Here is a 226,562-nt window from a genome sequence, read left to right on the forward strand (position 1 = left end):
CTCAAACCGTTTCTGGTTAGCTGCGGCCTGCCGGCCAATCGAATGAAGCTGAGGCATACCAGTAATCAAATCCGAAGGCCAAAAAGTCGCCGAAGCTGAGGTCGAAAGCTTTCGGAGGGATCTTGGGCCGTTTGTCGTTGCGCTGAAACAACACGCATGGCGATGGTTTTCACCGATGCGAAAGAGCCCGGCAATCCGATCATTTTCGCCAATGACGCCTTTCTTGGTCTGACCGGATGTTCCCGCGACGAATTGCTTGGTCAAAGCTTAAACTTCCTGATGGCGCGCGGCACCGATCTCGATTCTTTGGCGCGCATCGAAGCCGCTTTTGCGGGCGCCGTCACTGGCGGATCGGAAATCTGCTACCGGCGCAAGAACCGCAGCGAATTCTGGTCGGCAATTCTCATCAGCCCGGTCAGGGATGAGCACGGCGATGTGGTGCAGCACTTTGCCTCCCTGGCAGGCCTTGCGAAATACCTCCGATCCCGAAGTGATCAGGGAATCCATTGAGTCGCGCCTGGTCTCGCTCTCCCGGTCGCATGACCTACTGACCCGTGAAAACTGGGAAGGTGCGGGGCTGCTCGATCTGATCAAGGCGGCCTTGGAGCCGTTCGGAATTACAAATGGCAGGTCGGAACACTTTGTCATCACCGGCAACAACATCCGCGTCTCGCCCAAAGTTACCCTGGCCCTCGGCATCGCCTTCCATGAACTCGCGACCAATGCAGTGAAATACGGCGCGTTTTCCAACAGTTTCGGGCCCGTGCTGATTTCATGGACGTTCGAGCTGTCGCCTGGGGCGATCGGCTAGCCCTGCGCTGGCAAGAGAAGGACGGTCCGCCGGTCATGCCGCCGTCGCGGAAAGGGTTTGGCTCGCGGGTCCTGGAGCGCGACCTGGCACATGAACTCGATGGCGCGGTCGATCTCGACTACACGGTGGAAGGCCCTGTTTGCACGATAAGCTTTCCTGTCACCTACGGTGTCCGGGATGAATAGGCTGCTTTCCGATCGTCGTATCCTTGTCGTTGAGGATGAAATGCTCGTGCTCATCATGATCGAAGACATGCTGGCCGACATCGGATGCGAGTCGGTGACCGCTGCCGCCACGGTCAAGCAAGCTATCGCCCTCATTGAAGCACATGACTTCGATGCAGCCATGCTGGACATGAACCTGAACGGCGATAAGACCTATTTCGTGGCCGACGCGCTCGCTGCGCGCGGCGTGCCCTTCGTTTTCTCGACGGGCTACAGCGGCCACCACGTGAGGGATGGCTACCGCGACCGCCCCCTGCTGAAGAAGCCGTTCATTGACAAGCAACTGGCCGAAATGCTTGCCAGCCTGCTCCCTGGCTGATTGGCAAAGTCGAGAAATGCCCGGGCCAATGTTGCGTCTCAAGAGGGCGCGCGGTTGTGCGCTGGACGGCCAGCATGTGCGGCCGCTGGCCATCAACCGCGGACTACCGCTGTGGTACTGATTTTGCCCGTCTTGCCGCAGCTTGCGGAGCGCGGTTCGTTGTCCTGTTCGTTGCCGACTTCAACAGTTTGCGGAAGCTCGGGCATTCCAGATGCGAAGGCGCGGGGCAGTCGGCGACGTGGCGGATGACGTCGCGCAGCATCCTGAGCTCGATGATCTGCCGTTCCAGCTCCTTGGCCCTGGCATGCAACTGGGCGCGCGGGATGTCGGGCCGGTCGTCGCGGCCGAACATGCCTGATATCTCCGGCAGGGAGAAGCCGGCCGCCTTGCCCATGCTGATCAGCGACAGTTTCAGCAGCACGTCGTGATCGTATTGCCGCCGCAGGCCATGTCGCGCAAGCGAGCGGATCAGGCCGATCTCCTCGTAGTAGCGCAGCGTCGACGGTGGCACGCCGGTGCGCTCTACGACCTCGCCGATATCCAGAAAAAGCATGCTTGACCTCAAGTTGGCTTGAAGTCGTACGCTCTGCCGAAACGTCGATTTCAGCAAGAGGAAAAGTCATGCACAGCATTCAGAATGCAATGGAAAGGCCGGTCTGGATGGACGGGCGGGCGGTCGCGCTGCTGCTCGCCGCGTCGCTCACCACCATGGCCAACGCGACGATCAGCCCGGCACTCCCCGGACTCGAGCGGCTGTTCGCCGCCGACCCGAACGCGGCGATGTTGACCCGTCTGCTGGTGCCGGCGCCGTCGCTCAGTGTCGCATTGTTCGCGCCCTTTGCCGGGATCGCGGCAGACCGATTCGGACGCCGCCTGCTGCTGCTTGTCGGCGTGATCCTGTTTGCGGTCTCTGGGTGCGCCGGACTATTCCTTCCTGACCTGCCCACCATCTTCGCCAGCCGCCTCGTCCTCGGTGTCGCAGTCGCGCTCATCATGACGGCGCAGACCGCCTTGGTCGGAGACTATTTCACCGGCGAGAAGCGCAGCGCGATGACGGGGCTGCAGATTTCGGCGCGGAATTTCGGCGGGCTGGTCTTCATCTCGCTCGCCGGATGGGCGGCGGCGATGTCGCCGCGCTGGCCATTCGCCATCTACGGGCTCGCCATGGTCTTCCTGCCCTTGATGTGGATGGTCGTCGTCGATCCGCCCCGACGCTTGCAGGCAGTGGGCGCAAGGGCGGTGGACGAGGCCGAAGCGCATCCGTCCTGGGTGCTGCTGCTGTCGTTGCTGGTACTGCTCCAGGCGGTCACCAACATGATCTTCTTCGTCATGCCGACGCAGATGTCGTTCTTCCTCGAAGCCAAGGGCTATGATGGCGCCGTCATGACCGGCGCCATTCTCGGCACCTTGATGCTGGCCGGAGGCAGCTTCGCGCTGCTCTATCCGAAGGTGCAACGCGCCACGGGTTATGCCGGCATCTTCCTGCTCGGCTATGCCGGGATGGCGCTCGGCTTCCTGCTGCTTGTCTTCGCCGGGACGACGCCCATCCTGTTTGCGGCGGCAGCGGCCATCGGCGCGGGTTATGCGCTTGTTTCGCCGAGCTTCGTTGCGCTCACGCTCAACCTTGCGCCGTTGCGGCGCCGGGGCGTAAGCGGCGGCATCCTGACGGCGTCGATCTTCATCGGCCAATTCGTTTCGCCGCTTCTCGTCACGCCGCTGATTGCCGGCCATGGCTATGAAGCGCTGTTCAGCGGCATCGCCCTGCTGCTTGCGGCGATGGCCATTGCAGCCGGCGCCGTGGGCGGCGCAGCAATAGCCCGATCCGGCAGGCGCTGAAGGCTGTCCGCGAACCTGCCCGCAAAAGCGGCGAGCGGCGGTGCCGCCGCCGCCGCGACTCAGCGCGGGGGTCTGGCGACCATGGCGAGGATGGTTTCGAACAGCTCGTGCTTTGCCTGCTCGGGCGTGAGGTCGCCGTTCGCGGCGGCGAAGGACAGCGCTTCTGCCGCCCCGAGCATCGCCCAAAGCCCCGACGACGCGACGGTGCCGGCCGGCGCGAATGGGGCAAGCAGGGACCGGCACTTCTCCATGAAGATGGCTTCGTAGTCGCGCTTGACCTTGGCCAGTTCGGGCGAGCCGGCAAGCGCTGAGATCACGCCCGGGATCTCGCGGCCCTGTTCGAGCACGCAGTCGACATAAGACGATGCGATGACCATGGCCCTGCTCGGCAGGGTCGGTTCGCTCGCCTGGAAGGCAGCGTCCATCAGCGCGGTCTGGTGCGTGTCGAACTCCTGGTAAAGCGCCGCGAGCAAGGCGGGCCGGGTGGCGAAGTGATCGTAGACGACCGGCTTTGCCACTTTCGCCTGCTCGGCAAGCCGGGGCAGCGTCAGCGCTTCGGTGCCTTCCTCGCGGATGATTTGCCAGGCGACATCGACGAGCTGCCGGCGCCGGTCCTCGCGCAACAGGCGGCGGCGCGGCGGCACGGGTTGTTCCAGCATTTCAGTGCTTGACGTCATAATATACCAAAAGTATATACTGTTAGTAGGTTACAAAAAGTATATAAGCTGTGACCGCTGTCCGCAACCACAAAACAGGAATTTCCAATGCACGCGCTTATCGTCGTCGCCCATCCCGATCCGAAGTCGCTCAGCCACGGCGTTGCCACGCGCCTTGCCGAAGGCGTTGCAAAGGCAGGCCATACATTCGAGATTGCCGACATCGCGGCGGAAGGTTTTGATCCGCGCTACACCGCCGCCGATCTTGCCGTGCATCGCAGGGAGGTGGCGCCGGCAGCCGACATTGCCGCCGAGCAGGCGCGGATCGATGGTGCCGACACGCTCGTGTTGGTCTATCCCGTCTACTGGTGGTCGATGCCGGCCCTGCTCAAGGGGTGGATAGACCGCGTCTTCGCCAATGGATGGGCCTATGACGAAGGTGCCGGCATCAAGCCGGTCAAACGGTTGCGCCATCTCAAGGTGCATCTCGTGGCCATTGGCGGCGCCACCACGCGCACCTATGCGCGGCATGGCTATTTTGGGGCGATGAAGACGCAGATCGACCACGGCATCTTCGACTATGTCGGCGCGCCCGTGGCGACCTCGGAGCTTATGCTCGACACGGAAACGCAGGGGCCGGCCCAGCATCTCGAAGCAGCGCAGTCCATCGGCCGCAATCTGTTCGAAGCAGCCAGGCTCAGCCAGATCGAGGCGGCGTGAGCGCAGCTACAGAACCTGGAGGCCAAGATTGCGCAACAGGTCGGTTGCCTGGCTTTTCGAGATCACCGCGCCCTTCAGGATCGAGGCCTCATTGAGCTTCAGCGGGCCCAGGTCGCAGCCGCGCAGGTCGGCACCTTCAAAGCGGCAGGAACGCAAGCTGGCGCCGCGCAGGCTGCAGCCGTCGAAGATCGCCTCACGGAAGTCGCAGCCCCTGAGTTCGGCATCGCTGAAATCGAGATTGCTGAGTGATTTGCGTCGGAACGAGACGGCAGGCAGGAAGGCGCTGACCAGCCGGCATTCCTGGAAGTCGGCGCCGATCAGCGTGCAATCGGCAAAGTTTGCCCCGGTCAGCTTGCTTTGGCTGAATTTCGCGGCGTTGAGCCGCGACCGGGTCCAGTCGGTGTTGGAAAGGTCGCAATTGTGAAACCTGATATCGACGCCATCGATCGACCCAATCTTGGCGCCCGCCATGCGGCAACTGACCCAGCTTGTGTCGGTCAGGGTCGAGGCCGATAGGTCGGCACCCGTCAGGTTGCAGTCGGCGAACGCGCAGGCGCTGAGGTCGAGGCGCGCCAGATCACTGCCGGCCAGTTGCAGGCCTTTGAATGAGCGCTGTCCGTGGGCGAACTGGTCGGCGAGGTAGGTGGTGTGCTGGTCGGCTGGCATGGGTTTCGAAGGCGTTGTCGTGAGATTGGCTGGGTGTCGGAGCCGGTCAGCTTCTTTGCAGGGCGACGTGGACGCCAAGGCCGACGAGAACCGCCCCGCCGGCGCGCTGCATCAGCCGCTGGGCGCGGCGCGAACGCCTGAGCCTGCCGATCATCGCACCCGCCAGCATGACGCCGACAACGTCGGCTGTGGTGAACATCGCGTTGACCACCGTGCCCAGGATGACGAACTGCAGCCAGACCGGAAAGGCAGCCGAAGCATCGATGAACTGGGGCAGGAAGGCCATGAAGAAGATCGCCGTCTTGGGATTGAGCACCTCGACGGCGATGCTTTCGACAAAGGCGCGCCGGGCGGATTTCGGCTCGATGGCGGGCAGGTCGCCGTCGCCTTGCGTCTTGGCGCGGAACAGCGAGATGCCAAGCCAGACGAGATAGCCGGCCCCGGCAAGCTTGACGATCGTGTAGGCCAGCGGCACGGCATGGAACAGCACCGACAGGCCGGCGGCGGCGGCAATGACATGGACATAGCCGCCAAGATGGATGCCGAGTGCCGCCATCAGTCCCGACCAGCGCCCGCGCGCCAGCGTCTGGGCGGCGGCGTAGAGCATGGCCGGGCCCGGCATGAAGGCGAAGATCGCGGTGGTGGCGACAAAGGCGATCAACAGTTCGGCTGATGGCATGGCAGGCTCCCGTCGCGCCCGATATTGCGCGACCAATGCCGGCAAATTCGCACAGGGCGTGGCCGTTCGGTAGGCGAAACCCGTCGGCCAGCCCGGCCTATATTTGGTCCAGCGATCGCGAAGCGCTGTTATGCCGCACATTTGCCGGTTTTTGCTGGCTACGGCTTGCTTCACGAAGTCGTGAGAATCGCGAGGCTGCACTTTCCGCGCTCACACTCGTCCAGACGAGACCGAGTATTCCGCATGTCATATTTTTCGCAGACGATCGTAGATTTTTGGCGGGCGCAGTTTCTCAACGGCGACATTCTCCACAGCGACGACAATTTTACTGTCGCCGCCGACCCTGATCTCGACGAGGACTGCCGTGTCATGGTGCTGGAGACTATAGATGGACGGGCCATGGCGGTGCTGACGCCAGAGCTTGCGGTCAGGGCCGGGCTGCGCAAACGGCAGGGCCTGTCCATCGCTGCATTCCGCCATGCCCTCGATGAGGCGGGCGTGACACTGCATGGTGCCGACCGCGTCTATCATTTTACCGAGGCCGAAAAGAAGCGACTGGCGCTGGATGAGCCGGACGCCGGGCCCAGGCGGCTGAGCAGCGAGGACGAGGCGCTGTTCTCAGGCTTCCGGGCGCAGGCGTCGGAGCAGGACCTCGATGGTGCCTCGGTCGAACTCGACCACTGGCTGGTGTTCGGTTCCTTCGAGCAGGATCGCCTTGTCTGCGCCGGCAGCATGTATCCCTGGATGGACGGTCGCGTCGCCGATCTCGGCGTGCTGACGCTGGAGCCGTTCCGGGGCAAGGGCCACGCCCGCAAGGTGGTGCGTTCGATCAGCCGGCACGCCTGGGATCTGGGATATGAGCCGCAATACCGATGCCAGCTCGACAATGCGGCGTCGATCCTGCTTGCCGGCAAGGCGGGCCTCGAACTGTTCGGCACCTGGGAGGTGGTTTCGCCCGATTCAGCCGTCTGATCCCGGCGCCGATCCTCATACTGGCCGGCTAGCGCAAGCGGACCAGCCCGGCCTCCGTCGGCTCTGGTAAAATGGCTCGCAGCCGGCGGAGGGGTCAGCCATGCCAGCCTTCGGCGGCAAGCAACTGGCGGATGACCGACACCAGCGTGTCGCGCGCTTCGCGCCTGATGGCGAAGCCGGCGACAGCGATGCCTTGGGCAGGCGCGTAATAGGCCGCGGTGCCCCAGAAGCCGAGATGCGAATAGACCTCCGCGCCGCCGACGGTTTCGACTGCCATGCCGAGGCGATAGCCATGGGCGCCTTCATGCCTGCCTTGCGACAGCATTTCGCGCAACGTGTCGGGGCTGTCGAAGACATGGCCTTCGAACAGCGCTGCAAAGAAGGTGGCGAGGTCGCGCACGGACATCACCAGCCCGCCGCCGCCATAGAGGTCCATCGAGGCGCTGATCCCCGTGGCATCGACATCGCCGAAGAACTGGCGCGCCCGCGGCTGGCTGTGCGGCGGCTGCGGCTCCGATATCTCCCACCACGACGAGGTCAGGCCGAGCCGGTCGAACTTCATCTCGCGCCGGACGGCTGCCGCAAGCGTCGTGCCCGAAATGCGCTCGACGATGTCGCCAAGCAGGATGTAGCCGGTGTCGGAATAGCTGAAGCGCGTGCCCGGTTCGCTGAGCGGCGCCGAGAATTTGGCGCCCAGGCGAACCTGCTCTTCGCGCGTCCACAAACGCTGCGGCTCGCGTGAGACGGTGGCAAAGAATTCGGGGTCGTCGGTGTGGTCGACCAGCCCGCCGCTGTGGTTCAGCAGGTGGCGAACGGTGATCCTTTCGGTGCGGTAGCCGGCGGCAGCGAGCAACGCGTTGAACAGCGGGTCGATCTGCTGTGCGATCGGGCCGTCCAGATCGATGAGCCCGCGTTCCCAGAAGCGAAGGATGGTTGCGGCAACGAAGGTCTTGGTGTTGCTGGCGACCCTGAGCGGCGTGTCGACCGACATCGGCCGGCCGGCTTGTTCGTCGGCCATGCCTGATGCAGTGGCCCAGGGCCGCTCCACGCCCATGCCGGTGGCGTAGAGTGCCAGCGGAATTTGCTGCTCTTGGACAAGTTCGACAAGCTCTTTTCGGTTCATTCCATTCCTCACGCGGCAGTGCGCCCGCGGCACGATTCGTTGGCGTCACTCTGGTGCGGCGGTGCTGCCGAGGGATAGCGCCAGTTTGCGCAACAGTCTGGCCAGCGGTGTCCGTGGCGTGGCCTGCCTCTCTACGGGTGCCACCGGCGTGGCACGCCGAGGGCTGACGGAGCCTCCGGAGCCACAAGCCGAGCTGTATTCTCTGATGTGAGTTTGCTAATGTTGTGCAGCCAAGTTGTTCGTGGGGCGCAGGGCGCACTGTGACCGATAATGAAGTGCTCGAAAGTCTCGCACAGATTCGCAGATACTGCGGGTCCCATGGTCTGAACTTCGTTCTGACCTGGGATACATCCATCCTGCTGTCGATAGGCGAAGTCATCGGCTTCGTTGCTCACTTCAGTCGGCCCGGCGACCCGCCTGTGGTCCGCGGCGTCAGCCTCGGCGCGTTCGAACGATCGACACTGCCGGAGCGGGCGAGAAATTTGCAGACCGTGCTGCGCGACGTGACGGGGCGAGAGCCCGGACCTGAAGCGGTTTCCGAACTGCAAAGGCTGCTGGGCAGAGCGGCAATCAAGCTGCTGCCTGTCGATCAGGGGCTTCGGAACTATCAGCCCGGCTCGATCGTCGCCCTCGAGGTCCTTGTCGAGGCCGGCCATGTCGTGGACGTGCCGAAATCGTTTCAGGGCGTGTTGGAGCGATCGCCCGATGTCGCGCCCGATTTCGGCGGCGAGGTGGCAACGGACGGCGCCCCTCAGGCCGAGGCTGCGCCGGTTGCGGAGCCGGACCCCATTCCCGCGGCCGTCTTGATGGCTGAAGGCGACAGGAGACAGTCGCAGCCATGGCCGTTGCTTTCGCTGTCTGCCGCCGTCGTCCTTCTCATTGCCATGATCGCTGCGCCCGGCTTGGGCATCAACCTTCCCCGGTTGTTTGGCCCCGACGCGGCCATACTGCATGGCGCTGTGGTGGTGGGGCTCTGCATCATCGGAGCCGCGGTGCTGGCGGTGCGGCTGCAGGGCATGCTTGCCGACAGGCGTGACATCGAAAGCGCGGGGGTAAGCCTCGTGACCGCCAGGCTGGAGGCTGCACGCATTCATTCATCGCTCGGGCGTCGCGAGGCGGCATCGGCTGGGCAAGAGGAGGAGGCTGGAAACGGTTACGCCTCTCCAGGCGGCTGACCTGATATCATGTCCCGCCTTGCCGGACTTCCCCGGGCAGAGTTGTTGAGAGAACGGGCTGCCAGAAGGGCGGAAGTCGCTGCCATTTCCGCCGAGCTTGATCAGCTCGAAGCCGAGCTGAAGCTCCGCAAGGCTGAGCTGCAGTCGGCTGGCCTGTGGCTGGCCGCCGATGGCACCATCTTCGTGATCGGGATCATCGCCTCGCCCTTGACCGGCGGCCTGTCCCTGGCCATCGCCGCTTATGAGTTGCTGCGCCTGGGCATGGGCGGACTGGACGCCGCGCGCATCAGCGGCCCCGTCAGGGAGGTGCAGAGCCGCATCCTCGGCTGCACGCTGAAACTGGAGCAGGCGGGCAGGGAGATCGGTCAGATCGACCTGGAGCTGGCCCGAAGGCCGAAGTCCTGAGGGCAGGGCGAGCGGAGCCGGATCCTTGTCGGCCCCGTCACTCCATCACCGGCGAACTGCCGAGGGACAGCGCCAGCTTGCGCAGCAGTGCCGCCAGTTGCGCCTGCTCGTCCCAGGTCAGGCTTTCGAGCATCAGCGTCTCGACCGCCATGTCGGCCTCGAAAGCCTCGCGGGCGCGGGCGCGGCCTTCCTCTGTCAGTTCGACCGGAAGGCTGCGGCCGTCGCCGTCGGAGGCGACCTGCCTGACCAAGCCTGCCTTGACCAGCTTGACGATGCGGTTGGTGACGCCGCCCGACGAGATCATCATCGACTTGTAGAGCTCGGTCGGGCGCAGCCGATAAGGCGGGCCCGAGCGCAGCAGCGTGAACAGCACGTCCGCCTCGCCGGTGTCGAGCCCGTAGGAGACGAAGATCGCTTCGATCTTGGGCCGCGCGGCGAGCGTGATCCAGCGGGCACGGCCGAGGATGGCCATGCCACGGGTGTCGAGATGGGGCAGTTCCTTGGCCCACTGCGCCCGGCGCGCGTCGATGCCGTCCTGCAGGCCGTCGCCGGCCGGTTCCCCATTATTTTCGTCGAGATGTCTTGACACTAAGATAATTCCACTATTTATCTTAACAGTAAGATATATCGAGGTCAGCCATGACGCAACAAGAAGTTCTCCGTCTGCCAGTGTCGTATGTGGCGCGCTCGCCGCTGGTGCTGCTTGCCTTGTGCGGGCTCGTCTTCGCCACGCGCATCATGATCTCGAAGGCGGCGCTGAATGAAGGCATGCAGCCATTCCAGCTGGCGCTGGTCGCCAATGTCGGCGCAGGCATGGTGCTGTTGCCGCTGCTCGCCGCCTCCGGGCAGGGCATTCCCCGCGAGCGCAGCCATATCTTGCTCTATCTGGTGCTCGGCATCGTCAGCTTCACCGTGCCGACGGTGCTCGGCTACTACATCGTCGATCGCGTCGGGCCGGCCTACACCTCGACGGTCTATTCGCTGTCGCCACTCTTGACGATGAGCTTTGCTGCCGGGCTCGGCATCGAGCGCATGTATTTGAGGCGCTTCGCCGGCATCCTGATCGGGCTTGCGGGCATGGCGGCACTGGTGCAGCAGCAGATATCCGAGATCGATTTCTCGCAGACCGTCTGGGTGCTGCTCGGCATCATCGTCCCGGCCTGTGCTGCCGCCGGCAACATCATCCGCACGGCCTATTGGCCCAAGGGCTCGTCGGCGCTCGCCTTTTCCTGCGGCATCCTGCTGAGCTCGAGCCTGATGGTGGCGCTGGTGGCGCCGTTCTTCGAAGCGCCATCGAGCTGGGTCTTTTTCGACCGCGACGTGCTGTTCTGGATCGGCTGCATGGTTGCGACCTCAGCCTCGTCCTACCTGCTCAACTTCCGCCTGCAGGAGATCGGCGGGCCGGTGTTCTTCAGCCAGCTCGGCTATTGGGGTACGGGCTTCGGCGTGGTTCTGGCGGCACTGCTGTTCAACGACGTGCTGACCACCCTCTCGGTCGCCGGACTTGCGGCCATCATCGCCGGCGGCGTGCTGGCCAACCGCAAGCGCGCCTGATCAATTCAATCTTCAACGAGGAAAACATCATGTCCTTCCAGGCCTATCTCGACACCATCAAGACCAAGACCGGCAAGGGACCGGAAGAATTGGCAGCACTCGCCGACGGCAAGGGATTTTCCGACGCCGGCAAGCTGAAAGCTGGCGTCAAGGCCGGGCAAATCGTCGAGTGGTTGCGCGACGAATTCGGTCTCGGCCATGGCCACTCGATGGCCGTCTATGCGCTGTTGAGCGGCAAGAGGAAGCCCGGCGACAAGTAGCTGTCGCCGTCTGCTGGACATTCGTCTGGCTGCGAGATCAGGCATCCGGGCGCAGGCGAAACCTGCGCCCGGCCCGCACTATCCCTTTTTGTTCAGTTGCTCGACGCTTTCCTTCGTGTTGGCGATGATATGCTCGAGCTTTTCGTGCATGGCACGCCCGGCCTGTTCGGCCTTCGCCACCACGTCGGAGCCGTCGACCCGGACATGCTGGCCAGATTTCACGACCAGGACGCCGTCAACGATGACGGTGTCGACGTTGCGCGCGCCTCCCGAGAAGACCAGGGAGAAATACGGATCGATGACCGGCGCGATGTTGAGGTCGGTCTTGCGGACCAGAATGATGTCGGCCTTCTTGCCCGGCGTCAGCGAGCCGATCTCCCGATCGAGGCCGAGGGCCTTGGCGCCTCCGAGCGTAGCGATTTCAAGGATCCGTTTCGGCTCAATCGCCCGGTCGACGTCGGCACGCTGCTTGTGGGACCATTGCAGCGCCCGCATGACGGTGAAGAAGTCGGCGGTGGCCATGGCGCTCGACGCGTCGACGGACAGGCTGAGGCTCGCGCCCAACTGCTCGAGCTCGGCGAACTGAATGTAGCCGTTCCTGACCGTCGAGTAGGGGATCTCGATCGCTGGCGACATCGAGAACTGCACGTTCTTGGCGACGAGCGTGTTGCGCTCTTCTTCGGTCAGTCCCTGGGTATGGATGAAGAGGATATGGGGGCCGAGCAAGTCGTGCTTGTCCATGAAGGCGACCAGCCCGTGGGCGGTATTGCCGTAGTGGAGCGAAATTGGCAATCCGAGCTCTTTTGCAAACCGTGCTTCTGCGACGAACTTGTCGTCGTCGCCGCCGCTTTTCAGGATGTCCGGGGCGGGCGTCTGGAGGTTGACGCCGACCGTGATGAGGGGGTGTCCTGTGGCCCACTGCTTGCGCACCGCTTCGACGCCGGTGGTGTCTAGGCGTTCTCCGCGGCCCGGCGTTCCGTAGGAGAACCGTGTGCGGACTCCGAGATCGATCGAGGCGCGTATCTCGGCGTTGGCGTGCTCGACCGAGCGGGTGTTGTGGCAGAAGTTGTTGATGCAGGTGGTGCCGGAGAGAAGCGCTTCCAGAAGCCCGAACCTTGCCGAGGCGGACGCGTCGTCCGGCGTGCACAGTGGGGCTGCCCTATTGGTCGTCGGGAAGTAACCCCGGACCGGATCGTCGCCTCTTATCGAACCGCGCAGGAAGGCGTTCCAGAGATGGGAATGTGAGTCAACGAAGCCAGGCATGACGATCATGTCGGTGGCATCGACCGCCTCGATCCCCGCGACACTTAGATTCTCGCCGACCGCAACGATCCGGCCGTCCTTGACGTGAACCTCGCCGCTGGCGAAATCGCCGACGTCCCCATCCATGGACAGGATGTGACCGGCGCGAATGACGAACTCGTTGCCCAATGCCGGATTTCCGGCTGCAGCGCCCTGGGTCTGCGCACTGCTGCCGACGGGCGCGGCAGCGGCGGCACCCATGACCAGCGTTGCTTTCAGAAAGCCGCGACGGCCGATTTTCGATGCAGGTGCTCCGCTGTCCGTGGAACCGGAATGGCTCATAAAGGTCCTCCCAATCAGCACTCAGTTTATTTTGAGCTTAAATTTTTTAAGTCTAAAATAACCTAGCGTCAATGCTGGCGCCCCTGCGCTATGGAGAGGCTTGTGACGTGGCGGAACAGGCACGCGGCAGGCTGCGGCGGGCTGCCATGCCGGCCCTCTCATGTCGCCGTTGCCGGTTCGGCCAGCAACGCCGCCACGAAACCGCGCAAGCTGGCGGCGACGAAATCTTCGACCCGGCCCTGCGGGTCGAAGCCCCACCACAAAAGCGAGCCTTGCCACTGCGAGGCCATCAACAGGCCGATGCCTTGGGGCGCTGCGGCAACAGCTGTGAAGCGCTCGTCGAGGGCGGCCGACAACGCCGCCTTCCAGGCAGCACCGCGCGCCCTGAGTGCTGGATCGCGCAGATCCTCGCGCAGCACCAGAAGGCCTTCGGCATAGGTTTCGATGCCGCCATAATCCGACAGGCCGACAAGCAAGGCGATTGCACCCTCGGGCGTTTTCGGCGTCGAGGCGGCGAGCGCCGCTGTCTTGGCGTCGAGCCCGTCCCAGGCATGCAGAAGCGTTGCCTGCTTGAGCTTGGCCTTTGTCCTGAAGCGCTGCACCAGTGTCGCCGGTGACAGGCCGCAGGCACGCCCCAGGCTTTCGAAGGTGAGGGCGTCGGGGCCATGCTCATGCAGCAGCCGCGAGGCGGCGACCAGGACCTCTTCGTCGGACAGGGTTTTGCGGCGGGGCATCTTGACCTTTATTTATAAACGAATATTTATTTATATATCGCTTCGAAGCCGATGACCAGCCTGCGAAAGAAACACTCTCGGGAGAGATCGATGACACTGCAAGGAAAAGTAGCGCTCGTCGCCGGCGGCAGCCGCGGCGCGGGCAGGGGCATTGCCCTGGAACTGGGCGCGGCCGGTGCCACCGTCTACGTCACCGGGCGGACGACGCGCGACCAGCAGTCCGAGTACCAGCGGCCGGAAACGATCGAGGAAACAGCGGAAGCCATCGACGCGCTCGGCGGCAAGGGCATTGCCGTGCGCGTCGACCACCTGGTTTCGGATGACGTGCGCGATCTCGTTGCCCGCATCCGCAAGGACGAAGGCCGGCTCGACGTGCTGGTCAACGACATCTGGGGCGGCGAGAAGCTGTTCGAGTGGAACAAGCCGGTGTGGGACCACAATCTCGACAATGGCCTGAGGATGCTGAGGCTTTCCATCGACACGCATCTGATCACCGCCCACCACGCGCTGCCGCTGATGATCGAAAAGCCCGGCGGTCTGCTGGTCGAGGTCACCGACGGCACCGCCGAATACAATGCGGTGAACTACCGCCTGTCGCCGTTCTACGACCTGTGCAAGTCGGCGGTGCTGCGCATGGCCTGGGCGCATGCCAAGGATCTCGCCCCGCATGGCGCGACATCGGTGGCGATCACGCCGGGCTGGCTGCGCTCGGAGATGATGCTGGAGCATTTTGGCGTCACCGAAGCCAACTGGCGCGACGCGACCAAGACCATCCCGCATTTCGCCATTTCCGAGACGCCGCGCTTCATTGGCCGTGCCGTGGCCGCCATTGCGGCGGATCCCGATGTGGCGCGCTGGAACGGCCAGTCGCTATCTAGCGGCGCCCTGGCGCAGGTCTATGGTTTCACCGACCTCGATGGCTCGCGGCCGAATGCCTGGCCCTATGTGGTCGAGGTGCAGGATGCCGGCAAGCCGGCCGATACGACGGGCTATCGCTGAACGCCTGACATGCCCACCGAGGGTGCTCGCACGGGAGCAAGGCTGGCGTCGAAGACCTGTTCGAGGTGGCGACGCGAACTTGACCATATACCCCCCTGGGGGATAGTATATGGAAATGACAGACCACGTTCACGTCCATGCCTCCCATCCCGATACGATCAAGCGGCTGAAGCGCGCCGAGGGCCATCTTCGCGGCATCATCGCCATGATCGAGGCGGGCAGGCCTTGCCTCGATGTCGCCCAACAGCTTCATGCGGTGGAAAAGGCCGTCGGCCAGGCCAAGCGCACGCTGATCCAGGATCATCTCGACCATTGCCTGGAGGATGCTGTCGGTGCCTTGCCGCGCGCGCAGCGGCAGTCGATCGACGAGTTCAAGGAAATCACCAAGTACCTTTGAACATGCCGCTGGCTGACGGCCATGCCGCGCCAGCGACCGCTCCGCCCCACAGTGCCTGACACCCGCCAGAGCCCGACAAGAAATGCTTCACATCCTGTCCAATCGCACCTACCGCCATCTGTTTGCGGCGCAGCTGATCGCGCTGATCGGTACTGGCCTTGCCACGGTGGCACTCGGGCTTTTGGCCTATGAACTGGCCGGGCCGGATGCCGGCGTCGTGCTCGGCACGGCACTGGCGATCAAGATGATCGCCTTTGTCGCCGTTGCGCCCGTCGCGGCTGCCTTCGCCGAGCGGCTGCCGCGACGCACGATGCTGGTCTGCCTCGATCTGGTGCGCGCGGCGGTGGTGCTGCTTCTGCCCTTCGTCACCGAGGTGTGGCAGGTCTATGTGCTGATCTTCCTGTTGCAATCGGCTTCGGCCGGCTTCACCCCGGCATTTCAGGCGACGATCCCCGACGTGCTGCCTGATGAGAAGGACTATACCCGCGCGCTGTCGCTGACCCGGCTCGCCTACGATCTCGAAAGCCTGGTCAGCCCGGTGCTAGCCGCTGCACTTTTGACGGTGATCAGCTTCCACAGCCTGTTTGCCGGCACCGTCATCGGCTTTCTGGCTTCGGCCGCCCTGGTGGTCTCGGTGACGTTGCCGAGCCCGAAGCTGTCGGCGCCGCGCGGCATCTATGAGCGGACGACACGGGGCCTCAGGATCTATCTTGCGACGCCACGGCTGCAAGGCCTGCTGGCGGTCAGCATGGCGGTCGCGGCTTCCGGCGCGATGGTGATCGTCAATACCGTCGTCATCGTGCAGGGCGAGTATGGCCTGACGCAGAAGGCGGCGGCGATGGCGCTGGCGGCCTATGGCGGCGGGTCGATGGTGGCGGCACTGATGCTGCCGAGGATTCTCGACCGGGTGCAGGACCGCTCGATCATGTTGGCGGGCATTTCCCTGCTGGCTGTCGGGCTTGTGTGCGGAGCGCTGGTGCAGGGCTTTAATACGCTGTTGCCGCTGTGGTTCATCCTCGGTCTCGGCTATTCGATCGCCCAGACGCCGGCGGGACGGCTGCTCAGGCGCTCGTCGCATGCCGAAGACAGGCCTGCACTTTTCGCCGCCCAGTTCGCGCTGTCCCACGCCTGCTGGCTGATCACCTATCCACTGGCCGGCTGGCTCGGCGTGACTGTTGGCATTTCCCAGACCTTCGTCATCATGGCGGGGATCGCGGCCGCATCCTTGGCGGCGGCCTGCGCGATGTGGCCGGCGACCGATCCCGATGTGCTGGGCCATCACCATGACGATCTCGACGAGGACGATCCGCACTGGGCGGAGGGCGGGCATCGCCTTGGGCAGCGGCACGCGCATGGCTTCGTCATCGACACGCTGCACCAGCAATGGCCGCGCCACGGCTGACGCGCCAAGCGCTCGTGCCGCAGTGACTTTGCGGCGGCAATGTGGCATGGCGCCAGGATGAAGAGCATGCGGCTCCTTTTGCGGGACAGGCTGTCGGCTGGCGCCATCGCCGGCATGATCGCCTTCATGCTGTTGTTCCAGGCGCTGCTTTCGGGTGCCGCATCCGGCGCCATGGCTGCCTCTGCCGCCGACCCGCTCGGCGTCATCTGCACCATGGACGGCATGGGACCGGCAGGCGGCGACAAGCAGCCCGCGCGCAGTCCCGCCGACTGCCCCTGCGGCACGCTCTGCCAGCTGGCCGTGGCGACCACGCCCGGCCTGCCGGGGCAACAGCTTGCCTTCATTCTTGACCGTCCCGAGGCGCATGGCGTCGTCGTTGCTGAGCAGGCAGTGCCGGTTCGGCAAGGCCTGCGCGGCTTGATCGCCGAAGCACGGGCGCCACCTGCGATCTCCATCTGACGTCGAACCGATCAGGGCCGTTCACGCGGCCTGACATTCCACGCCTTTGGAGACAAAAATGTCTGAAATCACCCTCGGACGGGAGAGCAGCGCCGTAGCTGCGCGCTCCGCGTCCAACCTTTACCGCGCCGTCTGGCGCTGGCACTTCTATGCCGGCCTGATGGTTCTGCCCTTCATGATCACGCTCGCCGTGTCAGGCGCACTCTATCTTTTCAAGGACGAGATCGACACTGCCATCTATTCCGACCTCAAGCGCGTCGCCGTCGAATTGAGCAAGGTGTCGCCGGAAGTCATGGTGGATGCGGCCTTGGCCAACTATCCCGGCACGGCGGTGAAATATCTCGACCCGGCAACACCTGAGAGCTCAGCCGAAATCACTGTCACCACCGCCGATTTCGGCAAGCTGGCCGTCTATGTGAACCCCTATAGCGGGCAGGTGCTGGGCGCCTTGCCCGACCGTGGCACGATCATGTGGACCATCCGCTATCTGCACAGCCTGAAATATTTCGGCGACACGGCGCGGCTTTTGATCGAGCTTGCCGGCGGCTGGTCGATCCTGATGGTCGGCACCGGCATCTATCTGTGGTGGCCGCGCGGCAAGAAGGGTGGTGTCGTCAGCGTACGCGGCAAGCCGAAAAACCGCATGTTCTGGCGCGATCTGCATGCGGTGACCGGCCTGTTCGTCGGGTTCTTCATCGCCTTCCTGGCGATCACCGGCATGCCCTGGTCGGGCGTCTGGGGCGAGCAGGTCAATGAATGGGCCAACGGTAGCAACTTTGGCTACCCCTCGGGCGTGCGCGTCGACGTACCGATGTCGGGCGAACATCTCGACCATGTCTCCAAGACGTCGTGGTCGCTGGAGCAGGCCAAGCTGCCGGAATCCTCAGGCGTTGCCGGCACGCCGATCGGGCTGGACAAGGCAGTCGAGACCTTCGACGAGCTAGGGCTGCATCGCGGCTATGCGGTCGCCATTCCGGGCAAGCCAGAAGGCGTCTACACCGGTTCGGTCTATCCCGACGACGCGGCCGAGCAGCGGGTGATCCATCTCGACCAGTACAGCGGCAAGCCGCTGATCGACATGGGCTTTGCCGACTACGGTTTGGGCGGCAAGTGGATGGAATGGGGTATCTCGGTGCATATGGGCCAGGAATTCGGGCTGGCCAACCAGCTGGTGATGCTCGCGGCCTGCATCGGCATCGTGCTTCTGGCGGTCTCGGCCGGCGTGATGTGGTGGAAGCGCCGTCCCGCCGGTTCGCTCGGCGTGCCGCCATTGCCCGATGATACCAAGGTGTTTCGCGGGTTGATCGCGATCCTCGCCATTGGCGGCATCGCCTTTCCGCTCGTCGGCATCTCGCTCGTGGTCATGCTCGCCCTCGACTGGCTGGCAACGCGCCTGTTCAGGCCACAGCTCGCCTGAGCCGAAAAGGCCGTCGTGGCGACGCGGCGGCCAACTTCATTGCTGTGCGTGGCCATCGTCTTGGCGCTGTCGGCCAAGGCCGCTATCATCGGTGATAGGGCTGGCGCGGAAGTCCGCGTCGCTGCCTGGAACGGCGAGGGGGACAGGCCATGTTCAAGATCGCGCTGACCGCATTTTTCACGCTTGCCATCGTTGCGCCGGTGATGGCGACCTCGGGACCCGGGTGCCTGGTCGTCGTCAATGTCGCTGGGAATGATGCGCTCAACATGCGGGCGCGGCCGTCGGCCAATGCCCGCATCGTCGACGTGCTGCCGCCGCAGACCCACGGCATCATCCATCTCGACGCCGCCTGCCGGCCGGCAAGCCAACCCTGGGCGAGCCGCTGGTGCCCGGTAACGCATTACAATGGCGACCGCACCACCAAGGGCTGGGTCAAGGCGCGTTTCGTCCGCGACAGCGACTGTCCGTAACAGGGCATGGCGAGGGCTGGATAACTGGACCAACCGGCTTTGCTTGACCCGTGGCCGGTCCTGGGGCACTGACGCCGTCCCGAAAAAGCGCTCAATTCAAGACTGGCCCAACCTCGAGACTGGCCCAACCTCAAGACTGGCAAGACAATGACCACCGGCAAGCATGGCGGCCATGCAGGCATCGCTTTCGCACTCATCGTGACCAGCACGGTGCTCGGCATCGCCGGCACCGATCTCGTGCTGCCGGCAGTGCCGAGCCTGCCCGAGGTGTTGGGCGGCACCTATGCGCGGGCGCAGTTCGTGCTGGCGGCGTTCGTGACCGGAGCAGCCCTTGGCCTGCTCGCCTTCGGCTCGCTCGGTGCGCGCTTCGACCAGCGCCGCCTGCTGGTCGGCTCGCTGGTGGCCTATGGCCTTGTCTCGGCGCTGGCTGGCCTCAGCACCTCGCTCGAGATGCTGATCGCGTTGCGTTTTCTGCAGGGCGCGGCGGGCGCTGCGGCGGCGGTGTTTGCGCCGGGCATGATCCGCGCGCTCTATGGCGACGAACGCGCCATTGGCAAGCTCGGGCTGTTGGGCAGCATCGAGTCGCTGACACCGGCGCTGGCACCCGTCGCCGGTGTCTGGCTGCTCTCCGTCGCCGGCTGGAACGCCTCGTTCGAGGTCATCGCCGTACTGGCGCTGATGCTCGCCGCAGCGGTGGCAGCACTTGGGAGGCACCTGCCGCGCGTGGTCAGCGGACGCCGCAGCGGTGGTTATGCGCATCTGCTGCGCAATCCGGTGTTTCTGCGTTACGCGGTGAGCCACGCATTTACGCTCGGCGCGCTGCTGGTGATCGTGTTCGCAGCACCGACAGTGTTCGTCGCGGCACTTGGCGCAGGGCTCAAGGACTTCATCGTCATGCAACTCACCGGCATTGCGACCTTCATCGTTGCCGCCAACCTCACCGGCCGGCTGACGGCGCGTTTCGGCGCCGAGCGCATGATCTGGTTCGGCACGGCACTTTCGGCGCTCGGAGGCCTTTCGATGCTGGGCTACGCGCTGGCCGGTGGGACGAACACATTGGTGGTGACGGCGCTGTTCGTGCCGTTCAACTTCGGCCTCGGCTTTCGTGGCCCGCCCGGCTTCCACCGCGCGGTGGTCGCCTCGCATGGCGATGATGCACGCGGCGCTGCCCTCGTCGTCGTCGCCATCCTCGGCACGACCGCTGTCGGCACGGCCCTGGTTGCGCCCTTCATCACACTCGGCCTGTTGCCGCTGGCCGCGGTGGCGGCGGCTCTGGTGCTCGGCGCGTTGCTGCTGCTGGCGCTGATCCCGGCATTGCCGGACCGCTGAGCCGGCTGGGCAGGGACACCAGCTTGGCGGCAGCCATAGTTCTTGATTTCGCCGCCTAACCGGCTGATGGTCCGGCCATGGAGTGGCGCGACGAAGGAATCATCCTTGGCACCCGAAAGCATGGCGAAACCTCCGCCGTGCTCGAGGTGATGACACGTGCCCATGGCCGCCATCTCGGCCTGGTACGTGGCGGCCGCTCGCGCAAGCAGCAGCCGCTGCTGCAGGCGGGCAACCGCGTCGACCTGATCTGGCGCGCGCGCCTCGACGAACATCTCGGCACCTTCCAGGCCGAGCCGATCGAGCTCAATGCCGCGAGGCTGATCGACAGCGCGATTGCCGTCTACGCGCTGCAGACGCTGGCAGCCCATCTCAGGCTTTTGCCCGAGCGCGACCCACATGCCGCCCTTTACGAGACCTTGGCGATCCTGATCGAGCATTTAAGCCAGGCGGATGCCGTTGGCGAACTGGTGGTGCGGTTCGAGTTGCTGGTGCTGGAAGAACTCGGCTTCGGCCTCGATCTCACCGAATGCGCCGCCACCGGCGCGCATGAGGAGCTGACCTTTGTCTCGCCGAAATCGGGCCGTGCGGTGTCGCGCACAGCCGGCGAACCTTGGCGCGACAAGCTGCTGCCATTGCCCGTCTTTCTGCAGCGCGGGGCGCGGCAGGGTGCTGACCTGAAAGCCATCGAAGATGCCTTTCGCCTGTCGAGCTTCTTCTTCGCCCGCCACGTCTACGAACCGCGCGGCATCGAGGTGCCGGACGCGCGCAGCGGGCTGTTGATGGCGCTGCGGAAATTCTACGCTGCCCAAGCGATTTCCCCCCGTGCGATTTCCCATGGAGACACTGCCGCATGAGCGAAGTCGAACTGTTCCCCGGCCTCGTGTCTCCGCTTGGCCTGGGCACCATTCCGCATGAGGACGTGCATCTCTATTCCGGCGCCCAATTGCTGCAGCGTGTCGTCGACGGGCTCTACCCGGCGCCGCCGATCGCAGCAGTGATGAATTTTGGCCTGACCGAAGTGGAAGCGGGACGCGCGGTGTTTCGTGGCTTGCCCGGCGAACCCCATCTCAATCCACTCGGCACCGTGCATGGCGGCTGGGCTGCGACCTTGCTCGATTCGGCACTGGGTTGCGCCGTGCACAGCACGCTGGACAAGGGCGAGGCCTACACAACCGTCGAGTTCAAGGTCAACCTGACTCGGCCGATCACGCCTAAAACAGGCGAAGTGGTCTGCGAAGGCAGGGTGATCCACAAGGGCCGCACGCTTGCCGTGTCGGAAGCGACGCTGAAGGACAAGGACGGCAAGCTGCTCGCCTTCGGCACCGAAACATGTTCGATCTTTCCCGTCGCCAATCTGGCGGCGCGGTGAGCCGGCCAATCTGAGGGGGAACGGCCATGCTTGAGAGCCTGTTGGGCGTCATCGCCATCGTCGCGCTGATCGTCATCGTTTCGAAGCAGCAGAGCCGGCTCGGCCTGCTCGAGCGCGAGTTGGGCGCGCTGCGCAGCCTGGTGCTGTCAGGCGCCGTGCCGGCGCCAACCGCCAAAGCGGCGGAGGTCAAGGCGGAGACGGTGAGCGAGGCAGCCTTGCCAGCGGCGCTGGCGGCAGAATTGGCCGACCAGACAACCGCAGCGGAATCTGTCGCAGAAACGTCAGCGACGCCTGAGGCCGCGCCAGTCGAAGAATTGCCCGTGGCGGCGAATGCCGAGGCGGATGCAGCCGCGTCGGGGCCGTGGAGCGCTACGCCAGCGGCAGCCGAGCCGGCACAGGCTGCGGCGCGCGCGACGCCCGACATCGAGACAGCGCTCGGCACACGCTGGGCGGTGTGGGTCGGTGGTCTGGCGCTGGCCTTCGGCGCGGTGTTCTTGATCCGCTATTCCATCGAATCCGGCTTCTTCGGCCCTGGCTTGCGGCTCAGCATGGCCGCCCTGCTCGGGCTGGTGCTGGTCGGCGGCGGTGAGTTCATCCGCCGCACCGGCTACCGTGTGCCGATCCAGAACGGCTCCACCGCCTACATCCCGGCGATCCTGACGGCGGCGGGCGCGTTCGCCCTGTTCGGCACCATCTATGCCGCGCACGGCATCTATGGCTTCATCGGCGCCGGCCCGGCCTTCGTGCTTTTGGGCATTGTCGGCGTCGCCACCATTGCCGCCGCATTGGCCCATGGCCAGGCGCTGGCCGGCCTGGGCCTGCTCGGCTCGATGGTGACACCGGTGCTGGTCGCATCGACCGCGCCCAATTATTGGGCGCTGTTCGGCTACCTCGCCATCGTGCTGGTGGCGACGGCGGGGGTTGCCCGCACCCGCAGGTGGTCGCTGCTGATGGGTGCTGCCTTCATCGGCACCGGCCTGTGGACGCTGCTCTACCTCGCTGACGCGCCGCTGGCGAGTTTTGCGGTGGTGCTGTTCATTTCCGCCGTTACGCTTGCGGCCTTGGCGCTGCTGTGGCTCGGCCGCGACGACGAGCCGGCCTCACTCGACTGGCCGTCGATGGTGCCGGCCTTCTTCGTCGCCATGACATCGGTGGTGCTGTTCATCCATCCGACCTATGCCGCATTGGGCGGCCCACTGCGCGGGACCATCCTTTTGGTCGGCATGCTGGCGGTGGCGCTTTACCGTCCGGCGGCCGTGTCGCTGCTGTTTGCAGCGGGCCTTGCCGCTGTGCTGGTCTACCTGCGCAATGCACTGGGCGGCACCTTCGATCTCGATCTGCCGATCGGCGCGCTCACTGTCGAAGGGCTGCCGATCGAGGTTGCCGGCTCGACGCTGACCCGCATCGGCTGGTTGCTCGGACTGGTGTTTGCCGGAGCGGGCTTGTGGAGCGCGCAGCGACAGGTGACGACCGCACCCTGGCGTGCCGCCACCTGGGCCGGTTGGGGCGTGGCGGTGCCGCTGGTGGTGCTGTTTTCACTCTGGATCGCTTATGGCAACCCCGACCGCGATCTGTTGCGCGCGCTCATTGCAGTTGTTCTTGTCGCCGGCTTCGTCGCCGGTGGTGAATGGATCGCCCGCAACGAACAGCCACAGCTGACCGGCGGCCCTGCCGTATCCTTCGCCTTCGGCGGGGCAGGGGTGGCGCTGCTTTTGGCCCTGCATATGGGCTTCGGCTCGGGCTTCACCACCGTGTTGCTTGGCTTGGCTGCGGCAGTTCCGGCTCTGGCGACGAGGCAGCGCAGCTATCCGGTGCTCGGCTGGCTGAGCGTCGCGGCAGCGGTTGCGGTGCTGATCCGGGTAGCGTTCGATCCGACCATCGTTGGCGCCGACGTGCTCGGCAAGACTCCGGTATTCAATTGGCTCCTGCCCGGCTATGGCATTCCGGCACTTGCCTTCGGCCTTGCCGCCTGGCAGCTGGCCCGCACCACAAATGGGCGGCCGCGTCTGGTCATGGAGGCCGTCGCAGCGCTGTTTTCACTGCTGACGCTGGCGATGCTGGTGCGCCACGCGATGAATGGCGGCGTCATCACCTCCGACGTGCCGACGCTGGCCGAACAGGCGATCTACACGCTGATCGCACTCGGCGGCGGCGCCATGCTGGTGGCGCTCGACATGCGTTCGCCGAGCCCGGTGCTGCGCTACGGTTCGCTCGGCATCGGCGTGGTGTCGGTGCTGTCGATCGTCGGCCAGCACTTCCTGGTGCTCAACCCGCTGTTCACCAACGAAAGTACCGGCGGCATCGTGTTCTTCAACCTGCTGTTCCTCGCCTATCTGCTGCCGGCGGCGGCAGCGGCGGCGCTGGCGTATTACGCCCGGGGCAAGCGGCCGCAATGGTATTCGGCGATGCTGGCGCTGGTCGCTGCACTGCTGGCCTTCGCCTATGCGACGCTGTCGGTCCGGCGGCTGTTCCAGGGCGAGCATATCGGCCTGTGGGCCGGGCTCGGGCAGGTCGAGACCTACAGCTATTCGGCACTTTGGCTGGCCATGGGCGTCGGCCTGCTGGTCGCCGGTGTGACGCTGAAATCGCAGGTGCTGCGCATCGCCTCGGCAGCATTGATCTCGGTCGCCGTGGCCAAGGTCTTCCTGTTCGACATGTCCGAACTGGAAGGCGTGTTGCGCGCGCTGTCCTTCATCGGCCTGGGTGGCGTGCTGATCGGCATCGGCCTGTTCTACCAGCGCCTGCTGACGCGGGCGGCGCGCTAGCGCCGCAAGCCGCGGTTGCCAACCCGGCCGAGAAGGCATGGTGACAGCACAACAGGTGCTGCACTGCAGGTTTCAGCCGGCTGGCGCCTTCGGTTTTGCCGCCGGCTTGCCGCGGGGCGAAGGCTGGCGCCGGACCATACGTTTCGGCGCCTTGAGGGGAACCGCAGGCGTGTCCGACAGCGCCCCTGCCGCTGCGGCCGTCATGTCGTATGCGACAAAGTCGGCGTTCAGCTCGGTGGCGAGTTTTCCGGCATCGCGGCCTGGTGACGCGTCGGCCCAGAGAACGATGCCGACGCGCAGGTTCTTTCCGGCTCGCTTGAGCCGGCGCACGACGTAGCGGCCATGGTTCACCGAGTCGGAGTTGAGGAAGCCGACGATCGCGGTCTGGAACGTGCCGAGCGGCAGGTTGCGGATGTTGGCAGGATCGACATCGGTATGGCTCGCTGTCGCCGCCGAGGCTCCCTGAACTGTCAGGACCTGGGCGAGCATGGCGGCGGCGGCGTCGTCGAGATCGCCGCGCCCGCCTATGCAAAGCACCGATTTTCCCGATCCGTCCGGCAGTTCGTCGCCCTCCGGGCTTTCGTCCGGCTCGCTATCTTCCGCAGCGACGTCTTCTTCTTCCTCCGCTTCTTCATTGGCGATCTCGTTCAGGTTGGCGACCAGCGTCGCAGCACTTGCCGCAACACGCCGGCGCTGCTCGTCGGTCAGCGCGCCGCGCGCGCGGTCGCGTTCGCCGAGCAGCAATGCCGGAACGGCCACGCTGCCATAGAAGTCGACGAGGTATTCGGTCTCGAGCATCTCCTCGGCGTGGTCCGTTGCCTCCTCCGGGTCGCCGGCCAGCAGACGCTGGTAAAGGCGCTCCTTGGGATCGAGGACCGGCTCGTTGCCGAACAGGACCTCGAGGAATGCAAACTGCGGAACGTGCTTGCCAAGCACGACGAGGCAGACGGTGAGCGGCGTCGACAGCACCAGCCCGACCGGTCCCCACAGCCAGGTCCAGAAGATCGCGGCGACAATGATGGCCAGCGGCGAAAGGCCCGTCCGGGAGCCGTAGAGCCATGGCTCGATGATGTTGTTGATGATGAGTTCCATGGCGATGAACAGTGCCGCCGCCCACAGGACGAGCGACCAGCCCGGCGCCACCGCCAGGGCAAGGAAAAGCGGCAGGATCATCGCGATCGCCGGGCCGATATAGGGCACGAAGCGCAGCACGATCGCCAGCAGGCCCCACAGCACCGCGTTCGGTATGCCCAGCAACCAGAGCCCGATGCCGATCGGCACGCCATAGGCAACGTTCACGACCAACTGCATCAGCAGATACTGCCCGACCCTGCGGCCGGCATCCTGAAGCGCTTCGGTGGTTCGATGCAGGTCGCCATAGCCGACCAGCCGAATGAAGCGGTCGCGCAGGTCCTCGCGCTCCAGCAGCATGAAGATGACGACCACGATGACCAGGCCGGCGGTGGCAAGCGGGCCGATCAGCGGCGCGATCAGGTTCTTCAGGGTTTCTATCGGACGCTGGGGCGTGAAGATCTCGACCAGCAGCGGGTCCGGCTGCGATGGCTGCCTCGGCCCGACTGTTTCGCCTTCGGGCTTGTCGATCTCTTGTCCGACGCGCTCGATGACCCCGCTCAGCCTGTCGATGATGCCGTTGCCGCCGCCGGTCTCCTTGAGCGAGCGCACCTTCTCAAGGATGTTGGACTGATAGGTCGGCAGGTTCTGGGCAACTTCGCCGATCTGCGACGCTACGACGAAACTGAATACCGCGACCATGCCAAAGGCGGCCATGACGCAGGCGATGACCGAAACTAGCCTGGGCACGCCGAGCCGACGAAGCCAGCTGACGATCGGCGCGAGCGCGAAGGTGAGCAGTATGGCGATTGCCAGCGGCAGCAGTACGTCGCGCGCGAAATAGAGGATGGCGACCATGGCCGCGGTGGCGGCAAAGGGCGGCAATGTGGTCTTCGCAGCCGGCTGCAATGAAATCTGGCCTGCCAAGCCCCGGTCTTTCCTGATCTCGACCACCTGAAGCCTCCTGGCCTGCACTGCTGGCTGACGATGTCAGCCTTGCCACCGTCACATGTTCCGCTTGCGGAGCGCAACAGGCCGGCAGATGCCGTCCAGAACCATGATCGTCGCAGAACGTCGGCCTTGGCAATGGCCTGTGGTCGCTTGGTTCAGGGTGCCATGCGTGGCCGTGGCGGTGGGCAGATCGCAAATAATGCCACCGCAGCCCAGTAAAGTTTGCAGGATCGCACCAAATGCGTGCCGGCGCGATCGCTCACGCCGGCGCCGAGGGCGGTCGGGCATACCGTCCTGAAGACAGGACGGCCGCTACCGTCGATGAAACACCCCTATCGTGTCGTTGCCGTCTTTGCCTGCGGCGCGGGATGGCGGGTTTCGAGCGTGGCGGCGTGGTGGGCGCGGCCCGTTGCCCTGAGGCGTTCGAGATAGGCGGTCAGCTCGCCCTTGCAGTGATAGGGCCCACCCTCGCGCATGACGGTCACCAGCGGATCGACGTCGGTCTCGCTTCTGGCGAGCGTTTCGGAGCGCCAGTCCTCCAAGAGCTTGCTCGCATGAGCGACGATATCGGGCCTGGCGTCGGCAAGGTCGTGCTGCTCGTGCGGATCGTAGGTGAGGTTGTAGAGTTCGACAGGCTCCAGGTCCTTGTAGCCGTCGTGATAGGTGCGCAGCATCAGCCAGTCGGCGTCCTCGCTGCGGAAACGCACGCCGCGCTGCACCGCCCAGGCGCCCTGCGACAGGACGAGGAACTCGCGCCCGCCCTGCTCGCCGGCCGAAAGTGCCGGCGCGAAAGACTTGCCGTCCCAGACATCGGGCACCTTGCCGCCGAGCTTGTCGATCAGCGTCGCTGCCCAGTCGAAATGATAGTGCAGCCCTTCGTTGACGCCGCGCATGTCGGCGGCACCCGGCCAGCGCATGACCAGCGGCACGTTGCAGGTGTATTCGTCTGCGGTCTGGTGATCGGCCCAGACGTTCAACTCGCCCATGTTCTCGCCGTGGTCGGCGCCGATCACGATGATGGTATCTTCGAACAGGCCGAGTTCCTTCAGTGTCTTAACGAGCATGCCGACATGATCGTCGGCATATTTGACGCCGGTGTCGTAGCCGTCGAACCAGGCCTTCGCCTTGTCGAGATCGTCGATCGGCACCGGCATGCGCGCATAGCCGGACGGGTCGGCGTCATAGCCGCGCGGCTCCATCGGGCTGTGCGGCCCAAAACCGTTCGTCTGTTCGGCCAGAACCTCGCGTGTCATCCACGACGGGATCGGGTCGTTGGCGAACGGGTCGCCGAAGCTTTCCGGCACGCGATAGGGCGTGTGGGGATCCCAGACGTTGACATGCAGGAACCACTTCTTCGCCTTGCCGTTGCGGCGCAGCCAGTCGATCGCCACCGGCACGACCTCGTCGGCGTTCTCCATGCCGCCTTTGCCCGGGTTGAACATCTCGTTGAAGCCGGCATACCAGTGCCAGCAGCCGTGACGCTCGCCGAAGGACGAAATGGTCGCGGTGTGGTAGCCGAGGTCGCGCAGCGCCTTCATCCAGCCTTCCTCATAGAAGGTACCGGCCCAAGCGCGCTCGGCACCCTCCCTGAACGGCTCGCACGCCGTGCCGCCGTGACCGACGACGCCGGTGCGCAGCCCATGCCTGCCGCTCCACAGCGCCGTGCGCGAGGGGTGGCAGGGCACGTCGGAGACATAGACGTTCTCGAACCGAATCCCTTCGGCTGCCAGCGCATCGATCACGGGCGAGGTGTTGCGGTGGTAGCCGTAGCAGCCGAGGTGGTCGCGGCGCAGGCTGTCGATGTCGATGTAGAGAACGTTCATGGGATCACGCTTGGATGGGAGTTGTCGGGAAAGGCCTCGCCGCCAAAGCGGCGAGGCAAGTTGGCTCGATCAGCCGGCGTAGAGATCGCCGAGGTAGTAGTCTTTCGGATCGAGCGGGTCCTTCAGCTTGCCGAAAGCGACAAACTGCTGGTTGAGGCCCTTGAGCCAGCCGGCAACGCTGCCGTCCTTGGTGGCGGCGATCAGCTCGGCGCTGGTCAGGTACTTGCCGTTATTGCTCTCGGTGATCAGCGGCTCGGCCGGCACGCCCAGGAACTTGGCGGTGATTTCGACGGAACGTGGCACGTCGGCGGCGCGGAAGTCGTTGGCGTCCTTCAGCACGGCGATCATCTTCTTCACCGTGTCCGGATCCTGCGCGGCAACCTCGTTTCGTGTGACGAAAGCCGAAGGGAAAGAGTTGGCCGGGAAGAAGTCGGCGCTCTGGGCGACTTCGACCAGGTCGGGAACCGTCTTCTTGATGACGCCGACGAGCGGGTACCAGATGCCGGCACCGTCGATCTGCTTGGAGGCGAAGGCCGACACCACTGTGCTGGGGTCCATCTTGACCACCTCGACGTCGGTGAGTTGCATACCGGCCTTGGCGAGGGCCAGGCGCAGCAGCATGTCGCCGGAAGTGCCCTCGGGAACGCCGATCTTCTTGCCCTTGAGGTCGGCCATAGAATTGAAGCCGGCCTGAGCGATGACACGGTCGGAGAGGCCGAGCGCGTTCATGGCGACGATCTTGGCCTTGCCCGAGGCCGGCAGCCACAGCGCACCGGGGCCGACATAGCCGAAATCGAGGCTGCCGGCACCAAGCGCCTGGACCTGGATCGGACCGTTGGTGAACACCTTGAGTTCGGCTTCGAGGCCATGCTTGGCCCACAGGTCCTGGTCGCTGGCAATAGCGGTCAGGCTGGTGCCGAAATAGTCGGCGATGTAGCCGACACGCACCGCCTTGGCCTCGGCGCGCGCGGCCGATCCGAATGAAAGCACCGTCGGTGCTGCCAGCGCGCTTGCCGACGCGGCGAGAAAGCCGCGTCTTGTCAGGTTGATCTTCATGTTGTTCCTCCCTGTGATTTGTCAGGCTTCTATCAGTGGCTTCTGGTGGTAGACCGAGTGCCAGACCTGGTTGCGGATCTCCGCAAATTCCTTGGACAGGCGCACCTCCTCGTTGCGCTCGGCCGGCAGGTCGACTGGGATGATCTTGTGCAGCCGCCCGGGACGGGCAGCCATGACGATGACGCGGTTGGCGAGATAGACTGCCTCGTCTACGTCGTGGGTGATAAAGAAGACGGTGCGGCGCTCGCGGCTCCAGGTGTCGAGCAACTGGTCCTGCATGTGCACCCTGGTTAGGGCGTCGAGCGCGCCGAAGGGTTCGTCCATCAAAAGCATTGTCGGGTCGACGGCATAGGCACGCGCAATGGCGCAGCGCTGCTTCATGCCGCCCGAAAGCGTCTTGGGCAGCGCGTCGGCGAAGTCGCTCAGCCCGACAAGGCCGATGAAGTGATCTGAGATGCGGCGTCGTTCGGCTGCCGGCAGACCCTTGATGCGCAGGCCGAACTCGACGTTCTGGCGCACGCTCAGCCACGGAAACAGTGCGTATTGCTGGAAGATGACGCCGCGCTCCGGCCCCGGACCACTGACCGGCTTGCCGTCGACCAGCACCTCTCCGTCCGACACACCCATCAGGCCCGCGGCGATGTTCATCGCCGTCGACTTGCCGCAGCCGGATGGGCCGACGACGGTGACGAACTCGCCGTCGGCGATCTCGAGGTTGAGCCGGTCGAGCGCCAGGAACGACTTCTCGCCTTCGCCGAAGCGGCGGCTGACATTGCGAAAGGAGAGCTTGGAATGGGTCATTGGGCGCGCTCCTGCCAACTGGTGAGGCGACGTTCGGCGGCCTGGAGCAGACGGTCCATCACCAGCCCGAGAATGCCGATGGTGATCAGGCTGACGAAGATCGTCGGCAGGTCGTAGTAGAGCTGGGCTTGTTGCATGCGGAAACCGAGGCCCGATTGCGCCGCAATCAGTTCGGCCGCCACCACCGTCGCCCAGGCCGAACCGAGGCCGATGCGCACGCCGACGAGAATGAAGGGGATGGAGGCGGGGATGACGACACGCGGGAAGATCACCCTGTCCCTGGCGCCAAGCACGCGGGCGGCATTGATCAGCGTGCGGTCGACGCTGATGACGCCCTGGTAGGTGGCAACGACGCAGGACAGGAACGAGGCGAGGAAGATGACGAAGATCTTGGGCGCCTCGTCGATGCCCATGGTGACGATGGCGAGCGGGATCACCGCCAGCGGCGGGATCATGCGGAAGAACTGGACATAGGGTTCGATCAGCGCACGGGCGATCTTGTACCAGCCCATCAGAAAGCCGACGGGGATGGCGAGTGCCGCACCGAGCACGAAGCCGGTGAGCACGCGCTTGAGGCTGGAGAAGATGTCGAGCGCCAGCTGGCCGTTGACGGCAAGTTCGATGGCGCGCACGAAGACCTCGTGCGGGCCGGGCAGGACGACGAGCTTGGCCGCCGTGATGGCCCACCAGAAGGCAAGGCCGGCGAGAAATGCCACGGCGTTGAGCGCGAGGCCGGGCAGGTGCAATCCGAGGCGCGAAAAACGCGTACCCGGAGCGCCGGCCGTCGAAGGCGCGGCGCTCAATGGAGTGCTCCCGAGTAGAAGAATTGGTCAAGCGCGACGGCCGCGCCACCGATGGCGCCGGACTGCGCGCCGAACGTCGCGCGCTTGAGGTTCAGTATGTCGCGCATGTGCGGCATGATGCGGGGCGGCAGATCACGTTCCAGCCGCTCGAACAGGGATTGCGGCGCCTCGCCGAGATGCCCGCCGAAGACGATCAGGTCCGGGCTCAGTATGTTGACCGCGCTGGCCAGGGCCGTGGTCAGGTGCCGCAGCACCACGTCCCAGGCCTGGGAATTGCGTTCGACGTGGCCGAGCAGGCCGTCCGGCGCCACGCCCTCAAGGCCGGCCGCATCCATCAAGGCGCGTTCGCAGACGAAGGTTTCGAGGCAGCCGACATTGCCGCAGGCGCAGCGCTTGCCTTCTGGTGCTATCTGGATGTGGCCGAGCTCGACGGCGCCATGGCCGCCCGGCCTGAACGGCGCACCGTCGACCATCAGCCCGGCGCCGAGGCCGGTACGCAGATATATGTAGAGCAGGGCCGGCACGTTCTTGCCGATGCCGTAGCGGCTTTCGGCGAGCGCCATGGCGCTGACATTGTGCTCGACGGTTGTCGGAAGCCTCAGCGCATCCTCGAGCTTGTCAGCGAGCGGCACGTTGCGCCAGCCGACATTGAGCGAGGCAAGGGCTGCGCGCCGCGCCGGATCGACGGGGCCGGGCACGCCGATGCCGACACCGAGCAGCTTGCTGGTCTCGATCTGCACCTCGGCAGCCAATTCGGTGACCTTGCGGGCAACCTGGCCGACGATTTCGTCGGGATCGGCCGCCCCCATGTCGAACGCGAATGCCGTGGTGGCCTTGGGCCGGGCGAGGAGGTCGGTGATGGCGATCTGGACATTGCCGGCACCGATATGGACCCCGGCAACACTGCGCGCCTCGGGCGCAAGCTTCACCGCCTGTGCCGGTCGTCCGACCACTCCGTTGGGACCGTTGATGTCGCCTTCGAGGATAGAGCCGTCGCGCAGCAGTGCGGCGGTGACATGGGTAAGTGTTGTCGCCGACAGCTTCGACCGGCGCGACAGGTCTGCCCGTGATTGCGGCCCCTCGTCGCGCAAGATGCGCAGGATATGGCCATGGTGCACGCCCATCCGGTTCCTCCCTTATTATTTTCTAAACTTTAGAAATTAATTAAGACGAGTCAACCGGTTTCTGAGCGGGCGGGATTTCAGCTCTTCCTTGCCGCCGTCTTGAGGGACCGTACCGGGAGCGGTGGGGCAGGGCAGCTGTGGTCGATGCCGACAAGGGCCGGGAGTGGCGCGGGGGGCGAGATTGGCGGAGCCAGACAGCAGGCCAGCGCAAGGAAGGCTTAATGAAGGTTACCGAAAGATTACCGCTAAATATTTGATTTTATTATACTCGATGCAATGTTGCCGCAATGCACAAGGGGCAAGTTACGCTCGCAACCAATGATATGGTGCACGGGACTTGGCCGGCGGGTTTCTCCCCCCGTTCCCGCCACGTCGAGGCCCCGTCAATGGGCTGCGAGGCTTCTGCTTCGCAGCCCCACGCAAATGTCGGAGCAAGAACTAACATGTCCACGCGGAATCTGTTTTTCGTCGTATTCGCTGGCCTCGCGCCTTTCGCTATGCCTGCAATGGCCGCTGACATCGCCCAGAACTATGAGGCGCCGCAGGATTTTTCCAATCAGGCCTATGACTGGTCTGGCACCTATGCCGGTATCCATCTCGGCTCGGCCTCCTCGGGCTTGCCAAACCCGTTTGCCGACAAGAGCGGCTGGCAGCTCGGCGGCCAGGTCGGCACCAACTTCCAGTCCGGCTCGATGGTATACGGCGCCGAGCTCGAAGGCAGCTACTCCAAGGGCTCCAAGTACAATCTCGGCGGCGGTGCGGAGCTGCAGCGCACCTGGAACGGTGCTGCCAAGGTTCGCGCCGGCGTCGCCCTCGACCGCACGCTGATCTACGGCACCGCCGGCTACTCAATGGCCAAGTTCAAGGGCAAGGGCAACGTCATTTCCGATGACAAGTGGGAAGGCGGCTACCTGGTCGGCGGCGGTATCGAGCAGGCCTTCGATGGCGGCCTCAGAGGGCGCGTCGAGTACAACTACGTCAACTATGGCGACGTGAACGCGGTGGTAAAGGGCGGCGGCCGCCGCAGCGAAGACCTTGCCAGCCATAGCGTCAAGCTCGGCCTGAACTACGGCTTCTGACCAGCACTTTCCGGGCGCTCACGTCGCTCGGGAGGAGATTGCCCGTCAAGGCGCTGGCTGCGTCCCTGTCCTCCAGGAGGACGCGAGCCGCGCCGGCGACGGTGTGCCAGCACATCGAAGGCAGGTTCAGCTCCCAATCGACCTGTTTTCGATGATCGGGCAATGGCCCGGAAAGGATGTCTCATGTCTGTGTCACGGATCCTGGCCTGCGCGATTGCCGCCAGCCTGCTCATTAGCCTGCCGGCACAGGCCCGCGGCAGCAGCACCGGCAACGAGCCGGTGCTGCTGGTCGGCGGCGGCTATTGGGACGACGATGACGACATCGACTGCGACTGGCCGCGCGATCGCTACGAGCGCCGCCAGTGCGAGCGCTGGCGCGACAGACAGGATCGCCGCGACCGCCACAAGCGCGACAAGGACACCGAAGCCGCCATCGGCCTCGGCATCCTCGGCCTTGCCGTCGGCGCCATCGTTGCCGGATCGGTGGCCGAGCAGAATTCCCGGGATCGACAGCGCGACCAGTGGAGCGGCCCGTGCCACCGCCGCTACGGCTACGACCGCCGCAGCAACACCTTCATCGGCGAGGGTGGCCGCCGCTTCTACTGTCGCTAGGGGTGAGCGCTTCGGCTCTCTATTCAGCGTTATTGCCGTGGATGCATGGCAGTCTGGGTTTTCGCTCTAGGCTGTTTGTTCTTATGGCTGCGCCCAAGTCGAAGAACTGCTATATCGACTGGGATGGTCGTTCCAACCCGGTGATATGCTAATGAAGCTATTGGTAGCGGTCGGCGCCTTCGCTACGATGACGGTGGCATCTGCTGCCGACGAGTGCCTTACGGCAAGGGGCTACAATATTTGCGAGGCTGCTGTGAGAATCCAGCAGAAGTTCGCCAGTTCACTGCCGATGCAGGTCAGCGATAATGTCACTGTGCACAGCGCTTTAGTCTTCGGGCGCCGCTTAAGTTTTCATGCAGTTTGGGCTCAGTCGAACGCTGAATTGACCACGATGTTGGAGGCAGGTGGGATCACCAAGGCTCAACTGGTCGAGAAAGTCGGGTGGCAAACGAAGTCAATGATATGCGGTCAGTTTGCTACCAACGCATTCGTGCAACTGGGTGGCGAGGTCGAATACAACTATCGGACTTCTGACGCTGTCCCCGTAGCGACGGCATTGGTCGACGACTGCCCCCAGCCATAAGTCGAACCTAGATCAATCACTTGGCAATGCCTTTTACACCTTCCGGGCCCAGCGCATTGTTGTACTGGCCGCAGTCGATTTTCTGCTCGATGCGGAAGTCCAATATCTCGCGATACGTAGAGGAGCGCATTGTGTCGATGAATTTCTCGGTCAGAACAGCCTTCTCACCGGATGATAAGTTCGGGTTTTCATAGAGAAATTCCTTAGCCTTTGGCCGGCAAACACCGATCACCGCTTCGACGATGGCATCCAGCGGAAAGCAATAAGCGCCATAGTACTGGGCATTTTGCCGCATGCACATCACATATGCCGAGCCATCTGCTCTGGCAGAAGTTGTCAGGGCGGTGAGGCTGGTTAGTGCAAGTATAAATCCGCGCATAGTACGCACTGAACTCGAAATCCAAAATCCTTTCAAGCCCTGAATTGGAGAGCCCGATGGCTCGTCCTGACACTGCTGCCATCCGTATTCTCGCGCGCTCGCGAACTGGTCGACGAGTTCATTGTCGAGATTGGCGCAGGACATGGCGATCTCAGGCGATGTCGGTTCGCTCGCCATCGCTACCGGCATGCGCTACGGCTAGGCGGTCGGCCATCCGGCCGACCTCAATTTCGGCGATTGTTTTGCCTATGCCTGCGCCCGGTCGCTGGGCGCGAAGCTGCTCTACAAGGGCAGCGACTTTTCCAGAACCGATCTGGCCTGACCGATCCGGCCTGGCCAACTTGGTCTGGCAGGTTCGCCAGGCCAACAGGCGGATCACTCCGCCGGGGCCAGCACCGCCGGCCGGGCGACCGGGCGTTCCTTGATCGGCCAGTGGACGACCGCGGCGAACAGGCCAAGGATCACGCCGAGCCACCAGACCGGGTTGTAGGACCCGAAATGGTCGTAGAGATAGCCGCCGAGCCAGACGCCGAGGAACGAACCGATCTGGTGCGAGAAGAACACAATGCCGCCAAGCATGCCGAGGTGGCGGGTGCCGAACATGATGGCAACGAGGCCGTTGGTCGGCGGCACGGTCGACAGCCACAGCAGGCCCATGATGATGGCGAAGACGACGACGGTGGTCGGTGTCTGCGGCACCAGCAGGAACACCGTCACCAGCACCGAGCGGGCAATGTAGATCCAGGCAAGGAAGTGCGGCTTCGAATATTTCTGGCCGATGACGCCGGAGGCGAGCGAGCCGATGACGTTGAAAAAGCCGATCAGCGCCAGCGCGATGACGGCGTAGCGCGCATCGATGCCGATGTCCCTGATATAAGCAGGGAAATGGGCGGTGATGAAGGCGACCTGGAAGCCGCAGACGAAGAAGCCAGAAACCAGCAAGAGATAGCTCTTGTGGGCAAAGGCCTCGGACAGCGCCTGACTGAGCGTCTGCTCGATCTCGGCCTGCGAGACCTTGCCGGAGCGCGAATTACCGACAAGCGGGATTGCCAGCACCGGGATCACCAGCATGGCGATCGACATGTATACGAGCGTGTCGGACCAGCCATATGCGTCGATCAGCCCCTGACTGATCGGTGCGAAGACGAACATGCCGGCGGAACCGGCGGCGGTGCCGATGCCGAACACGATCGAGCGGTTCTGCGGGTTGGTGTTGCGGGCAAAGGCCGCGAGCACGATGCTGAACGAGCCGGCGGCAACGCCGAGGCCGACGAGCACGCCGCCACTGAGATGCAGCATGCCGGCACTGTCGGCATGGGCCATCAGATAGAGGCCGACCGAATAGAGCACGGCGCCTAGTGTCAGCACGCGCCAACTGCCGAAGCGGTCGGCGATGGCGCCGAAGATCGGTTGGCCGAGGCCCCAGCACAGGTTCTGGATCGCCATGGCGAGACCGAAGGTGGTGCGGTCCCAGCCCTTTTCGGCGAGCATCGGCAGCTGGAAGAAGCCCATCGCCGAGCGCGGGCCGAAGGTCAGCGCCGCAATCAGGCAGCCACAAATAATGATGAGCCAAGGTATTTTCGACCCCGACCTAGTGTTCACCGCCGCTGCCGTCATCGTCAGATCTCCCGTGAGTGGAATGTTTTTACCCGATCCGCAGCGATGTTCAAAATCAATTGAACTAGGGAAAAGGTTCAAGATTTCTGATGTGTCGGGAATAGAACGATGCCGCCAGTCGTTAGTTGTGCGCTTGGGTGACTGGGGTTCAGTCAGCTGCTTGCGTCGCGCCGATTCGGCGCGTTCAATCGACGTCAAAGAGGACGACTTGCGATCCGCGGTCATGGACGAAAAGAAGGCAGCGATACTTCAGGAAATCCCCCGGCTGCGCCGCTATGCGCGCGCGCTTTTGCGCGACCGCGATTCCGCCGACGATCTCGTCCAGGACAGTCTCGAGCGCGCGCTGGTGCGCATGGACAATTGGCGAACCGGAGAAAGCCCCAGGAGGTGGCTGTTTACGATCATGCACCATCTATTCATCGACCAGATGCGCAAGGTGAGCCGGCGCGGCGAGGCGTCGATCCTGTCGCTCGACGCGACCGAGGCGCTGGCGACCCCTGCGACGCAGACCGAAAGTGTCGCTTCGCGCGAGATCGTCGATGCGTTGCAGCAGATCAGCCCCGACCGCCGCGCCGCTCTGGTGATGGTTGCCATCGAAGGATTTTCATATGCCGAGGCCGCAACGATGCTCGGTGTGCCGGCCGGCACGCTGATGTCACGCATCGCGCGCGGCCGCGAGGAACTGCGCGGGCTGCTTGACGACCAGGCACGCCGGCGGGCGATAAGGATCGTCGAGAAATGACCGCGCGCAGCTTTACCGACCGTGACATCCACCTGGCCCTCGACGGCGAGCTGCCGGAGGACGAGCGCGCCGCCTACCAGATGTGGCTCGAAGCCAATCCCGACATGAAGGCCAAAAGCCTGCGTTTTGCGGCCGATAACGCCGCCTTGCGTAACCTGTTTGCTGGTGTGCTCGAAGAGCCGGTGCCGTCGCGGCTGGTAACAGCGGTCAATGGCGATGGCCCCAGGCGCAAGCAGGCGACGCCGTGGTGGCGAATGGCGGCTGCAGCGGCATTGCTGATCGCAGGCGGGGTCGGCGGATATCTTGCCGGGATGAGCGGCATCGGCATGGGAGCCGATTCCGACGACCGCATGGCCCAACTGGCGATCGCGGCGCACCAGACATTCGCCGCCGACAAGAACCGGCCGGTCGAAGTCGACGGCAGCGACCAGGCCTATCTGACCGGCTGGCTGTCCAAGCGAACCGGCTTGACGCTTGTGGCGCCGGACCTGACCAAGAACGGTTTTACGCTGCTGGGCGGGCGCCTAGTGCCGGCGAATGGCAGCACGGCGGCGCTGATGCTCTATGCGGACGCCGAGGGCAACCGCATCTCGGTCTATGTCGTCGCCGAAGGCACTGAACGCTCCAAGGGTACTTTCACCCTGGCGAGCGGTGGCCCCGAGGCGGTCTACTGGCAGGACGAAGGCTATGGCTGCGCCATCGTCGGCACGTTGCCGCCCGAGCAGATGGGCGTGGTCGCCAAGGACGCCTACAAGCAGCTGATCGCGGGAGCCGGGCTGGCGCGGTCGTAGGCAGTGGCTCTTTCGCGGGGGCGCTGCTTGTACTGCTTGCACCTCTGTACCTTGGGTAGCTGGGCAGCCCGCTGCTTAGCCCTGTTTGGCTCCCAAGTTGCGGAGCTCCGCCGTTTTCCTGATGGCATGTGGCCATTGGGCGGCCACGGCATGGATTCCCGACACTCTCCGCTCGTTTCACTCGCTCACGAGATCGGGAATGACGGATCGTGTGGGTGTCTCGCCAATCTCCGACCACTGTGACTGACGGATACCTTGCCCCGGGAGCTATGTTGAAGGTTGGCCGAGACGGCACCTCCAGCCCGTCATTCCCGACCTCGTGAGCGAGTGAAACGAGCGGAGAGTGTCGGGAATCCATGCCGCGACAGCAGAGTGGCCACAAGCCATAAGGAACCGGGGTACGTAGCCGGGCCGTGTCCAAAAGCTTCCCGGTGCTTGCAGCCAGCCAAGACTCGGCAGCAAGCACCGGCTACCCAGATCCGGAAACACGAGCGCAACAGGACCTGAAGGCTCGACGTTTTTCGGCGCCCTTTCCTATGAGATTCATATGCCCGAGCAGTGCCCGGCCATGTCACAATAAGGCCCGAATCGAGGCGTGACTGCGCAGTGCAAACGCGGGCGCGCCAGCGCTTCGCAGGGACATTCCTTCAGGGCTCCTCTCGCCCAGACGAGGTTCTCAGGACCAGATGGCTGCCGACATTCGTACGGCCCGCGCTGAAGATGTCGATGCGCTTGTCGCCATCGAGAACGCCGTCTTTGAAGGCGACCGGATTTCGCGCCGCTCCTTCCGCCAACTGATCGATCACGAAACCGCGCAGGCGCTTGTCGCTGACAGCAACGGCCGCCTTGCCGGCTATGCGATGGTGCTGTTTCGCAAGGGCAGCGGCGTGGCGCGGCTTTATTCCTTCGCCATTGCACCCGATTTTGGCGGCAAGGGCATCGGCCGCAGCCTGCTCGATGCCGCCGAGCACGTCGCCTACGAGCATGGCCGCATGATGCTGCGGCTCGAGGTACGCCAGGACAATGGACGCGCTATCCGGCTCTACGAGCAAAACGGCTATCGCAGGATCGGCCACGAGGCCGACTATTACGAAGACGGTATGGCAGCGCTGCGCTACGAAAAGACGCTGCGCGGCGACGTGCCGGTGGCAACCAAGGTGCCGTTCTACGCCCAGACCTGCGATTTCACCTGCGGGCCGTGCTGCCTGATGATGGCGATGGCCAATTTCGACCGCAAGTTCGTGCCGGACCCGGTGATGGAGGTCAGGCTTTGGCGCGAGGCGACGACGATCTTCATGATGTCGGGGCCGGGCGGCTGCGAGCCGTTCGGGCTGGCGGTGGCTGGCCATGAGGCGGGGCTTGGCGCGGAGATCTTCGTATCCGCCGAGGGCGCGCTGTTTCTGCAGTCCGTCCGCACCGCCGAAAAACGCCGAGTGATGGAGCTGGCGCAGGCCGATTTCCGCGCCCGCGCCGAAAAATACGCGATCCCCGTGACCTACCGCCCGTTCGCGCTCGACGACATCAGGGGCAAGCTGGCCGAGGGCAAGCTGGTGCTGGTGCTGATCTCGGGCTTTCTGATGTTCGGCAAGAAGGTGCCGCACTGGGTTCTGGCCATCGGCGACGATGGCGGCCACATCTTGATCCATGACCCGTGGATCGAGGACGAGCAGCGCGAGACGGCGTCGGACGCCGCCAACATACCCGTTCCCTACGACATCTTCATGCGCATGGCGCAGTTCGGCCGCGACGGCCTGCGCGCCGCAATCACTCTCGGAAAGCCTTCGAAACGATGACCTGGGTCATTCTCACCGGCCGGCAAAGCGACCTCGACCAGACCGCGACGCCGCACAAGATCATCACCAACCGCGACTATCTCGCCCATCCGGCGCTGTTTCGCGGCCAGCGGCCGAAGATCATCAACCTGTCGAACCGCTATGCCTACCAGAGCCGGGGCTATTATGCTTCGCTCCTGGCCGGTTCGCGCGGCCACAAGGTGATCCCGACCGTCGAGACGATGATCGACCTGTCCGAACGCAAGCTCTACGAAAATGCGCTGCCTGAACTCGAGTTGGCGCTCAACAAGTGCCGCAAGGACTTGGGCGGGGCATTCCCGGCCAAGGTGACGATTTTCTTCGGCGTCGGCCCGACCAAGGCCTGGGACCGTTTCACCCGGCTTTTGTTCGACTGGTTCCGCGCGCCGGCGCTGGAGGTCGCGATCAAGGACGGCGAATGGGCGTCGATCCACAAGATCGGCTTTGCAGCACTTGGGCGTCTGGACGCCACCGACAAGAAGCGTTTCGTTGCGGCACTCGAAGCCTATACCAGCCGCGAATGGCGCGACACCAAGGCGCGTACGCCTTCGCGCTATACCTTCGCCACGCTTATCGACCCCAACGAGCAACTGCCGCCGTCGGAGATCTCGTCGCTGCGCTATTGGGCCCGCATCGCCGAGAAGATGGGCGTCGAGGTCGAGCCGATCACCAAGCGGGACCTGGCCAAGCTTGCCAATTACGACGCGCTGCTGATCCGCGAGACGACGTCGATCTCCAACCACACCTACCGCTTCGCCCGCCGCGCCCAGCAGGAGGGCATGCCGGTTATCGACGACCCGCTGTCGATGATCCGCTGCACCAACAAGGTCTATCTCAACGAACTGATGGCCTACAACAACGTGCCGGTGCCGCCGACCGTCATGATCGCCGGCCTGTCGGACCTGCAGGTGGCGGCCGATACGCTTGGTTTTCCGCTGGTGCTGAAGATCCCCGACAGTTCGTTCTCGCGCGGCGTCAAGAAGGCATCGAACTTCGACGAGCTGAAGGCGCTCGCGGCCGCCTGGCTCGAGGATTCGGATCTGCTGATCGCCCAGAAGTTCATGCCGACGCAGTATGACTGGCGCGTCGGCGTGCTCGGTGGCCAGCCGCTGTTTGCCATCCACTATCTGATGGCCAAGAAGCACTGGCAGATCGTCAATCACGACCGCGCCGGCAAGCCCGACGAGGGCGGCATCAAGACGTTCACGCTGAAGCATGCCCCAGCCCATGTTATCGACACCGCCGTGCGCGCCGCGCGCTGCATCGGCGACGGGCTCTATGGCGTCGACCTCAAGGAAACCAAGGATGGCGTCTTCGTCATCGAGGTCAACGACAACCCGAACCTCGACCATGGCGTCGAGGATTCCGGCGAGAAGGACGAGGTCTGGATGCGGCTGACCCAGTGGTTCCTCGACCGGCTGGAGCGCAACGGCAAATAGCCTCGAAAATCATTATACCTAATGGTTGACTATTCCGATTTGCGGCTATACGTTCAACCTTATGGTTGAAGATTCAGAACATCTCGACGCGGTCTTTCACGCGCTTTCCGATCCGACCCGAAGGGCGATGCTCACCGGTCTGGCCAAGGGGCCGCGCAATGTCGGCGACCTGTCGGCCCCGTTCGACATGTCGCTGGCTGCCGCTTCCAAGCACATCAGGGTGCTGGAGAAAGCCGGGCTCGTACGCCGCAGCGTGCAGGGGCGCACCCATGTCTGCAGCCTCGACGCGATGCCGATGCATGCCGGGGTCGAGTGGATGCGTCACTATGAGAAATTCTGGAGCCAGCAGCTCGACACTCTCGAAGCCCTGCTCGTGGCCGAGGACCAGGCCGCGGCGAACAAGCCTTCCAAAACCGGTACTGAAGCGAAGAAGAAAGGGAGCAAGCCATGACTATCCATACTTCTTACGGCGTCGTCACCGAGCCGGGAACGGTGCGCATCGAGCGGCTGCTGCCTGGCCCGGCCGAACGGATCTGGAGCTATCTCACCGACTCCGACAAGCGCAGCCAGTGGCTCGCCGGCGGAGCGATGGAACTGAGAGCAGGTGGACAGGTCGAGAACGTCTTCCGCAATTCGGAACTGACCCGCAACGACGATCCGCCGCCGGCGCATCTGGCGGCTCTCGCCGAGCATCGCGTGCCTGGTGAGATCATCGCCTGCGAGCCGCCTTATCTGCTCGCCTACAGTTGGGGCGGTGCGGCGGAGACGGGCGAAAGCTCCGAAGTGCGCTTCGAACTTGAGCCGCGCAACGACAAGGTGTTGCTGACGGTCACCCATCGCCAGCTCACCGACCCTGGCGCGATGCTGAATGTCGCCGCGGGCTGGCACACCCATCTCGGCATCCTCGCCGCCAGGCTCGAGGGGCGCGAGCCCGACGGCTTCTGGCGCACCCACACCCGGTTGGTCGGCGAATATGCCGAGCGTATTGGCAGGCCGCAGACCGCTGCAAAGGCTGGAGAGTGACATGCTGCTCCACAACCGCATTGCGGTGGTCCATGGTGGTGGTGGCGCGATAGGTGGCGCTGCGGCAAAGGCATTCGCCCGCGATGGCGCCCGCGTCTTCCTCGCCGGGCGCTCGCGCCCCAGGATGGAAGCTGTCGCGGCCGACATTCGCGCCGATGGCGGATTCGCGGAGATCGCTATTGTCGATGCGCTCGATGAGGAAGCCGTCGAACGCCACGCCGGTTCAGTGGCGACGAAAACAGGTGGCATCGACATCGCGCTGAACGCCGTCGGTGTCGCCCATGTGCAGGGAACGCCGCTGGCGGAACTTTCGCTTGCCGATTTCGAAACGCCTGTCGCCGCCTACACCAGGACCAACTTCCTGACCGCCAAAGCTGCAGCGCGCCACATGCGTGGCAAGGGCGTGATCCTGACCCTGTCGACGCCAGGCGCGCGCATGTCCGGTGTGGGCTTTCTCGGCAATGGCGTTGCAAGTGCGGCGGTGGAGGCGTTGTCGCGCATCCTTGCTGGCGAACTCGGGCGGAGCGGCATCAGGGTGATCTGCCTGCGCCCCGACGCCATCCCCGAATCGCTTGCGGTGTCGCATGCGCGCGCCGCCTTCCAAGGCTTTGCCAGCCGGGCCGGCATGTCGGTCGACGAAATGCTCGCTGCCCGCGCCGCCAACGGACCGCTGCTCGGGCGCTTCCCGACGCTGGCCGAGATCGGCGATTTCGCAGCCTTTGCCGCCTCGGATCGGGCAGGGGCCATGACGGGTGCTATCGCCAACCTGAGCTGCGGCACGCTGGTCGACTGACCCACAGCCTTGCCAATTTCCGCCGCCCCTGATCTTCTCCCATAAGAGCGGGGGACGCGGACAACATGCTTTTCTTTGTCATCGAGGATTTTCGCGGCCGCGACCCGAAGGCGATCTATCGCCGTTTCCGCGACAAGGGACGGTTGGCGCCCGAGGGCTTCATCGTCCATCACAGCTGGATTGCCGGCGACATGAGCCGCTGCTTCATGCTGGTGGAGGCCGATGACGTGACGCTGCTTCAGCGCTGGGTCGTCGAATGGGCCGATCTCGTCGGTTTCGAGATCGTGCCCGTTGCCTCGAGCAAGGACACGGTGGCGGGGCTGACCGCCCATCTCTGAGCGGCGATGTCCTGCTGAATGGGCGCGACCACCGTGCGTGGCAGCAGCGGCACCGTTGCCCGCTTGACGCAAAGCCCTGGCGACGTGAATGCTGACGCCAAACAGCAACGGGGACGGGCATGATCGGAGCGGCGGTTCATAACTACCAGCGCAAGCGGGGAATAGGCGAGGCGGCGCGGGTCGATTTCGTCGAGCTGTTCTTCGACCTGGTTTTCGTCTTTGCGATCACCCAGCTGTCGCATCTGTTGCTGCGCGACCTTACGCTGAAGGGTGCGGCCGAAAGCATGCTTCTGCTCGCTGCCGTCTGGTGGGTGTGGAACTACACCGCCTGGGTAACCAATTGGCTCGACCCGACCAAGGCGCCGGTGCGGGCGATGCTCTTCATGCTGATGCTGGCCGGGCTGATGCTGTCGACATCGATACCTGAAGCATTCGAAGGGCGTGGCCTGCAGTTTGCCGTGGCCTACGTCTTCATGCAGTTGGGCCGCACGCTGTTCATGTTGTGGGCGCTCAAGCGTCACAATCCCGACAATCATGCCAACTTCGTGCGCATCGGATTCTGGCTAGCCCTTTCCGGCGTCTTCTGGATTGCCGGCGGGATGGCAGGTGTCGAAAGCCGGTTCCTTCTCTGGGGTATCGCGCTTGCCATCGAGCTGATTTCGCCGGCACTCGGCTTCTGGACACCGTGGCATGGCGCTTCCACGACCGCCGACTGGGATGTCGATGGCGGCCATATGGCCGAGCGCAGCGCGCTGTTCATCATCATCGCGCTGGGCGAATCGATCCTTGTTTCGGGCGCGACCTTCGCCGAACTCGAATGGAACTGGGTCAACTTCGCGGCTTTCCTCACCACCTTCTTCGCCTCGGTGGCGATGTGGCTGATCTATTTCAACGTCGGCCAGGAGGCGGCGCACCATCGTATCTCGTCGGCCGCCGACAAGGGGCGGATCGCCCGCGTCGCCTATACCTACATTCCCGTGGTGCTGGTCGCCGGCATCATCGTGGTGGCCGTCTCGGACGAGTTGGTCCTTGCCCATCCGCTCGGCCACGCCGAAGCAGCCGTGATCTGGACCTCGATCGGCGGCACCGCGCTCTATCTGGTCGGCAACCTGTTGTTCAAGTTCTATGTCGTCGGCCGCGCGCCGCTCTCGCACATCATCGGCCTTGGGCTGCTTGCCGCCATGTTGCCCTTCGCCAGCCACATGTCACCGCTGCTGATCGGGGCGGCGACGACCGTGGTGATGGTGCTGGTGACGATCCTCGAACTGCGCGGCCAGCCGAGCGGGCATCAGGCGCATTAGCGGCTGGACGAAGAACCGGAGCGGCCAGGCTTCTGGATCGGGACACTGCCTCGTGTAGTATCCCGGAGAAGTTTCGCTCCGGGACGCACATCATGATCCTCATCGGCCAGTATGACAGCCCTTTCGTTCGCCGTGTCGGCATCGCACTTCGGCTCTATGGCCTGCCGTTCAGGCACGAGCCGTGGTCGGCATTCGGCGACGCCGACAAGATCCGCGCCTACAACCCGCTGACCCGGGTGCCGACGCTGGTGCTCGACAATGGCGAGGTGCTGATCGACAGCCACATGATGCTCGATTATCTCGACAGCCTGGCACCTTCAGGCGAAGCGATGTTCCCGAGGGATGAGCCGGCGCGGCATCAGGCGCTGAAGATCACGACGCTGGCCACCGGCGTCGGCGAAAAGGCGGTCAGCCTGTTTTACGAAAAGCGGCTGCATGCGCAGGTGTCGGAGGTCTGGGTCGAGCGCTGCCGCACGCAGATCGCCTCGGTGCTCGCGGTGCTGGAAACCGAGCGGGCAAAAAGGGGTGGGACCTACTGGTTCGACGATCGCATCGGCCATGCCGACATCGCCGTGGTTGCGGTGTTGCGCTTCATCAACGATGCGCACCAGGGCCTGCTTGATATGGCCGAGTTCCCGGCGCTCGCCGCCGATGTCGCACGGCTGGAGGCGATGCCGGTGTTCCAGCAGATCAGCCAGGCGTTCATCCCGCCGGCCTGAGACTTAGTGGAGCATGGTCTTGCCGGAAAACCTGCAGCCACTTCCTGGGATCATGGTCGGCCGTGGCGCTGCTTTTCGATCGCAGCGAAGCGCTTGAGGAAGGCATCCTGCACGCGTTTTGCCGGCTGCGGCGCCAGATCGAGCCCGTCGGCGGCGATGCCGCGCGGGCGGCCGAAGAACTCGGTCGCTTCTGACACAGCAAAGCCGGCGAGCGCAGTCGCCTCGAAATAGGCCGATATCTGGTCGGCGCGCTTGATGTCCTTCTTCAGCCCCACGCCGATTTCGGCCGGCAGGCCAAAGCGCAGATGGACGGCATGCTGCAGCCGCTCCTCGCACGACTTGTAGCCGCCGCCGACAACCGACTTGAACGGCGAGATCATGTCGCCGATGACATATTCGGGTGCATCGTGCAGCAACGCGGCGAGCAACGCATCCGGCGATGCAGCTGGCACGATCCTGCGAAAGATCTCCTCGACCAGGAGCGAATGCTGGGCCACCGAAAAGGCGTGGTCGCCCGAGGTCTGGCCGTTCCAGCGCGCGACACGGGCGAGGCCGTGGGCGATGTCGGAAATCTCGACGTCGAGCGGCGAGGGGTCGAGCAGGTCGAGGCGTCGGCCCGACAGCATGCGCTGCCAGGCGCGCGGCGGGGCGCCGGGACGGTCAGCCATCAGGCGTCTTCCGCGCTGGCCGCTTCGGGGTAGGTGAAGCTGGCCCAGGCAGGAATTTCGAGCGACACGGCGACGTCGCCGGCAGTGATCTCGCTACCGGCGTCGAGCGCCGCCTTGACCCTGTCGATGCGGGCGATGGCGAGACCGTTCTTGCCGTCGACCGAACCGAGCGCACCCACGACCTTGCCGTCGGCCCTGAGCTCGGTGCCGGCGGCGGGAAGGTCTGCGCCCGCGGTGACCAGAAGCACGCGGCGGCGCGCGGTACCACGATGCTGCATGCGCGACACCACCTCCTGGCCGATGAAGCAGCCTTTCTTGAAACCGACACCGCCCATCTGGTCGAGCAGCACGTCATGCGGAAAGGCGTCCGCCAGCGCATAGTCGGGGCCACTTTCGGCGACACCACTGGCGATGCGGAAGGCATGCCAGTCGGCTTCGCCTGTTGTGGCGGCGGGTGCAGCGCCATAGTGGCGGAACACCGGCGCCTGGAAGCGGCTGTCGCGGACAGTCGTTGTTGAATCAGTTTGCGAAGCGGCTGAATCAGATTGCCATGACACGGCGACAAGCGCCTGATCCTGCTTCGAAATATCGGCCTTGGCACGCAGCCGGTAGAGCATCAGGCGGCGTACGAAATCATCTGATATGTCGGCCCGGCATTCGAGCCTGAGCGCGTTGTCGCCGCTGCGCGAGACCAGGAAGTCGAACATGATCTTGCCTTGCGGGGCGAGCAGCGCGCCCGGTTTGGCCTCGTGCTGACCTAGCGCATCCAGGTCGAGCGTCAGGATGTTTTGCAGGAAATGCTCGGCATCGGGGCCGGAAACATCGATAATGGCGCGGTCTGCGAGGATGGCTGTCGGCATGGACCTGATCTTGCATTTCGGAGAGCCATTACGTAAGCCGCAGGCAATTCCCAGACAAGGGCACGCGCGATATGGCTACCACCTTCGACCTCATCCTCAAGGGCGGCACGGTCGTCAATCATGACGGCACCGGCGTCCGCGACGTCGGCGTGACCAATGGCCGGATCGCCGCTATCGGCGATCTGGGCGGCAGCTCCGCCGGCGAGACCATCGATTGCCGAGGCCTGCACATCCTGCCCGGCGTGGTCGACAGCCAGGTGCATTTCCGCGAGCCCGGCCTCGAGCACAAGGAAGACCTGGAGAGCGGTTCGCGTGCGGCGGTGCTCGGCGGCGTAACCGCCGTCTTTGAAATGCCCAACACCAACCCGCTGACGACGAGCGAGGCCGCCCTTGCCGACAAGGTCAGCCGTGCCACCGCGCGCATGCATTGCGACTTCGCCTTCTGGGTCGGCGGCACGCGTGAGAACGCCGGCGACGTCGCCGAACTGGAGCGCCTGCCTGGCGCTGCCGGCATCAAGGTGTTCATGGGCTCGTCGACGGGCGATCTTCTGGTCGAGGACGACGAGGGCGTCGCCTCGATCCTGCGCAACACCCGCCGCCGTGCTGCCTTCCATTCCGAGGACGAGTTCCGCCTGCGCGAGCGCCTTGGCTATCGCGTCGAAAACGACCCGTCGTCGCACCCGATCTGGCGCGACGAGATCGCAGCCCTGCAGTGCACCGAGCGGCTGGTGCGCATTGCCCGTGAGACGCGTGCGCGCATCCATGTGCTGCACATCTCGACGGCGGAAGAAATCGCCTTCCTCGAACATCACAAGGATGTCGCCACCTGCGAGGCGACGCCGCATCACCTGACCATGAGCTCGGACGATTACGCCCGGCTCGGCACGCTGCTGCAGATGAACCCGCCGGTGCGCGCAGCCCGTCACCGCGACGGCGTCTGGCACGGCATCAGCCAGGGCGTCGTCGACGTGCTCGGCTCCGACCATGCACCGCACACGCTCGAGGAGAAGGCCAAGGCCTATCCGGCTTCGCCGTCCGGCATGACCGGCGTGCAGACGCTGGTGCCGATCATGCTCGACCACGTGAACTCAGGTCGGTTGACGCTGGAACGCTTCGTCGATCTCGCCAGCCACGGCCCGAACCGCATCTTTGGCATGGCGCGCAAGGGCCGAATCGCCGCCGGCTATGACGCCGATTTCACCGTCGTCGACATGAAGCGCACCGAGACCATCACCAACGCCCAGGCCGGCTCCAAGGCCGGCTGGACGCCTTATGATGGCAAGCAGGTGACCGGCTGGCCGGTCGGCACCATCATACGCGGCATCCGCGTGATGTGGCAAGGCGAGATCACCACGCCGTCACAGGGCAGGGCGGTGGAGTTTTCGGAAGCGGTGGTGCGGTAGCTTTCTTCTCCCCGTGCACGGGGAGAAGATGCCGGCAGGCAGATGAGGGGCGGAGCCAGCCTCACAGATGAATGAGCTGCCCCTCATCCGGCCCTTCGGGCCACCTTCTCCCCGTAAACGGGGCGAAAGAAGAAGCGGCAGTGCTCAATCCCCCGCCACGAAGAACGCCCAGCGGCCTTCGGGCGTGATGCCCAAGCGGTAGAAGACGTAGGCGCCGTACTGCTTCATGTCTTCGTAGTCGCCGGCGGTGACGATCTTGAACAGTTCGACCTTCTGGCGCGGATCGAGCTTGTCGAGCGGGATGCCGAAGAAATAGGGCCAGACATAGAGGTCCTCGTCGGTGCCTTCGCCGAGATGGACGTAGCCGGCGTTCAGCACCTCTTCCATGATGGCGAGGATTTCCTGGCCTTCGCCGTCGCCGGACAGTCCTTTGATGAAGGCGATCGGGTCGCCCTCGATGTCGCCGAAGGACAATTGCGGCATCGCCTCGCCCTGGCCGACAAGCGGCCGCAGCTTTTCGATGTCGCCGGTCTTGGCGGCCTCGACGAGCAAGGTGCGCATCCGCGCCACCGGCTCGGGCAGGCGGCTGAGATCGTAGACGATTTCGGGAAGTGGGCCTTCCGGATCGAGATTGGGTGCTGCGGGACCCGTGGCGCCGCCCGGTTCGGTGGGCGTGGCATCCTGCGGCTCGGCCGGCTGCTCGTCAGACGGTTCTTCGGTGTCTGCCGGTGGGGTGGTGGTCGGCGTCTGGATCGGGTCGGGCATCGGCACCGACTTTTCAGGCGTAGCGTTCTCTTCGGTGACCGGCTTCGGCGGCAAGACCGGTGCGGGGATTTCCTCACGCTTGATTTCGGAGAGCGCGAACGCCGTCGAGGCGTAAAGCGGCAGGACGAGCGAGGCGGCAAGGCCGATCACGGCAAGTCGCAATGCGCCGCGGGGCGCAGTTTCAGTCTTTGGCCGCATCAGATCCCTGGCTCCGGTATTCCCAAGCGCATGCCCCCTCTCGGGCCGACGCTGCAACGCTTTCAATCCGCCTAACCCCGCCCGGAAACCTGTTCCGGTAGCGCGTGGTTACACCGTTAATGTGCCAGCATGATGCCGAAACCGTGTCGGCTAGTCAAAGAAGTGGGGCAGCGCTCAATGCCGCAGGCGCACCGGCTCGAAGTCGCCGGCTTCCACCCTGGCGCGCATGCGCTCGAGCATGGCGAGCGCCGCGCGTTCGCCATTGGCGGCGACGATCTCGGCAAAAGCGGTGGCAAGGGCTGCTTCGGCGATGATTTCCGGCTCGATGCCGGCGGACAGGCCTTCGGCCCACGCCTCATTGTGGCTCTCGACGGCGGTCAGGCGCTTTTCTTCCCGAACCAGGGCGTCGATGTCGCTTACGCTTTGTTCCATTGCGGTCTTTCACCCTGCCCAGTGAACCGATGATTCGGATCAACTTGAGCTATCCCTTTAATGTCCCGTTAAGACACCTAGCACAATCGCCCGTCCGTGTACGGCAGGCAATGCCGGGAAAGTAAATAGCCTGTTAATTACCGAAGCGAGAGGCGATATCCCGGCTGAGCGCCTCGCCTTCCTTCATGTAGCGGCTGATCGCTTCGGTCGCCGAAGGCGTGCAGGCGGTGTAGGTGCCGTCGAAGGAGCGGTAGCCGCGGTTGAAGCTGGCGATGAATCGGGCGCGGCGCTCGGGCGAGGGGTTTTCGGCCTGGAGCAGCTTTTCCATCTCGCCGCGCCACTGGGTGCCCTTTTCGCCGCACAGGTTGCGCAGGAAATGCAGCGAGCCCAGAACCTCGGCGAGCCGCATCAGACCCGGCTCGAACGGCGCTTCGACTGCGCGCGCCGGCGCTGCAAGCATCGTGCTCGCGGCAAGCGTCATGGCCATGATGTAGGTCGAAGCGCGCATCATAACTGTTTGTGACGAAACAATTTGTCGCCTGCAAGGCCGCAGGCGCGGCTATCCCAAGCCTAGAGCTTCTTGTCTTACGCTATTCCGGAGGGAAAGCCGCTGCACACGTTTCCCGGAATTCCCCTATGCAGGCAGCGCGACCTGTCCACCGAGCAGTTCGAGCACGATTTCGAGCGTCGAATCGGTCAACGGCAGGCGCTCGATCTCGGCGAGGTCGAAATAGGCGGCATCGTCGGCATCGTCGGCGGCAACCGGTTCGCCCTTGATGTGACGGGCGCCGAACACGGTGAGCAGGTAGACCGAGGCACCCTCGGCACGGCTGTCGATGAGCAGTTCGCGCAATGGCACCAGCGCGCCGACAGCGACGCCGGTCTCTTCCATCAGTTCGCGTCGGGCGGCGTCCTCGAGCGTTTCGCCTGGTTCGACGCGCCCGCCGGGGAAGGCGTAGAGGCCCTTCGACGGCGCCCGGCCGCGGCGGACGAGCATGATCGAGCGGTCGCGCAGGACCGCGACCGAGACGGCAGGAACAATGGTTGCATCGATCATCAAATTTTCCGCCTAGGGGACGCGTTCCATTGTGGAACAACCGACCATATCCGCTTTAGCGGTTGCGGCGGGTACGATCCATCGCCACTTTCAGGCGATGAACCGGAACTTGACCTGATGTGCGGACGCATAGCGGTACTGGCATCGCCCGATGAGACCTCCGCCTTCCTGGGTGTTGGCGATCTCGAAAGCTTTCCGCCGCGCTACAATGTGGCGCCAACCCAGCCGATCCTGGTGGTGATGGCAGGGCCGCAGCGCCGGCCGGGCTCGAACCTGCCGGACCGCATGGCGTTGCTGGCGCGCTGGGGCCTGATCCCGGCGTGGACCAAGAATCCCGCCGACATGCCGCTTCTGTTCAACGCACGTTCCGAATCGGCGATCGAAAAGGCCTCGTTCAAGACCGCGATGCGCCATCGCCGGGCGCTGATTCCGGTTTCGGGTTTCTACGAGTGGAAGAAGTTGCCGGGCAACCGGCGCCAGGCCTATTGGCTGAAGCCGCGCAAGGGCGGGCTGGTGGCGCTGGCCGGGCTGATGGAGACGTGGAGCGAGCCGGGCGGATCGGAAATGGATACGGCGGCGATCCTGACCACCAATGCGAGCGCCGACATCCTGCACATCCACGATCGTATGCCGGTGGTGATCCAGCCCGAGGACTTTGCCCGCTGGCTCGACTGCCGCACCCAGGAGCCGCGCGACGTCGCTGAACTGATGCGTCCAGCACAGCCCGATTTCTTCGAGCAGATCCCGGTGTCGGAGCTGGTCAACAAGGTCGCCAATGTCGGGCCGGAGACCCAGCAACGGGTCGAACCGCTGCCCGTAGCTGCGCCTGAGCGGGCAGCGAAGCCGAAGGTGGAAAAGAGCAAGCCGGACGATGGCCAGATGAAGCTGTTCTGACGGGCACTGAGCCTGCCCTGACAGGCACCAGGGCGCCGCACGTCCACTTCGGCGCTCAACGGACGCGCTGGCATCATGAATCCATGCGTCCTGCCTTCCAAAAACCGATTTCGATTTTCCAGGCGGTGCATTAGAAGAGCGGCGTGTCCACGCCCATTTTCTCCGCCGCCATCTCCGGTTTCCTGCTTGGTGCCTCGCTGATCATCGCGATTGGCGCGCAGAACGCATTCATCCTGCGCCAGGGCCTGCTGCGCCAGCACGTGTTCATCCTGAGCCTGATCTGTGCGACCTCGGATGCGCTGTTGATCGGCGCCGGCGTTGCCGGGCTCGGCACGCTGATTGCCCAGTCGCCGCGCCTGATCACGGCGGTGACGGCGGGCGGCGCGCTGTTTTTGTTCACCTATGCTGTCATCGCCTTCCGGCGCGCGATGAAGCCCGAAGTGCTGCAGGCAGCCAAGTCAGGCGAAGCCAGGCTGTGGCCAGCGATCGCCGCCTGTCTCGCCTTCACCTTCCTCAACCCGCATGTCTATCTCGACACGGTGGTGCTGTTGGGCGGCCTTTCGGCCGCCTATGAGGGACAGGCACGCCTGGCCTATGGCCTGGGTGCTGCGTCGGCGTCGTTTGTCTGGTTCTTCGGGCTCGGCTACGGCGCCCGGCTTCTCGAGCCGGTGTTTGCCCGGCCTGCCGCATGGCGCGTGCTCGATGTCCTGATCGGCCTGGTGATGGCCGCGATCGGCCTGAGCCTGCTAAGCCGCCTTGTTTAGCTTGAGCGGCGTCTTTTCTTTCTTCGGCGCGCAGATCAGCGCGGCGAGAATGGCGGCGGGGCCGATGGCCCGGTAGTGCTTGGTCAGTTCGGCGTACTGGCTACGCGCTCGGTCCTGATCGGATTGTTTTCGTTTCATCGGTCTCTTCCCTAAAGTCAGCTCTGTTGAGAGCGGCTGCATTTGCTTACGGATTCGGTCGAATTCGTGGCAGTGCGGCGCCTTTTATCCGGGCGATGTTTCATTACGGTGCCGGGATGTTTAACAAAGTGTTTCAGTACTGCTTCCGTTCCGGTCGGCGCGGTAAAGTTTCATATCGATGCGTCTTGACGGCAACAGCTTCGTGAGGCGATAAAGCCCGTGATGAAAACGTCTTTCGCCATTTCCGGCATTTGCATTATTGGCTAGCGTTCGCGCTGGTCAGGACGTTTTCGCCTCATCTTCACCAAAGACAGGTTGAACGCCCAGGCCAGCAGGCCACGGCGGCGCGCGTCCATTTGGACGCGCAAAGGACGCCGTGAAACTAAAATTGGGTGCATGATCCTTTCCGAAAATCGGAGATTTTCGGGGTCATGCACACGGGGAGTTCTATGTCTGAAGCATCGATGAAGTCCGGGGCATTCAAGGGCCTTCGCCTTACCAACACGCTGACGCGCACGAAGGAAGACTTCGTGCCGATCGATCCGCAAAACGTGCGGATGTATGTCTGCGGGCCGACGGTCTACGACTTCGCCCATATCGGCAATGCGCGCCCGGCTATCGTATTCGACGTGCTGTTCAGGCTGTTGCGCCATGTCTATGGCGAGCGTGCCGTCACCTATGTGCGCAACCTCACCGACCTCGACGACAAGATCAACGCACGCGCCCTGCGTGACTTTCCCGATCTGCCGCTCAACGAGGCAATCAGGCGCGTCACCGAAAAGACGGCGAACCAGTACCAGGCCGACGTCAAGGCGCTCGGCTGCCTCGAGCCGACGGTGGAGCCGCGCGCGACTGAGTTCGTGCTCGCGCGGCCGGATGGCAAGACAGATATGGTTTCGTTGATTCAACGTCTTATCGAACGCGGCCATGCCTATGAAGCGCAAGGCGAAGTGCTGTTCGACACCGGCTCGATGGAGGACTACGGCCAGCTGTCGAAGCGCAATCTCGACGAACAGCAGGCCGGCGCGCGCGTCGAGGTCGAGGCGCACAAGAAGAACCCTGGCGACTTCGTCTTGTGGAAGGCATCCTCGGCGGAAGAGCCGGGCTGGGAAAGCCCCTGGGGCCGCGGCCGTCCGGGCTGGCACATCGAGTGCTCGGCGATGGCGTCGGCCTATCTCGGCGAGGTCTTCGACATCCATGGCGGCGGGCTCGACCTGATCTTCCCGCATCATGAGAACGAGATCGCCCAGTCGCGCTGCGCCCACGGCACCGAGGTGATGGCCAATTACTGGATGCACAACGGCTTCCTGCAGGTCGAAGGCCAGAAGATGTCCAAGAGCCTGGGCAACTTCTTCACCATCCAGGAACTGCTGGCGACCGAGAGTTTCGGCGGCCGCGCCTGGCCGGGTGAGGTTCTGCGCCTGGCCATGCTGATGACGCATTATCGCGAGCCGATCGACTTTTCCGTGCGCAAGCTGGAGGAGGCGGAGAACACGCTGCGCAAATGGAAGCGCGCGGCCGACAGCGCCGGCGATGCCGAAGGTCAGGTGCCCGCGTCGCTGATTGCCGCGCTCAGCGACGATCTTGCCACGTCGAGTGTCTTCCAGGGCCTGTCGCAGCTGGCCAGTGAAGCCGGTGGCAACGTCACCGCCGCAGCCGAACTCAAGGCAGCGCTGCTGTTCCTCGGCTTCGGGCTCGAGGCGGCCGAGGTCGACGAGGTGGCGGTCGCCGCAACCATCGCGCGCCGGCTGGAGCTGATCAACGCCAGGAACTGGGCCGAGGCAGATCGTATCCGCGACGAGCTTCTGGCCCAGGGCGTGCAGCTGAAGGACGGCAAGGACCCGGTGAGTGGCGAACGTGTGACGACCTGGGAAGTGAAGCGCTGATGCTGGCGGGGCCGAGTGTGGATGGCAGTTCGCCCCTTCGGCCCCGTCGGGCAGCGTACACGCTTCGTCTTGAGCAGGACGGCTGGACCATCCTCCGGTTCTGGAATGACGACGTTGTTCGCGATATGGATGAGGTCTGCCAGCACATCGTGATCTCGGCCGGAACGGCCGTCCGCATGAAGGAGGAGTTCGTGCAATGATCGACCACACTGGAATTTCAGTCGCCGACTTCGACAAGGCGCAGTCGTTTTACGACAAGGCTTTCGCGCCGCTCGGCGCGTCGCTGCTGATGATGGTGCCGGGCGAACACACTGGCGGCGTCAAGGTTGGTGGCTATGGCCGCGAGCGGCCGGTGTTCTGGCTGCACGAAGCGCCGGCCGGGCCGGGACGTCACTATGCGTTCACCGCTCGCAGCCGCGCCGAGGTCGATGCGTTTTATCAGGCAGCGATAGCAGCCGGCGGCAAGGACAATGGCGGGCCGGGACCGCGGCCGCATTATCATCCCGACTATTACGCCGCCTTCGTCTTCGATCCCGATGGCAACAACATCGAGGCGGTGTGCCATGTGCCGGCATGAGGAAACGCTGCGATGAGCCTCGATAACAGGCCTGTCTACTCCGGCGGCTGCCAGTGCGGTGCGGTGCGCTTCCATGTCGAGGGCGCGCTCGGCGATGCGTCGGTGTGCCATTGCCGCATGTGCCAGAAGGCATTCGGCAATTTCTATGCCCCGCTGGTCTCGGTGCGGCAGGCGAAACTGACCTGGACGCGCGGCGAGCCGAAGAAGTTCCGCTCGTCGAACTTCGGCGTGCGCGGTTTCTGCGGCGACTGCGGCACGCCGCTGACCTTCGAGGCGCCCGACGGGGTGGCGCTGGCGATCGCTGCCTTCGACGAGCCGGAGGAGATCGCGCCGACCGTGCAGTGGGGGCTCGAGGGCAAGCTGCCCTATGTCGACCATGTCCACGAGCTCAAGGGCTATTCGACTGAGGAGGACCCCGAAGCGGCGGATTTCGTCAACGACATCGTCTCTTTCCAGCATCCCGACCACGACACCGATCAATGGCCACCGAAGGAGCGCAAATGACTGTGATGACCGGCGGGTGTCAATGCGGGGCGGTGCGCTATCGCATCGACCAGGCGCTGGAGAATGCGCATATCTGCCATTGCCGCATGTGCCAGAAGGCCTCCGGCAATTACTTCCAGCCGCTGGCGCGCACGCCCAAGGCCAGTTTTGCCGTGACGCGCGGCGAGGTCGGCTGGTTCCAGTCGTCCGACATCGTGCGGCGCGGCTTCTGCCGCGACTGCGGCACGCCGCTTTTGTTCGACGTCGTTGCGCGCGACACGATCAACGTCGTGCTCGGTGCGCTCGACGATCCGGATGCGGTGAAGCCGACATTCCAGTGCGGGTCGGCTGAGAAGATGCCATGGTTCGGCGAGCTCGACACGGTGGAATTGTCGGCGGACGAAACGGCCTGGTATGCCGCGGTCGCCCCTTCGAACCACCAGCATCCGGACCACGACACTGAACAATGGCCAGCGGAGAAAAGGTCATGACCGAGACTGTGAGGACAGGCGGCTGCCAATGCGGCGCCGTTCGCTTCCGCATCCACGGCGCGCTTGGGCGCAGCTCGATCTGCCATTGCCGCATGTGCCAGAAGCACTTCGGTTCACTTTTCGGCGCCTTTGTCGGCGTTCCGGCCGACGGTGTCGAATGGACTCACGAGGAACCGAGCTACTTCCGTTCGTCGGTGAACATCGAACGTGGCTTTTGCCAGCGCTGTGGCACGCCGATGACCTTTCGCCAGCCGGACGGGCTCGAAATCACCATCGGCGCCTTCGACGACCGCTCCGATCTCGCGCCGACGATCCAGATCAACCATGGCTCCCGGCTGCCATGGGTCGAGACGATCTTCGACCAGCCGGTCCACGACAACGCCGACTATTACAAGCGGCAGGAGCAGATCATCTCCTTCCAGCATCCAGATGAAGAGACGGCCAACTGGCCCGAGCATGGACTGAAACTATGAGCGACGAACTGCGCGGACTCTATCCCGAGATCGAGCCCTTCGACAGCGGCATGCTCGATGTCGGCGACGGCCATCAGGTCTATTGGGAGCGTTCAGGCACCAAGGGTGGCAAGCCGGCGGTGTTCCTGCATGGCGGCCCGGGCGGCGCGACCTCGCCCAAGCATCGGCGCCTGTTCGATCCCAAGCTGTACGACATCATGCTGTTCGACCAGCGCGGCTGCGGCAGATCGGTGCCGAATGCCTCGCTCGACGCCAATACCACCTGGCATCTTGTGGCCGACATCGAGCGGCTGCGCGAGATGGCAGGCCACGACAAGTGGCTGGTGTTCGGCGGCTCGTGGGGCTCGACCCTGGCGCTTGCTTATGCCGAGAGGCACCCTGAGCGGGTTAGCGAACTCGTGGTGCGCGGCATCTACACACTGACCCGTGCCGAGCTCGAATGGTATTATCAGTTCGGCGTCTCCGAGATGTTCCCCGACAAATGGGAGCGTTTTGTCGCTCCGATCCCCGAGGCCGAACGCGGCGACATGATGGGCGCTTACCGCAAACGCCTCGTCGGCGACGACCGCAAGGCGAAGGTCGAGGCGGCGCTGGCATGGAGCCTGTGGGAAGGCGAGACGATCACGCTTCTGCCCGACCCCGACACGTCAGGCAAGTTCGGCGAGGACGACTTCGCCGTGGCTTTCGCCCGTATCGAAAACCACTATTTCGTCCATGCCGGCTGGATGGACGAGGGCCAGCTGATCCGCGACGCCCACAAGCTGCATGACATTCCCGGTGTCATCGTTCATGGGCGTTATGACATGCCGTGCCCGGCCAAATATGCCTGGGCACTGCACAAGGCCTGGCCGCAGGCGGAGTTCCACCTGATCGAGGGTGCCGGCCACGCATACTCGGAACCGGGCATATTGAACCAGCTGGTCAGGGCGACCGACAGGTTCGCAGGGAAATGACTATGGCACGCGAACGCATCTATCTCTTCGACACGACGCTGCGCGACGGCCAGCAGACGCCGGGCATCGACTTTTCCGTCGAGGACAAGATCGCGATCGCTGCCATGCTCGACGAGTTCGGGCTCGATTATGTCGAGGGCGGTTACCCCGGCGCCAACCCGACCGACACTGCCTTCTTTCAGGAAAAGCGGACGAAGCGGGCGAAGTTCGTCGCCTTCGGCATGACCAAGCGGGCAGGGGTGTCGGCGTCCAACGACCCCGGCCTTGCTACGCTGCTCCAGGCCAAGTCGGACGGCATCTGCTACGTCGCCAAGAGTTGGGACTACCATGTCCGCGTCGCGCTTGGCGTCACCAACGAGGAGAATTTGGAGTCGATCCGCGCCTCGGTCGAGGCGGCAGGTGCCGCCGGCAAGGAGCCGATGGTCGATTGCGAGCATTTCTTCGACGGCTTCAAGGCCAATCCCGATTATGCGCTCGCCTGCGCCACGACAGCCTATGACGCCGGCGCGCGCTGGGTGGTTCTGTGCGACACCAATGGCGGCACCCAGCCGTCGGAAGTGCGCGAGATCGTCGCCAAGGTGATCGCTTCGGGCATTCCGGGTGCGCATCTCGGCATCCATGCCCATGACGACACCGGCCAGGCGGTGGCCAATTCGCTGGCCGCCATCGAAGCCGGCGTGCGCCAGGTGCAGGGCACGATCAACGGCATCGGCGAGCGCTGCGGCAACGCCAATCTGGTGACAATCATCCCGACCCTGGCGCTCAAGCCGCATTTCGCCCAACGTTTCGAAACAGGCGTCTCGGGCGAGGCTTTGGCGGGCATTTCACGGCTGTCGCGGGCGTTCGACGAATTGCTCAATCGCGCGCCCGAAGCGCAGTCGCCTTATGTCGGCGCATCCGCCTTTGCCACCAAGGCAGGCATCCATGCGTCGGCTATTGTCAAGGAACCCAAGACCTACGAGCATGTTCCGCCGGAAACGGTGGGCAACCGCCGCAAGGTGATGGTGTCGGACCAGGGCGGCAAGGCCAACTTCATCGCCGAGCTCAGGCGGCGCGGCATCGACGTGCCCAAGGACGACCGTCGGCTCGATTCACTGATCGCGGTTGTCAAGGAGCGCGAGGCCGAGGGCTATGCCTATGAAGGCGCGGACGCCAGCTTCGAACTTCTGGCGCGGAGCATGCTGCACAGCGTGCCGGAGTTCTTCCGCGTGACCTCGTTCCGCTGCCTTGTCGAACGCCGTTTCGACGCCAATGGCAATCTCAAGACCGTTTCGGAAGCGGTAGTGAAGGTCATGGTCGACGGCGAGGAGAAGATGTCGGTGGCCGAGGGCGACGGGCCGATAAACGCACTCGACATCGCGTTGCGCAAGGATCTCGGCAAGTTCCAGGACGAGATCGGCGACCTCGAACTGGTCGACTACAAGGTGCGTATCCTCAATGGCGGCACCGAGGCGATAACCCGCGTGCTGATAGAATCGCACGACAGCACTGGGGCGCGCTGGTGGACGGTCGGCGTGTCGACCAACATCATCGATGCCTCGTTCCAGGCGCTGATGGATTCGATCATCTACAAGCTGATGAAGAACCGCGAGATGGCGGGACTGGTCGCCGCGGAGTAAGCGCCGCCAGCCGGCATGAGCCAGCAGCAACGGCTGGCCCTGTCGATTGATCCATCAATGAAAAGCGGCTGGACCATCAGTATTTTGAAATGGCTTGCGTTGTCGGGCGGGCGCATAGGTTCGCGCCATGAGCATCAACACGCCTGTAATTACCAAGGACGAAGCCACCCGCGGCTTCCTGTTTGCCCTGTCAGCCTATCTGATGTGGGGTTTCTTGCCCTTCTACATGAAGGCCGTGGCGCACATTCCCGCACCTGAGGTCATCGCACACCGCATCACCTGGTCGATTCCAATCGCTGCGTTGCTGCTGTGGTGGCTTGGCCGAACCTCTGACATCGGGACGGCCCTGCGCACCCCGCGCACGCTGGCCATGGGCACACTGACGGCGACGCTGATCACCATCAACTGGGGTGTCTATGTCTGGGCCATCGGCAACGACCGGGCGCTCGAAACCGCGCTTGGCTACTACATTAATCCGCTGTTTTCCGTGTTCCTCGGTGCCATCGTGCTGGGCGAGAAGCTGACGCGGGCCCAGATGGTGGCGATCGCACTGGCGGCCGTTGCAGTTGCGCTTTTGACCTGGGAAACGGGCGGCTTGCCCTGGGTTTCGATCGTGCTGGCGCTGTCGTGGGGCTTTTACGCCCTGTTCAAGAAGACACTGCCGATCGGCCCGGCACAGGGCTTCTTCCTCGAGGTGCTGATCCTCGGCATCCCCGCGCTCGCCTACATCGTCTACCTGCAGGCGACCGGCGTCGGCCATTTTGGCACCACCGGGATGAGCGACGTCTGGCTAATGCTCGGCTGCGGCGTGGTGACAGCCGTGCCGCTGATCCTGTTTGCCAACGGTGCCAAGCTGCTCCGCATGTCGACGATCGGCATCATGCAATACATCGCCCCGACGATGATCTTCGTCATTGCGATCTTCATCTTCAAGGAGCCGTTCTCAAGCGAACGCGCGGTCGCCTTCGCCCTGATCTGGGCAGCACTGGCGATCTATACCTGGTCGATGTTTTCGGAGCGTGCCAGGAACGGCTGAGTTTCAGGTGAGGCCGGCCCGCAAAGGTCGGCTATCTGCACTTCTGGTGCTCGCGTTGCCGAATGTAGGCCTCTTAGGCTCGGCCTGGCCTGAAACGGCCGAGCGTGCTTCCGGTTCGACGCGAAAACCTACATCTTGTCGATAAGCGACTGCACGCCTTCGGTCGGCGTCGAGTCGGAGCCGGCGGCGACCATGATCGCCGAGACTACTGCTTCCGGCTCGTCGACCACCAGCGGCTGGACGAGATGGGCGGTGTGGACGAAGCCCTCGGTCTTCATGTGATCGAGCAGCGATAGCATCGGATCCCAGAAGGCCTTGACGTTGGCGAACACGATCGGCTTGCGATGATGGCCGAGCTGAGCCCAGGTCATGATCTCGACGATCTCCTCGACCGTGCCGATGCCGCCGGGCAATGCCACGAATGCGTCCGATTTCTCGAACATCATGTGCTTGCGCTCGTGCATGTTGTCGGTGATGACGAGTTCATCGAGCCGGGTCAGGGCACTTTCGGTCGCTTCCTTGTTCATCAGAAAGCGCGGGATGATGCCGGTAACCTTGCCGCCGGCGCGCAGCGCGCCATCGGCGACCGCGCCCATGATGCCCTTGGTGCCGCCGCCATAGACAAGCCTGACGCCAGCCTTGGCGATCGAATGGCCAAGCAGATGACCGGCCTTGATGTAGACCTCATCGCGGCCTGGCGAGGAGCCGCAATAGACGCAGATGGATCGAATCTTGTTCATGGCCTGATTGGGTATTGCGTCTGCGGGCAGGGTCAAGCCCACACCGGGCTTTTTCTTGTCGCTGCCGGCAAAACAAGGTAGACCCGTTTCGCGGCTAGGGGCAGGGAAATATGGCAATTAATCCGTTGAAAATCTTCCTACTCGCAGCGGGCGGCTCGGCCGCTGCTGCGACTGTTGCATATGTGTCCGGTGCACTGGATCCGTATCTTGCGCCACCCGCCGCGATAGCATCGTTGCCGACGCCGACAACGGCGGCTCCGACGGGCGACAAGCCGACCGGAGCTGAGGCGACAACCACAGCGGCGCCAGCTCCTGCCGCGCCTGCGGCGGCGACGGCTGCCGTCGTTGCGCCGTCGTTTGACGTCGTGCGCGTCGAAAACAACGGCTCCGTGGTCATCGCCGGCAAGGCCGCCGGCAATTCCAAGGTCGAGATCGTGACCGGCTCGAAGGTCATAGGTGCTGCGGTTGCCGGCGCCGACGGCGATTTCGCCGTCGTGCTCGACGATCCGCTGAAGCCGGGCGACTACCAGATCGTGCTGCGGGCGACGGCTCCCGACAATGTCGTGGCGACGTCGACCGAAACCGCCGTGGTTTCGGTACCGTCGGATCCCGGCGGTCAGGTACTGGCGCTGGTCGAGGAACCGGGCAAACCGGCCCAACTGATCACCGTGCCCAAGCCGGCCGAGGCGCCCTCGGCCCCCGCTGCTCCCGAGCAGCAGGCCAGCACGCCGGCGGTAACGCCGGCGGCGCCTGCCACCGCAGAGCCCGCGCCGGCGAAATCCGACGCGCCGGCTGCGCAGGTCAAGGTCGCCGTCGAAGCCGTCGAGATCGAAGGCAGGAAGATTTTCATCGCCGGTTCGGCCGATGCCGGGCGCAAGGTGCGTGCCTATGCCAACGAGATCCTGATCGGCGAGACCCTGACTTCGCCTGAAGGCCGCTTCCTGATCGAGGCCGAGCGCGAATTGCCTGTCGGCGACTACATCATCCGCGTCGACGCGCTTGAGCCCAATGGCGCCAAGGTCGTGGCGCGCGCCGCCGTGCCGTTCCAGCGCGAGCCGGGCGAAGCCGTGGCAGCGGTTGCGCCGCAGCCGGCTGCATCAGCGGCTCCTGTCGTTGCCGGTACCGCGCCGACGGCGGAAGCCAAGACAACGATGTCGGGCGAAGTGCCGGCAGCACCTTCCTCCACCGCGCCGGCGGCGGAAGCATCGGCCCAGGCAGCCGCGCCGGCTGCAACGGCAGACAAGCCGGCCGAAGTGGCCGCTTCACCTGCGGCGCCTGAAACGACGGCACCCAAGCTCGAGGCGGTCGATGGTGCCGTCATTATCCGTCGCGGTGATTCGCTGTGGCGCATCTCGCGCCGCGTCTATGGCCACGGCGTGCGCTACTCGAACATCTATCTCGCCAACCAGGACCAGATTCAGGATCCCGACCGCATCTGGCCGGGCCAGGTGTTCCGCGTGCCGGAGAAGTCCAAGGAAGGCGAGGCCGCCGACATGGGGGCCATGGGCGAGCAGGCGATGCCCGCACCCAAGCCGTAGTTGCTGGAACGCATTTCCGGGTATTCCGGGTTGCCTGGAAAGAGTTCATCGTCTATCGTCGATAAACGATGAACTCTATCTCCGACACCTCATCCTGCTGCGCGCCCGTCAAGGACGTGACCCAGAAGCTTGCCGCGCTGTCGCATCCAGCACGGCTTGAAATCCTGAGATGCCTGGCTGGCGGCAGGTCTTGCTGCTGCAAGGAAGTGGTCGAGCATCTCGACCTCGCCCAGTCGACAGTCTCGCAACATCTGAAAATCCTCGTCGAAGCCGGTCTGGTGCGCTACGCGCCGGAGCGGCAGCGGTCGCGCTATGAGATCGACCAGGCAGCACTGGCCGCCGTTTCCGCGTCGGTAGCGGCGCTCGTCGAGACCTGCTGCGCCGTCGAAGGCGCGAACATCTAATCAAGGCAAGCACAGTGGCCAGCAAAACCGTATCCGCCGAACGCGGCTCGACCTTCAGCACGATCAGGAACCTCTGGCCCTATATGTGGCCGGAAGACCGGCCCGACCTCAGGGCGCGCGTGATATGGGCGACAGTCTTCCTGTTCGTTGCCAAGCTGACGTTGGTCGCCGGACCCTACTTCTTCAAATGGGCTACCGATGCGCTCGCCGGCGACCAGCGTACGCCGTTGCCGCTGCCGGCCTTCCTGGTGGCGCCGGTGATGCTGGTGATCGCCTACAATGTCGTGCGCATCGTGCAGCTCGGCTTCAACCAGCTGCGCGACGCTCTGTTTGCCCGCGTCGGCCAGTATGCGGTGCGCCAGCTGGCCCACCGCACCTTCGTGCACATGCACCAGCTGTCGCTGCGCTTCCATCTCGAACGCCGTACCGGCGGGCTGTCGCGCATCATCGAGCGCGGCACCAAGGGCATCGAGACGATCGTCCGCTTCACCATCCTGAACACGGCACCGACGGTGCTGGAGTTCGGGCTGACCGCCGGCATCTTCGGCTTCGCCTATGGCTGGAAATATGTGGCTGTCGTCGCGGTGACGGTGTGGCTCTACACCTGGTTCACGGTGTGGGCGAGCGACTGGCGCATCGGCATCCGCCGCGAGATGAACGATTCCGACACCGACGCCAACACCAAGGCGATCGACTCGCTGCTCAACTTCGAGACGGTGAAGTATTTCAACAACGAGGCCATGGAAGCCGAGCGCTTCGACCGCTCGATGGCACGCTACGAGACGGCGGCAACCCGTATCTGGACCTCGCTCGGCTGGCTGAATTTCGGCCAGGGCGTGATCTTCGGCATCGGCATGACCATCGTCATGGCCATGTCGGCGATGGAAGTCATGGCCGGCACCCAGACCGTCGGCGACTTCGTCTTCATCAATGCCATGCTGATGCAGCTTTCGGTGCCGCTCAACTTCATCGGCTTCATCTACCGCGAAATCCGCCAGGGCCTGACCGACATCGAACAGATGTTCGACCTGCTCGATGTGAGCCAGGAAGTGATCGACAAGCCGGATGCCAAAGCACTTGTCGTCGGCACCGGCCGGGTCGAGTTCCGCGATGTGCATTTCGCCTATGATCCGGCCCGCCAGATCCTGAAGGGCGTGAGCTTCGAGGTGCCGGCCGGCAAGACGGTGGCGATCGTCGGGCCGTCAGGTGCCGGCAAGTCGACGATCTCCAGGCTGCTGTTCCGCTTCTACGACATCCAGCAGGGCGCGATCCTGATCGACGGCCAGGACATTCGCGACGTTTCCCAGCAAAGCCTGCGCGGGGCGATCGGCATGGTGCCGCAGGACACCGTGCTGTTCAACGACACCATCGCCTACAACATCCGCTACGGCCGCGTGAACGCCGACGAGGAGGATGTGCGCAAGGCAGCCGAACTGGCGCAGATATCAGGCTTCATCCAGCGCCTGCCGGAAGGCTACAAGGCGATGGTCGGCGAGCGCGGCTTGAAGCTGTCGGGCGGCGAAAAGCAGCGCGTGGCGATTGCCCGCACCATCCTCAAGGCACCGCCGATCCTGATGCTCGACGAGGCGACCTCGGCACTCGACACCCAGACCGAGCAGGAGATCCAGAGCGCGCTCGACCTGGTCAGCAAGGGCCGCACCACGATCGTCATCGCCCATCGCCTGTCGACGGTGATTTCCGCCGACGAGATCATCGTGCTCGCCGATGGCGGCATTGCCGAGCGCGGCACCCATGCCGATCTGCTGGAACATGGCGGGCTTTATGCCTCGATGTGGGATCGCCAGCGCGAAGCGACCGAGGCCGAGGAGCGCCTGCGCCAGGCGCGCGAGGGCGACGAGCTTGGTGTCGTCGTGCGTCGCCGCACACCGGAGGTCACCAACGACGTGGAATAAGCGGCCTGCCAGGCCACCGGCTTACATGATCAATTCTTATGCGAGCGGCGATAACGCCGCTTGCGGCCTGCGATAGCGGTGGGCGCTGGCAATGCCGCGTTGCGGCTGGCGGTCGTTTCCGGTAAGCACTCCGGGACTTCAACAGCAACGGCCTCCACTTCATGAGCATAGCCGACACGATCCGCAACGCCTTCGTTCCGGTCCATCGCGAGGGATATCCCTTCATTGCCGGATTTGCGGCTGTCGCCGTCCTGCTGGGCTTCTTTTCTACTTCGCTGTTCTGGATCGGCGCGATCCTGACCGCCTGGTGCGCCTATTTCTACCGTGACCCCGAACGCGTGACGCCTGTCGACGACAGGCTGGTGGTTAGCCCCGCCGATGGTGTGGTTTCGGCCGTAGGCCCGGCGGTACCGCCGCGCGAGCTCAATCTCGGCACTGCCGAGATGACCCGTATCTCGGTATTCATGAACGTCTTTTCCGTGCATGTGAATCGTGCGCCGGTGCGCGGCAAGATCGTCCGCATCGAGCACCGTCCTGGAAAATTCCTCAACGCCGAGCTCGACAAGGCAAGCCAGGAAAACGAGCGTAACGGCATTGTCATCGACAGCCCCAACGGGCAGGTGGCGGCCGTGCAGATCGCCGGTCTCGTCGCCCGTCGCATCCTGTGCTGGGCCGATGTCGGCGGCAACATCGCCGTTGGCGAGCGTTTCGGCCTGATCCGCTTCGGTTCGCGTGTCGACGTGTTCCTGCCGACCAATGCGGTCGCCCGCGTTTCAGTCGGCCAGACTGCCGTTGCGGGTGAAACCATCCTCGCCGAATTTGGCGGCGCCAGCCATCCGCCGCTGGTGCGGGTCTCCTGATGGTCGCGCCATTCAAGCCCTTCGAACCGCATGGCAGCGGCGGCCCGCGCATTCGCGAAATCCCGCTGCGCATGGTGCTGCCCAACCTGATCACCGTGCTGGCGATCTGCGCCGGCCTGTCGGGCATCCGGCTCGCCTTCGAAGGTCGCTTCGAATCGGCCGTGGTGATGGTGCTTTTGGCGGCGTTCCTCGACGGCATCGACGGCCGCCTGGCCCGCATGCTCAAGGCGACATCGCGCTTCGGCGCGCAGATGGATTCGCTCGCCGACATCGTCAATTTCGGCGTCGTGCCGGCATTGGTGCTCTACGCCTATCTGCTCGACAAGGCAGGCTCGCTCGGCTGGATCGCGACGCTGTTGTTTGCCATCGCCATGGGCCTGAGGCTGGCGCGCTTCAACGTGCTCGACGAGGATCTCGATCGTCCCGCCTGGCAGGCCGAATATTTCGTCGGCGTGCCGGCGCCGATCGGCGCCATCACCTTGATGCTGCCGATGTATCTCGGCTTCCTCGGTCTCGAAGGCACCCGCACCGTGGCCTACATCGGCACCGGTTTCACCATTCTCGTCGCTTTCCTGCTGGTCAGCCGCTTGCCCGTCTATTCCGGCAAGAAGCTTAAGATCAAACGCGAGCACCTGCTGCCGGTGATGCTGCTGGCAGTGTTCTACGTGCTGCTTCTGACCGTCTATCCCTGGCAGACGCTGACCGCCTCGGTCGGCGCATATCTGCTGTTCCTGCCGCTCAGTGCCAGCGCCTACGCGCGCCGCTCCAAGATCGAAGCTACCGCCGCAGCGGCTGCGGCCGAAGCGGCTGAAACACAGGCCGAACCCAAGGCCTAGTCCGGTTCCGCTTTCCTGGAAAAGCGGAACCCTTCCATCTTCCCGCTTTCACGCAATGCAGACGCAAAAGCGCTCGCGCTGTTCCCGCGTCAGGCTGCCAGCCCGAGCTGGTCGAGCGCCAGGCGTCGGGCGGCGACATAGTCTGTCTTGCCCGAGCCGAGCACCGGGATCTCGTGCACCTTGATGATGTCGTGCGGCACCATCAGCTCGGTAGCGCCGGCCTGCTTGCCATAGACGCGCAACGCCTCTGGATCGGCATTTCCGGCTGTCGTGACCAGCACGATGCGCTCGCCCCGGCGCTTGTCGGGAACGGCGACCGCGGCGTGGCGCTGTTCCGGCCACAGCGCCTGCACCAGCATCTCGACCGCGCCCAGCGAAACCATTTCGCCGGCGATCTTGGCGAACCGCTTGGCGCGTCCGCGAATGGTGATGAAGCCCTCGCGGTCGACCGAAACGATGTCGCCGGTATCGAGCCAGCCTTCGAGCGGCTGCAACTCGCCCGGCCGGTCTGATGTCATGTAGCCCATCATCAGATTGGGGCCGGTGAGCCAGAGCTGGCCGCCTTCGGCAACGCCCTCGACCTCTGCAAGCCGCATGCGCATGCCGGGCAAGAGGCGCCCGACAGTGCCGTCGCGGCCATGCGTCGCCGAGTTGACGGCAACGACGGGGGCGGCCTCGGTCAGGCCGAAGCCCTCGATGATCTCGGCGTTGAAGCGGGTGCGCCAGACCTTTCGCGTCTCCGCCCGGACCGGCTCGGCACCGGCGACGACGAAACGCAGGCTGGAGAAATCGCCGTCCTCGGCGGTGCGGGCGTAGGCGGCGAGGAAGGTGTCGGTGCCGAACATGATCGTCGGGCGGATCTTGCGCGCCACATCGGGGATGATCTTGTAGTGCAGCGGCGAGGGGTAGAGGAACAGCCTGATGCCGGTCAAAAGCGGCAGGATGGTGCCGCCGGTGAGGCCGAAGGAATGGAATACCGGCAGTACGTTGAACAGCTTGTCTTCAGGCGAGATGCTGATGCGGGCCTCGGCCTGCATAGCGTTGGCAACGAGGTTGCGGTGCGACAGCACCACGGCCTTCGGCGTGCCTTCCGAGCCCGAGGTGAACAGGATGACGGCGGGCTTCGACGCGTCCTGCTGGTACAGCGGGCGCCGCCATTGCAGGGCTGCAATGAGCTTTTCCGAGGTCGTGACGCTATCGCGCAGCTCTTCCAGCCAGACGATCCTTGCGCCGGCCTGCTCGGCGGCGGCGGTGACGTCGCCGAGATCGGCTTTCTGGATGAAGGCGCGCGAGGAGACGATGGTCTTGATCGCGGCTGTCGTCACGGCCGAGCCGACGTTGGCAGCACCCGCGGTGTAGTTGATCATCGCAGCGACACGGCCGGCTGAGATCAGGCCGAGCATGGCCAGAACCACGCCGTTGGCATTGGGCAGCAGGATGCCGACGGCCTCGCCCGGGCTGGACATGGCTTCGAAACGCTTGCCGAGCACGCGCGCCCCGGTCAGGAGCTTGCGGTAGTTCAAGACGCCACTGACGACGTCCTCGACGATCAGCCGCGAAGGGCCGTAGCGGCTGGCAGCGTCGACCATCGAGCCGAATACGCCCCGGTTGAGATCGGTGCCGGCAAGGCGCGCTTCGGCAAAGCGGTCGAACAGGGCGTTGGCCGTGGTGGTCTGGCTATAGCCGGCGCGCTGCAGCAATTCGGCCACGGTCATGGGGGCAAGGGCGGCGATCCTGAGGCGCTGGAACCAGTGGCGCGGGGCGCGATCGGCCGGTGTCAGCGAAAACGGCAGGTGGCGAGCTCCGCCGACGAAGATCGGCACGATGCGGGCATCGGCCTGCATGGCGATGCGGGCGACGGCGCGGAACAGCCGGAAGGCTTTCACGTCGGGCTCGACGGTGTCGGGCAGGTAGACGGCGAGGCGGCCCTTGCCGCGCAGCACCCGCACCAGGCGGCGGCTGACAAAGACATGCTCGGCATTGAATGCGATGGTACGGCCCAGTTCACGCCATGGCTCGAGCCAGAAGGCCTTGGCAGAGTCGTCGTCGAGGATGTGCAGCGTCTGCTCGGGCAGCAGCGACAGCATCAACGCCGGTTCGAGGCGCGACTGGTGCGAAACGACATAGATGACAGGGGCATCGGCGTCGCGCACCTGGCTGAGAGCGCTGTCCTGGATCCGGTAGATCAGCTTGAGCGGCAGATAGAGCAGCGCCTGGCGGAAGCGGATACCGCGTCCGTGCGCCAAAACGCCGGCGGCAAACATCCATGCCGCGATTAAGCCGAGCACAATTGCACTGGCCAGGACCATGCCGCACCTCCCAATGCACGCGAAGCCCACCGCGCGCACCGAAACTAGACGATGACGGCGCAAGGTCAATGCGCATCGTCATTCCCTCATCCCTTGGCATCAGCATAGGAAAAAGCCGGTCTTGCGACCGGCTTGAAGCTAAGGGACGGGTGGAGGGGATGGGGGATGGGGCAACCCGTCCTGAGCACAAGAACGCGGTCACTAGCATTTGGTTCCGAGCCAATCAGGCTTTTGCGATTCTTTTTCGATCAGGCGGGTGGCAGTGGCCGTGCCGCGGGCGTTGGCCCAGTCGCGCCAGGCGTGCCAGAACACCGCCGCAAGCACGATAGCCCCACCGATAAGGCTCGCAACCGGCGGCAGTTCAGCCAGAAACAGCCAGGCAAAGAAGATGCCGCACGGCACTTCGGCAGTGCCGAGCAGGCCGGCTTCGGCGGCGGGAATGCGGCGCGCGCCCTCGGTCCACAGTATGACGGCAAGGGCAAAGGTGAAGCCGAAGGTGACGAGCGGCGGAATGCTGTCTGGCAACACGGCGAGCGGATCGACCACCAACCAAGCGGGAATGACGCCGAGAAAGGCCGACACGGCCCCGGCCCATACGACCGAAGCGTCGCGGAACCGGCGAACAAGTGCCGCATAGAGCGCAAACAGCAAGGTCATCAGCAGTGCCAGGGTGTCGCCGAAGGCATGGCCTCCACCGAGCCCGGACCAGACCATGACCGCGACGCCGGCGAGGCAGACGGCTGCGGCCAGCGCCGTCTGGCGCCGGAACACCTCGCCGACGATCAGCCAGGCGAACAGCGCGACGACGAACGGCACAGTGGCGTAGATGACCACGACATTGGCGACATAGGTGTTCTTGAAGGCGGCTATGAAGGCGATGCTGGAGATCGTGCCCAGGATGGCGAGGAGCCAGCCCTGCCAGCCGAGATGCAGGCTTTCGCCGGCGCCGTTTCGCCGTCGCCACAAGACATAGGCCGAGATCAGCACGCCGCCGATCAGCCCGCGCCAGGAGGTGATGGTCAGCGGGTCGGCGTCAACAGACTTTGTCAGGATGCCGGCAAGGCCGAAAACGGCGGCCGAGGCTGCGACGAGCAGCATGCCAAGGCGGTGCTGAGCGGTTTCGGTTGCTGTCGACATCTTGGCCTCCCAGGCAGTAGCGTAGCCTATCCCTGTGCCACTGACAGCCTGCTGTCAGGAGACAGGCGTGCTGGGATGGCGCGGAACTGCTTCGATCAGGGAGGAGAATAATGGATGCCGCACAGTTGAAGGCGCTGCAGACGCCGATGAAGGATGCCTATCGCGAGGATGCCGGGCGCGCGCTGATCACGCTACGGGCACGCGGCGCGGTCGACGATCAGTCGATTTCCTGCAAGGTCGATACGGGCCGCGCGATCGTTATCGCAGGACTGCATCCGGCGACAGGCGGCAGTGGTATGGAGCTTTGTTCGGGCGACATGCTGCTCGAGGCGCTGGTGGCCTGCGCCGGCGTGACTTTGAAGGCGGTGGCGACGGCGCTGGAGTTCCGCCTCGGCGAAGCCGTGGTTTCGGCTGAAGGCGATCTCGATTTCCGCGGCACGCTGGGTGTTGCCAAGGACGCGCCGGTCGGCTTCCGTGCCATCCGGCTTGTCTTCAAGCTCGACACCGACGAGCCGAAGGAGCGCATCGATGCACTGATCAAGCTGACCGAACGCTATTGCGTGGTGTTCCAGACGCTTAACGTCCGGCCGGAACTGTCGGTTTCGGCTGAACGTTAGGGCTCAGGACCTAATTGGCGGCGAAGCAGTAGAACAGGCCGTCGCCGCCGGTTCCCTTCAGGGCCTCCTGACCGCAGCCGCCGCGCGAGGCATGCGAGGAGTTCCACGACTTGGCCGCCGCCGAATCGTCGAGGCCCATGCGGTCATGGTGACCCATCATCGCCGTACCTTCGCCGTCGCTGGTCCAGTTGTTGCAGGACTGGTCGGCGGCCTTGGTTCCGTCGGGCATCGATCCGGTCAGGATGTCGTGCTTGTTGGGCTGGTCGCCGCGGCCATTGATGGCGTTGCCCTTCTCGTCGAGGGCGGTTTCCTTGTTGATGTTGTTGGCATCGCTGTGCAGCGAGGCGACATCGTCGGCGATCTTCTGGCCCTTGGCGTTGGCCCATGGGCCCTTGCCGATGCGATCCTTGGCATCGGTGTCGCTGGTCGAGAGATAGGCGTGCCAAGTCTTGCCGGTCGAGCCGGCGGCTTCGGCCAGGCTCTGGCAATGGGCGTCGGCACCCGCGAGGCCGCCGAGATTGGCACCCTTGCCGAGGCCGGTGCTGGTGACGAAGAAGCTCATCGTGCCGTCCTGGGCGCTGGCCGCCGACAGGCCGGCAAACAGCACCGCAGACATCAGAAGAATGCGTTTCATCGAATGTTCCTCCCTCATTTTCTTGGTTGAGGGCCGCAAAGCTAGGACTGGCCGAAATCACCGGCCAATCACGCTTGCGTGTCGCCTACATCGGCCAGACCAGCATCAGCATCGGCACCGCGACGAGGATGACCAGCAGCGATAGCGGCAGGCCAAGGCGGGGATAGTCGGAGAAGCGGTAGCCGCCGGGGCCCATCACCAGCGTGTTGCACTGGTGGCCTATGGGGGTGAGGAAATCGCAGCCGGCGCCGATCGCCACCGCCATCAGGAAGGCTTCCGGGCGATAGCCGAGCGTCGTGGCAAATCCCGCAGCAATGGGGGCGACGACGAGCACGGTTGCGGCATTGTTGAGGAACGGGGTGACGGCCATCGCCACGACCATGATCAGCGTCAGCGCACCGGCAGGCGGCAGCGTCGAGGCGAACTCGGCGAGCCAGGCGGAAATGATGTCGGTGGCGCCGGTCCGGCGCAGCGAGTCGCTGACCGGGATGAGGGCGGCCAGCATCACCAGGATCGGGCCGTCGATCGCGCCATAGACCTCACGCAACGGGATGACGCGGAACAGGACCATGGCGACCGCAGCCGTGAAGAAGGCCAGCGGCACCGGCAACAAGCCTAGGGCGGTGGCGCCCATGGCGGCGACGAGGATGGCGAGCGGGACGATGCCGCGTCGGACGCTGCCGAGCAGGATCGACCTTTCGGCCAGCGGCAAACAGCCGAGCTCGCGCAGGATGTCGGGTAGCGTCTGCCGATTGCCCTGGAGCACCACCACATCGCCCATGCGCAGCGTAACCGCACCGAGCCGCTCCTGGATACGTTCGCCCTTGCGGCTGACAGCCAGCAGATTGACGTTGAAGCGGTCGTACAGCGCCAGGCGCTGCGCCGAACCGCCGATCAGGCTCGAATTCTCGCCGATGACCGCCTCGACGGCGGCCGCGGCATGCTTGCCGCCGGCGGAGTCGCGGCTGCCGGTGACGCTGAGCTTTGCCTGGGTGACGATGCTGTCCAGCGCCTCGGGCACGCCTTCGATCAACAGGATGTCGCCTTCGCGCAGGATAACGTCAGGGAACGGCGTGACATGGAGCGCGCGCGAACGCAGGATCGAAGTGACCACGGCGCGGCTGCCGCCGAGCTTCAGCAGGTCGGCCAAGGTTTTGCCGACGACGGTGGAATCGCCGACGAGCCGGGCTTCGGTGACATAGTTGTTGACGTCGAGAGCCTCGTGGATCGAGGCCGAGGCGCGGGTGCGGATTGGCAAAAGCCAGTAGAACAGCACCAGAAAGACAAGGCCGGAGACCGCAAGCGCGGCACCCACCGGGGTGAAATCGAACATCGAAAAGGCTTCGCCGGTCATCTCCTGGCGCACGCGCGACACCACGATGTTGGGCGAGGTGCCGACCAGCGTCATCAACCCGCCGAGCAGCGAACCGAAGGCCATCGGCATCAAAAACACCGAGGGCGAGGTGTTGGAGCGGCGGGCGAACTGGAAGGCGATCGGGATCATGATCGCCAACGCGCCGATGTTCTTCACGAAAGCCGAGAGGATAGTGACGATGATGACCAGCAGCGCCAGTTGCGCCCTGACGCTCGAGACTTCGGGGGCGAAGCGCTGGATGGCATATTCCATGATGCCGGAGCGCGCGACGCCGGCGCTGACCAGCAGCGCTGAGCCGACGATGATGACGATGTCGTCGCTGAAGCCGCTGAAGGCTTCAGCCTGCGGCACGATGCCGATCGCAACGGCTGCGATCAATGCCCCACAGGCGACCAGATCATAACGGAACCGGCCCCAGACGAACGCCGCCATCATCAACGCAATGACGGCGAAAGACATCATCTGGTCGGTGGTCATGCGGCCGATGTCCCCACATTGCGGCGCGCGCCCGGATGGACGCTTCAACTACTTCCAGTCCCCGCACCGGTGCGATGCGCTCAGGCGGTGGTCAACGCGACAACCGCGATATCGTTGCTTCGTCGGCGGCGGTGCCGCCGGCTACTTCGTCCGGGCGCTGCGCTCAGGCAGGCTTCTGGTGGGAAACCCAGCGCTGTTCGCGGATCTGGTAGATCTGGCCAGTGCGAGTGAGGGCGGGGTCGACCATCTGCAGGATGTGGCTTGCCGTCTCGGACGGATGGGCGACGGTCGCCGGATCCTCGCCGGGCACGGCAAGGGCGCGCATCGCGGTGCGGCTGGTACCCGGGTCGAAGATGTTGACGCGCAGGGCGGTGTTCTTGGTCTCGTCGGCCCATGAACGGGCAAGTGCTTCGACGGCTGCCTTGGAGGCGGCATAGGGCGCCCAGAAGGCGCGCGCCGAGTGGGCGGAACCCGAGCTGACGATGACGGCGCGGCCGGCATCCGACTTGCGCAACAGCGGATCGACCGAGCGGATCAGGCGCCAGGTGCCGGTGACGTTGACGGCCATGACCTTGTCGAAAACCTTGGCCTCGACATGGCCGATAGGCGCGATGACGCCGAGCACGGCGGCATTGGCGACCAGTATGTCGAGCTTGCCCCAGCGATCGTTGATCGAGCTGCCCAAGCGGTCGATGCCGGCCATGTCGGTGAGGTCGAGCGGCACCAGTGTCGCCTGGCCACCCGCCGCCTTGATCTCGTCATCGAGTTCTTCCAGCCCGCCGACCGTACGCGCCACGGCAATCACATGCGCGCCCGCCGCGGCAAGCTGCTTGGCCGTGTTGTAGCCGATGCCGCGCGATGCGCCGGTGACAAGCGCGATGCGGCCGGAGAGGTCGGGAGTGGTTGTCATCATGGCATCCAGTTCGATCTTGTCGGTCCGCAGCCTGATAGGACGATTTTATCAGGAACAAAACCCCGCAAGGGAGATTGAACGTCGACTCGGTGCCGCATCTGGGTTTTTTCGTGCCTGGCTGTCGGACTTGCCGGCTCTCGGGCGTCCTGGATTGAGAGCGTCATAGTCACAAGGGGCAACCCATGAGAACCGTTGCAATCCTCATCGCCCGGCTGATCTTTGCAGGTGCCTTCGCCATGGCAGCCGTGTTCAAGTTTGCCGGCATGGCTGACACCGCCGCCTATATCGAGGCCGCCGGCTTTCCGTTCCCGTTGCTGCTGGCATGGTTCGCAGCCATCTTCGAGACGGGCCTCGTGCTGGCCTTCCTGACCGGCGCGTTCTTTTCGGAAGCCGCGCTGCTCGCCGGGGCCTATGTGATCTTCCTGGCTTTCGCCTTCCACGGCCCGTCGCTCTGGCAGGGCAACCAGGCCGAGTTCGGTTTTTTCGTCGACCACTTCACTTTCCTGGCCGGGTTGCTGTTTGCAGCCGTCCACGGGCCCGGCGAAAAGCTGGCCGTGCGCCTGGGCATACTGTGGAAGGAGACGGCAGCCGCCCGCTGATGCGGGCGCTGCTGCGAGGGGATCAACCGCCGCCGTTGGCCAGCAGCGACAGCGAACGCACGTTGTCGGTGCCTTCGAGGTCGAGCAGGCGGGTCGGATACTGGCCGGAGAAGCAGGCGTCGCAATATTGCGGCTGCTCGGCGTTGCGGCTCGTCTCGCCAACGGCGCGGTAGAGGCCGTCCATCGACAGGAAACCGAGCGAGTCGACGCGGATGAATTCGGCCATCTCCTCGACCGTCATGCGCGAGGCCAGGAGCTTCGACTTTTCCGGCGTGTCGACGCCGTAGAAGCAGGACGCGCGGGTGGGCGGCGAGGCGATGCGCATGTGCACTTCCTTGGCGCCCGCGTCGCGCACCATCTGCACGATCTTCTGGCTGGTGGTGCCGCGCACGATGGAATCGTCGACCAGCACGATGCGCTTGCCCTCGATCATGCGGCGGTTGGCATTGTGCTTGAGCTTGACGCCCATGTGGCGAATGGAATCGCCCGGCGAAATGAAGGTCCGGCCGACATAGTGGTTGCGGATGATGCCGAGCTCGAAAGGAATGCCTGCCTGCTGCGAGAAGCCGATAGCGGCTGGAGTGCCGGAATCCGGCACCGGCACGACGATGTCGGCGTCGACAGGGCTTTCAATGGCAAGTTCTGCACCGATGCTCTTGCGCACGTCATAGACGTTGCGGCCTTCGACCGAGGAATCGGGACGGGCAAAATAGACATACTCGAAGATGCAGAAACGCGACTTCTGCGGCTCGAACGGGAAGATGCTCTCGATACCCTTGGAAGTGACGATGACCATCTCGCCGGGCTTGAGGTCGCGCACGAAACGCGCACCGATGATGTCGAGCGCGCAGGTTTCCGAGGCGAGAATCCAGGCGCCGTCGAGGTCGCCGAGCACCAACGGGCGAATGCCCAATGGATCGCGGCAGCCGATCATCTTCTTCGATGACAGCGCGACCAGCGAGAACGCGCCTTCGACCTGGCGCACCGCATCGATGAAGCGGGCGTTGAGGTCGCGTTCCTTCGAGGTGGCGACCAGGTGCAGGATGGTCTCTGTGTCGGAGGTCGACGAGAAGATCGAGCCCTGCTTCTGCAGGGCGCGCTGTACCGTCATGGCATTGGTCAGGTTGCCGTTATGCGCAACCGCGAAGCCGCCATCGGCGAGCTCGGCGAAGAAAGGCTGGATGTTGCGCACGCCTGCACCGCCTGTCGTGGCATAACGGGTATGGCCGATGGCGCGGTTGCCCTTGAGGCTGTCGATGACGCGCTGCTTGGTGAAGGTGTCGCCGATCAGGCCGACATGGCGCTCGACGTGGAACTGGCTGCCGTCGTAGCTGACGATGCCGGCGGCCTCCTGGCCGCGATGTTGGAGCGCATGCAGCCCCAGCGTGACGATTGCCGCGGCGTCCTGTCGGCCAAAAATGCCGAACACACCGCATTCGTCGTGGAAATGATCATCGGCTTCCGCGGAAAGCACGTCAGCTGCGTCTGCCATCGGGGGCGGCCTCTTGTCGCAAAAACGCTATATAGTGCGATGAGGCGGGAAGGGCAACGCGCCATCCCGCCTCAGGCGAAATCAGTTGTTGGTCGGCGCCGGTTCGGCGGGCGTGTCACCTTCGGCAGGAGCTTCGGCCGGCGGCGTGGCCGTGCCGGCCTCTGGCTCGCCGCCCTGCGGATTGAGCTTCTTGAGGATCGAGTTCTCGGGATCCTCGGGCAGCAGGTTCTCGATCGACGTGCCGATGCTCTCGAGCAGTGGGCGCGACTTGGCTTCGGACACCCAGGCAGGCGCGTTGGGGCCGACCAGCCAGTTGAAGAACAAAAGGCCGACGGCAACGACCAGGATGCCGCGGGCAGCGCCATAGAGGAAGCCGAGCGTGCGATCGAGCGCGCCGATGCGGCTGTCGATGATGAAGTCGGCGATCTTCATGGTAACGATGGTGACGATGATCAGCGCGATGATGAAAACGATGCCGGCAGCAGCTGCCATGGCGATCTTTTCGTTGTCGATGTAGGGCTGAACGTAAGGCACCACCGGCTTGTAGAAGAAGAATGCGGCAGCGGCAGCGGCGGCCCAGGAGGCGACCGAAAGCACCTCGCGCGAAAAGCCGCGCACCATGGCGAGCATCGCCGAGACCAGGGTGAAGCCGACAAGAATTCCGTCAAGCAGCGTAATCGGCATCGTGTCCACTCACTCCATGGCGACGGTTTCAGTCCGTCTCTTCCGCGCGGCTTCGCCTTGAGCCGGCTATCCGCGCCACCAGATCCGCGAGTGCGGTCGGCTGGAACGATCCGGCTCCGATTCCACCTGCGAGCTCCCCACTGCCGGAGGGCAGCACTGCCCTTCCGAAGCCCAACTTTTCGGCCTCTTTAAGGCGCTGCTGCGCATGCGCAACCGGCCTTACGGCGCCTGAAAGGCTGATTTCGCCGAAATAGACGCAATCAGCGGGCAGGGCAAGGCCGGTGAGCGATGAAACCAGTGCGGAAGCCACAGCGAGATCTGCGGCCGGCTCGGAGATGCGGTAACCGCCGGCGACGTTGAGATAGACGTCATGCTGGCCGAAGCGCACGCCGCAATGGGCTTCGAGCACGGCGAGGATCATCGACAGGCGCGAAGAATCCCAGCCGACGACGGCGCGGCGCGGCGTACCCAGCGTCGAGGCAGCAACGAGCGCCTGGATTTCGACCAGCACCGGCCGCGTGCCTTCGATCGCGGCGAAGACCGCAGCCCCCGGCGCCTTGGCGTGGCGCTCGCCCAAAAACAGCTCGGACGGGTTGGCGACCTCACGCAGGCCCTTGTCGGACATTTCGAAGACACCGATCTCGTCGGTCGGGCCGAAGCGGTTCTTGACGGTGCGCAGGATGCGGAAATGATGGCCGCCTTCGCCCTCGAAATAGAGCACGCCGTCGACCATGTGCTCGACGACACGGGGACCGGCGATCTGGCCCTCCTTGGTGACGTGACCGACAAGCACGACGGCAGCACCTGTCGACTTGGCGTAGCGGATCATCGCCTGGGATGCCGCGCGCACCTGGGTCACCGTGCCCGGTGCCGAATCGGCGAGGTCGGTCCACAACGTCTGGATCGAATCGATGATGACAAGGTCGGGCCGCTTGCCCTCGGCGATGGTGGCCAGGATGTCTTCGACATTGGTCTCGGCGGCGAGTTCGACCGGCGAGGAGGCGACGCCGAGGCGCTGTGCGCGCAGCCGGATCTGGGCCACCGCTTCTTCGCCCGAGACGTAGACGACGCGGTGGCCGCGCGATGCGAGTGCTGCCGCTGCCTGGGTCAAAAGCGTCGATTTGCCAATGCCGGGATCGCCGCCGATTAACAGCGCCGAGCCGCGCACGAAGCCGCCGCCGGTGGCCCGGTCGAGTTCGCCGATGCCCGAGACGATGCGCGGTGCATCTTCGATGTCGCCGTCGAGCGAGGTAAGGGTAACGGGGCGGCCCTTGCGCGCGCTCTTGAGCGAGCCGGGGCCGGAGCCGATGCCGCCTGACGTGCCTTCTTCGACGAGCGTGTTCCACTCGCCGCAGGAATCGCACTTGCCGGCCCAGCGCTGATGCGCTGAACCGCAATTCTGGCAGATGAATTGAACGCGGGCTTTAGCCATGCCGGAAGCCCTGCAATGCTGGTGGGGAAAGGTCGCGAAGAAGCGAAGCGTTGGACAAAGCCTACTCTTCTCCGAACCTGTCGGGCAGATGATGCTCGGGTGCGAGGTCGAAGAAGCGGGTGAATTCACCCTGGAAGCCGAGGCTGACGGTGCCGGTGGGGCCGTGACGCTGCTTGGCGACGATGACTTCAGCCTTGCCGCGCACGTCGTTCATGTTGGCTTCCCACTGCAGGTACTCGTCGGTGCCGGGCTTCGGCTCCTTGTTCTTGAGGTAGTATTCCTCGCGATACACAAAGATCACCACGTCGGCGTCCTGCTCGATCGAGCCCGATTCACGAAGATCGGAGAGCTGTGGGCGCTTGTCGTCGCGGCTTTCGACCTGTCGCGACAGCTGCGACAGCGCGATGATCGGCACGTTGAGTTCCTTGGCCAGTGCCTTGAGGCCGGTGGTGATCTCGGTGATTTCCTGGACGCGGTTCTGCGAGGCCTTGGCCGAAGATCCCTGCATCAGCTGGATATAGTCGATGATGATGAGGTCGAGGCCGCGCTGGCGCTTGAGACGGCGGGCGCGTGCTGCAAGCTGGGCGATGGAGATACCACCGGTCGAATCGATGAACAGCGGGATCTTCTGCAGCGTCTGGGTGCAGCTGACCAGCTTTTCGAAATCGGCCTCGGTGAGATCGCCACGGCGGATCTTGGACGAGGGCACCTCGGCCTGCTCGGAAATGATACGGGTGGCGAGCTGCTCAGACGACATTTCGAGCGAGAAGAAGCCGACGACGCCGCCGTTTTCGGCCTTGAACGAGCCATCGGCCTGCTGGGCCGGGACATAGGCGTGGGCGACGTTGAAGGCGATGTTGGTAACGAGCGAGGTCTTGCCCATGCCGGGGCGGCCGGCGAGCACGATCAAGTCGGAGGACTGCAGGCCGCCCATGCGGTTGTCGAGGTCCAGCAGCCCGGAGGCGACGCCGGAGAGATGGCCGTCGCGCATGTAGGCCGCGCTGGCCATGTCGATGGCGGTCTTGACCGCGTCGGAGAAGCTTTCAAAGCCGCCATCGTAGCGGCCGGTCTCGGCGAGCTCGAACAGGCGCCTCTCGGCATCCTCGATCTGCTCGCCCGGTGACATGTCGACCGGGGCGTCATAAGCAATGTTGACCATGTCCTCGCCGACGGTGATCAGCGCGCGGCGAGTTGCAAGATCGTAGACGGCGCGGCCATAGTCGGATGCGTTGATGACGGTAACGGCGTTGGCGGCAAGGGCGACGAGATATTGCATGACCGTCATGTCGCCGACCTTCTCGTCGGCGGGCAGGAAGGTCTTGAGGGTCACAGGGTTCGCCATCTTGCCCATGCGGATGAGCTCGGAGGAAACCTCGAAGATCTTGCGGTGCAGCGGCTCGTAGAAATGGGTCGACTTGAGGAAGTCGGAGACGCGATAGAAGGCGTCATTATTGACCAGCATGGCGCCGAGCAGGGCCTGCTCGGCCTCGATGTTGTTGGGGGCTTCCCGATAGAGCGGGGTCGCTTCCGCCACTTCGAACTTGCGCGCTGCCTCTGCCAATGTCGTCCCCAATCCGTTGCCGAGCACCTGCAGTAACAGCCGGGCAACTGGCCGCCCACCGTCAATTCAATTGTCGCCCACTATTCACACTCGTCCACAGGGACGGAAGGCGCGATGACGAAACCGGTTGACGCGAATCGCAACGATTCTAACTGCATACAGATAGGAACAAAACGGGAAAATTTGGCCAGACCGCGAATTTACCAAGAAGGTGTCCAGCACAATAGAGGGGCAATTTGTATACATTGGCTTGTTGATTTTACTTGAGTATTCGGTGATCCTTGACTTTCCAACGGCCTGTTCATCGCGATGCGGCACATGGCGATGCATATGTTCCGAGGGTCCCCGGGGGCGATTGCGCGCTTTAGCGGCATTGCCTCATCTGCTTGAGGAGGCAACATGCACATTCTTCGCCCTGCACCGGCTCGGATCGGCTGGCTGGCATCGACCGCCATGGTTTTGTTGGGTTCGACGCAGGCCGGCTTTGCCGCCTGCGACCTGACGCCGACCGCCGGTAACAGCATTTATGTCTGCGACAGCGGGGCGAGTGGAGGGCTGACCGACACCGACGGCACCAACACGCTGACCATGCCGGGAGGTGGTACGGGAGCCATCACCGGTGACGTCGTGTTCGGAAATTTTGTCGATCGCGTCGAAATTTACGGCGGCACGATTGACGGCGCGGTCAACCAGGGCGGCGGCGCCGATGTGTTCATTATGACCGGTGGCGTCATCAACTCGCTCAATCAGGGCAGCGCCCTTGATACCGCAACGATCAGCGGCGGCCGCATTATCGGCGAGTTTTTCGCCGGCGATTTCGTCACCATGACCGGCGGGCGCATCGGCAATGTGGATCTGGAGCAGGCCAACAACCAGATGCGGATGTCGGGAGGCACGATCGATACTTCTATTGAGGCGGTCCAGGGCAATGATCTGCTGGAAGTGTCCGGCACTGCGTCGATTGGTACGTTCATCGACCTTGGCAATGGCAACAATACCTTCCGCTGGTTGGGCGGCGGCTCGATCGGCGGCAATGTCATCATGGGCACTGGTCAGGATACGGCGCTTCTGCGCGACCTGACCGAGGCGAGCTTTGCGGCAGGCCAGGTCATCAATGGCGGGACGAGCGCCAGCAGCGTCGACACGCTGACGTTCGAGGGCACCAGCTCGTCGACTGTCGCGCGCTATGTGAACTGGGAAACCGTCAACCTCAACCAAGGCTCCGAATTCAGCCTAGATGGTGACTTAGTGCTTGGCGACGCGCTGTCGAACACCGGCAGCTTGAGCATCGACGCGTCGAGCACGCTGCTTGCCGGCGCAGGCGTCAATGCCTCCGTGCGCGCCGTCACTTCAGGCAACGCGGTGACAGTGACCAATGCCGGCACCGTTGACTTGACCAATGGCGTGGCAAGTGCTGCCGGCACCTTCACCATCGTCGGCAACTATCTCGGCGCCGGCGGTTATCTCCGGCTCGACACGGTTGTTTCAGGCGATGGCGCGCCGTCCGACAAGCTGGTCATTGAAGGTGGCAACGCCAGCGGTTCGACCGGCATTGTCGTGGTCAATTTCGGCGGCACCGGCCAGCAGACCAATGCCGACGGTATCCTGGTCGTCGAAACGACATCAGGCGGCACGACCGATGCTGGCGCCTTCACGCTTGCCAGCCCTGTGGCCTATGGCGCCTACGAGTACTTGCTGTTTCGAGGCGACGCCGCAGGGCTTGGCGAGAACTGGTATCTGCGCTCGGAGCTGGTCAATCCGGTCGATCCAGCGGAGCCGGGCATTCCGCTGATCCGGCCTGAAACGGCTGTCTATTCGGTGATGCCGCTGATGGCCCGCGACGTCGCGATGGCGACGCTTGGCACTTTCCACGAGCGCCGGGGCGAGCAGGGATTCTTTGCCGCCGGCGATGATTTTTCGACGACATGGGGACGGGTTTTCGGCTCCAGCGCCAAGCAGAACTGGTCGGGAACGGTGTCGCCTTCGGCCGACAGCACGACACTGGGCCTCCAGGCCGGCCTGGATTTCTGGCGCGGAGAGACCGAGACGGGAGGGCGCAATGTCGCCGGCCTGTTCCTCGGCTACGCCAGTCTCAATGCCGATGTCCGTGGCGCGGTCCAGGGCGAGGCCGATCTCGCCGCCGGCAAACTCGATCTCGATGCCTACAGCGTCGGCGGCTACTACACCCATGTCGGACCCGACGGCTGGTATCTCGATGCCGTGCTGATGGGAACATGGTTCGGTGGCGATGCCAGCTCGGACCGCTCCATCGGCATCGACGCTGACGGGCGCGTGGTGACTGCCTCGCTGGAAGCGGGCGTCCCGATCGCCTTGAGCCAGAGCTGGACACTCGAGCCGCAGGCTCAGATCATCTGGCAGGATGTCTCCTTCGATGACGCCAACGACACCTTGTCGGGTGTCCATTTCGACGAGGGGCGTGGTGTCACCGGACGCATCGGCGCGCGCCTGCAGGGCACCTTCGATACCGCGTCTGGCCAGCTCAAGCCTTATCTCAAGGCCAATCTCTGGCACGGCTTCGACGGCGAGGACGTCACCTATTTCGACAGCGACGCGATCCGGGTCGAGACAGGCGGAACGAGGCTCGAACTCGGCGCTGGCATAACCCATGCCTTCACCGACAAGGTCAGCGCCTTTGCTGTGGTCGATTACACCTTCAATCTTGGCGGGGAGCGCAGCCGCTTCTTCGAAGGCAATGTCGGCCTGCAGGTCAAATGGTGACCAGGCCAAGGGGGGCAGGGGCAACTCACGCGCTCCTTGGCGCGAGCAGGATGATCGAGGCGCCGAGAATACAGATGGTGGCACCGATCAGGTCCCAGCGGTCGGGGCGGATGCCTTCGGCGAGCCATAGCCAGCACAGCGACGCCGCGATGTAGATCCCGCCATAGGCGGCATAGGCGCGGCCGGCGGCGTTGGCTTCTACCAGCGCCAGAAGCCAGGCGAAGGCGACGAGCGAGACGACACCAGGCAAGAGCCAGAGCGGCGATTTCTCGAGCCGCCACCACGCCCAGAAGGCAAAGCAGCCGGCAATCTCGGCAAGGGCAGCAGTGGCGTAGATGGCATAGGTCATGAAAAAAGCCCGGCTCGTGGAGACGGGCTTTTTCCTACGGCAGGCGCATCAGGCGCAAGGCCCGACGTTTGCCTGTCGCGACGCTATTCGTTGTCGGCAACCTTCCTGCGGCGGCTGGACTTGCCAGCAGGTTCGGCGGCGGCGGCAAGCTCGGTCTGGCGGTGCGCCATCTCGTGCATGGCGAGCGCCTTTTCGCACTTGCCGATATAGTCGCGGGTCAATGGCAGCGTGTCGTTGCGGTGGGTGAGCTGGATCTGGAAGACCATCAGGTCCTGCCAGCGGAAAGCAGCCTCGGATGCCGCGAGATAAAACTCCCACATGCGGCAGAAGCGCTCGTCATAGATCGCCTTGGCCTTGTCGCGATTGGCTTGGAAACGCAGGCTCCAGTGCCTCAGCGTGTCGGCGTAGTGCAGCCGTAAGATCTCGACGTCGGTGACCATCAGTCCCGACTTCTCGACCGCCGGCAGCACTTCGGACAAAGCGGGAATGTAGCCGCCGGGGAAGATGTGCTTGCGGATGAAGGCGCTTGTCGAGGCCGGCGGACCGGCGCGGCCGATCGAATGCAGCACCATCACGCCATCGGGCTTGAGCCGCTTGGCGACATTGTCGAAGAAGGTGCGATAGTGGTTGACGCCGACATGCTCGAACATGCCGACCGAGACGATGCGGTCGAAACGTTCCACGAGGTCGCGATAGTCCCGGATCTCGAAATGAACCTGGTTTTCAAGCCCCTCGGCCTGAGCCCGTTCTGTGGCGACCGCGTGCTGCTCGGTCGATAGCGTCACGCCGAGCACCTGGGCCTCGAAGGTACGGGCGAGATAGAGCCCGAGCCCACCCCAGCCGGATCCGATGTCGAGCACCGACTGGCCCGGCCGCAGCCGCATCTTGGCGGCAATATGCGCTTTCTTGGCGATCTGTGCTTCTTCCAGCGTCATGTCGGGATCGGCGAAATAGGCGCAGGAATACTGCATGTCGGTGTCGAGGAAGAGCCGGTAGAGATCGCCCGACAGGTCGTAGTGGCGCTGCACATTGCGCTTGGCGCGGGCGGCGGTGTTGACCTGCTGGAAGCGGCGGAAGGCAAGCCGCAGATTGTCGAGTGCCTTGGTCCAGGCGGTGTCGATGCTGCCGTTGCCGAGGTTCTGGAACACCACCCGCATCAGACCGAGCACGTCGCCTTCGACGATGTCGAGATCGCCGTCCATATAGGCCTCGGGCAAAGCGAACATCGGATCCAGAGTGATCGCGCTTTCAGCGCGTCGTGTCTTGATCAGGAGATGTACTGGATCGCCTGTGTCATCGCCGAAACGATGCGACCGCCCATTGGGGCCGGTGACTGTCAGGCTGCCGGTGCGCACAAGCTTCCCGACGATGCGTTGCAACAACATATTCATGGCGTGCTCGCGAAAAGGTCAGTCGTGTAGTCCGATCTTGAAGATAGGAGCGACGCTGCCAAGTTCCACGCCTGGCACAAAAAAAGCCCGGATGTTGCCATCCGGGCTTGGTCCAGAAAACTAGTTTGGGACGGGGGCCTAGATCAGCCCTCGTCGCCTTCGCCGTCTTCGTTCGGATCAAAGAAGCTGTCCGGACGGGCGTTTTCGTTGATGTCGTCGCCGTAGATGGCTTCTGCGGTCGTCAGCGTCTCGCCCTTCGACTGACGCTCGGCTTCGTCGGCCGTGCGCGCGATGTTCAGCGTGATGGTGACTTCGACTTCGGCGTGCAGCGCGATCGCCACGTTGGTCAGACCGATGTTCTTGATCGGCTGGTTGAGCTCGACCTGATTGCGGGCAACCGTGAAGCCTTCGGCGATCAGCAGATCGGCGATGTCGCGAGTCGAGACCGAACCGTAGAGCTGGCCGGTTTCACCAGCCGAACGCACGATGACAAACGACTTGCCGTCGAGCTGGTCGGCGACCTGCTGTGCTTCCGACTTGCGCTCGAGGTTGCGGGCTTCGAGCTGAGCGCGCTGGCCTTCGAACTTCTTCTTGTTGGCTTCGTTGGCGCGGAGCGCCTTGCCCTTGGGCAGCAGGAAGTTACGGCCAAAGCCGTCCTTGACCTTGACGATGTCGCCCATCTGGCCGAGGCGGGCAATACGTTCGAGAAGAATGACGTCCATTGTCCTTGTCCTTTCGTTGGCTGCAAAGGCAGCAAATTGGGTTCAACGGGCAAGGAAGCAATCTTGGCGCCGAGCGCCGGTTTCGCTGTCCTGCCTGTCGCGGCAGTTAGGATCTCCGCAGAAATCCAACCCGGGATTTGAGGCTCACCCGACCGCGCCCGTCGCGGGGGGAGATATTCCGGCCCGGGGCGGATGCCGCCGGGCCGGAACGAATATCACTTCACCACGTAAGGCAGCAGGCCAAGGAAGCGGGCGCGCTTGATCGCCTGGGCGAGTTCACGCTGCTTCTTCTGGCTGACGGCGGTGATGCGCGAAGGAACGATCTTGCCGCGCTCGGAAATGTAGCGCTGCAGCAGACGCACGTCCTTGTAGTCGATCTTCGGAGCGTTGGCGCCGGAGAACGGGCAGGTCTTGCGGCGGCGATGGAAGGGACGACGGGTCGGGATCTGATTGATGTCGACCATTATTCTGCACCCCCTTCAACACCTTCGCGCGGACGGCGCGGGCCACGGTCACCACCGCCATCGCGGTCGCCGAAGCTGCGCGGGCCACGATCACCACGGTCGCGGTCGCCGAAGCTGCGCGGACGGTCGCCGAAGCCACCGCGTTCGCCACGCTCGGAGCGCTCTTCGCGCTTCTGCATCATGGCGGAGACGCCTTCTTCATGCGCATCGACCTTGATGGTCAGGAAGCGCAGAACGTCTTCGGACAGGCCCTGCTGGCGCTCGACTTCCTTGACGGCAGCCGACGGAGCGGTGATGTCCATAAGCGTGTAGTACGCCTTGCGGTTCTTGTTAACGCGGTAGGTAAGGGACTTCAGTCCCCAGTTCTCAACCCGGCCAACCGATCCACCAGCTGCAGTGATGATGCCCTTGTAGTGTTCGACAAGTGCATCGACCTGCTGCTGCGAGAGGTCCTGGCGGGCAAGAAACACATGTTCATAAAGAGCCATAGTTTTTGCCTTTCTTCGTTTCCATCTTCCGGTCCCGGCGGCTAGAGCCTCTGCGACTTCCCTGACCCTTCGAGGGCCTTACGGCCTCCTCAGGGGAAGAAAGGAGCACGACGAGACGGTCGAGAGCGGAGACACGGGAGGCGGAAGCGTTTTCGCTTCACACGGCGACTTCCAGGGAAGCCTCCGGCCCTCCGTTCAGCCCCCAGCTGGGACCGGCAGATGGCGGGCGTCTACATGCTAAGCGCCGCCAAGGCAAGGGGTAGGGCCCAGAATCTCAGGAAAACCGGCCTTTTCCGGCCGATTTTTGGCTCAGCCAAAGGCCTCGTCGCGGAGGAACAGCGGCGAGCGCGTGCGGTTGGCGACGACCTTGTCGACGGTCTCGGGGAAGAAGCCCTTGGCGCCGCGGCGCTTGCCGAACATCATGTCGTATTGCAGCCAGCGGAAATCGCGGATCGCCGGGTCGAGTTCCTTCTGGCGCGACCAGTCGAACACCGACTCGCCCTGCCGCGGCATCAGCATGTTGCGGTCGACGACCCTGTAGCGGTCATGCAGGTTGCCGAGGAAGTCGGTGTAGTAGGGGTGGCTGATGCCTGCGGTCTCAAGCACATGCAGTGGCAGGAAGGCCGGGCTGATCGAGCCGATGTCGCGCGCGGCACCAGTGCGGTTCGACCACACGACCAGCGGCGTCTCGTGTTGCGCCAGCATCTCGTCGATTGGCGCCTTGCGCTTGGCCACCGGCTCTTTCATGAAGCCCGTCTCGACATAAACCGGACCGAGCGGCGGCAGGTGGTCGCCGAAAAAGGCGATCACGGTCGGGCGCTCGCGCTTGCTGGCCCAGTCCATCAGGCGTTTCAGGCCACGGTCCGCGTCGGAAGCGCCTTCGGAATAGGTCAGGATCGAATCGCGCACCCAAGGCGAGGTCGCTGCATCAACTTTGTGGGTCGTGTCGGAGTAGCGGTTCGGCTCGTAGGGGCCGTGGCTCTGCAGCGAGACTGCAAAGAAGAAGAACGGATGCTCGGTCGCATCGGCCTGGCGGATGATCTCTTCCGTCAGTGCAGCGTCGGAAACCAAGGGCCCGCGCTTTTCCAGCGGCGGCAGGTTTTCTTCCGACAGGAAGGTGTCGAAGCCAAAGTCCTTGTAGACGAGCGCGCGGTTCCAGAACCAGCCGCCGAAAGGGTGGATGGCCTTGGTCTCGTAACCCTCGCTCTTGAAGAAGGTGGCGAGTGATGGCACCGGCGCGCGGACATACTGCTGGTAGGGGATCGAGCCAGCCGGCAGGAAGGCATTAGAAAAACCGGTCAGCGCCTCGAACTCGACATTGGCGGTCATGCCGCCGAACTCCGGCGAGAATACGTGGCCGGACTGCGACGCCCGCACGTTCTGGATCGGGTCGGGCGTGATCTTGACGCCAGGCAGCCGCGTCGGATCCCAGAAGGACTCGCTCATCACGATAATGACGTCTGGCTTTTCTTCAGGTAGCGCTGCGGCCGCTAGCTCGGGCTTGGCGATGGCGTCGATGGCCTTGTCGGAATAGCCTTGCGGCGCCTTGACCTTGGCCATCGGCACGTTGAGCGCAAAGGCGATGGCAAAGCCGTTCGAGGCGTAGTTTTCCTTCTGGTCCCACATCATCGGGATGATCTGCAGGCGGTCGCGCGTCCACGAAAAGGTCGCGTAGTCCATGATCGAGACGAAGAAGGCGAGTGCTGGAATGGCGATGGCGAGGCGCGACATGCGCGCCCAGAACGACAGCGCCGGCATGCGGCGGCGCCAGTAGCGCCAGGCGAGCACCAGCAGCGAGACGCCGGCAATGAGGCCAACGACGATGCCGATGCCGGCGAGTGGCCGCTCGCGGACGAGCAGCGGCATCAGCTCGACGATCTGGCGGGCATAGAGGAAATCGGTCGGGTAGAGCGGATCGCCGAGATAAAGCGACTTCTGGTGGCCAACGAAGGCGAGCATCAGCGCCACAGGCGCGACGATCAAAAGGCCGTTGTAGGGCCGGCCAAGCAATGCGTCGAAGCCGATGATCAGCAATGCAAACAGGGCAACCGTGGTCCAGCTCGGCTTGAATGGCTGCTGGAAAAAGTTGAGGGTGTCGACGAACGAGCCGCGCGCTACGAATTCGATGGCGAAGACCAGGACCGCCGAGACGGCGAGCGTGATCATCACCGAGCGCAGGACCCCCAGGGCATAGGCACGCCGGCCGAGTACTTCAGCCTCGTTTTCCTCGTCGTGTGCGACGGGCTTGCCTGTCGCGAACAGCTTTGCCAACTCAACTTCCTCGAACGCTGGACAGCCGCGTCACGCAACCGTCACGAAACTGTCATCGAAAACCTAGCGCATATGGCAAAATTGAGAAGGACGGGGCAAACAAAACGTGTTTCGCGTTAATTCTCTGTGATTATTTGCCCCAAACGGGTCCCAAAGGCCTCAAGGCTTGACTTCGCGGTATCCATTGCGCCAGAGGCACAACGATATGGCGCGCTGCTTGTTCCCGAAGGTGCAAGAGGCGCTCCACGTGATAAGTCTGCGCATCGCGCCCCCTGATACCGATTCCGGTTTGGGCCGATGCGGCAAGCAGCCAGGAGACCAACATGGCCATTGCATTCACTTTTCCCGGGCAGGGCAGCCAGGCCGTCGGCATGGGCAAGGAACTGGCCGATGCCTTTCCGGAGGCACGCCGCGTGTTCGAGGAAGTCGACGATGCGCTGGGTGAAAAGCTGTCCAAACTGATCTGGGAAGGGCCTGAAGAGACGCTGACGCTGACGGCCAACGCGCAGCCGGCGCTGATGGCGGTGTCGATGGCTGCCTTCCGCGCGCTGGAATCGCGTGGCCTGTCGCTCAAGGACAAGGTCTCTTACGTCGCTGGCCATTCCCTCGGTGAATATTCCGCTCTTGCTGCCGCTGGCTTTGTCTCGGTCGCCGATGCAGCGCGCCTGCTGCGCATCCGCGGCAATGCCATGCAGGCCGCAGTGCCGGCAGGCCAGGGCGCCATGGCTGCGATCATCGGCCTCGAACAGGCTGATGTCGACGCCGCATGTGCCGAGGCCGCACAAGGTTCGGTCTGCCAGATCGCCAACGACAATGGCGGTGGCCAGCTGGTCATTTCCGGCGAGAAGGCGGCCGTCGAACGCGCCGCGGCACTTTGCACCGCAAAGGGCGCCAAGCGCGCGCTGATGCTGCAGGTCTCCGCTCCCTTCCATTCGGCGCTGATGGCGCCTGCCGCCGAGAAGATGCGTGAGGCGCTGGCGGGCGTAAAGAAGAACGTCCCGATCGTGCCTGTCGTTGCCAACGTCACGGTAAAGCCGATCACCGCCCCTGAAGAGATCGCCGCCCGCCTCGTCGAGCAGGTGACTGGCCGCGTCCGCTGGGCCGAGACCGTCGAGTGGTTCGGCAACAATGGCGTGACCACGCTTTATGAAGTAGGCGCCGGCAAGGTGCTGTCGGGCCTCGCCCGCCGCATCAACAAGGAGATCGCGACGGCTGCGGTCAACAATCCGGCGGACGTCGACGCGGCAATCGCCGCGCTCGCCTGAGCAATTCAAACGACCCCACCCGCGTGAAGGGTGCGCTCTTCAAGGAAGGTAGCAAAATGCTCGATCTGACCGGCCGCAAGGCACTCGTTACCGGTGCATCCGGCGGCATCGGCGAAGAAATCGCCCGCATCCTGCACAAGCAGGGCGCCATCGTCGGTTTGCACGGCACCCGCATCGAAAAGCTCGAGGCCCTCGCCAATGAGCTCGGCGATCGGGTCAAGCTGTTCCCGGGCAATCTTGCGGACCGCGACGAGGTCAAGGCGCTGGGCCAAAAGGCCGAGGCCGATCTCGAAGGCGTCGACATTCTGGTCAACAATGCCGGCATCACCAAGGATGGCCTGTTCGTGCGCATGTCGGATGCCGACTGGGATCAGGTCATCGAGATCAACCTGACGGCGATGTTCCGCCTGACGCGCGAGCTTACTCACCCGATGATGCGCCGCCGCCATGGCCGTATCATCAACATCACCTCGGTCGTCGGCGTCACCGGCAACCCCGGCCAGACCAACTATTGCGCCTCCAAGGCCGGCATGATCGGCTTCTCGAAGTCGCTGGCCCAGGAGATCGCCACCCGCAACATCACCGTCAACTGCGTGGCGCCAGGCTTCATCGAATCGGCGATGACCGAGAAGCTCAACGACAAGCAGAAAGAGGCGATCATGGCCGCGATCCCTGCCAAGCGCATGGGCACCGGCAAGGAAGTTGCCTCGGCTGTCGCCTATCTCGCTTCGGATGAAGCCGCCTACGTCACTGGCCAGACAATTCACGTCAATGGTGGCATGGCGATGATCTGATTGGGCCGATTGGCCGGGATAACCGGGCCTTTTGCCTTGGACGCGGTGAATTTTTCGTGTATTGCCGCGCTCCATCAGGTGGCCGGGCCGACACCGGACCGCCACCCGAGCGCTTGGGAAAGCGCAGATTACAGCTTGATTAGCGGCAATCCGCCCGCTAACGAAGACCTAACAACACCAGACTGAGGATGCCCACATGAGTGACACCGCAGAGCGCGTCAAGAAGATCGTCATTGAACATCTTGGCGTTGACGCCGACAAGGTGACGGAAGCTGCGAGCTTCATCGACGACCTGGGCGCGGACAGCCTCGACACGGTCGAGCTCGTCATGGCTTTCGAAGAAGAATTCGGCGTCGAGATCCCCGATGACGCGGCCGAGACCATCCTCACCGTTGGCGACGCCGTGAAGTACATCGACAAGGCTTCGGCCTGAGCGATCGCGAATTGTCAGGGATGCCCGCGATGAGGCGTGTGGTCGTCACAGGCCTTGGCCTGCTTTCACCGTTCGGCATGGGCTACGAGCACGGCTGGAAAGAACTTCTTTCCGGCCGTAGCGCCGCAAGGCGCATCTCGGAGTTCGAGGTCGAAGATCTCCCCTGCAAGATTGCCAACGTCATCCCCAGGGGTGACGGCAGCGACAATAGCTTCAATCCCGAAGCGTTCCTTGAGCCCAAGGAACTGCGCAAGATCGGCGACTTCATCCTGTATGGGATCGCGGCAGCCGACGAGGCATTGAAGGATTCGGGCTGGCAGCCCAAGACACCGGAAGAGCAGTACGCGACCGGCGTCATGATCGGCTCGGGCATCGGCGGCATAGACGGCATCGCTGAAAACGCCCTGATCCTGAAAGAACGCGGCCCACGCCGCATCAGCCCCTTCTTCATTCCGGGCCAGATCATCAATCTGGTTTCCGGACAGGTTTCGATCCGGCACGGGCTCAAGGGCCCGAACCATGCCGTGGTCACCGCCTGCTCGACCGGCGCGCATGCCATCGGCGACGCTGCCCGCCTGATCATGTTCGGCGATGCCGACGTGATGCTGGCCGGCGGTGCCGAAGCACCTGTGACGCGTCTTTCGCTTGCCGGCTTTGCTGCCTGCAAGGCGCTATCGACCGACCGCAACGACGAGCCGGAAAAGGCTTCGCGCCCTTATGACCGCGACCGCGATGGTTTCGTCATGGGCGAGGGTGCCGGCGTTGTCGTTCTCGAAGAACTCGAGCACGCCAAGGCACGCGGCGCCAAGATCTACGCCGAAGTCGTCGGCTATGGCCTGACCGGTGACGCCCATCACATCACGGCACCCGCCGAGGATGGCGATGGCGCGTTCCGCTGCATGACGGCCGCCCTCAAGCGCGCCAATCTGACGCCTGCCGACATCGACTACATCAACGCCCATGGCACCTCGACCATGGCCGATACGATCGAGCTCGGCGCTGTCGAGCGTCTCGTCGGCAGCGCCGCCTCCAAGGTGTCGATGTCGTCGACCAAGTCGTCGATAGGCCACCTCTTGGGTGCTGCCGGTGCTGCCGAGGCAATCTTCTCGATCCTCGCCATCCGCGACAACATCGTGCCGGCGACGATCAACCTCGACAATCCCGAGCGCGAGACGGCCATCGATCTGGTGCCGAACAAGCCGCGCAACCGGCAGGTCGACGTCGCCCTGTCGAACTCCTTCGGCTTTGGCGGCACCAACGCCTCGCTGGTATTCCAGCGCTTCAACGGCTGATAGGTTGTGGGAAGGGGCCCGTTGAGGGCCCTTTGCCGTGATTTTTGCCACATTCAAGCCTAGTCTCCCGGCGGGGATTCGACGCAAAGGCGAGGCAAGATGAGCATCAATACGCCAGGTCAGGGAGAAGGCGCGCCGCGCGCCGCACCGGCCAATCCAATCGTTCCAAAGACCGCGCAGGAAGCGTTGCGGCCCGAAGCCGGTACGCCGCCGCCCTCCAAGCGTTCGCGCGCGTCGCGCAACCAGATCGTCGTGTTCATGAACTTCATGATGTCGACGGCGGTGCTGGTTATCCTCGCCGGCGGCGCAGCCCTCTATTTCGGCAAGCAGGAGTTTGGCGGCGCAGGCCCTTCGACGGTACCGGCGACCTTCCTCGTCAAGCCGAGCACTGGCGTGCAGGACATTGCCGACCAGCTCGAGCGGCGCGGCCTGATCAGCGACGCGCGCATCTTCCGCATGGGCGTGCGCGCCTACGGCAATGACGGCGCGCTCAAGGCCGGCGAATATGAGATCCAGGCTGGTGCTTCAATGCACGAGATCATGGAACTGCTGAAGAGCGGCAAGTCGGTGCAGTATTCGCTGACGATCCCGGAGGGACTGACTGTCGAGCAGGCGTGGAAACGCATCGCCGAGCAGGAAGCGCTGAGCGGCGACATGCCGGCGGAGATGCCTGCTGAGGGTGCGCTTGCCGCCGACACGCAACGTTTCACCCGCGGCCTGACCAGGCAGCAGATCGTCAACAAGATGCTGGCCGATCAGAAGGATCTGGTCGAGACCATCTGGGCCCGGCGCTCGCCCGACCTGCCGCTGGCCGACGTCAACGAGTTCGTGACGCTGGCCTCGATCGTCGAGAAAGAAACCGCGCGCGGCGACGAGCGCTCGCGCGTCGCGGCCGTTTTCATCAACCGCCTCAACAAGGGTATGCGGCTGCAGTCCGATCCGACGATCATCTACGGCATCTTCGGCGGCAAGGGTAAACCAGCCGACCGGCCTATCTATCGATCCGACATCGACAAGCCGACGCCCTACAATACCTACACGATCAAGGGCCTGCCGCCGACGCCGATCGCCAATCCGGGCAAGGCTTCGCTGGAGGCCGTGGCCAACCCGTCGAAGACTAAGGACCTCTACTTCGTTGCCGACGGTTCGGGCGGGCACGTCTTTGCCGAGACGCTGGACGAGCACAACGAAAACGTTGCCCGCTGGCGCGCCTTCCAGCGCAAGGTCGTTGAGGACGAGAAGGCGGCAGGCGAAGCCGATCCGGCCAAGAAAGACGCAGCCACAACCAACGCCGTCAAGAAGTAAGAACAAGCCTCGCCTTGCCCCCGACGGGTGCAGGGCACGCTGCAAACAGGGACGCGCTGCCAGATGAACCTGCAGAGCATGACAGGCTTCGCCCGCGTAGCCACCGAGCACGACGGGACGGCGATCGCCTGGGAGGTGAAGTCGGTCAACGGCAAGAGCGTCGACGTGCGCCTGCGCCTGCCGCAAGGGTTCGAGCGGCTCGAGCCTGGCGTCAGGCAAGCCATCCAGAAGCGCTTTTCGCGCGGCAACGTGCAAGCGACGCTGACCGTCAGCCGCACCGCCGGCGCTATGGTGCAGCCGGTGATCAATGAAGTGTTCCTGCGCGACGTGGCCGAACTCGCCACGCGCCTGGTCAAGCAATATGGCGCAGCTCCCGCCAGCGCCGACGGCCTGCTTGCGCTGCGCGGCGTGTTCGACGTGCCCGAGGCTGTCGAGACCGAGGAGCAGCGGGCGGCGATCGACGTGGTGATCATGAACGGCCTGGAAGCCGGGCTGGCTGGTCTTGTCGAGGCGCGCAAGGCCGAGGGCGAGGCACTGCGGTCGTTGCTGTCGGATCACATCGCGACCATAGAGACGCTGACCCTGCAAGCCGAAGCCGATCCGTCGCGCGAGCCGGCGCAGATCCGCCAGCGCCTCGCCGAACAGGTGCGCCTGCTGCTTGAGGCATCGCCGGCGCTCGACGAGACGCGGCTCAACATGGAAGCGGCGTTCCTGGCCACCAAAGCCGATATCCGCGAGGAGATCGACCGGCTGAAGACCCATATCGCTTCGGGGCGCGCCTTGCTTGCGGGCGGTGGTGCAATTGGCCGGAAGCTCGATTTTCTGGCGCAGGAATTCAACCGCGAATCGAATACTCTGTGTTCGAAGTCGAATGCCGCCGCAGTGACCGCCGTCGGGCTGGAACTGAAGGCCGTCGTCGATCAGTTCCGCGAGCAAGTTCAGAATCTGGAGTAGCGCATGAGCGCCGAGACCCCATCAATAGCCATCAAGCGTCGCGGCTTGATGCTGGTATTGTCGTCGCCTTCGGGCGCAGGCAAGTCGACGATTTCGCGCAACCTGATCGAAACCGATCCGGAGCTGAAGCTGTCGGTGAGCGTCACTACCCGTCCGCGCCGTGGCAGCGAGATCGACGGCGCCCACTATCACTTCACCAGCAAGCGCGAGTTCGAACTTCTTCGCGACAACGACGCGTTGCTCGAATGGGCCGAGGTTCACGGCAATTTCTACGCGACGCCACGCGAGCCGGTCGAGTTGGCAATGTCTCAGGGCCGCGACATGCTGTTTGACATCGACTGGCAGGGCGCCAAGCAGCTCAAGGAAAAGATGCGTGGCGACATCGTCTCGATCTTCATCCTGCCGCCCTCGATGGGCGAACTGAAGGCCCGTCTCAAGCGTCGCGCCGAGGACCAGGACGCGGTGATCGAGACGCGGCTCAAGAATGCCCGCGACGAGATCGAGCACTGGGGTGAATACGACTATGTCGTGATCAACGAAGACCTCAACCGCGCTTTTGCCGAAGTCCGCGCGATCGTCGCCGCCGAACGCCTGCGCCGCGACCGCCGGCCGGGCCTGTTCGACTTCGTATCGAAACTGCTCGACGAGAAGATCTGAGGTTCCACCTTCTCCCCCTTGGAGGAGAAGGAAGTTCAGACGGCTTTTGCCAGCGCGACGAATTCCTCGACGCTGAGCGTTTCGGCGCGGCGCGTCGGGTCGATGCCGACTGCCTCCAGCAGCTTTTCGCCGCCCATGCTTTTCAGGCTCTGGCGCAGCATCTTGCGGCGCTGGCCGAAGGCGGCTTCGGTGACACGGCCAAGCACCTTCACATCGGCCGCCAGCGGCTCCCTGCGCGGCTCCAAGTGGATGACCGACGACGTGACCTTGGGCGGCGGCGTGAAGGCCTGCGGCGGCACGTCGAAGGCGATGCGCGCATCGGTGCGCCATCCAGCGAGTACGCCGAGCCGGCCAAAGGCGGAACTCGCCGGCTTCGCCACGATGCGTTCGGCAACCTCGCGCTGGAACATCAGCGTCAGCGACTGGTAGAACGGCGGCCAGGCCTCCACGGTCAGCCAGCGGACCAGCAATTCGGTGCCGATGTTGTAAGGCAGGTTGGCGACGATCTTGGTTGGTTCGCCGCCGGCGAGGGTTGCGAAATCGGTCTTCAGCGCATCGCCCGACACGACCTCGAGCCGGCCCGGATAGTGGTCGGAAACCTCTGCGAGGGCGGCGAGGCAGCGCTCGTCGCGCTCGATGGCAATGACCTTTTTCGCGCCATGCATCAGCAATGCTCGGGTCAAGCCGCCGGGGCCCGGTCCGACCTCGATGACGGTGACGCCGGTGAGGTCGCCGGCAGCACGCGCCACCTTGCCGGTGAGGTTGAGGTCGAGAAGGAAATTCTGGCCAAGCGCCTTCTTGGCCTGGAGGCCATGGCGTTCGATGACGTCGCGAAGCGGCGGCAGGCCATCGATGCTGGTTGTGTTACTCATGCCGGCTTCGCCTCGATGTCTGAAAGTTGCCGCGCCAGCTTCAGTGCGGCGATCAGGCTGTCGGGCCGGGCGATGCCCTTGCCGGCGATGTCGAATGCGGTGCCGTGGTCGGGCGAGGTTCGCACGAAGGGTAGGCCGAGCGTGACGTTGACCGTCTCGTCAAAGGCGAGTGCCTTGGCCGGGATCAGTGCCTGGTCGTGATACATGCAGATGGCTGCGTCGTAGCCGGCACGCGCCCGGGCGTGGAACATGGTGTCGGCGGGCAGGGGGCCGAAAGCCTCGATGCCTTCCGCCTTGAGCGCCTCGACGGCAGGGCGGATGACGCGTTCATCCTCTTGGCCCATGGCTCCGCCTTCGCCGGCATGCGGATTGAGGCCAGAGACGGCTATGCGCGGCTTCACAATGCCGAAGCGGGTGCGCAGGTCATGCGCCGTAATGCGTACGGTCTCAACGATGGCTGCTGTCGTCAGCGCCTTCGGCACCTCTGATAGCGCAATGTGAATAGTAACCGGCACGGCGCGCAACTCAGGCCCGGCCAGCATCATCACTGGTACAGTGTCGACGCCGGTCCTGGCGGTCGCCAGATGGGCGAGATATTCGGTGTGGCCGGGAAAGCGGAAGCCGGCGTCGTAGAGCGGCTTCTTGGCAATCGGGCAGGTGACGACGGCTGCCGCACGACCTTCGAATGTGTCGGCCACGGCGCGATCGATGGCCTCGATGATGCCGGCGGCGTTGCGCTTGTCAGGCTGGCCCGGCGTGTTGACAAGCACTGCTGCCAACGGAACCACCGGGAGGGCATTTGCGAATGCGGCCGCTACACCAGTGGGATCGGTCTCGACGATGGCTATGTCGACACCCAGGGCGCGCACGCGCGCGGCAATCAGCTTCGGGTCGGCGAGCAAATAGAAGGGCGGCACGCCGGCCGCGTCGCGCTGCCGCCAGGCGGCGACAGCGATTTCGGGGCCAATGCCTGATGGATCGCCTGACGTCAGCGCCAGAGGCAGCCTATGGGCAGCCACGGCCTAGCGGGTGACGATGCGAGCCTTGGCCCGCAGCTCTTCGATGTACTTCTTGTTGAGCTCTTCGGCCTTTGCGTCGCCCTGCTTGCCTGCACCCTCGGCCTGGAAGACCATCTGGGCGACCTTGTCGTCGGAGACTTCGCGCGAGCTGCAGACGCCGATGAACTCGACGCCACGATCGGTTTCGCGCACTGGTGTCGCGCCTCCGACCTTGAGCTTCTTGATCTCGTCTGCCCATTCGGGCGGCAACTGCGGGGCGATGACCCGGCCAAGGTCGCGGACGGTGACGTCGAGCAGTCCCTTGGCAAATTCACGCGTCTGTTCGCAGCCATTGAAGCGGCCGCGCATGGCATCTGCCTCGCGCTTGCGCTTGCCGATCGTCCCACGCTCGGAGGCGGGGACAACGAAGATCACCTGCTGCAGCATGTATTCGGTGGCGCTCGGCTTGGCGCCGCCCTGCTGGAGCATGCGGCGTACGGCGTCCTGCTCGGACGACATGCCACCACCGCCGTCAGCCGAGCGGAAGCGGGCACCGAGCGCCTGGTTCCAGCCCATCTGGGCGCGGATGTAGTCCTTGAAGTGGCTTGAGGTCACGCCGGCCTGGCCCAGGATCTGGTCCATCTGCGCGGGCTTGAGCTTGTTGGAACCGGCGAAGCGCGCATAGGCGTCATCGACCTGCTTGTCCGAGATGCGGATGTTGAGCCGCTTCATCTCGGCGACGCGCAGTGTCTGCTCAATCATTTCCTGGCCGGCATCGCCTTTGCGCTTCTGCAGCTTGAGGAAAGCCGCACGGCGCTGGATGTCGAAGCTGGTAATCGGCACATCGTTGACGATGTACTTGATTTCACTGGCCTGGGCCGGAGGCGCGTAGGCGGTGATCGAAAGCGACGTCGCCGCCACGAGCAGGGCCAGACCTGCTGAAAAGAGGTGCTTGCGCATTGCTATAAGTCCCGTTCAAACCCCAGATCCGGACATTGCCCGGATACGTGCCCCGTCATTGGCCGCGCTATGCGGCAAAACGATGTCAGGCCGCCCCCGCCGCCATTCTGTCGCTGCCTTAGAAGGCGCTCGTCGCGTTGCCGAAGTCGCCGATCGTGCGGAACGAGATGTTGAAGCCGACGGTGCGCGAGACATCGTCCGGCTTATTGTGATCGCGGCTTTCGGAATAGGACATCATGTAGGTGAAGCACTCGTCGTCATAGGCGAAGCCGAGGCCATTCTTGACGAGCAGATCACCCTTGATGTCGTAGGTGCCCGAGCCGAACACGCGCCATTCGTCGTTGAAACGGGCGGTGGCGCCGAGGGTCACTTCGTGGCGGTCGTCGGCAAAGCCGTAGAGCGGCTGCGCCTGGATGTAGGCGTAGCGCGCCGACACGGCGAGCGGACGCGCATCGAGGCCAACCTTCATCTCGGCGCGGCGAACATCGAAGGTGCGCTCGTCGAAACGGCCGCTGACCGAGGCCGAGAAGCCGTTCGGGCTGGCGACGCCGGCCAGAGCGACGTAGTCGGACTTGTCGGTCTCGAGGCCGGAATAGGCGCCGGCATTGACGAGATCGGGTGCGGCGAACGAGTTGTCGCCGGCAATGTGATACGACTGGCCGACAAGCGCGTTGGTAGTCCAGCCATTGTTGAAGCTGCCGGAATAGCGCAGACCGAGATTGGCCCGGGTGCCGCCTTCCATGCGATCGTAGCCGGAGAACTTGTCGCGCTCGAACAGCGAGGCGGCGTCGAAGACGAAGCTCTGGGCGTCTTCGTTGGGAATGCCAAGGGCATTGATGTGGCTCTCGCTCGGGCGGGCAAAGATCTGGGCCATCGGCTCAAGCACATGGGTCGAGCTGGTCGACGAGAACAGCACTGGCCAGCGCAGCTCCAGGCCAAGGGTGGCCATGTAGCGGAACAGCGACGAGCGCACGTCGTCGGCAACGTTGATCCGCGGATCGGCGGCCATGGTGTTGATGGCAGCAAGCGATGCTGCCGACGCATCGACGTAGCTGCCGTCGGCGCGGAAGGCGAGCATCGGCGTGACGAGCAGGCCGCCATCGGTGATGATGGTCCGCTTCCACTCGGCTTCGGCGGTGATGCGGCTCGAAGTGCCTTCGATGCCGTGGATCGTTGGTCCGTTCGGCGCTGTCAGTCCCGCGTCGAGGTCCGAACGCTGAATGACACGTGCGTTGAGGTCGAACGACAGCTCGCCTCCGGCCACCGGCGTATCAGGGATATAGGCATAGTCCAGCGACGGCAGCACCCAGGGCTGCTTGTCTGCGCGCGCATTCGGATCGCTGTCGAGCGCCTCTTCCTGGACCTGGAAGCGCATGGCGCGCAGGTCGAAGTAGTTGCGATCGTTCAGGCCGGTCAGATAGACTTCCGAGCGGTGCGTGCTGCCTGAGAAGCCGTCGATGCCATAGGTGCGCGAAAAGTTCTTGTCGGTCTGGGCAAGGATGTTCCAGCCGAAGGCCCAGCGCGGATTGAGGTCGAAATGACCCTTCGTGCCGACCATGCCGCGCAGCTTGTTCTCGTCGCCGGCCGGACCGCGATCGACCGTATTGAGGTCGAACTTGTCCGGGTTCATCTGGTAGATGCCGGCCATTTTCAGGCTATATTGGCCATTGTTGAAGCGCTGGCGCCATTCGGCCTCGCCGAGGAAACCCTGGCGGGTGTAGCCGGTGCCCTTGATTGTAAGGTCGTAGGTCGGCGAAAGCGCGAAATAGTAGGGGATCGAAACGCCGACGCCGAGCTCGCTCTTGTAGCTGACGCCAGGCATCAGGAAGCCGCTCTTGCGCTTGACCGTGGGGTCGGCAATCTCGAAGGCTGGCAGGAAGGCGATCGGGAAGCCGAAGAACTCGAAATTCGAGTTTTCGAAGCGCACTGTCTTCTTCTGGCCGTTCCAGATGATCTTCTGTGCCTTGACGCGCCAGATCGGCGCCTTGTCGGGCTTTTGCTCGCAAGGTTCGCAGGCCGTGTAGACGCCGTTGTTGAACGTCGTCAGGAAGCCGCCTTCGCGCTTGGCGCTTTCGGCGGCGAAATAGGTCTTGTCGACGGTCTCGATGCGCAGCGTGTTGACGAAGCCATCAGCGAAGTCGTCGGTGATGTCGATCTCCTGCGAGAAGATCTTGGTACCGTCCGAATTGACGACCTCGACATTGCCGCTGGCCACCAGACGCGAAGTCTTGCGATCATAGGTGACGCGCTGGGCAACGAGGCGGTTGCCAGCATAGTCGATCTGAACGCCGCCGACCGCAGTCACGGTGCTGGCGTCGTTGTCATAAACGAGCGTGTCCGCCTCGAGCAGCATCTGCGAGCCTTCGGGCACGCTGGGTGCGAGGTCGGCGACAGTCTGTGCGATAGCAGGTGCGGACGGCAACGCGACCGAAAACAGGCACGCGAGCGCAGTCGCACCCAAAAGGCCTGCCATATGGGCCCTGCGGTTGGCCATTGCGCCCCTCACCTAACCGTCCTCTTTGTAGAGCAGGAAAGTCACCCCGAAAAACATTGCGACCACTACTGGAAACCATGCCGCAATATAAGTCGGCACGAATCCCGCATTGCCAAATGCTTTGACCAGAACCGAAACGACATAAAGCAGAAAGCCGGCGACGACGCCACCCAAAATCATCGTTGCAGACTGCCCCATACGTGCAAATTGCATCGACACTGTTGCAGCAATGAGAGTCATTGCAACCAAAAGGAAGGGCAGGGCGACAAGTGAATGAAATTGCATGGCGAATGCGTTGGCCCTGAGGCCGAAAGAACGCGCCACTTCGATCTTCGAAGGCAGCTCGAAGAAGGGAATCGTTTCGGGCCGCGCCAGCCGTTCCTGAACGAATTCAGGCTTCAGGTTTGTCGGCACCTGATCGATCGGCTGCGAGGTGAAATTCTTGCCGCCCTTCATGCTGCGGACGTTGACGAGTTCCCAGTGGCCGTCGCGCAGATAGGCGCGTTCGGCATCTTTGCGCTCGACCATGTCGCCATTGGCGTCGAAGATGAAAAACACCGCGTCCGAGAGCTCGAGCCCCTGATTGAGCACGGCCCGGGCGCCGATGATGACTTCGGTGTCGTCGGCCTTCTGGCGCAGCCAGGGTGCTGAAAACGCCGAAACCGAATTGGACTGGCGCGAGCGCAGTTCGGATTCGATGGTTTCCGAATGTGAGAAGCCGTAGGCGGCGATCGGGTTGAGGATGCCGACAGTGACCACGCCGAAAAGCAGCGCGCCGATGCAGCACGGCAGCAGGAACTGCCAGGCCGAGATGCCGGCGGCGCGCGCGATGACCAGTTCATAGCGCCGGTTGAGCGAAACCAGCGTCGCCATGGCGCTGAACAGGGCCACGAAAGGCACCGTCTGCTGCATGATCATCGGCACGCGAAGCGCTGAAACCGTCATTGCGATCGAAAACTTGAAGCCCGGCAAACCGCCGACATTGCTCGAGAATTCGGTGACATCGATGATGAAGATCAGCGCGTAGATGCCGATGAAGAACCACGTCGTGATGACGGCGTAGCGAACGAGGAAGTAGCGGCCAAGCGTCCAGCCCATCATGCCGCTCCCTGGCCGGAAGCGCGGCCGGTAAGGCGCTGGCGGAATGCGGCAAAGCCGTCGCGCAGCCGCGCCGCGAAGGCCGTCAAGCGATCGGCGACCGAAACCGGCAACTCCATGGTGCGGTGACCGCGGATGAACCAGAGGGCAAACAGTGAGGCGCCGACTGGAATGGCGTAGACGACGTAGCCGATCCATGCCGCTGCTTCGGCCTTGCTGTTGGCGAAGAAGCCGAGCCAGCGGAAGAACAGCGCGATCGTCACCGTCGTCACCAGCGGATGGATGCGTGCCTCGCGGTGCGAGCGCGCATCGCCGGCGACAGCCAGCGCGATGAAGGCGAAGGCGATCGAATAGAGCCAGTCGGAGAAGCGGCGGTTGAGCTCGGCGTCGAACAGGCGCGGGTTGCGCTGGTAGAATTTGTCGTCGTGCTGCGGCTGCATCAAATAGGACGTCGAGCGGTCTTTCGGCTGCATGGTGACTTCGTTGGCCGCAGCAGAAAACTCACTGAGATCAAAGGCATAGGAATCGAAGCTGATGACCGAGACTTCGCCGCCCGGTGCCTTGCGGTGGATGACGCCTTCGTTCATCACCAGCATCTGCTTTTTGTTGCGTTCGATGAACGAGCCGTCCTTGGCGTAATAGACGAGATCGATATTGGGCTCACGCGAATCGGCAACGAAGATGCCGCCAAGTCCGCCATTGGGAAGACGCTCGCCGACCTGCACGAACAGGCCATCATCGACCTTGCGGAACGTGCCTTCCTGGATGATCAGCGACAAAAGATCGGCGCGCGACGTGGCAATCAGCTCGCGGTTACGCTGGCGCGCCATCGGGTTGGCGACGTTGTCGACGATGAAGGAGAACATCGCGGCGCACACCGCGAGGATGAGAATCGGCCGGATGACGGTGAGTCGCGAGGCGCCCGCGGCGTTGAGGATCACCAATTCGGAATCGCTGTTCATCGTGCTCAGCGTCAACGCCGCGGCGATGATGACGGCGAAGGGAACGACGATGGGAATGACGGTCGGCAGGATCAGGGCCGCGACCTCGAAGAAGGTCAGCGCCGATTGGCCGCTGTCGGTGACAAGGTCGATGCGTCCGAGCACCTGGGTGGTCCAGACGATCGCCAATGTCCACGTCAATGCCGCGATGAAAACCGCGAACGCACGACGCAGAATGTAGCGCTCAACAACCTTCATCGATGACCAGGATTCCGTGTTTCCGACTTGGCCGGCCGACAGGATGTCGCGTGGCCGGTGGGTGTCTAAGGTATAGTCCAAGGCAAGCCGGCACAACTGCCCGTCACGCCGCCAACACTGTCTCCCGCGCTCCGGAGTCTGGTCGCTAATGGCTAAGAAACGTCGAACAGAGGTGGTTAACGCAAGGTTTCCCGTAGCTTTTCAGCTTTAGCCATAATGCGCCAAGATGACGGGAGGCTTGCCAAACTTGTGAAAACGACGAAATGTCGCGCACCATCTGAACGGGATCCGAAAGCAGGATATCATGACTTCTAAGCCGTCGATCAGTTTCGCCAAGCCGGGCACGCCGAAAAAGGGCAGCGTCGTTGTCTTCTCCGCCGACGATGGCGGGCTGAGCGATGTTGCACGTGCCAACGATCCGGCCAAGGCGCTCGATCGGGCTTTCCCCGTTGCCGACTTCAACAGCAAGTTTGGCGGCGTCGTCGAGGTGCTGGCGCCGGAAGGCACAGCGGTCGACCGGCTTGTCGCCATCGGAGTCGGCAAGACCTCGGGGCTCGACGAATATGCCTGGCTGAAGCTCGGCGGGGTGGTTGCGGCACAGTTGCGCAAGGCAGCCGAAGTGGCGGTGATCCTCGACATTACCGGCCTGAAAGTTGATGGCGCGGCGGCCGCCGGCGTTGCCGCCGGCATCCTGCTCAGGAGCTACAACTTCGACAAGTACAAGACCAAGAAGGACAATGGCGACGGCAAGGTCGACGACAAGAAGTCGGTCAAGGTCACCATCCATTGTGCCGATCCGGCGGCGGCAAAGAAGGCCTTTGCCGACGCCGAAGCCATCGTTGGCGGCGTCGTACTTGCCCGCGATCTCGTCAACGAGCCGGCCAATGTGCTCGGCCCTGTCGAATTCGCGGCACAGGCCAAGGAACTGGAGAAGCTCGGCGTCAAGGTCGAGATCCTGACCGAAAAGGAAATGAAAAAGCTCGGCATGGGCGCGCTGCTCGGCGTTGCCCAGGGTTCGGTGCGCCCGCCGCGCCTGGCGGTGATGCAATGGAACGGCGGCAAGGCCAAGGACAAGCCGGTGGCCTTCGTCGGCAAGGGTGTGGTCTTCGATTCGGGCGGCGTGTCGATCAAGCCGGCCGCCGGCATGGAGGACATGAAGGGTGACATGGGCGGTGCTGCCGCCGTCACCGGGTTGATGCACACACTAGCCGCGCGCAAAGCCAAGGCGAACGTGGTCGGCATCATCGGCCTGGTCGAAAACATGGTCGACGGCAACGCCCAGCGTCCGGGCGACATCGTCACCTCGATGTCGGGCCAGACCATCGAAGTGCTGAACACTGACGCCGAAGGCCGTCTCGTGCTGGCCGACGCGCTCTGGTACTGCAACCAGCGCTTCGAGCCGAAGTTCATGGTCAATCTGGCGACACTGACTGGCGCGATCATGGTGGCGCTCGGCCAGAGTCATGCCGGCCTGTTTTCCAACAATGACGAACTCGCCGAGCGCCTGACGTCGTCGGGTACGGCAACCCAGGAGAAGCTGTGGCGCATGCCGCTTGGCTCGGACTACGACAAGCTGATCGATTCCAAGAACGCCGACATGAAAAACATCGGCGGCCGCTATGGCGGCTCGATCACCGCGGCACAATTCCTGCAGCGCTTCGTCAAGGAGACTCCTTGGGCGCATCTCGACATCGCCGGCACGGCGATGGGCTCGCCGAGCAACGAGATCAACCAGTCATGGGGCTCGGGCTATGGCGTGCGCCTGCTTGATAGGCTGGTGCGCGACCACTACGAGGGGTAAGGCTAGATAAATCCGCCCCGGCGGCCATCTGAAGCAGTTTTCTCCGCTCCTGATCTCACGGACCACGTGTCCGCTGCGCTGCGGTTCTCGAAAACCACTCCATATGGCGCGCCGGGCCGAATTTCTCCAAGCCTCCGGGACAGCAACTGAGTTATGGCCGAAGTCCTTTTTTACCATCTGACCGAATCGACGCTTGAGGATGCCTTGCCGGGCCTGCTCGAGCGCAGCCTGCAGAAAGGCTGGAAGGCTGTGGTGCAGACCGGCAGCGAAGAGCGACGCGACGCACTCGACCAGCATTTGTGGACATTCCGCGACGATTCGTTCCTGGCGCACGGCAGCGACCGCGAAGCCCATGCCGTCGATCAGCCGGTGGTGCTGACGGTGACAGAGGGCAACCCCAACGCCGCCGAGATCCGCTTCCTTGTCGACGGCGCATCGCCGCCCGACATCGCGCCTTATCAGCGCGCCGTCTTCCTGTTCGACGGCCATGATGCGGCACAGCTGGAGGGCGCGCGCGAACACTGGAAGACGATGAAGGCCGCCGGGCACGCGGTGACCTACTGGCAGCAGACGCCCGACCGGCGCTGGGAGCGCAAGGCCTGACCCGTTGCGCAACGGAACGACGCTGCGCACCGAAACGGCCGCCGCGCCCTGCCAAGCCTGTTGGGTCGACCGCAGGCTATGCCAGGGGCGCGTCGGCGGTGACGTCGATGACGCGCAATTGCGGCGCGACTTTCCCCATGTGGCTGCGGTCGGCGCAGTCTTCGAGTTTGGCAGGACCTTCGGCCTCGACATGCCGCTGGAACGGGAAGTTGCCGGCAATGGCCGGCCCGGCCTTTCCGGCATGGCGCAAAAGCCGTAGTAGGGGAGCGTCGTCCGTCAAGGGCGGTTGCTGTTTCCGGCCCGACTTCCAGGCGACATAGACTTCCAAGCGGCACAGACTTCCAAGCGACATAGAGTTTCGAGCGTCATGCGGTTCCTGTTTCTGATCATCCTGCTTGCCGGCACCGGTCTCGGTATCCTCTACCCCTGGGCGGCGACCAATTTTGCCGGTCGCGAGATCGGCACCTACCGCGCCTATGACCGGTCAGGCGGCTATCGCCCGGTCGAGGTCGCGCTGGCGTCGAGCGATGCGCCGGTGCGCGTGCTGGTGGATCTGACCACGCTGGCGCCGCCGCAGGTCAATCCGGCAAGTGCCGTGCTGACCATCACCGCCTCGACGCGCGGCCAGACCGTGCTGGCCGAGGCGCTGAATTTCTACGACACCACCCCGCGCGAGCGCAGCCCGCAGCTGCCCGACCCGGTGTTCCGCGACGATGCCGGGCTGATCCGCGAAGTCCAGCCGGGAAGCTATCGCTTCGTCATCGAGCAGGGCGATGCCGACAACATCCAGATCCAGCGCGTCGATCTCATATTGCGTTCGGGCGGCCTCGAGGTCGACGAGCGCGCCCAGCCGATCGGGTTGTCGCTGCTGGCCGTTGGCTTCGTCGGCCTGGTGCTGTCTTTGCGCCGCAAAAAGGACAGCCGGCCCGACAATCCAAATTCCCAGGCGCCCAATTCGCAGCAGCCAAATTCTCGGCAGCCTGCGCCGCGCTGGGGCAGGGACGCCGACAAGTCATGAACTATCGCCACGCCTATCATGCCGGGAATTTTGCCGACGTGGTCAAGCACGCCGTGCTCGCCCGGCTGGTCGAATATCTCAAGCGCAAGGACAAGGCGTTTCGCGTCATCGACACCCATGCCGGCATCGGGCTCTACGACCTCGGATCGGCAGAGGCCGAAAAGACAGGCGAGTGGCATGACGGCATCGGCCGCCTGATCGAGGCCCAATTGCCTGTCGATGCCGCGGCATTGCTGGCGCCCTATCTCGACGCCGTCAGGGCGGTCAATGCCGAGGGCCGGATCGAGCGCTATCCCGGCTCGCCTGTCATCGCGCGGCATCTCATGCGCAAGCAGGACCGCCTCTCGGCGATCGAACTGCACCCCGAGGACGCAAGGACGCTGGCCCAGCAGTTCGAAGGCGACTTCCAGACCCGGGTCACCGAACTCGACGGCTGGCTGGCGCTGGGCGCGCATCTGCCGCCCAAGGAAAAGCGCGGGCTGGTGCTCGTCGATCCGCCCTTCGAGATCGGCGGCGAGTTCGACCGGCTGGTCGACGGGCTGAAGAAGGCGCACCGGCGCTGGCCGGGCGGCATCTTCGCCTTGTGGTATCCGGTCAAGGACCGCAAGGCGGTGGCGGCGTTCCGCACAGCGCTCGCCGACGCTGCCATCCCCAAGATCATGGACATCGAATTCTACATCCGCCAGCCCTCGGCCGAGCCCAGGCTCGACGGCACCGGCATGGTGGTGGTCAACCCGCCCTACCAGCTGGAGGCCGAGCTTAAGACCATGCTGCCGGCGCTCGGCAAGCTGCTGGCCGAAGGGCCTGGCGCGCGCTGGTCGGTCGAGTGGCTTGCAGGTGAAGCCGCGGCTGCTTGACCGCAAGGCGGCGAAACCGCAAACTGCGCGACACAAGCCTTGGAGTGGGAACCATGAGTCGCGTCGCCAGCACCATCTTTGCCGCCATGATCGGCCTCGGAGCGGCCCTGTCGGGCGCGGGCTCTGCGCAGGCAGCCGACCTTTCGGTCGGCGCCGACTATTCCGATCCGGGCATCTGCGGCAATGCGGCGGTGCTCAACCGCATCACCAGCCGCTTCAGCTACCAGGTTCGCCACGTGCCGAACCTTCCGCAGGTCGCCATCACCGATTTCCAGCGCATCCATGAACACCGCTACGAGCCGGCCGATGAGAGCCATCCGATCGGCCGCCGTTATTGCGGCGCGACCGTGGTTCTTTCTGACGGCGCCGACCGCGACATCTGGTACCTGATCGAGGAAGGCATGGGCTTTGCCTCGATCGGCGACAATGTCGAGTTCTGCGTCTCGGGCTTCGACCGCTGGTATGTCTATAACGGCCGCTGCCGCGTCCTGCGCTGAGGCCGGCTCGGCTGACATGATCCGCAACGTCCTGAGGGTCGCGCTGACAAGTGCGGCCTTTGCCTTGTTGGCCGCCTGTGCGCCGGCCGAGCAGTCGCAGCCCTCCGACAAGACATCGACCGAAACCAAGCAGGCGGCCGCGGTCGTCCCGCGCGGCGAGGGCTTCGACTTCTACGTCCTGGCTCTGTCGTGGTCGCCGAGCTATTGCGAGGCCGAGGGCGAGCAGGCCAATGGCCAGCAATGCCGCGCCGGCCGCCCCTATGGCTTCGTCGTGCATGGGCTGTGGCCGCAATATGAGCGCGGCTTTCCCGAGAGCTGCCCGACCGGCAACAGCGACGTTTCGAGCGACAGGCTGCGCAGCCTCTACGACCTGATACCCTCGGCCGGCCTGATCCGCCACCAGTGGCGCAAGCACGGCAGCTGCAGCGGGCTCGGCCAGGACGACTATTTCAAGGTGCTGCGGGCGGCCCGCGAGAAGATCGAAATTCCAAAGGAATTCAAGAGCCTGGAGAGCTATCGCACGCTGTCGCCCGATCAGGCCGAGCGTGCCTTCCTGCAGTCCAATCCTCAGATGTCGGCCGCTTCGGTCGCGGTGACCTGCGACCGGCGCTTACTGCGCGAGGTGCGCATCTGCATGGGCAAGGATCTCGCTTTCCGCGCCTGTCCCGAGATCGACCGCCGCAGCTGCCGCCTCGACAGGGTGGTGATGCCGCCGGTGCGTGCCCGCTGATTTTGCCAGCGGCGTGCTCTGCCGGCCGCCTGAATCTGCCGCCCGATGGTTCTGTTGGCCACTGATTCTACCGGCACCGTGTTGCCGCGGCAGCGCGTGCTGCTATGGTCGCCGGCGCAAAGGGGACCTCCATGCCGAAACTCTTCTATTCTCCCGCTTCGCCCTACAGCGGCAAGGTCCGCATGGCGGCCGCTTACGTTGGCATCGCGGTCGAATCCGTCACCGTCGAAACCGGGCCGCAGCCGGCGCTTTTGACCGACGTCAATCCGCTCGGCAAGATCCCGGTCTGGATCACCGACGACGGGCAGAGCATCTATGACAGCCGCGTCATCACCCAGTATCTGAACCGGCTTTCCGGCAACAAGCTGTTCCCGCGCAATGCCGAAAAGCGCCTCGATGCCGAACGTCTGGAGGCACTGGCCGACGGCATCTGCGATTGCCTCTTGGCGATCGTCTACGAACGCCGCGCTCGTCCCGAGGAGATCGTCCACCAGCCCTGGATCGACAAGCAGTGGACCAAGGCGACGCGCGCGCTCGACCTGCTCAACGCCAACCCGCCGAAGCTGCCCAAGGCGATCAGCGCAGGCCAGATCGCGCTCAGGGCGGCGATCGGCTATCTCGACCTGCGCTTTGCCGGCAAGTGGGAGAAGGGTCGCCCGCGCCTCAAGCGCTGGGCCGCCCGCTTCGACGAGAAGTTCCCGGAGCTCAAGGCGATCATCCCGCAAGGCTGACGTGCCGCCGGGTCGGCTTCCGGTCGCCTCTGCTCGGGCCTGGCGCTCAGGCCTGGTTGGACAGCTTCAGCCAGCTCTCGGGCAGGATGTCGGGATTGCTGGCGGACGGATCGGCAAACCACGACGCCGGCCCGATGACGATCTTGTCGGGCGCCGGGTTGAGCCAGGCGCCCCACCAGGAAAAGCTGGAATTGGCGATGATGTGATGGCGGCAGGCGCTCATCAGGCGCATGTCCTCATAGTCGGCGTCGCGGCCATTATGGCCCATCACCCGTTTCTCCACCGGGAAGGAGAGGTTGTCGCGGGCCCAACCGGGATCGTCGGAGAAGACGTAGATGACGGGCTCTTGCGGCATCTTCGAGGCCATCAGATCGACGGCCTTTGCGTAATATTGCTGCGAGCAGGCGGCAAACAGCGCCTGGTTTTCCGGCAAAAGATAGTCGCCGCGCCGGACATGCAGCGAGATCGCCGGACAGGCGGCGATGTCGGCGAGGTGCCTGGCGTTTTCGGCGCTGGGCGGCGTGACGATGCGCAGATCGTTGCGGATCGTGTCGATGCAGTCGGCGAAATAGCGCTCAGACTGCCAGTAGCCGTCGAGCCAGAGATTGCTGCGCGGGGTGAGCATCGTCGCGTCGAAACCGAGGCCGTTCTCCTTGACGCGATGCGGGAACCGCCCCGATGCGTGCCAGAGATAATAACGCAGCCGCTCCTGCCTCCGCCGCGGCGGCAGCGTGCCGGCGGTCACGGCCGGACCGATGTTGAAATGGCCGAGCCGGAAGGTGACCGAAGCCGACGCCTCGAACCACCTGGTGTCGAGCAGCAGCGCGCTCTGGCTGCGCAGCGCCATGGCACGTCCCATGGCGAACTGGAACATCTGGTTGCCCAGGCCGGCATAGATCGTGCTGACGATGTGCCGTGTCATGTGTATTGGCCGATGCAAATCATGCCGCTTAGTGCCAGCGGCGGCAGCGGAAATCAAATTCGAAGCGGCTGCGACGGAGCTGCGCTCCTGTTCCGCCCTAGGATGACGAAGGGGTGGGGGCGTCGCCGCCGATTGCCGAGCGCCGTCTCCCCACTTCGTCGCCGAGCGATGTCTCTCGACTTCGTCATCCTCGGGCTTGACCCTAGGATCCATGCCGTGAGGGTGAGGAATGCGGAGAGGGCAGAAGAAAGAGCACTTGTTTGCTCGCCTGAACACAGTTGCCATGCCGTGAGGGTGAGGAGCGTGATGCGGGTGAAGAAAGAGCAGGCCTGAACCGCCTGTGCGCTGCCGCAAGGTCACGGCATGGATCCCAGGGTCTCCGCGTCGCTGCGCTCCTGCTCCGCCCTAGGATGACGAAGCGAAGAGGCCGCTCGCGGCAACCGGCTCACCACCTAAGCCCGCGACGATGCCCCCGCCCTTCGTCATCCTAGGGCGAAGCAGGAGCGAAGCTCCGTCGCGGCGACCCTAGGATCCATGCCGTGAAGGTGAGGAATGCGGAGAGGGCAGAAGAAGGATCAACTGTTTGCTCGCTTGAACACAGTTGCCATGCCGTGAGGGCGAGGAAATGTGGGACGGTGCAGAAAGAGGCCGCGTTCTTGACCGCTTGAGCCCGGCTGCAAGGTCACGGCATGGATCCCAGGGTCTCCGCGACGGAGCTGCGCTCCTGCTCCGCCCTAGGATGACGAAGGACGGGGGGCGTCCGTGTCGGCCAAATGACGGTTCGGACAATCCGCAAGCGCGGGAAGGGGGCCACCGACCAGCTTCTGCACAGCCGTCTCGCCGCCGCCGTATCCAACCGGCAAGGTCTCGTCTAATGGGCGATCGAGGCAGGCGTTGTAATGTCGCCGGCCAGCACAGGGGCAACAATGTTCCGACAGTTACTCGGCCAGTTTGGTGTTCTCGAAAGGCCCCGCGAGCCGCTGGTGCTGCTGCGCGAAGGTTTGTGCGCGCGCCTCGGGCTGAAGACGGCGATCCATGTCGGGGCCCATTATGGCGAGGAGCGTGAGGCTTATGAGGCGCTCGGGCTGACCGATGTGTTGTGGGTCGAAGCCTCGACAGGCGTCTACAGGGAACTCCTCGAGCGCCTGGCAAAGCCTAGCGGACACGGAACGCGCCATGTCGCGGTGAATTCGTTTGCCTCCGACAAGGCAGGCGACGAGGTCGTGCTGCGCCAGTTCAGCAATGAGGGGGCGTCGAGCTCGATCTTTGCGGCGACGGATCTGTTTCGGCAGACATGGCCGGAGGTCGGCGAAACCGGCGGCTCGGAAGAGGTCGGCACCGACACGCTCGACCACATCGCCATGGTCAACGGCTTTGACAACGCCGACCTGGTGGCTGCCGACGTGCAGGGTGCGGAACTGATGGTGCTGAAGGGCGCAACCGGCCTGCTGGCGCAAGCCAAGGCGGTGATCGTCGAAGTGTCCCTACAGCGCTTCTATGACGGCGGCGTGCTGCAGCCGGAGCTACGTCAGTTCCTCAGGCAGCATGGCTTCATCGAAGTCCGGCGGCCGCCCAACCATGGCGACCAGCTGTTCCTGCGCAAGAGCCTGTTCGGCCCCATCCGCCGCTTCAGCGACAGCATCAGGGAGCGTCGCGGCTAGAGGAAACGACGCCCCGCCGGGAAAAAAAGACTACAAAAAAGCCGGGCGCGAGCCCGGCTTTTTCGTGTGTGCTGATCCCCAGGGATCAGAACTTCATACCGACGCCGAACTGGATGCGGTGATCCTTGTTCGAGATCTCGGTGTTGCCTGCGCCGAGGGCGAAGGTGTCGGTGCCGAGGTCGGTGTAGCGGTACTCGACGCGGCCGAAGACCTGTTCGGTGAGCTTGACGTCGGTGCCGACGCCGGCAGTCCAGCCGAGCATGGTGTTCTTGTCTTCGATGCCGCCCTGCGTTGCCTTGACCTGTGCGCCAGCGCCACCAGCGGTAGCGTAGAGCAGGATGTCAGGGGTCACGACATAGCCGAGACGGGCGCGCAGCGAGCCTTCGAAGCCGTTCTTGACCGAGGTGCCGGCGTTGTCGCCTTCGACACCGCTGTAGCCGAGGTCGCCTTCAGCGCCGAGGACGAAGTTTTCCATCTGGTAGTTGTAACCAGCGAAAGCGCCGCCGAGGAAGCCGCTGGTGCTGATCTTGTTGCCGGCAGCGTCAGCTTCGCCGCTGAAGCCGTAGCCGAGCGTCACACCGGCATAGGGGCCGGACCAGGTGTTGACCGGCGGCTGTTCCATCGGCGCGGCAGGTGCCGGCGGCTCTTCCATGACGACGTCGGCAGCGAACGAAGGCATCGAAGCCAGCGCGACCAGGCCGAACGCCGCTGCAAGCGGACGAGCGTGCTTGAGAATGGCAGTCATTGTTTTACTCCTTAAGCCAACTACACACTGGCTCTTTTTTAACTGGCGCCCCTAGCCCGTCCGGGGGGAGAAACGGGCTGGGCGCCGAACAGTTCCGAATGTCGTGTCGAAATGCGGCTGAACCGAACCTGAAGTTGGGTGATTGCCCGGCGCAAATGAGGCTGAAGCGTGACGTTGCATGCGTGCAACAGCCGTGTCAGGAGCTTTGCCAGCCATTTGCCTGAAGCCGCTTGGTACAAGGGGTTGGGCGTTCTATATCTCGCATGCCGGCCTGCTTCGCCGGCAGGTTTTCGGGCGGTATCGTTGGCATTCGCCACATTGCCGCCAGATCGATGAACGGCTTTTTACAGAGGTTACCAAGAGGTAGCCGAAGCCTGGCTTTGCGGAAGCTGGCGGATAGCAGGAGAGGACGACTGGATGGCTGACATGGCAGGCAACGTGCTGGTGACGGGTGGGGCCAAGCGCATCGGCCGCGCCATCGTCGAAGACCTTGCCGCGCATGGCTTTGGCGTTGCCATCCATTGCAACCATGCGCGCAAGGCCGCCGACGATCTCGCCGCCACCATCAATGCCGGCGGCGGCAGGGCCGTCGTCGTCGAGGCCGACCTCGCCGACATGGCTGATGTGGACGGCCTTGTCGCCGATGCCACAGCCAGGCTCGGGCCGATCTCGCTGCTGGTCAACAATGCGTCGGCCTTCGAAGTCGATTCGGTCACCGATTTCGGCTGGGAGGTGTGGGACAGGCATTTCGCCCTGCATGTGAAGACGCCGGCACTGCTGGCCAAGAATTTCGCCGCGGCACTGCCCGAGGGCGCCGAAGGCCTGATCGTCAACATGATCGACCAGCGCGTGCTCAAGCCGACGCCGCAATATTTCTCCTATTCGCTGTCGAAGGCGGCGATGTGGGCGGCGACAAGGACGATGGCGCAGGCGCTGGCGCCTAGGATTCGCGTCAATGCCATCGGACCCGGCCCGACGCTGCCGAGCTCGCGCCAGGATGCCGCCGCCTTTGCAGCCCAGCTCGACGGGCTGATCCTCAAGCACGGGCCGGCGCTGGCCGAATTCGGCGCGACGATCCGCTATCTCTGGCAGTCGCGGTCGGTGACCGGCCAGATGATCGCGCTGGACGGCGGACAGCATCTTGCCTGGCAGACGCCCGACGTGACAGGCATTGTGGAATGAGTCCACGCCATTCCGATACCGGCACCGGCCTCCGCAAGGGCGGCAAGGCTGCCGAAGACATGCCCGACGCCGAACTCGATGACGACGAGGCGGCGGAAGAGATCGTCGTCTCGGCCGGTCCGGACCTGCCTTTCACCGCCATAGACTGGACCGCGCATGCCGGCGACGCCGACGGCATGGTCGGCGCCGAGGTGATCCAGACGCTGGTCAAGCGGCTGCCCAATGCGCCCGGTGTCTACCGCATGATGAATGCCGCCGGCGACGTGCTGTATGTCGGCAAGGCGCGCAGCCTCAAGAAGCGCGTCACCAACTATGCGCAGGGGCGCTTCCACACCAACCGCATCGGCAAGATGGTGCGCGAGACGGCGACGATGGAGTTCGTCGTCACCCGCACCGAGATCGAGGCGCTGCTGCTCGAAGCAAACCTGATCAAGCGCCTCAGGCCGCGCTTCAACGTCTTGATGCGCGACGACAAGTCGTTCCCCTACATCATGCTGACCAGCGACCACACCGCGCCCGGCATCTACAAGCATCGCGGCGCGCGCTCACGCAAGGGCGGCGACTATTTCGGGCCGTTCGCCTCGGCGCAGGCGGTCGGCCGCACCATCAACTCGCTGCAGCGCGCCTTCCTGCTGCGCAGCTGTACCGACTCGTTCTTCGACAACCGCACCCGGCCGTGCCTGCTGTTCCAGATAAAGCGTTGTGCGGCCCCTTGCACCGGCGAGATTTCGCGCGAGGGTTATGACGAGCTGGTGCAGGAGGCCAAGGACTTCCTCTCCGGCCGCAGCCAGAAGGTGAAGACCGAGATTTCGGGCCAGATGCAGCAGGCGGCCGAGGATCTCGATTTCGAGCGCGCCGCCGTCTATCGCGACCGCCTGGCGGCGCTGTCGCATGTGCAGAGCCATCAGGGCATCAACCCGCAGACCATCGACGAGGCCGATGTCTTCGCCATCCATCAGGAGGGCGGGCAGACCGGCATCCAGGTGTTCTTCTTCCGCACCGGCCAGAACTGGGGTAACCGCGCCTATTTCCCCAAGGCCGACCCGTCGCTGGAAGCAGCCGAAGTGCTCGGCTCGTTCCTGGCCCAGTTCTATGACGACAAGCCGTCGCCGCGGGCGATCCTTCTGTCGCATGCCGTCGAGGAGCAGCAACTGCTCGCCGAAGCACTTTCCACCCGCGCCGGCCACAAGGTGGCGATCTCGGTGCCGCAGCGCGGCGAGAAGAAGGACATCGTCGACCACGCCGTGCAGAACGCCCGCGAGGCGCTCGGCCGCAGGCTGGCGGAAACGTCGACCCAGGCGCGGCTGCTCGAAGGCTTTGCCCAGACCTTCGGGCTGGACAAGCCGCCGGTGCGCATCGAGGTCTACGACAACTCGCACATCATGGGCACCAATGCCGTCGGCGGCATGGTGGTCGCCGGCCCCGAAGGCTTCGTCAAGAACCAGTACCGCAAGTTCAACATCCGCTCGACCGACATCACCCCCGGCGACGACTTCGGCATGATGCGCGAAGTGATGACGCGCCGCTTTTCGCGCCTGCTCAAGGAGCATGGCGGCGACCAGCCGGTGGAAGCGGCCGCCATGGATCAGGATGCGGATATCGAGGATGCAGGGGCGTTTCCGGCATGGCCCGACGTCATCCTGATCGACGGCGGCCAGGGCCAGATGACGGCGGTGCGCGCCATGCTGGCCGAGCTCGGCATCGAGGACCGCGTCATTGCCATCGGCGTCGCCAAGGGCCAGGACCGCGAGGCGGGCCGCGAGCGTTTCTTCGTCAGGGGCAAGGATTCGTTCTCGCTGCCGGTGCGCGACCCCGTGCTCTATTTCGTCCAGCGCCTGCGCGACGAGGCGCACCGCTTCGCCATCGGTTCGCACCGGGCACGGCGCAAGAAGGAGATGGTCAAGAACCCGCTCGACGAGATCGGCGGCATCGGGCCGAGTCGCAAGCGCGCGCTGCTTCTGGCCTTCGGCACCGCAAAGGCGGTGAGCCGGGCGGCTGTCGACGACCTGATGGCCGTCGAGGGCATCTCGGAATCGATCGCGCGCCTTGTTTACAACCATTTTCACGATAATGGGTGATCATGAGAATTGTCGTCCGGCGTCCGCTCGGGCTATCGATAGACAGTTGACCCCCACGCCCCCGTTCTGATTTCACTACGGCAGACGAAAGAGCATAAGAGACCATGGCCCAGCGCGCATTCAATCTGCCCAACATGCTGACCTACGCGCGCATCGTGGCCGTGCCGCTGGTCGTATTGTGCTTCTTCCTCGAGGGCACGTTGAAGTCGAGCGACTTCGCCCGCTGGAGCGCGCTCGTCATCTTCATCGCCGCCAGCGTCACCGACTATCTCGACGGCTACCTGGCGCGCGCCTGGAAGCAGACCTCGAATATCGGCCGCATGCTCGATCCGATCGCCGACAAGCTGCTTGTCGCCACCTGCCTGCTGTTGCTTGCCGCCGATACCGACCATCGCGGCGGCATCGCCGGCTGGTCGCTATGGGCGGCGATCATCATCCTGTGCCGCGAGATCCTGGTCTCGGGCCTGCGTGAATATCTCGCCGCGCTGAAGGTCAGCGTGCCGGTGACCCAGCTTGCCAAGTGGAAGACGGCGATCCAGATGGTGGCCATCGCCTTCCTGCTCGCCGGCCCGGCCGGCGACAAGGTCTTCCCGCTGACCACCCAGGTCGGCCTCGTGCTGTTGTGGATCGCAGCCCTGGTGACGCTCTATACCGGCTACGACTATTTCCGCGCCGGCCTGAAGCACATCATGGACGAGTGAGACCATGACCAAGCTCATCTATTTCGCCTGGGTGCGCGAGCGGATCGGCAAGGCCGAGGAAGAGGTCGAGCTGCCCGCCGACGTCAAGACGGTGCGGGAGCTTTTGCTGTGGCTCAAGTCGCGCGGCGAGGAATTCGAAAGCGCCCTGCAGCACCCCGAGGTGATCCGGGTTGCGATCAACCAGGAGCATGTCGATCACCGCGAGCCGATCGGCGGCGCGCGTGAGATCGCGCTGTTTCCGCCGATGACGGGCGGCTGAAACAGATGGCCGTCGTGCCGATGGTGCGCATCCAGGCGACCGATTTCGACGTTGCCGCCGAGATCGCGCTGTTGACGCAGGGCAGAGCGGATGTCGGTGCGGTCGTCACCTTCACCGGTCTCTGCCGTGACGAGGCCGGCAGCCTGGCCGCGCTTGAACTCGAACATTATCCCGGCATGGCCGAAGCCGAGATCACGCGCATCGCCAACGAGGCGCTGGCGCGCTGGCCGCTGGCCGGCATCACCGCCATCCACCGCTTCGGCAAGATCAGGCCGGGCGAAAACATCGTGCTGGTCGTCGCTGCCTCCAGGCACCGGCAGGCCGCCTTCGAGGCGGCAAGCTTCCTGATGGACTATCTCAAGTCGCGCGCCCCGTTCTGGAAGAAGGAACACCTGATCGACGGCAGCGAGGGCAGCTGGGTCGACGCCAAGGAAAGCGACGACGCCGCCGCTGCCCGCTGGGCGAAGTCCTGATTGATAGCGGCCGCGATTGCTCACGGCGGCCATCGAGCCACCGTATTCCTTTGTCGTTTTGGCATTCGTGGTTTTGGCGTAGTTTTGGCGCTGATGCCCCGCGGCTTCGCGGCTTCGGGAACAGACGGACGGCGCCGCGCGCGCCTTGGCAACAACTGAAACGGGGAGGCTGCCTTGCTCGGCAAGCTCGCGGAATTTCTGATGTTCGGCTTCATGCCGCTGGTCGTCGGCATGCTCGCGGTTCCTGCCGTGGCAACGGCTGACGAGACCCTGGTCACCGGCGAGGTGCTCTATCGCGAGCGCATCGCCCTGCCTGCGAATGCGGTGCTTTCGGTGCAGCTTGCCGATGTCTCGCTCGCCGACGCGCCGGCCCGGATTCTCGGCGAGCAGAAGATCGATCCGGCAGGCCAGGTGCCGATCAGGTTTGCCATCCCCTTCGATCCCACCGCGATCAAGACCAACATGACCTACGCCTTGCAGGCCCGCATCAGCGTCGATGACCAGCTCTGGTTCATCAATGACGTCAGCCATACGCTCGATCCGCTGACGGCGGGACCACAGACGATCCAGGTCAAGATGGTCCGCCAGTCCGCCGCCACCGCGGAGGTCACGATTTTCGACCGCGACTGGGTGGCCGAGGACATCGACGGCGCGGCCGCGCATGACAAGGCCAAGCCGACGCTGCGCATCGGCACGGACGGCAAGGTGTCGGGTCGCGGCGGCTGCAACGGCTTCTTCGGCAGCGCCAAGGTCGACGGCGACAAGGTGGCCTTTGGCCAGATGGGCTCGACCGAGATGGCCTGCGAGCAGGCGGTGATGGACCAGGAGCACAGGTTCCACCAGGCGCTCGAGCGCGCTGCCAGCTTCAGGATCGTTGAGGGCAAGCTTGTGCTGGCCGACAGGGACGGCAAGGACATATTGCGTTTCGCCGCGGCAAGCTGATTGAATCAGTTTCGCCTGAAATGCCGCCAAGTCATTGAAATGTCTGGCGGGCAGGCAAGGCCAGCGGCAGAGAACCAAAGAAAAAGCCGGGGCGCTCGCACCCCGGCTTTTCGATTCTGGATCAGCGACTTGTCAGCCGCTGTTCGACGGCTGGATCAGCCGACGATTTCGGTGCCCGAGAACCAGTAGGCGATCTCTTCAGCGGCGGTCTCGGGAGCGTCCGAGCCGTGCACCGAGTTTTCGCCGATCGACAGGGCATGGACCTTGCGGATGGTGCCTTCGGCAGCGTTTGCCGGATTGGTGGCGCCCATCACTTCGCGGTTCTTGGCAATGGCGTTTTCGCCTTCGAGGACCTGGACGATCGTCGGAGCCGACGACATGAACTCGACCAGCTCGCCGAAGAAGGGGCGTTCCTTGTGGACGGCGTAGAAGCCTTCGGCCTCGCGACGGCTCATCCAGACGCGCTTCGAAGCGACGACGCGCAGGCCGGCGTCTTCGAGCATCTTGGTGATGGCGCCGGTCAGGTTGCGGCGGGTTGCGTCCGGCTTGATCATCGAAAATGTGCGTTCGATCGCCATGTCTGGTCCTTGTGATCTCTGGGATTTGCAGTGTGGCGGGGTCTATACAGGCCGCCCGCCGCATTGCCAAGGGGCTAGGCCGCCGCAGCCACGCGGGCAGCAAGGCCGCCATGCAGGGCAAGGCAGTGGCCAAACCAGGCAGCGACCGGGTCGGCGTCGTCGAGCAATCGGTAGGGCATGGCGATGCGTGCCCATTGCAGCGCGCCGAACACGATGTAGTCGGCAAACAGCGGACCGTCGCCGCCGACAAAGGGCTGGTAGGCAAGCATGCTGCGCAGCGGCTCGAGCGATGCCCTGAAGCTGGCGAGCCCGGCATCGCGCCCTGCCGTCACCTCTTCGAGCGTCTTGCCGAAACGCTGCTCCCGGCTGCCGCGGAAATAGGCGGCATTGGCCTCGTCCTGCATGGCGTGAAGGGCGGTCAGCGCGGCAGCACCGATATAGGGATGGATCGTCAGCTGCGACCAGCGCTCGACGAAGCGGGCATGGGCCTCGCCGCCGGCGCCGGCAAACAGCGACGGACGATCCGGATAGGCATGTTCGAGATAGAGCGCGATGGCGAAGGAATCGGCGACCACATGATCGCCGTCGCGGATGACAGGCACGGTTTTGGAAATGCCGCCTTCGACCGTTGCGACGTCGAGAAACCGCGTCGGCACGGTGCGGTATTCGAGCCCCTTATGCGCCAGCGCCATCGCCACCTTCCAGCAATGCGGGCTGAACGGGCGCGTCATATCGCTGCCGACGAGGTCGTAGAGGAGAATGGTCATTGGCGGCTGTTCCCGATGGGCTGTAGTAAGAATACGATTTTCGAAGCACTCAGGGATATCTGATGAAACAGCATTTCATGATGTTGGCCGCTTACAATCAATGGGCCAACGAGCGCATCTATGACGCAGCAGCCGAGCTCGAAACGCAAGACTATGAGCGCGACACCGGCGCCGTCTTCAAGTCGATGAAGGGAACGCTCAATCATCTGCTGGTCGGCGACCGTGTCTGGCTGAAGCGCTTCACCGGCGAGGGCGATGCGCCATCTCAGCTCGATGCGATCATCCATGCCGACTTCACCAGATTGCGCGCCGCGCGCCAGGCCGAGGACAGGCGCATTGTCGAGTGGATCGGCTCGCTCGCCGACAAGGCGTTCGCCGGTCGCTTCACCTACATGACCATCACCGACATGCGCACCATCTCGCAGCGGCTGGCGCCGGCCCTGATGCATCTTTTCAACCACCAGACGCATCATCGCGGCCAGGCGCACATGATCCTGACAGTTCTCGGGCGCCCATCCGTAGCTCTCGACCTGATCTATTTCCAGCGCACCGAAGACGGCAGGGCATTCGCTTGAAGTTGCATAAAATTTTATGCTTCCAGAAAACACAATTAAAAGGATTCGATCGTCTACTGCTGCATGTAATGCAATTCTAGGTGGTCAGTAAAAAAGTTGAAGATGTCTGGAGGGAAGGTGAAACTTATTGCCACGTGATTGCGTTACTTCGCCAGCAGCCAGTCTCGAGGCTGGGTGCTGTGATAGGCAACCACAGGGAGACATCCATGACTAGTATATCGAAGGCAATAGCCAAGACACTGGCGGGTGGTATCGTTTTTGCGGCGCTCTGCGCGCCAGCCAGCGCCCTGGACATCGGCGACCGCAGCAAGGGGCTCGGCGTCTCTGTCGACATTGGTAACAGCAATTCAAGTGGACTTGGCCTCGACGTCGGCGCAACCGTCGGTGGATCGGGCGGCGTCAATGCCGACGTCAACGCGGATGTCGGCGGCAGCAAGGGCCTGGCTGACGCCAAGGCCAACGCGTCGGTCGGCGGCAGCAGCGGCCTGACCGCTAATGTCGGCGCCAATGTCGCCGGCACCCAGGGCCTCGCCGACGTCAAGGCCAATGTCGGCCTCGGCGGCAACACGCTCGCCGATATCGGCGTCAACATCGGCGGACCCGGCATTGCCGGTCCTGGCGGTCCCGGTGGACCTGGTGGTCCTGGTGGCCCTGGCGGCCCCGGCATCAACCCAGGCGTCATCGGCGGCATGTCGCAAGCCCAGGTCGCTGCCTATGTGAAGCGCTGCAAGATGGTGCTGTCCAACCCGATGGCATTCGAGAGCGACCTGCGCGAACTGTGCAAGCTGCTGCGCACCGCCAGCCGCTGACGTCAGGCAAAGCTGACATCAGGCAGAGAATTTCGGACGGCCCGCGATCTGCGGGCCGTTTCGATTCCAGCCGGCAGCCGGCCCGGTACGTGTGATGACTTGGTACGTGTGACGACCCGGTACGTCTGACGCCCCGGTTCTTGTCATTGTCATGGCCCGATTGTTGTCTGCCCCGGTCTTTGTCATGAGCTGTCTGGATCATCGGATAGGTGCGTCTGGGCAGCGTGACTTGCCTTGTCTTCGATCATGATATCGGCCAGACGAGGCAGTGACTCTGCCCGCTCCGGGCGCCGGTCGCCTTTTTGCAGGCCATCTCTTTTTCAGGATCAGCCACCGTGCGCGCATTTGGCGACAAGACCGGCCAGGCCATCGTGCTGTTGCTCATTGCCGGTTCCGGCATGGTGGCGATCGCCCGGGGCATGAGCCTGACCTTCCTGGCCATCCGCCTGCAGGGCGATTTCGGCCTGAGCCCGGCTTGGATCGGCGTGCTGATCGGCACCGGGCCGTTGCTCGGCGCTGCCATAAGCCCGTTTGCCGGCACCATTTCGGATCGCATCGGCCGCCGCGTGGTGCTGGTCACAGCACTTCTGTTTGCCGGGCTTGGGCTCGTCGGCCTCGGCCTGGCGCAGTCGGTCGCGGCCTTTGCGCTGGCGCATATCGTGTCGTCGGTCTCGGCTGCGGTCTACGAGCCGGTGTCGCGGGCGCTGATGAGCGATGCGGCGCCTGAGAAACTGCGGCTCAAGATGTTTTCGTGGCGCTACCTCGTCATCAATGCCGGCTGGGCCGTCGGGCCGATGATCGGCCTGGCCATCGGCGCCAATTCGCCCTTGCCCTTCGTCATTGCCGGCATGGTGCATTTCGTCTTTGCCGCGGCGATCTTCGCCGTCGTGCCGGCAGCGCTGGCCGAACCCGCCGGACAGGGCAATGTGCAACAGGCGCCCGGGCTGCGTCGGCTCGGTGCCGCTTTGCGCGACCGCCGCCTGCTGTTTTATGTCGGCGGCGGCACGCTGTTGATGGCGGTCTATGGCCAGTGGTCGGTGACGCTGTCGCAATATCTGACAACCAATGTCGCAGACGGCATGAAGATCTTCGCCTGGCTGGTCACCACCAACGCCGCCGTGGTGGTGCTGGCCACGGCACCGGCGCGTATGGTGATCGAGAGAATCGGGCCGTTGCGGGCGATGGTGCTGGGCTGCCTTTTGTTCCTCGGCGGCGAACTCGGCTTTGCCGTCTCCACCGACGCCGCCATGCTGATCGGCTTCATGGTGCTGTTCACCATCGGCGAGGTGCTGGTCGTGCCGGCCGAATATGTGCTTGTCGACAGGATCTCCAATGACGGCAATCGCGGCGCCTATTTCGGCGCGCATTCGCTGAGTTCGGTCGGCAATTTCATCGGCCCGCTGTTTGGCGGCCTGGCGCTGGGCGCCTTTGGCGGGCAGGGCATGTTCATGCTGTTTGCCATGCTGGCCGCCGGAAGTGCTGTGCTGTTTGCCATCGGCCACGCCGCGCCGCCGCCTGCAACGTCAGACGGCGCGGCGATCGATGCGACAGGCGAGATCGCAGGCGAAGCGCTGCACCGCAGCCACAGGCCGGCCTTCGCCTGATCGCCAGGCAACGGCCCTTTCCATCATGCGTCCGCGCTAATGGCTGCGGCGCGCTCTTGCCATTGCCGCAACTCTCGGCCAAAACCGCCACGCCATGCTCATCATCAATGACCTTTCCCTCCGCATCGCCGGACGCCTGCTTCTCGACCACGCGTCGCTGACCCTGCCTGCCGGCACCAAGGCCGGCCTTGTCGGCCGCAACGGCACCGGCAAGACCACGCTGTTCAAGGCGATAACCGGCGACTTCAGCTCGGAAACCGGCAGCATCAGCCTGCCCAAGAACACGCGTATCGGCCAGGTCGCGCAGGAAGCGCCCGGCACCGAGGAGCCGCTGATCGACATCGTGCTCAAGGCCGATGTCGAGCGCAGCGCACTGCTCGCCGAGGAGCAGACCGCCACCGACCCGCACCGCATTGCCGAGATTCACATCCGCCTTGCCGACATCGACGCCCATTCGGCCGAGTCCCGCGCCGCCACCATCCTCGCCGGTCTCGGTTTCGACGACGAGGCGCAGAAGCGGCCGGCGTCGTCATTCTCGGGCGGCTGGCGCATGCGCGTGGCGCTTGCCGCCGTGCTGTTTTCCGAGCCCGACCTGCTGCTGCTCGACGAGCCGACCAACTATCTCGATCTCGAAGGCACGTTGTGGCTCGAGAACTATGTCTCGAAATATCCGCACACCGTGCTCTTGATCAGCCACGACCGCGACCTGCTCAACCGCGCCGTCAATTCGATCGTCCATCTCGACCAGAAGAAGATGACCTTCTGGCGCGGCGGCTACGACCAGTTCGAGCGCCAGATCGCCGAGCAGCGCGAGCTGCAGGAAAAGGGCCGCGTCAAGCAGGAGGCGGCACGCAAGCACCTGCAGTCCTTCGTCGACCGCTTCCGTGCCAAGGCGTCCAAGGCACGCCAGGCGCAGTCGCGCATCAAGGCGCTGGAGAAGATGAAGCCGATCGCCGCGCTGATCGAGGACAATGTGCGCCCGTTCAGCTTCCCCGAGCCGGTCAAGACCGTGGCCTCGCCGATCGTCGCGCTCGACCGCGTCAGCGTCGGCTACCAGGCCGACAAGCCGATCCTCAAGAAGATGACCTTGCGCATCGACGCCGACGACCGCATCGCCCTGCTCGGCGCCAACGGCAACGGCAAGTCGACCTTCGCCAAGCTTCTGGCTGGCCGGCTCAAGGCCGAGACCGGCTCGGTGACGATCGCGCCCGGGCTCAAGGTGGCGATCTTCGCCCAGCACCAGCTCGACGATCTCCGGCCCGAGGAAAACGCCTATGAGCATGTCCGCCGGCTGATGCCGGAGGCGCCTGAATCGAAGGTCAGGGCGCGTGTCGCCCAGTTCGGCCTGCCGACCGAAAAGATGAACACCGCCGCCAAGGACCTGTCCGGTGGCGAGAAGGCGCGGCTGCTGATGGGGCTGTCGGCCTTTGACGGGCCGAACCTGTTCATCCTCGACGAGCCGACCAACCACCTCGACATCGACAGCCGCGAGGCGTTGATCATGGCGCTCAACGAGTTCCCGGGCGCCGTCATCCTGATTTCCCACGATCGCCACCTGCTGGAGGCGACGGCCGACCGGCTGTGGCTGGTCAAGGACGGCTCGGTCAATCCTTATGACGGCGATCTCGAGGACTACAAGACGCTGGTGACAGGCGTGTCGGGCGACCGGCGCAAGGAGCGCGAGGCCGACAAGGCGTCGAAGGCCGACAGGCGCCGCGAGGCCGCGGCGCGGCGCGCCGCGATGGAGCCGCTGGCCAAGGAGATCCGCGCCACCGAGGCGCTGATGGACCGCATCCGCAAGCGCATCGACGGCATCGAGGACCAGCTTGCCGATCCCAAGCTGTATGAAAAGGACCCGACGACGGCGACGCAGCTGGCCAAGGAGCGGTCGCAGCTCGGAGCCCAGCTCGCCCAGAACGAGGAAAAGTGGCTGACCATGTCGGCCGAATATGAGGAAGGCGTCGCCGAGTAGGGCATTCCACCCTCCCACCTGTTGAGGTTCGGACCGAAGGTCCGGGGAGGGGAGGGTCTGACCGAAGGTTCGGGGGTGGCGGTGACCGGTGGCCGAGACTGCCGCCCACCCCGCCTTACTCGCCTTGCTTCGCAATGCTCGCTCGGCGACCCTCCCCACGTGGGGAGGGTCATGCAGCGGTCCACACTGGCCCTACACGGCAAGCCGACATCAGGGTAAAAGGGCGCCATGAACCAGCACGCCAAGATCAGGATCGGCCATTCGGCCTGCCCGCATGACTGCCCCTCGACCTGCGCGCTGGAGGTCGAGCTGCTCGACGACAAGCGCATCGGGCGTGTGCATGGCGCCAAGTCCAACAGCTATACGGCAGGCGTCATCTGCGCCAAGGTCGCCCGTTATGCCGACCGCGTCCACCATCCCGACCGGCTGCTGAAGCCGCTGGTCCGCGCGGGCGCCAAGGGCGACGGCAACTGGAAGGAAGCCAGCTGGGAGGCAGCACTCGACCTCGTCGCGGAAAAATTCATCGCGGCGGAGGAGCGTTACGGCTCGGAGACCGTCTGGCCCTATTTCTACGCCGGCACGATGGGGCTGGTGCAGCGCGACGGCATCGAGAGGCTGCGCCACGCCAAGAAATATTCCGGCTTCTTCGGCTCGATCTGCACCAATCTGGCCTGGACCGGCTATGTCATGGGCACAGGTGCGCTGCGCGGCACCGATCCGCGCGAGATCGGCAAGTCGGACTGCGTCGTCATCTGGGGCACCAATGCGGTGGTTACCCAGGTCAATGTGATGACCCATGCGATCAAGGCGCGCAAGGAACGCGGCGCCAAGATCGTCGTCATCGACATCTACGAGACAGCGACGCTGAAGCAGGCCGACATGGGGCTGGTGCTGAAGCCCGGCACCGACGCCGCGCTCGCCTGCGCGGTCATGCATGTGCTGTTCCGCGACGGCATGGCCGACCGCGCCTATCTCGAAAAATACACCGACGATCCCAGGGGCCTCGAAGCGCATCTCGCCGACAAGACGCCGGAATGGGCGGCCGCAATCACCGGTCTGTCGGTCGAGGAGATCGAAGCCTTTGCCCGGCTCGTCGGCACCACCAAAAAGACCTTCTTCCGCCTGGGCTACGGCTTCTCGCGCCAGCGCAACGGCTCGGTCAACATGCATGCGGCGCTGTCGATCCCGGCGGTGACGGGCGCCTGGCAATATGAGGGCGGCGGCGCCTTCCATTCCAATTCGGGCATCTTCAAGCTCAATGGCGAGCTGCTCGAAGGCACCAGGTTCCGCGACCCCAGCATCCGTTACCTCGACCATTCGCGCATCGGCCCGGTGTTGACCAATGCCGAGGACGCGCTCTACGGCGGCCCGCCTGTCACCGCGATGCTGATCCAGAACACCAATCCGGCCAATGTCGCGCCCGAGCAGCGGCTGGTGGTCAAGGGGTTTCTGCGCGACGACCTGTTCACCGCCGTGCACGAGCAGTTCATGACCGACACGGCCAGGCTCGCCGACGTCGTCCTGCCGGCGACGATGTTCCTCGAGCATGACGACATCTACAAGGGCGGCGGCAACCAGCACATCACGCTGGGGCCGAAGCTGATCGACCCGCCGGAAGGGCCGCGCACCAACCACTATGTCATCGAGGAACTGGGCAAGCGGCTTGGCGTGTCTGATATGCCGGGCTTCGGCATGACCGAACGCCAGCATATCGACGTCATGCTGGAGAAGAAGGGCCTCGGCAATTTCGACAGCTTCAAGGACCAGAAATGGGCCGACATGCAGCCGGAATTCGACAGCGCGCATTTCCTCAAGGGTTTTGGCCATCCCGACGGCAAGTTCCGCTTCAAGCCGCAATGGAATGGCGGTGCCGCACCCAACAAGCCGCCGCGCAGCATGGGCATCTTCGGCCCGGTCGCGCAGCTGCCCGAATTCCCCGATCATGTCGACCTGATCGAGGTGGCGGATGCGGCCCATCCGTTCCGCCTGGCGACGTCGCCGGCGCGCAACTTCCTCAACTCGACCTTCGCCGAGACGCCGGTGTCGCGCGAGAAGGAGGGCCGGCCCGAACTGTTGATCCATTCCGAGGACGCGGCAGAACTCGGGATAGCGACAGGCGACCGGGTCGAGATCGGCAATATGCGCGGCGAGGTCGTGCTGCATGCCCGCCTGTTCGACAAGATCAAGCGCGGCGTCGTCATCGCCGAAGGCATCTGGCCGAACTCCGACCATGAGCGCGGCGAGGGTATCAACGTGCTGACCGGCGCCGACGCCCCCGCACCTTATGGCGGTGCTGCCGTGCATGACAACAAGGTCTGGGTAAGGGCGGCGTAGGCTCTTGAAGCCACAGCCGCATTGAAGCCGGTTGGGTGATGGCGCGGAATTGGCTGCTCGCTTGTCGGGGAGCAGAGTCACCCCGCCGGAGTCGGTCAGATACACCGGCTCGTGCCGCTGCTTGACCGACATTGAGAAAGCGCCTGGCAGATTGCGCCATCTTTCGCTGACGCCTTGCAGTTTACCGGTCGAGACATCGGTAACCGAACGGCGCAACATGAAAGCGGCCATTCTGCAGCCGACCGATTGCGTCCGTTCGATGACAGGAGACGAAGACGACCACAGCGGCCCATGTAGGTCCCTGTCATCTTGAATCATATCTGTCGCAGGTTTCGGGATTTTTGCGACAGATTACGGACAGATTACAGCTTGGCTGGCTGAAAGCCGAAACCATCAATCTCAGCCCTTACGTTTAGTTAAGTACGAATCCATTCGATAAAATTTTAGTCTTAATGCCGCGCGGGTACGCCATTAGTGGTCGACACCATAAAAATCCCTACGCGCGGAGACTTCACATGCGACGCTGTTTTCTGAATGCCCTGCTGATAGCTGTCATCGCCGGCTTCAGCGTCCTTGGTGGTGCGACGCTCACATACGCCCAGTCGACTCCAAAAGCTCAGTTGGGAGAGGGGCGCGCATACGAGATCATCGATAGCGAAGTGTGGGATGTGCCCGATCCGGTTTCCGGTCGCGCCTACCAGGTCTTCGTCGCCTTGCCGCCGTCCTATGCGAAGGAACCACAGCGGCGCTACCCCGTGCTTTACGTCACCGATGCTGACTACGCTTTCCCGATCATCCGGCAGATCGGCCGCCGTCTGAACGTCGAAGGGCCCCGGATCGAGGAGTTCATTCTTGTCGGTTTGTCTTATGGAAAGGGTGAGGATGGCAAGGTCAGCCGTCAGCGCGACTACACCCCTACGTCGAACGGTCCGAGGAGCGCACCAGCTGGTGCGATCCATGGGCAGGGACGGGCCTATCAGCGATATCTGGGTGATCAGGTGAAACCATTTATCGCCGGCCGCTATCGGACCGATTCCGCCAGATCGCTCTTCCTTGGCCACTCCTACGGCGCTTTGCTTGGCGCACAGATACTGTTCACCGAACCTGGCCTGTTTAGCGGCTATATCCTGGGTAGCCCCTCTCTATGGTACGACAAGCGCCACACCTTGAAGCTCGAAACGGCTTACGCCACGCAGAACAAGGACCTGCCGGCCAAGGTCTATCTTTATGTCGGCGCCTATGAGGCGCAGCGCAAAGGCGACCGGCGCTACAACCAGACGGTAGATATGGTCGCCGACAACCGGGCTTTGGAAGCAGCGTTGCAGAGCCGAAAGTATCCGAACCTGCAATTGAAGTCGGCGGTCCTGGACGACGAGGATCACCTCACCGTCGCGCCGCGTGGCTTCACGCGGGGCTTGGAGTACCTTCTGAGACTGCGCTGACAAATCGCATCGAAAACTGGAACGCAGCTGTCGCACTGAGTTTTGCGAGCACACCAGCCGCGCCGGATTTTCAGTGGAATTTCCGTCGCAAAGGTCGGGTGCAAAGGTCGGTCCTGCGCGACCGACCTTTGCGATGCCGAATGGCCGCTTCATCAGGCTGAAAACGGTTAGGGCGCTTTCCACCCCGCACCTGTCAGCTCCAATATCTCGGCAGCGCCAGATAGCGGCGGCGGCGGCCGAGGCGGGCGCGCATTTCCTCTGTGTCGGCTCTGGGAGCCGGTTTGCCTATTCCAACGGCCACACTTCGACGACGCCATGCGCAACGGCACAGGGAACGCCCGAGATCTTCTTTACCGCTTCCGCCATATCCGCAGCCTCGATGATGGCGAAGCCGGCAACCGGCAAGGCCGACGACATGAACGGGCCATCCCGCGTCTCCGGACCCGTCGCTTCGGGATTGCGCACCTGCACAGGCGCACCAGCGATTCCGATCAATGCGCCCTCCGCGCGCAGCCTTGCATCCTGCGCGTGGGCGGCGTCGCGGACGGGTTGTGAGGTCCGGTCATATCCGGCCTGGTCGCCATATCCGATGGTGAGGAACTTGGGCATTATGCAACCTCCTTTCAGGTCCTGGTGATGTCGCGCGGTCTGTTGTCGCCGTCATCGGCCGCCTGCAACCGTGCCAACACTGACGGGCCGCGATCGGGGTTCGAAACGCCGAAATGTCGTTCCCGAACCCAGCCATGAAGGCCCCGGGCAAAGCCGGCCCGCCTTTTGCGCACGCCGCCGAGAGGACGTCGGTCCCCAAACATCACGTCGCGCAAGACGGTGATGTCGGAGCGACGCCGGGCATTTGCGTTGCCAGGTTGATCGACAGAGCGATGGTCCAAACTGGCTCGCCAATCCAGTTGCACTTTGCAACTGGATTGGGCTTACGCTTTCCGATTGCATATTGCAAGCGGAGCGATGCAGGCTGGCCAACGAGCCTCCAACTGTGACGGGCCTAGACAGAGCTACCTTGAACAGGTCGCCGCTGATGCGGCGAGGTGCTGCGCAACACTTTTGTGACCGCGCAGTGTTCTTCCGCCCCATAACCCGCGTCCACCGCGCGCTGGAAAACCCCGGTCGCAAAGGTCGGAAAATCGGCGCCGATCTCGAGGTTGTCGGATACTTCGACGAGACGCGCGATATCTGCGCGCACGGACCCGATGGTGCTCTCAGGCTCGCTGAAGCTGCCGGTGGCGATGACCCGGCCCATGCGACGCATGTCGTCTGCGAAGAACGGTGCCGAGCCCGCCATCAACTCTCCGAACCGAGCAGGATCGAGCCCTTCGGCTTCACAGATGGCTGCGCCGTGACTGAAGCCGATCCAATGGGCGGCGTAATAGGCCAGGGCAGCGCCGAACAGCGCCTTGGCATGGCCCACATCGGGGCCCACATGCACCAGGCTGCCGGCCAACGCCTGAAGAAGGGGGCTGGCCGAGGCAAAGGTCGTCTCAGGGCCCGCAATCAGAATGGCGGCATCAGATCCTCCGATCTGGCTCGGCCACGCGGAAATTGCGCCGTCAAGATATTCCGCACCGCGCTGTGCTGTCCACGCCGCCATGGCTCGGGCTTCCCTTGATGTGCCGGAGGCCAGTTGCACGACAAGCCGCCCGCCGACGATCCCGGCCAAAGCTTTGTCTTCGAGAATGCTGCGCGTCGCTGCATAGTCCGACAGGCACATGACTAGGACCGGGCTGGCGGCGACCGCTTCGGCGGCGGTCAGCGCGACCTTGGCCCCTCTGTCTCTCAGATCATCGGCCTTTGCCGAGGTCCGGTTCCAGACCACGGTCGTCTTGCCGGCGGAAAGGAACGCGCGCGCCAATGCGGTGCCCATCGCACCCAGGCCGATTACCGTGACGTCACCCATGTCCATCTCCTGCTTGACTGCGAACATACAAAGTGTAACCTACAAATTGTAGGTGTCAAGCAGAGGAGAAAATCGTGAAGCTGCCGAGAGATGGCCGTCGCAGCCAACTCCTTGATACGGCCCTCCAGATCGTTCGGGAGCAGGGCGCCGATGAACTCACCTTGGGCACGCTCGCCCTGCGAGCCGATGTCAGCCGGCCCGTCGTCTACGACCATTTTTCAACGCGCGCGGGCCTCCTGCTCGCCTTGTTTCAGCGGCTGGAGGACAATTACGTCAGACAGCTTCGCCAGGAGCTGAGCGCAATGCCGGGCGAGCTTGCCGCCGTGGCCGACGCCATTGCCGCGGCTTATTTCAGCTGCCTGTCGAACATGGGCCAGGAAGGGCCTGCCATCTTTGCGGCACTTCAGGGCAGCCCTGATATAGCGCTCCAGCAGTCACGCATGCTGGGGGAATACGTGACCATCGTCGCCCTGGCGCTGCAACCCTTCTCTCCTGTTTCCGGCGAGAAGCTTCGTCTGTTGTGCACTGGCCTGTTGGGCGCGGCGGAGGCCATCGCGCGCGAACTGCAGGCAGGCAAGGTAACAGACGCCGAAGCCAGGACGGTGTTCTCGAAGCTGATCGTCGGCAGCCTGCGCAGCGCCTGACCAGCGGACCGGCGGCGAACCTGGATCGAACAGGAAGGTGGCAACGGCGGTGTGGCGTTCGATCTGCGCGAAAGGTGAGCCTTGTCAGCTCGTCGCCTACGACATGGCCAATATCGACCTGTCGGAAGCGTGATGCAGATCACGCCGAGTTTCGACGACGCCTCGGCATTTATCGGTCGAGCCGATCGCGAGCCGAACGACGCAACGTGAAAGCGGCAATAGCGCAGCCAGCTTTCTCGCCAATCCAATACGAACTGCGCTTGCCCGGAAGCGGACATTCGATCGGACGACGATGCCACACACTACGCCGCCGAAGGCGTCGGCAACACAGCCGCGATTGCCATTCGCAGCCTGTCATCTTCCTTGCTCTGAATGGCGCGCGTGACCCAGGCGGTGAACTCGTTGACGCTGCCAGCGCGCAACCGCGCGGCGAGTGCCAGCAGCGGTTTCTTGCGGTCGTAGATCGCGAGCAGTGCTGGTAGGTCGTCGTCGGCTATTGCGTCGGCTATTTTCTTTTCGATCCCGGCGGCGATTGCGGCGACGTCGAGCGCGCCCGTTTGTGTGGCGTAGCTGGTTGCGAGGTCGCCGATCGACTTGTCGGCCGAGAAGTCGATCCGCTTCAACATCTGATCGATGCGCCGGCGGCAGTATCCGAGTACCACTTCATTAACGTTCTTCGGCGCCATGGCGTCAGCGAACACTGCCGCCTTCACCTCGGCTAGCTTCGTCTCCAACTCAGCGCCGCTGAAATCATTCTTCGCCAGAATGATTTGCGACACAGCGGGCAACAGCAGCAGATTCTCGATCTCAGCGACGGGTAGCACCGACACGCCGATGCCGGCGAGATATGCCCGTTCGTCCGCGTCGCGCCCGTCCGCATCGACCAGGCCAGCGCAGGTGATACGGGTGAAGGCCGCGTTACGCCGCATCGTAGCGACTGAGTGAATGACGTTCTCGCATCCGCCTCGCGGGATAATCGTCCAGCCCGGATAACAGGCGCGGTAGAAGGCGATGTCGAGGCTGCCCTGCTGCTCGCCCTCAACGAAAAGCACTGGCTTTCGGCTACCGAGAATTAGCGTGACCAGTTCTTCGCTGAAACCTTCCGCCTCCGGCACGTCCTCGATCGTCCAGCCCATCGCCGGGGAGTAGTTCCGTACAACGTACTTTCTGCCTGCCCGTGACGCCGCAAACTCCAGGTCGTGCGTTATCAGAAGAAACGCGCAGTCTGGTCGCGCCGCCTCCAACTCGTCCCACAACCGACCTAGAATTGAGCGATGAACGTGGATTTCAGGCTCGTCCATGATCAAGACAGAACCGGCATCGGCAACCAAAACCTGTCCAATCATGTAGAAGACGGCCTTTTCGCCATCGCTCATCTGTGTGATGCTGTACGGCGTGCTCGTCGCACCTGACCCATCAAGGGCTGTTACTGTGATATCGTCGGCTGTCGTCGCGAGACAACGCGTTGGCAGCACTCGGTGGAAGATCGCTGTTAATTTGCGCAGTACGGTCTCACGGCCAACCACTGGCATTCCGGCTGCCGCCGCGTCGTTTACTGCTACCCCGACGTTTGCTTGTTCTGCAAAAAGCACCTGGGTCAGCGGTCCAGCGTCATCGAGGATAAATCTGGGCTGAGCTTGACCCCATCGGGTATTCTCACGCGCCTGTCGTACGCTGCCGTAATTCCTCACTGGATCGACGATTCCGTATCGCAATTGACTGCGTGCTGCTTGTTCCCCGACCTTCGCGATAGCTGGATCAAGCGCAAGCATACGTTGCGCGGAAATACGGTGAGCGGCTTCATCAGCCTGCAGTTCACATTCCATTGCCAGGCGCGTCTTCCCACTGCCGTTCGCGCCGACAATGATCGTCGACATACCGGCACGCAGTTCGACGGGTATGCTCGCACCGGACAATTGAAGATCAATAGGAAGTGGCAAGTTGAAATCCTTGAATAATGAGGGTTTTGCAGGGTATCGAACCCGACAATAATGATCTAGATCTCAGTACCTGAAATTACCCATTGTCAGTTCCTTGATCAATGTTGCTGCGCTGGTTTTCCTGCCTTCTTGGAGTTTATCAATGATTGCACGTCGGCAACGACAGCTATCGCAAAAAATAGATTTCCAGATGGGGACTGTCAGCATCCCACCCCCGCACCGGTCATCTCAGATTATGGCTTCGCGTGCTAGGCGTGAGCCCAGTGAATGGTCGCGTGAAGGGGATGCCGTTGAATGTGTGCGTGCAGCAGGAACATGACGGCTCCATCTGCTCGACCGACAGTGTGGGATCGACTTTCGCAAGGCGATTGTCATCGTCGACATACAAGCCGCTGTAATAGGAGTTCTGGCCCATCAACACCTGAGGTCGCTGCTCCGCCTCGGTGCGGGCGACGAGCCAGAAGATCGGTTCCTCGTCATCGAGCCGTGACACAGCCTCGCTGTGCACCTGCGTCCAGTCCTTGCCGACGCGTGACAGCAGGAAACGGAACAGCGGCGTGTAGTCCCGCCCACGCCGTTTTCCAGCATGCATGGAGCCTCGACCCTCCAGCCTTTCGTTGCCGAGGCTTTCGTCCCCCAGGCTCTCATCGTCCAGGCTCTCTTGGCCCAAGCTCGTATTGCGTCGTGGCGACCATCGATGCTCGCCACCAAAGTCGTGGCGGACATTGTGCGTGCGTGTGTTGACGCGACGAAACAGTGGCTCTTTGCCTGGTGTTCGAGATCGGCTCATTGCTGGAATTGACCATATCGAACGTCGTCTTTCCACCCGCACCGAAACGGGCTGCGCGCCGGATGACGCGCAGCCCTTTCTCCCTGACCGCTCAGGCGGCCAGCGCGGCAGCCGTGTCGCGCAGCACGTCGGCGAGCGGCACCAGACCCTTCATCGCGCCGCTGCCCTTGGCCGTGACGTCGCCGTCCTCGATCGCCACCGCGAAGCGGAAGGCCGGGTCGGCCTCGATGCGGTTGCGCAGCGCCAGGATGCGCGGGTAGTCGGCCGGGTTCACCGCCTTGTGGAAGTCGGTCCAGCGGGCCACGCCTGAAAACACCGCATCCGCCAGCGTCGGGTGATCGCCGAGCAGATAGTCGCTGTCGCCGATCATCGCCTCGAACTGGGCGTGGCGGGTGGCGACGAAGTCGCGGCCGAACTTGCGCAGCGTCTCACGCTCCGCTTCGCTGGCGTCTTCGGCTTCGAGCGCCACCCAGAGCGGGCCGAAGGCGCCGGTGAAGGCGGTGTTCAGGAAGGCGATCATCTGGTGCATCCTGTCGGCCTCCGGCGTATCAGGCACAAAGCTGATGCGGCGCTCGGGGTCGCGTGCTTCGAGCCAGAGCGCGATTGCCATGGTCTCGGTCAAAACGCGGCCGTCTGATGTGACCAGCACCGGCGTTTCGACCCGGCCGTTGAAGCGCTTGTAGGCTTCGCTGCGCATCTCGCCCAGCATGTCGACGCGGGTCAGCCGGTAGGGCTGGCCGAGCCATTCGAAGGCGGCGACGAGGCCGGCCGACGAGCCGAGCGGGAAGCCGGAGGTGAGGATCGGGGTGGTTGTCATGTCAGCTCTCCATTGTTGATGACCCCGATGTATCGATGTGGACTTTGATCCTGTAGTCGGGCAATTTGAAACCAAATGTCCACAAACGTAGACTTTGATGCTGAACCTCAACGATCTCCATTTCTTCGCCGCAGCGGTCGACCATGGCGGCTTTGCCGCCGCCGCCCGGCGGCTCGGCTGTCCCAAATCGACGGTCAGCAAGCGGGTGGCAGCACTGGAAGCGTCGCTCGGCGCGTTGCTGATCCACCGCAGCTCGCGCAGCTTCACGCTGACCGACGTCGGCCGCGACGTCTATGACCATGCCCGGGCTGCGGTCATCGAGGCCGAGGCGGTGGAGGCGGTGGTGCAGCGGCGGCTGGCCGAGCCGAGCGGCATCGTGCGCATCACCACCTCGGTTCCCAATGCGCAGTTCCGGCTGGCGCATCGATTGCCCGTGCTGGCGCGCCGTTATCCCAAGCTTTTGATCCAGCTGCATGTCACCGACCGTTTCGTCGACCTGGTGCAGGACGGCTTCGACATCGCGCTGCGCAGCCATTTCGCGCCACTGCCCGATTCCGACCTCGTGCAAAGGCGGATGAACGAGGATGCGATCACGCTGGTGGCGGCACCGTCCTATCTCACCTGCTATGGCGCGCCTGAAACGCCGGAGGCGCTCGCCTCTCATGACGGACTGATGAGCTCGATGACGGCAAAGAGCTGGCGGCTGCGAGATGGCCAAGGCCGCCTCGTCGAAATGGCGCCGCGGCAGCGCTTCCATGCCGATGAGTCAGTGCCTTTGCTGATCGCTGCCGAATCCGGCCTCGGCATCGTCTGCCTGCCCGAGCTGATCTCGGCCAGTTCAGTGGCGCAGGGCAGGCTGGTGCGGGTTCTGCCCGACTGGACCGCCGGGCGGGTGACCACGACCATCCTGACGCCGCACAAGCGCGGACAGCTGCCGGCGGTGCGCGCGGTGATCGACTTCCTGCTCGAAAAGGATGCCCAGCCGGCAAGCTAGGCGTCGCCTGCGCGGGGCGTGGCGCTAGGAAAGACGCAATCACGCACATGACGAGGGCTTGCTGGTCGGCCGTGAAGAAACAACCAGAGGGGCGCACAAGCCACCACGGCAGTCCGAACCCGTCGCGTGACGCCACCTCGGCCAATGGAAAAGCGCCATGATCCGCTGAGATTATGCATGGTCACGGCGGAGGCGGGGTGCGCGTCCTGATGCTCGTAGCATCCTTTGCTCGTAGCATCCTTTGCTCGGTCTTCTCCGAGTCCAAGGCATAACCGAGCCGAGGCGGGGATTGAGGTCAAGGTATCTCAGCTGCCAATACGAGCGAACCACGCAATCAAGTTAATCGTAATGTAGATTGCTGCCAGTAGGCCCAACAGTAGCCATACTGCAAACACGGCGTTCATAGGCTTGCTAAAAATGCGAGCGGGACCAATTGCGATTTCCTTCGGGTTGCTGTTTTCAGCACGGACGCTAAGCACGTCAGGACCATTGGCTCCAATTGTCAGCAGATTCACGGTCAATTGCTCTTGAGGTGCCAAGCTCTCAAAACCAAGTACTAAACGACCGTCAGGGTTTTTCTCACGCGAATACTGGCGCTGCGGCCAAATTGCTAGGCTATCCGGCTCAAAATTGATCGTCACTTCCACTTTCTTTGCCGGCACTCTTCCGGAGTTTGTAAATAGGATTGCGGCGCTGTGAACCAAAGTTGCAGGAGCGGGAGCGGCGCCCGCCGATTGGTTTTTAACTTTGTGCGCAAATCCATGCTGCACTCCCCACCGAACTTTCGCCTTTCCTTGGACCAACCAAAAGATAAACGCAGCCAGCATCGTAAGGCCGAATGACACGAACTGAGTATTGTATGTTGCCCAGGCAATTTGAAACAAATCACTCACCGCATGCGCCTCTTACTATCGCTGAATCTGTCGTATTAGACGTTGCGCCTCGTGGAGGCTCTGGCAACTGAGCTTGCGCCACTAGACCAGGTGTCCCCAAAGAAATGACGTAGGCGTAATCGACACCCCGCAGTACTTCTTTCACTAGCGCTGAAACGAAAACCCCGGCTTAGCGCCGGGGTTTCATTGCACGCGATTGGATCATGTTACCCATACATGGCGACGGGCGAGTGGACAGTCACCCGCCCTTTCTCTGAAGAGTTTTTGGATAGGTGAATATCTACATCGTATCCAAGTAAGATCAGGAAATTGACCAGCCGATCAACACTAAAGCCAGCCAGCCGGCCTCGGGTGATGTTCGACACTTTAGCCTGATCGGTTTGCAAAATTTGGGCAACCTGCGTCTGCGTTAAGCCACGAGATTCCACCAGATGGGTGATTTCGCGGGCTATCGCATTTTTCATGCGGTCCTTTGCATCGAGTTCGATATCCAGGTCCGCAAATACATCACCGCTGCTTTGTTCGATGAGTATCTCATTATCCCGGATGTCTGACATTTTTCATCTCCGCTTCTTTCTTTTTAAGCTCTCTCTCATGGTGCTTCTCCGCCACTTTCAGGCGTTGCCTAACCAACGCAATTTCCTGCCGCGGAGTTGCAATTCCTTTCTTCGATTTCTTTTGGAATGCGTGTAGGATATAGACGGCTTCTTGAAATCGAACGGTGTAAACCGTGCGATATGTGCCACCCTCGCCATTCGCGATAACTTCGAGAACGCCCGCTCCGCTAAATCCAACTAGCGGAACGACATTAATTGCTTTACCGCCCAATTGTGCGGTCTCTAATGCAAATCCAACCTCTTGGCGCACTTCCTTCGGGAAGTCTCTTACAGTCTCACGGCTTGAGCCGATCCAGAAAACCGTCTTCACAGCGTCCCCGCTTATGTTTGGTCATTTATTTTTGCTCCCCCGCGAAAAATTCCAAATTCCCCTCAACTATGTAGATCAAAATATGCCTAAACTGGCATGATGTCAATGAGGCGCGGGGGAAGCGAAAGCAGTTACCATCGTTCCTCTTTCGTTCTTGGCTCTTTCGATAGGACAGTGTTCCTATGAAGGCATCAAGCAAAGACGCCATTGCGAGCATGAGTGCAATGTACATCGTCCAGAGTTACCAGCCGGGTAAGCGCGGCGCGGAGCGGACCACTCCAGTTGTCGCGCGCGATGTGGTTCACGCTAAGCGGCTCGCGGAAAGACTCGCCAGCAGAAGCACCTGGTCGTTGCTTTCGTACGAGAGGGCGATGCAGTTAATGGAGACTTCGAAGATCCGAAGTTGATCGCCACATATGCGAAATTTCCGAAGAAATGAACGAAATGCGACGTGTCTCGGAGCGGGCGGAGGCACGAACTGACGATTAGTCACCAGATCAAGCCGCGCTTTGCTTCGCGAAACGAGGAAACTGTATCCGGCTTTATCGAAGCGGCCGGCGCAGTCGCACCGCTATACTCCACCATCGTCATCAAGCACAAAGTGGCGGAGATATCTAAATAGATGGCTTTGCTACACCGTGGGGATTGGCGGGTGATGGTTGATCATCAGTCGTCGCTTGTCTTAATCCGCCTCGCTTGCCATCCACGGCGTTCATGATCTCCGTACAAGCGACACTGATGAAGATGTCGCTCAAGCCCTCAATGCGGGGAGGGATGCCAAGATTTCCGCTTCGCTTGCAATTTCCTCGGGGCTTCCTCGACGGGTAGCAACAGGTCTGGAAGTCTACAGTTCAGGACTAGCCTCAACGAAGCGAAGGCCTTGTCAGTGAAGCAGTTCTTGCCAGCCTCGAAGTTATGAACCGCCGTCGTGCTCTGCTGGCCTAGCCGCGAGCCGTTCCAGCGTCCATTTCAGTGCCTTGCGACGGTCCGCGTTTCTTTATCCGGGGCCATGCCGCCGCGGCTCGATCATTCTCGTCTGTCGCGCCCCCGCCCGTCTCGACCTATCTACTTGTTTTTACGCAATTCCCCAGGGAAAACCGCTTCACACTGTTCCCGCAATTGCTTTAGCTTGTGGCAAGCAGATCCCGAGGGGAGGCCATGATGAGCGGCGACCATGATCACGGCGACATGAAGAACACGCCTGAGACACGGCTGTGGATGGCCTTGGGCCTGACCAGCGCCTTCATGGTGGCCGAGGTGATCGGCGGTTTCGTCACCGGCAGCCTGGCGCTGATATCGGATGCCACGCACATGCTGACCGACGCCATGGCGCTGGCGATCGCGCTGGTGGCGATCAAGGTCGGCCGCCGCCCGGCCGACCTGCTGCGCACCTATGGTTACGCCCGCTTCGAGATCCTGGCTGCGGCCTTCAACGCGCTGCTTTTGCTCGCCGTCGCCTTCTACATTCTCTACGAGGCCTATGTCAGGCTGTTCCAGCCGCAGGACATCGCCTCGCTCGGCATGCTCGGCATCGCCGTCATCGGGCTTCTGGTCAATCTGACGTCGATGCGGCTGTTGGCCGGCCACAAGGATGGCAGCCTCAACGTCAAGGGCGCCTATCTCGAGGTCTGGGCCGACATGCTCGGTTCGATCGGCGTGATCGCCGGTGCTGCCCTGATCTGGCTGACCGGCTGGTCATGGGTCGATTCCGTCGTTGCCGTCGGCATCGGCTTCATGGTCTTCCCGCGCACCTGGGTGCTGCTCAAGGAGTGCATCAACATCCTGCTCGAAGGCGTGCCGCCTGATATGGAGCTGGCCGAGGTCGAGCTGGCGATATCAACAGTGCCTGGCGTGGCCTCGGTGCACGATCTGCATCTGTGGGCGATCACCCAGAGCAAGGCGTCGCTGACCGCGCATGTGGTGCTGGAGGAGGGCGCCGATGCCGAGACGGTGCGCCGGGCGGTGGAGGTGCGGCTGCAGGAAAAGTTCGACCTGCACCACACCACATTGCAGATGGAGCGGGTCAGCTGCGCGCCGCTGGAGCGCATCCACTGACAGTGCCTGCGTCAACATGTCAGCAATCTGTCCCATTATCTCTAACAGCCGGAGTGCCTATGTCTTGCCGGCCCGATGAGTCTTCGGTGCGCAACTGTAGCGGAGAGCATCGATGGGCGACTTCAGGAACAAATACAGCGGCAAGGACCGTAACAGGGGCGGCAAGGACGGCCTGCTCGGCGCCGTTCTTGGCGAGGTCGGCAAGAGGTTTGGCGACAAGGCCTCAGGCGGCCATCGCGGCGCCGCGAGTTCCGGCGGGCACGGGACGGCGGGCAATGTATCGGGGGCCTTCGGGCGCGACGGGCGCGCGGCGGCGGTGAAAGCAGCGCCCCGCTCGCGAATGCCCGGCTTCGGCAGCACGGCAGCGCTGGTCGTGCTGGTGGTGTGGACGCTGCTCGCCTGGGGCGGCTACAGCCTCGTCGACGGCGTGCTTGCCTGGACGTCGAGCAATGCCGGCGCCCTGGTGCAGACCGGTCGGGATGCCGCGGCTGCGACCGGCATCGGCTCGGAAGTCGTCGGTGTGGTCGGCAGCGCCGAAACGTCGGGCATGCTCGGCGGATTTTTCGCGCTCGTCGGTGCCGTGCTCAAGCCGCTGGTTGTTGTGGTCTGGCTGGTCGGCGCGGTGTTGATCATGGCGGCGCCCAGGCTGGTGTCTCTGCTCACGCGCAAATTCCGCTAGGCGGCCGGCGCGCCTGTCCCGGCAAGACGTGCGCGCCCCCCAAGACGCGCCCAGAAGACGCGCCCGGAAGACAGGCGCCCCAAGACGCACCCCATGGCAGGCGCGCGCCCCAAGGCCTGAAATGGCGCCGTGCGTTATGGCGCCATCACGGATGCGGCCATCAGGGGTGCTGCCATCAGGGGTGCTGGTAACGGAACTCCTGGGTCTTGCCGCCATAACCATAGGCGGCCGCGCGCACGTCGTGCACGTGGATGTAGCTCTCCTCGTGGATGTCGCCGAGAATTGCGGTAAAGCCTGCGAACACCGCCGCGATGTAGCGCTTCTTCTCGTCCTTGGTGTTGGTCTCGTCGGTGACCTTGATCTCCAGCGCAAAGCTCGACTTGCCGTGGCTCTGCAATGACTTTCCGGCGATGATCCAGTCGCGCGGGTCGATGTAGCTGATAGCGATGGCCGTCACCTCGGGCTTCTTGCCGAGGATGGCGCTGGTGTGTTCGGCGAGCATCGCCGCCACCTGGTCGGTCAGCGTGTCGCTGCGCTGGGCTGATATCTTGACGGTGAGGATAGGCATTGTCGGTCTCCAGTGGTTAGCTATGCAACTATTGTGAGTGGCTTGTGTGTCTTGACCGGCTCATTCCAGCTTTGCGGCGATCGCCTTGGCCTGCTCGACAAAACCGGCAAAGACCTGGTCGCCGAAAAGGCCTGACAGGCGTTGGGTGACCGCAGCACTGGCCGCGTTCAGCGCATCCTTGATTTCGAGCGCCGCCGCCGTCGGCGTGATCAGGGATTCGCGCTTGTCGCCGGTGGATTTGGTCCTGACGATCAGGCCCCTGGCTTCCAGCCCGTCGAGGCCGCGTGTCGCGGTCGCCCGGGCGATCTTCAGTTCGTCGGCCAGTTCGCTCTGCAAAAGGCCCGGCCGCGCCAGCACCGCCCTGAGCATGAAGCCTTGCGGCGGCGTCAGGTCGAACGGCGCAAACGCCGCCGTCCAGACGCGGTCGAGCTGGCGCGCAAGGGCTGTGGTGTTGAAGTAGATGCAACGGTCGAACATGACGCCAACATAGGCATTAGTAGTTGCATATGCAATTATTATTTTGTCGCTGTCTGAAAAATCGCGGCCGGGCGGGGTGACGGGCTTCGACCGGCGGCCGGAAAGGACACGACCGGGCAGGGGCGTGGCAGGCGGATATCGTTGCGGGATGGTCGAATGCGGCGGGCGGCTTGCCTCGGCGGTCTCTGCCGCGAGGTTGGGCCCTCAGGCCAGCTCTCTTGGCCTGAGGCAATGCGTCAGGCGCGCCATGCCGGGGCGCAGTTCGTCCCAGTCGCCTTCGAATTCGAAGCGGGCCAGTGCGCCGCTGGGGAGTTTCTCTTCCAGCGACTGGACCGCATCGCTGCTCGAAGCGGGGCCGGCCAGCTGGGCGGCGAAGATCTCAAGCCCCGGATTGTGGCCGATGACCAGCAACGCGCCGGTCTCGTCGGGCGCAGCCCTGGTCAGCGCGAACAGGTCGTTTGCCAGGGCGCCATAGATGCTGTCGTGCAGCGCGGTTTTCGGCAGCGGCGCCGGCCAGAGTGCCGAAGCCAGCTGCCAGGTCTGGCGCGTGCGCATGGCAGGCGAGATATAGACCAGCTCGGGCAGCCAGCCGCGCCTGGCGATTTCCGCGCCCATGCGCGGCGCAGCCTCGAGGCCACGCGGCGAAAGCGGCCGGTCGAAATCGGCAAGCGCCGCATCGTCCCAGCTCGACTTGGCATGGCGCAGCAGAAGCAGGTGCCTGATTATTGCCATGCAGGTCTTTCGGCTCAGGGCGTGATGCGGGCGAGCTGCTCGAGATCGATCTCGTCGCGTGCCGGGTTAGGGGCGGCGATCTCGTCGGTGCCGATGCTGTCGGCGAAGCCGGAATAGGCCGTGCGGCTGCCTTCCATGCGCACCTTGCCTTCGGCGAAGAGCCTGAGGGCGAGCGGATAGAGCCGATGCTCGGCCTTGAGCACGCGGGCCGACAGTGTCGGCTCGTCGTCGTCGATCAGCACCGGCACGGCGGCCTGGGCGATGATGGGGCCGTCATCCATCTCGGGCGTGACGAAATGCACGGTGCAGCCATGCACGCGGATGCCGGCGTCGAGCGCGCGCTGGTGGGTGTCGAGCCCCCTGAACGACGGCAGCAGTGCCGGATGGATGTTGATCATCCGGCCCTGCCACTTCTCGACGAAGCCGGTGGTCAGCAGACGCATGTAGCCGGCTAGCGCCACGATCTCGGCGCCGAACGTGTCGAGTGCCGTGGCAATCGCCTCGTCATGCGCTTCCTTGCTGGCATGGTCGGCGCGTGTCACCACCTTGGTGGCTATGCCACGGCTGGCGGCGATGCCGAGGCCGGGCGCGTTGGCCTTGTCGGAGATGACGCCGACGATCTCGGCGGGGAATGCCGGGTCGGCGGCGGCGTCGATCAGCGCGGCCATGTTGGAGCCGCGGCCGGAAATCAGGATGACGGTGCGTTTGCGCTGCAGGCTCATAGGGCGAGCGACCCGCGATAGATGACGCCGGTGTCGCGGCGCGGCACGATGCGGCCGATCGGCGTGACGGTCTCGCCGGCCTCCTGCAGCACGGCGGCGACCTGTGCTGCCTGTCCGGCGGCAACCACCGCGATCATGCCGATGCCGCAGTTGAAGGTGCGCATCATTTCTTCAGGCGAGACACCGCCTGTGGCAGCCAGCCACGAGAACACGCGCGGTGCCTCGATCGCCGACAGGTCGAGCTCGGCCGAGAATTCCTTGGGCAGCACCCTGGGGATGTTTTCGGGGAAACCGCCGCCGGTGATGTGGGCCAGCGCCTTGATGCCGTTGGTCTCGCGGATCGCCTTGAGCAGCGACTTGACGTAGATGCGCGTCGGTTCGAGCAGCGCTTCGGCCAGCGTCGGGCCATCGGCGAAGGGGGCGCGGTCGCTCCACTTCAGGCCGGAGACCTCGACGATGCGGCGGACCAGCGAATAGCCGTTGGAATGTACGCCCGAGGATGCCAGGCCGAGCAGCACGTCGCCCTCGACGACGTCGTCGGTCGGCAAAAGCCGGCCACGTTCGGCGGCACCGACGGCAAAGCCGGCGAGATCGTAGTCGTTGCCATGATACATGCCGGGCATTTCGGCGGTTTCGCCGCCGATCAGCGCGCAGCCGGCCTGGCGGCAGCCTTCGGCGATGCCGGAGACGATGTCGGCGCCCTGGTTGGGATCGAGCTTGCCGGTGGCGAAATAGTCGAGGAACAAGAGCGGCTCGGCGCCCTGGACGACGATGTCGTTGACGCACATGGCGACGAGGTCGACGCCGATCGTGTCGTGCTTGCCGGCATCGATGGCGATCTTGAGCTTGGTGCCGACACCGTCATTGGCCGCGACCAGGATCGGATCGTTGAAACCGGCGGCCTTGAGGTCGAACAGGCCGCCGAAGCCGCCGATCTCGCCATCCGCGCCCGGCCGGCGCGTCGAGCGCACCAGCGGCTTGATCTTCTCGACCATCAGATTGCCGGCGTCGATGTCGACGCCCGCCTGCGCATAGGTGAGACCGTTCTTGCCTTCGCTCATCGCCAATTCCTGATGTCGTGCGCTTTTGGGGCGCTATTCGCATGAACGGCCCGTTCCCGCAAGCGAGAGAGCCGGATTGCCGCCGAAACGGCCGCCAAAGCGGTGGACAGGGCTGCCCGGACCGCTACGCGCATCACGGCCACTCCCTTGCGCAGCCGCCCACTCCCTTGCGATGTCGTGAAGTCTCGCCCATTTATCGACTAAAGACAAAATGTCGGGAAAAGACAAAGCGTAATGGCAACGGCCGGGGCGGAATGCTTATCGTGACGATTCCGAACATGATCACGATCATGCGGCTGATCCTCGTGCCGTGCGTGATCTACGCCATGTTGGCGGGGGAGTGGGACTGGGCCTTTGCCGGTTTCGTCATTGCCGGCGTTTCGGACGGCGTCGACGGCTTCATCGCCCGCCACTTCAACCAGCGCTCGGAACTCGGCGCCTATCTCGACCCGATGGCCGACAAGCTGTTGCTGGTCAGCGTCTTCGTCGTGCTCGGCATCATGGGGCATCTGCCGCTGTGGCTGGTGGTGCTGGCGGTGTCGCGCGACGCCTTGATCGTCGGCGCGGTGCTTTTGTCGACCATCATGGCGCATCCGGTGAAGGTGCGCCCGCTGATGGTGTCGAAGGTCAACACCGCCGTCCAGATCGTGCTGGCGGCCGTCGTGCTGGCCGAACTTGCCTTCAGCTTTGCGCTCGGCCCGGTCCGGCCGGCGTTGATAACCATTTCCGGCCTCTTGACCGTCGCTTCCGCGGCAGCCTATCTCGTGGCCTGGCTGAGGCACATGAGCGGTTATGGCGAAGGCGAAACTCCCAACCGATAACGAAGCGGCCGAAGAAGCTGCTGCGGCGGCATTCCGCAAGCAGATCCGCTTCTGGTTGATCACAGCCGTCCTGTTTTCGGTATTCCTTTATCTGTTCAGCGACATCCTGCTGCCTTTCGTCGCCGGCATGGCGCTTGCCTATTTCCTCGACCCGGTCGCCGACCGGCTGCAGAAGCTCGGCCTGTCCAGGCTGATGGCAACCGTCGTCATCCTGGTCTGCTTCCTGGTGCTTCTGGTTCTCGGCCTTGTCATCATCATTCCGGTGCTGGCCTCGCAGATGGCCGACTTCGCCGCCAAGGTGCCGGGTTATCTCGAACGCCTGCAGCAGCTGATCACCGACTTCAATCCGCAATGGCTCGAACAGCGTTTCGGCGTCGATGCCGAAGGCTTGCGCGAGGGGCTGAACTCGCTGATCAAGTCGGGCTTCGGCTTCGTCACCACCATCTTCCAGGGCATCTGGAGCTCGGGCGTCGCGCTGTTTTCGATCGCCAGCCTGTTCGTGGTCACCCCGGTCGTCGCCTTCTACATGCTGCTCGACTGGGACCGCATGGTCGCGGTCGTCGACAGCTGGATCCCGCGCGATCACGTCGTCACCGTCAGGCAGATCGCCCGCGACATCAACACGGCGATCGCCGGCTTCGTCCGCGGGCAGGGCACTTTGTGCCTGATCCTCGGCATCTTCTATGCCGCCGGCCTGACCCTGACCGGGCTGAATTTCGGCGTGCTGATCGGCCTGTTTGCCGGCCTGGTCAGCTTCATTCCCTATGTCGGCTCGCTGCTTGGCCTGGTGCTGTCGATCGGCGTCGCCTTCGTCCAGTTCTGGCCGGACTGGACCATGGTCGCGGCGGTGGCGGCGGTGTTCTTCATCGGCCAGTTCATCGAGGGCAACATCCTGCAGCCGCGCCTCGTCGGCAAGAGCGTCGGCCTGCATCCGGTCTGGCTGATGTTCGCGCTCGTCGCCTTCGGCGCGATGTTCGGTTTCGTCGGCCTTCTGGTGGCGGTGCCGTCGGCGGCGGCCGTTGCCGTGCTGGTCCGCTTTGCCATCGGCCGCTACCTCGATTCCCCGCTCTATCATGGCCATGCCCTGGAGCCTGTCGAGGCCCGAATGCCGAGCACTGCAAAGATTGAGGCCGGTAAGCCGAGCAGCGCAAAAGTCGAGGCGAGCGGCGCAAAAGTCCAGGCGCGCAAGCCGAGCGGCGAGAAACCGGAAAAATGACCGTGTCGCGCGAGCCGATCAAACCGCGCCAGCTGCCGCTGGATCTCGGCCATTCCCCGGGGTTTTCGCGCGACGACCTCGTCGTATCAGCAGCCAACGCCCAGGCCGTTTCGCTGATCGACCGCTGGCCCGAATGGCCCGCACCTGTCGTGCTGCTTGCCGGGCCTGCCGGATCTGGCAAGTCGCATCTTGCGGCGATCTGGCGCGACCATGCCGAGGCACTTCAGCTCGAAGTCTCGGACATTTCAGCTCATCTCGGCGAGGTTGGTGCGGCATCAGTGCTGATCGACGATGCCGACCAGGGCAGGATCGACCAGGACGGGCTTTTTCACCTCATCAACACCGTTCGCGGCTCAGGCGCGCAGCTGCTGCTCACAGCGCGCAGCTTTCCCGCGGCCTGGGCTGTGACGTTGCCTGATCTCGCTTCGCGGCTGAAGGCTGCGGCAACCGTCGAGATCGACGAGCCCGACGACCTGTTGCTGGCCGGCGTCATCACCAAGCTGTTCGCCGACCGCCAGGTCGAGGTCGAGCCGCATGTCGTGCAGTTCCTGGTCCGCCGCATCGAGCGCTCGCTGTCGACGGCCATTCGCGTCGTCGAGCGCCTCGACCGTGCCGCGCTTGAACAGAAGAGCCGCATTACCCGGGCGCTTGCCGCCGAGACCATCGGTGCGCTCGACGCAGGGCAGGGCGAGTTCGAACTCTAACCCCGACCTCTAACCTCGGGCCAGGCGCGAATAGAGTGCCTTGGCCGCAAGCAGCACTGCAAGGATCGTGGCGTTGGAGACAAGCCCGACGAGCACGGCGGTCGTTGTGTCGACCGTTGCGCTCGCGCCGATGCTGAACGGGATCAGCACGGCGACGAAGACGATGCCAAGTGCGATCGGGATCCAGCGATTGAGCGCCTGCGCGGTGTTGGCAGCGGTCAACACAAGCGCAATCAGCATGCCAATCCGGAACGGGTCGGTCAGCTGGGCAAGATAGATGTCGAGATAAGGCATTGTCGTTCCTCCCCAATCCAGTTGCGCAGGTCGCATGCGAACTGTCGAGTAAGCCTATGGTCTAGCTGCCCGGCCGCGGCAGCGTCACCCCGAGCAGCAGCCGAACCAGCGACGATTGCTTGGAAACGCCCGACTTGGCGAAGATCGAGCGCAGATGCGAGCGCACGGTTTCCCGGGCGATGCCGAAATCCTGGCTGATGGCATCGATGGTGCGGCCGTCAGCAAGCGCCGACGCAATGCGCGCTTCGCTCGGCGTCAGGTCGAACAGCGCCTGCAGTACCTTCGCTGGCGGTGCACCCGGTCCGGGCAGCGGCATGATGACCAGGATGCTGTTCATGCGGCTGAACACGTCGTTGGCCGAGCCGCGCACCGGCAACAGATGCGCCACGCCTGACGGCTTGCCGTCGTCGCCCTTGATCGGGAACGACTGGACGATGCCGCGCCGGGTGCCGACGGCGAGTGCGGCAAGTGCCTGATCGAGCAGCGCATCGGCTTTCCTGTCGGTGATCTGGGCGCGGGCCGTGCCGTCCTGCACCATGTCGGGGATCAGCCTGTCCATCAGCTGGTTGCAGGCGAGCAACTGGCCGCGTCCGCCCAGCACCGCCGCCGGCAGGCCAAGCGCCTCCAGCGCATCGGCGCCTGCGCGCGCCTTTTCCAGGCCGATCCGTGCGCCGACCATGGCCGCGCGCGCAATATGCGGCCGCAGCCGGTCGAGCGCCTCGACATAGGACCGTTCGAACGGCCCGCGTGCGGTTGCGCGCTCGAGGTTGAACGACAGCACGTCGCCGGTCGGGATCGGGATATGGGTGCCGGCAGCCCAACCCATGCCCCGTGGCCGGAGGAAGTCGCGGTAGATCGGCTCGCTCTCCAGCTCGTCTTGGCTGAAGACATCGAGATCGGTGATGAAGCCGGGATAGGCAAGCGCCTCGGCGCGCGCGGCGCGGCCGTTCACCGTCATCCAGCCTTCGTGCATGAAGGCTTCGACATGGGAGGCGACGGCGTCCGAGGCGACATAGGCGGAAGCACCACGGCTGATGGTGAACAGATAGCCGCCCATGCCGTCGACCGCCTTGGCGAGGCCGTCAAGCAATGCGGGCCATTTCTCCGGCACGAAGGATGCTTCGTAGATCTGATCGATGAATTGTTCGGATAGCTCCGCCAATCGTTGCCACTCCCACCCTGGCCCGCGACCGGATTTTCAAAGTCATTCGCCCGTGGCGACAAGCCGGCGAGCGGATCCGCCAGGCCCAAGCTTGGTGGAACGTATCGCTGTAATTTAGCTTTTGTTGACCATGCTTGAAAGAACGATAGCACTACACTTTGATTCATCAAATGCTGGCTGCCGCGCACAAACGTCGCAACGGCGTATTCCCAGGTGATCTTTCCACAATCTATGCCGGAGGCAGTGAAATCAGACGGATGTAGGAGCGCCGTGGCCGCTGCCCGCACCGGCGGGCTCAGCGATCCGCTGATTCGGCGACGAGGTGGCCGCCGCCGACATCGGCGAGCACGAGTTTCTTCGGCGCGTCGCCAAGCTTGCGCACCGGGCTCGGGATTTCGCGGTCCATGCGCGCAAAGCGTGTTCGGCGCCGGACAGGATCGGGAACCGGTACCGCCTCGATCAGCCGTCTGGTGTAGGGATGGCGAGGATTGGAGAAGATCTGGTCGCGCGTGCCCATCTCGACGATCTGGCCGAGATACATGACGGCGACGCGATCGGAGATGTTCTCCACCACCGCCATGTCATGCGAGATGAACAGGTAGGCGACGCCGAATTCGCGCTGCAGTTCCTTCAGCAATTGCAGCACGCGCGCCTGCACCGAAACGTCGAGCGCCGACACGCTCTCGTCGGCGATTATCAGCTTGGGCCTGAGCGCCAGGGCGCGGGCGATGCAGATGCGCTGGCGCTGGCCGCCGGAAAACTCATGCGGGTAGCGCTCCATCTGGTCGGCCGACAGGCCGACGCGTTCGAACAAGGCGGCGACCCGCTCGGTTCGCTCGCGCGGCGTACCGATGTTGTGGATCAGCAGCGGTTCAGCGACCAGATCGCCGACGCGCATGCGTGGGTCGAGCGAAGCGTAGGGGTCCTGGAAGATCATCTGGACGTCACGGCGCACCGCCTTGCGCTCGTCGCGACCCAGCCCAGACAGGTTGCGCCCGCCGATCGCAAGCTCACCGCTGTAAGGCACCAGCCCGGCCAGGGCCTTGGCCGTCGTCGACTTGCCGCAGCCGGATTCGCCGACCAGCGACAGTGTTTCGTTGGGCGCGATGGAAAAGCTGACGCCCTCGACGGCATGCACCCGGCGATTGACCCGGCCGAAGAAGCCGCCATGCAGGTCGAAGCGCACGTGCAGATCTTGCGCCACCGCGACCGCGGCCGGTTTTGCGTCCTCGGTCGTTTCGCTCGAGCCCTGGCGCGCAGCACCAGTGCCCATGCGCGGCACCGCCGCCAGAAGCTCGCGTGTGTAGTCGACCGCGGGCCGCTCGAAGATGTCGGCGACCTTGCCTTGCTCGACCATGCGCCCGTTGCGCATGATGATGACGCGGTCGGCCATTTCAGCGACCACGCCCATGTCGTGGGTGATGAGGATGACGCTGGTGCCGTGCTGGCGCTGCAGGTCGCGCAGCAATTCGAGCACTTCGCCCTGCACCGTGACGTCGAGGGCCGTGGTCGGCTCGTCGGCGATCAGAACGTCCGGCTTCAGGGCCAGCGCCATGGCGATCATGACGCGCTGGCGCATGCCGCCGGACAGTTCGTGCGGATATTGCTTCAGCCGGCTCTCGGCCTCGGGAATGCGCACGGCCGTCAGCGCCTCGATGGCGAGCTGACGCGATTGCACGCGCGAAACACCGGTATGGGCCTCGATCGCTTCGATCAGTTGGCGCCCGATGGAGAGCACCGGATTGAGTGAGGTCATCGGTTCCTGGAAGATCATGGCGATGCGATTGCCACGGATGCGGCGCATGCGGCGTTCGTCGAGATCAATGAGGTCGGTGTCGCCGAGCCTGATCGAGCCAGCGGAGATCCTTGCCGCCGGCTGCGGCAGCAGCGCCATGATTGCCAGCGACGTCATCGACTTGCCCGAACCGGATTCACCGGCGATGCACAACGTCTCGCCACGTCCCAGCGCAAAGGAAAGGTCGGAGACCACTGCGCGCTCGCCGTCTTCGCCGCGCACGGAGATCGTCAGTCCGGCAACGTCGAGCACCGGCTTGTCCGACATCGGGGCAGGGGCCCCGACGTCGCGTTTGGCATCCGTCGCAGTGGTCATTCGAACACGCAACGCGGGAAGTAGAACGACACCACCCAGTTCGGCATGTCGACGATCTCTGAGATGCGGAGATCGCCGCACACCGACACCAGCATGTAGGCGTCGACGGGGTCCATCTGGTAACGCGCCGACAGCAGGTCGACCATCTGGGCGACGGCTTCTTTGGCACCGGTCATCAGGTCGGGGCCGATGCCCGTCGTCACCTCATAACCCTTGGCGTCGAGATGCCGCGTCACCGGCCCCGGCGTGGTGAAGCGCGGCGTCTTCAGCCTGGCATCCTTGACCAGGTCGAGGGTCAGCACGACGTTCATCGGGCTTTCGATCGCCGTGCCGCAGACCTCGCCGTCGCCCTGGGCGGCATGCGTGTCGCCGACGGAGAACAGCGCGCCGGCAACTTCCACCGGCAAGTAGAGCACCGTGCCGGCCGCGAGGTCGCGGATGTCGAGATTGCCACCGACGCGTCGTGGCGGCACCACGCTGTGGTGCCCCATTTCCGCCGGCGCGTTGCCGATGGTGCCAGCGAAAGGTTTGAGCGGCACGCGGCCGTTCTTGCCGAACAAGGCCGGCTCGAGCGAGGTCGCGTCATATTTCCAGATGTTCAGCGCCGGCTCCTTGAAGTCGTCGGCGAGCAGGCCGAAGCCCGGGATGTTGGCCGTCCAGCCGAAGCCGGACGGTTTGAACGCCTCGATGGTCACCTTGAGCGCGTCACCTGCTTCAGCGCCTTCGACATAGATCGGACCCGTCACCGGGTTGATCTGGTCGAAGTCGAGCTTGGCGATGTCGCCGACGGTGCTGTTGGCCTTGAGCTGGCCGCCCGATGAATCCAGACATTCGAACTCGATCGTCGAGCCGGGCGCCACCCGTTCGGCTGGGGCAAATGAATTGTCCCAGCCGAAGTGATGATGGCGTCCGTGGATGGTGTAGTTGCAGTTATTGCACATCGTTCACATACACATAGTCGTAGTTGATCGGGATATGGACCGGGTCGACATAGAGCTTGTCGTCGCCGCCCATGCGTGGCGACTTCATGGTGAAGCGCTGCTCGTTGAACACCGGTGCCCAAGGCGCGTCGGCCATGATCTTGGCGTAGATGTCGCTCCACAATTTGGCGCGTTCCTCGGCCTTGGCAGGATCGACGATCGAGTCGGCTGCCGCCGCCTTTTCGTCGAGCTCCTTGTTGCAGTACCACGACCAGTTCCAGCCGCCCTGCACGGCACCGCCACAGCCGAGGATCGGGCCGTAGAAGTTGGACGGATCGGGGAAGTCGGCGATCCAGGCCATGCCGCCGGACCAGATCATTGGCGCGCCATCCTTTTCGCCGCCGGCGGCAATGACGTTTGCCTGGGCGAGCGACTGGATCGAGGCCTTGATGCCGATCGCCGCGAGGTCCTGCTGGATCGCCTGGGCGATGCGCGGGTTGGGATCGGTGTTCATGACGAACAGTTCGGTCTCGAAGCCCTCGGGATGGCCGGCTTCGCCGAGCAGCGCCTTGGCTTTCTCGACATCGAAGGCATAGCCGGTAAAGGCCTTGTCATAGCCGGGCATCGATGGCGGCAGCGGCTGGTTGGCCGGCACGGCGCGGTTGTTGATCAGCTTGACGATGCGGTCCTTGTTGATCGCCATGTTGACGGCCTGGCGCACCTTGACGTTGTCGAACGGCGCCATGGTCGTGTTCATGGTGACATAGCCGGTCTGCAGCTGGCCGCCTTCGACGACGCGCGCCTTCTGCTCGGGATCGGCCATCACTTCCTGGAACTTCGCCGGGGGAATGCCGTCGCCCGGCACGTCGACCTCGCCGTTCTGCAGGCGCAGCAGGGCCACGATCGGCTCCTGGCCGATCTCGAAGGTGATCTTGTCGATGTAGGGTAGGCCCTTGTTCCAGTAGTCGGCGTTGCGCTCGAAGACGAGGCGCTGGCCGAGCGTCCATTCGGCCATCTTGTAGGCGCCGGTGCCGACTGGATGCTTGCCGAAATCGGCGCCGTATTTCTCGACCTCTTCTTTCGGCACGACATGACTGAAGTTGATCGCCATGACATGCAGGAAGGTGGCGTCGGGCCGCGACAGCTCGATCTTGACGGTCGAAGGGTCGACGACTGATACCCCCGAAAGGCTCTCCGATTTGCCGCCGGCGACGTCTTCATAGCCGTTGATCGAGGCGAAGAAGCCGGCGCCCGGGCTTTGGGTCTTGGGATTGGTGACACGGTCGAGCGAATATTTGACGTCGTCTGCCGTCATCTCGCGGCCATTGTGGAACTTCACTCCCTTGCGCAGCTTGAAGGTGAAGGTCTTGCCGTCAGGCGAAATCTCGTAGCTTTCGGCGAGTTCGGGACGCAGCTTGGTCGTGCCCGGCTCGTAGTCCATCAACCCGTCGAACAGGCTCTTGATCATCGACCAGTTCTGCCAGTCGTAGCCGATCGCCGGATCGAGGGTGGCGACATCGTCCTTGTAGGTGATGGTAATGGCGCCGCCCTGCTTGGCTTTCTGGTCGAGCGTTTCCTGCGCTGCGGCCGAAGCCATGCCGAGCGCCAGCATAAGCGCTGACGCGGCGACGGTCGTTGTGAGCCAATGTTTCATGTGAGGTTCCCTTCTCTTTTTGGTTTGCAGTCTTTTGATCTGGCTTTGGATCAGCGCAGCTTGATGCGCGGATCGATGAATGGGGCGACGATGTCGGCGAGCAAATTGCCCAGCACGATGGCGCAGGCGGAGACCAGCGTGACGCCCATGATGATCGGGATGTCGACGCGCTGGATCGCCTGCCAGGCAAGCTGGCCGATGCCTGGCCAGCCGAACACGCTTTCGACCACCACGATGCCGCCCATGAACAGGCCTATGTCGATGCCGATCATGGCAACGACCGGCAGGATGGCGTTGGGCAATGCGTGGCCAAACAGGACGGCGCGCTGGGCAAGACCCTTGGCACGGGCCGTGCGGACATAGTCCTGGCGCAGCACGTCGATCATCGACGAGCGCATCATGCGTGAGTACCAGCCGGCGCCGAGGATGCCGAGCGTCAGCGACGGCAGCACCATGTGCCGCCATGTGCCGTAGCCACCGATCGGAAACCAGCCGAGCTTGACGGCAAAGACGTAGAGCAACAGCAGGCCGACGACGAATTGCGGTGCCGAAACGCCGATGAAGGAGCCGACCATAAGCGCCTGGTCGGTGGCGGTGCCGCGCTTGACCGCAGCGATAAGGCCCATGCTCAAGCCGATAACCAGTTCGCACAGGATCGCGCCGACCATGAGCAGCAGGCTGGCCGGCAGGCGCGAGACGATCAGCTCGCTGACCTCCGAGCGCTGGATGTAGGAGCGCCCGAGATCGCCGCTGAGCAGGTTGGTGAGATAGCGCCAGTACTGCACGATGAAGGGCTGGTCGAGCCCGAGCTGCTGGCGGATGCTTTCGACGGTTTGCGGCGTCGCGCTGCGGCCGGCGATCTGGCGCACCGGATCAGCGGGCAAAAGGTAGAGCAGGGCGAAGGTGATCAGCGATACGCCGAGCAGGATCAGCGCTGCCTGGATCAGTCGGCGGGCGAGGTAGGCGATCATGCCCGGCCCCTTTGCGTCGGGTCGAGAATGTCACGCAGCGCGTCGCCGACAAGGTTGAAGGCGAGCGCCAGCGCAAGGATCGCAGCACCTGGGAAGAACACCAGCCAGGGAGCCGCCTGGAAGTAGGTCTGGTTCTCGAAGATGATGTTGCCCCATGATGCCGTCGGCGGCTGCACGCCGATGCCGAGATAGGAAAGCGTGGCTTCCAGCAGCACCGTGGTCGAGATGCCGAGCGTGCCCCAGACGATGATCGTCGGCAGCAGATGCGGCAGGATGTGGCGGAACAGGATGCGCCCCGTGCTCGCCCCGATGGTGCGCTCGGCGTCGATGAATTCGCGTTCGGCAAGCGAGCTCGTCTCGGTGAAGATGATACGGGCTGTCTGCACCCAGTTGACCAGTGCGATCACCATGGCGACGATCCACAGGCTGGGCTGGAACACGGCAGCAAGGCAAATGGCGAGCAGCAACGCCGGAAACGCCATCATCAGGTCGGTGAAGCGCATCAGCGCAGCCCCGATGTAGCCGCGGAAGTAGCCGGCCGTGATGCCGACAAGTGTACCGATCAAAAGTGCCGCGCCGTTGGCGACGATGCCGATGATCAGCGAGGTGCGTGCGCCGTGGAGGATGCGGGTCAAAAGGTCCCGGCCGAGCAGGTCGGTACCGAGCCAGAAAGTGGCGCTGGGCGGCAGCGGCGCACCCTCGAGCGTCAGGCCGTCGAACAGCTGTTCGTTGGGATCGTAGCCGGTAAGATATGGAGCAAGCAGCGCGCCGGCGACGGTGACGGCGATGATCACCAGACCGGTCAGTGCCAGTGGCCGCTTGGCGAGGCGGCTCCAGACTCCGGCGCGCGGCCTTGCCGGTGGCGCGATGGCGGGGATCTCAGGCGCGATGGGACTGGTCAACGCCGCCCTCCTTTTCGGTCATGGCGACGACACGCCGGGCTGCCTCTTCGAGGCTGACCTGCCAGTTCATGGCGAGCGAGCGCAATTGCGCGTAGGCGCGTTCGTCGTCGAAGCCCTGGCCAGACAGGGCAGTGACCGCGCGCACGATCGTCTGGCGTTCGGCGACGCGCGATTGCAGAGCCGCGACCTCGTCGGCCAGCCGACGGCGGGCGGCAAAGCTCTGGCGGGCGATGAGCAGGGCGCTGTAGACCCCGGCATTGCCGACCGGCTTCAACAGTTGCGCGTCGGCCTTGTGCGACAAGGCCCACTCGATGCGGCCCGGCGCTTCCGAGCCGATCAGTGCGATCGTCGGCATGGGTGCTGCACCGCGCGGCCAGGGAAACTGCTGGTCGAAGCCGAGGTCGACGTCGAAGAACACGAAATCAGCCGCCAGTGCCTCGGCCGGCAATTCGGGCCAGCAATCGACCACCTGGAGGCCGATGGCCGCGAGCTGCCGCGCGATCGCGCTGACGGTGGCATGGGGGCGATGCAGCACGAATGCCCTGGCGCCGCCGAGATTGGGGATGTGCGAGACACGGCTCATGACACGACCTTGAGTCGTTGGCGGCCGAAGGTTTTTGTACGGTCGTAGCGCGAAAGATACGGGTCCGGAGCAACGCGTTCGATGTGGCTCACGCGCTCGAAGCCGAGCCCTGATATCCGGCCGATCTCGACCGGCAGGGTCGCGTGCTGGGTCCGCGGGTCGACGGCGATGTTGCCGAATGGCGTCGCGAAGCTGGCCCCGGCAAAGGCGGTGGACAGTTCGGCGAAGCCTGCCCCGGGATTGGCCGATAGCACCTTTGCCAGCACCATGACCGAGGCATAGGCCGAAGCCTCGAAGGAGGAAGCCGGTGTATCTGATGTGGCGCTGCTGCCGTCACGGAAATAGGGCCCGACGGACAGGTGCCCTCGGCCGGCTTCGCCGATCGCCGGCAGCTCGGCCTCGGTCAGGTTGCACGACAGGATCGGGCAGCGCTCGGATCCGAAATGCGGATCGGTGCGCGCCAGTTCGGAATAGGCGGCGAAGAAGGCGTAAGAAGAGGTGCCGATCAGATTGTTGAGGACAAAGGACGGTTTGGTTACCCTGATCTCGTCGATCAGCCTGGAGACGTCGGTCTCGCCGATCGGCAAGTAGCGCTCGCCCAGCGCCTTGCCGCCGGCGTCGGCGATCAGGTCGCGGGCGACGCGATTGGTCTCCCAGCCCCAGATGTAATTGGAGCCGAGCAGGAAGCCGTCAGCGCCGAAGCGCGGCACGACATGCGCAAGCAACGGCACCAGGTGCTGGTTCGGGCACGCATGCATGTAGACGACATGCTCGTTTGCCTCGAAGCCTTCGTAGGGGCACGCATACCAGAGCGCCGCGCCGGCCTTTTCGAGGACGGGAATGACTTCCTTGCGGCTCCAAGAGGTGACGGCGCCGACGACGTGACGCGCTTTGCTCTGCCGCAGGATCTCTTCGCAGAGCGGGGCATAGCGGTCGATGTTGCCGCCGGGGTCGCGTTCGATGGCGACGAGCTCGATGCCGCGTGTGGGATCGGCGTTGATGTCTGATATGGCGTGCATCGTGCCGGCGTGACACGCGTTGGCGACGAGCCCATAGCTGCCCGAGCGCGAATACAGCACGCCGATTTCGATGCGCGACTTCAATAAATCCTCCCAAAAACAAAAATGCCCCGCAGCCACCGCCAAGAGGCGAGGCATACGAGGCATGTTTGCCACCCGGCAGTCGGGGCCGGTATTTCGTTTTAGCGTAGCTTGTCGCGCCTGCCAGTCAAGGGGGGCCGATGCGAATGCATGGATCGGTCCGGTGCCGGGTCAGACCTGGTGGCCGACGAGGGCGACGCCAAGGCCGATGAGGATCGAGCCGCAGGCTTTGGGCACGATCCAGCCGGCGTCGCCGGATGCGACGCGGGCAAGAGTGACCGAAGCGATGCCGACGGCGGCGACGTCGGCTATCGAGAAGACCAGATTGACGAACATGCCAAGCAGCAGGAACTGCAGCCACAACGGGAAAGCTGCAGCGGGATCGACGAATTGCGGCAGGAAGGTCAGGAAGAACAGGGCGGTCTTCGGATTGAGGATCTCGACGATGACGCTGTCGCGCAAGGTTTGGGAAGCAGGGCTGGCGGCCTTGCTTGTCGACTTGCCCCAGCCCATGAACATGGAGAGCCCGAGCCAGACGAGATAGGCGGCGCCGGCAAGCTTGATCGCCGCAAAGAGCATCGGTGCCTGCTCGATCAACGAAGTCAGGCCGATGGCGGCGGCGAGGATATGGACATAGCAGCCGATATGGACGCCAAAAGCTGCCATCAGCCCGGCCCTGCGGCCGAGCGCTACGGTCTGCGCGGTCATGTAGAGGATTGCCGGCCCAGGCATGCAGGCAAAGGCCAGCGTTGCGGCGGCGAAGGGAATCCACAGTTGCAGCGATGGCATGTCTGGCTCCTCCCGGATGATGCGATCGCGGAGAGGAGTAGGCCCGTCACTGACGTGAAAACATACGACAGATGCCGTATTTGGAACGCGCTGGGTGTTGGCTAATTTGTTGATGGTTAAGCAGATATTTACTCGAGGGTTGCCCGCGGCGACGCCGGTGCGCGGCTGTCACGCCGTGGGCAATCCCAAGCGCACCGCATAGGCGGTCAGTTCGGCGGCACTGTGGAGATTGAGCTTGCCCATCAGGTTTTCCCGGTGCTTGCGCGCCGTCAGCGGGCTGATGCCGAGCCGCTCGGCGATCTCGCGCGCCGTAAGCCCCTGCGCCACCAAGGCAAGGATTTCGCGTTCGCGCCGCGTCAGCGGCACCGGCGAAAGGATATCGGCTGCAGCCGACGGCCTGCTGTTTCGGCTCGGCTCGCTGATCGCGAAGCGTACGGTTCGGGCGAGGTAGGTTCCGCCTTTCCTGACCGCCTCGATCGCCTCACCAAGTTCCTCGGGGTCACCGTCCTTGGTCAGGTAACCGCTGGCGCCCGCCTCGAGCGCCGCGCGCACCGTCCTCGGCTCGATATTGGCGGTCAGGACCACGATCTTGAGTCGGGGCACAAGCTCCCTGATGTCGGAGATGAACTGGATCCCGGCAACGCCCGGCATGCCGAGGTCGAGGATCAAAAGGTCGGCGCGTGTCTTCGCTACCTGCGCCAGCAAAGCTTCGCCGTCAGCCGCCTCGGCTACCACCGACATGTTGTCCATCGTCGAGATGAGCATTTTCAGCCCTTCGCGCACCAGCGCGTGGTCGTCCGCGATGATGAAGGTGAGAGGGCGGTTCATATGGTCACCATTCATGGTCAAGCGGTGCAAGTTGGTAGAACGCCAACTTATGGGAAATAAATTGCCGGTAGATCAACTGTCCCTGATGAGGACAGCTTGTGCGATCTTCATCCGGCACTTGGGGGACTCAGATGCAGGAAGACAAGATACGCCAGGCTCTCGTTGAGCTTCTCTACCGCAATTCGTATGGCGTGGTCATCTCCAACATCGTTGTTTCCCTCGCCGCCGTCTACGTGCTGAGCAATGGCGTTTCCACGGCCTGGTTGGCCGGCTGGCTTGCTGCGCTGTACACGCTGACGGCGGTGCGTGTTCTCGCGTCCCGCCGGTTCTTCAGCCGTCCGCACGATTCGGTGTCCATCATGCGATGGGCGTGGCTCGCGGCGGTCTTGTCCTGGGTTTCGGGACTGTTGTGGGGGATATTCGGCTGGGTCGGTTTCCTGCCCGAAACACCGCTTCTGCTATCTTTCACCATTGTGGTGCTGACAGGTCTCGTTTGCGGCACCGTGCCTTCATTTTCGGCCTTTCCACCGGCGCTTGTCGGCTCGATCCTCGCGACGGTTCTGCCGGTCGCCGCGCGCGTCATCACCAGCGGCAGCGCGATTTCGACCGGCTTCCTTTTTCTGCTCGCCTCGCTTGTCGCGATCAACTTCTACTACTGCCGCATCACCTATCGCATGCTGCGCGAGACGATCAGCCTGCGCCTGGAGAACGAAAGGCTTGTCGAGCACCTGCAGGAAGAGCGCGACCGCGCACAGAACGCCGATCGCGCCAAAACCCGCTTCCTGGCCGCCGCGAGCCACGACCTGCGCCAGCCGATCCATGCGCTCAGCCTGCTGGTGTCGACGATTGCCGTGCTGGCGAAACGCGGCAACGTGCCGGCAGAACAGGCGCGTGGTCTCGCCGGCCGGGCCAAATCGATCATCGGCAATCTCAGTGGTCTGTTGAACGCGCTCCTAGACATCTCCAAACTCGATGCCGGCATTGTCACCGTCGCCCGTGAAACGGTCGGACTGCGCGAACTCTTCCGCGACTTCCGTGAGGAGTTCAGCGCCGAGGCAAAGCAGCGTGGCTTGAAATGGCGGGTGGTCGACAGCGATCTTAAGGTTGAAAGCGACCCGATGATGCTGAAGCGCGTGCTCAACAATCTGCTGACCAATGCCTTTCGCTACACGAAGGAGGGCGGTGTCGTGCTCGGCTGCCGCAAGCGTGGCAATCACGTCGAGATCCAGGTCTGGGACACGGGGCCCGGCATTCCAGCCGACCAGCAGACGGCGATCTTCGAGGAGTTTGTGCAATTGCAGAACCCGGCGCGGGATCGCACTCAAGGCCTCGGCCTGGGGCTCGCCATCGTTCGCCGCACCGCCGAGTTGTTGAAGCACCCGCTAAAGCTGAAATCCTCGCCCGGGCGCGGGTCGATGTTTTCGATCACGGTTCCCGAAGTCCACGCGGCGAGGGCGCCGATCCTCCAGCGCGAGACGGTTGGCGAGGCCATCACTGGTGGCATCATGGTGGTCGAAGATGAGAACGACATCCTCGAGGCAATGGAGCAACTGCTCACGATCGAAGGGCATCGTGTCTATGCGGGACGATCGGCAGCGGAGGCTCAGGCTGAACACGCAGCGGCTGCGATGCGCGGCGAAGCGCCGGTCGACCTGATCATCTCCGACTATCGCCTGGCGAATGGCGCAACCGGCCTGGAAGCGATCCGGACATTGTGTGCCTATCTCGGTCACGCCGTGCCGTCGATCATCATCACCGGCGACACCTCGCCGTCGCGGCTGAAGGAGGTGAACACCAGCGGCAGCCGCATACTGCACAAGCCGATCTCGGAAGCCGAGCTCAGGCAGGCGATCCAGGCGGCATGGGCTGGGGGCAGGGCGATGACGGCGGGCGAGTGAGATTGTCAGGCTGAGAGGCGCGGTTTGACTCGCGCCAAAGGGAAACAAATCCGGGCGCCATCGGCTCTCGATGGTGGTTTTCGAGAACGCGACCGCGCCCGGCAGGCTCAGGAGGCAATGGCGACAGTTCTGACCCGCGACGACAGCGCCCAGAACAAAAGGAAGCTGCTGGTGACGGTTGCTGGCGCCGAGAGCAGTTCGAGATGCGGAATGGCGAGCAGTATGATGCCGATCGCGACCGCGCCGAACCAGGCGACCATTCCGGGCGCGTAGTAGGCCGGAAAATCGTCGTCATCCCGCGCACTTTCCTCGCCGCTGCCGTCATGCTGTCCGCACAATATGTAGGCCAGCGCCACGCCGACCCAGGCGACGACGAAGATGCCCTGATAGGCGAGTGCGACGAGCAGATACTGGAAGATATTGGCGAGCATCACGAAATAGACGATGATGCCGACGATGATCGCCCAGACATATTTCGGCATCTCCAGCTTGAACACCAGCCGGAAGAACGCCTGCATGTTGACTGTCGACAGGTAGAAATTGGTGGTGTTGATGCGCGTCTGGCTGATCCAGACGAACAGCAGCCCGAGCGCGCCCATCATCACGATCAGCGCCTTGACGACCGACACCTCCGAGGTTGCGCCCTCGAGCGGGATCGTCTGCACCAGGAAGATGCCGACCAGGCCGTTGACGAAATAGGTCAGCGTGTAGAAGGGCAGGCCGAAATTGAACACGGCGTGGTAGGTCTCGTCCTCCTTCTTGCCGAAGCGGGCGAAGTCGAAGGTGCACATCATCATCCACCAGACGCCCATGAAGGCGATGAAGACGTTGATCCAGCCATAGGGCGGGGCGCCGCCTTCCGGCGTCATGGTCAGCCAGGCGTTGGAATAGCCGTAATGCGAGATGGCATAGATCACGGTGCCCATCAGGCCGACGAGATAGAGCGGCAAAAGATAGCCGTTGAACTTGTCGAGCCAGTGCTGGACGCTGCCGAGGATCAGCGGCACGCTGTAGATGCAGACGATCAGGGCAGCGACTGCGAAGGTCAGGCCTTCGAAATAGTAGGTCGCAGCCATGGCGATGACCGAGCCTTCGAACACGGCGTAATAGATGCTGCTGACCGCATAGATGAAGGTGGCGATCGCCGATCCGTAGCGGCCGAACAAAAGCCTGGAGAACAGCGACACCGACAGGCCGGTCCTGATCGCGTATCTGGTGATGACCGCATTGATCGCCGAGTACGAAATGACCGTCAGTATCAGGCCAATAATCGTGTTGGCGGTACCATAAATCTCGGCGAGCGTAGCCGAGATGATGAGAAAGAACATGGCGCTGCAGATCGCCCAAAACGCCATAGTGAGGTTCATCTTCGGCATGCGTCCACTGGGTGGGACAGGCCGTTGCGAATAGTCTAATTCCCCTGCGACATCGAGACTTCCAGACATGGTTCATCTCCAGATTTTTTGATTATTGCCAGACTTCTGCTTCTGATCGTGCAAATCCCGTTGGCGAAGAAGGCAGCAAGCCCGTGACATGAGCCTGCTGCCTTCCCTGATCAGGCGACCTTGAGGGTCGCGTTGGCGGCTTGGCCCGAGGCAGTCCAGTACGGAACCGTCCGGCGCTTCAGCATCTCGCGGAACTCAGCGGTGGTCTTGGGAAGCAGCTCGCCCGAACCCCAGTCGACGATCACGCCGTACTGCCGGATCAGATCGAGCATGTTGAGTTTCTTGTCGCGATAAAGCGCCGCGATCTTCTCGGCATCCTCGTTCAGCCATTCCTTGCGGTGGCTGGCGATGCGCGCCCTTTCCGCGAGCGTGGCGTTCTCGTCGATCTTGTACTCGTCGAGATCAGTGTCGACCACATGGACGACGACGCCATAGTCTTTCTTGGCCCGCTCCACCGAAACGTAGCCTTCGACCACGTCACTGAGCACGCTATTGATGTCGCGCTTGAGCGGATCGCCGAGACCACCTCCGCCGGCCGAGGGGCGCTGGACCGTGTCGCCCTGCTGGAGCGGCACGCCGGAGAACAGCGACCCAAGATAGCGCTCCGTTTCCTGACCGGGATTGACCCACACACCATGCGGGATGGAGGGCAATCCGCCCCACAGGCCCCAGGTGATCGAGCGTTCGCGGTCGCAGCAGTAAGACACCACGGTGCGCTCACAGGCGTAAAGCGTGCCGCCCTTCTGGACGCCGAGGCCGCCGCGAAACTCGCCAGGGCCACCGGAATCGGTCATCAACTCGTGGCAGGTAGTCAGCACCGGCGACAGGCGCTCCTGGCCTTCGAAGGGCTGCGTTCCGAGCTGGACGCCGAACACCGGACCGGTGGCAGCCCAGCCGTCACGGCCGTTTCGCGCACCCCAGCCGCCGACCATCCAGTCGTACCACATGAAGTACGGCTTGCCTTCGTGGCGCGTGTCGCGGCCGCCGATCAACAGATAGTCGAGGTTGAAAGTGCAGGCCATGGCGCGCTCCGGCAGAACCTCTGCCCAAAGCTCGAACACCGCGTTCATGATCTTTTCGAACGGACCCGATGCGAAACCGGCGACCGGGGTCGGCCATTCGGCATTGACGACCGAACCCAACGGACCGGCGTCGACAGTCACCACGCGGTAAAAGCCGGAGTTCATCGGAATATCAGGTGACTGCATTTTCGTTCCGGCAACAACTGCCGCGAACGCGCCGCCATAGCAGCAATTCAGGAACGAACCGACGGACTTGGGATGCGATCCGGTCAGGTCATAATGGACGCGGTCGCCATCGATGGTCATCTTGACCTTGATGGGGACAAGGCCTTCGCCCAGGTCAGGGTCGACGTCGATGTAGTCGATGGTCTCCCAGGTGCCGTCAGGCAAATCGGAGATGCGCTGGCGCGTCATGTCCTCGACGTAGTCCTGAACCTCGTTGAACGACTTCTTGATCGTGTCGACACCATACTTGTCGCACAGGCGCTGGATCTCGCGCTCCGCCAGCCGGCAGGCTTCGGCCTGTGCCTGGAGGTCGCCGATGATGTCGCTTGGCGCGCGCGTATTGTGGGCGATCAGCTCGGCCACGTCGGAAAGATACGTGCCCTTGCTATAGACCCTGACCGGTGTGATGCGCAGGCCTTCGGCCATGTGATCGAGCGCATTCACGTTGAAGGAACCGGGCACGGCACCGCCGACATCCGCCCAATGGCCGTTGGCCTGGGCGTAGCCAAGCAGTTCACCCTTATAGAACATCGGCGCAAACAGGCGGGTGTCGTTGAAGTGGGTGCCGCCCTGGTAGACGTCGTTGATGACGAAGACATCGCCCGGATGAACGTCGTTGCCGAACTTCTTGATCACCGCCTTGGCGGTGAGGTGAAGCGTTCCAACGTGAGCGGCGATATCGCCGCTGCCTTGCATGATGGTGTCCCCGGTCGGGTCGCACAATGCCGAGGAGAAGTCGCGGGAGTAGATGACGAACGAGTAGCAGGTGCGCAGGATCTGCTCCGCCATCTGGTCGACGATGTTGACATAGGCGTTCTTCAGAACTTCAAAGGTAACTGGATCGAGCGTACGGCGATCTTTTTTCGGTGCCATTTCCAATCTCCAATTCAAATTTGTGTGGCGATAGGTGCGTCGTTCAGGACTGCTGCGGGACGTGCATCCTGATGATCAGGTACTCGTCCACTTCGGCCTTGATCCCGGGCGGCACCACGATGGTGGAGTCGAGCTGGTCGATGATCGCGGGACCAACGACCACCGCGCCTGCATGCAGGGTCGAGCGGTCGTAGATCGGCGTCTTGATGCGCTCGGGCGCTTCGTCGAACCGCACCATGCGCTCGCCAACCGGAGCCGGCAGCGGGGCCTTGCGCAGTTCGTGCTTGGCGAGCTCTGCCTTGCGGTTGAGGCCGGTGGCCTTGACCTGGATGCGGCACACTTCAACCGGGGCATCGGGCCGGGAGTAGTTGTGCTCGCGGCCATGCTCCTCGTGGAACTGCTTGACCGCCTCGTCGAGGTTGGTGATGTCGGCGCTGACCGGGATCGACATGGACCGCCACTGGCCGAGGTAACGCATGTCGATGTAGCGCTGGAACAGCATCTGCTCAGGCGAGATGTCTTCGCTCAACAGGCGGTCGTGCCCGTCTTCTTCGAGGACGCGGAAGGCGTCGTTGAGCTCGGCCATGTCGATGGCGCTGACCGTGTCGGTGTACATCTGCGTGATGTCGTGGGTGATGTCGACAAGCAGGCAGCCCATGGCCGAGGTGACGCCCGGATTTGGCGGGATCAGGACGACGGGGATGTACAGGTCCCTGGCCAGTGCGACGCCGTGCAACGCGCCGGCGCCGCCGAAGGCGACCAGGGCGAAATCGCGTGGATCGTAGCCCTTGCGCAGGGATACCAGGCGAACGGCATCCGCCATGTTGGCGTTCGCGACCTTGAGGATCGAAAGTGCTGCCTGCTCCGTGTCCATGCCGAAAGGTTCGGCGATGACGCGATTGATGGCACCTTCGGCAAGCTTGACGTCAAGTTCGACCTTGCCGCCGGCGAGCTTAGTTCCCAGGCGGCCGAGATAGACGTTGGCGTCGCAGTTGGTCGGCTCTGTTCCGCCCTGGTTGTAACAGACCGGTCCCGGCGTCGAGCCAGCGGATTGTGGTCCGTTGCGAAGCGCGCCAGCCGCGTCGCGCCAGGCGAGCGAGCCGCCGCCGGCGCCGATGGTCAGGACCTCGATGCTTGGGAAGCGGATCGGATAGCCGTATTCGACATGCCAGTCGTTGGTGACGTGGAGGTGGCCGTCGGAGCAGAGGCTGATGTCCGTGCTCGTGCCGCCCATGTCGAGACTGATGGAGTTCTTGTATCCGGCCAGTTCGGAGATGAAGCGGCTGGCGATTGCGCCGGCGGCGATACCGGAAGCGGCAAGGCGTGCCGCGAATTTCGTCGCGCCCTTGGCGGTCATCACGCCGCCGCCGGAGTGGAGCAGCAGCACATCGCCGGCATAACCGCCTTGCTGCATGCGGCCTTCGAGCTCGGCACCGTATAGTCCCGCAACCGGCCCAAGGACGGTGTTTGCGACAGTGGTGTTGAAGCGCTCATGCTCGAAGATCTCAGGCATGATGTCGCTCGACAGCGAAATCGAAACGCCGGGCAGTTCCTCGAGCAGGATGTCGCGCATCCGCTGCTCGTTCTCGGGATTGACGAAGGAATTGACGAAGCAGATGGCAACGTTGTTGACCTTGCGCTTCCTGATGACGCGGGCGAGTTCGCGCGCCTCGGTTTCGTTGACGCCTTCGATGACCTTGCCGGAGTAGTCGATGCGCTCGGTGACCACCAGCCGGTCACGGCGCGGCAGGTAGGGAGGAGCCATTTCCTTGTAAGTGTCCCAGAGGTCGTCACGCGTGCCACGCCGGATTTCGATGACGTCGCGAAAGCCCTTGGTCGTCACCATGATGGCGGGCGGGAAGCGGCGGGTGATCAGCGCGTTCGTTGCCAGCGTCGTGCCGTGCGAGAACAGGATGATGTCGCGAAGGGCGACGCCGCCCGCTTCGATGCCCTTGAGCACGCCGTCGATCGGATCCGGTGTCGTCGGCGTCTTGGCGACGTGTATCTTGCCGGAAGCCTCGTTCAGGATGCATACATCGGTAAATGTGCCGCCAACATCGCAGGCCACACGCACCGCTGTGCCAAACGTCTCTACTTTATTCACGTCAAGTTCCTCCTCAGGCTGATGTTTGCTCGAAGTTCCCACCACGCGGATTGTTTTGACAAAGCTCCGCATGTCCGAGTTCCCAAGGGAATCCCGGTGATTTTTGTTTGAGAGCGACTTGCGTTGCTCCAAGCGGCAATGGGTATTGTCAGCGTCGTTGCTGCCTGCGGAGCCGAAGAAAAGTCGGACGCAGCGCACTGGTGATGAAACGCAAAAAGGCTCCGGCGGAGGTACCCGCGGGAGCCTTTTTGCTCTGTTCTCAGCCCGCAGCGTCGCAGGCCTGATGTCGATGATCATCCGAGAGTTCAGGATTTCTGTCAACTGGCAATTCGCGCGATGCGTCCAATGCCAGGGAATGTCTTGGATTTAGGCGGTTTGCCGGCTCCGCTGGAGTTGTTCGACAACGCACTTTGCAGTGGATCTCATAGTCGCATTGCCGTGTCGAAGACGAATGCTGCCTGCCGACGCGCTCGCGAGTTGACGGACTACCTCGCTTCAGGCACAACTTACGTAAGGACAGCGATGTCCCTAACGGTCGAGCAAAGGCGCTTGCTGCGGTTTCCCCGCGCTGGGCGCTTTTTTTGTGTCGAGTTCGCGGATGAACAATCTGACGGAGTTGGCAATTGATGGCGACAAGAACCGAAGAGCCGATCAAGGTCGGCGTATTGTTCTCCCAGACCGGCGTCACTTCGGTGATGGAGCGCAGCATGCTGAATGCCACGCTGTTTGCGATCCACGAGGTCAATGTATCAGGCGGCATCAACGGACGTGAACTCGTCGCCGTCCATTACGATCCGGCTTCCGACGCGGTTGCCTACAATCGCCTGGCAAATCGGTTGCTGGTCGAGGACGGCGTCAGGATTATCTTCGGCTGCTATATGTCGAGCACGCGCAAGGCCGTGCTGAAGGCGGTCGAGCACCGCAATGGGCTACTCTGCTACCCCGCCCAGTATGAGGGCTTCGAATACTCGCGCAATGCCATCTACTGCGGCGCCGCCCCGAACCAGAACAGCGTTCAGCTGGGCGAACACCTCCTCAACCATGTCGGCAAGCGCTTCTACATGGTCGGCTCCGACTACATTTGGCCGCGCGAGTCCGACCGCATCATGAACGAGATGGTGCTGAAGCATGGTGGGGAGGTGGTCGGCCGGGGCTACCTCAAGCTCGACGCCAGGCGGGCTGCCTACAAGCCGCTGATATCAGACATCAAGCGCAAGCAGCCGGACGTGATCTTCTGCAATTTCGTCGGCGAAAGCATCGTCCATTTCTACCAGGCCTTCGCCGAAGCCGGCCTCGATGCCAGGTCGATGCCGATCGCCAGCCTAACCACCAGCGAGTCCGACATCCAGGCGATGGGCATCGACGTGGGCGCCGGGCACATGACGTCAGCCACCTATTTCCAGTCTGTCGGGGGCCTGCAAAACGAACGCTGTGTCGAGCGCTACAAAAAGAAGTTCGGCGACGATGCCGTGACGAATATGTGCTGGGAAGCCGCCTATTTCCAGGTCCACGTGGTGGCGAATGCGCTGCGCAAAGCCAGGACCGACGATGTCGAGGCGTTGCGGCCAGCCATTCTCGGTTCGGAGTTCGATGCACCCCAAGGGCGCATCCGCATCGACCCCGACAACGCGCACACCTATGTGTGGCCGCGGGTCGCACGGGCGCGCGAGGACGGGCAGTTCGAGATCCTGTCTAAATCGGCAACGGCGATCAGGCCCGATCCCTATCTCGCCAGCTACAACCCCGAGGAATGGGGGGAGCGCCTGGCCATGCATTCTTTATGACCCCGTGCCGAGGGGCATGGGAACAAGAAACCGAACGACACCAAAGGCAGGCGTTGCAACCGACGACATTGCCGTAATGAGGAACAATGGTATCACGTAGCCCCCACGTGGCGCCGCATGACGGATCAGCGCCGATCCAGATCAAGGACATACGGTCGCTGCGTGTGCTGTTGCTGCAGCCCAAGAGCAGCGAGGGCGAGGAGCTTTGGCAGCACCTCAACCGCATCGGCTGCCAGGTCCAGACCAACTGGCCGCCGCCAGCCGAAATTCCCGCCAATATCGACGTGGTGTTCGCCTTCATCCGCCCGCTGGTCGAAGGCGGCATCACCTGGAACTGGAACGCCGACGATCCGCCGGCCGTGCTGATCGCCATCGTCGACTACGAGAACCCGATCATTGTCGAGAAGGTGCTGCGCCTGCGGGCCCAGGCGGTGATCGGCCTGCCGCTGCGGACATTCGGAATCCTGGCGAACATACTTTTGAGCGTCAATAATCACCGGCGCGAGGAGCGGCTGCGCATCCGTGTCGAGCGGCTTTCGGCAAAACTCAAGGCACATCGCGACATCGACAAGGCCAAGGAAATTCTGATGTCTACCAACAAGGTGTCGGAGCAGGTAGCTTACGAAACTTTGCGCGAGCAGGCGATGAACAAGCGAACCACGATCGAGGCGATTGCGCTCGCGATCATCAACGCCAGCGACGTGCTCAAGCTGCCGATGAGTGAGCCTGCAGACGTTGCGTAGGCCGCAGGTGATGCAGTCCTCGGGTCCACCGAGTAGACGCCATCCGGCCCGACCTCAAGCGTGTGAACGGCGGCGATTGGCAACTTGTCATTGACAGAATGCCCTAAATCTCACACGCTCTCATCCATCGGCCCCGCATCGAAGCGGGCCGTTAGCAGAGCAAAAAAGCTCCCGCGGGTTACTCCGCCGGGAGCTTTTTGCGTTTCGGACTTGAACGCGGCCTGGGCCGTCCGTGGCGGGCTGTGTCAGGTCTCCCAAGACGCGATGAAGGCGTAGCTGGTCGCCAGAATTCTCGGTTCGGGCAGGTCGCGACCGGCCCGTAATTGCAACGAAGTTGGCATCGACGGAGGTGGCTTAAATGAGAACGACCGGCCACGAGTGTGGCGTGCAATTGCGAGACATGTCCGAAGACGCTGCGGCGTTGCGTCAGAACCCGCATGCTTTGCGCCAGATGGCGGGAAACCATCTCGAAATTGCGATCGGCCGGGAGGTGCGCGCGTGCCGGCACAAGCATGGTATGTCGATCATGGAACTCGCACGTGCCGCGGGCCTGTCGCTCGGCATGATGTCCAAAATCGAAAACGGCATCATCTCGGCGTCGCTTACCACGCTGCATCAACTGTCGCGCGCCTTGGCCGTGCCGCTGACCTCGCTGCTGAAGCGCCCGGTGGAGGTGCGAGAGGCCATGTTCGTGAAAGCTGGCGCAGGCATCCCGGTGGAGCGGTGCGGCACGCGCGTCAGCCAGCAAAACAAAATGCTGGGCTACATCATGTCGGCCCCCGGCAGCGTATCCGTCGAGCCCTGCCTCGTCACCCTCGCCGAAGAAGCTTGCCGGCCGGCCTTTCTCCAGCATGCCGGCATGAAGTTCATCTACATGCTGGAAGGCGAGATAGCCTACCGCCACGGCGCTGGGCTCTACGGCATGTCGCCAGGCGACAGCCTGTTCTTCGACGCAGCATCGCCGCATGGGCCGGATCAACTGCTGAAATTGCCCGTCCGTTTCCTGTCCGTTGCGTCGTGCCGACTGGGAGGTAAGGACTGATGTGGCCGCATGGCTGAGCGGTCAACTCTGTCGAAGGCGATTCGACGCGACCCATGACTTGTCGATGCCATTCTGCGGCTCGGCCGACCAAGACCGGCTGCGGATGACTTCGATGCTCAGGGGAAAAATGGTCGGAGTGGAGAGATTCGAACTCCCGACCCTCTGGTCCCAAACCAGATGCGCTACCAGACTGCGCTACACTCCGAGATCACATTTCGACGCCGTGCCTAGTGGCTTCCGCTCGACATGGCAAGGGCAAAAAAGCGGAAACCGGCTTTCGCCTTGCAGCAATGGCGATTGCGAAGTAAATGACGGGCGCATCTGGACGTCCGCGCCTGCCGCGGACTCACGAATGAGGGAATTATGTCCGCGCGAATTTTCAGCCCTGCCAAGACCGCCATGCAGTCGGGCAAAGCCAAGACCGGGCACTGGGTGCTCGAATTCGACGCTGAGAAGCCGAAGAAGATCGACCCGCTGATGGGCTACACCAGCTCCGGCGACATGAAGAGCCAGATCAGGCTGACCTTCGAGACCCGCGAAGAGGCTGTCGCCTACGCCGAAAAGGAAGGCATCGCCTTCCGTGTCCAGGAGCCCAAGGAAGCCAAGCGCCGGCAGATTTCCTACTCCGACAATTTCCGTTATGACCGCAGGACGCCCTGGACGCACTGACGTCCCGAGGCACGATCATGCCGGCCTGTCACAGGCCGGCCAGCGGTCCCGTAGCTCAGCTGGATAGAGCACCGGCCTTCTAAGCCGATGGTCACAGGTTCGAATCCTGTCGGGATCGCCATAATATCAAGCGCTTGGCGATTCGCTGTGCGGTAAGCTGCGGCCCCGGCAGATCGACGGTTCCAGCCTCCTCTCACTTCTTGTTCCGAGCCGCACGAACCCGATCTGGCAAGCCGTCATGATCGCCGAGCTCGCGCTTGGGTGCGTCGTGCCACCAGTCCTCGCGGATTGCCTTGCGCTCGAGGTTGACGGGATAGACGATCCGGTTCTCGTCCTTGTTGGCTTCGCCGACCACCAACAGGCGGACTTCGCTGTCGGTGTTGTTGAGGAAGCTGTGCGCCAGGCCGGTGCCGGCAGGAAAGCCGACAGAATCGCCTGGCCTCAGCCGATGCAGCACCCCGTCCAGCCAGACGTCGGGTTCGCCCTCAATCACGTGGACGAATTCCTCCTCCATGCTTTCGGCATGCGGAAACGAGGTGCGCCGGCCCGGCGGAAGCCTGACGTGGTGGATGCCGAGCCGCTCGAGGCCGAAATGGACGGCAAGCGGCGCGCCGAACCCCCGCAGCTCCGAGGTCCCAATGAAGGTTTCACCGTCGGGCTTTTCGACCTCGGTCCAGTGGACGATTTCGGAAGGGCGGCAGGATGCAGTCATGTCGATCTCCCCGAAGAGCTTGCCAGGTCCGGAAGGCAAACGTTGTGATGGCGACGCCGCCTGTCAATATGAGATGGCGGGACAAGGTATCGGGGCCAAGCCCAGGCAGAGCAGCCTTGCCTGATGCGCGCGATGCCCAGCCATCAGCCCACCGCGTTCGCCGCCTGCAGGCCCGCGGCGATGTCTTCCTTGAGGTCAGCCACGTCTTCCAGTCCGATCTGCAGCCGGATGATCGGGCCTTCATAGGGGCCGTTGGCGATCTTGCGGTCGGCGAGGCTGACTTGCACCGCCAGGCTTTCGTAGCCGCCCCAGGAGTAGCCGAGGCCGAAGATCTCGAGCGAATCGAGGAAGGCATGGGCCTTTGGCGTGCCGCCGCCGGCAAGCACCACCGAGAAGATGCCGCTCGAACCGGAGAAGTCGCGCTTGAAGAGCTGGTGGTCGGGATGGCTTTCGAGACCCGGGTGCAGCACGCGGGCGACACCCGGCTTGCCTTCGAGCCAGCGCGCGATCTCGAGCGTGCTCTTTTGATGGTGGGCAAGCCTGACGCCCATGGTGCGCAGACCGCGCAGGACCTGGTAGACGTCGTCGGGACCGGCACAGCAGCCCAGCGTGACGAAGGCGTCGTGCAGTCTTGGCCAGCAGGCGGCATTGGCCGAAACCGTGCCGCTCAGTACATCCGAATGGCCGGCCGGATACTTGGTCGCGGCGTGGATCGTCACGTCGACGCCGAAGTCGAGCGCCTTGAAGTAGAGCGGCGTCGCCCAGGTGTTGTCCATCATGACGATGGCGCCTGCGGCGTGCGCCGCCTTGGCGATCGCCGGGATGTCCTGGATTTCGAAGGTGTTGGACGCCGGCGATTCGGTGAACACCACCTTGGTGTTCGGCTTGATCAGGGCTGCAATGCCGGCACCTAAATGCGGATCGTAGTAGTCGATTTCTACGCCGAGGCGCTTGAGCATGGTGTCGGCGAAATGGCGGGTCGGAAGGTAGACGGAGTCGGTGATCAGGATGTGATCGCCCGACGACAGGAAGCCGAGCAGGGGAATCGTCACCGCCGCGAGCCCCGAGGGCACGGCGATGGTGCCGGCCGACCCTTCGAGCTCGTCAATTGCATGGCACAGGGCATCGGTGGTGGGCGTTCCACGGGTGCCATATGTGTACTTTTGAGCACGTGCGGCCATCGTCGCTGCGTTGGGGAAGAGAACTGTCGAGGCGTGCACGACCGGCGGATTGACAAAGCCATGAAAGCCGTGTGGATCGTGCCCGGAATGCGCGAGCCGCGTGTTGACGCCTTTGATCCTGCCGTTGTCTCGAGTCATGAATCCGCACCCTTTCAGTGAAGACGCCAGCCATAGTGCGACGGCACGACCCGTGCAACCGCCGCAGGGGCCCGTTCGGCTGGGCCAGATCTGGTCTAAGGGTTTTGCCGGGCGTCTCTGGGAGACGGTGGCGTTTTCCTCGCGTCGCCTCCGGCGCCGTCCGATTGGCTCGCCGCAGCCGGTGTGGTCGCGCGGGCTGACGCTGCTGCTGCTTTGCGGTGCCGTAGCAGTTGCGCTGTTGTTCACCGTCGATTCGGCGGTGATGAACTTCATGCTCAGCAACCGCAACGAGTTCACTGCCTGGTTGGCCTGGCTGAGCGATATCGGCAGGTCGGAATGGTATCTCGTCCCTGCCTTGCTGGTCTACCTCGCGACCGCCGCTGCCGACTGGCGCGGTGTCGGCTACGGCCTCAAGGCTCGGCTGGTAACGTTGTTCGGCCAGGCCGCCTTCGTCTTTGGCATGGTCGCCTTGACAGGCATTGCGGTCAACATCGTCAAGCTGTTCTTCGGCCGCGCGCGGCCGGCCTTCTATGGCGAGTACGGCGCCTATCATTTCGACCCGTTCGTGGTGACGCGCTATTCCTCGAGCTTTCCCTCCGGCCACGCGACGACAATAGGCACGGCGGCGGCTATCCTGATGATCTGGTTCCCGCGTCACTGGCTGCTGATCGGCATCGTCGGCTTGATGCTGTCAGCCTTGCGGATTCCGGCCGCGGCGCATTATCCATCCGACGTCACCGCCGGCTTCCTGTTCGGCCTGATCGTGACCATCGTTGCAGCGCGATTCTTTGCCGTGCGCCGGGTTGGCTTCAAGCTCGCACCGGGAAAGCTGCTGCCGGTAGCGACAGGCTTTGGCAGACGAAAACGCGCTGCCGGCTAACGTCTTCGAAGTCGAGCCCGACACGAGCCTCAGCAATCGTCCTTCCTGATTTCTAATACTAAAGGCGCAGCCGGCAGCGCGGGGCCTTTATTGCTTGACCTAATAAGAATTATCGCCTTCGATGCATCCCGTGGACCGGACTGCAGCAAAGCGCGCCGGACAGGACGCGCAATCCGGATTTGGGCCGGATAGGGGATGCTGAGTTCACAATTCAAAAAGGCAGGCAAAAGCCTGTAATAAACAGAAGGGTTCGTGGGTCATGAAGTACATCATTTCAGGCATTCTCGGGGCAGCTACGCTCGGCATGGTGGCGACCGCCGCATCTGCCGGCACCCTTGAGGACGTCAAGGCAAAGGGCTTCCTGCAATGCGGCGTCAGCACCGGCCTGGCCGGTTTCTCGGCGCCGAACGACAAGGGCGACTGGCAGGGTCTGGACGCCGATTTCTGCCGCGCGGTGGCTGCCGCGGTGTTCGGTGACGGCACCAAGGTCAAGTTCACGCCACTCTCCGCCAAGGAGCGTTTCACCGCACTTCAGTCGGGCGAAATCGACCTGCTGTCGCGCAACACCACCTGGACGATCAATCGCGATACCGCACTCGGCCTCAACTTCGTTGGCGTCACATATTTCGACGGCCAGGGCTTCATGATCAACGCCAAGAAACTGCCGGGCGTGAATTCCGCGCTGCAGCTTTCGGGCGCCGCCGTCTGCGTGCAGACCGGCACCACGACCGAGCTCAATCTCGCCGACTACTTCAAGGCGAACAAGATGGAGTACAACCCGGTCGTGTTCGAAAAGCTCGAAGAGGTCAATGCCGCCTATGACGCCGGCCGTTGCGACGTCTATACCACCGACCAGTCGGGCCTTTATGGTATCCGCCTGACGCTCGGTTCGCCGGACGATCACGTCGTGCTGCCCGAGATCATCTCGAAAGAGCCGCTCGGACCTGCCGTGCGCCAGGGCGACGACAAGTGGTACCACATCGTCAAATGGGCCTATTTCGCGCTGCTGACCGCTGAAGAGCTCGGCATCACCCAGGCCAATGTCGAAGAGATGAAGGCGTCGGGCAACCCCGAGGTCAAGCGCGTGCTCGGCACCGAAACCGACACCAAGATCGGCACCGATCTCGGCCTCGGCAACGACTGGGTCGTCAACATCGTCAAGGCTGTGGGCAACTACGGCGAAGTCTTCGAACGCAATGTCGGCCAGGGCAGCCCGCTGAAGATCGCCCGTGGCATCAATGCGCTCTGGACCAAGGGCGGCCTGCAGTACGCACCGCCGATCCGCTGATCCGAAGTCTCATCCGGAGGGCGGTAATGCCGCCTTCCGGTTCCTCTTTTGAAGGGACTTCCGATGGCTACGCAGGACATTCCCCATGACGTAGGGGGCGGCCGCGCGTCGCTTCTCTACGATCCGAAGGTGCGCGGCATCTTCTTCCAGATCCTGGTGGTCGTTGCGCTGACAGCGTTCGTCTACTGGATCATTGGCAACACGGTCGAAAACCTCAAGCGCGCCAACATCGCCTCGGGTTTTGCCTTTCTCAACGGACGTGCCGGTTTCGACGTCAGCGACACGCTGATCGCCTTCGATTCCGATTCGACCTACAAGCGCGCCTTGCTCGTCGGCCTGATCAACACCGTGGTCGTGGCCGCGGCCGGCATCATCACGGCGTCGATTCTCGGCTTCCTGATCGGCATCGGACGGCTGTCCAACAACTGGCTGATCCGCAAGATCTGCACGGTCTATGTCGAGCTGTTCCGCAACATTCCGCCGCTTCTGGTCATCTTCTTCTGGTATTTCGGCGTACTTTCCGTGCTGCCCTTGCCGAAGGAGAGCATCGAGCTGCCGTTCGGCTCATTTCTCAACAGCCGCGGCTTCTACTTCCCCAAGCTGATCTGGGGCGAGGGGTCGATGCTCGTGCCGGTGGCGTTGCTACTTGGCATAGCGATGTCGTGGTTCGTCGCCCGACAGGCACGGCAGCGGCAGATGGCGACGGGTGCGACATTCCCTGTTTTCTGGACCTCCTTGGCCCTGATCGTCGGTTTGCCGGTTCTGGCGCTCGTCGCCACCGGCTTTCCGTTGAGCTTCAACTTTCCACAGAAGTCGACGTTCAACCTGACCGGCGGTCTTCAGATCAAGCCTGAGTTCCTCTCGCTCTATCTGGCGCTGTCGTTCTATACCGCAGCCTTCATCGCCGAGATCGTGCGGGCGGGTATTCGCGGGGTCAACAAGGGACAGACCGAGGCCTCGTCGGCGCTCGGCCTTCGTTCCGGCCAGGCGCTCAGGCTGGTGGTGGTGCCGCAGGCGATGCGCATCGTCATTCCGCCTTTGACCAGCCAGTTCCTCAACCTCACCAAGAACTCGTCGCTGGCAATCGCCATCGGCTACCCGGACCTTGTGGCTGTGGGCGGCACGGTGCTCAACCAGACCGGGCAGGCGATCGAGATCGTGGTGATCTGGATGGTCGTCTATCTCGGGCTGAGCCTGATCACGTCGGGCTTCATGAACTGGTTCAACGCCAAGATGGCCCTGGTGGAAAGATAGGAGGCGGACATGTCGCAAAACGACCTTCATTACGTCCGCACCGAAATGGCGCTGCCGCAACCAGCGCCACTTCGCGAGCGCGGGCCGGTGGCCTGGATTCGCAAGAACCTGTTCGCCAATCCGTTCGATTCGGTGCTGACGATCATCGGCATGCTCATCGTCGCGATGATCCTGCCGCCCTTGATCGACTGGGCGCTGATCCAGGCGCAATGGACCGGAACCGACCGGACCTTCTGCGCCACGGTGGCGCAAGGCGGTATCCAGCCGGAAGGCTGGTCCGGCGCCTGCTGGGCATTCGTCAACGCCAAGTTCGGCCAGTTCATGGTCGGCCGCTATCCGTTCGACGAGCGCTGGCGGGTCATACTCGTGGCGATCATGTTCGTGGCACTTTTGGTGCCGCTGCTGATGCCGCGCGTACCTTACAAGGGACTGAATGCGGTCCTGTTCCTGCTGGTATTCCCGGTTGTCGCTGGGATATTGCTGATCGGTGGCGTTCTGGGCCTGTCGCATGTCGAGACCCCGCTTTGGGGCGGCCTGCTGGTGACGCTGACCTTGTCTTATGTCGGCATCGTCGTATCGCTGCCGCTCGGTATCCTCCTGGCGCTCGGACGGCGTTCCAAGATGCCGGTGGTCAAGATGCTCAGCGTCATCTTCATCGAAACAGTACGCGGCGTGCCGCTGATCACGGTGCTGTTCATGGCGAGCGTGATGCTGCCGCTGTTCCTGCCGGCGGGCGTCAGCTTCGACAAGTTCCTGCGGGCGCTTATCGGTGTGTCGCTGTTTGCCTCGGCCTATATGGCCGAAGTGGTACGCGGCGGCCTGCAGGCGATTCCCAAGGGCCAGTATGAGGGGGCCGATTCGCTCGGCCTCAGCTATTGGCAGAAGACCGGACTGATCGTCCTTCCGCAGGCGCTCAAGCTGGTCATCCCCGGGATCGTCAACACCTTCATCGGCCTGTTCAAGGACACAAGCCTCGTCTACATCATCTCGATGTTCGACCTGCTCGGGGTCGTCAGGCAGAACTTTTCGGATCCGGCCTGGGCTTCGCCCCAGACCCCATCGTCAGGGCTGGTTTTTGCAGCGCTGATCTTCTGGATGTTCTGCTTTGGCATGTCGCGATATTCCATTTATATGGAGCATCGTCTCGACACCGGGCACAAGCGATAACGAACAACAAAAGGGAACGGCCCATGGCCATAGAAAACGCAGTCAGCGCCGACGAGATCAAGGTCGATCGGGCGAAGATGCACATCTCGGATACCGACGTGGCGATCGACATTGTCGGCATGCACAAGTGGTATGGCGAGTTCAACGTGCTCAAGGACATCAACCTCAGGGTGATGCGCGGAGAGCGCATCGTCATCTGCGGCCCGTCCGGCTCGGGCAAGTCGACGATGATCCGCTGCATCAACCGGCTGGAAGAACACCAGAAGGGCAAGATCATTGTCGACGGCAAGGAGCTGACCAACGATCTCAAGAAGATCGACGAAGTCCGCCGCGAAGTCGGCATGGTGTTCCAGCACTTCAATCTGTTCCCGCACCTGACGATCCTCGAGAATTGCACGCTCGCCCCGATCTGGGTGCGCAAGACGCCGAAGAAGCAGGCCGAGGAGCAGGCGATGCACTTCCTGCGCCGGGTCAAGATCCCCGAGCAGGCCAACAAGTACCCGGGCCAGCTCTCGGGTGGTCAGCAGCAGCGTGTGGCGATCGCGCGTTCGCTGTGCATGAACCCACGCATCATGCTGTTCGATGAGCCGACCTCGGCGCTCGATCCCGAGATGATCAAGGAAGTGCTGGAGACAATGGTCGGCCTCGCCGAAGAAGGCATGACCATGCTGTGCGTGACCCACGAGATGGGTTTCGCCCGCAAGGTCGCCAACCGCGTCATCTTCATGGACCAGGGCCAGATCGTCGAGGAGAACACGCCGAGCGAGTTCTTCGACCATCCGCGCCATGAGCGCACCAAGCTCTTCCTGAGCCAGATCCTCCACTAGGGTCGGCGCCTGAAAATCAAGAAAGCCCGGTCGAGATACGGCCGGGCTTTTTTGTTGGAGCAGGCGCACCGAAATTGGGGACGGCGTGTCGGTGAGAAGAATTCTACGTCTGCTGGGCGTTGTCGTGCTTGTGTTGGTGGCAACGGTTGTCTTGGGCACGCTGGTGCCGCGGCCGCTTTTCCGGGGCGCCACCGATGAAGCAACGCCGCGCCATATCCTTGTCTTCACCAATCCGATCCACACCGACATCGCCGTGCCGATCGACGAAGCTGTGCTGGAAAAGTTCGGCTTCCTGCTCGACGCGGGCATCGAGGCGGATCTGTCGACGGCGCGTTACCTCGTGTTCGGATGGGGCAGCAAGGCGTTCTATATAGGCACGCCGACATGGTCCGAACTCAAACCCGGCCCGGTGTTTGCGGCGCTGACGCTCGACGACTCGGTCATGCATGTCGATCTCGCCGGTGATATCGCCCTGCCGCAGCCCGCCGTCCGCCGCTTTGAGATTGGCGAGAAAGGTTTTGTTGCGATGCTAGATTTCATCGACCGCAGCTTTGTGCGGGGCACGGCTGGCGTTGAACGCATTCCCGAAGTTGCCTATGGCGACTATGACGGCTTCTTTGACGCCCACGGCAAATTCAACGCACTTGCCGGCTGCAACACCTGGACCGCGGCAGCGCTCAGGCACGCCGGTTTGACCACGGGTTGGTGGAACCCGCTGCCGGCGACGCTGAACTGGTCGCTCGGCCTCTACAACCGGCCGCTCGTCCAATCCGGGGGCGTCCAGCCATAGAGCCAGTCCATGTCGGCAGCCAGGCTTGCCGGCGATTTGAGCCGAAGGAACAGGTTGCGGGCCAAGGCCACCGGTCCGGCGGCGTGCCAGGCGAAATGGTTGAGCGCGCCGCGCCGCGTTACCTTGAGAACGCGCGCCTTTCGTGCCGCTTCCCACTGCGCCAGCGCTTCCGCCATGTTCGAGGCCACAACGATCGCGTCAGCCAGCGTGTAGGCGTCTTCGATCGCCATGGCGGCACCCTGGGCGGCAAACGGTGTCATGGCATGCGCCGCATCGCCGATCAGCACGATGCCGGCTGGGGACGTCCACGGCCGCGATGGGTCGACGGTGTGCAGCGGCCACACGGTCCACGGCCCGGCCTCTTGGACAAGCCTGGACAGGGCAGGGGCCGTGCCATGCATGGCGCGTTTCAACGCGCCGGCGTCGGTCTCTCCCGACCATTGCTCGGCGATCGCCGTGCCCGGTGTGAAGGCGACGAGATTGACCGCATGGCCCGCGCGGATCGGGTAGGCGACGAGGTGGAAGCCGGGGTGCAGGAACGTCGTCACCGTCGTAAGCGAGGTCACTCCGGCGAATTGTCGACCGAGTTCGCTGTCGGCGGGGATGGTTGTGCGCCAGGCCAGTTCGCCGGAAAATCTGCTCTTTTCATTCGGGCCGACCAGGCGCCGGCTGGCCGACCAGACGCCGTCGGCTGCAACCAATAGCCCGGCTTGCTCATAAGAGCCGATACCGCCTTGCGTCACTGAGACGGTGAGTCCGTCTGCCTGAGGAACGGCAGCGTCGACAGTCGCTCCGGTCGCGATCTCGATCAGCGGGTTTTCGGTAACGCGCGCCAGCAGGGCGCTTTGCAGGTCGGCGCGATGGGCGACGAGATAAGGCGATTTCCAGCGCCGTTCGGCCGCGGTGCCGAGCGGCACACGGGCGCGCTCGACAAGGGTTGCCGCGTCGCGCAGGACGACAGCTTCGGGCCGCACAGCCGAGGCGCTGACGAGGTCGAGCACGCCGAGACGGTCAAGGATGCGGGTGGCGTTGGGAGAGAGCTGGAGGCCGGCGCCGACTTCTTCGAGCACCGGCGAACGTTCGTAGATGCGAACGCCGATACCGTGTCGGGCGAAGGCAAGTGCCGCAGTGAGCCCGGCGATGCCGGCACCCGCGATCACGACATGCCGCGATTGCATGACCGCGGCTTTGTCGTCAGGCAGCGCGGTCGATGACGTAGAGGCAGCCTGCCGGCTGGGTCTCGGTCGCCTTCAGCTTCGAGGAATAGCGGAACAGTGTCGAGCAGTACGGGCAGACCTTTTCGGCGTCTGCGCCCATGTCGAGGAACACATGCGGATGGTCGAAGGGAGCCTTGGCGCCCACGCACATGAATTCCTTCACGCCGATCTCGATCACGGCATGTCCAGCATCGTTCTGGAAGTAGGGGATGGAGCCACCGGCCATGGTATTTTCCCTTCTAAGGAACCTTATTGGAGAGCGTTTGTATCATATGCGACCGGTTTGCAAGATGCTGAAATGAAACTGTCGCAATTGCCTGTCAGAGGATAAGTTGAGCCGGATAAGCGGCGGAACGCGGCAGTGGGGAAGGTTTGCATATGAATCAGTTGAAGCCGGTCCATACCGATTTCGTCAACGACAAGTCGCCGACGGGTTCCATCGACGGCAACCCCGATCGCTTCGTCAATCGCGAGTTTTCCTGGCTGCAATTCAACCGGCGCGTGCTCGAACAATCGCAAAATCCGAACCATCCGCTGCTCGAACGCGTCCGCTTCCTGTCGATTTCTGCCGGCAACCTCGATGAGTTCTTCATGGTCCGCGTTGCTGGCCTTGCCGGGCAGGTCCGTGAGGGCATCACCGTCCGCAGCGCCGACGGCCGCACGCCGGAGCAGCAGCTCGATCAGCTGCTGCTCGAGGTCGAGCGGCTTCAGGAAGACCAGCAGAAGAGCCTGTCGAGCCTGATGGAATTGCTCAAGGCCGAAGGTGTCGAGAGCATATCGGCGAACGACCTTACCAAGGAAGAGCGGAAGTGGCTTGAAGATCACTTTATGGAGCAGATCTTCCCGGTCCTGACGCCGCTGTCCATCGACCCGGCGCACCCGTTCCCGTTCATCCCCAATCTCGGCTTCTCGATGGCCCTGCAGCTGCGCCACCGCAAGAGCGGCGAGGAAATGACGGCACTGCTGCGCCTGCCGGTGGCGCTCAAACGCTACATCCGCTTGCCCGACCGCAAGCGCTCGGTGCGCTTCATCCCGATCGAGGAGACGGTGAACCTGTTCATCGGCAAGCTATTCCCTGGCTATGAGGTCAAGGGCTCGGGCACATTCCAGATCATCCGCGACAGCGATATCGAGGTCGAGGAAGAATCCGAGGATCTGGTGCGGCTGTTCGAGACCGCGCTCAAGCGCCGCCGGCGCGGGTCGGTGATCCGCATCGAGTTCGACAGCCAGATGCCGGCCGAGCTGCGCGAATTCGTCGCCGGAGAGCTTGGCGTCTCGGCCAATCGTGTCAGCATCCTGAGCGGACCGCTGGCGATCAACCAGATTTCCGAGATCGTCTCGATCCCGCGCGACGATCTGAAATTCCCGCCCTTCAATCCGCGCTTTCCCGAGCGTATCCGCGATCACCGCGGCGACTGCTTCGCGGCAATCCGGGAGAAGGATTTCGTCGTCCATCACCCCTACGAATCGTTCGACGTGGTCGTGCAGTTCCTGCGCCAGGCGGCAGTCGATCCGGAGGTCGTGGCGATCAAGCAGACGCTCTACCGCACGTCCAATGACAGCCCGATCGTGCGCGCGCTCGTCGACGCCGCCGAGGCCGGCAAGTCGGTGACCGCGCTCGTCGAGCTCAAGGCCCGTTTCGACGAGGAAGCCAACATCCGCTGGGCCCGCGATCTCGAGCGCGCCGGCGTGCAGGTCGTCTTCGGCTTCCTCGAACTCAAGACCCACGCCAAGATGTCGCTGGTGGTGCGCCGCGAGGACGGCCGTCTGCGCAATTACGTCCATCTCGGCACTGGCAACTATCACCCGATCACCGCGCGCATCTATACTGACCTGTCGTTCTTCACCACCGATTCGGCGATTGCCCGCGACGTGGCCCATATCTTCAATTTCATCACCGGCTATGCCGAACCTGCCGACGAGATGTGCATTGCGCTGTCGCCTTACACGCTGCGCAGCCGCATCCTCAAGCATATCGCCGATGAGGTCGAGCATGCCCGCGCCGGCCGGCCGGCGCAGATATGGATGAAGATGAACTCGCTGGTCGATCCAGACGTGATCGACGCGCTCTACGATGCCAGCCGCAGCGGCGTCGAGATCGACCTGGTGGTGCGCGGCATCTGCTGCCTCAGGCCGCAGGTTCCGGGACTCTCGGAGAACATCCGCGTCAAGTCGATCGTCGGCCGCTTCCTCGAGCACAGCCGCATCTATTGCTTCGGTAATGGCCATGGCCTGCCGTCGGACGACGCCATCGTCTACATCAGCTCGGCCGACCTGATGCCGCGCAATCTCGATCGCCGCGTCGAATGCATGGTGCCGATCGCCAAGCACTCGACCGTGCACGAGCAGGTGCTTGGCCAGGTCATGCTGGGAAATATCATGGACAACCAGCAAAGTTTCGAAGTATTGGCGGATGGAACCTCGCGGCGGATAACGCTCGACGAGGGCGAAGAGCCGTTCAATGCGCAGGAATATTTCATGACCAATCCGAGCCTGTCCGGACGGGGTGACGCGCTGAAGTCTCACGCGCCCAAACGCATTGCCCAGTTCAAGCGCCGCAAGAAGGCGGAGGCGGCGGCCACCTGATGGCGCAGCTTTCGCAGGGCCGGCTCAAGGACCGCCGACCGCTGTCGATCATCGATATCGGCTCGAATTCCATACGTCTCGTCGTCTATGAAGGGTTGGCACGTTCGCCGACCCTTCTGTTCAACGAAAAGATGCTGGCCGGCCTTGGCCGCGGCATCGTCTCCACCGGCAAGCTCGATCCCGAGGGCGTGACGCGCTCGATGGAGGAGTTCAGGCGCTTCCGCGCACTGTCCGAGCAGGCCGGCGCCGAAAAGATGTATGTGCTGGCAACCGCTGCCGCCCGCGAAGCCATCAACGGCCCCGATTTCATCCAGCGCGCCGAAGATGTGCTGGGCACCAAGATCCAGGTGCTGACCGGCCGCGAAGAAGCCCACTATTCCGCCCTAGGTGTGATCTCCGGCTTCCATCCGGCCGACGGCATCGCCGGTGACCTTGGCGGCGGCAGCCTCGAGCTTGTCGACGTCCGGGGCGAAGAGATCGGCGAAGGCATCACCTTGCCGCTGGGCGGGCTCAGGCTGCAGGACATGGCCAAGGGCTCGCCGGTGGCTGCGGCCAAGATCGCGCAGGCCGAACTGGCCCGGGCCAAGCTGCTCAAGGGCGGGCAGGGGCGGACTTTCTATGCCGTCGGCGGCACTTGGCGAAACCTTGCCCGGCTGCACATGAACGCGACCAACTACCCGCTGGAAGTGATGCATCACTACCAGATGGACCCGGTCAGTCTCGTACCATTCCTGCGCCAGGTGGCGCGTGGCGAGGTCGAGAAGATCAAGGGCATCGAAGGCGTGTCCAAGAACCGCCGTTCGCTGCTGCCCTATGGCGCGCTGGTGCTGCAAGAGATCATCACGGCGATGAAGCCAGAGAAGATCGTCGTTTCGGCGCTCGGCGTGCGCGAGGGCTTTTTGTTTTCGTTGCTCGAAGAGCAGGAGCAGCGCGGCGATCCACTGATTTCGGCTGCCGAGGAATTGGCGGTGCTGCGGGCACGGTCGGTGCGCCATGCGCACGAGCTTGTCGAATGGACGCGCAGTTCTTTCGCCGCCTTCGGCATCGAAGAGACAGAAGAAGAGGCACGTTATCGCCACGCTGCCTGCCTGCTCGCCGACATCGGCTGGCGCGCGCATCCCGAATATCGTGGCCGCCAGTCGCTCAACATCATCGCGCACGCATCGTTCATCGGCGTCGATCACCCGGGCCGCGCTTTCCTGGCGCTTGCCAACCTGTTTCGCCATGATGGCGTTTTCAACGACAGCTTTGCCCCGGAACTGAAGGAACTGGCGACGCCGCGCTATCTTGAGCGTGCCCGCATCCTTGGCGCGATGATGCGGGTGGTCTACCTGCTCTCGGCCTCGATGCCCGGCGTGATGCCCAAGCTGCGTTGGGAAGACCGGGGCAATGGCGTCCTGGCGCTGGTCATCCCCAGGGAATTCGGCCAGCTCTATGGCGAGCGTCCGGCTGGACGTCTCGCCCAACTCGCCAAGGTCACCGGCCGCAAGCTGGTGCTGGCGGTCGAGGACGGTCCCAGTATCGCGGTCAAATAGGCTGGCGCAGCAACATGCGGTCGAGCGAGATCGCGCCTGCGCCCGCCACCGATAACGCCAGCAATCCGCCTGCCGTGGCGATATCCTTCATCAGCGCCTGCTGGTGCATGAAGGCCATCGCCGCGTCGCCGCCGCCCTGGCCGTAGTGACCGATGAAGCCGGCCGCGAGCGCAAAGGCCGCCAACAGGACGGGCACGATGCGCGACTGGAAGCCGACCAGCACCAGCATGCCGCCAACCAGCTCGAAAAGCCCGACACCCAAAGCGACGATCGTTGGCAAGGGAAAGCCGAGGCCGGCGAAGTAGCCGGCGGTCACGGTAATGTTGGACAGCGTGCTGATGCCCGCCGGCACGAACAGGGCCGCGATCAGAATTCTGGCGACCAGCAGCAACAGGCTGTTGAGCATCGGCACATCCTCGCAGCCGCAAGATGCACTGGCGCACCCCCGATGTCATCAGTATCCGGCCTGCGGGAGGCGGCAGCGCACAAAAAAAGCCCGGGACGAACCCGGGCCATTCCAAGGGGAATTTCTGAAGTTTAGCGGCGGCGGCCGTCGATCGACAGGGCGCCAGCGCCGAAGGCGGCGAGCACGAACAGGCCGCCGGCAATGGCGAGGTTCTTCTGCAGGAACATGATCTGGTTCGGATCGGCGAAGTCGGTGTGGGCAATGGCGGTGGCCGCCAGGGTGAACACGCCGAGCACGATCGCCGCGATGCGGGTCTGCAATCCGACGAGAATGGCGATGCCGCCAACCAGTTCAACCAGGCCGACGACAACGGTCGTAACGGTCGGCAGCGGTAGGCCGATGCTGGCAAACCAGCCGGCGGTGCCGGAAATGGCGGTCAGCTTGGCAAAGCCAGCGAGGATGAAGATGACCGACAAAAGCACGCGGCCGGCAAGCGTGAGGGCCGAGGCATTGGTGCTGAGGCCGGACTTTGCGGTGGCAATGGAAGCATTGGACATGGGCGTGAGGCTCCGTTGAAATCGATGCCCAACACCTAGTGGATTCGGACTGTTCACTAAAGGTGCGAATATGTCGACAGATCGTTCACTAAAGCAATTCCAGGAAAAGTGTCCGGCGGTTTTCCGTTCGGAATTGCGGAAAAACAAATGATGGAGCGGAACCGCTCCAAAGAAACGGTTTGCTCGAAACCGCCGGCCGGACGACGCGCGGCACGGCGCGGCAGGTGAGTGCCACGCCGTGATGGAAATCGACCTGCCAGATGATCAGCCCGGACGGGTCATGTCCTCGGGACGAACGATGCGGTCGTAATCCTCGGCGCTGACCAGCCCGGTCGCCAGCGCTTCGTCGCGCAATGTGGTGCCGTTCTTGTGCGCGGTCTTGGCGATCTTGGCGGCGTTGTCGTAGCCGATGGTCGGGGCAAGGGCGGTGACCAGCATCAGCGAGCGGTCGAGCGCCGCCTTGATGTTGTCTTCGCGCGCCTCGATGCCGACAACGCAGTTGTCGGTGAAGGAGACCGCAGCGTCGGCCATCAGCTGCACCGACTGCAGGAAGTTGTAGGCCATCACAGGGTTGTAGACGTTGAGCTCGAAATGGCCCTGGCTGCCGGCGAAGGTCAGCGCGGCGTTGTTGCCGAACACCTGCACGCAGACCTGGGTCAGCGCTTCGCACTGGGTCGGGTTGACCTTACCCGGCATGATCGACGAACCCGGCTCGTTTTCCGGCAGCGACAGTTCGCCAAGGCCAGAGCGCGGGCCCGAGCCGAGGAAGCGGATGTCGTTGGCGATCTTGAACAGGGCGGCGGCAGCCGAATTGATGGCGCCGTGCGAGAAGACCATCGAGTCGTGGGCGGCAAGTGCTTCGAACTTGTTCGGCGCCGTGACGAAGGCGATGCCGGTGATCGCGGCAATGCTCTCGGCGACTTTTTCGGCGAAGCCGACCGGTGCGTTGAGGCCGGTGCCGACAGCAGTTCCGCCCTGCGCGAGTTCCTGCAGACCGGGCAGGGTCAGTTCGATGCGCTTGATCGACGAGGCGACCTGGGCGGCATATCCGCCGAACTCCTGGCCCAGCGTCAGCGGCGTCGCATCCTGGGTGTGGGTGCGGCCGATCTTGATGATGTGGTCGAATTCGCGCGCCTTCTTGTCGAGGGCGGCATGCAGGTGCTTCAGCGCCGGCAACAGGTCGTGGACGATGCGCTCGGCGCAGGCGATGTGCATGGCCGTCGGGTAGGTGTCGTTCGACGACTGGCTCATGTTGACGTGGTCGTTGGGATGGACCGGCTTCTTCGAGCCCATCTCGCCGCCCAGCATCTCGATGGCACGGTTCGAGATTACCTCATTGGCGTTCATGTTCGACTGCGTGCCCGAGCCGGTCTGCCAGACCACCAGCGGGAAATGGTCGTTGAGCTTGCCGTCGATGACTTCCTGCGCTGCGGCAACCACGGTGTTGCCGATCTTGGGATCGAGCCGGCCAAGCGCCATGTTGGCTTCGGCGGCTGCACGCTTGACGATGCCGAGCGCACGCACGACCGACAGCGGCTGCGTTTCCCAGCCGATCTTGAAATTGCCCAGCGAGCGCTGCGCCTGCGCACCCCAATAGCGGTCGGAAGCGACCTCGATCGGTCCGAAGGTGTCTGTCTCGGTTCTGGTCTTCTGGGCTGTCACGATCAGGTCTCCGAAAAATCTCGTTGCGGGCATCGGCCTATCGCGTTGCACACACGGCTTCAAGCGGAGATTGGGGCGTGCCGGAATCCTAATCGGTTCAACTGGGATGTCGTTTGAGGATCGGCGCCCAAGACTGGAGTGGGGACATGAAAAAGGCGGCCGGAGCCGCCTCGCTCTTCACAGGCACTCGTGGTCAAAGGGCCTTCTTTATCTTTTCCTTGGTGTCGCCATAGGCCTTCTGCACCTTGCCGGCGATCTTCTCGGCGGTACCCTCGGCCTGGGTCGTCTTGTTGCCGGTGGCCTTGCCAGCCGCTTCCTTGACGGAGCCGGTTACCTGCTTGGCAACGCCCTTGACCTGATCCTTGTTCACCATTTCGCATCTCCTGTGGCTATGTGGCGCTTGAAAACGTTTTGGATGCGTTCCGGTTCCCGCGTCCCAGGTTGCTGCGCTGTTTCCCGGGTTGATGCGCTGTTTCCCAAGTTGCTGCACTGTTTCAATGCCGCTAGGCTCAGCCGGATCTTGCTGGCATTGGGGGGCGATCTTGTCGGCACCGGGGATGGGGATGCGGTTGGCAATTCGCGCGGCATGGGCCGTGATGGCGGGATTGTCGGCAGCCGGCTGCGTCGCCAGCGACGTTGGCCCGATCAACACGCTGACAGCCCATGTCGGCCAAGCCTCGCCGGAATTCATCCCCGATATCGGCGATGACGGCTCGACGGTGGTGGGCTTGAGTTTTTCCGGCGGCGGCACGCGGGCGGCAGCTTTCGCCTATGGCGTGTTGCGCGAACTCGACGACACCATCATCGACGAACATCCGGTGACGCGCAGCCTCGTCGACGATATCCGCATGATATCGGGCGCTTCGGGCGGGGCGGTGGCGGCATCCTATTTCGGCTACAGGGGGCGGGACGACTACCGCGATTTCCGCGAGCGCTTCCTGGTCAAGGACGCCGAAGCCTATCTCAGGACGTCGACGCTATCGCCGGTCAACCTGGCGCGCGCGCTCAATGGCGGCGTCAACGACCGCAACGGCTTCGCCAGATGGCTCGAGGACAATCTTTTCAACGGCGCGACCTATGCGAATTTCAGGCGACCCGATGCCCCGATCGTCTGGATAAACGCCTCCGACATCTACAACCGCACGCCGTTCCTGTTCACCTATGACACTTTCGCCGCCCTGTGCAGCGATCTCGACAAGGTCAGGCTGTCCGATGCCGTTGCAGCGTCAGCCGCGGTTCCCGTGGTCTTTGCGCCGGTCGTCCTGTCGGCGACCATGCCGAAATGCGGGTACAGCCAGCCTGCGTGGCTGAGCCGCGCGCTTGCCGATCCCGACGCCTCGGTGCGGCTCAAGGCCTATGCCGGCGCCTTGCAGACCTATCAGCACGAGGACCGGCTCGACTATGTGAAGCTGCTCGACGGCGGGCTGACCGACAATCTCGGCATTACCGGTTTCACCATCGAGCGCTCGTCGGCCGGCACGCCCTACGGTCCGCTGTCGCCGGCGGCGGCCGTCAAGTTGCGGACCTTGTTGTTCATCGTTGCCGATGCCGGTCGCGAGGACGATGTCGACTGGGGCGAAACCATTCGCGGTCCGGGCCTCGGCGACCTGCTCGAGGCGGTGACCAACACGACCTTCTCAGCCGCGGTCCGCGATCAGCTCGATGCGCTCAAATTTGCCGTGGGGGAGTGGCGCGGCGAACTGATCCACTATCGCTGCAGCCTGTCGGCTGAAACGGTCAGGCGTTATCGCGGTTCGCTGGCCGGCTGGAATTGCCGCGACGTGCGGCTCGTGCTCGAACATCTGTCATTTGCCGATCTTGACCCTGCGGCCCAGGCAAAGCTGAACCGCGTGCCGACGCGGCTGAAGCTGCCCGTCGAACAGGTCGACCTGACGATTGCGGCAGGACGCGAGGCGCTTCGGGGCAATGACAGCTTCCAGGAGGCCGTCGCCGACATCCGCCGCCATGCCCGCGTGCTCGACCACGTGCTTGGCCAACAGCAGGTCGCCTTGGGCGGCGCGAACTGAGCCGCGAGCATTGCGCTGGTTCGCCGAAGGCATAAAGCGATCGTTCGCCGAAGGCACAAAAAAGAACGCCTCCCGCACCTTTGAGAGTGCTGGAGGCGTCCTTTTCGCCGTTCGATGTTCCTTCTGAATTGCTTCTTCCGGTACCGACGACATCACATCAATGCGCGGGCGGCAGAAAGGTTCCGCCGGTTTCGAAAAAAACTTCGATGTTTTTTCGACGCCGTCTCAGGCGATGGCGGCTTTGGCCCGGAACAGGCCCCAGGCGAAGCCGGTTCTCGCCCTTGCATGCAACAGCAGCGCCGAGACCACCAGCACCATCAGCAGTTCGGCCATGGGCGAGGCCAGCCAGATGCCGCGTTCGCCCAGCATATAGGGCAGGCCGATGGTCAGCGGGATGGCGAACAGATAAGTGCGCGCGACGCTGAGCAGCAGGGCGCGGCGGGCATCGCCGATGGCCTGGAAGTAACCCGACAGCATCATCACAGGCCCGGCCAGGATGTAGAGCGACACCGTCATCGGCAGGATGCGGGCGACTTCGCCTTGTGTTGCTGGATCGTCGACGAAGATCGCGCCCAGGCTGCCATGGCTCAGCAGCATCGCGGCCTCGAACAGCGCGCAATAGCCCAGCGCCAGCACGAGGCCGAGCTTGAGGCCGGCATCCGAGCGCAGCCACAGGCCGGCGCCGAAATTGTTGCCGACGATTGTCTGCATCGCCATGTTCAGCCCGAGCATCGGCAGGAAGGCAAAGGTCATGATGCGGGTGATGATGCCGTAGGCGGCAACGGTCGTGGCATAGGCCTCGCCTTCCCACAGCTGCGTCGCCGTGATGACCGAAGCGGCGAACAGCGAGATGCCGATGAAGCTCAGGCTCTGCGGCGCCCCGAGCGACAGCAATTGCCGCCAGGCGGCAGTCCAGCGCATCGAGGGAACCAGCGCATATTGCAGCACCGTGCCGGCGCGCAGCCTGTAGACGACGATGAAGGCGACGGCCATCAGCTGGGCCAACACGGTGCCCACCGCCGAGCCTGATACACCGTAGTCGAAGCCGACGATGAGCAGGTAGTTCAAGCCGGCATTGGCAACCGACGTCAGCAGGTTGGCCGCCGCGACGATGCCGAGGCGGCCTTCGCTGCGCAGCCCGTCGCCATTGAGCGACAGCGCAAACATCAGTGGCGCAGCCCAGACCAGGATGGAGATGTAGCTGTAGCCCATCTCGGCAAGCGGCCGCGATCCGTTGGCGAGCCGCAAGGCCAGTTCCCTGCCGCCGAGCAGGAACGCAGCGATCGCCAGCGCGCAGACGAGCAGGGCCAGGCCGTGCGCATCGAGGAATGTCGCCCGCGCCTTGTCGAGGTCGCCGGCGCCGAGCAGGCGGGCGAGCTGGCTCGCCATGCCGCTTGCGACCAGCGTCGACAAGGCAACGAGCAGCATGAAGGCCGGGAACATCAGGGTGACGGCAGCAAGCGCGTCGGGCCCGACATAGGCGCCGAGGAAATAGGCATCGACGATGGCGAGCAGGCCGTTGGTGGCCATGATCAGGATGATGGGTGCCGCCGTCCTGAGGAAAAGGCCGGGCAAGGGGGCATGCAGGAAGGCGTTCGCGCCCTTAGGGTCGAGGGAGGTCATCTCGTCGTCTCCGATAGCGCATCAAACGGAGATCAAATGGGGCCCGCATTGCCATTGGTCTGATGCGTCGGTTTCGACTGACATGGCGAAGGCTTTACCGTGCTTGCGCTGCGGGCGGCGGGCCCTTCATGCCCCGGGCGCTCACTAGGCCTGTGGATGCACGCTGTCAATCCAGGTCCGCGGGCGCGCCTTGCTGACAGGGGCAAGAAGGGCGCCCGAAGACGCCCGCGGCAGGTATCCGCAAGTCAGGCGGCAAACACTTCTGTTACTCGATGGCGAGCCCATCACCGTATTCGCAAACGCCGGCGTTTCGGTCGTGCGCCCCGGTAAAGAGCCGATTGCTCAGCGCCAACTGCTGTAACGAAAAAGGGCGCCCGTGGGCGCCCTTTCCGTAAGCTTGAGCCAGATGGCTGGATTAGAAATCCATGCCGCCACTCAATCCCGCTTGGCGGGCTTGAGTAACTTTAGCTCATGGGTGTGCTTATGGACTTCTTAGAAGTCCATGCCGCCCATGCCGCCCATGCCGCCGCCGCCCATGCCGCCGGGCATGCCGCCGCCAGCCGAGTCCTTCTTCGGAGCTTCGGCAATCATGGCTTCGGTGGTGACGAGCAGGCCGGCAACCGAGGCAGCGTCCTGCAGAGCCGTACGAACGACCTTGACCGGATCAACGATACCGAAAGCGATCATGTCGCCGTATTCGCCGGTCTGGGCGTTGTAGCCGAAGGTCGCCGTCTTGTTCTCGAGGATCTTGCCGGCAACGATCGAAGCTTCGGCACCAGCGTTTGAAGCGATCTGGCGGGCCGGAGCCTGCAGAGCGCGACGGACGATGTTGATGCCGGCGGCCTGGTCGGAGTTCTCGCCGGTTGCCTTGATGGCGAGCGAAGCGCGCAGCAGAGCCACGCCACCGCCGGGAACGATGCCTTCTTCAACAGCGGCGCGGGTTGCGTTCAGCGCGTCGTCGACGCGGTCCTTGCGCTCCTTGACCTCGATCTCGGTCGCACCGCCGACGCGGATGACGGCAACGCCGCCTGCCAGCTTGGCGAGACGTTCCTGCAGCTTCTCCTTGTCGTAGTCCGACGTGGTCTCTTCGATCTGCTGCTTGATCTGGGCGACGCGGCCCTGGATCTCTGCCTTCTTGCCGGCGCCGTCGACGATGGTGGTGTTCTCCTTGGAGATCGACACCTTCTTGGCGCGGCCGAGCATGTTGAGGCCGACGTTCTCGAGCTTGATGCCGAGGTCTTCGGAGATGACCTGGCCACCGGTCAGGATGGCGATGTCTTCCAGCATGGCCTTGCGGCGATCGCCGAAGCCCGGAGCCTTGACGGCAGCGATCTTCAGGCCGCCACGCAGCTTGTTGACGACGAGCGTGGCCAGAGCCTCGCCTTCGACGTCTTCCGAGATGATGAGCAGCGGCTTCGAGGTCTGCACGACGGCCTCGAGGACCGGCAGCATGGCCTGGAGGTTCGACAGCTTCTTCTCGTGCAGGAGGATGTAGGCGTCTTCGAGGTCAGCAACCATCTTGTCGGGGTTGGTGACGAAGTAGGGGCTGAGGTAGCCGCGGTCGAACTGCATGCCTTCGACGACTTCGAGCTCGGTCTCGGCGGTCTTGGCTTCTTCAACCGTGATGACGCCTTCGTTGCCAACCTTCTGCATCGCTTCCGCGATCATCGCGCCGATTTCCTTCTCGCCGTTTGCCGAGATGGTGCCGACCTGAGCGACTTCTTCCGAAGTCTTGATCTTCTTCGAGCTCTTGACGAGGTGGGTGACCACTTCAGCCACGGCCAGATCGATGCCGCGCTTCAGATCCATCGGATTCATGCCGGCGGCAACGGCCTTGTGGCCTTCCTGAACGATTGACTGGGCCAGAACGGTCGCGGTCGTGGTGCCGTCGCCGGCGATGTCGTTGGTCTTCGAAGCAACTTCGCGGACCATCTGCGCGCCCATGTTCTCGAACTTGTCTTCAAGCTCGATTTCCTTGGCGACGGTGACGCCGTCCTTGGTGATGCGCGGGGCGCCGAACGACTTGTCGATGACGACGTTGCGGCCCTTGGGGCCGAGGGTCACCTTCACCGCGTCGGCGAGGATGTTGACACCGCGCAGCATGCGCTCACGGGCGTCGCGGGAGAATTTTACTTCCTTGGCAGCCATTTTAAGCTCCTCGATAGGCCTTTAGGGCCCGAATTTTCAGATGGATGGTGCGGATGGGTGGCGATTAGCCGATGATGCCCATGATGTCGGATTCCTTCATGATCAGAAGGTCTTCGCCATTGAGCTTCACTTCGGTGCCCGACCACTTGCCGAACAGCACGCGGTCACCAGCCTTGACGTCCAGCGGGACGAGCTTGCCGGCTTCATCGCGAGCGCCAGAGCCGACGGCGACGATTTCGCCTTCCTGCGGCTTTTCCTTGGCCGTATCGGGGATGATGATCCCGCCGGCGGTCTTGGATTCGGATTCGACCCGGCGAACGACCACGCGGTCATGAAGCGGGCGGAACTTCGACTTTGCCATTTGAACTTCCTCGGTGAACGATTGAGAACCCTGGTCCGGCTGAACCGGACTTGGTTAGCACTCACTTCAGGCGAGTGCTAACGTGCCGCTGAGATAGTCCGCCACCCCTCGGCTGTCAAGGGAACGACAGCTTTGCGACAGCGAGTTTTCTGGGGTTTCTAGGCGCGCGCCTTGGCGATGGCCTTGCGGAAGTCGTCGGCCGTCATTCCGCGCTTGTAAAGTGCCTTGCCGATCAGGAAGCCAGGCGTGCCCTGGAGCTGGAAGGCGGTGGCCTGCGCCTCGGTGCGTGAAAGCAGGCCGACCAGCATGTCTTGCCTTGCTTCGAGGTCGCCGCGGGCGATGTCGATGTCGACACCGGCTTCGCCAAGCAGATTGGCGGTGCTGCGGAACGTCAGGCGGTCGCGTGTCGTCATCAGCGTATGCACGGCATCGGCGTACCGGCCCTGGCTGTTGGAGGCCAGGGTCAGCAGTGCGGCATTGCGCGAGACTTCGCCGAAAATCGGCCAGTCGCGCAGGACGAGACGAATGCCCGTGTCCTCCTTCATGACGTCCGACAGCTGGAGGAAGCTGAGCTTGCAGTAGGGGCACTGGTAGTCGGTGAACTCGACGACAGTCACGTCGCCATCCGGATTGCCGAGCACGGGAATGTCGGGGTCGAAGGCGACCTCTTCCACCGTCGGCATCGGGTTGGCCCAGAGCGGCAGCGGCGCCAGCGCGCCGAAGCCTGCAATAACCTTGAGGATATGACGCCGGTTGGGCGACCGGTCCGGCATGCGATCGATCCTGTTTTTCGTGGCGATCTCCTAGACGATGAGCGCGCATGATTAACAGTCGCCTAATCGCCGCGTCGGCACACGATGATGTGAATGCTGGGACGTGAATGCAGGTGTGCAATGCAAAAATGCCGCTTGATTGGTGAGCATGCTTATAATATATGCAGCTCATGAAAAACGAAGGTATCGACAGGCTGGGATTCCTTATCCACGACGCGGCGCGGCTGATGCGGCGCAATTTCGAGCAGCGCGGTAGCGAGTTCGGGCTGTCGGCGGCGCAATGGCGTCTGCTGGTCAGGCTGGTCAAGGAAGAGGGGGTGGCGCAGGCGCGCCTCGCCGAACTACTCGAAATCGAGCCGATCAGCGTCTCGCGACTGCTGGACAGGATGGAGGAGGGCGGCTGGATCGAGCGCCGCCAGGGCAGCAGCGATAGACGGGTGCGGATGATCTTTCCGACCGGCAAGGCGCTGGAAGCCTTTTCCAAGGTCAAGGCCGTTGCCGGTGAAGTGTACGAGCGGGCGCTGGCAGGACTTTCCGACGAAGAGCGCCTCGCCACGGTCCATGGCCTGCGCACCATTGTCGACAACCTTTCCGCTGGCGAACCCGCGGATGCGAATTGTTTGAGAGAGACGAAGAAATGAACGCGGTGGCGAAAGTGAACGAGAATAGCGCAAAGGTCGAGCTCGAGGGCACGGCTGCAACCCAGCTTCATCAGGTGGTGGCACCTGCGCCCGCGCCGAAGAAGCGTGGCCGGCTTGTGCTGATGGCGGCATTGCCCTTGGCCCTGGTGGTCGGCGGCGGCTACTTCTGGGTGACCGGCGGCCGCTACCAGGAAACCGAAAATGCCAACCTGCGCCAGGCCAAGGTGAACATCGCCTCGGAAGCCGCGGGCCGCATCGTCAAGGTTGACGTTGCCGACAACACGACGGTGAAATCAGGCGACGTTCTGTTCGAGGTCGATCCCGAGCCCTACAAGATCGCCTTGGCGCAGTCGGACGCAGCACTTGCTGCGGCCCGGCTCAACGTCGAGCAGCTGCGCGCCGCCTACAGCCAGGCCGTGGCTCAGGAGCGGGTCGCGGCGAGTGGCCTCGACTATGCCCAGTCGCAGTTCGATCGCAGCAACGGTCTGGTCAACAAGGGCGTCAATACCAAGTCGTCGCTCGACGAGGCCCGTATGGACCTCGACAAGGCGCAGGAGCAGCACAGCGCCGCGGTCCAGGGCATCGCCAGTGCCAAGGCCGCGCTCGGCGGCAATCCCGATATTGAGACGGACAAGCATCCGACGGTGCTGTCAGCGCTTGCCGCACGTGACAACGCTGCCTTCAACCTGGCGCAGACGACCGTCCGCGCGCCCGCCGATGGCGTGGTCTCACAGGCCGCATCCTTCAAGGTGGGCCAGTTCGTCGGCACCGGCACCGCGCTGTTCAGCCTCGTCGAAACCGGCGACACCTGGATCGAGGCGAACTTCAAGGAAACGCAGCTGACCCACATGAAGCCCGGCCAGCAAGCCGAGATCGTGCTCGACACCTATCCGGACCGCACCTTCCACGGCACGGTCGAGGCAATCGGTGCCGGTACGGGCGCGGAGTTCTCGCTGCTGCCGGCGCAGAACGCCACCGGCAACTGGGTCAAGGTCACCCAGCGCATTCCGGTCAGGATCAAGGTCGATACCGCCGAGGCAGGCCTCGCCATGCGTACCGGCATGAGCGCCTCGGTGTCGATCGACACCGGCGTGTCGCGCGGCTTCGGCAGCATTTTCGGTCACGCGGTGGCAGCGGAATAGGCGCCGTCACCTCAATGTCTAAGTGAATTTTTGAAGTCGATCCGGCCGCGCTGATGCGGCCGGCACTCCGGCTTCTGGTCGCCGCTTGACGACCACCAGGTCCCAAGGGTTGGTCGAATGAGCCAGTCAGCAGCAAAATCCCTCACCGAGGTGCCGCATCGCGGCCTGATCACCGTTGCCATCATGTTGGCGACGGTGATGCAGGTGCTCGACACAACCATCGCCAATGTCGCGCTGCCTTCGATGGTCGGCGATCTCGGCGCGTCCCAGGACACCATCAACTGGGTGCTGACCTCCTACATCGTCGCCGCCGCCATCATGACGCCGCTGACCGGCTGGATGTCGGATCGTTTCGGCCGCAAGGAGCTGTTCCTTGTTTCGGTCGTCGGCTTCACCATCATGTCGATGCTCTGCGGCGTGGCCTGGAGCCTTGAGACGATGGTGCTGTTCCGCGTCCTCCAGGGCGTGTTTGGCGCGGCGATCGTGCCGCTGAGCCAGACCTTTCTGCTCGACATCAATCCCAAGGAGCGCCACGGCCAGGCCATGGCGCTGTGGGGCGCCGGCATCATGGTCGGCCCGATCATCGGCCCGACGCTTGGCGGTTGGCTGACCGAGAGCTTCAATTGGCGCTGGGTGTTCTTCATCAACCTGCCGGTCGGCATCGTCGCGTTCCTGGGCTCGGCCGCCTATCTGCCGGCCATCGGCAAGCGCCTGCGCGGTTTCGACTTCTTCGGCTTTGCCATGCTGTCGCTCGGCGTCGGCGCGCTCCAGCTGATGCTCGACCGGGGCGGCGAGGTCGACTGGTTCTCGGCCGTCGAGATATGGATCGAACTCGGGCTCGCCATCACCGGCTTCTGGGTCTTCGCCGTCCATATGGCGATGTCTGAGAATACCTTCCTCGACCCCAAGATCTTCACCGACCGCAACTTCGTCACCGGGCTGGTGTTCATCTTCGTCATCGGCGTGATCCTGCTGGCGAGCCTGGCGCTGCTGCCGCCGATGCTTTCGCGCATCTATGGCTATCCGACCATCACCACCGGCCTGGTCATGGCGCCGCGCGGTGTCGGCACGATGATCTCGATGCTGCTCGTCGGGCGCCTGGTGCGCATGGTCGACAACCGCTACCTGGTCGTCGCCGGGCTGCTGCTGACCGCACTTTCGCTCTACTACATGACCGGTTTCACGCCGCAGATGGATGCGTTCCTGATCGTCTCGACCGGTGTCGTTCAAGGGCTGGGACTGGGGCTTGTATTCGTGCCGCTGTCGACGGTGGCGTTCGCGACGCTGGCGCCGCAGCACCGCACGGACGCCGCGAGCCTGTTCAGTCTGGTCCGCAACATCGGCTCGTCGATCGGCATTTCGATCGTCACGGTGCTGTTGACGCGCAATGTCCAGATCAACCACGCCGAGCTGTCGACGAACATCACCCCGTTCAACCCCAACCTCATGGCGTTGTCGCCGGGAGCGGTGGCGGGCAATCCGACAGCGCTTTCGCAAGTCGACGGGCTGGTCAACATCCAGTCGCTGATGATTTCCTACATCGACGACTTCAAGCTGATGATGATCGTGTCGCTATGTGCCATTCCGCTGGCGCTGCTGCTGCGCAAGCCAAAGGTGCAGGTAACAGGCGGGGCTCCGGCAGCGCATATGGACTGACAGGAAAAGGCGCCGTCCTCAAGGGCTGGCGCCTTTTATCATCTCCATTCAGTGCCGCCGGTCAGCCGACGATGCGCAGGTTCGACAGCTCGTCGGCGATTTCCTTGAACACCTGCATCAGATTGGCGCCGGTGGCGTTCCAATAGAGCTTCTTGCCGACGGTCGTGCGGGAATAGGACGCGCAGGCCTTCATCGCGTCGATCGCCTTCTTTTCGGCGGTCTTGCTTTCGCTGAGGTCGAGTGAAACGGTCATGACGACGACGGCGTCATTGCCTTCGCCTGTCACCTTGCGGGCATTCGGGCCTTTGGCGTTGGCGCACACATTCTGCATCTGCTCGTCCATCGCCGCCTGGAAGTTGTCGCTGGCATAGGTCGATTTGCTCACAGACGAACTGGTGCCCATGAAGATGCGCGAGGTGGTTCCGCCGTCATATCCCTTGCCGGCATAGCCATAGGCGGCATAGGTCGAGCGGTTGTTGGCATAGCTCGAGTCGCCGAAGGGACTGTAGGTGTTGGCGCCGTCGGTCAGCACGATCACCACCTTGTCGTTGCCCTTTTCCGATTCCGACCTGCCTCCGGTGAAAGGAGCAGTGCTCGAGACGACCCTCCAGCCCCAGGCCGTTCCTTCCGGTACGTTGGTGTTGCCCGACGGTCCCATCTCGTCGATGGCCTTCTTGATCTCGTCCTTGCCGCCGGTCACGCTGATGTCAGTCAGCGGGGTGATCGGATTGGTTGTGCAGGAGTAGTTCGGACCATTGCCGTCAGGGGCGGCCGCCGCGTCGTAGGGCTTGATGCGAAAATACTTCCGCATGTCGGCCTGCCTGGGCTTGGTCGTCGTGTTTTCCCAGTCCGCCCACCAGTCGTTGTCGTAGTTCCAGTTGTCGGTGTTCAGGTCGGGAATGCCGTCATCATTCAGGTCGGTCCACAGATGCCTTGCCTCGTCGGGCGCAAACATGGGAACAAAAAGCGTTTCCGGATTTGTCGAAATTGCTGGCGCGTCGTTGGTGTTGTAGGGCCCCGGCCGTGCTTCGACGCAACCCTGCCAGCTGGTATACTGGGTAACTGTGAATTCGTACTCTGGTTCGTTGGTGTATTCGCGGCACCTGCCGCTACTGTAGCGCTTGCAAACGCGCCTGACGGTGTTTGGTATAGCCTCGCGGTCCGTTTGCGCGATCATGTCTTGATACAGACTGAACCGGGTGAGCGGCTCGCCCGCCTGCACTCCCCAGCCGGTCCCTTTCTTGCGCCACATTCCGCCCGAATATTCGGCAAACTTCTCGCCGATCTGGGCAATGTCGGCGCTGGTCATGTTGGCCTGTGTCATCTTCGACCAGTCGAAATTCTCGTGATGGACGGGCGAAAGCCCGTTCGTGTCCATCCACGACTGGTCGTCATTGTCAGGCGCGATGTTCACCGAGGCGGCAAAAGGCACCAGGCCGAACTGCACCGGCTTGTCGATCTGCTTCATCGCGGCGGCCTGCTCGGCCATCTTGTCGACCAACTGCTTGGACGCTGCCTTGAGCAGGTCGATGCGCTTCTGGCCGGTACCTGATCCCAGATAGCTCATCGATCCCGAATTATCGAGGACAAGGGCAACCTCCAGAGTGTTCTTCAGGCGTATTTCGGATTTTACGGAGAAATCCATCTGGTTCGACCCGCTGCCCTTGCCAAGCAATGCGGCCGCTGCCGGAACGAAGTACGGATCGTATTTGAGATTTGCCTCCAGCTTCAGCGTGCCGCCGCCCGAATTGTTGTTGGGCAGAGTTACCACGAGCGTGGTGTTCGATGGCTTTACCGGGCCGAGATTGGCCTTGAAGAAGTCGTTGGCATAGGCCTTGAGCTGGTCGTCGGTAGCACCCTCGATGATACGCCGGGCTGTTGCTATGCCCGCCGCATCGAGGGCGTTTCGAGTGATCTCGCGCTGGCGCGACATTTCCGAATAGTCGATGGCGAGGGCCAGCCCACCCATGATTGGTATCATTGATGCGACTGTGAGGATCGCATAGCTGCCGCGCCGGTCGCGCAAGAAATTGCGGATCATGGAATGGTGCCCCTGAGCTCAACCGGGGCAAATTCGCACACAACCATTAAATTTGCGGTTCCTAATCTACCGAGAAATCGCAGGTCCGGGTTAGGCGTTCGTTTACCGTGCGTGGTCACAGGGGCCGACTGCTGCGATCGGCGATGCCTCTCAGACGTAGGTGGCTCAGGTGAAAGCTGGTGACAGGACGGGCCGGTTCGGATAATTCCGGGCTGCTTGGCCGTTCAGCCAAAGTCTCCCGCTGGGATTGATCGAAGGACAGACAATGGCAGGCTTGCCGCAATCAATCGCGTCGCTCGAAGCGCTCACCGGCCGCTATCAGGCATTGCTCTGTGATGTCTGGGGCGTCATCCACAATGGTGTCGACGCCTTCCCGGAAGCGGCTGCGGCGCTCAAGGCAGCACGCGAGAAGGGCGTCGCCGTCGTTCTGATCACCAATGCGCCGCGTCCGCGCGCCGGTGTGATCGCTCAGCTGGCAACGCTTGGCGTGCCTGAAACCGCGTGGGACCGGGTCGTGACCTCGGGCGATGTCACACGCGACCTGATCCGCTCGGGTCCGCGCCGCGTCTTCCACATTGGCCCCGATCGCGATTTCCCGATCTATGATGGTCTCGATGTGGATCTGGTCGAGGAGTTCGAGGCCTCGGTTGTGGTTTGCACCGGACTTTTCGACGACGAGACCGAAACGCCCGACGATTATGCCGAGATGCTGCGCCGTCTGCGCGCCCGCAACTTGCCGTTCATCTGTGCCAACCCTGACATCGTCGTCGAGCGCGGCCACGAGCTGATCTGGTGCGCCGGTGCCCTGGCCCGCGACTATGGCCAACTTGGCGGGCGCACCTTGGTGTCGGGCAAGCCGCATCGGCCTATCTACGAGGCAGCATTGGCGGCCGCGGGCGAAGTGCTTGGCCGTGAGGTCAAGCTGACTGATGCGCTGGCCATCGGCGACGGCATGTTCACTGACGTCAAGGGCGCGGCCGACAACGGTATCGACGTGCTTTATGTCTCGGGCGGCATCCATGCCCGCGACTATGGCGAAGCGCACTCGCCCGACCCCGAAATGCTGGCGGCATTCCTCGACAAGCATGGCTATTCGCCAGTGGCGACCATCCCCAGGCTGCGGTAAGCACAACGATGAACCAGAGCTTTCTTCGCATTTCGGGGGAAGAACCGTTGCCTGCGTGGTTGCGCGGCAGCGTCGTTGCCATCGGCAATTTCGACGGCATCCATCGTGGCCACCAGGCCGTGCTCGAGCGTGCGCTTGAAGAGGCGCGCCGACGCGGCGTGGCAGCCCTTGTGCTGACTTTCGAGCCGCATCCGCGAAAGGTGTTTCTGCCCGAGGTTCCGTTGTTTGTTCTGACGCCGCCGCCGGTCAAGGCGCGGCTGATCGAGGCGCTCGGCTTTGCCGGCGTCGTTGAAACGCCGTTCACGCGCGAATTCGCCAGCCTGTCGGCTGAGGATTTCGTAACCTCCATCCTAGAACAGCGGCTGGGCATCAGCCACGTCGTCACCGGTTTCGATTTCCACTTTGGCAAGAACCGCCAGGGCGGACCCGCCTTCCTGATGGAGGCGGGCGAGCGTCATGGCTTCGGCGTGACGCTTGTCGACGCCTTCCGCGACGAAGGCACTGAGATCATCTCGTCGAGCCGCATCCGCGAGTTGCTGTCGCAGGGCGAGGCGGCGGAAGCGGCCGGTCTGCTCGGCTATCGCTACACCGTCGAGGCGGAGGTCGTCGGCGGCGCGCAGCTTGGCCGCACGCTGGGCTTTCCGACCGCCAACACGCGGCTGTCTGCCGAGACCGGCTTGAAGGAAGGCATCTATGCCGTCCGTTTCCGCCGCGCCGACGGCTCGTTGCATGACGGCGTGGCAAGTTTTGGCCGACGCCCGACGGTCGGCGACAATCTCGCGCCGCTGCTTGAAACCTTCGTCTTCGATTTTTCCGGCGACCTCTATGGCGAGGTCGCTGCGGTGTCGCTGTTCGGCTACCTCAGGGGCGAGGTCAAGTTCGACGGCCTCGATGCGCTCGTCGTCCAGATGAAGCAGGATGAGGCCGAGGCGAGGGCGCTGCTGCAAGGCGTGCGCCCGCTCTCCGAGCTCGATCAGGCGATGGCGTTCTAGCGCAATTCCAGGAAAAGTGTGACGCGGTTTTCCGTCCGGAATTGCGCAAAGAGAGAGCAATTCCAGGAAAAGTGTGACGCGGTTTTCCGTCCGGAATTGCGCAAAGAGAGAGCAATTCCGGGAAAAGTGTGACGCGGTTTTCCGTCCGGAATTGCGCAAAAACAAGGCTCTATCCGTTGGCGTTCTTCGCGCCTAAGCCGAAGGCGATGTAGCTGATGCCTTGGAAGATCAGATCGATCGCCAGGAAGGCGCCCAGCACGATCAGGCTGTTCACCGGCCAGCCGATGGCGATGACGATGCCGGCGAGCAACGTCACCACGCCTGCGGCGACGATCCAGCCCCAGCTCGACAAAAGGCCTCTTCCCTTGATGCCCATCCAGATGCGCATCAGGCCCGAAGCGACGAGGCTGGCGGCCAGGAACAATGTCAGGATGGCCGACGCCAAAAGCGGGTTGCTGAAAGCCAGGAAGCCGGCAACGATGTAGAGCACGCCGCCGAGCAGCCAGAGCAGGAAGCCGCCCCAGTTCTTTATGCCGAAGGCGTGGATGATTTCGAAGACGCCGGCCAGGATCATCAGCCAGCCGACGAAATAGACCGACGCAACGGTCGCGATCATCAGGTTGCCGGCAGCGACGACCCCCAGCACGGTGAGTGCTACGCCGAGCAGCACGAACCAGCCCCATTTGGAGCGCAACGCGGCGACGTCGCCTTGCGGCATCTGATCGGAAATTGCCATCGAACCCGTCTCCCTGATTTGAACAAGTCTCAATAACGGTGGCACTGCGCCTGACAGGGAGGCTAGTCTTGGCAGACGAGTCGGTCCAGTGGCGGGCAACCGGAGAGGGAAATAAACGTCAGTGCGAAGGATCGAATTTAATTCAAATTTTACATTGTTTGCGTCAAACCGAATGGTCCTGGCGATTGGGTTCGTAGCGTACGCGGGGTTGTGATGAGGTCTTTCGGTCGTATTTCCGCAGCGGTTTCCGCTCTTGCTCTGGTCAGTGGACCGGCGATGGCAGGCGAGGGCGCTTTCGGCTTTCTCTCCGGCGACTGGTATCTGACGCTCGGCGCCACCGGCATGGTTGCGCCCCGCTTCGAGGGCTCCAAGAAGTATCTGTTCAGCGCCCAGCCGATCATTTCGCTCGGCAAGGCCGGCAATGACGTGCGCTTCTCCTCGCGCAACGACAACATCTCGCTGGCGCTGATCGACGATGGCGGTGTCCGCGCCGGCCTGAACGGCAAGATCATCTTCGGCCGCGACGCCGAGCATGAGCTGCAGGGGCTGCACGACGTGCGCTGGGGCGGCGAAATCGGCGGCTTCTTCGAATTCTATCCCACCGACTGGATGCGCGCCCGCGCCGAGGTTCGCCACGGCATCCGCGCCCATAGCGGCATCGTCGCCGATATCGCCGTCGATGCCTTCCACGACGTCACCCCCGACATCAGGGTGTCAGGCGGCCCGCGCGTCTCCTTTGCTTCCGACGACTATTTCGACACCTATTATGGCGTCAGCGCACAGGAAGCGGCGGCCTCCGGCATCAGCCAGTACGATCCGAGCGGCGGCATGCGTTCGGCCGGCGTCGGCGGCGCGATCACCTGGAAGGCGACCGACAACGTCACCGCCAGCCTGTTCACCGAATATTCGCGTCTGATGGGATCGGCGGCGGATTCGACGATCGTCAAGGAGCGCGGTTCGCGCGACCAGCTGATGATCGGCGTGTCGACCAGCTATCGCTTCGACTTCAAGCTTTGATCGCAAGCGAATTAGGCGCTTTATTCCGCGCTCCGGCTCCGCTAAAAGCGCGGCCATGAGATTTTTCGCGCCCGTCTTCGCGACGTCGATACGAATTACGGGCCCGGCCTTCCGGGTGGCCTGAGGCTGTCCGCAAGTCCGGGACTTTTTGCCTGCGCCCACCGGCGCCTTTTCCAGATCATGACAGTTGAACGCCCGTGGCAGCTTTGCCGGGCAAGATGGCAAGACAAATGACCGATACGTTCGAAAAGATCGACTATTCCAAGACCCTTTACCTGCCGCAGACGGAATTCCCGATGCGCGCCGGCCTGCCCGAGAAGGAGCCGGTGACGGTGGCGCGCTGGCAGAAGATGGACCTCTACAAGCGCCTGCGCGAAAGTGCGGCCGGCCGCGAGAAGTATGTGCTGCACGATGGCCCGCCCTACGCCAACGGCAACATCCATATCGGCCATGCGCTGAACAAGATCCTCAAGGACGTCATCACCCGCTCGTTCCAGATGCGCGGCTACGACTCCAACTACGTGCCGGGCTGGGACTGCCACGGCCTTCCGATCGAATGGAAGATCGAGGAAAAATACCGCGCCGCCGGCAAGAACAAGGACGAGGTCGAGATCAACGAGTTCCGCAAGGAATGCCGTGAATTCGCCGCCGGCTGGATCAAGATCCAGGCCGAGGAGTTCCAGCGCCTTGGCGTCGTCGGCGACTTCAAGAACCCTTACACGACGATGAACTTCCACGCCGAGGCGCGGATCGCCGGCGAATTGCTGAAGTTCGCAAAGTCGGGCCAGCTCTATCGCGGCTCCAAGCCGGTGATGTGGTCGGTCGTCGAGCGCACCGCACTCGCCGAGGCCGAGGTCGAGTACCAGGACTATGAGAGCGACACGATCTGGGTGAAATTCCCGGTGGCGTCCGGTTCGGAAGCCCTGGCCGGCGCCCATGTCGTGATCTGGACGACCACGCCCTGGACCATCCCGGGCAACCGCGCCGTCAGCTATTCGCCGCGCATCGCCTATGGTCTCTATGAGGTCACCGCTGCCGAGAACGATTTCGGCCCGCAGCCGGGCGAGAAGCTGATCTTTGCCGCGGCCCTGGCGGACGAGGCCGCGGCCAAGGCCAAGGTGACGTTGAATCTGATCCGCAGCCTTTCGGGCGAAGAGCTTGGAATGCTTGTACTTTCGCATCCGTTCAAGGGTCTCGGCGGCGGCTACGGCTTCGCCGTGCCGATGATCGCCGGCGATCATGTCACCGACGATGCCGGCACCGGCTTCGTGCACACCGCACCGGGCCACGGCCGCGAGGACTTTGAAGCCTGGATGGATGCGGCGAAGGATCTGCGCGAACGCGGCATCGACCCGGCGATCCCGTTTACCGTCGACGATGGCGGCTTCTTCACCAAGGACGCGCCGGGCTTCGGTCCCGACCGCGAGGGCGGTGCGGCGCGCGTCATCGACGACAACGGCAAGAAGGGCGACGCCAACAAGGCCGTCATCGACGAGCTGATCAAGGCAAGCGCGCTGTTTGCGCGCGGCAGGCTCAAGCACAGCTACCCGCATAGCTGGCGTTCGAAGAAGCCGATCATCTTCCGCAACACGCCGCAGTGGTTCGTCTATATGGACAAGCAGCTCGGCGACGGCACGACGCTGCGCAGCCGCGCGCTCAAGGCCATCGACGACACCCGCTTCGTTCCCGCCGCCGGCCAGACCCGGCTGCGCGCCATGATCGAGGACCGCCCCGACTGGGTGCTGTCGCGCCAGCGCGCCTGGGGCGTGCCGATCGCCATCTTCGCCGACGCCGACGGCAACGTGCTGAACGACGAGGCGGTCAACGCCCGCATCGTCGAGGCCTTCGAAGCGGAGGGCGCCGATGCCTGGTTCGCCGAGGGGGCGCGCGAGCGCTTCCTGGGGGCGCGCGCCAACGAGGCGTGGACGCAGGTGATGGACATCCTCGACGTCTGGTTCGATTCGGGCTCGACCCATGTCTTCACGCTGGAGGATCGCCCCGACCTGAAATGGCCGGCCGACGTCTATCTCGAAGGCTCGGACCAGCATCGCGGCTGGTTCCACTCGTCGCTGCTTGAAAGCTGCGGCACGCGCGGCCGCGCGCCCTACAACACGGTCGTCACCCATGGTTTCACCATGGACGAGGAAGGCCGCAAAATGTCGAAGTCGCTCGGCAATACCGTCGTGCCGCAGGACGTCATGAAGCAGTCGGGCGCCGACATACTGCGCCTGTGGGTGATGACGACGGACTATTGGGAAGACCAGCGCCTCGGCAAGAACGTGCTGCAGACCAATATCGACGCCTACCGCAAGCTGCGCAACACCATCCGCTGGATGCTGGGCACGCTCGCCCATGACGACGGCGCTGAAGTGGCGCAGACCGAGATGCCGGAGCTGGAGCGGCTGATGTTGCACCGGCTGTCGGAGCTCGATGCCTTGGTGCGCAAGGGTTATGACGAGTTCGAGTTCAAGCGCATCACCCGCGCGCTGATCGACTTCATGGTCGTCGAGCTGTCGGCCTTCTACTTCGACATCCGCAAGGACGTGCTCTACTGCGACGCGCCGTCGAGCACCCGCCGCAAGGCAGCCGTCCAGGTCGTACGCGAACTGTTCAACTGCCTGGTCAAGTGGCTGGCGCCGATGCTGCCCTTCACCACCGAAGAGGCATGGCTCGAGCGCAACCCCGCAGCCGAGTCGGTGCATCTCGAACAGTTCCCCGAGGTGCCCGCTGCCTGGCGCGACGAAGCGCTGGCCGAGAAGTGGCGCAAGGTCCGTCAGGTGCGCAGCGTCGTCACGGGCGCGCTGGAGCTGGAACGGGCCAAGAAGACCATCGGCTCGTCGCTGGAGGCGGTGCCGGTCGTCCATATGAGCGACGCGGTGCTGGAAGAAGCCTTGGCGGGCATCGATCTGGCCGAGATCAGCATCACCAGCGATCTCGTCATCTCGCATGGGGCGGCGCCGGCCGATTCCTTCGTGTTGCGCGAAGTCCCCGGTGTCGCCGTCGTCGTCGAGAAGGCGGAAGACCGCGGACTGGTCAAATGCGCGCGTTCCTGGCGCTACACCGGCGATGTCGGCGCGGACGCGGCCTTTGCCGACGTCTCGGCGCGCGATGCCGCCGCACTGCACGAACTGCAGGCGCTTGGCCGCCTCTAACAGGTGCTGAAATGCAACGACCGGCGGACATCTCCGGCCGGTCGTTGCCCTTGACGGCCCATTAAGGTAAAAGCGCGAAACTCCGGCAGACAAATTGTCGCCGGAATTCCGTCGGATGAGCATACGGACCGGGACCCGGCTCAAGGCCGGCATCTAGCGAGAGGCGTTCGAGTGAAAATTACTGGCATGACGGACCGCATCAGCGCGCGCGGAGCTTTGCTTGCGTCGCTCGCCGTTTCCGGCCTGGCGCTTACGGGCTGCATGAGCGCGCCCACCTACGGCACCGACAAGTCGGCGACGACCCAGCTGGCGTCCGACCTGACCAACATCATGTCGTTGAAGCCGAAGACCAACAGCATCGAATACAAGCCGCGTCCGGAGCTGGTGAAGCCGAAGACCGGCCAGGTCGCCGCACTGCCGGCGCCGCAGGACAACATCGTCACCACGGCAAGCGCCGACTGGCCCGAATCGCCCGAGGCACGCCGCGCCCGCATCCGCGACGAAGCGACCAAGAATCGCGACAATCCGAACTTCGAGCCTCAGGTTGTCAACGACATGTCGGCGCTGAACGGCCCCGACATGAGCAAGTGGACCCCGGCCCAGCGCAAGATCGAGATCGAACGCCGCCTGCGCGAGAACAAGCAGGGCAGCACCACGACCCGCAAATATCTGAGCGAACCGCCGCTGGCCTACCGCCAGGCGGCAGCGTCCGCTGCCCAGGATGAGCTCGGCGAAGACGAGATCAAGAAGGAACGCCGCAAGAAGAAGCTCGCCAAGAAGAGCACCAGCTGGTGGCCGTTCTGATCCTGGCCACAGTTGCAGACTGACCGGGCGCCCTGACTGGTTCAGGGCGTTTTCGTTTTTGAGGCCTACAGCAATTCCAGGAAAAGTGTGAAGCGGTTTTCCCTAGGAATTGCGCAAAACAAAAAAGAGAAGCAAATCCAGGAAAAGTGTGAAGCGGTTTTCCGTCCGGAATTGCGCAAACAAAAGATAGAGAGGATCCGCGGTTCGAAGAAAGCGGAAACGCTCTAGTCCTCGCGCCTGTCCTTGAAGAAGCTCTTGAGCATCTCGGCGGCGCGTGTTTCGCCGATGCCGGCATAGACATCGGGTGCATGATGGCAGGTGGGGGAGGCGTAGAAGCTGATACCGCTGACCACCGCGCCGCCCTTGTCGTCGACGGCGCCGAAATAGAGCCGGCGCAGGCGGGCAAACGAGATCGCGGCGGCGCACATGGTGCAGGGTTCGAGCGTCACATAGAGGTCGAGCCCGGTCAGGCGCTCCTGGCCGAGCCGCTCGGAGGCTTGGCGGATCGCCAGTATTTCGGCATGCGCGGTGGCATCGTTGAGTTCGCGGGTCCGGTTGCCGGCACGGGCGACGATTTCGTTGCCATGCACGATGACCGCGCCGATCGGCACTTCGCCGCGTGCGGCCGCAGCTTCCGCCTCGGCAAAGGCCAATGCCATGTAATCGGGCCGTTTCACGCCTCATCCATCCTGTTACCCCTCGCTAACCCCCGAGCTTCCTGTTATCTAGCCGCCGAAAAGGGCAAAGGCCACCATGGACGACGATCGTAAGAAATTCCCCCGCAAGGGCGGGTCAAAACCGGCTGGTGCAGGCGGCCGTGACGGCGGTGCGAAGAAATTCGGCAAGCCGCGCAGCGAAGGTGCTGGCAAGCCGTTTGCGAAGAAGCCGTATTCACCGCGTCCTGCCAGTGCAGGCGGTGGCGATCGCCCGGATCGTCCCAAGCGCGATTTCGGTCCGCGCGATGACGCGCGTCCGGCAAGTGGCGAGCGCACGTTCCACAAGGGCCCGCGTCCCGAGGGCAAGCCCTACGAAAAGCGTGAGGGTGGCCGCTCCTTTGGTGGCGACAAGCCCTATCGTGCGCGTCCAGCCGCAAGTGCCGAGGGCGGAGAACGTCCCAAGCGCGAGTTCCGTCCGCGTGACGGCGAAGCGCGTCCAGCAAGCGGCGAGCGCACCTTCAACAAGGGTCCGCGCCCCGAAGGCAAGCCCTACGAGAAGCGCGAAGGCGGCCGCTCCTTTGGTGGCGACAAGCCTTATCGTGCGCGTCCAGCCGCAAGTGCCGAGGGTGGCGAACGTCCCAAGCGCGAGTTCCGTCCGCGCGACGGCGAAGCGCGCCCGGCAAGCGGCGAGCGCTCGTTCAGCAAGGGCCCGCGTGCCGAAGGCAAGCCCTACGAAAAGCGTGAAGGTGGCCGCTCCTTTGGTGGCGACAAGCCGTACCGTGCGCGTCCCGCCGAAGGCGGCGAGCGCCCGCATCGTGAATTCCGCCCGCGCGACGGCGAGGCCCGTCCCGCAAGTGGCGACCGCCCGTTCCGTTCGGGCCCGCGCCCTGAAGGCGGCAGGCCTTACGAGAAGCGCGAAGGCGGCGAGGCGAGGACGTTCCGTCCGAGGCCGGATGGCGACCGTCGCCCGTCGAGCGAGGGCTTCAAGCCGCGCCCGCGTGCTTCCGAGGATGCACCGGAGCCGGGCGAACGTATCGCCAAGCGCCTGGCACGTGCCGGCCTCGCTTCGCGCCGCGATGCCGAGGAGCTGATTTCTGCCGGCCGCGTCAAGGTCAACAACAAGATCCTGGCGTCTCCGGCGGTCAACGTCATGCCGGATGACATCATCCATCTCGACGGCATGGAAATCCCGCCGATCGAGCGCACCCGCCTGTTCCTGTTCCATAAGCCGGCAGGCGTGGTCACCACCAACCGCGATCCCGAGGGCCGCAAGACCGTCTTTGACGTGCTGCCGCAAGAGCTGCCGCGCCTGATGACCATCGGCCGCCTCGACATCAACACCGAAGGCTTGCTGCTGCTGACCAATGACGGTGGGCTGTCGCGCGTGCTCGAACTGCCGGCAACCGGCTGGCTGCGCCGCTACCGCGTGCGTGTCCATGGCAAGGTCGAGCAGAAGACGCTCGACGGTCTCAAGGACGGCATCGCCGTCGAGGGCGTATTCTACGGCTCGATCGAAGCGACGCTCGACCGCGAGCAGGGCAGCAATGCCTGGATCACCATCGGCCTGCGTGAAGGCAAGAACCGCGAGGTCAAGAACATCCTCGGCGCGCTCGGCCTCGAGGTGAACCGCCTGATCCGCATCTCCTACGGCCCGTTCCAGCTCGGCGAGCTGCCCGAGGGCCATGTCCAGGAGATCAAGGGCAAGATGCTGCGCGACCAGCTTGGCGAGCGGCTGATCGAGGAGTCGGGCGCCAATTTCGACGCCGACATCGTCAAGCCCTTCTCCAACAAGCCGACCTTCCGCAATGCAACGCCGCCCCGTGTCGAAGAGCCGGAGCGTCCAAAGTTCCAGCGCGACGGAGAACGCGGCCGTATCGGCGAGGGCGGTCTGATCAAGAACCGCAAGCGCTCCAACGAGCGTCATCGCGAGGACGTGCTTGGCCGCCTGTCGACCGAGCGGCCGAAGTTTGGCGACAAGCCCAGCTTCGGCGACAAGCCGAAGTTCGGTGATCGGCCCAAATTTGGCGACAAGCCCAAATTCGGCGACAAGCCGAAGTTCGGTGGCAAGAAGGGCGACGACCGCGAAAAGAAGCCGTTCGAAACCCCTGGTGCCCGCAAGGCCAATGTCTGGATGGCGCCTGGCGCGCGTCCGCAGAGCGAAAAGGCCAAGGCCGAAGCAGCAGCGAGGCCGCCGCGCGACAAGCCGCGCTTTGACAAGCCGCGTTCTGACAAGCCTCGCTTCGACAAGCCTAAGGGCGATGGCCCGCGTGGTGGACGGCCCGGCGGCCCACGCCGGGATCGCGGCTGATGCGGGTTGTTGGTGGCGAATTGCGCGGCAGGCCGTTGGCCACGCCGCGCGACAACGCCATTCGCCCGACCACGGATCGCACGCGCGAAGCGGTGTTCAACATGCTTGCGCATCGCTTCGGCGGCAGGCTCGAAGGCGTGCGGGTGCTTGATCTTTTTGCCGGCACCGGCGCGCTTGGCATCGAGGCGCTGTCACGCGGTGCTGCCTATTGCGTGTTCATCGAGGAATCAGCGGAAGGCCGCGGGCTCATCCGCACCAATGTCGAAAGCTTCGGCCTGACCGGAAGGACCAAGATCTTCCGCCGCGATGCGACTGGTCTGGGCGATGCGGGGACCCTTGGGCCCTTCGGTCTGGTCTTTGCCGATCCGCCCTATGGCAAGGGACTGGGCGAGAAAGCCCTGCGCTCGGCCCGCGCCGGCGGCTGGCTCGCGCCCGGTGCGCTGTGCGTTGTCGAAGAGGCGGCCGCTGCGGCTTTCGAGCCGGGGCCCGGCTTCTCCATCTTAGACGAACGTTCCTATGGCGAGACGGTGATCCGATTCATCGAAGCCGAATAGCTGTCGGCGCCCGACTTCGGCCTCTTTCGGACCGGAAGATTACGAACAATTCACTTCCCGCCGCTTTGTGCCCAAGCCTATAAGGCGGCCACGTCCACATTCAGAGGCAGTCGATGATCTTGAGATTCTTGCGGGCGAAAGCTTCGCTGCCAACCGTATTTGCCTTGGGTCTCGCCTGGACGGCACCGGTTCTGGCCGAAGCGCCGCGCAGCGACTGGAAGGTCACCAGCTTCACGCTCGCCAATGGCATGCAGGTCGTCGTCATCCCAGACCACCGCGCGCCGATCGCCACGCACATGGTCTGGTACAAGGTCGGCAGCGCCGACGAGATGCCCGGCAAGTCGGGCATCGCCCACTTCTTCGAACACCTGATGTTCAAGGGCACCACCAATCACAAGGCTGGCGAGTTCGGCCAGAAGGTCGCCGAAATCGGCGGCAGCGAGAACGCCTTCACCACTTACGACTACACCGCCTATCACCAGACGGTCACACCCGCCGCACTTGAGACCATGATGAGTTTCGAGGCCGACCGGATGCGCAATCTGGTTTTGACCGACGCGGTGATCGGACCCGAGCGTGATGTCATCCTGGAGGAGCGCCGCTCGCGCATCGAAAACAACCCCGGCGCGCTGCTCAACGAGGAAGTCGACGCGACGCTGTTCCAGAACCAGCCTTACCGAACGCCTGTCATAGGCTGGATGCACGAGATCGAAAAGCTCAACCGCGTCGACGCGACCGCCTTCTACGTCCAGTACTACGCGCCCAACAACGCGATCCTGATCGTCGCAGGCGACGTCGAGCCGGATACGGTCAAGGCGTTGGCCGAAAAGACCTATGGCAAGGTCGCGCGTGGTCCGAATCTTCCTCCACGCGTCCGCCCGACCGAGCCGGAGCAGAACACAAAGCGCACCGTCGAACTGACCGACGAGCGGGTCAGCGTGCCGAGCTTCTCCAAGGCCTGGGTGGTGCCGTCCTACCAGACGGCCGAGCCGGGCGAGGCTGAAGCGCTCGACTTGCTGTCGGAAATCCTCGGCGGTGGCAGCCGCAGCCGGCTCTATCAGGGCCTCGTGGTCAAGGACGGCATAGCCTCGTCCGCCGGCGCCTTCTTCCAGGGCACGATGGTCGACGACACCAGCTTCACCGTCTATGGCGCGCCGCGTGGCGAAGCCGGCCTGCAGCAGGTGGAAGCCGCGGTCGATGTCGAAATCCGCCGCATCATCAAGGACGGCGTGACCTCGGACGAGCTTGAAAAGGCCAAGGACCGCTTTGTCCGTTCGATGATCTTTGCCCGCGACAACCAGGCAAGCATGGCCAACATCTATGGCAGCACGCTGGCGACCGGCGGCACGGTCACCGACATCGAGCAGTGGCCAGACCGGATACGCACTGTCACCACCGACCAGATCAAGGCGGTTGCCGCCAAATATCTCAATCCCGACCACTCGGTTGCAGGCTATCTGCTGCCGGCGAAGTCCGTCGAGAAATGACCCACATGACCATGCTCACAGCAATTCGCTTCAAGGTCGTCATTTCAGCGGCGACGCTGATGCTGGCGCTGGTGTTTCTGGTGCTGCCGGCGGTGGTTGCCGCGCGCGCCGAAGTCCGCATCCAGGAGGTCAAGTCCGACAAGGGCATCACCGCCTGGCTGGTCGAGGACTATTCGGTGCCGATCATCGCCATCAAGTTCCTGTTCGACGGCGGCAGCACGCAGGACCCTATCGGCAAGGAAGGGCTCGCCAACCTGATGACCGGGCTTTTCGACGAAGGTGCTGGCGATCTCGACAGCGATGCCTTCCAGATCAAGCTCGACGAGGCCGGCGCTGAAATGGGCTTCAACGAAGGCAATGACGCGGTCGGAGGCGGCATGCGCATGCTTGCCGAGCGGCAGGACGATGCGTTCGAGCTGCTGAAGCTGGCTGTCGAGAAGCCACGCTTTGACCAGGCGCCGATCGACCGCATCCGTTCGCAGATCGTCAACGGCATCGTTGCCAATGCGCGTGATCCCGAAACCCAGGCCGCGCGCAAATGGGCCGAGGCGATCTACGGCACGCATCCTTATGCCCGGCCTGACATGGGCACCGAGAAGTCGCTGGCAACGATCACCGCGGATGACCTGCGCGCCTTCCACAAGGCCAATTTCGCCCGCGAGAACATCCATGTCGCCGTCGTTGGCGCCATCGATGCCGAAACGCTGAAGACGCGGCTCGACGAGGTGTTCGGCCAGTTGCCGGAAAAAGCTCAATTGCGTTCCGTCGAACGCGTCGAGCCAAAGCTCGACCAGACGATGCACATCGAGTACCCGCTGCCGCAGACTTCGCTGCAACTGGTCTACCCGGGCGTTGCGCGCGAGGCGCCGGACTTCCTCGCCGCTGCACTGATGGAACATATCCTCGGCGGCGGCACATTCTCGTCGCGGCTGTTCGACGAGGTGCGCGAAAAGCGCGGGCTGGCCTACAGTGTAAGCTCGGCGCTGATCAACCAGGAGCATTCGTCGTCGCTGATCATCGGCACGGCGACACGGTCGGACCGGGCAGCCGAGACGCTCGGCGTCATCCGCGAGGTGATCCGCAAGATGGCGGAGGAGGGGCCCTCCGAGGCCGAACTCGACGCGGCCAAGAAATACATGCTCGGCGCCTATGCCATCAACAATCTCGATTCCTCGGGCGCCATCGCGGGCACGCTTGTCGACCTGCAGACCGACAAGCTCGGCATCGACTACATGCAGAGGCGCATCGACCTGATCAACGCGGTCAAGCTCGACGACGTCAGGGCGGCGGCACGCAAGCTGTTGTCGGTCGAACCGGCGATCATGATCCTCGGTCCGAAATTCGGAGAGAGCAAGGGATGAGCGCCACCTTCGCACTGGCGCTCGGCGGCGGCGGGGCGCGTGGCCTCGCTCATATCCATGTCATCGAGGCGCTCGACGAGCTTGGCATCAAGCCGGTGGCAATCGCCGGTTCCTCCATCGGCGCGGTGATGGGTGCCGGCATGGCCGCCGGCCTGACCGGCAAGGAAATCCACGAGCACTCCCGGGCCGTGCTCGGCCGGCCGGCGGAGGTTGCAAGCCGCATGTGGCGTGCCCGGCCGGGCACGCTGTCGGAGATGGTCGAAAGCGGCATCCGGGTCACCCAGTTCAATGTCGAGCGCATCCTCAAATCGTTCCTGCCCGACGGCGTGCCGGCAACGTTCGAGGAACTCAAGCTGCCCTTGAAGGTGACGGCAACCGACTATTACGGCCATTGCCTGAAGGTGTTCGAGGAGGGCGAGCTGTTTTCAGCCCTTGCCGCTTCGGCGGCGATCCCGGCGGTGTTCAAGCCGGTGACGCGCGGCAACATCCTCTATATCGACGGTGGCATCTACAATCCGGTGCCGTTCGACCTGCTCGAGGGCCTGGCCGACCATGTCATTGCCATCGACGTCGTCGGTGCGCCATTCGAAAACGGGCGCAAGCAGCCCAACTCCATCGACCTGATGTTCGGCGCCAGCCAGTTGATGATGCAGTCGATCATCGCCAACAAGCTCGGCCAGAACCCGCCTGACATCTTCCTCAGGCCGCCGGTGTCGCGCTTCCGGGCACTTGATTTCCTCAAGATCGACCAGGTGATGGCCGAGACCGTGGCGATCAAGGACGAACTCAAACGCGCTGTGGACGAGATCCTTCAATAGGCCGAATGGGCCGACAGTTTCCGCCTATTGCAGGGTCGATGCCTTGCCGGTGGAGAAGGGCGACTGCGCCGCCGGAGGCGGCGCCGGCGCCGGCTGGTCCTGAGGCTGCGGTTCGCGCGCGATCGCGTTGACGACGCGGAAGCAGGTAAACATCGACACCACCCCGAACACGACCGCGCCCAGGCCCCAGCCGGCGATGACGCCGATAGCACCCCAGTAATGGGCGCCGATCCAGACGAAGGGGATGACGCCAAGCGTCGAGCGGCCCCAGTTGAACACAGTCGAGTAGGTCGGATAGCCGAGATTGTTAAAGGCAGCGCTCGACACGAAGATCGCACCGTTGAACAGGAAGCTGGCGGCGGCGAAGTGGCAGAAGAACACGATCAGTTCGCGGGCGATGCCTTCGGCCCCGAAGGCGCTGGCAATCGGATTGGCGAAGATCGCCAGCAGTGCCCAGACGGCCAGCACATAGACGATGGTAAACAGCAGGCTGTCGCGCATCGTCGTGATCAGGCGGTCGAATTTGCGGGCGCCGTAGTTTTGTCCGAGGATCGGCCCGACCGCGCCTGAAAGCGCGAAGATGACGCCGAAGGCGACCGGGACGAGGCGTCCGATGATCGCCCAGCCCGCCACCGCCTGGTCGCCGAAAGCGGCCATTTCGATGGTGACATAGGCGTTGCCGACGGGGGTCGCGACCTGGGTCAGCATTGCCGGAACGCCGATGGCGAAGAATGGACGAACAGCCTCGCGCATCCCGCTCAAATCGGGGATCTTGATCAGCTTGTGCACGACATGGGCGCCGTGCAGTCCGATGGCCAGCATCACGAAACGCGTCAGCACCGTCGAGATCGCGGCGCCATCGAGGCCGAGGTCGAAGCCGAAGATCAGGATCGGATCGAGAATGGCCGCAGCGATGCCACTGCCCAGCGTCACATACATCGCCCGGCGCGCATCGCCGACGCCGCGCAGGATGCCAGTCGTGCACATGCCGAGCGCCATAATAGGAAATGACGGCAGCACGATCTGCAGGAAGCGTGTCGACAGGTCGAGCGTGGCGCCGGTGGCGCCAAGCAGCGACAGCAGCGGGCGTAGGAATGGCATGGCGGCAAGGGTCATGACAAGCGTTGCGACACCCATGAACACCATTGATGCCCCGCCCATGCGTCGGGCTTCTTCGCGCTGGCCGCGGCCGAGGCAGCGCGCCACCAGCGCACCGCAGGCGATGGTGAAGCCGATCGAGATCGAAAGAGTAAAAAACAGCAGCGTCGAGGCAAAACCGATCGCGGCGGCCAGTTCTTCGATGCCGAGCAGCGAAATGTAGAACAGGTTGAGCGCGTCGACGATGAAAATGGCGATCAGGCCGACCGATCCGGTGCCGGTCATGACCACGACATGGCGCATGGTCGAACCGGTGGTGAATTTTGCCGGTGCCGCCGCCGAGGCCTGTGTGGACATGCGATTTCCCTAGAGATTTCGGCAGCGAAGCGCCGCATCATGGTCGTTTGACCATGCACCCGCCCATTGCACAAGCGGGTTGGGGACAATAGATGGGGTGGTACGGGCCGCGACCAACGGGCGGTTAGCAATCGGAACATGCCAATGAACGATACCAACGACGCCGCGAAACTGGCCGACCGGGTGGCGAGCCTCGTCGAGGCGGCAAAGAGGGCCGGCGCCGACGCCGCCGACGCGGTTGCGGTGCGCGGCCGCTCGACAAGCGTTTCGGTGCGTCTCGGCAAGGTCGAGGCAACTGAGGCCTCGGAGAGCGAGGACATGTCGCTGAGAGTGTTCGTCGGCCAGCGCGTCGCCAGCGTTTCGGCGACTGCCGCCTCCGATCCGCAAGTGCTGGCGGAGCGCGCCGTGGCCATGGCCAGGGTTTCGCCCGAAGATCCCTATCAGGGCCTGGCTGATGCATCATTGCTGACGCATGCACCGCGCGACCTCGATCTGTTCGACAACACCGTTGTATCCGCCGAGCGCCTCAAGGAAGACGCGCTCGCCGCCGAAGAGGCAGCGCTCGCCGTCAAGGGCGTGACCAATTCGTCCGGCGCGGGTGCCGCCGCCGGTCTTGGCGGGTTGGTGCTTGCAACGTCGCACGGCTTTGTCGGCCACTATGTCGGCTCGCGCTTCTCGCGCTCCGCCAGTGTCATCGCCGGCGAAGGCACGTCGATGGAGCGCGACTACGAATATTCGTCACGTATTCACTTCGCCGACCTCGATGCGGCTGACGAAATCGGCCGCAAGGCCGGTGAGCGTGCCGTCAAGCGGCTCAACGCGCGCAAGGCGGCAACCGGGCCCGTCGACGTGGTCTTCGATCCGCGTGTTGCGCGCGGCATCGCCGGGCACCTCGCGGGCGCCATCAACGGCGCGTCGGTCGCCCGTAAGACAAGTTTCCTGCGCGACATGATGGGCAAGCAGGTGGCTTCCGCCGCCATTACCGCCATCGACGAGCCGTTGAAGCTGCGTGGCCAGGCGTCGCGGCCGTTCGACGGCGAGGGCATCGAAGGTGCGACGCTCAAGATGGTCGACAAGGGCGTGCTCAACCATTGGTTCCTGTCGACATCGGCGGCGCGCGAACTCGGGCTCGTCACCAATGGCCGTGGCGCGCGCGGCGGCTCGTCTGTGTCGCCGTCGTCGACCAATTTCAGCATCGAGCCGGGCGAGCGCTCGCCCGAGGACATCATCCGCTCGCTCAAGCGCGGCTTCTATGTCACCGAGGTGTTCGGCCAGGGCGTCGACATGGTGACGGGCGAGTACAGCCGCGGCGCTTCCGGCTTCTGGATCGAGAATGGCGAGATCACCTGGGCGGTGTCGGAGGTGACAATCGCCTCCAACCTCAAGGATATGTTCCTGCGCATGGTGCCGGCAAGCGACATCGACCGCAATTTCGGCACTGCCGCGCCGACGCTTCTGATCGAAGGCATGACCCTTGCAGGCGACTGACAACATCGACAATTCCGACCTGAAGGCCGAGCTCGACCTGCTGCGTGCTGCTGCCACCGAGGCCGGGCGGATCGCCATGGGCTTTTTCCGGCAGAGCCCGGAAGTCTGGTTCAAGGGCGGCAATTCGCCGGTCAGCGAGGCCGATTACGCCGCCGACCACTATCTGCGTGAAACCTTGACGGCGGCCAGGCCCGATTATGGCTGGCTGTCGGAGGAAACCGCCGACAGTCCCGACCGGCTCGGCGCGCGCCGCACCTTCGTCGTCGACCCGATCGACGGCACGCGCGGCTTCGTCGAGGGGCGCACGGCATGGTGCGTCAGCGTTGCCGTCGTCGAGGCCGGCCGTTCGCTCGCCGGCGTGCTCGAATGCCCGGCGCGGCAAGAGACCTACTGGGCGGTCAAAGGCGGTGGCGCCTTTCTCAACGGCCAGCCCCTGAAGGTGCGCGAACCGGGCGAACGCATGCGTATTGCCGGTCCCAAGCCGATGATCGACAGGATGCCTGTGGGCTGGCAGGGCAGGCTCGATCGCGAGACCTACATTCCCTCGCTGGCCTATCGCGTGGCGATGATCGCCAACGGGGTGCTCGATGCGACTTTCGTCAAGCCGAATGCCCATGATTGGGACATCGCCGCTGCCGAGCTGATCCTGACCGAGGCGGGCGGCAAGCTGCTCGACCGGCATGGCAGCCGGCTCTCCTTTGCCGGCGAGGACATCGTTCACGGCGCGCTGATGGCCGGCAGCGGGACGCTGCTCGATGTCATGGCCGGGGTTCTCGCCAGCCACGACGGGTGATGATTTTACCGACTGTTCCAAAACGGCGCGCTTTGGTCTAGATCAGGCAAGCCCTGAGATGATGAATCAAGGAAACAGATGTCCGAAGAAAACGGAAAAAAGCAGCTCCTGCATCTGGTGTTTGGCGGCGAACTGACCAAGCTCGGTGGAACCGAGTTCCGCGATCTCGACGCGCTCGACATGGTTGGCATCTATCCCGACTACAAGTCGGCCGAGCTGGCCTGGAAGGCAAAGGCGCAGGCAAGCGTTGATAACGCCCATATGCGCTACTTCGTCGTTCACCTGCATCGGTTGCTGGAGCCCGACACAAAGGCTGCCGGTCAGAACTGATGGAGCAACCCCGCATGGCGTCGCCGGCCGTGAGGCCCGCGACGAAGAAGAAGCGCGTCAAGCAGCCAGCGTCGAAGACGTTCTGGCGCCGCATTCGCGAGCCGCTTGCCAAATCGCGCTTCGCCAAGGGTGCGGTGGCGAGCCTGTTTGCCGGTGCGATGCGCTTCATCAGGCTGACCAATCCGCTGGTCAAGGGCTCCTATGAGCTGGCCGGCGGCAGCCATGCCGACAGCGAGCCGCTGATCGTCGGGCTGTGGCACGGCCAGCATCTGCTGGCGCCGGCGCTCTATCCGAGCAAGCGCGGCCTGGTGGCGATGGTGTCGCGCAGCGCCGATGCCGAGCTCAATGCGCTTGTCATCAACAAGTTCGGCATCGAGGCGGTGCGCGGCTCCGGCGGGCGTGAAACCAGGCGCAAGCACGAAAAAGGTGGCGCAACCGCGCTGATCGCCCTGAAAAAGGCGCTCGATACCGGCAAGAACGTCTGCATGATCGCTGACATTCCGCATGGCACGCCGCGTGACGCCGGCATGGGCATCGTGCTCCTGGCACGGCTTTCCGGGCGCCCGATCGCGCCGGCGGCGATTGCCACCAGCCGCCGCAAAGTGCTGGAAGGCAGCTGGGACAAGACCACGATCAATCTGCCCTTCGGCCGCTGCGCCATCTTCGTCGCCCCGCTGATCGAGGTTCCGGCCGATGCCGACGACGCCGAGATGGAGCGCAAGCGCCAGGAACTGACCGCGGCCATCGACCATGCCACCGAACAGGCCTATCGCCTGGTTGATGGCGGCAAAGTCGATGGCGGCAAAGTGGCCAGTGGCAGATTGGATAGTGGCACATGAGCGAACGCTGGGCTCGCGCCTTCCTCAGAGCCTATCGTTACGCAGGTGCCGCTGCCTATCCGATGGTTGGCACCTATGTCGCCTGGCGCGCCTCCAAGGGCAAGGAAGACCACAACCGCCGCCGTGAACGTTATGGCGTGCCGAGCCGTGAACGGCCCGATGGGCCATTGATCTGGTTCCATGCGGCGAGCGTCGGCGAGACGATCGCGGTCGTGCCATTGATAGAGTCGATCCTTGGCTACGGCATCCATGTCGTCCTGACGACGGGTACCGTCACCTCGGCGCAGGTCGCGGAAGAGCGGCTGGGTGGCCGGATCATCCATCAATATGTGCCGCTCGACCTCAAGCCGGCCGTCAGCCGCTTCCTCGATCACTGGCACCCCGACCTGGCGATCATCGCCGAATCGGAAATCTGGCCGATGACGATCCTCGAACTCGGCGCGCGCCGCGTGCCGCAGATCCTGGTTAACGGACGGCTCTCGGACCGCTCGTTCAAGTCGTGGAAGAAGCGCGCCTACATCGCCGAGGCGCTGTTTGAAAACATGGCCCATGTGGTGGCGCAGTCCGAGGTCGACGGCGAGCGTTTTCGCGCGCTCGGCGCCCGCCCCGTCACCGTATCGGGCAATCTCAAGGTCGATACTTCGCCGCCGCCGGCGGACGAAGCCGCCCTGTACGCGATCCAGCGCCAGATCGGCCGCCGCCCGACCTGGGCAGCCGTGTCGACCCATGACGGCGAAGAGGTGATGGCTGCCGAAGTGCACGCCATGCTGCGCAGCCGCCACCGCAGCCTGCTGACCATCATCGTGCCGCGCCATCCCGACCGTGCCGAGGCATTGGTGGCGGAGCTGACCGCCATGGGCCTGAATGTCGCCCGCCGCAGCACCGGCGACCGCATCACGCCTGACACCGACATCTTGCTCGGCGACACCATCGGCGAGATGGGGCTTTATCTGCGCCTGACCGAGATCGCCTTCGTCGGCCGCTCGATGACCGCGCAGGGCGGCCAGAACCCGCTCGAGCCGGCGATGCTCGACACCGCGGTTCTCGCCGGGCGCAACGTCCAGAACTTCCGCGACACCTACCAGCGTCTGATCGACAAGGGCGGCGCCAAGATCGTGCGCGACCGTGACATGCTCGCCGGTGCCGTCAATTTCCTGCTCGGCAACGAAATCGCCCGCCACGACATGATGTCGGCCGGTGCTGCCACCGTCGAGGAAATGCGCGGCGCGCTCGCCCGGACGCTGAAGGCGCTCGAACCCTATATCCATCCGCTGATCGTGCAGTCGCGCCTTAAGGGCGCGGGCGGGAGGTAGGTCTGGCCAGCGAAGCGCCTCCTTTCTGGTGGGAAAAGCCGGATTGGCGCGCCTACGCGCTCTATCCGGTGTCGGCGCTTTATGCCCTGGTGGCAGGCCGGCGCATGAAGGCGGCCAGGCGCGAAAAGATCGACGCACCGGTGCTGTGTGTCGGCAACTTCACCGTCGGCGGCACCGGCAAGACCCCTATTGCCATAGCACTCGCCAGGCAGGCCAAGCGCATGCAGCTGGTGCCCGGCTTCCTGTCGCGCGGGCATGGCGGCAGCTTCGCCGAACCGCACATCGTCGACGCCCATCACGACAGCGCCAAGCATGTCGGCGACGAGCCGCTGCTTTTGGCCGAACATGCGCTGGTCGCGGTCTCGGCCAACAGGGCCGCCGGCGCGCGGATGCTGATCGAGCGCGGCTGCAACTTCCTCATCATGGATGACGGCTTCCAGAGCGCGCGCATCCACATCGACTATGCGCTGATCGTCGTCGATGCCCGCTACGGCTTGGGCAACGGACACGTCATCCCAGGCGGGCCGATGCGGGCGCGGCTGATCGATCAGCTCAGGTTCGCCGACGCCGTCCTCAAGATGGGCGAGGGCGAAAAGGCCGATGCGGTGGTGCGTCAGGCGGCGCGTGCCGGCAAGCCGGTCTTTGCCGCGGTTGCGCGTCCGCGTGGCAAGAAGGCATTCGCTGGCCGCCGCTTCCTCGCCTTCGCCGGTATCGGCCATCCGGAAAAGTTCTTCGACACTCTGACCAAAGCCGGCGCGACGGTGGTCCTGGCGCATCCGTTCGCCGACCATCATTTCTACCTGCCCGACGAGCTCGAGGACCTGGCAACTGCCGCCCGCGCCGGCGAGCTCGAACTGGTCACCACGTCCAAGGATGCCGCCAGGCTGCGCCATGGCGCAGCTTCGCCCGAATTCCTGGAAAACCTGAACGTGCTGGAGATCGACGCGGTCTTCGACGTCGAGAATGCGCCGGAGCGCATCATCGGCGAAGCGCTGGAAGCCTGGCGCCGCCGGAAGATATCAGGCTGAGGCGCCTTACTTGCGCTTGCGCAGGTCCGGATTCATGTCGATTTCACGGGCCAGCGATACGGCAGCGTCACGATAAGGCTCCTGGCGCGCGACGCTCCAGTATTTGAGCTCATCCAGCGGAATCGATTCACCTGTCACCGCGCAGCGCACGAAGGAACCGGGGCTCGTCACCTGGAAATCGCCGTCGAGATAGCGGATGCGGGCTTCGCGCGAGCCGGGGCCTTCGAAACGGTTCATCATGGGTTTTCGCTCAATCTCCTGGTGCCGATCGCCAGCCGCATCGCTTGCCGAAATCAACAGCGATCCGAAATCTACAGTTTCTTGGGCCCGTTAAGAAGGGCGTGCCGTGCAGTGCCCGGCTTTTACGGTCACAAAATGTCTTGGGTCAAGTTACCTCTCTTCGGACAGGAACCGTTCGACCGTCTCGGGCGCCAGCCCGGCATGGTGACCGATGCGACGCGCCAGTTCAGCCGCGGCACTCCTGGGCCGGCCCATGGGGCGGTCGAGCCAATAGGAGACCGGATTGAGCGCGCGATGCTCGTCGACGACGACGAGATGACCGGCCTTCAGCTGGTTTTCGGTGAGCGGCGGCCGCGCGAGAGCGATGCCCAAGCCGTGGCTCGCCGCCGACAGCACCAGATTGTAGTCCTCGAAGCGCCGGTCCTGCGGGCGAGGGCGATAGTCGAGGCCATGCGTGCTGAACCAGGAACGCCAGCTCGATGCGTCGGAATCGTGGATCAGCGGAAAGTCCAGCAGCCTTTCGGCGCTGCCGCTGCCGATCCGTGCGGCAAGCTCCGGGGAGGCGATGGGAAAACAATGCTCTTCGAACATCTGCGTCGATATGCGGCCCGGGATCTTGCCGCGTCCGCAGCGAATGGACAGGTCGATGCCCTCGTCGGCGAGGTCGGCCTGGCGAATGTCGATGTCGAGCACCACGCGCAGTCTTGGGGTGCCGCCTTCGAGTTCCGACAGGCGCGGCATCAGCCACAGCCCGGCGATGGATGGGATGGAGGTCAGCCGCACGACAGCAGCGCCGCGCGGCTCGACCCAGCGGTCGGTGGTATCTGATATCAGCAAGAACGCTTCATTGGCGCGCAGATGCAGGCGTTGGCCTTCGAGCGTCAGCGTTACCCCGCGCGCGCCACGCTCGAACAGCCTGAGCCCAAGCCAGTCCTCGAGCTTGGCGACCTGCCGGCTGATCGCGCCATGGGTCATGTTGAGCTTTTCGGCTGCCGCCGAGAAGCTGCCGCTGCGCGCTGCCGCCTGGAAGGCGCGCAAGGTTTCGAGAGGGAGCATCTGTTCTGAGCTGTGATCCATGCTCACAGCTGAGCCTCGATTTATTCGTTTGTCAATCAGCTCGGTATCGGAGAAGTCTAGCCCGCAGACCCAAACTGACGAGGCCTAGCCATGACCGCCCAGACCAGCACGTTGAATCCGACACAGGCGTCTTCTGCCGTGACCATCCTCGCGGTGATCGTGACGATCGTCGGCTGGGCCTCGTCCTTTCCGGCCATTCGCGCCGGGCTGAGTGCCATCGACCCGATCGAACTGGGTGCGCTGCGCTTTGCCATCGCGGCGGTGCCGTCTGCGATCTACCTGATGGTCCTGCGCCCGGCCTTGCCGGCACTGAACGAACTGTGGCGTTTTGCCTTCGGCGGCGCGGTCTTCATCGCACTCTACACAGTGCTGCTGAACTATGGCGAGATGACTGTCTCGGCGGGTGCGGCGAGCTTCATCATCAACGTCAACCCGATCATCACGGCGGTGCTGGCGATGATCCTGCTCGGCGAGCGCTTCCCGGTGCTTGCCTGGGTCGGCACCTTCCTGTCGTTTGCCGGCATCGGCATCATCGCGCTCGGCGAGGGGCAGGGGCTGACCTTCAACACCGGCGCCTTGCTGATCCTGGGATCGGCGTTGTGCACGTCGCTGAGCAGCATTGTCCAGAAGCGCCTGTACAGCCGCCATCGGCCGCTGACCGTCTCGGCCTGGAACATGATCCTCGGCGCACTTTTCCTCGCACCCGCACTGCCCAACGGCCTCGCCCAGATGTCGGTCGCCGCAGCCGAACCATTCTGGTCGGTCATCTTTCTCGGCATCGTGCCGAGCCTGGTTGCCTATGCCAGCTGGTCGGTGGCCCTGTCGCGCCTGCCGGCGTCGCGGGCCTCGAACTTCATGTATTGCGTACCACCGGTGGCTGTTGCGATCGGCTTTGTCTGGCTCGGCGAGACGCCCGGCCTGTTCGGCATAACAGGCGGCGCGCTGGCGCTGGCCGGCGTGGTGCTGGTCAATCTCAAGCGCTGACAGGCTACCTGCGGCCGAACAGCTTTTCGATGTCGGCGAGCTTGAGCTCGATGTAGGTCGGACGCCCGTGGTTGCAGGTGCCCGATCCCGGCGTCGCCTCCATCTGGCGCAGCAGCGCGTTCATCTCCTCCGGCCGCAGTCGGCGCCCCGACCGCACCGAGCCGTGGCAGGCCATCGTTGCGGCAATGGCATGCAGCCGCTCCTTCAGCGTATCAGCGGTGTCGCTGTCGGCGATCTCGTCGGCGAGATCGCGCACCAGCTGGGTGACGTCGGTTTCACCAAGCATGGCGGGCGTTTCGCGCACGGCGACAGCGCCGGGGCCGAAACGCTCGACACCAAGGCCGAAGCGGGCCAGCGTCTCCGAATGCAGCGCCAGCCGTTCGGCGTCTTCTTCGGGCATATCGACGATTTCGGGCAGCAAAAGCATCTGCGAGGGGATCGGGCGCGAATGCAGCGCGTTTTTCAACGCCTCATAGACAAGGCGCTCATGGGCGGCGTGCTGGTCGACGATGACGAGCGAGTCGCTGGTCTGGGCGACGATGTAGTTTTCATGCACCTGTGCCCGGGCGGCACCCAGTTCGGTCCGCAGCAGCGCTTCAACCACCTCAGCCTGGCCGGCGCGGGCATCGGCGCTGTGCAGCGGTCCGGTGTCAAAGCTCGCCTGTGCTGCCTCGGCAAAGCCCGTGTCGAGCGGCCGGAATGGCGATCGTTGCGGATCGTAACTGGCCGAGGTGGCGGCACGGAAATCCGGATTGTAGGCGCGATGGCCATTGGCCGGGCCGGGGTGGCCGTAGCTTGTCGGCCCCGGCCGGAACGCCCCCATCATCGCCTGCGTCCCTGTCGTCGCCGGCCGGATGCCGGCATTGGCCAGTGCCTGGCGGATGGCGCCAACGATCAGACCGCGCACCAGGCCGGGGTCGCGGAAGCGCACGTCGGCCTTGGCCGGATGCACGTTGACGTCGACATAGGCCGGGTCGAGCGTCAGGAACAGCACTGTTACCGCATGGCGGTCGCGCGGCAGGACGTCGGCATAGGCGCCACGGATCGCCGAGGCGATCAGCTTGTCGCGCACCGGCCGGCCGTTGACATAGGCATATTGCTGCAGCGCATTGCCTCTGGTGTAGGAAGGGATCGAGACATGGCCTTCGAGCCGAACGCTCTCCCGCGCCGCATCGATGGTGATCGAATTGTCAGGAAAATCGGTGCCCATCACCTGGGCGATGCGGGCGAGCCTGCCTTCGACGTCGTTTGAGGTCGCCGGCAGCTCCAGCGTCGAGCGGTCGGTGCCCGAAAGCGTGAACCGCACGGCGGGGAAGGCAATCGCGATGCGCTTGACCGTGTCGGCGATTGCCGTTGCCTCGGCGCGCTCGGTCTTCATGAACTTGAGCCGGGCAGGCGTGGCGAAGAACAGGTCGCGCACCTCGACGGTGGTGCCGCGGTTGCTCGGCGCCGGCCGCACGGCCGAGACACGGCCGCCCTCGACCGAGATCTCGGCGCCGCTGTCGGCAGCCTTCGTGCGCGAGCGGATGGCGAGCTTCGACACCGAGCCGATCGACGGCAAGGCCTCGCCGCGGAAACCGAGCGAGCGAATGTCGAGGATATCTTCGCCGAGCTTTGAGGTGCAATGGCGTGAGATCGCCAACGAAAGCTCGTCTTCGGGCATGCCCGAACCGTCGTCGACAACGCGGATCAGGTTGAGCCCGCCGCCTGATGTCGCCACCTCGATGCGCGAGGCCCCGGCGTCGAGTGCATTCTCGACCAGTTCCTTGACCACGCTGGCGGGTCTTTCGACGACCTCGCCTGCGGCGATCTGGTTGATCATCGTTTCGGATAGCTGGCGAATGGGCATGGCAAGACTATAGCGGGATTCGGTCGTGGCGGGACAGCGGTGGAGACGCAATATCGGTGGGAAATCGTGGCATGTCGCGACCGGTCGTCAGCTCTGTGTCGCCAGCCAGTCGCGCACCTTCTCTGCACTTTCGTTCAGCGCGCGGTTCCTTGGCCACGCCACGTGGAAACCCTTGTTGGTCGTCATCACGTGATCGGAAAGCCTGACCAAAAGCCCAGCCGATATCAGCCGGTCGGTGAGATGGCGCCAGCCCAGCGCGATTCCCTGGCCCTCCATGACAGCCTGGATGACCAGCACGTAGTCGTTGATGACCAGCCCACGCTTGGCGACAGCACCGTTGAGCCCCGCCGACTGGAACCACTCGTTCCACGTCGCCGCCGGACGATAGGGTTCTTCGAGATGGATCAGGTGATGCAGGGTCATTTCCGCCGGTGTAGACGGTGTGCCGGCGCGTGAGAGATAGGCTGGCCCGGCGACCGGATAAATCTCTTCGCTGGCGATGGGCAAAAGTTCATAATCCGGCCAGTCGGCGGCGTCGCCGCCGCGAATGCCCAACGGGATGCCTTCTGCCACCAGGTCGAGATCGCGATCGGCGGTCTGGATACGCAGGTCGATGCCGGGCAGGTCATCGCGGAATTTCTGCAGGCGCGGCATCATCCAGAACGAGGCAAAGGCGGTGGAGGCCGACAACGTGACGTGCATGCCGCCCGCCCGTGCCCTGAGTTCCTCCGCCGACTTGCGGATATGCGACAGGCCGAGCGTGACATCGGCATGGAAACGCTCGCCGGCTTCCGTCAGCAGCACCTGCCGGTGGCGGCGCTGGAACAGCTTGGCGCCGAACTGATCCTCAAGTCCCCGGATCGCGTAGGAAACGGCGGCCTGGGTCATGCCGAGCTCGCGGCCGGCTGCAGTGAAGCTCGCCAGCCGGCCGGCGGCTTCGAAGACGATCAGGCTGCCGGCGGAGGGCAGCAGGTGGCGCAAGCTTTGCATAAGTCATGCTTATGCAAATGATGAGGATTTTCAAGCGTCACAGCGCGCGATCCAAAGGCTAGCTTCATGTCAGAGCGATCTGGAGCCAGACATGAGCGTTGCCACAGCCGAAACCCCGAGCGAGCCCGCCAAGCGCCGCGAGCGCGGCGGCCGCAATGCCCGCCGGGAGCAGCGCTCGCATGGTCCCGAGGCGCATGGCCGGCCCTACATCGTCAGGAATATCCCGACATATGACATACTGTCGGAGGAGAACCTGGTCCGCATCGAACAGACAGCCGACCGTATCCTCGCCGAAATCGGCATCGAGTTCCGTGACGACCTTGTGGCGCTCGACCATTGGCGGCGGGCAGGGGCCAAGGTCGAGGGCGTGTTGGTCAAATTCGAGCCTGGCCTTTTGCGCGAAGTGCTGAAGACAGCGCCGGCGACCTTCACCCAGCATGCGCGCAACCCTGAACGTTCGGTCGAGATCGGCGGCAAGAGCGTGGTGTTTTCACCGGCCTATGGCTCGCCCTTCGTCATGGACCTCGACAAAGGCCGCCGCTACGGCACCATCGAGGACTTTCGCAACTTCGTGAAGCTGGCGCAGTCATCGCCCTGGCTGCATCATTCCGGCGGCACCATCTGCGAGCCGGTCGACGTGCCTGTGAACAAGCGCCACCTCGACATGGTCTACAGCCACATCCGCTATTCCGACCGTGCCTTCATGGGCTCGGTGACGTCGGAAGGCCGGGCGGAAGAGTCGATCGACATGGCGCGCATCGTCTTCGGCGACCAGTTCGCCGACCAAAACTGCGTCATCCTCGGCAACGTCAACGTCAACTCGCCGCTGGTCTGGGACGCGACCATGACCACCGCGCTGCGTGCCTATGCCCGCGCCAACCAGGCGGCGGTGATCGTGCCTTTCATCCTCGGCGGCGCCATGGGCCCTGTGACCAATGCCGGCGCCATCGCCCAGTCGCTGGCCGAGACCATGGCCGGCTGCGCCTTGACCCAGCTCGAACGGCCCGGCGCGCCTGTCATCTTCGGCAATTTCCTGTCGTCCATGTCGCTCCGCTCTGGCTCGCCGACCTTCGGCACACCGGAACCGGCGATCGGCTCGATGGTCATCGGGCAACTGGCGCGCCGGCTCAATCTGCCGCTGCGCTGCTCCGGCAATTTCACCACCTCCAAGCTGCCCGACGCCCACGCCATGAACGAGGGCACCATGTCGATGCTGGCCGCCGTCCACTGCGGTGCCAACTTCATCCTGCACTCCGCCGGCTTCCTCGACGGGCTTTTGTCCATGTCCTACGAGAAGTTCGTCATGGACGCCGATTTCTGCGGCGCGCTGCACACCTATCTCGACGGCGTCAAGATCGACGACAACCAGCTGGCGCTCGGCGCCTTCAAGGAAGTCGGCCCCGGCAACCACTTCTTCGGCTGCGCCCACACGATGCAGAACTACGAGACGGCTTTCTGGGATTCGGCCATCGCCGACAACGAGCCTTACGAGAAATGGCAGGCCGCAGGCTCGGTCGATGCCGCCACTCGCGCCAACGGGCGCTGGAAGACGATGCTCGCCGAATATCAGGCGCCGCCGCTCGATGAAGGCATCGACGAGGCGCTGCAGGACTTCATGACGCGGAGGAAGGCGTCGATGGAAGACGCCTGGTATTGAGGGCCGCAGCCTATGCAGGACACGGCCTTCGATCCCCTCGCTGCTCTGAAAACCTACCACGCGGCAATCGACGTGCTCGACTTCGCCGCCATCGAAGCCTGCTTCGCGCCTGCTGCCTGTTATGTCTCCGATGGTGTCGGTGCAACCGTTGTCGGCCGCGAGGCGATCTTGGCGGCATTTCGGAGCTATTTCGCCTGCTATGGCGACCAGGTCTCCAAGGACGAGCAGGTGGCGGCATTGTCACAGCGCTCCGCCTGGGCGCGCTGGCGGCTCGAGGCGACGCATGCCGTCACCGGCGCTCGCCTCCTCAGGTCGGGCGAGGAGACAGTGTTTTTCGACGCCGACGGCAGGATCATGCGCGTCGAGGTGAAAGATGACGTTAGCACGGCAAGGCAGCGGTC

Annotated in this window: 219 protein-coding genes, 2 tRNA genes and 1 pseudogene (1 of these 222 cut by a window edge); 124 read left to right on the forward strand and 98 right to left on the reverse strand. The window is 63.7% G+C overall.

Annotated features, from left to right (window positions below):
• The first annotated feature begins 156 nt into the window (after window positions 1–156).
• From IHE39_RS30515 to IHE39_RS02405, 3 genes are all read left to right on the forward strand, one after another.
• Entirely contained in the window at window positions 157–510 is a 354-nt protein-coding gene (locus tag IHE39_RS30515) for a PAS domain-containing protein (protein ID WP_246485364.1), read from the forward strand.
• Window positions 491–811 (forward strand): HWE histidine kinase domain-containing protein, encoded by a 321-nt coding sequence (locus tag IHE39_RS30520; RefSeq protein ID WP_343070051.1) that lies wholly within the window; start codon window positions 491–493, stop codon window positions 809–811. The genes IHE39_RS30515 and IHE39_RS30520 overlap by 20 nt, the downstream gene beginning before the upstream one ends.
• A 177-nt stretch (window positions 812–988) precedes the next feature.
• Window positions 989–1,354, forward strand: coding sequence for a response regulator (locus tag IHE39_RS02405; RefSeq protein ID WP_192565388.1), 366 nt, complete (start codon window positions 989–991; stop codon window positions 1,352–1,354).
• Between the two features lie 103 nt (window positions 1,355–1,457).
• Here the strand turns inward: IHE39_RS02405 and IHE39_RS02410 are convergent, their stop codons facing one another.
• Window positions 1,458–1,907, reverse strand: a complete 450-nt coding sequence (locus IHE39_RS02410; protein WP_184769246.1) for a helix-turn-helix domain-containing protein — start codon at window positions 1,905–1,907, stop codon at window positions 1,458–1,460.
• A gap of 68 nt (window positions 1,908–1,975) precedes the next feature.
• On the opposite strand from IHE39_RS02410, the gene IHE39_RS02415 reads away from it, so the two are divergent.
• Complete coding sequence (locus tag IHE39_RS02415) at window positions 1,976–3,190, forward strand: MFS transporter (protein ID WP_192565389.1); 1,215 nt, start codon at window positions 1,976–1,978, stop codon at window positions 3,188–3,190.
• A 59-nt stretch (window positions 3,191–3,249) separates the two neighbouring features.
• Here IHE39_RS02415 and IHE39_RS02420 read toward each other — a convergent pair whose 3' ends face one another.
• Window positions 3,250–3,849 carry a TetR/AcrR family transcriptional regulator gene (locus IHE39_RS02420; RefSeq protein WP_246470697.1) on the reverse strand — a complete coding sequence of 200 codons (600 nt, stop codon included), beginning with the start codon at window positions 3,847–3,849 and terminating at the stop codon, window positions 3,250–3,252.
• A 105-nt stretch (window positions 3,850–3,954) separates the two neighbouring features.
• On the opposite strand from IHE39_RS02420, the gene IHE39_RS02425 reads away from it, so the two are divergent.
• Window positions 3,955–4,566, forward strand: coding sequence for an NAD(P)H-dependent oxidoreductase (locus tag IHE39_RS02425; RefSeq protein WP_192565390.1), 612 nt, complete (start codon window positions 3,955–3,957; stop codon window positions 4,564–4,566).
• Between the two features lie 6 nt (window positions 4,567–4,572).
• Here the strand turns inward: IHE39_RS02425 and IHE39_RS02430 are convergent, their stop codons facing one another.
• A complete protein-coding gene (locus IHE39_RS02430) occupies window positions 4,573–5,232 on the reverse strand; it encodes a pentapeptide repeat-containing protein (RefSeq protein WP_192565391.1) in 660 nt (219 codons plus the stop codon).
• A 46-nt stretch (window positions 5,233–5,278) separates the two neighbouring features.
• Entirely contained in the window at window positions 5,279–5,911 is a 633-nt protein-coding gene (locus tag IHE39_RS02435) for a LysE family translocator (RefSeq protein ID WP_184769241.1), read from the reverse strand.
• 243 nt (window positions 5,912–6,154) lie between these two features.
• Between IHE39_RS02435 and IHE39_RS02440 the strand changes: the two genes are divergently transcribed.
• Entirely contained in the window at window positions 6,155–6,883 is a 729-nt protein-coding gene (locus IHE39_RS02440) for a GNAT family N-acetyltransferase (protein WP_192565392.1), read from the forward strand.
• A gap of 94 nt (window positions 6,884–6,977) precedes the next feature.
• Here IHE39_RS02440 and IHE39_RS02445 read toward each other — a convergent pair whose 3' ends face one another.
• On the reverse strand, window positions 6,978–8,006 hold the full coding sequence (locus IHE39_RS02445) for a serine hydrolase domain-containing protein (RefSeq protein ID WP_210327463.1): 1,029 nt from the start codon (window positions 8,004–8,006) through the stop codon (window positions 6,978–6,980).
• A 275-nt stretch (window positions 8,007–8,281) separates the two neighbouring features.
• Between IHE39_RS02445 and IHE39_RS02450 the strand changes: the two genes are divergently transcribed.
• The gene (locus tag IHE39_RS02450) at window positions 8,282–9,181 is read left to right on the forward strand and encodes a hypothetical protein (protein WP_192565393.1); all 900 of its coding nucleotides are present in this window, start codon (window positions 8,282–8,284) and stop codon (window positions 9,179–9,181) included.
• Between the two features lie 9 nt (window positions 9,182–9,190).
• Entirely contained in the window at window positions 9,191–9,586 is a 396-nt protein-coding gene (locus tag IHE39_RS02455; RefSeq protein ID WP_192565394.1) for a hypothetical protein, read from the forward strand.
• Between the two features lie 37 nt (window positions 9,587–9,623).
• On the opposite strand, the gene IHE39_RS02460 is transcribed toward IHE39_RS02455, so the two are convergent.
• On the reverse strand, window positions 9,624–10,175 hold the full coding sequence (locus tag IHE39_RS02460; RefSeq protein WP_192565395.1) for a MarR family transcriptional regulator: 552 nt from the start codon (window positions 10,173–10,175) through the stop codon (window positions 9,624–9,626).
• Window positions 10,176–10,225: 50 nt separating this feature from the next.
• Here IHE39_RS02460 and IHE39_RS02465 point away from each other — a divergent pair, with 50 nt between their 5' ends.
• Window positions 10,226–11,140 (forward strand): DMT family transporter, encoded by a 915-nt coding sequence (locus tag IHE39_RS02465; RefSeq protein ID WP_192565396.1) that lies wholly within the window; start codon window positions 10,226–10,228, stop codon window positions 11,138–11,140.
• 29 nt (window positions 11,141–11,169) lie between these two features.
• Window positions 11,170–11,400 carry a DUF4287 domain-containing protein gene (locus IHE39_RS02470; RefSeq protein ID WP_192565397.1) on the forward strand — a complete coding sequence of 77 codons (231 nt, stop codon included), beginning with the start codon at window positions 11,170–11,172 and terminating at the stop codon, window positions 11,398–11,400.
• A gap of 78 nt (window positions 11,401–11,478) precedes the next feature.
• On the opposite strand, the gene IHE39_RS02475 is transcribed toward IHE39_RS02470, so the two are convergent.
• Both IHE39_RS02475 and IHE39_RS02480 read right to left on the reverse strand, forming a co-directional pair.
• Window positions 11,479–12,903: an amidohydrolase family protein gene (locus IHE39_RS02475; protein ID WP_192565398.1), complete on the reverse strand. Its 1,425-nt coding sequence runs from the start codon at window positions 12,901–12,903 to the stop codon at window positions 11,479–11,481.
• 239 nt (window positions 12,904–13,142) lie between these two features.
• A complete protein-coding gene (locus IHE39_RS02480) occupies window positions 13,143–13,718 on the reverse strand; it encodes a TetR/AcrR family transcriptional regulator (RefSeq protein ID WP_192565399.1) in 576 nt (191 codons plus the stop codon).
• A gap of 90 nt (window positions 13,719–13,808) precedes the next feature.
• On the opposite strand from IHE39_RS02480, the gene IHE39_RS02485 reads away from it, so the two are divergent.
• From IHE39_RS02485 to IHE39_RS02530, 10 genes are all read left to right on the forward strand, one after another.
• Window positions 13,809–14,717, forward strand: a complete 909-nt coding sequence (locus IHE39_RS02485) for an SDR family oxidoreductase (protein WP_192565400.1) — start codon at window positions 13,809–13,811, stop codon at window positions 14,715–14,717.
• Between the two features lie 115 nt (window positions 14,718–14,832).
• Window positions 14,833–15,114 (forward strand): metal-sensing transcriptional repressor, encoded by a 282-nt coding sequence (locus IHE39_RS02490; RefSeq protein WP_281397504.1) that lies wholly within the window; start codon window positions 14,833–14,835, stop codon window positions 15,112–15,114.
• Between the two features lie 82 nt (window positions 15,115–15,196).
• A complete protein-coding gene (locus tag IHE39_RS02495) occupies window positions 15,197–16,516 on the forward strand; it encodes an MFS transporter (RefSeq protein WP_184769230.1) in 1,320 nt (439 codons plus the stop codon).
• 66 nt (window positions 16,517–16,582) lie between these two features.
• A complete protein-coding gene (locus IHE39_RS02500) occupies window positions 16,583–16,975 on the forward strand; it encodes a DUF2946 family protein (protein WP_192565401.1) in 393 nt (130 codons plus the stop codon).
• Between the two features lie 58 nt (window positions 16,976–17,033).
• Window positions 17,034–18,392, forward strand: coding sequence for a PepSY-associated TM helix domain-containing protein (locus tag IHE39_RS02505; protein ID WP_192565402.1), 1,359 nt, complete (start codon window positions 17,034–17,036; stop codon window positions 18,390–18,392).
• Window positions 18,393–18,541: 149 nt separating this feature from the next.
• Complete coding sequence (locus IHE39_RS02510; RefSeq protein WP_192565403.1) at window positions 18,542–18,862, forward strand: SH3 domain-containing protein; 321 nt, start codon at window positions 18,542–18,544, stop codon at window positions 18,860–18,862.
• Window positions 18,863–19,009: 147 nt separating this feature from the next.
• Complete coding sequence (locus IHE39_RS02515) at window positions 19,010–20,191, forward strand: MFS transporter (protein ID WP_192565404.1); 1,182 nt, start codon at window positions 19,010–19,012, stop codon at window positions 20,189–20,191.
• Window positions 20,192–20,268: 77 nt separating this feature from the next.
• Window positions 20,269–21,045 (forward strand): DNA repair protein RecO, encoded by a 777-nt coding sequence (gene recO / locus IHE39_RS02520; protein ID WP_184769225.1) that lies wholly within the window; start codon window positions 20,269–20,271, stop codon window positions 21,043–21,045.
• Window positions 21,042–21,560, forward strand: coding sequence for a PaaI family thioesterase (locus tag IHE39_RS02525; RefSeq protein WP_192565405.1), 519 nt, complete (start codon window positions 21,042–21,044; stop codon window positions 21,558–21,560). The genes recO and IHE39_RS02525 overlap by 4 nt, the downstream gene beginning before the upstream one ends.
• Window positions 21,561–21,586: 26 nt before the next feature.
• Window positions 21,587–24,325, forward strand: coding sequence for a DUF2339 domain-containing protein (locus tag IHE39_RS02530; RefSeq protein ID WP_192565406.1), 2,739 nt, complete (start codon window positions 21,587–21,589; stop codon window positions 24,323–24,325).
• Between the two features lie 72 nt (window positions 24,326–24,397).
• Here the strand turns inward: IHE39_RS02530 and IHE39_RS02535 are convergent, their stop codons facing one another.
• From IHE39_RS02535 to IHE39_RS02560, 6 genes are all read right to left on the reverse strand, one after another.
• Window positions 24,398–26,350 (reverse strand): AI-2E family transporter, encoded by a 1,953-nt coding sequence (locus IHE39_RS02535; protein WP_434781272.1) that lies wholly within the window; start codon window positions 26,348–26,350, stop codon window positions 24,398–24,400.
• A gap of 329 nt (window positions 26,351–26,679) precedes the next feature.
• Window positions 26,680–28,170: a sulfatase family protein gene (locus IHE39_RS02540; protein WP_192565407.1), complete on the reverse strand. Its 1,491-nt coding sequence runs from the start codon at window positions 28,168–28,170 to the stop codon at window positions 26,680–26,682.
• Between the two features lie 69 nt (window positions 28,171–28,239).
• Window positions 28,240–29,214, reverse strand: coding sequence for an aliphatic sulfonate ABC transporter substrate-binding protein (locus IHE39_RS02545; protein ID WP_434781290.1), 975 nt, complete (start codon window positions 29,212–29,214; stop codon window positions 28,240–28,242).
• 33 nt (window positions 29,215–29,247) lie between these two features.
• On the reverse strand, window positions 29,248–30,027 hold the full coding sequence (locus IHE39_RS02550; protein WP_192565408.1) for an ABC transporter ATP-binding protein: 780 nt from the start codon (window positions 30,025–30,027) through the stop codon (window positions 29,248–29,250).
• A complete protein-coding gene (locus IHE39_RS02555) occupies window positions 30,024–30,773 on the reverse strand; it encodes an ABC transporter permease (RefSeq protein ID WP_246470719.1) in 750 nt (249 codons plus the stop codon). The genes IHE39_RS02550 and IHE39_RS02555 overlap by 4 nt, the downstream gene beginning before the upstream one ends.
• A 53-nt stretch (window positions 30,774–30,826) precedes the next feature.
• Window positions 30,827–31,954, reverse strand: a complete 1,128-nt coding sequence (locus tag IHE39_RS02560) for an ROK family transcriptional regulator (protein ID WP_192565409.1) — start codon at window positions 31,952–31,954, stop codon at window positions 30,827–30,829.
• A gap of 443 nt (window positions 31,955–32,397) precedes the next feature.
• Here IHE39_RS02560 and IHE39_RS02565 point away from each other — a divergent pair, with 443 nt between their 5' ends.
• From IHE39_RS02565 to IHE39_RS02575, 3 genes are all read left to right on the forward strand, one after another.
• Entirely contained in the window at window positions 32,398–33,033 is a 636-nt protein-coding gene (locus IHE39_RS02565) for an outer membrane protein (RefSeq protein ID WP_192565410.1), read from the forward strand.
• Between the two features lie 183 nt (window positions 33,034–33,216).
• Window positions 33,217–33,645 (forward strand): hypothetical protein, encoded by a 429-nt coding sequence (locus tag IHE39_RS02570; protein WP_192565411.1) that lies wholly within the window; start codon window positions 33,217–33,219, stop codon window positions 33,643–33,645.
• A gap of 151 nt (window positions 33,646–33,796) precedes the next feature.
• Complete coding sequence (locus IHE39_RS02575; protein ID WP_184769215.1) at window positions 33,797–34,228, forward strand: hypothetical protein; 432 nt, start codon at window positions 33,797–33,799, stop codon at window positions 34,226–34,228.
• Window positions 34,229–34,244: 16 nt separating this feature from the next.
• On the opposite strand, the gene IHE39_RS02580 is transcribed toward IHE39_RS02575, so the two are convergent.
• Window positions 34,245–34,796, reverse strand: a complete 552-nt coding sequence (locus IHE39_RS02580) for a hypothetical protein (RefSeq protein WP_192565412.1) — start codon at window positions 34,794–34,796, stop codon at window positions 34,245–34,247.
• 186 nt (window positions 34,797–34,982) lie between these two features.
• Window positions 34,983–36,224: an MFS transporter gene (locus IHE39_RS02585; RefSeq protein ID WP_434781273.1), complete on the reverse strand. Its 1,242-nt coding sequence runs from the start codon at window positions 36,222–36,224 to the stop codon at window positions 34,983–34,985.
• 223 nt (window positions 36,225–36,447) lie between these two features.
• Between IHE39_RS02585 and IHE39_RS02590 the strand changes: the two genes are divergently transcribed.
• From IHE39_RS02590 to IHE39_RS02635, 10 genes are all read left to right on the forward strand, one after another.
• On the forward strand, window positions 36,448–36,966 hold the full coding sequence (locus IHE39_RS02590; protein ID WP_184769522.1) for a sigma-70 family RNA polymerase sigma factor: 519 nt from the start codon (window positions 36,448–36,450) through the stop codon (window positions 36,964–36,966).
• Entirely contained in the window at window positions 36,963–37,757 is a 795-nt protein-coding gene (locus IHE39_RS02595; protein ID WP_192565413.1) for an anti-sigma factor family protein, read from the forward strand. Before IHE39_RS02590 ends, IHE39_RS02595 begins: the two co-directional genes overlap by 4 nt.
• 686 nt (window positions 37,758–38,443) lie before the next feature.
• Window positions 38,444–39,550, forward strand: coding sequence for a peptidase C39 family protein (locus tag IHE39_RS02600; RefSeq protein WP_192565414.1), 1,107 nt, complete (start codon window positions 38,444–38,446; stop codon window positions 39,548–39,550).
• Window positions 39,547–41,007, forward strand: coding sequence for a RimK family ATP-grasp domain-containing protein (locus tag IHE39_RS02605; protein WP_192565415.1), 1,461 nt, complete (start codon window positions 39,547–39,549; stop codon window positions 41,005–41,007). The genes IHE39_RS02600 and IHE39_RS02605 overlap by 4 nt, the downstream gene beginning before the upstream one ends.
• A gap of 25 nt (window positions 41,008–41,032) precedes the next feature.
• On the forward strand, window positions 41,033–41,458 hold the full coding sequence (locus tag IHE39_RS02610; protein WP_434781274.1) for an ArsR/SmtB family transcription factor: 426 nt from the start codon (window positions 41,033–41,035) through the stop codon (window positions 41,456–41,458).
• Complete coding sequence (locus IHE39_RS02615; protein ID WP_192565416.1) at window positions 41,455–42,030, forward strand: SRPBCC family protein; 576 nt, start codon at window positions 41,455–41,457, stop codon at window positions 42,028–42,030. Before IHE39_RS02610 ends, IHE39_RS02615 begins: the two co-directional genes overlap by 4 nt.
• Window position 42,031: 1 nt before the next feature.
• The gene (locus IHE39_RS02620) at window positions 42,032–42,823 is read left to right on the forward strand and encodes an SDR family NAD(P)-dependent oxidoreductase (protein ID WP_192565417.1); all 792 of its coding nucleotides are present in this window, start codon (window positions 42,032–42,034) and stop codon (window positions 42,821–42,823) included.
• Between the two features lie 65 nt (window positions 42,824–42,888).
• Window positions 42,889–43,161 (forward strand): DUF3303 domain-containing protein, encoded by a 273-nt coding sequence (locus IHE39_RS02625; RefSeq protein ID WP_184773890.1) that lies wholly within the window; start codon window positions 42,889–42,891, stop codon window positions 43,159–43,161.
• 119 nt (window positions 43,162–43,280) lie between these two features.
• Window positions 43,281–44,462 carry a low temperature requirement protein A gene (locus IHE39_RS02630; RefSeq protein ID WP_184773888.1) on the forward strand — a complete coding sequence of 394 codons (1,182 nt, stop codon included), beginning with the start codon at window positions 43,281–43,283 and terminating at the stop codon, window positions 44,460–44,462.
• 92 nt (window positions 44,463–44,554) lie between these two features.
• Window positions 44,555–45,181 (forward strand): glutathione S-transferase family protein, encoded by a 627-nt coding sequence (locus IHE39_RS02635; protein ID WP_184773886.1) that lies wholly within the window; start codon window positions 44,555–44,557, stop codon window positions 45,179–45,181.
• 50 nt (window positions 45,182–45,231) lie between these two features.
• Here the strand turns inward: IHE39_RS02635 and IHE39_RS02640 are convergent, their stop codons facing one another.
• Complete coding sequence (locus IHE39_RS02640) at window positions 45,232–45,852, reverse strand: HD family hydrolase (protein WP_192566026.1); 621 nt, start codon at window positions 45,850–45,852, stop codon at window positions 45,232–45,234.
• Window positions 45,849–46,709 (reverse strand): CAF17-like 4Fe-4S cluster assembly/insertion protein YgfZ, encoded by an 861-nt coding sequence (gene ygfZ, locus IHE39_RS02645; RefSeq protein WP_192565418.1) that lies wholly within the window; start codon window positions 46,707–46,709, stop codon window positions 45,849–45,851. The genes IHE39_RS02640 and ygfZ overlap by 4 nt, the downstream gene beginning before the upstream one ends.
• A 71-nt stretch (window positions 46,710–46,780) precedes the next feature.
• On the opposite strand from ygfZ, the gene IHE39_RS02650 reads away from it, so the two are divergent.
• Window positions 46,781–48,112 (forward strand): dihydroorotase, encoded by a 1,332-nt coding sequence (locus IHE39_RS02650; protein WP_192565419.1) that lies wholly within the window; start codon window positions 46,781–46,783, stop codon window positions 48,110–48,112.
• 144 nt (window positions 48,113–48,256) lie between these two features.
• Here the strand turns inward: IHE39_RS02650 and IHE39_RS02655 are convergent, their stop codons facing one another.
• The 4 genes from IHE39_RS02655 to IHE39_RS02670 all read right to left on the reverse strand — a co-directional run bounded on the left by IHE39_RS02655 (window position 48,257) and on the right by IHE39_RS02670 (window position 50,564).
• Window positions 48,257–49,075: a hypothetical protein gene (locus tag IHE39_RS02655; protein ID WP_192565420.1), complete on the reverse strand. Its 819-nt coding sequence runs from the start codon at window positions 49,073–49,075 to the stop codon at window positions 48,257–48,259.
• A gap of 174 nt (window positions 49,076–49,249) precedes the next feature.
• The gene (locus tag IHE39_RS02660) at window positions 49,250–49,507 is read right to left on the reverse strand and encodes a hypothetical protein (protein WP_184773878.1); all 258 of its coding nucleotides are present in this window, start codon (window positions 49,505–49,507) and stop codon (window positions 49,250–49,252) included.
• A gap of 133 nt (window positions 49,508–49,640) precedes the next feature.
• Window positions 49,641–50,018, reverse strand: coding sequence for a TIGR02301 family protein (locus IHE39_RS02665; RefSeq protein ID WP_184773876.1), 378 nt, complete (start codon window positions 50,016–50,018; stop codon window positions 49,641–49,643).
• Window positions 50,019–50,141: 123 nt separating this feature from the next.
• Window positions 50,142–50,564, reverse strand: coding sequence for an NUDIX hydrolase (locus IHE39_RS02670; protein WP_192565421.1), 423 nt, complete (start codon window positions 50,562–50,564; stop codon window positions 50,142–50,144).
• 117 nt (window positions 50,565–50,681) lie between these two features.
• Between IHE39_RS02670 and IHE39_RS02675 the strand changes: the two genes are divergently transcribed.
• On the forward strand, window positions 50,682–51,458 hold the full coding sequence (locus IHE39_RS02675; protein WP_192565422.1) for an SOS response-associated peptidase: 777 nt from the start codon (window positions 50,682–50,684) through the stop codon (window positions 51,456–51,458).
• 155 nt (window positions 51,459–51,613) lie between these two features.
• Window positions 51,614–52,222, forward strand: coding sequence for a LysE family transporter (locus tag IHE39_RS02680; RefSeq protein ID WP_192566027.1), 609 nt, complete (start codon window positions 51,614–51,616; stop codon window positions 52,220–52,222).
• Here the strand turns inward: IHE39_RS02680 and IHE39_RS02685 are convergent.
• The gene (locus IHE39_RS02685; protein WP_184773870.1) at window positions 52,205–52,360 is read right to left on the reverse strand and encodes a transcriptional regulator; all 156 of its coding nucleotides are present in this window, start codon (window positions 52,358–52,360) and stop codon (window positions 52,205–52,207) included. The genes IHE39_RS02680 and IHE39_RS02685 overlap by 18 nt on opposite strands.
• Window positions 52,361–52,809: 449 nt before the next feature.
• On the opposite strand from IHE39_RS02685, the gene cysS reads away from it, so the two are divergent.
• The 9 genes and pseudogenes from cysS (at window position 52,810) to rarD (ending at window position 59,878) form a co-directional block, all read left to right on the forward strand.
• Window positions 52,810–54,246 (forward strand): cysteine--tRNA ligase, encoded by a 1,437-nt coding sequence (gene cysS, locus IHE39_RS02690; RefSeq protein WP_246485367.1) that lies wholly within the window; start codon window positions 52,810–52,812, stop codon window positions 54,244–54,246.
• A 50-nt stretch (window positions 54,247–54,296) separates the two neighbouring features.
• Window positions 54,297–54,446 (forward strand): annotated as a pseudogene (locus IHE39_RS02695) (DUF559 domain-containing protein); the annotation flags it as partial.
• Window positions 54,443–54,823, forward strand: a complete 381-nt coding sequence (locus IHE39_RS02700; RefSeq protein WP_184773868.1) for a VOC family protein — start codon at window positions 54,443–54,445, stop codon at window positions 54,821–54,823. The pseudogene IHE39_RS02695 and the gene IHE39_RS02700, both read left to right, overlap by 4 nt.
• A 12-nt stretch (window positions 54,824–54,835) precedes the next feature.
• Complete coding sequence (locus IHE39_RS02705) at window positions 54,836–55,327, forward strand: GFA family protein (RefSeq protein ID WP_192565423.1); 492 nt, start codon at window positions 54,836–54,838, stop codon at window positions 55,325–55,327.
• Window positions 55,324–55,797: a GFA family protein gene (locus tag IHE39_RS02710; RefSeq protein ID WP_246485368.1), complete on the forward strand. Its 474-nt coding sequence runs from the start codon at window positions 55,324–55,326 to the stop codon at window positions 55,795–55,797. Before IHE39_RS02705 ends, IHE39_RS02710 begins: the two co-directional genes overlap by 4 nt.
• Window positions 55,794–56,270, forward strand: a complete 477-nt coding sequence (locus IHE39_RS02715) for a GFA family protein (RefSeq protein ID WP_192565425.1) — start codon at window positions 55,794–55,796, stop codon at window positions 56,268–56,270. Before IHE39_RS02710 ends, IHE39_RS02715 begins: the two co-directional genes overlap by 4 nt.
• Window positions 56,267–57,223: a prolyl aminopeptidase gene (pip, locus tag IHE39_RS02720; protein WP_192565426.1), complete on the forward strand. Its 957-nt coding sequence runs from the start codon at window positions 56,267–56,269 to the stop codon at window positions 57,221–57,223. Before IHE39_RS02715 ends, pip begins: the two co-directional genes overlap by 4 nt.
• The gene (cimA, locus tag IHE39_RS02725; RefSeq protein ID WP_192565427.1) at window positions 57,220–58,842 is read left to right on the forward strand and encodes a citramalate synthase; all 1,623 of its coding nucleotides are present in this window, start codon (window positions 57,220–57,222) and stop codon (window positions 58,840–58,842) included. The genes pip and cimA overlap by 4 nt, the downstream gene beginning before the upstream one ends.
• Window positions 58,843–58,969: 127 nt before the next feature.
• A complete protein-coding gene (gene rarD, locus IHE39_RS02730) occupies window positions 58,970–59,878 on the forward strand; it encodes an EamA family transporter RarD (protein WP_184773856.1) in 909 nt (302 codons plus the stop codon).
• Between the two features lie 128 nt (window positions 59,879–60,006).
• Here rarD and IHE39_RS02735 read toward each other — a convergent pair whose 3' ends face one another.
• A complete protein-coding gene (locus tag IHE39_RS02735) occupies window positions 60,007–60,618 on the reverse strand; it encodes an LOG family protein (RefSeq protein WP_184773854.1) in 612 nt (203 codons plus the stop codon).
• Window positions 60,619–60,728: 110 nt separating this feature from the next.
• On the opposite strand from IHE39_RS02735, the gene IHE39_RS02740 reads away from it, so the two are divergent.
• The 5 genes from IHE39_RS02740 (at window position 60,729) to IHE39_RS02760 (ending at window position 66,169) form a co-directional block, all read left to right on the forward strand.
• Window positions 60,729–62,156: a LysM peptidoglycan-binding domain-containing protein gene (locus IHE39_RS02740; RefSeq protein ID WP_184773852.1), complete on the forward strand. Its 1,428-nt coding sequence runs from the start codon at window positions 60,729–60,731 to the stop codon at window positions 62,154–62,156.
• Window positions 62,157–62,224: 68 nt separating this feature from the next.
• Entirely contained in the window at window positions 62,225–62,560 is a 336-nt protein-coding gene (locus tag IHE39_RS02745; protein WP_184773850.1) for an ArsR/SmtB family transcription factor, read from the forward strand.
• 14 nt (window positions 62,561–62,574) lie between these two features.
• Window positions 62,575–64,473, forward strand: coding sequence for an ABCB family ABC transporter ATP-binding protein/permease (locus tag IHE39_RS02750; RefSeq protein ID WP_184773848.1), 1,899 nt, complete (start codon window positions 62,575–62,577; stop codon window positions 64,471–64,473).
• Window positions 64,474–64,634: 161 nt separating this feature from the next.
• Window positions 64,635–65,333, forward strand: a complete 699-nt coding sequence (locus IHE39_RS02755; RefSeq protein WP_184773846.1) for a phosphatidylserine decarboxylase — start codon at window positions 64,635–64,637, stop codon at window positions 65,331–65,333.
• Window positions 65,333–66,169: a CDP-alcohol phosphatidyltransferase family protein gene (locus IHE39_RS02760; protein WP_184773844.1), complete on the forward strand. Its 837-nt coding sequence runs from the start codon at window positions 65,333–65,335 to the stop codon at window positions 66,167–66,169. The genes IHE39_RS02755 and IHE39_RS02760 overlap by 1 nt, the downstream gene beginning before the upstream one ends.
• A gap of 89 nt (window positions 66,170–66,258) precedes the next feature.
• Here IHE39_RS02760 and IHE39_RS02765 read toward each other — a convergent pair whose 3' ends face one another.
• On the reverse strand, window positions 66,259–68,478 hold the full coding sequence (locus IHE39_RS02765; RefSeq protein ID WP_192565428.1) for an AMP-binding protein: 2,220 nt from the start codon (window positions 68,476–68,478) through the stop codon (window positions 66,259–66,261).
• 201 nt (window positions 68,479–68,679) lie between these two features.
• A complete protein-coding gene (locus IHE39_RS02770; protein WP_192565429.1) occupies window positions 68,680–69,615 on the reverse strand; it encodes a DMT family transporter in 936 nt (311 codons plus the stop codon).
• A gap of 110 nt (window positions 69,616–69,725) precedes the next feature.
• Here IHE39_RS02770 and IHE39_RS02775 point away from each other — a divergent pair, with 110 nt between their 5' ends.
• Entirely contained in the window at window positions 69,726–70,232 is a 507-nt protein-coding gene (locus IHE39_RS02775; RefSeq protein ID WP_192565430.1) for an OsmC family protein, read from the forward strand.
• Between the two features lie 10 nt (window positions 70,233–70,242).
• Here IHE39_RS02775 and IHE39_RS02780 read toward each other — a convergent pair whose 3' ends face one another.
• The 3 genes from IHE39_RS02780 to IHE39_RS02790 all read right to left on the reverse strand — a co-directional run bounded on the left by IHE39_RS02780 (window position 70,243) and on the right by IHE39_RS02790 (window position 73,628).
• Entirely contained in the window at window positions 70,243–70,866 is a 624-nt protein-coding gene (locus IHE39_RS02780; protein WP_184773837.1) for a hypothetical protein, read from the reverse strand.
• An 85-nt stretch (window positions 70,867–70,951) separates the two neighbouring features.
• Window positions 70,952–72,718, reverse strand: coding sequence for an SLC13 family permease (locus IHE39_RS02785; protein WP_192565431.1), 1,767 nt, complete (start codon window positions 72,716–72,718; stop codon window positions 70,952–70,954).
• 163 nt (window positions 72,719–72,881) lie between these two features.
• The gene (locus tag IHE39_RS02790; protein ID WP_192566029.1) at window positions 72,882–73,628 is read right to left on the reverse strand and encodes an SDR family NAD(P)-dependent oxidoreductase; all 747 of its coding nucleotides are present in this window, start codon (window positions 73,626–73,628) and stop codon (window positions 72,882–72,884) included.
• Window positions 73,629–73,813: 185 nt separating this feature from the next.
• Between IHE39_RS02790 and IHE39_RS02795 the strand changes: the two genes are divergently transcribed.
• A complete protein-coding gene (locus tag IHE39_RS02795) occupies window positions 73,814–74,230 on the forward strand; it encodes a DoxX family protein (RefSeq protein WP_192565432.1) in 417 nt (138 codons plus the stop codon).
• 22 nt (window positions 74,231–74,252) lie between these two features.
• Here the strand turns inward: IHE39_RS02795 and purF are convergent, their stop codons facing one another.
• The 4 genes from purF to IHE39_RS02815 form a co-directional block, all read right to left on the reverse strand.
• Complete coding sequence (gene purF / locus IHE39_RS02800) at window positions 74,253–75,722, reverse strand: amidophosphoribosyltransferase (RefSeq protein ID WP_184773830.1); 1,470 nt, start codon at window positions 75,720–75,722, stop codon at window positions 74,253–74,255.
• Between the two features lie 81 nt (window positions 75,723–75,803).
• Complete coding sequence (locus tag IHE39_RS02805) at window positions 75,804–76,406, reverse strand: CvpA family protein (protein ID WP_184773828.1); 603 nt, start codon at window positions 76,404–76,406, stop codon at window positions 75,804–75,806.
• A gap of 28 nt (window positions 76,407–76,434) precedes the next feature.
• Entirely contained in the window at window positions 76,435–77,838 is a 1,404-nt protein-coding gene (gene radA, locus IHE39_RS02810; protein ID WP_184773826.1) for a DNA repair protein RadA, read from the reverse strand.
• A gap of 61 nt (window positions 77,839–77,899) precedes the next feature.
• Window positions 77,900–79,399, reverse strand: a complete 1,500-nt coding sequence (locus IHE39_RS02815; RefSeq protein WP_184773824.1) for a replicative DNA helicase — start codon at window positions 79,397–79,399, stop codon at window positions 77,900–77,902.
• Between the two features lie 399 nt (window positions 79,400–79,798).
• On the opposite strand from IHE39_RS02815, the gene IHE39_RS02820 reads away from it, so the two are divergent.
• Window positions 79,799–82,138, forward strand: a complete 2,340-nt coding sequence (locus IHE39_RS02820) for an autotransporter family protein (protein WP_192565433.1) — start codon at window positions 79,799–79,801, stop codon at window positions 82,136–82,138.
• A 25-nt stretch (window positions 82,139–82,163) separates the two neighbouring features.
• Here IHE39_RS02820 and IHE39_RS02825 read toward each other — a convergent pair whose 3' ends face one another.
• The 6 genes from IHE39_RS02825 to IHE39_RS02850 form a co-directional block, all read right to left on the reverse strand.
• A complete protein-coding gene (locus IHE39_RS02825) occupies window positions 82,164–82,487 on the reverse strand; it encodes a YnfA family protein (protein WP_192565434.1) in 324 nt (107 codons plus the stop codon).
• Window positions 82,488–82,570: 83 nt separating this feature from the next.
• Complete coding sequence (locus IHE39_RS02830) at window positions 82,571–83,878, reverse strand: cyclopropane fatty acid synthase (protein WP_192565435.1); 1,308 nt, start codon at window positions 83,876–83,878, stop codon at window positions 82,571–82,573.
• A gap of 143 nt (window positions 83,879–84,021) precedes the next feature.
• Window positions 84,022–84,600 carry a 50S ribosomal protein L9 gene (gene rplI, locus IHE39_RS02835; protein WP_184773816.1) on the reverse strand — a complete coding sequence of 193 codons (579 nt, stop codon included), beginning with the start codon at window positions 84,598–84,600 and terminating at the stop codon, window positions 84,022–84,024.
• Between the two features lie 215 nt (window positions 84,601–84,815).
• Window positions 84,816–85,064: a 30S ribosomal protein S18 gene (gene rpsR, locus IHE39_RS02840; RefSeq protein ID WP_018427106.1), complete on the reverse strand. Its 249-nt coding sequence runs from the start codon at window positions 85,062–85,064 to the stop codon at window positions 84,816–84,818.
• Window positions 85,064–85,552, reverse strand: coding sequence for a 30S ribosomal protein S6 (rpsF, locus tag IHE39_RS02845; protein WP_184773813.1), 489 nt, complete (start codon window positions 85,550–85,552; stop codon window positions 85,064–85,066). The genes rpsR and rpsF overlap by 1 nt, the downstream gene beginning before the upstream one ends.
• A gap of 309 nt (window positions 85,553–85,861) precedes the next feature.
• The gene (locus IHE39_RS02850; protein ID WP_192566030.1) at window positions 85,862–87,718 is read right to left on the reverse strand and encodes an LTA synthase family protein; all 1,857 of its coding nucleotides are present in this window, start codon (window positions 87,716–87,718) and stop codon (window positions 85,862–85,864) included.
• Between the two features lie 428 nt (window positions 87,719–88,146).
• Here IHE39_RS02850 and fabD point away from each other — a divergent pair, with 428 nt between their 5' ends.
• The 7 genes from fabD (at window position 88,147) to gmk (ending at window position 94,523) form a co-directional block, all read left to right on the forward strand.
• Window positions 88,147–89,088, forward strand: coding sequence for an ACP S-malonyltransferase (gene fabD, locus IHE39_RS02855; protein ID WP_192565436.1), 942 nt, complete (start codon window positions 88,147–88,149; stop codon window positions 89,086–89,088).
• 56 nt (window positions 89,089–89,144) lie between these two features.
• Window positions 89,145–89,882 (forward strand): 3-oxoacyl-[acyl-carrier-protein] reductase, encoded by a 738-nt coding sequence (gene fabG, locus IHE39_RS02860; protein WP_192565437.1) that lies wholly within the window; start codon window positions 89,145–89,147, stop codon window positions 89,880–89,882.
• Window positions 89,883–90,078: 196 nt separating this feature from the next.
• Window positions 90,079–90,315: an acyl carrier protein gene (locus IHE39_RS02865; protein WP_055978681.1), complete on the forward strand. Its 237-nt coding sequence runs from the start codon at window positions 90,079–90,081 to the stop codon at window positions 90,313–90,315.
• 29 nt (window positions 90,316–90,344) lie between these two features.
• Window positions 90,345–91,607, forward strand: a complete 1,263-nt coding sequence (fabF, locus tag IHE39_RS02870) for a beta-ketoacyl-ACP synthase II (RefSeq protein ID WP_192565438.1) — start codon at window positions 90,345–90,347, stop codon at window positions 91,605–91,607.
• Between the two features lie 99 nt (window positions 91,608–91,706).
• Entirely contained in the window at window positions 91,707–92,912 is a 1,206-nt protein-coding gene (mltG, locus tag IHE39_RS02875) for an endolytic transglycosylase MltG (RefSeq protein WP_192565439.1), read from the forward strand.
• 63 nt (window positions 92,913–92,975) lie between these two features.
• A complete protein-coding gene (locus IHE39_RS02880; RefSeq protein ID WP_192565440.1) occupies window positions 92,976–93,866 on the forward strand; it encodes a YicC/YloC family endoribonuclease in 891 nt (296 codons plus the stop codon).
• A 3-nt stretch (window positions 93,867–93,869) separates the two neighbouring features.
• On the forward strand, window positions 93,870–94,523 hold the full coding sequence (gene gmk, locus IHE39_RS02885) for a guanylate kinase (RefSeq protein ID WP_192565441.1): 654 nt from the start codon (window positions 93,870–93,872) through the stop codon (window positions 94,521–94,523).
• A gap of 35 nt (window positions 94,524–94,558) precedes the next feature.
• On the opposite strand, the gene rsmA is transcribed toward gmk, so the two are convergent.
• The 6 genes from rsmA to lptF form a co-directional block, all read right to left on the reverse strand.
• Window positions 94,559–95,395 carry a 16S rRNA (adenine(1518)-N(6)/adenine(1519)-N(6))-dimethyltransferase RsmA gene (gene rsmA, locus IHE39_RS02890; protein ID WP_192565442.1) on the reverse strand — a complete coding sequence of 279 codons (837 nt, stop codon included), beginning with the start codon at window positions 95,393–95,395 and terminating at the stop codon, window positions 94,559–94,561.
• Complete coding sequence (gene pdxA, locus IHE39_RS02895; protein ID WP_192565443.1) at window positions 95,392–96,414, reverse strand: 4-hydroxythreonine-4-phosphate dehydrogenase PdxA; 1,023 nt, start codon at window positions 96,412–96,414, stop codon at window positions 95,392–95,394. The genes rsmA and pdxA overlap by 4 nt, the downstream gene beginning before the upstream one ends.
• Window positions 96,415–96,417: 3 nt before the next feature.
• A complete protein-coding gene (locus IHE39_RS02900; RefSeq protein ID WP_192565444.1) occupies window positions 96,418–97,353 on the reverse strand; it encodes a peptidylprolyl isomerase in 936 nt (311 codons plus the stop codon).
• A gap of 118 nt (window positions 97,354–97,471) precedes the next feature.
• Window positions 97,472–99,847, reverse strand: coding sequence for an LPS-assembly protein LptD (locus tag IHE39_RS02905; protein WP_192565445.1), 2,376 nt, complete (start codon window positions 99,845–99,847; stop codon window positions 97,472–97,474).
• Between the two features lie 12 nt (window positions 99,848–99,859).
• Window positions 99,860–100,948 carry an LPS export ABC transporter permease LptG gene (lptG, locus tag IHE39_RS02910; protein WP_192565446.1) on the reverse strand — a complete coding sequence of 363 codons (1,089 nt, stop codon included), beginning with the start codon at window positions 100,946–100,948 and terminating at the stop codon, window positions 99,860–99,862.
• Window positions 100,945–102,144, reverse strand: a complete 1,200-nt coding sequence (gene lptF, locus IHE39_RS02915; protein WP_192565447.1) for an LPS export ABC transporter permease LptF — start codon at window positions 102,142–102,144, stop codon at window positions 100,945–100,947. Before lptF ends, lptG begins: the two co-directional genes overlap by 4 nt.
• Before the next feature lie 304 nt (window positions 102,145–102,448).
• Here lptF and IHE39_RS02920 point away from each other — a divergent pair, with 304 nt between their 5' ends.
• Together IHE39_RS02920 and IHE39_RS02925 are read left to right on the forward strand one after the other, a co-directional pair.
• Window positions 102,449–103,945, forward strand: a complete 1,497-nt coding sequence (locus tag IHE39_RS02920) for a leucyl aminopeptidase (RefSeq protein ID WP_192565448.1) — start codon at window positions 102,449–102,451, stop codon at window positions 103,943–103,945.
• A gap of 153 nt (window positions 103,946–104,098) precedes the next feature.
• Window positions 104,099–104,548, forward strand: a complete 450-nt coding sequence (locus IHE39_RS02925; RefSeq protein WP_192565449.1) for a DNA polymerase III subunit chi — start codon at window positions 104,099–104,101, stop codon at window positions 104,546–104,548.
• Window positions 104,549–104,624: 76 nt separating this feature from the next.
• Here the strand turns inward: IHE39_RS02925 and IHE39_RS02930 are convergent, their stop codons facing one another.
• On the reverse strand, window positions 104,625–104,828 hold the full coding sequence (locus tag IHE39_RS02930; RefSeq protein ID WP_184773785.1) for a hypothetical protein: 204 nt from the start codon (window positions 104,826–104,828) through the stop codon (window positions 104,625–104,627).
• A gap of 87 nt (window positions 104,829–104,915) precedes the next feature.
• Here IHE39_RS02930 and IHE39_RS02935 point away from each other — a divergent pair, with 87 nt between their 5' ends.
• From IHE39_RS02935 to IHE39_RS02955, 5 genes are all read left to right on the forward strand, one after another.
• A complete protein-coding gene (locus IHE39_RS02935; protein ID WP_184773783.1) occupies window positions 104,916–105,566 on the forward strand; it encodes a hypothetical protein in 651 nt (216 codons plus the stop codon).
• Window positions 105,563–106,423, forward strand: coding sequence for a 23S rRNA (adenine(2030)-N(6))-methyltransferase RlmJ (locus IHE39_RS02940; protein WP_184773781.1), 861 nt, complete (start codon window positions 105,563–105,565; stop codon window positions 106,421–106,423). The genes IHE39_RS02935 and IHE39_RS02940 overlap by 4 nt, the downstream gene beginning before the upstream one ends.
• 53 nt (window positions 106,424–106,476) lie before the next feature.
• Complete coding sequence (locus IHE39_RS02945) at window positions 106,477–106,920, forward strand: hypothetical protein (RefSeq protein WP_184773779.1); 444 nt, start codon at window positions 106,477–106,479, stop codon at window positions 106,918–106,920.
• A 16-nt stretch (window positions 106,921–106,936) separates the two neighbouring features.
• The gene (locus IHE39_RS02950) at window positions 106,937–107,650 is read left to right on the forward strand and encodes a ribonuclease T2 family protein (RefSeq protein WP_184773777.1); all 714 of its coding nucleotides are present in this window, start codon (window positions 106,937–106,939) and stop codon (window positions 107,648–107,650) included.
• Window positions 107,651–107,781: 131 nt separating this feature from the next.
• Complete coding sequence (locus IHE39_RS02955; protein WP_184773775.1) at window positions 107,782–108,381, forward strand: glutathione S-transferase; 600 nt, start codon at window positions 107,782–107,784, stop codon at window positions 108,379–108,381.
• Between the two features lie 46 nt (window positions 108,382–108,427).
• Here the strand turns inward: IHE39_RS02955 and IHE39_RS02960 are convergent, their stop codons facing one another.
• The gene (locus IHE39_RS02960; RefSeq protein ID WP_184773773.1) at window positions 108,428–109,303 is read right to left on the reverse strand and encodes an alpha-1,2-fucosyltransferase; all 876 of its coding nucleotides are present in this window, start codon (window positions 109,301–109,303) and stop codon (window positions 108,428–108,430) included.
• Between the two features lie 926 nt (window positions 109,304–110,229).
• On the opposite strand from IHE39_RS02960, the gene IHE39_RS02965 reads away from it, so the two are divergent.
• Window positions 110,230–110,964 (forward strand): FkbM family methyltransferase, encoded by a 735-nt coding sequence (locus IHE39_RS02965; protein ID WP_184768629.1) that lies wholly within the window; start codon window positions 110,230–110,232, stop codon window positions 110,962–110,964.
• An 85-nt stretch (window positions 110,965–111,049) separates the two neighbouring features.
• On the opposite strand, the gene IHE39_RS02970 is transcribed toward IHE39_RS02965, so the two are convergent.
• Window positions 111,050–111,709, reverse strand: a complete 660-nt coding sequence (locus tag IHE39_RS02970) for an outer membrane protein (RefSeq protein ID WP_184768630.1) — start codon at window positions 111,707–111,709, stop codon at window positions 111,050–111,052.
• A 417-nt stretch (window positions 111,710–112,126) separates the two neighbouring features.
• Here IHE39_RS02970 and IHE39_RS02975 point away from each other — a divergent pair, with 417 nt between their 5' ends.
• The 6 genes from IHE39_RS02975 (at window position 112,127) to IHE39_RS03000 (ending at window position 117,344) form a co-directional block, all read left to right on the forward strand.
• A complete protein-coding gene (locus IHE39_RS02975; RefSeq protein WP_192565450.1) occupies window positions 112,127–112,891 on the forward strand; it encodes an SDR family oxidoreductase in 765 nt (254 codons plus the stop codon).
• Complete coding sequence (gene uvrC / locus IHE39_RS02980) at window positions 112,888–114,969, forward strand: excinuclease ABC subunit UvrC (RefSeq protein WP_192565451.1); 2,082 nt, start codon at window positions 112,888–112,890, stop codon at window positions 114,967–114,969. The genes IHE39_RS02975 and uvrC overlap by 4 nt, the downstream gene beginning before the upstream one ends.
• A 104-nt stretch (window positions 114,970–115,073) precedes the next feature.
• Window positions 115,074–115,670, forward strand: a complete 597-nt coding sequence (gene pgsA / locus IHE39_RS02985; protein WP_115732827.1) for a CDP-diacylglycerol--glycerol-3-phosphate 3-phosphatidyltransferase — start codon at window positions 115,074–115,076, stop codon at window positions 115,668–115,670.
• Window positions 115,671–115,674: 4 nt separating this feature from the next.
• Window positions 115,675–115,929, forward strand: a complete 255-nt coding sequence (moaD, locus tag IHE39_RS02990; RefSeq protein ID WP_115732826.1) for a molybdopterin converting factor subunit 1 — start codon at window positions 115,675–115,677, stop codon at window positions 115,927–115,929.
• Between the two features lie 5 nt (window positions 115,930–115,934).
• On the forward strand, window positions 115,935–116,402 hold the full coding sequence (locus IHE39_RS02995) for a molybdenum cofactor biosynthesis protein MoaE (RefSeq protein WP_192565452.1): 468 nt from the start codon (window positions 115,935–115,937) through the stop codon (window positions 116,400–116,402).
• 174 nt (window positions 116,403–116,576) lie between these two features.
• Entirely contained in the window at window positions 116,577–117,344 is a 768-nt protein-coding gene (locus IHE39_RS03000; protein ID WP_192565453.1) for a YbaY family lipoprotein, read from the forward strand.
• Window positions 117,345–117,499: 155 nt separating this feature from the next.
• Here IHE39_RS03000 and ndk read toward each other — a convergent pair whose 3' ends face one another.
• Together ndk and IHE39_RS03010 are read right to left on the reverse strand one after the other, a co-directional pair.
• Window positions 117,500–117,922, reverse strand: coding sequence for a nucleoside-diphosphate kinase (gene ndk / locus IHE39_RS03005; protein ID WP_067964005.1), 423 nt, complete (start codon window positions 117,920–117,922; stop codon window positions 117,500–117,502).
• A gap of 74 nt (window positions 117,923–117,996) precedes the next feature.
• Window positions 117,997–118,689 (reverse strand): glutathione S-transferase family protein, encoded by a 693-nt coding sequence (locus tag IHE39_RS03010; RefSeq protein WP_192565454.1) that lies wholly within the window; start codon window positions 118,687–118,689, stop codon window positions 117,997–117,999.
• Between the two features lie 62 nt (window positions 118,690–118,751).
• Between IHE39_RS03010 and IHE39_RS03015 the strand changes: the two genes are divergently transcribed.
• The 6 genes from IHE39_RS03015 to IHE39_RS03040 all read left to right on the forward strand — a co-directional run bounded on the left by IHE39_RS03015 (window position 118,752) and on the right by IHE39_RS03040 (window position 127,425).
• Entirely contained in the window at window positions 118,752–119,264 is a 513-nt protein-coding gene (locus IHE39_RS03015) for a DinB family protein (RefSeq protein WP_192565455.1), read from the forward strand.
• Between the two features lie 206 nt (window positions 119,265–119,470).
• On the forward strand, window positions 119,471–120,073 hold the full coding sequence (locus tag IHE39_RS03020) for a hypothetical protein (RefSeq protein WP_192565456.1): 603 nt from the start codon (window positions 119,471–119,473) through the stop codon (window positions 120,071–120,073).
• A gap of 335 nt (window positions 120,074–120,408) precedes the next feature.
• On the forward strand, window positions 120,409–121,677 hold the full coding sequence (locus IHE39_RS03025) for an MFS transporter (RefSeq protein WP_192565457.1): 1,269 nt from the start codon (window positions 120,409–120,411) through the stop codon (window positions 121,675–121,677).
• Window positions 121,678–121,771: 94 nt separating this feature from the next.
• The gene (abc-f, locus tag IHE39_RS03030) at window positions 121,772–123,649 is read left to right on the forward strand and encodes a ribosomal protection-like ABC-F family protein (protein ID WP_192565458.1); all 1,878 of its coding nucleotides are present in this window, start codon (window positions 121,772–121,774) and stop codon (window positions 123,647–123,649) included.
• A gap of 228 nt (window positions 123,650–123,877) precedes the next feature.
• On the forward strand, window positions 123,878–125,983 hold the full coding sequence (locus tag IHE39_RS03035) for a molybdopterin-containing oxidoreductase family protein (protein WP_192565459.1): 2,106 nt from the start codon (window positions 123,878–123,880) through the stop codon (window positions 125,981–125,983).
• 515 nt (window positions 125,984–126,498) lie between these two features.
• Entirely contained in the window at window positions 126,499–127,425 is a 927-nt protein-coding gene (locus tag IHE39_RS03040) for an alpha/beta hydrolase (RefSeq protein WP_192565460.1), read from the forward strand.
• Between the two features lie 285 nt (window positions 127,426–127,710).
• Here the strand turns inward: IHE39_RS03040 and IHE39_RS03045 are convergent, their stop codons facing one another.
• Window positions 127,711–128,034 (reverse strand): YciI family protein, encoded by a 324-nt coding sequence (locus tag IHE39_RS03045; RefSeq protein WP_192565461.1) that lies wholly within the window; start codon window positions 128,032–128,034, stop codon window positions 127,711–127,713.
• Between the two features lie 394 nt (window positions 128,035–128,428).
• Window positions 128,429–129,337, reverse strand: a complete 909-nt coding sequence (locus IHE39_RS03050) for an NAD(P)-dependent oxidoreductase (protein WP_192565462.1) — start codon at window positions 129,335–129,337, stop codon at window positions 128,429–128,431.
• A 74-nt stretch (window positions 129,338–129,411) separates the two neighbouring features.
• Between IHE39_RS03050 and IHE39_RS03055 the strand changes: the two genes are divergently transcribed.
• Entirely contained in the window at window positions 129,412–129,981 is a 570-nt protein-coding gene (locus IHE39_RS03055; protein WP_192565463.1) for a TetR family transcriptional regulator, read from the forward strand.
• Between the two features lie 302 nt (window positions 129,982–130,283).
• Here IHE39_RS03055 and IHE39_RS03060 read toward each other — a convergent pair whose 3' ends face one another.
• The 3 genes from IHE39_RS03060 to IHE39_RS03070 all read right to left on the reverse strand — a co-directional run bounded on the left by IHE39_RS03060 (window position 130,284) and on the right by IHE39_RS03070 (window position 133,528).
• Window positions 130,284–131,921 (reverse strand): AAA family ATPase, encoded by a 1,638-nt coding sequence (locus IHE39_RS03060; RefSeq protein ID WP_246485369.1) that lies wholly within the window; start codon window positions 131,919–131,921, stop codon window positions 130,284–130,286.
• A 223-nt stretch (window positions 131,922–132,144) separates the two neighbouring features.
• The gene (locus IHE39_RS03065; RefSeq protein WP_246485370.1) at window positions 132,145–132,513 is read right to left on the reverse strand and encodes a hypothetical protein; all 369 of its coding nucleotides are present in this window, start codon (window positions 132,511–132,513) and stop codon (window positions 132,145–132,147) included.
• Between the two features lie 289 nt (window positions 132,514–132,802).
• Window positions 132,803–133,528: a glutathione S-transferase family protein gene (locus IHE39_RS03070; protein ID WP_192565465.1), complete on the reverse strand. Its 726-nt coding sequence runs from the start codon at window positions 133,526–133,528 to the stop codon at window positions 132,803–132,805.
• 97 nt (window positions 133,529–133,625) lie between these two features.
• Between IHE39_RS03070 and IHE39_RS03075 the strand changes: the two genes are divergently transcribed.
• The gene (locus tag IHE39_RS03075; protein WP_192565466.1) at window positions 133,626–134,522 is read left to right on the forward strand and encodes a LysR substrate-binding domain-containing protein; all 897 of its coding nucleotides are present in this window, start codon (window positions 133,626–133,628) and stop codon (window positions 134,520–134,522) included.
• A 305-nt stretch (window positions 134,523–134,827) separates the two neighbouring features.
• On the opposite strand, the gene IHE39_RS03080 is transcribed toward IHE39_RS03075, so the two are convergent.
• From IHE39_RS03080 to IHE39_RS03090, 3 genes are all read right to left on the reverse strand, one after another.
• Complete coding sequence (locus tag IHE39_RS03080) at window positions 134,828–135,415, reverse strand: hypothetical protein (RefSeq protein ID WP_192565467.1); 588 nt, start codon at window positions 135,413–135,415, stop codon at window positions 134,828–134,830.
• 206 nt (window positions 135,416–135,621) lie between these two features.
• Window positions 135,622–135,972: a helix-turn-helix domain-containing protein gene (locus tag IHE39_RS03085; protein WP_192565468.1), complete on the reverse strand. Its 351-nt coding sequence runs from the start codon at window positions 135,970–135,972 to the stop codon at window positions 135,622–135,624.
• Window positions 135,953–136,342 carry a type II toxin-antitoxin system RelE/ParE family toxin gene (locus IHE39_RS03090; RefSeq protein WP_343070052.1) on the reverse strand — a complete coding sequence of 130 codons (390 nt, stop codon included), beginning with the start codon at window positions 136,340–136,342 and terminating at the stop codon, window positions 135,953–135,955. The genes IHE39_RS03085 and IHE39_RS03090 overlap by 20 nt, the downstream gene beginning before the upstream one ends.
• 1,161 nt (window positions 136,343–137,503) lie before the next feature.
• On the opposite strand from IHE39_RS03090, the gene IHE39_RS03095 reads away from it, so the two are divergent.
• Both IHE39_RS03095 and IHE39_RS30525 read left to right on the forward strand, forming a co-directional pair.
• The gene (locus IHE39_RS03095) at window positions 137,504–138,397 is read left to right on the forward strand and encodes a cation diffusion facilitator family transporter (RefSeq protein WP_192565469.1); all 894 of its coding nucleotides are present in this window, start codon (window positions 137,504–137,506) and stop codon (window positions 138,395–138,397) included.
• Window positions 138,398–138,509: 112 nt separating this feature from the next.
• Window positions 138,510–139,076, forward strand: coding sequence for a hypothetical protein (locus tag IHE39_RS30525; protein WP_246485371.1), 567 nt, complete (start codon window positions 138,510–138,512; stop codon window positions 139,074–139,076).
• Window positions 139,077–139,251: 175 nt separating this feature from the next.
• Here the strand turns inward: IHE39_RS30525 and IHE39_RS03105 are convergent, their stop codons facing one another.
• From IHE39_RS03105 to purM, 5 genes are all read right to left on the reverse strand, one after another.
• Window positions 139,252–139,644, reverse strand: coding sequence for a tautomerase family protein (locus tag IHE39_RS03105; protein ID WP_192565470.1), 393 nt, complete (start codon window positions 139,642–139,644; stop codon window positions 139,252–139,254).
• Between the two features lie 60 nt (window positions 139,645–139,704).
• Window positions 139,705–140,121: a MarR family winged helix-turn-helix transcriptional regulator gene (locus IHE39_RS03110; RefSeq protein WP_192565471.1), complete on the reverse strand. Its 417-nt coding sequence runs from the start codon at window positions 140,119–140,121 to the stop codon at window positions 139,705–139,707.
• A gap of 204 nt (window positions 140,122–140,325) precedes the next feature.
• Window positions 140,326–140,853: a SixA phosphatase family protein gene (locus IHE39_RS03115; protein WP_192565472.1), complete on the reverse strand. Its 528-nt coding sequence runs from the start codon at window positions 140,851–140,853 to the stop codon at window positions 140,326–140,328.
• Between the two features lie 14 nt (window positions 140,854–140,867).
• Complete coding sequence (gene purN / locus IHE39_RS03120) at window positions 140,868–141,575, reverse strand: phosphoribosylglycinamide formyltransferase (RefSeq protein WP_192565473.1); 708 nt, start codon at window positions 141,573–141,575, stop codon at window positions 140,868–140,870.
• A complete protein-coding gene (gene purM / locus IHE39_RS03125) occupies window positions 141,572–142,636 on the reverse strand; it encodes a phosphoribosylformylglycinamidine cyclo-ligase (protein ID WP_115732794.1) in 1,065 nt (354 codons plus the stop codon). Before purM ends, purN begins: the two co-directional genes overlap by 4 nt.
• A gap of 263 nt (window positions 142,637–142,899) precedes the next feature.
• Here purM and IHE39_RS03130 point away from each other — a divergent pair, with 263 nt between their 5' ends.
• Genes IHE39_RS03130 through hdaA form a run of 3 tightly spaced genes read left to right on the forward strand, consistent with a single transcriptional unit; the run spans window position 142,900 to window position 145,377 of the window.
• A complete protein-coding gene (locus tag IHE39_RS03130) occupies window positions 142,900–143,457 on the forward strand; it encodes a CDP-alcohol phosphatidyltransferase family protein (protein WP_184768656.1) in 558 nt (185 codons plus the stop codon).
• A complete protein-coding gene (locus tag IHE39_RS03135) occupies window positions 143,429–144,673 on the forward strand; it encodes an AI-2E family transporter (protein ID WP_192565474.1) in 1,245 nt (414 codons plus the stop codon). Before IHE39_RS03130 ends, IHE39_RS03135 begins: the two co-directional genes overlap by 29 nt.
• Entirely contained in the window at window positions 144,670–145,377 is a 708-nt protein-coding gene (gene hdaA, locus IHE39_RS03140) for a DnaA regulatory inactivator HdaA (RefSeq protein ID WP_184768658.1), read from the forward strand. The genes IHE39_RS03135 and hdaA overlap by 4 nt, the downstream gene beginning before the upstream one ends.
• Before the next feature lie 9 nt (window positions 145,378–145,386).
• On the opposite strand, the gene IHE39_RS03145 is transcribed toward hdaA, so the two are convergent.
• The 11 genes from IHE39_RS03145 to IHE39_RS03195 form a co-directional block, all read right to left on the reverse strand.
• Window positions 145,387–145,671, reverse strand: coding sequence for a hypothetical protein (locus IHE39_RS03145; RefSeq protein WP_184768659.1), 285 nt, complete (start codon window positions 145,669–145,671; stop codon window positions 145,387–145,389).
• Window positions 145,672–145,732: 61 nt separating this feature from the next.
• On the reverse strand, window positions 145,733–146,833 hold the full coding sequence (locus IHE39_RS03150) for a helix-turn-helix transcriptional regulator (RefSeq protein WP_192565475.1): 1,101 nt from the start codon (window positions 146,831–146,833) through the stop codon (window positions 145,733–145,735).
• Between the two features lie 295 nt (window positions 146,834–147,128).
• Window positions 147,129–148,895 carry an ABC transporter ATP-binding protein gene (locus IHE39_RS03155; protein ID WP_192566034.1) on the reverse strand — a complete coding sequence of 589 codons (1,767 nt, stop codon included), beginning with the start codon at window positions 148,893–148,895 and terminating at the stop codon, window positions 147,129–147,131.
• 44 nt (window positions 148,896–148,939) lie between these two features.
• Complete coding sequence (locus IHE39_RS03160) at window positions 148,940–149,884, reverse strand: acetamidase/formamidase family protein (protein ID WP_192565476.1); 945 nt, start codon at window positions 149,882–149,884, stop codon at window positions 148,940–148,942.
• Window positions 149,874–151,517, reverse strand: coding sequence for an ABC transporter substrate-binding protein (locus tag IHE39_RS03165; RefSeq protein ID WP_192565477.1), 1,644 nt, complete (start codon window positions 151,515–151,517; stop codon window positions 149,874–149,876). Before IHE39_RS03165 ends, IHE39_RS03160 begins: the two co-directional genes overlap by 11 nt.
• A 50-nt stretch (window positions 151,518–151,567) precedes the next feature.
• Window positions 151,568–152,488, reverse strand: a complete 921-nt coding sequence (locus tag IHE39_RS03170; RefSeq protein WP_192565478.1) for an ABC transporter permease — start codon at window positions 152,486–152,488, stop codon at window positions 151,568–151,570.
• Complete coding sequence (locus tag IHE39_RS03175; RefSeq protein WP_192565479.1) at window positions 152,485–153,390, reverse strand: ABC transporter permease; 906 nt, start codon at window positions 153,388–153,390, stop codon at window positions 152,485–152,487. The genes IHE39_RS03170 and IHE39_RS03175 overlap by 4 nt, the downstream gene beginning before the upstream one ends.
• Complete coding sequence (locus IHE39_RS03180) at window positions 153,368–153,973, reverse strand: ANTAR domain-containing response regulator (RefSeq protein WP_192565480.1); 606 nt, start codon at window positions 153,971–153,973, stop codon at window positions 153,368–153,370. The genes IHE39_RS03175 and IHE39_RS03180 overlap by 23 nt, the downstream gene beginning before the upstream one ends.
• Window positions 153,970–155,076, reverse strand: coding sequence for a transporter substrate-binding protein (locus IHE39_RS03185; RefSeq protein ID WP_192565481.1), 1,107 nt, complete (start codon window positions 155,074–155,076; stop codon window positions 153,970–153,972). The genes IHE39_RS03180 and IHE39_RS03185 overlap by 4 nt, the downstream gene beginning before the upstream one ends.
• 168 nt (window positions 155,077–155,244) lie before the next feature.
• Window positions 155,245–155,862: a LysE family translocator gene (locus tag IHE39_RS03190; protein WP_192565482.1), complete on the reverse strand. Its 618-nt coding sequence runs from the start codon at window positions 155,860–155,862 to the stop codon at window positions 155,245–155,247.
• Between the two features lie 168 nt (window positions 155,863–156,030).
• Window positions 156,031–156,690, reverse strand: a complete 660-nt coding sequence (locus IHE39_RS03195) for a response regulator (RefSeq protein ID WP_192565483.1) — start codon at window positions 156,688–156,690, stop codon at window positions 156,031–156,033.
• Window positions 156,691–156,821: 131 nt separating this feature from the next.
• On the opposite strand from IHE39_RS03195, the gene IHE39_RS03200 reads away from it, so the two are divergent.
• Complete coding sequence (locus tag IHE39_RS03200; protein WP_192565484.1) at window positions 156,822–158,588, forward strand: ATP-binding response regulator; 1,767 nt, start codon at window positions 156,822–156,824, stop codon at window positions 158,586–158,588.
• Window positions 158,589–158,695: 107 nt separating this feature from the next.
• Here IHE39_RS03200 and IHE39_RS03205 read toward each other — a convergent pair whose 3' ends face one another.
• From IHE39_RS03205 to IHE39_RS03215, 3 genes are all read right to left on the reverse strand, one after another.
• Window positions 158,696–159,916, reverse strand: coding sequence for a purine-cytosine permease family protein (locus IHE39_RS03205; RefSeq protein WP_246485372.1), 1,221 nt, complete (start codon window positions 159,914–159,916; stop codon window positions 158,696–158,698).
• Between the two features lie 227 nt (window positions 159,917–160,143).
• Entirely contained in the window at window positions 160,144–162,153 is a 2,010-nt protein-coding gene (locus tag IHE39_RS03210; RefSeq protein WP_184768670.1) for a hydantoinase B/oxoprolinase family protein, read from the reverse strand.
• Window positions 162,154–162,196: 43 nt separating this feature from the next.
• Window positions 162,197–164,257: a hydantoinase/oxoprolinase family protein gene (locus IHE39_RS03215; protein ID WP_343070053.1), complete on the reverse strand. Its 2,061-nt coding sequence runs from the start codon at window positions 164,255–164,257 to the stop codon at window positions 162,197–162,199.
• A gap of 626 nt (window positions 164,258–164,883) precedes the next feature.
• Between IHE39_RS03215 and IHE39_RS03220 the strand changes: the two genes are divergently transcribed.
• From IHE39_RS03220 to IHE39_RS03230, 3 genes are all read left to right on the forward strand, one after another.
• Window positions 164,884–166,041, forward strand: a complete 1,158-nt coding sequence (locus IHE39_RS03220) for a transporter substrate-binding domain-containing protein (protein ID WP_192565487.1) — start codon at window positions 164,884–164,886, stop codon at window positions 166,039–166,041.
• A gap of 86 nt (window positions 166,042–166,127) precedes the next feature.
• Window positions 166,128–166,784: an ANTAR domain-containing response regulator gene (locus IHE39_RS03225; RefSeq protein ID WP_192565488.1), complete on the forward strand. Its 657-nt coding sequence runs from the start codon at window positions 166,128–166,130 to the stop codon at window positions 166,782–166,784.
• A gap of 358 nt (window positions 166,785–167,142) precedes the next feature.
• Window positions 167,143–167,826, forward strand: a complete 684-nt coding sequence (locus tag IHE39_RS03230) for a helix-turn-helix domain-containing protein (protein WP_246470621.1) — start codon at window positions 167,143–167,145, stop codon at window positions 167,824–167,826.
• 128 nt (window positions 167,827–167,954) lie between these two features.
• Here the strand turns inward: IHE39_RS03230 and IHE39_RS03235 are convergent.
• Window positions 167,955–168,031 (reverse strand) — tRNA-Pro (locus IHE39_RS03235).
• 158 nt (window positions 168,032–168,189) lie between these two features.
• On the opposite strand from IHE39_RS03235, the gene IHE39_RS03240 reads away from it, so the two are divergent.
• Complete coding sequence (locus tag IHE39_RS03240) at window positions 168,190–168,495, forward strand: ETC complex I subunit (protein ID WP_109574555.1); 306 nt, start codon at window positions 168,190–168,192, stop codon at window positions 168,493–168,495.
• 44 nt (window positions 168,496–168,539) lie between these two features.
• A tRNA-Arg gene (locus IHE39_RS03245) sits at window positions 168,540–168,616 on the forward strand.
• A 72-nt stretch (window positions 168,617–168,688) separates the two neighbouring features.
• Here IHE39_RS03245 and IHE39_RS03250 read toward each other — a convergent pair.
• Window positions 168,689–169,207: a cupin domain-containing protein gene (locus IHE39_RS03250; RefSeq protein ID WP_192565489.1), complete on the reverse strand. Its 519-nt coding sequence runs from the start codon at window positions 169,205–169,207 to the stop codon at window positions 168,689–168,691.
• Between the two features lie 143 nt (window positions 169,208–169,350).
• The gene (locus IHE39_RS03255) at window positions 169,351–170,526 is read right to left on the reverse strand and encodes a cystathionine beta-lyase (protein ID WP_192565490.1); all 1,176 of its coding nucleotides are present in this window, start codon (window positions 170,524–170,526) and stop codon (window positions 169,351–169,353) included.
• A gap of 52 nt (window positions 170,527–170,578) precedes the next feature.
• Between IHE39_RS03255 and IHE39_RS31050 the strand changes: the two genes are divergently transcribed.
• From IHE39_RS31050 to IHE39_RS03285, 6 genes are all read left to right on the forward strand, one after another.
• Window positions 170,579–171,406, forward strand: a complete 828-nt coding sequence (locus IHE39_RS31050) for a phosphatase PAP2 family protein (protein ID WP_192565491.1) — start codon at window positions 170,579–170,581, stop codon at window positions 171,404–171,406.
• 259 nt (window positions 171,407–171,665) lie between these two features.
• Window positions 171,666–172,694: an amino acid ABC transporter substrate-binding protein gene (locus IHE39_RS03265; protein WP_184768677.1), complete on the forward strand. Its 1,029-nt coding sequence runs from the start codon at window positions 171,666–171,668 to the stop codon at window positions 172,692–172,694.
• Window positions 172,695–172,757: 63 nt separating this feature from the next.
• Window positions 172,758–173,948, forward strand: a complete 1,191-nt coding sequence (locus tag IHE39_RS03270) for an amino acid ABC transporter permease (protein ID WP_184768678.1) — start codon at window positions 172,758–172,760, stop codon at window positions 173,946–173,948.
• Between the two features lie 9 nt (window positions 173,949–173,957).
• Window positions 173,958–175,115: an amino acid ABC transporter permease gene (locus IHE39_RS03275; RefSeq protein ID WP_184768679.1), complete on the forward strand. Its 1,158-nt coding sequence runs from the start codon at window positions 173,958–173,960 to the stop codon at window positions 175,113–175,115.
• Between the two features lie 23 nt (window positions 175,116–175,138).
• Window positions 175,139–175,942: an amino acid ABC transporter ATP-binding protein gene (locus IHE39_RS03280; RefSeq protein WP_275945137.1), complete on the forward strand. Its 804-nt coding sequence runs from the start codon at window positions 175,139–175,141 to the stop codon at window positions 175,940–175,942.
• Window positions 175,943–176,033: 91 nt separating this feature from the next.
• Window positions 176,034–176,732, forward strand: a complete 699-nt coding sequence (locus IHE39_RS03285; protein ID WP_184768680.1) for a TIGR02117 family protein — start codon at window positions 176,034–176,036, stop codon at window positions 176,730–176,732.
• Here IHE39_RS03285 and IHE39_RS03290 read toward each other — a convergent pair.
• The gene (locus IHE39_RS03290; RefSeq protein ID WP_192565492.1) at window positions 176,690–177,910 is read right to left on the reverse strand and encodes an FAD-dependent monooxygenase; all 1,221 of its coding nucleotides are present in this window, start codon (window positions 177,908–177,910) and stop codon (window positions 176,690–176,692) included. The genes IHE39_RS03285 and IHE39_RS03290 overlap by 43 nt on opposite strands.
• Before the next feature lie 16 nt (window positions 177,911–177,926).
• Window positions 177,927–178,175: a zinc-finger domain-containing protein gene (locus IHE39_RS03295; protein ID WP_184768682.1), complete on the reverse strand. Its 249-nt coding sequence runs from the start codon at window positions 178,173–178,175 to the stop codon at window positions 177,927–177,929.
• Window positions 178,176–178,327: 152 nt separating this feature from the next.
• On the opposite strand from IHE39_RS03295, the gene IHE39_RS03300 reads away from it, so the two are divergent.
• Window positions 178,328–180,535 carry an RNA degradosome polyphosphate kinase gene (locus tag IHE39_RS03300; RefSeq protein WP_184768683.1) on the forward strand — a complete coding sequence of 736 codons (2,208 nt, stop codon included), beginning with the start codon at window positions 178,328–178,330 and terminating at the stop codon, window positions 180,533–180,535.
• On the forward strand, window positions 180,535–182,070 hold the full coding sequence (gene ppx, locus IHE39_RS03305; RefSeq protein ID WP_192565493.1) for an exopolyphosphatase: 1,536 nt from the start codon (window positions 180,535–180,537) through the stop codon (window positions 182,068–182,070). The genes IHE39_RS03300 and ppx overlap by 1 nt, the downstream gene beginning before the upstream one ends.
• On the opposite strand, the gene IHE39_RS03310 is transcribed toward ppx, so the two are convergent.
• The 4 genes from IHE39_RS03310 to IHE39_RS03325 form a co-directional block, all read right to left on the reverse strand.
• Window positions 182,063–182,476: a DoxX family protein gene (locus tag IHE39_RS03310; RefSeq protein WP_192565494.1), complete on the reverse strand. Its 414-nt coding sequence runs from the start codon at window positions 182,474–182,476 to the stop codon at window positions 182,063–182,065. The genes ppx and IHE39_RS03310 overlap by 8 nt on opposite strands.
• Before the next feature lie 131 nt (window positions 182,477–182,607).
• On the reverse strand, window positions 182,608–183,033 hold the full coding sequence (locus IHE39_RS03315; RefSeq protein WP_192565495.1) for a DoxX family protein: 426 nt from the start codon (window positions 183,031–183,033) through the stop codon (window positions 182,608–182,610).
• 264 nt (window positions 183,034–183,297) lie between these two features.
• A complete protein-coding gene (fumC, locus tag IHE39_RS03320; protein ID WP_192565496.1) occupies window positions 183,298–184,695 on the reverse strand; it encodes a class II fumarate hydratase in 1,398 nt (465 codons plus the stop codon).
• A 193-nt stretch (window positions 184,696–184,888) separates the two neighbouring features.
• A complete protein-coding gene (locus IHE39_RS03325) occupies window positions 184,889–185,068 on the reverse strand; it encodes a CsbD family protein (RefSeq protein WP_192565497.1) in 180 nt (59 codons plus the stop codon).
• 190 nt (window positions 185,069–185,258) lie between these two features.
• Between IHE39_RS03325 and IHE39_RS03330 the strand changes: the two genes are divergently transcribed.
• A complete protein-coding gene (locus IHE39_RS03330; protein ID WP_192565498.1) occupies window positions 185,259–186,722 on the forward strand; it encodes a patatin-like phospholipase family protein in 1,464 nt (487 codons plus the stop codon).
• A gap of 225 nt (window positions 186,723–186,947) precedes the next feature.
• On the opposite strand, the gene IHE39_RS03335 is transcribed toward IHE39_RS03330, so the two are convergent.
• From IHE39_RS03335 to IHE39_RS03350, 4 genes are all read right to left on the reverse strand, one after another.
• On the reverse strand, window positions 186,948–188,345 hold the full coding sequence (locus IHE39_RS03335; RefSeq protein ID WP_192565499.1) for an MATE family efflux transporter: 1,398 nt from the start codon (window positions 188,343–188,345) through the stop codon (window positions 186,948–186,950).
• A gap of 492 nt (window positions 188,346–188,837) precedes the next feature.
• Entirely contained in the window at window positions 188,838–190,493 is a 1,656-nt protein-coding gene (groL, locus tag IHE39_RS03340; RefSeq protein WP_184768691.1) for a chaperonin GroEL, read from the reverse strand.
• 64 nt (window positions 190,494–190,557) lie between these two features.
• Window positions 190,558–190,854, reverse strand: a complete 297-nt coding sequence (gene groES / locus IHE39_RS03345) for a co-chaperone GroES (RefSeq protein ID WP_018427182.1) — start codon at window positions 190,852–190,854, stop codon at window positions 190,558–190,560.
• A gap of 158 nt (window positions 190,855–191,012) precedes the next feature.
• Window positions 191,013–191,627: a DsbA family protein gene (locus tag IHE39_RS03350; RefSeq protein WP_184768692.1), complete on the reverse strand. Its 615-nt coding sequence runs from the start codon at window positions 191,625–191,627 to the stop codon at window positions 191,013–191,015.
• Window positions 191,628–191,797: 170 nt separating this feature from the next.
• Between IHE39_RS03350 and IHE39_RS03355 the strand changes: the two genes are divergently transcribed.
• The 3 genes from IHE39_RS03355 (at window position 191,798) to IHE39_RS03365 (ending at window position 195,066) form a co-directional block, all read left to right on the forward strand.
• Entirely contained in the window at window positions 191,798–192,268 is a 471-nt protein-coding gene (locus IHE39_RS03355) for a MarR family winged helix-turn-helix transcriptional regulator (RefSeq protein WP_192565500.1), read from the forward strand.
• Window positions 192,265–193,410: an HlyD family secretion protein gene (locus tag IHE39_RS03360; RefSeq protein ID WP_192565501.1), complete on the forward strand. Its 1,146-nt coding sequence runs from the start codon at window positions 192,265–192,267 to the stop codon at window positions 193,408–193,410. The genes IHE39_RS03355 and IHE39_RS03360 overlap by 4 nt, the downstream gene beginning before the upstream one ends.
• A gap of 117 nt (window positions 193,411–193,527) precedes the next feature.
• Window positions 193,528–195,066 carry a DHA2 family efflux MFS transporter permease subunit gene (locus tag IHE39_RS03365; protein ID WP_192565502.1) on the forward strand — a complete coding sequence of 513 codons (1,539 nt, stop codon included), beginning with the start codon at window positions 193,528–193,530 and terminating at the stop codon, window positions 195,064–195,066.
• A gap of 61 nt (window positions 195,067–195,127) precedes the next feature.
• On the opposite strand, the gene IHE39_RS03370 is transcribed toward IHE39_RS03365, so the two are convergent.
• Window positions 195,128–197,107, reverse strand: a complete 1,980-nt coding sequence (locus IHE39_RS03370; protein ID WP_192565503.1) for a pilus assembly protein — start codon at window positions 197,105–197,107, stop codon at window positions 195,128–195,130.
• Between the two features lie 265 nt (window positions 197,108–197,372).
• Here IHE39_RS03370 and IHE39_RS03375 point away from each other — a divergent pair, with 265 nt between their 5' ends.
• Together IHE39_RS03375 and IHE39_RS03380 are read left to right on the forward strand one after the other, a co-directional pair.
• Window positions 197,373–198,233 carry a TIGR01459 family HAD-type hydrolase gene (locus IHE39_RS03375; RefSeq protein WP_192565504.1) on the forward strand — a complete coding sequence of 287 codons (861 nt, stop codon included), beginning with the start codon at window positions 197,373–197,375 and terminating at the stop codon, window positions 198,231–198,233.
• 8 nt (window positions 198,234–198,241) lie between these two features.
• Window positions 198,242–199,225: a bifunctional riboflavin kinase/FAD synthetase gene (locus tag IHE39_RS03380; protein ID WP_192565505.1), complete on the forward strand. Its 984-nt coding sequence runs from the start codon at window positions 198,242–198,244 to the stop codon at window positions 199,223–199,225.
• 169 nt (window positions 199,226–199,394) lie between these two features.
• Here the strand turns inward: IHE39_RS03380 and IHE39_RS03385 are convergent, their stop codons facing one another.
• Window positions 199,395–199,961 carry an HdeD family acid-resistance protein gene (locus IHE39_RS03385; RefSeq protein ID WP_246485373.1) on the reverse strand — a complete coding sequence of 189 codons (567 nt, stop codon included), beginning with the start codon at window positions 199,959–199,961 and terminating at the stop codon, window positions 199,395–199,397.
• Window positions 199,962–200,174: 213 nt separating this feature from the next.
• Here IHE39_RS03385 and IHE39_RS03390 point away from each other — a divergent pair, with 213 nt between their 5' ends.
• From IHE39_RS03390 to IHE39_RS03400, 3 genes are all read left to right on the forward strand, one after another.
• Window positions 200,175–200,978, forward strand: coding sequence for a MipA/OmpV family protein (locus IHE39_RS03390; RefSeq protein WP_192565506.1), 804 nt, complete (start codon window positions 200,175–200,177; stop codon window positions 200,976–200,978).
• A 230-nt stretch (window positions 200,979–201,208) separates the two neighbouring features.
• Window positions 201,209–204,130: an isoleucine--tRNA ligase gene (ileS, locus tag IHE39_RS03395; RefSeq protein WP_192565507.1), complete on the forward strand. Its 2,922-nt coding sequence runs from the start codon at window positions 201,209–201,211 to the stop codon at window positions 204,128–204,130.
• Window positions 204,131–204,316: 186 nt separating this feature from the next.
• Window positions 204,317–204,934 (forward strand): hypothetical protein, encoded by a 618-nt coding sequence (locus IHE39_RS03400; protein ID WP_184768701.1) that lies wholly within the window; start codon window positions 204,317–204,319, stop codon window positions 204,932–204,934.
• Window positions 204,935–205,158: 224 nt separating this feature from the next.
• Here IHE39_RS03400 and IHE39_RS03405 read toward each other — a convergent pair whose 3' ends face one another.
• Window positions 205,159–205,611: a deaminase gene (locus tag IHE39_RS03405; RefSeq protein WP_192565508.1), complete on the reverse strand. Its 453-nt coding sequence runs from the start codon at window positions 205,609–205,611 to the stop codon at window positions 205,159–205,161.
• Between the two features lie 76 nt (window positions 205,612–205,687).
• On the opposite strand from IHE39_RS03405, the gene IHE39_RS03410 reads away from it, so the two are divergent.
• The 5 genes from IHE39_RS03410 (at window position 205,688) to IHE39_RS03430 (ending at window position 212,118) form a co-directional block, all read left to right on the forward strand.
• Window positions 205,688–207,898: a pseudouridine synthase gene (locus IHE39_RS03410; protein ID WP_192565509.1), complete on the forward strand. Its 2,211-nt coding sequence runs from the start codon at window positions 205,688–205,690 to the stop codon at window positions 207,896–207,898.
• Entirely contained in the window at window positions 207,898–208,452 is a 555-nt protein-coding gene (rsmD, locus tag IHE39_RS03415) for a 16S rRNA (guanine(966)-N(2))-methyltransferase RsmD (protein WP_192565510.1), read from the forward strand. Before IHE39_RS03410 ends, rsmD begins: the two co-directional genes overlap by 1 nt.
• Before the next feature lie 113 nt (window positions 208,453–208,565).
• Complete coding sequence (locus IHE39_RS03420; protein ID WP_192565511.1) at window positions 208,566–209,939, forward strand: M16 family metallopeptidase; 1,374 nt, start codon at window positions 208,566–208,568, stop codon at window positions 209,937–209,939.
• A 5-nt stretch (window positions 209,940–209,944) separates the two neighbouring features.
• The gene (locus IHE39_RS03425) at window positions 209,945–211,300 is read left to right on the forward strand and encodes a M16 family metallopeptidase (RefSeq protein WP_192565512.1); all 1,356 of its coding nucleotides are present in this window, start codon (window positions 209,945–209,947) and stop codon (window positions 211,298–211,300) included.
• The gene (locus tag IHE39_RS03430) at window positions 211,297–212,118 is read left to right on the forward strand and encodes a patatin-like phospholipase family protein (protein WP_192565513.1); all 822 of its coding nucleotides are present in this window, start codon (window positions 211,297–211,299) and stop codon (window positions 212,116–212,118) included. The genes IHE39_RS03425 and IHE39_RS03430 overlap by 4 nt, the downstream gene beginning before the upstream one ends.
• Window positions 212,119–212,142: 24 nt before the next feature.
• Here the strand turns inward: IHE39_RS03430 and IHE39_RS03435 are convergent, their stop codons facing one another.
• On the reverse strand, window positions 212,143–213,573 hold the full coding sequence (locus IHE39_RS03435) for an MATE family efflux transporter (protein WP_184768708.1): 1,431 nt from the start codon (window positions 213,571–213,573) through the stop codon (window positions 212,143–212,145).
• A 144-nt stretch (window positions 213,574–213,717) separates the two neighbouring features.
• Here IHE39_RS03435 and IHE39_RS03440 point away from each other — a divergent pair, with 144 nt between their 5' ends.
• The 6 genes from IHE39_RS03440 to lpxK all read left to right on the forward strand — a co-directional run bounded on the left by IHE39_RS03440 (window position 213,718) and on the right by lpxK (window position 219,364).
• Complete coding sequence (locus IHE39_RS03440; protein ID WP_192565514.1) at window positions 213,718–215,061, forward strand: TldD/PmbA family protein; 1,344 nt, start codon at window positions 213,718–213,720, stop codon at window positions 215,059–215,061.
• Window positions 215,048–215,854: a 3'(2'),5'-bisphosphate nucleotidase CysQ gene (locus IHE39_RS03445; RefSeq protein WP_192565515.1), complete on the forward strand. Its 807-nt coding sequence runs from the start codon at window positions 215,048–215,050 to the stop codon at window positions 215,852–215,854. The genes IHE39_RS03440 and IHE39_RS03445 overlap by 14 nt, the downstream gene beginning before the upstream one ends.
• Before the next feature lie 78 nt (window positions 215,855–215,932).
• Window positions 215,933–216,184 carry a DUF4170 domain-containing protein gene (locus IHE39_RS03450; protein ID WP_067963345.1) on the forward strand — a complete coding sequence of 84 codons (252 nt, stop codon included), beginning with the start codon at window positions 215,933–215,935 and terminating at the stop codon, window positions 216,182–216,184.
• Window positions 216,184–217,023: a lysophospholipid acyltransferase family protein gene (locus tag IHE39_RS03455; protein ID WP_184768711.1), complete on the forward strand. Its 840-nt coding sequence runs from the start codon at window positions 216,184–216,186 to the stop codon at window positions 217,021–217,023. The genes IHE39_RS03450 and IHE39_RS03455 overlap by 1 nt, the downstream gene beginning before the upstream one ends.
• Window positions 217,020–218,336, forward strand: coding sequence for a lipid IV(A) 3-deoxy-D-manno-octulosonic acid transferase (gene waaA, locus IHE39_RS03460; RefSeq protein WP_184768712.1), 1,317 nt, complete (start codon window positions 217,020–217,022; stop codon window positions 218,334–218,336). The genes IHE39_RS03455 and waaA overlap by 4 nt, the downstream gene beginning before the upstream one ends.
• Before the next feature lie 2 nt (window positions 218,337–218,338).
• On the forward strand, window positions 218,339–219,364 hold the full coding sequence (gene lpxK / locus IHE39_RS03465; RefSeq protein WP_192566036.1) for a tetraacyldisaccharide 4'-kinase: 1,026 nt from the start codon (window positions 218,339–218,341) through the stop codon (window positions 219,362–219,364).
• Between the two features lie 6 nt (window positions 219,365–219,370).
• On the opposite strand, the gene IHE39_RS03470 is transcribed toward lpxK, so the two are convergent.
• Both IHE39_RS03470 and IHE39_RS03475 read right to left on the reverse strand, forming a co-directional pair.
• A complete protein-coding gene (locus tag IHE39_RS03470) occupies window positions 219,371–219,604 on the reverse strand; it encodes a DUF2093 domain-containing protein (protein ID WP_184769184.1) in 234 nt (77 codons plus the stop codon).
• A gap of 150 nt (window positions 219,605–219,754) precedes the next feature.
• Window positions 219,755–220,660 (reverse strand): LysR substrate-binding domain-containing protein, encoded by a 906-nt coding sequence (locus tag IHE39_RS03475; protein WP_246485374.1) that lies wholly within the window; start codon window positions 220,658–220,660, stop codon window positions 219,755–219,757.
• Window positions 220,661–220,771: 111 nt separating this feature from the next.
• On the opposite strand from IHE39_RS03475, the gene IHE39_RS03480 reads away from it, so the two are divergent.
• Window positions 220,772–221,665 carry a DMT family transporter gene (locus tag IHE39_RS03480; protein WP_184768714.1) on the forward strand — a complete coding sequence of 298 codons (894 nt, stop codon included), beginning with the start codon at window positions 220,772–220,774 and terminating at the stop codon, window positions 221,663–221,665.
• Between the two features lie 4 nt (window positions 221,666–221,669).
• Here IHE39_RS03480 and mutL read toward each other — a convergent pair whose 3' ends face one another.
• On the reverse strand, window positions 221,670–223,514 hold the full coding sequence (gene mutL / locus IHE39_RS03485; RefSeq protein WP_192565517.1) for a DNA mismatch repair endonuclease MutL: 1,845 nt from the start codon (window positions 223,512–223,514) through the stop codon (window positions 221,670–221,672).
• An 87-nt stretch (window positions 223,515–223,601) separates the two neighbouring features.
• Window positions 223,602–224,504 carry a LysR substrate-binding domain-containing protein gene (locus tag IHE39_RS03490; RefSeq protein WP_192565518.1) on the reverse strand — a complete coding sequence of 301 codons (903 nt, stop codon included), beginning with the start codon at window positions 224,502–224,504 and terminating at the stop codon, window positions 223,602–223,604.
• 91 nt (window positions 224,505–224,595) lie between these two features.
• Between IHE39_RS03490 and IHE39_RS03495 the strand changes: the two genes are divergently transcribed.
• Window positions 224,596–226,161 carry a trimethylamine methyltransferase family protein gene (locus IHE39_RS03495; protein ID WP_192565519.1) on the forward strand — a complete coding sequence of 522 codons (1,566 nt, stop codon included), beginning with the start codon at window positions 224,596–224,598 and terminating at the stop codon, window positions 226,159–226,161.
• A gap of 12 nt (window positions 226,162–226,173) precedes the next feature.
• A protein-coding gene (locus tag IHE39_RS31055; protein WP_343070054.1) for a nuclear transport factor 2 family protein crosses the window boundary here: on the forward strand, window positions 226,174–226,562 show its 5' end (the start). 484 nt of this gene lie beyond the right edge of the window; the window shows 389 of its 873 coding nt (coding positions 1–389); its start codon is at window positions 226,174–226,176; the stop codon falls past the right edge of the window.

The organism is Aminobacter carboxidus (genome assembly GCF_014863355.1).
Classification (GTDB): domain Bacteria; phylum Pseudomonadota; class Alphaproteobacteria; order Rhizobiales; family Rhizobiaceae; genus Aminobacter; species Aminobacter carboxidus.

Coding starts and splice junctions, on each gene's coding strand:
- IHE39_RS03440 (WP_192565514.1), top strand. CDS start 213,718: ATGAACGATACCAACGACGCCGCGAAACTGGCCGACCGGGTGGCGAGC.
- IHE39_RS03400 (WP_184768701.1), top strand. CDS start 204,317: ATGACGGACCGCATCAGCGCGCGCGGAGCTTTGCTTGCGTCGCTCGCC.
- abc-f (WP_192565458.1), top strand. CDS start 121,772: ATGCTCATCATCAATGACCTTTCCCTCCGCATCGCCGGACGCCTGCTT.
- IHE39_RS03020 (WP_192565456.1), top strand. CDS start 119,471: ATGACTAGTATATCGAAGGCAATAGCCAAGACACTGGCGGGTGGTATC.
- IHE39_RS02785 (WP_192565431.1), bottom strand. CDS start 72,718: ATGACCACCGACCAGATGATGTCTTTCGCCGTCATTGCGTTGATGATG.
- IHE39_RS02510 (WP_192565403.1), top strand. CDS start 18,542: ATGTTCAAGATCGCGCTGACCGCATTTTTCACGCTTGCCATCGTTGCG.
- IHE39_RS02415 (WP_192565389.1), top strand. CDS start 1,976: ATGCACAGCATTCAGAATGCAATGGAAAGGCCGGTCTGGATGGACGGG.
- IHE39_RS02935 (WP_184773783.1), top strand. CDS start 104,916: ATGCGGTTCCTGTTTCTGATCATCCTGCTTGCCGGCACCGGTCTCGGT.
- IHE39_RS02630 (WP_184773888.1), top strand. CDS start 43,281: ATGATCGGAGCGGCGGTTCATAACTACCAGCGCAAGCGGGGAATAGGC.
- IHE39_RS02770 (WP_192565429.1), bottom strand. CDS start 69,615: ATGTCGACAGCAACCGAAACCGCTCAGCACCGCCTTGGCATGCTGCTC.
- IHE39_RS03220 (WP_192565487.1), top strand. CDS start 164,884: ATGGCGACAAGAACCGAAGAGCCGATCAAGGTCGGCGTATTGTTCTCC.
- IHE39_RS02585 (WP_434781273.1), bottom strand. CDS start 36,224: ATGACGGCAGCGGCGGTGAACACTAGGTCGGGGTCGAAAATACCTTGG.
- IHE39_RS03300 (WP_184768683.1), top strand. CDS start 178,328: ATGAATCAGTTGAAGCCGGTCCATACCGATTTCGTCAACGACAAGTCG.
- IHE39_RS02595 (WP_192565413.1), top strand. CDS start 36,963: ATGACCGCGCGCAGCTTTACCGACCGTGACATCCACCTGGCCCTCGAC.
- fabG (WP_192565437.1), top strand. CDS start 89,145: ATGCTCGATCTGACCGGCCGCAAGGCACTCGTTACCGGTGCATCCGGC.
- IHE39_RS02925 (WP_192565449.1), top strand. CDS start 104,099: ATGGCCGAAGTCCTTTTTTACCATCTGACCGAATCGACGCTTGAGGAT.
- IHE39_RS02685 (WP_184773870.1), bottom strand. CDS start 52,360: ATGAAACGAAAACAATCCGATCAGGACCGAGCGCGTAGCCAGTACGCC.
- IHE39_RS03165 (WP_192565477.1), bottom strand. CDS start 151,517: ATGAAACATTGGCTCACAACGACCGTCGCCGCGTCAGCGCTTATGCTG.
- IHE39_RS03455 (WP_184768711.1), top strand. CDS start 216,184: ATGGAGCAACCCCGCATGGCGTCGCCGGCCGTGAGGCCCGCGACGAAG.
- rpsR (WP_018427106.1), bottom strand. CDS start 85,064: ATGGTCGACATCAATCAGATCCCGACCCGTCGTCCCTTCCATCGCCGC.
- IHE39_RS03255 (WP_192565490.1), bottom strand. CDS start 170,526: ATGACTCGAGACAACGGCAGGATCAAAGGCGTCAACACGCGGCTCGCG.
- IHE39_RS03275 (WP_184768679.1), top strand. CDS start 173,958: ATGTCGCAAAACGACCTTCATTACGTCCGCACCGAAATGGCGCTGCCG.
- IHE39_RS02940 (WP_184773781.1), top strand. CDS start 105,563: ATGAACTATCGCCACGCCTATCATGCCGGGAATTTTGCCGACGTGGTC.
- IHE39_RS02960 (WP_184773773.1), bottom strand. CDS start 109,303: ATGACACGGCACATCGTCAGCACGATCTATGCCGGCCTGGGCAACCAG.
- IHE39_RS03435 (WP_184768708.1), bottom strand. CDS start 213,573: ATGTCCACACAGGCCTCGGCGGCGGCACCGGCAAAATTCACCACCGGT.
- IHE39_RS02430 (WP_192565391.1), bottom strand. CDS start 5,232: ATGCCAGCCGACCAGCACACCACCTACCTCGCCGACCAGTTCGCCCAC.
- IHE39_RS03115 (WP_192565472.1), bottom strand. CDS start 140,853: ATGGCAATAATCAGGCACCTGCTTCTGCTGCGCCATGCCAAGTCGAGC.
- IHE39_RS02920 (WP_192565448.1), top strand. CDS start 102,449: ATGACTTCTAAGCCGTCGATCAGTTTCGCCAAGCCGGGCACGCCGAAA.
- IHE39_RS03350 (WP_184768692.1), bottom strand. CDS start 191,627: ATGCCGGACCGGTCGCCCAACCGGCGTCATATCCTCAAGGTTATTGCA.
- IHE39_RS03450 (WP_067963345.1), top strand. CDS start 215,933: ATGTCCGAAGAAAACGGAAAAAAGCAGCTCCTGCATCTGGTGTTTGGC.
- IHE39_RS03360 (WP_192565501.1), top strand. CDS start 192,265: ATGAACGCGGTGGCGAAAGTGAACGAGAATAGCGCAAAGGTCGAGCTC.
- IHE39_RS02435 (WP_184769241.1), bottom strand. CDS start 5,911: ATGCCATCAGCCGAACTGTTGATCGCCTTTGTCGCCACCACCGCGATC.
- IHE39_RS02945 (WP_184773779.1), top strand. CDS start 106,477: ATGAGTCGCGTCGCCAGCACCATCTTTGCCGCCATGATCGGCCTCGGA.
- IHE39_RS03180 (WP_192565480.1), bottom strand. CDS start 153,973: ATGAGCCGTGTCTCGCACATCCCCAATCTCGGCGGCGCCAGGGCATTC.
- IHE39_RS02615 (WP_192565416.1), top strand. CDS start 41,455: ATGACTATCCATACTTCTTACGGCGTCGTCACCGAGCCGGGAACGGTG.
- IHE39_RS03490 (WP_192565518.1), bottom strand. CDS start 224,504: ATGCAAAGCTTGCGCCACCTGCTGCCCTCCGCCGGCAGCCTGATCGTC.
- uvrC (WP_192565451.1), top strand. CDS start 112,888: ATGAGTCCACGCCATTCCGATACCGGCACCGGCCTCCGCAAGGGCGGC.
- IHE39_RS02865 (WP_055978681.1), top strand. CDS start 90,079: ATGAGTGACACCGCAGAGCGCGTCAAGAAGATCGTCATTGAACATCTT.
- IHE39_RS02550 (WP_192565408.1), bottom strand. CDS start 30,027: ATGACCCATTCCAAGCTCTCCTTTCGCAATGTCAGCCGCCGCTTCGGC.
- IHE39_RS02500 (WP_192565401.1), top strand. CDS start 16,583: ATGCGGCTCCTTTTGCGGGACAGGCTGTCGGCTGGCGCCATCGCCGGC.
- rarD (WP_184773856.1), top strand. CDS start 58,970: ATGAGCATCAACACGCCTGTAATTACCAAGGACGAAGCCACCCGCGGC.
- IHE39_RS02805 (WP_184773828.1), bottom strand. CDS start 76,406: ATGCCGATTACGCTGCTTGACGGAATTCTTGTCGGCTTCACCCTGGTC.
- radA (WP_184773826.1), bottom strand. CDS start 77,838: ATGGCTAAAGCCCGCGTTCAATTCATCTGCCAGAATTGCGGTTCAGCG.
- IHE39_RS02650 (WP_192565419.1), top strand. CDS start 46,781: ATGGCTACCACCTTCGACCTCATCCTCAAGGGCGGCACGGTCGTCAAT.
- ppx (WP_192565493.1), top strand. CDS start 180,535: ATGGCGCAGCTTTCGCAGGGCCGGCTCAAGGACCGCCGACCGCTGTCG.
- IHE39_RS02880 (WP_192565440.1), top strand. CDS start 92,976: ATGAACCTGCAGAGCATGACAGGCTTCGCCCGCGTAGCCACCGAGCAC.
- IHE39_RS30525 (WP_246485371.1), top strand. CDS start 138,510: ATGGGCGACTTCAGGAACAAATACAGCGGCAAGGACCGTAACAGGGGC.
- IHE39_RS02465 (WP_192565396.1), top strand. CDS start 10,226: ATGACGCAACAAGAAGTTCTCCGTCTGCCAGTGTCGTATGTGGCGCGC.
- IHE39_RS02620 (WP_192565417.1), top strand. CDS start 42,032: ATGCTGCTCCACAACCGCATTGCGGTGGTCCATGGTGGTGGTGGCGCG.
- IHE39_RS03430 (WP_192565513.1), top strand. CDS start 211,297: ATGAGCGCCACCTTCGCACTGGCGCTCGGCGGCGGCGGGGCGCGTGGC.
- IHE39_RS02505 (WP_192565402.1), top strand. CDS start 17,034: ATGTCTGAAATCACCCTCGGACGGGAGAGCAGCGCCGTAGCTGCGCGC.
- IHE39_RS02900 (WP_192565444.1), bottom strand. CDS start 97,353: ATGCGCAAGCACCTCTTTTCAGCAGGTCTGGCCCTGCTCGTGGCGGCG.
- IHE39_RS02480 (WP_192565399.1), bottom strand. CDS start 13,718: ATGCCCCGCCGCAAAACCCTGTCCGACGAAGAGGTCCTGGTCGCCGCC.
- IHE39_RS03065 (WP_246485370.1), bottom strand. CDS start 132,513: ATGCATGCTGGAAAACGGCGTGGGCGGGACTACACGCCGCTGTTCCGT.
- purN (WP_192565473.1), bottom strand. CDS start 141,575: ATGAGCCTGCAGCGCAAACGCACCGTCATCCTGATTTCCGGCCGCGGC.
- IHE39_RS03095 (WP_192565469.1), top strand. CDS start 137,504: ATGAGCGGCGACCATGATCACGGCGACATGAAGAACACGCCTGAGACA.
- IHE39_RS02605 (WP_192565415.1), top strand. CDS start 39,547: ATGACCTGGGTCATTCTCACCGGCCGGCAAAGCGACCTCGACCAGACC.
- IHE39_RS02675 (WP_192565422.1), top strand. CDS start 50,682: ATGTGCGGACGCATAGCGGTACTGGCATCGCCCGATGAGACCTCCGCC.
- IHE39_RS02965 (WP_184768629.1), top strand. CDS start 110,230: ATGTTCCGACAGTTACTCGGCCAGTTTGGTGTTCTCGAAAGGCCCCGC.
- IHE39_RS02495 (WP_184769230.1), top strand. CDS start 15,197: ATGCTTCACATCCTGTCCAATCGCACCTACCGCCATCTGTTTGCGGCG.
- IHE39_RS02515 (WP_192565404.1), top strand. CDS start 19,010: ATGACCACCGGCAAGCATGGCGGCCATGCAGGCATCGCTTTCGCACTC.
- IHE39_RS02600 (WP_192565414.1), top strand. CDS start 38,444: ATGGCTGCCGACATTCGTACGGCCCGCGCTGAAGATGTCGATGCGCTT.
- IHE39_RS03195 (WP_192565483.1), bottom strand. CDS start 156,690: ATGAACCGCCCTCTCACCTTCATCATCGCGGACGACCACGCGCTGGTG.
- IHE39_RS03410 (WP_192565509.1), top strand. CDS start 205,688: ATGGACGACGATCGTAAGAAATTCCCCCGCAAGGGCGGGTCAAAACCG.
- IHE39_RS03200 (WP_192565484.1), top strand. CDS start 156,822: ATGCAGGAAGACAAGATACGCCAGGCTCTCGTTGAGCTTCTCTACCGC.
- IHE39_RS02710 (WP_246485368.1), top strand. CDS start 55,324: ATGACTGTGATGACCGGCGGGTGTCAATGCGGGGCGGTGCGCTATCGC.
- IHE39_RS03070 (WP_192565465.1), bottom strand. CDS start 133,528: ATGACAACCACCCCGATCCTCACCTCCGGCTTCCCGCTCGGCTCGTCG.
- IHE39_RS03085 (WP_192565468.1), bottom strand. CDS start 135,972: ATGTCAGACATCCGGGATAATGAGATACTCATCGAACAAAGCAGCGGT.
- moaD (WP_115732826.1), top strand. CDS start 115,675: ATGACCAAGCTCATCTATTTCGCCTGGGTGCGCGAGCGGATCGGCAAG.
- IHE39_RS02655 (WP_192565420.1), bottom strand. CDS start 49,075: ATGCGGCCAAAGACTGAAACTGCGCCCCGCGGCGCATTGCGACTTGCC.
- IHE39_RS02490 (WP_281397504.1), top strand. CDS start 14,833: ATGACAGACCACGTTCACGTCCATGCCTCCCATCCCGATACGATCAAG.
- IHE39_RS03190 (WP_192565482.1), bottom strand. CDS start 155,862: ATGCCATCGCTGCAACTGTGGATTCCCTTCGCCGCCGCAACGCTGGCC.
- IHE39_RS02590 (WP_184769522.1), top strand. CDS start 36,448: ATGGACGAAAAGAAGGCAGCGATACTTCAGGAAATCCCCCGGCTGCGC.
- IHE39_RS02755 (WP_184773846.1), top strand. CDS start 64,635: ATGAGCATAGCCGACACGATCCGCAACGCCTTCGTTCCGGTCCATCGC.
- ileS (WP_192565507.1), top strand. CDS start 201,209: ATGACCGATACGTTCGAAAAGATCGACTATTCCAAGACCCTTTACCTG.
- IHE39_RS02780 (WP_184773837.1), bottom strand. CDS start 70,866: ATGAAACGCATTCTTCTGATGTCTGCGGTGCTGTTTGCCGGCCTGTCG.
- IHE39_RS03425 (WP_192565512.1), top strand. CDS start 209,945: ATGACCATGCTCACAGCAATTCGCTTCAAGGTCGTCATTTCAGCGGCG.
- IHE39_RS03010 (WP_192565454.1), bottom strand. CDS start 118,689: ATGACCATTCTCCTCTACGACCTCGTCGGCAGCGATATGACGCGCCCG.
- IHE39_RS02570 (WP_192565411.1), top strand. CDS start 33,217: ATGTCTGTGTCACGGATCCTGGCCTGCGCGATTGCCGCCAGCCTGCTC.
- IHE39_RS02485 (WP_192565400.1), top strand. CDS start 13,809: ATGACACTGCAAGGAAAAGTAGCGCTCGTCGCCGGCGGCAGCCGCGGC.
- fabD (WP_192565436.1), top strand. CDS start 88,147: ATGGCCATTGCATTCACTTTTCCCGGGCAGGGCAGCCAGGCCGTCGGC.
- cimA (WP_192565427.1), top strand. CDS start 57,220: ATGACTATGGCACGCGAACGCATCTATCTCTTCGACACGACGCTGCGC.
- IHE39_RS02740 (WP_184773852.1), top strand. CDS start 60,729: ATGGCAATTAATCCGTTGAAAATCTTCCTACTCGCAGCGGGCGGCTCG.
- IHE39_RS03240 (WP_109574555.1), top strand. CDS start 168,190: ATGTCCGCGCGAATTTTCAGCCCTGCCAAGACCGCCATGCAGTCGGGC.
- IHE39_RS02735 (WP_184773854.1), bottom strand. CDS start 60,618: ATGAACAAGATTCGATCCATCTGCGTCTATTGCGGCTCCTCGCCAGGC.
- IHE39_RS03160 (WP_192565476.1), bottom strand. CDS start 149,884: ATGTGCAATAACTGCAACTACACCATCCACGGACGCCATCATCACTTC.
- IHE39_RS02955 (WP_184773775.1), top strand. CDS start 107,782: ATGCCGAAACTCTTCTATTCTCCCGCTTCGCCCTACAGCGGCAAGGTC.
- IHE39_RS03135 (WP_192565474.1), top strand. CDS start 143,429: ATGGCGAAGGCGAAACTCCCAACCGATAACGAAGCGGCCGAAGAAGCT.
- IHE39_RS02530 (WP_192565406.1), top strand. CDS start 21,587: ATGCTTGAGAGCCTGTTGGGCGTCATCGCCATCGTCGCGCTGATCGTC.
- ndk (WP_067964005.1), bottom strand. CDS start 117,922: ATGGCGATCGAACGCACATTTTCGATGATCAAGCCGGACGCAACCCGC.
- IHE39_RS02525 (WP_192565405.1), top strand. CDS start 21,042: ATGAGCGAAGTCGAACTGTTCCCCGGCCTCGTGTCTCCGCTTGGCCTG.
- IHE39_RS02970 (WP_184768630.1), bottom strand. CDS start 111,709: ATGACTGCCATTCTCAAGCACGCTCGTCCGCTTGCAGCGGCGTTCGGC.
- IHE39_RS03035 (WP_192565459.1), top strand. CDS start 123,878: ATGAACCAGCACGCCAAGATCAGGATCGGCCATTCGGCCTGCCCGCAT.
- IHE39_RS02425 (WP_192565390.1), top strand. CDS start 3,955: ATGCACGCGCTTATCGTCGTCGCCCATCCCGATCCGAAGTCGCTCAGC.
- IHE39_RS03045 (WP_192565461.1), bottom strand. CDS start 128,034: ATGCCCAAGTTCCTCACCATCGGATATGGCGACCAGGCCGGATATGAC.
- IHE39_RS03280 (WP_275945137.1), top strand. CDS start 175,139: ATGGCCATAGAAAACGCAGTCAGCGCCGACGAGATCAAGGTCGATCGG.
- IHE39_RS02700 (WP_184773868.1), top strand. CDS start 54,443: ATGATCGACCACACTGGAATTTCAGTCGCCGACTTCGACAAGGCGCAG.
- IHE39_RS02475 (WP_192565398.1), bottom strand. CDS start 12,903: ATGGGTGCCGCCGCTGCCGCGCCCGTCGGCAGCAGTGCGCAGACCCAG.
- IHE39_RS03315 (WP_192565495.1), bottom strand. CDS start 183,033: ATGTCCAATGCTTCCATTGCCACCGCAAAGTCCGGCCTCAGCACCAAT.
- IHE39_RS02665 (WP_184773876.1), bottom strand. CDS start 50,018: ATGATGCGCGCTTCGACCTACATCATGGCCATGACGCTTGCCGCGAGC.
- rsmD (WP_192565510.1), top strand. CDS start 207,898: ATGCGGGTTGTTGGTGGCGAATTGCGCGGCAGGCCGTTGGCCACGCCG.
- IHE39_RS02575 (WP_184769215.1), top strand. CDS start 33,797: ATGAAGCTATTGGTAGCGGTCGGCGCCTTCGCTACGATGACGGTGGCA.
- IHE39_RS02540 (WP_192565407.1), bottom strand. CDS start 28,170: ATGAACGTTCTCTACATCGACATCGACAGCCTGCGCCGCGACCACCTC.
- IHE39_RS02405 (WP_192565388.1), top strand. CDS start 989: ATGAATAGGCTGCTTTCCGATCGTCGTATCCTTGTCGTTGAGGATGAA.
- IHE39_RS03155 (WP_192566034.1), bottom strand. CDS start 148,895: ATGTCGGACAAGCCGGTGCTCGACGTTGCCGGACTGACGATCTCCGTG.
- IHE39_RS03170 (WP_192565478.1), bottom strand. CDS start 152,488: ATGATCGCCTACCTCGCCCGCCGACTGATCCAGGCAGCGCTGATCCTG.
- waaA (WP_184768712.1), top strand. CDS start 217,020: ATGAGCGAACGCTGGGCTCGCGCCTTCCTCAGAGCCTATCGTTACGCA.
- hdaA (WP_184768658.1), top strand. CDS start 144,670: ATGACCGTGTCGCGCGAGCCGATCAAACCGCGCCAGCTGCCGCTGGAT.
- IHE39_RS03420 (WP_192565511.1), top strand. CDS start 208,566: ATGATCTTGAGATTCTTGCGGGCGAAAGCTTCGCTGCCAACCGTATTT.
- IHE39_RS02705 (WP_192565423.1), top strand. CDS start 54,836: ATGAGCCTCGATAACAGGCCTGTCTACTCCGGCGGCTGCCAGTGCGGT.
- IHE39_RS02830 (WP_192565435.1), bottom strand. CDS start 83,878: ATGAATATGTTGTTGCAACGCATCGTCGGGAAGCTTGTGCGCACCGGC.
- IHE39_RS02715 (WP_192565425.1), top strand. CDS start 55,794: ATGACCGAGACTGTGAGGACAGGCGGCTGCCAATGCGGCGCCGTTCGC.
- IHE39_RS02660 (WP_184773878.1), bottom strand. CDS start 49,507: ATGGAACAAAGCGTAAGCGACATCGACGCCCTGGTTCGGGAAGAAAAG.
- IHE39_RS02470 (WP_192565397.1), top strand. CDS start 11,170: ATGTCCTTCCAGGCCTATCTCGACACCATCAAGACCAAGACCGGCAAG.
- lptF (WP_192565447.1), bottom strand. CDS start 102,144: ATGAAGGTTGTTGAGCGCTACATTCTGCGTCGTGCGTTCGCGGTTTTC.
- IHE39_RS03390 (WP_192565506.1), top strand. CDS start 200,175: ATGAGGTCTTTCGGTCGTATTTCCGCAGCGGTTTCCGCTCTTGCTCTG.
- IHE39_RS03145 (WP_184768659.1), bottom strand. CDS start 145,671: ATGCCTTATCTCGACATCTATCTTGCCCAGCTGACCGACCCGTTCCGG.
- IHE39_RS03015 (WP_192565455.1), top strand. CDS start 118,752: ATGAAACAGCATTTCATGATGTTGGCCGCTTACAATCAATGGGCCAAC.
- groES (WP_018427182.1), bottom strand. CDS start 190,854: ATGGCAAAGTCGAAGTTCCGCCCGCTTCATGACCGCGTGGTCGTTCGC.
- IHE39_RS03270 (WP_184768678.1), top strand. CDS start 172,758: ATGGCTACGCAGGACATTCCCCATGACGTAGGGGGCGGCCGCGCGTCG.
- IHE39_RS03105 (WP_192565470.1), bottom strand. CDS start 139,644: ATGCCTATCCTCACCGTCAAGATATCAGCCCAGCGCAGCGACACGCTG.
- IHE39_RS02455 (WP_192565394.1), top strand. CDS start 9,191: ATGTCCCGCCTTGCCGGACTTCCCCGGGCAGAGTTGTTGAGAGAACGG.
- cysS (WP_246485367.1), top strand. CDS start 52,810: ATGTCTGAAGCATCGATGAAGTCCGGGGCATTCAAGGGCCTTCGCCTT.
- IHE39_RS02820 (WP_192565433.1), top strand. CDS start 79,799: ATGCACATTCTTCGCCCTGCACCGGCTCGGATCGGCTGGCTGGCATCG.
- IHE39_RS30515 (WP_246485364.1), top strand. CDS start 157: ATGGCGATGGTTTTCACCGATGCGAAAGAGCCCGGCAATCCGATCATT.
- mltG (WP_192565439.1), top strand. CDS start 91,707: ATGAGCATCAATACGCCAGGTCAGGGAGAAGGCGCGCCGCGCGCCGCA.
- ygfZ (WP_192565418.1), bottom strand. CDS start 46,709: ATGCCGACAGCCATCCTCGCAGACCGCGCCATTATCGATGTTTCCGGC.
- IHE39_RS03365 (WP_192565502.1), top strand. CDS start 193,528: ATGAGCCAGTCAGCAGCAAAATCCCTCACCGAGGTGCCGCATCGCGGC.
- IHE39_RS03335 (WP_192565499.1), bottom strand. CDS start 188,345: ATGACCTCCCTCGACCCTAAGGGCGCGAACGCCTTCCTGCATGCCCCC.
- IHE39_RS03470 (WP_184769184.1), bottom strand. CDS start 219,604: ATGATGAACCGTTTCGAAGGCCCCGGCTCGCGCGAAGCCCGCATCCGC.
- IHE39_RS02670 (WP_192565421.1), bottom strand. CDS start 50,564: ATGATCGATGCAACCATTGTTCCTGCCGTCTCGGTCGCGGTCCTGCGC.
- IHE39_RS02580 (WP_192565412.1), bottom strand. CDS start 34,796: ATGCCGGTAGCGATGGCGAGCGAACCGACATCGCCTGAGATCGCCATG.
- gmk (WP_192565441.1), top strand. CDS start 93,870: ATGAGCGCCGAGACCCCATCAATAGCCATCAAGCGTCGCGGCTTGATG.
- mutL (WP_192565517.1), bottom strand. CDS start 223,514: ATGCCCATTCGCCAGCTATCCGAAACGATGATCAACCAGATCGCCGCA.
- IHE39_RS02825 (WP_192565434.1), bottom strand. CDS start 82,487: ATGACCTATGCCATCTACGCCACTGCTGCCCTTGCCGAGATTGCCGGC.
- purM (WP_115732794.1), bottom strand. CDS start 142,636: ATGAGCGAAGGCAAGAACGGTCTCACCTATGCGCAGGCGGGCGTCGAC.
- IHE39_RS03210 (WP_184768670.1), bottom strand. CDS start 162,153: ATGGCACCGAAAAAAGATCGCCGTACGCTCGATCCAGTTACCTTTGAA.
- rsmA (WP_192565442.1), bottom strand. CDS start 95,395: ATGAGTAACACAACCAGCATCGATGGCCTGCCGCCGCTTCGCGACGTC.
- IHE39_RS02795 (WP_192565432.1), top strand. CDS start 73,814: ATGAGAACCGTTGCAATCCTCATCGCCCGGCTGATCTTTGCAGGTGCC.
- IHE39_RS02565 (WP_192565410.1), top strand. CDS start 32,398: ATGTCCACGCGGAATCTGTTTTTCGTCGTATTCGCTGGCCTCGCGCCT.
- IHE39_RS03295 (WP_184768682.1), bottom strand. CDS start 178,175: ATGGCCGGTGGCTCCATCCCCTACTTCCAGAACGATGCTGGACATGCC.
- rpsF (WP_184773813.1), bottom strand. CDS start 85,552: ATGGCTCTTTATGAACATGTGTTTCTTGCCCGCCAGGACCTCTCGCAG.
- groL (WP_184768691.1), bottom strand. CDS start 190,493: ATGGCTGCCAAGGAAGTAAAATTCTCCCGCGACGCCCGTGAGCGCATG.
- IHE39_RS02905 (WP_192565445.1), bottom strand. CDS start 99,847: ATGGCCAACCGCAGGGCCCATATGGCAGGCCTTTTGGGTGCGACTGCG.
- IHE39_RS02765 (WP_192565428.1), bottom strand. CDS start 68,478: ATGGTCCTGGCCAGTGCAATTGTGCTCGGCTTAATCGCGGCATGGATG.
- IHE39_RS02950 (WP_184773777.1), top strand. CDS start 106,937: ATGATCCGCAACGTCCTGAGGGTCGCGCTGACAAGTGCGGCCTTTGCC.
- recO (WP_184769225.1), top strand. CDS start 20,269: ATGGAGTGGCGCGACGAAGGAATCATCCTTGGCACCCGAAAGCATGGC.
- IHE39_RS02420 (WP_246470697.1), bottom strand. CDS start 3,849: ATGCTGGAACAACCCGTGCCGCCGCGCCGCCGCCTGTTGCGCGAGGAC.
- IHE39_RS03290 (WP_192565492.1), bottom strand. CDS start 177,910: ATGCAATCGCGGCATGTCGTGATCGCGGGTGCCGGCATCGCCGGGCTC.
- IHE39_RS03040 (WP_192565460.1), top strand. CDS start 126,499: ATGCGACGCTGTTTTCTGAATGCCCTGCTGATAGCTGTCATCGCCGGC.
- IHE39_RS02995 (WP_192565452.1), top strand. CDS start 115,935: ATGGCCGTCGTGCCGATGGTGCGCATCCAGGCGACCGATTTCGACGTT.
- IHE39_RS03225 (WP_192565488.1), top strand. CDS start 166,128: ATGGTATCACGTAGCCCCCACGTGGCGCCGCATGACGGATCAGCGCCG.
- fabF (WP_192565438.1), top strand. CDS start 90,345: ATGAGGCGTGTGGTCGTCACAGGCCTTGGCCTGCTTTCACCGTTCGGC.
- IHE39_RS03330 (WP_192565498.1), top strand. CDS start 185,259: ATGCGGTTGGCAATTCGCGCGGCATGGGCCGTGATGGCGGGATTGTCG.
- IHE39_RS02410 (WP_184769246.1), bottom strand. CDS start 1,907: ATGCTTTTTCTGGATATCGGCGAGGTCGTAGAGCGCACCGGCGTGCCA.
- IHE39_RS03310 (WP_192565494.1), bottom strand. CDS start 182,476: ATGCTCAACAGCCTGTTGCTGCTGGTCGCCAGAATTCTGATCGCGGCC.
- IHE39_RS02445 (WP_210327463.1), bottom strand. CDS start 8,006: ATGAACCGAAAAGAGCTTGTCGAACTTGTCCAAGAGCAGCAAATTCCG.
- IHE39_RS03380 (WP_192565505.1), top strand. CDS start 198,242: ATGAACCAGAGCTTTCTTCGCATTTCGGGGGAAGAACCGTTGCCTGCG.
- IHE39_RS03475 (WP_246485374.1), bottom strand. CDS start 220,660: ATGCTCCCTCTCGAAACCTTGCGCGCCTTCCAGGCGGCAGCGCGCAGC.
- IHE39_RS03385 (WP_246485373.1), bottom strand. CDS start 199,961: ATGGCAATTTCCGATCAGATGCCGCAAGGCGACGTCGCCGCGTTGCGC.
- purF (WP_184773830.1), bottom strand. CDS start 75,722: ATGGCAGACGCAGCTGACGTGCTTTCCGCGGAAGCCGATGATCATTTC.
- IHE39_RS02635 (WP_184773886.1), top strand. CDS start 44,555: ATGATCCTCATCGGCCAGTATGACAGCCCTTTCGTTCGCCGTGTCGGC.
- IHE39_RS02850 (WP_192566030.1), bottom strand. CDS start 87,718: ATGATCACGCTCGCCGTCTCGGCGGTCCTGGTCTTCGCCATCGAATTC.
- IHE39_RS02560 (WP_192565409.1), bottom strand. CDS start 31,954: ATGGGCGTGCACCATGGCCATATCCTGCGCATCTTGCGCGACGAGGGG.
- rplI (WP_184773816.1), bottom strand. CDS start 84,600: ATGGACGTCATTCTTCTCGAACGTATTGCCCGCCTCGGCCAGATGGGC.
- IHE39_RS03375 (WP_192565504.1), top strand. CDS start 197,373: ATGGCAGGCTTGCCGCAATCAATCGCGTCGCTCGAAGCGCTCACCGGC.
- IHE39_RS02440 (WP_192565392.1), top strand. CDS start 6,155: ATGTCATATTTTTCGCAGACGATCGTAGATTTTTGGCGGGCGCAGTTT.
- IHE39_RS03370 (WP_192565503.1), bottom strand. CDS start 197,107: ATGATCCGCAATTTCTTGCGCGACCGGCGCGGCAGCTATGCGATCCTC.
- IHE39_RS03205 (WP_246485372.1), bottom strand. CDS start 159,916: ATGTTCTTTCTCATCATCTCGGCTACGCTCGCCGAGATTTATGGTACC.
- IHE39_RS03355 (WP_192565500.1), top strand. CDS start 191,798: ATGAAAAACGAAGGTATCGACAGGCTGGGATTCCTTATCCACGACGCG.
- IHE39_RS02975 (WP_192565450.1), top strand. CDS start 112,127: ATGGCTGACATGGCAGGCAACGTGCTGGTGACGGGTGGGGCCAAGCGC.
- pgsA (WP_115732827.1), top strand. CDS start 115,074: ATGGCCCAGCGCGCATTCAATCTGCCCAACATGCTGACCTACGCGCGC.
- IHE39_RS03325 (WP_192565497.1), bottom strand. CDS start 185,068: ATGGTGAACAAGGATCAGGTCAAGGGCGTTGCCAAGCAGGTAACCGGC.
- IHE39_RS03230 (WP_246470621.1), top strand. CDS start 167,143: ATGAGAACGACCGGCCACGAGTGTGGCGTGCAATTGCGAGACATGTCC.
- IHE39_RS03250 (WP_192565489.1), bottom strand. CDS start 169,207: ATGACTGCATCCTGCCGCCCTTCCGAAATCGTCCACTGGACCGAGGTC.
- IHE39_RS02760 (WP_184773844.1), top strand. CDS start 65,333: ATGGTCGCGCCATTCAAGCCCTTCGAACCGCATGGCAGCGGCGGCCCG.
- IHE39_RS02790 (WP_192566029.1), bottom strand. CDS start 73,628: ATGACAACCACTCCCGACCTCTCCGGCCGCATCGCGCTTGTCACCGGC.
- IHE39_RS02745 (WP_184773850.1), top strand. CDS start 62,225: ATGAACTCTATCTCCGACACCTCATCCTGCTGCGCGCCCGTCAAGGAC.
- IHE39_RS02775 (WP_192565430.1), top strand. CDS start 69,726: ATGGATGCCGCACAGTTGAAGGCGCTGCAGACGCCGATGAAGGATGCC.
- IHE39_RS02625 (WP_184773890.1), top strand. CDS start 42,889: ATGCTTTTCTTTGTCATCGAGGATTTTCGCGGCCGCGACCCGAAGGCG.
- IHE39_RS03480 (WP_184768714.1), top strand. CDS start 220,772: ATGACCGCCCAGACCAGCACGTTGAATCCGACACAGGCGTCTTCTGCC.
- IHE39_RS03075 (WP_192565466.1), top strand. CDS start 133,626: ATGCTGAACCTCAACGATCTCCATTTCTTCGCCGCAGCGGTCGACCAT.
- IHE39_RS03050 (WP_192565462.1), bottom strand. CDS start 129,337: ATGGGTGACGTCACGGTAATCGGCCTGGGTGCGATGGGCACCGCATTG.
- IHE39_RS03265 (WP_184768677.1), top strand. CDS start 171,666: ATGAAGTACATCATTTCAGGCATTCTCGGGGCAGCTACGCTCGGCATG.
- lptG (WP_192565446.1), bottom strand. CDS start 100,948: ATGATGGGCTGGACGCTTGGCCGCTACTTCCTCGTTCGCTACGCCGTC.
- IHE39_RS03495 (WP_192565519.1), top strand. CDS start 224,596: ATGAGCGTTGCCACAGCCGAAACCCCGAGCGAGCCCGCCAAGCGCCGC.
- pip (WP_192565426.1), top strand. CDS start 56,267: ATGAGCGACGAACTGCGCGGACTCTATCCCGAGATCGAGCCCTTCGAC.
- IHE39_RS03110 (WP_192565471.1), bottom strand. CDS start 140,121: ATGTTCGACCGTTGCATCTACTTCAACACCACAGCCCTTGCGCGCCAG.